General features: G+C 63.3%; 219 protein-coding genes, 1 tRNA gene, 2 pseudogenes and 1 riboswitch (2 of these 223 only partly in view). Of the genes and pseudogenes, 109 read left to right on the top strand and 113 right to left on the bottom strand.

Annotated elements, in window-relative coordinates; all coding sequences use genetic code 11:
* Positions 1-527 carry the 3' portion of a DUF4352 domain-containing protein gene (locus JGU71_RS20070; RefSeq protein ID WP_199706044.1) on the top strand. 151 nt of this gene lie to the left of the window's left edge, so the window shows 527 of its 678 coding nt (coding positions 152-678); the start codon falls outside the window, past its left edge; it ends in the stop codon at positions 525-527.
* A 225-nt stretch (positions 528-752) separates the two neighbouring features.
* Here the strand turns inward: JGU71_RS20070 and JGU71_RS20065 are convergent, their stop codons facing one another.
* The gene (locus JGU71_RS20065) at positions 753-1,259 is read right to left on the bottom strand and encodes a WKL family lipoprotein (RefSeq protein WP_199706043.1); all 507 of its coding nucleotides are present in this window, start codon (positions 1,257-1,259) and stop codon (positions 753-755) included.
* A gap of 91 nt (positions 1,260-1,350) precedes the next feature.
* A complete protein-coding gene (locus tag JGU71_RS20060; RefSeq protein WP_199706042.1) occupies positions 1,351-1,758 on the bottom strand; it encodes a nitroreductase family deazaflavin-dependent oxidoreductase in 408 nt (135 codons plus the stop codon).
* Between the two features lie 190 nt (positions 1,759-1,948).
* Here JGU71_RS20060 and JGU71_RS20055 point away from each other — a divergent pair, with 190 nt between their 5' ends.
* Positions 1,949-2,818, top strand: coding sequence for an endonuclease domain-containing protein (locus JGU71_RS20055; protein WP_199706041.1), 870 nt, complete (start codon positions 1,949-1,951; stop codon positions 2,816-2,818).
* A 65-nt stretch (positions 2,819-2,883) separates the two neighbouring features.
* Here JGU71_RS20055 and JGU71_RS20050 read toward each other — a convergent pair whose 3' ends face one another.
* The 7 genes from JGU71_RS20050 to JGU71_RS20020 form a co-directional block, all read right to left on the bottom strand.
* The gene (locus JGU71_RS20050) at positions 2,884-3,192 is read right to left on the bottom strand and encodes a hypothetical protein (RefSeq protein ID WP_199706040.1); all 309 of its coding nucleotides are present in this window, start codon (positions 3,190-3,192) and stop codon (positions 2,884-2,886) included.
* 67 nt (positions 3,193-3,259) lie between these two features.
* Positions 3,260-4,336: a sulfate/molybdate ABC transporter ATP-binding protein gene (locus JGU71_RS20045; RefSeq protein WP_199706039.1), complete on the bottom strand. Its 1,077-nt coding sequence runs from the start codon at positions 4,334-4,336 to the stop codon at positions 3,260-3,262.
* A complete protein-coding gene (locus JGU71_RS20040; protein WP_199706038.1) occupies positions 4,333-5,139 on the bottom strand; it encodes an ABC transporter permease in 807 nt (268 codons plus the stop codon). The genes JGU71_RS20045 and JGU71_RS20040 overlap by 4 nt, the downstream gene beginning before the upstream one ends.
* Positions 5,136-5,903, bottom strand: coding sequence for a molybdate ABC transporter substrate-binding protein (gene modA, locus JGU71_RS20035; protein ID WP_199706037.1), 768 nt, complete (start codon positions 5,901-5,903; stop codon positions 5,136-5,138). Before modA ends, JGU71_RS20040 begins: the two co-directional genes overlap by 4 nt.
* The gene (locus JGU71_RS20030; protein ID WP_199706036.1) at positions 5,900-6,304 is read right to left on the bottom strand and encodes a TOBE domain-containing protein; all 405 of its coding nucleotides are present in this window, start codon (positions 6,302-6,304) and stop codon (positions 5,900-5,902) included. Before JGU71_RS20030 ends, modA begins: the two co-directional genes overlap by 4 nt.
* Before the next feature lie 80 nt (positions 6,305-6,384).
* Positions 6,385-6,636 carry a hypothetical protein gene (locus JGU71_RS20025; protein ID WP_233529769.1) on the bottom strand — a complete coding sequence of 84 codons (252 nt, stop codon included), beginning with the start codon at positions 6,634-6,636 and terminating at the stop codon, positions 6,385-6,387.
* Entirely contained in the window at positions 6,626-6,850 is a 225-nt protein-coding gene (locus tag JGU71_RS20020; RefSeq protein ID WP_233529826.1) for a DUF6400 family protein, read from the bottom strand. Before JGU71_RS20020 ends, JGU71_RS20025 begins: the two co-directional genes overlap by 11 nt.
* A gap of 121 nt (positions 6,851-6,971) precedes the next feature.
* Between JGU71_RS20020 and JGU71_RS20015 the strand changes: the two genes are divergently transcribed.
* The 4 genes from JGU71_RS20015 to JGU71_RS20000 all read left to right on the top strand — a co-directional run bounded on the left by JGU71_RS20015 (position 6,972) and on the right by JGU71_RS20000 (position 9,073).
* A complete protein-coding gene (locus JGU71_RS20015) occupies positions 6,972-7,421 on the top strand; it encodes a YdeI/OmpD-associated family protein (RefSeq protein ID WP_199706034.1) in 450 nt (149 codons plus the stop codon).
* 23 nt (positions 7,422-7,444) lie between these two features.
* Positions 7,445-8,149 (top strand): haloacid dehalogenase type II, encoded by a 705-nt coding sequence (locus JGU71_RS20010; RefSeq protein ID WP_307829732.1) that lies wholly within the window; start codon positions 7,445-7,447, stop codon positions 8,147-8,149.
* A gap of 85 nt (positions 8,150-8,234) precedes the next feature.
* Entirely contained in the window at positions 8,235-8,609 is a 375-nt protein-coding gene (locus JGU71_RS20005) for a cupin domain-containing protein (RefSeq protein WP_199706033.1), read from the top strand.
* Complete coding sequence (locus JGU71_RS20000; RefSeq protein WP_199706032.1) at positions 8,606-9,073, top strand: MarR family winged helix-turn-helix transcriptional regulator; 468 nt, start codon at positions 8,606-8,608, stop codon at positions 9,071-9,073. Before JGU71_RS20005 ends, JGU71_RS20000 begins: the two co-directional genes overlap by 4 nt.
* A gap of 2 nt (positions 9,074-9,075) precedes the next feature.
* Here the strand turns inward: JGU71_RS20000 and JGU71_RS19995 are convergent, their stop codons facing one another.
* The 4 genes from JGU71_RS19995 to JGU71_RS19980 are packed head-to-tail and all read right to left on the bottom strand — an operon-like array spanning position 9,076 to position 13,575.
* On the bottom strand, positions 9,076-9,837 hold the full coding sequence (locus JGU71_RS19995; RefSeq protein ID WP_307829736.1) for a 3'(2'),5'-bisphosphate nucleotidase CysQ: 762 nt from the start codon (positions 9,835-9,837) through the stop codon (positions 9,076-9,078).
* 5 nt (positions 9,838-9,842) lie between these two features.
* Complete coding sequence (gene cysC, locus JGU71_RS19990; protein WP_199706031.1) at positions 9,843-11,684, bottom strand: adenylyl-sulfate kinase; 1,842 nt, start codon at positions 11,682-11,684, stop codon at positions 9,843-9,845.
* On the bottom strand, positions 11,684-12,598 hold the full coding sequence (gene cysD, locus JGU71_RS19985; protein ID WP_199706030.1) for a sulfate adenylyltransferase subunit CysD: 915 nt from the start codon (positions 12,596-12,598) through the stop codon (positions 11,684-11,686). Before cysD ends, cysC begins: the two co-directional genes overlap by 1 nt.
* Positions 12,598-13,575 (bottom strand): IclR family transcriptional regulator, encoded by a 978-nt coding sequence (locus JGU71_RS19980; protein WP_199706029.1) that lies wholly within the window; start codon positions 13,573-13,575, stop codon positions 12,598-12,600. Before JGU71_RS19980 ends, cysD begins: the two co-directional genes overlap by 1 nt.
* 98 nt (positions 13,576-13,673) lie before the next feature.
* On the opposite strand from JGU71_RS19980, the gene JGU71_RS19975 reads away from it, so the two are divergent.
* Both JGU71_RS19975 and JGU71_RS19970 read left to right on the top strand, forming a co-directional pair.
* Positions 13,674-14,840, top strand: a complete 1,167-nt coding sequence (locus tag JGU71_RS19975; protein WP_199706028.1) for a DUF1214 domain-containing protein — start codon at positions 13,674-13,676, stop codon at positions 14,838-14,840.
* A 4-nt stretch (positions 14,841-14,844) separates the two neighbouring features.
* Entirely contained in the window at positions 14,845-15,990 is a 1,146-nt protein-coding gene (locus JGU71_RS19970) for a sulfotransferase family protein (RefSeq protein WP_199706027.1), read from the top strand.
* On the opposite strand, the gene JGU71_RS19965 is transcribed toward JGU71_RS19970, so the two are convergent.
* From JGU71_RS19965 to JGU71_RS19950, 4 genes are all read right to left on the bottom strand, one after another.
* Complete coding sequence (locus tag JGU71_RS19965) at positions 15,991-17,052, bottom strand: ABC transporter ATP-binding protein (RefSeq protein WP_199706026.1); 1,062 nt, start codon at positions 17,050-17,052, stop codon at positions 15,991-15,993.
* Complete coding sequence (locus JGU71_RS19960; protein WP_307829731.1) at positions 17,049-18,629, bottom strand: ABC transporter permease; 1,581 nt, start codon at positions 18,627-18,629, stop codon at positions 17,049-17,051. Before JGU71_RS19960 ends, JGU71_RS19965 begins: the two co-directional genes overlap by 4 nt.
* Positions 18,629-19,651, bottom strand: coding sequence for an iron ABC transporter substrate-binding protein (locus tag JGU71_RS19955; protein ID WP_199706025.1), 1,023 nt, complete (start codon positions 19,649-19,651; stop codon positions 18,629-18,631). Before JGU71_RS19955 ends, JGU71_RS19960 begins: the two co-directional genes overlap by 1 nt.
* Before the next feature lie 103 nt (positions 19,652-19,754).
* Positions 19,755-21,188 carry a metallophosphoesterase family protein gene (locus JGU71_RS19950; protein ID WP_199706024.1) on the bottom strand — a complete coding sequence of 478 codons (1,434 nt, stop codon included), beginning with the start codon at positions 21,186-21,188 and terminating at the stop codon, positions 19,755-19,757.
* Positions 21,189-21,284: 96 nt separating this feature from the next.
* Between JGU71_RS19950 and JGU71_RS19945 the strand changes: the two genes are divergently transcribed.
* The gene (locus JGU71_RS19945) at positions 21,285-21,740 is read left to right on the top strand and encodes a hypothetical protein (RefSeq protein WP_199706023.1); all 456 of its coding nucleotides are present in this window, start codon (positions 21,285-21,287) and stop codon (positions 21,738-21,740) included.
* 32 nt (positions 21,741-21,772) lie between these two features.
* Here JGU71_RS19945 and JGU71_RS19940 read toward each other — a convergent pair whose 3' ends face one another.
* Entirely contained in the window at positions 21,773-23,182 is a 1,410-nt protein-coding gene (locus JGU71_RS19940; protein ID WP_199706022.1) for an MFS transporter, read from the bottom strand.
* Between the two features lie 144 nt (positions 23,183-23,326).
* Here JGU71_RS19940 and JGU71_RS19935 point away from each other — a divergent pair, with 144 nt between their 5' ends.
* The gene (locus tag JGU71_RS19935; protein ID WP_199706021.1) at positions 23,327-24,721 is read left to right on the top strand and encodes an acyl-CoA dehydrogenase family protein; all 1,395 of its coding nucleotides are present in this window, start codon (positions 23,327-23,329) and stop codon (positions 24,719-24,721) included.
* A 72-nt stretch (positions 24,722-24,793) separates the two neighbouring features.
* On the opposite strand, the gene JGU71_RS19930 is transcribed toward JGU71_RS19935, so the two are convergent.
* The 5 genes from JGU71_RS19930 to JGU71_RS19910 form a co-directional block, all read right to left on the bottom strand.
* Positions 24,794-25,732, bottom strand: a complete 939-nt coding sequence (locus JGU71_RS19930; RefSeq protein ID WP_199706101.1) for a catalase family peroxidase — start codon at positions 25,730-25,732, stop codon at positions 24,794-24,796.
* Positions 25,733-25,801: 69 nt separating this feature from the next.
* Positions 25,802-26,692, bottom strand: a complete 891-nt coding sequence (locus JGU71_RS19925; protein WP_199706020.1) for a hypothetical protein — start codon at positions 26,690-26,692, stop codon at positions 25,802-25,804.
* A 34-nt stretch (positions 26,693-26,726) separates the two neighbouring features.
* Positions 26,727-27,539, bottom strand: a complete 813-nt coding sequence (locus JGU71_RS19920) for a hypothetical protein (RefSeq protein ID WP_199706019.1) — start codon at positions 27,537-27,539, stop codon at positions 26,727-26,729.
* A complete protein-coding gene (locus tag JGU71_RS19915) occupies positions 27,536-28,567 on the bottom strand; it encodes a hypothetical protein (RefSeq protein ID WP_199706018.1) in 1,032 nt (343 codons plus the stop codon). The genes JGU71_RS19920 and JGU71_RS19915 overlap by 4 nt, the downstream gene beginning before the upstream one ends.
* A complete protein-coding gene (locus JGU71_RS19910; protein WP_199706017.1) occupies positions 28,567-29,541 on the bottom strand; it encodes a hypothetical protein in 975 nt (324 codons plus the stop codon). Before JGU71_RS19910 ends, JGU71_RS19915 begins: the two co-directional genes overlap by 1 nt.
* A 104-nt stretch (positions 29,542-29,645) precedes the next feature.
* On the opposite strand from JGU71_RS19910, the gene JGU71_RS19905 reads away from it, so the two are divergent.
* The 5 genes from JGU71_RS19905 (at position 29,646) to JGU71_RS19885 (ending at position 32,471) form a co-directional block, all read left to right on the top strand.
* Positions 29,646-29,855, top strand: coding sequence for a hypothetical protein (locus tag JGU71_RS19905; protein ID WP_199706016.1), 210 nt, complete (start codon positions 29,646-29,648; stop codon positions 29,853-29,855).
* 93 nt (positions 29,856-29,948) lie between these two features.
* Positions 29,949-30,776, top strand: a complete 828-nt coding sequence (locus tag JGU71_RS19900) for a lysophospholipid acyltransferase family protein (protein WP_199706015.1) — start codon at positions 29,949-29,951, stop codon at positions 30,774-30,776.
* Between the two features lie 4 nt (positions 30,777-30,780).
* Positions 30,781-31,218 (top strand): hypothetical protein, encoded by a 438-nt coding sequence (locus JGU71_RS19895; RefSeq protein WP_199706014.1) that lies wholly within the window; start codon positions 30,781-30,783, stop codon positions 31,216-31,218.
* A gap of 58 nt (positions 31,219-31,276) precedes the next feature.
* Positions 31,277-31,885 (top strand): ClpP family protease, encoded by a 609-nt coding sequence (locus JGU71_RS19890; RefSeq protein WP_199706013.1) that lies wholly within the window; start codon positions 31,277-31,279, stop codon positions 31,883-31,885.
* Positions 31,886-31,889: 4 nt separating this feature from the next.
* A complete protein-coding gene (locus tag JGU71_RS19885) occupies positions 31,890-32,471 on the top strand; it encodes a ClpP family protease (RefSeq protein WP_199706012.1) in 582 nt (193 codons plus the stop codon).
* A 345-nt stretch (positions 32,472-32,816) separates the two neighbouring features.
* Here the strand turns inward: JGU71_RS19885 and JGU71_RS19880 are convergent, their stop codons facing one another.
* The gene (locus JGU71_RS19880; RefSeq protein WP_199706011.1) at positions 32,817-33,158 is read right to left on the bottom strand and encodes a helix-turn-helix domain-containing protein; all 342 of its coding nucleotides are present in this window, start codon (positions 33,156-33,158) and stop codon (positions 32,817-32,819) included.
* A 180-nt stretch (positions 33,159-33,338) separates the two neighbouring features.
* On the opposite strand from JGU71_RS19880, the gene JGU71_RS19875 reads away from it, so the two are divergent.
* The 7 genes from JGU71_RS19875 to JGU71_RS19845 all read left to right on the top strand — a co-directional run bounded on the left by JGU71_RS19875 (position 33,339) and on the right by JGU71_RS19845 (position 41,847).
* Positions 33,339-34,739 (top strand): FAD-binding oxidoreductase, encoded by a 1,401-nt coding sequence (locus JGU71_RS19875; protein WP_199706010.1) that lies wholly within the window; start codon positions 33,339-33,341, stop codon positions 34,737-34,739.
* A 107-nt stretch (positions 34,740-34,846) separates the two neighbouring features.
* Complete coding sequence (locus JGU71_RS19870) at positions 34,847-35,956, top strand: saccharopine dehydrogenase family protein (RefSeq protein WP_199706009.1); 1,110 nt, start codon at positions 34,847-34,849, stop codon at positions 35,954-35,956.
* 93 nt (positions 35,957-36,049) lie between these two features.
* A complete protein-coding gene (locus tag JGU71_RS19865; protein ID WP_199706008.1) occupies positions 36,050-36,700 on the top strand; it encodes an ABC transporter permease in 651 nt (216 codons plus the stop codon).
* A complete protein-coding gene (locus JGU71_RS19860; protein ID WP_199706007.1) occupies positions 36,693-37,901 on the top strand; it encodes an ABC transporter ATP-binding protein in 1,209 nt (402 codons plus the stop codon). Before JGU71_RS19865 ends, JGU71_RS19860 begins: the two co-directional genes overlap by 8 nt.
* A 50-nt stretch (positions 37,902-37,951) precedes the next feature.
* Entirely contained in the window at positions 37,952-38,728 is a 777-nt protein-coding gene (locus JGU71_RS19855) for an ABC transporter permease (protein ID WP_199706100.1), read from the top strand.
* Positions 38,728-39,726: a glycine betaine ABC transporter substrate-binding protein gene (locus tag JGU71_RS19850; protein ID WP_199706006.1), complete on the top strand. Its 999-nt coding sequence runs from the start codon at positions 38,728-38,730 to the stop codon at positions 39,724-39,726. The genes JGU71_RS19855 and JGU71_RS19850 overlap by 1 nt, the downstream gene beginning before the upstream one ends.
* A 42-nt stretch (positions 39,727-39,768) precedes the next feature.
* Entirely contained in the window at positions 39,769-41,847 is a 2,079-nt protein-coding gene (locus tag JGU71_RS19845) for an FUSC family protein (protein WP_307829730.1), read from the top strand.
* 14 nt (positions 41,848-41,861) lie between these two features.
* Here the strand turns inward: JGU71_RS19845 and JGU71_RS19840 are convergent, their stop codons facing one another.
* On the bottom strand, positions 41,862-43,061 hold the full coding sequence (locus JGU71_RS19840) for a sensor histidine kinase (RefSeq protein WP_372433205.1): 1,200 nt from the start codon (positions 43,059-43,061) through the stop codon (positions 41,862-41,864).
* Positions 43,062-43,063: 2 nt separating this feature from the next.
* Positions 43,064-43,684, bottom strand: a pseudogene (locus JGU71_RS19835) (response regulator); the annotation flags it as partial.
* A 236-nt stretch (positions 43,685-43,920) separates the two neighbouring features.
* Here JGU71_RS19835 and JGU71_RS19830 point away from each other — a divergent pair.
* Positions 43,921-44,871: an alpha/beta hydrolase gene (locus tag JGU71_RS19830; protein ID WP_199706004.1), complete on the top strand. Its 951-nt coding sequence runs from the start codon at positions 43,921-43,923 to the stop codon at positions 44,869-44,871.
* 130 nt (positions 44,872-45,001) lie between these two features.
* On the top strand, positions 45,002-45,304 hold the full coding sequence (locus tag JGU71_RS19825) for a putative quinol monooxygenase (RefSeq protein ID WP_199706003.1): 303 nt from the start codon (positions 45,002-45,004) through the stop codon (positions 45,302-45,304).
* Here the strand turns inward: JGU71_RS19825 and JGU71_RS19820 are convergent.
* From JGU71_RS19820 to JGU71_RS19800, 5 genes are all read right to left on the bottom strand, one after another.
* Positions 45,301-45,741, bottom strand: coding sequence for a hypothetical protein (locus JGU71_RS19820; RefSeq protein ID WP_199706002.1), 441 nt, complete (start codon positions 45,739-45,741; stop codon positions 45,301-45,303). The genes JGU71_RS19825 and JGU71_RS19820 overlap by 4 nt on opposite strands.
* A 164-nt stretch (positions 45,742-45,905) precedes the next feature.
* Entirely contained in the window at positions 45,906-46,412 is a 507-nt protein-coding gene (locus JGU71_RS19815) for a VOC family protein (RefSeq protein WP_199706001.1), read from the bottom strand.
* A 28-nt stretch (positions 46,413-46,440) separates the two neighbouring features.
* Positions 46,441-47,490: an alpha/beta hydrolase gene (locus tag JGU71_RS19810; protein WP_199706000.1), complete on the bottom strand. Its 1,050-nt coding sequence runs from the start codon at positions 47,488-47,490 to the stop codon at positions 46,441-46,443.
* A 141-nt stretch (positions 47,491-47,631) separates the two neighbouring features.
* Positions 47,632-48,378 carry an SDR family oxidoreductase gene (locus tag JGU71_RS19805; RefSeq protein ID WP_199705999.1) on the bottom strand — a complete coding sequence of 249 codons (747 nt, stop codon included), beginning with the start codon at positions 48,376-48,378 and terminating at the stop codon, positions 47,632-47,634.
* A complete protein-coding gene (locus JGU71_RS19800) occupies positions 48,375-49,769 on the bottom strand; it encodes an MFS transporter (protein WP_199705998.1) in 1,395 nt (464 codons plus the stop codon). The genes JGU71_RS19805 and JGU71_RS19800 overlap by 4 nt, the downstream gene beginning before the upstream one ends.
* Positions 49,770-49,868: 99 nt before the next feature.
* On the opposite strand from JGU71_RS19800, the gene JGU71_RS19795 reads away from it, so the two are divergent.
* Together JGU71_RS19795 and JGU71_RS19790 are read left to right on the top strand one after the other, a co-directional pair.
* Positions 49,869-50,828: a LysR family transcriptional regulator gene (locus tag JGU71_RS19795; RefSeq protein WP_233529768.1), complete on the top strand. Its 960-nt coding sequence runs from the start codon at positions 49,869-49,871 to the stop codon at positions 50,826-50,828.
* A 75-nt stretch (positions 50,829-50,903) separates the two neighbouring features.
* Positions 50,904-51,104 carry a CsbD family protein gene (locus JGU71_RS19790; RefSeq protein WP_199705996.1) on the top strand — a complete coding sequence of 67 codons (201 nt, stop codon included), beginning with the start codon at positions 50,904-50,906 and terminating at the stop codon, positions 51,102-51,104.
* 81 nt (positions 51,105-51,185) lie between these two features.
* Here JGU71_RS19790 and JGU71_RS19785 read toward each other — a convergent pair whose 3' ends face one another.
* The 4 genes from JGU71_RS19785 to JGU71_RS19770 all read right to left on the bottom strand — a co-directional run bounded on the left by JGU71_RS19785 (position 51,186) and on the right by JGU71_RS19770 (position 53,685).
* Positions 51,186-51,785 carry an MTB12 C-terminal domain-containing protein gene (locus JGU71_RS19785; RefSeq protein WP_199705995.1) on the bottom strand — a complete coding sequence of 200 codons (600 nt, stop codon included), beginning with the start codon at positions 51,783-51,785 and terminating at the stop codon, positions 51,186-51,188.
* Between the two features lie 35 nt (positions 51,786-51,820).
* Complete coding sequence (locus JGU71_RS19780) at positions 51,821-52,258, bottom strand: DoxX family protein (RefSeq protein WP_199705994.1); 438 nt, start codon at positions 52,256-52,258, stop codon at positions 51,821-51,823.
* Positions 52,259-52,341: 83 nt separating this feature from the next.
* A tRNA-Cys gene (locus JGU71_RS19775) sits at positions 52,342-52,415 on the bottom strand.
* A 49-nt stretch (positions 52,416-52,464) separates the two neighbouring features.
* On the bottom strand, positions 52,465-53,685 hold the full coding sequence (locus JGU71_RS19770; RefSeq protein ID WP_199705993.1) for an MFS transporter: 1,221 nt from the start codon (positions 53,683-53,685) through the stop codon (positions 52,465-52,467).
* 14 nt (positions 53,686-53,699) lie between these two features.
* Between JGU71_RS19770 and JGU71_RS19765 the strand changes: the two genes are divergently transcribed.
* A complete protein-coding gene (locus tag JGU71_RS19765) occupies positions 53,700-54,236 on the top strand; it encodes a MarR family winged helix-turn-helix transcriptional regulator (RefSeq protein WP_199705992.1) in 537 nt (178 codons plus the stop codon).
* 70 nt (positions 54,237-54,306) lie between these two features.
* The gene (locus tag JGU71_RS19760; protein ID WP_199705991.1) at positions 54,307-55,359 is read left to right on the top strand and encodes an Hsp70 family protein; all 1,053 of its coding nucleotides are present in this window, start codon (positions 54,307-54,309) and stop codon (positions 55,357-55,359) included.
* Positions 55,360-55,431: 72 nt separating this feature from the next.
* Here JGU71_RS19760 and JGU71_RS19755 read toward each other — a convergent pair whose 3' ends face one another.
* From JGU71_RS19755 to JGU71_RS19730, 6 genes are all read right to left on the bottom strand, one after another.
* Positions 55,432-56,208, bottom strand: a complete 777-nt coding sequence (locus JGU71_RS19755; RefSeq protein WP_199705990.1) for an enoyl-CoA hydratase — start codon at positions 56,206-56,208, stop codon at positions 55,432-55,434.
* Between the two features lie 3 nt (positions 56,209-56,211).
* Entirely contained in the window at positions 56,212-57,123 is a 912-nt protein-coding gene (gene mmsB / locus JGU71_RS19750; protein ID WP_199705989.1) for a 3-hydroxyisobutyrate dehydrogenase, read from the bottom strand.
* Positions 57,120-58,202: an enoyl-CoA hydratase/isomerase family protein gene (locus JGU71_RS19745; protein WP_199705988.1), complete on the bottom strand. Its 1,083-nt coding sequence runs from the start codon at positions 58,200-58,202 to the stop codon at positions 57,120-57,122. The genes mmsB and JGU71_RS19745 overlap by 4 nt, the downstream gene beginning before the upstream one ends.
* Positions 58,199-59,338: an isobutyryl-CoA dehydrogenase gene (locus JGU71_RS19740; protein ID WP_199705987.1), complete on the bottom strand. Its 1,140-nt coding sequence runs from the start codon at positions 59,336-59,338 to the stop codon at positions 58,199-58,201. The genes JGU71_RS19745 and JGU71_RS19740 overlap by 4 nt, the downstream gene beginning before the upstream one ends.
* Position 59,339: 1 nt before the next feature.
* Complete coding sequence (locus JGU71_RS19735) at positions 59,340-60,842, bottom strand: CoA-acylating methylmalonate-semialdehyde dehydrogenase (protein WP_199705986.1); 1,503 nt, start codon at positions 60,840-60,842, stop codon at positions 59,340-59,342.
* 168 nt (positions 60,843-61,010) lie between these two features.
* Positions 61,011-61,550, bottom strand: a complete 540-nt coding sequence (locus tag JGU71_RS19730; protein WP_199705985.1) for a TetR/AcrR family transcriptional regulator — start codon at positions 61,548-61,550, stop codon at positions 61,011-61,013.
* 61 nt (positions 61,551-61,611) lie between these two features.
* Here JGU71_RS19730 and JGU71_RS19725 point away from each other — a divergent pair, with 61 nt between their 5' ends.
* Positions 61,612-62,118: an LIC_13387 family protein gene (locus tag JGU71_RS19725; RefSeq protein ID WP_199705984.1), complete on the top strand. Its 507-nt coding sequence runs from the start codon at positions 61,612-61,614 to the stop codon at positions 62,116-62,118.
* Here the strand turns inward: JGU71_RS19725 and JGU71_RS19720 are convergent.
* Together JGU71_RS19720 and JGU71_RS19715 are read right to left on the bottom strand one after the other, a co-directional pair.
* The gene (locus tag JGU71_RS19720) at positions 62,086-62,862 is read right to left on the bottom strand and encodes an SWIM zinc finger family protein (protein WP_199705983.1); all 777 of its coding nucleotides are present in this window, start codon (positions 62,860-62,862) and stop codon (positions 62,086-62,088) included. The two genes, JGU71_RS19725 and JGU71_RS19720, sit on opposite strands and share 33 nt — an antisense overlap.
* Entirely contained in the window at positions 62,859-65,669 is a 2,811-nt protein-coding gene (locus tag JGU71_RS19715; RefSeq protein ID WP_199706098.1) for a DEAD/DEAH box helicase, read from the bottom strand. The genes JGU71_RS19720 and JGU71_RS19715 overlap by 4 nt, the downstream gene beginning before the upstream one ends.
* 155 nt (positions 65,670-65,824) lie before the next feature.
* Between JGU71_RS19715 and JGU71_RS19710 the strand changes: the two genes are divergently transcribed.
* Both JGU71_RS19710 and JGU71_RS19705 read left to right on the top strand, forming a co-directional pair.
* Positions 65,825-66,529, top strand: a complete 705-nt coding sequence (locus JGU71_RS19710) for an HNH endonuclease family protein (RefSeq protein ID WP_199705982.1) — start codon at positions 65,825-65,827, stop codon at positions 66,527-66,529.
* A gap of 15 nt (positions 66,530-66,544) precedes the next feature.
* Entirely contained in the window at positions 66,545-67,369 is an 825-nt protein-coding gene (locus tag JGU71_RS19705; protein ID WP_199705981.1) for a shikimate 5-dehydrogenase, read from the top strand.
* A gap of 4 nt (positions 67,370-67,373) precedes the next feature.
* Here the strand turns inward: JGU71_RS19705 and JGU71_RS19700 are convergent, their stop codons facing one another.
* Both JGU71_RS19700 and JGU71_RS19695 read right to left on the bottom strand, forming a co-directional pair.
* Positions 67,374-68,192, bottom strand: a complete 819-nt coding sequence (locus tag JGU71_RS19700) for a sulfurtransferase (RefSeq protein ID WP_199705980.1) — start codon at positions 68,190-68,192, stop codon at positions 67,374-67,376.
* Entirely contained in the window at positions 68,189-68,704 is a 516-nt protein-coding gene (locus JGU71_RS19695) for an O-acetyl-ADP-ribose deacetylase (protein ID WP_199705979.1), read from the bottom strand. The genes JGU71_RS19700 and JGU71_RS19695 overlap by 4 nt, the downstream gene beginning before the upstream one ends.
* Positions 68,705-68,734: 30 nt before the next feature.
* On the opposite strand from JGU71_RS19695, the gene JGU71_RS19690 reads away from it, so the two are divergent.
* Positions 68,735-69,172, top strand: coding sequence for an acyl-CoA thioesterase (locus JGU71_RS19690; RefSeq protein ID WP_199705978.1), 438 nt, complete (start codon positions 68,735-68,737; stop codon positions 69,170-69,172).
* Positions 69,173-69,187: 15 nt separating this feature from the next.
* Here JGU71_RS19690 and JGU71_RS19685 read toward each other — a convergent pair whose 3' ends face one another.
* Together JGU71_RS19685 and JGU71_RS19680 are read right to left on the bottom strand one after the other, a co-directional pair.
* Positions 69,188-70,216, bottom strand: coding sequence for a phosphotransferase family protein (locus JGU71_RS19685; protein WP_199705977.1), 1,029 nt, complete (start codon positions 70,214-70,216; stop codon positions 69,188-69,190).
* Entirely contained in the window at positions 70,213-71,037 is an 825-nt protein-coding gene (locus JGU71_RS19680; RefSeq protein WP_199705976.1) for an SDR family oxidoreductase, read from the bottom strand. Before JGU71_RS19680 ends, JGU71_RS19685 begins: the two co-directional genes overlap by 4 nt.
* 135 nt (positions 71,038-71,172) lie before the next feature.
* Between JGU71_RS19680 and JGU71_RS19675 the strand changes: the two genes are divergently transcribed.
* Positions 71,173-71,547, top strand: coding sequence for a DoxX family protein (locus JGU71_RS19675; RefSeq protein WP_199705975.1), 375 nt, complete (start codon positions 71,173-71,175; stop codon positions 71,545-71,547).
* Positions 71,548-71,549: 2 nt separating this feature from the next.
* Here JGU71_RS19675 and JGU71_RS19670 read toward each other — a convergent pair whose 3' ends face one another.
* Positions 71,550-72,026, bottom strand: a complete 477-nt coding sequence (locus JGU71_RS19670; RefSeq protein WP_199705974.1) for an Lrp/AsnC family transcriptional regulator — start codon at positions 72,024-72,026, stop codon at positions 71,550-71,552.
* 182 nt (positions 72,027-72,208) lie between these two features.
* Here JGU71_RS19670 and pdhA point away from each other — a divergent pair, with 182 nt between their 5' ends.
* The 5 genes from pdhA to JGU71_RS19645 all read left to right on the top strand — a co-directional run bounded on the left by pdhA (position 72,209) and on the right by JGU71_RS19645 (position 77,780).
* On the top strand, positions 72,209-73,297 hold the full coding sequence (gene pdhA, locus JGU71_RS19665) for a pyruvate dehydrogenase (acetyl-transferring) E1 component subunit alpha (RefSeq protein WP_199705973.1): 1,089 nt from the start codon (positions 72,209-72,211) through the stop codon (positions 73,295-73,297).
* The gene (locus JGU71_RS19660) at positions 73,294-74,265 is read left to right on the top strand and encodes an alpha-ketoacid dehydrogenase subunit beta (protein ID WP_199705972.1); all 972 of its coding nucleotides are present in this window, start codon (positions 73,294-73,296) and stop codon (positions 74,263-74,265) included. The genes pdhA and JGU71_RS19660 overlap by 4 nt, the downstream gene beginning before the upstream one ends.
* Positions 74,265-75,548, top strand: a complete 1,284-nt coding sequence (locus JGU71_RS19655; RefSeq protein ID WP_199705971.1) for a dihydrolipoamide acetyltransferase family protein — start codon at positions 74,265-74,267, stop codon at positions 75,546-75,548. The genes JGU71_RS19660 and JGU71_RS19655 overlap by 1 nt, the downstream gene beginning before the upstream one ends.
* Positions 75,549-75,582: 34 nt before the next feature.
* Complete coding sequence (locus JGU71_RS19650) at positions 75,583-76,737, top strand: MFS transporter (protein ID WP_199706097.1); 1,155 nt, start codon at positions 75,583-75,585, stop codon at positions 76,735-76,737.
* Positions 76,738-76,877: 140 nt separating this feature from the next.
* Positions 76,878-77,780, top strand: a complete 903-nt coding sequence (locus JGU71_RS19645) for a type IV toxin-antitoxin system AbiEi family antitoxin (protein ID WP_199705970.1) — start codon at positions 76,878-76,880, stop codon at positions 77,778-77,780.
* A gap of 50 nt (positions 77,781-77,830) precedes the next feature.
* On the opposite strand, the gene JGU71_RS19640 is transcribed toward JGU71_RS19645, so the two are convergent.
* The 3 genes from JGU71_RS19640 to JGU71_RS19630 are packed head-to-tail and all read right to left on the bottom strand — an operon-like array spanning position 77,831 to position 80,702.
* Positions 77,831-79,249: an NAD(P)(+) transhydrogenase (Re/Si-specific) subunit beta gene (locus JGU71_RS19640; protein WP_199705969.1), complete on the bottom strand. Its 1,419-nt coding sequence runs from the start codon at positions 79,247-79,249 to the stop codon at positions 77,831-77,833.
* Positions 79,249-79,578, bottom strand: coding sequence for an NAD(P) transhydrogenase subunit alpha part 2 (locus JGU71_RS19635; protein WP_199705968.1), 330 nt, complete (start codon positions 79,576-79,578; stop codon positions 79,249-79,251). Before JGU71_RS19635 ends, JGU71_RS19640 begins: the two co-directional genes overlap by 1 nt.
* A complete protein-coding gene (locus JGU71_RS19630) occupies positions 79,578-80,702 on the bottom strand; it encodes a Re/Si-specific NAD(P)(+) transhydrogenase subunit alpha (protein WP_199705967.1) in 1,125 nt (374 codons plus the stop codon). The genes JGU71_RS19635 and JGU71_RS19630 overlap by 1 nt, the downstream gene beginning before the upstream one ends.
* 171 nt (positions 80,703-80,873) lie before the next feature.
* Here JGU71_RS19630 and JGU71_RS19625 point away from each other — a divergent pair, with 171 nt between their 5' ends.
* From JGU71_RS19625 to JGU71_RS19600, 6 genes are read left to right on the top strand one after another with little or no spacing between them, the layout of a single operon-like run.
* Positions 80,874-81,617: an SIR2 family NAD-dependent protein deacylase gene (locus JGU71_RS19625; RefSeq protein ID WP_307829729.1), complete on the top strand. Its 744-nt coding sequence runs from the start codon at positions 80,874-80,876 to the stop codon at positions 81,615-81,617.
* Positions 81,614-82,777 (top strand): FAD-dependent monooxygenase, encoded by a 1,164-nt coding sequence (locus JGU71_RS19620; RefSeq protein WP_199705965.1) that lies wholly within the window; start codon positions 81,614-81,616, stop codon positions 82,775-82,777. The genes JGU71_RS19625 and JGU71_RS19620 overlap by 4 nt, the downstream gene beginning before the upstream one ends.
* A gap of 25 nt (positions 82,778-82,802) precedes the next feature.
* Positions 82,803-83,240 (top strand): HIT family protein, encoded by a 438-nt coding sequence (locus JGU71_RS19615; RefSeq protein ID WP_199705964.1) that lies wholly within the window; start codon positions 82,803-82,805, stop codon positions 83,238-83,240.
* Positions 83,237-83,998, top strand: coding sequence for a mycothiol-dependent nitroreductase Rv2466c family protein (locus tag JGU71_RS19610; RefSeq protein ID WP_307829728.1), 762 nt, complete (start codon positions 83,237-83,239; stop codon positions 83,996-83,998). Before JGU71_RS19615 ends, JGU71_RS19610 begins: the two co-directional genes overlap by 4 nt.
* Before the next feature lie 4 nt (positions 83,999-84,002).
* Entirely contained in the window at positions 84,003-84,821 is an 819-nt protein-coding gene (locus JGU71_RS19605) for a maleylpyruvate isomerase family mycothiol-dependent enzyme (protein ID WP_199705963.1), read from the top strand.
* 12 nt (positions 84,822-84,833) lie between these two features.
* Entirely contained in the window at positions 84,834-85,475 is a 642-nt protein-coding gene (locus JGU71_RS19600) for a Type 1 glutamine amidotransferase-like domain-containing protein (protein WP_199705962.1), read from the top strand.
* On the opposite strand, the gene JGU71_RS19595 is transcribed toward JGU71_RS19600, so the two are convergent.
* Entirely contained in the window at positions 85,472-85,783 is a 312-nt protein-coding gene (locus JGU71_RS19595; protein ID WP_199705961.1) for a hypothetical protein, read from the bottom strand. The two genes, JGU71_RS19600 and JGU71_RS19595, sit on opposite strands and share 4 nt — an antisense overlap.
* Before the next feature lie 246 nt (positions 85,784-86,029).
* On the opposite strand from JGU71_RS19595, the gene JGU71_RS19590 reads away from it, so the two are divergent.
* From JGU71_RS19590 to JGU71_RS29960, 4 genes are all read left to right on the top strand, one after another.
* Positions 86,030-87,382 carry an FAD-binding oxidoreductase gene (locus JGU71_RS19590; RefSeq protein ID WP_372433208.1) on the top strand — a complete coding sequence of 451 codons (1,353 nt, stop codon included), beginning with the start codon at positions 86,030-86,032 and terminating at the stop codon, positions 87,380-87,382.
* 5 nt (positions 87,383-87,387) lie between these two features.
* Positions 87,388-87,666: a GNAT family N-acetyltransferase gene (locus JGU71_RS19585; protein ID WP_199705960.1), complete on the top strand. Its 279-nt coding sequence runs from the start codon at positions 87,388-87,390 to the stop codon at positions 87,664-87,666.
* A gap of 101 nt (positions 87,667-87,767) precedes the next feature.
* Positions 87,768-88,397: a type IV toxin-antitoxin system AbiEi family antitoxin domain-containing protein gene (locus JGU71_RS19580; RefSeq protein ID WP_307829727.1), complete on the top strand. Its 630-nt coding sequence runs from the start codon at positions 87,768-87,770 to the stop codon at positions 88,395-88,397.
* A gap of 68 nt (positions 88,398-88,465) precedes the next feature.
* Entirely contained in the window at positions 88,466-88,891 is a 426-nt protein-coding gene (locus JGU71_RS29960; protein ID WP_233529767.1) for a nucleotidyl transferase AbiEii/AbiGii toxin family protein, read from the top strand.
* 251 nt (positions 88,892-89,142) lie between these two features.
* Here the strand turns inward: JGU71_RS29960 and JGU71_RS19570 are convergent, their stop codons facing one another.
* Positions 89,143-90,249, bottom strand: coding sequence for a serine hydrolase domain-containing protein (locus JGU71_RS19570; protein ID WP_199705959.1), 1,107 nt, complete (start codon positions 90,247-90,249; stop codon positions 89,143-89,145).
* 124 nt (positions 90,250-90,373) lie between these two features.
* Here JGU71_RS19570 and JGU71_RS19565 point away from each other — a divergent pair, with 124 nt between their 5' ends.
* Positions 90,374-91,960 carry an alkaline phosphatase D family protein gene (locus JGU71_RS19565; RefSeq protein ID WP_199705958.1) on the top strand — a complete coding sequence of 529 codons (1,587 nt, stop codon included), beginning with the start codon at positions 90,374-90,376 and terminating at the stop codon, positions 91,958-91,960.
* Between the two features lies 1 nt (position 91,961).
* Here JGU71_RS19565 and JGU71_RS19560 read toward each other — a convergent pair whose 3' ends face one another.
* Positions 91,962-93,563: a carboxylesterase/lipase family protein gene (locus JGU71_RS19560; RefSeq protein ID WP_199705957.1), complete on the bottom strand. Its 1,602-nt coding sequence runs from the start codon at positions 93,561-93,563 to the stop codon at positions 91,962-91,964.
* A gap of 35 nt (positions 93,564-93,598) precedes the next feature.
* A riboswitch (TPP riboswitch) is annotated at positions 93,599-93,692 on the top strand.
* Between JGU71_RS19560 and JGU71_RS19555 the strand changes: the two genes are divergently transcribed.
* From JGU71_RS19555 to JGU71_RS19540, 4 genes are all read left to right on the top strand, one after another.
* Entirely contained in the window at positions 93,680-94,360 is a 681-nt protein-coding gene (locus JGU71_RS19555) for a TenA family protein (RefSeq protein WP_199705956.1), read from the top strand. It overlaps the preceding riboswitch by 13 nt.
* A 16-nt stretch (positions 94,361-94,376) precedes the next feature.
* Positions 94,377-95,408, top strand: a complete 1,032-nt coding sequence (locus tag JGU71_RS19550) for an ABC transporter substrate-binding protein (RefSeq protein WP_199705955.1) — start codon at positions 94,377-94,379, stop codon at positions 95,406-95,408.
* Positions 95,386-96,156, top strand: a complete 771-nt coding sequence (locus JGU71_RS19545; protein WP_199705954.1) for an ABC transporter permease — start codon at positions 95,386-95,388, stop codon at positions 96,154-96,156. The genes JGU71_RS19550 and JGU71_RS19545 overlap by 23 nt, the downstream gene beginning before the upstream one ends.
* Positions 96,153-96,950: an ABC transporter ATP-binding protein gene (locus JGU71_RS19540; protein ID WP_199705953.1), complete on the top strand. Its 798-nt coding sequence runs from the start codon at positions 96,153-96,155 to the stop codon at positions 96,948-96,950. The genes JGU71_RS19545 and JGU71_RS19540 overlap by 4 nt, the downstream gene beginning before the upstream one ends.
* 7 nt (positions 96,951-96,957) lie before the next feature.
* Here JGU71_RS19540 and JGU71_RS19535 read toward each other — a convergent pair whose 3' ends face one another.
* Genes JGU71_RS19535 through JGU71_RS19525 form a run of 3 tightly spaced genes read right to left on the bottom strand, consistent with a single transcriptional unit; the run spans position 96,958 to position 98,955 of the window.
* The gene (locus JGU71_RS19535; protein ID WP_199705952.1) at positions 96,958-97,263 is read right to left on the bottom strand and encodes an Rdx family protein; all 306 of its coding nucleotides are present in this window, start codon (positions 97,261-97,263) and stop codon (positions 96,958-96,960) included.
* 31 nt (positions 97,264-97,294) lie between these two features.
* Positions 97,295-98,542, bottom strand: a complete 1,248-nt coding sequence (locus JGU71_RS19530; RefSeq protein WP_199705951.1) for an RNA polymerase sigma factor — start codon at positions 98,540-98,542, stop codon at positions 97,295-97,297.
* A 26-nt stretch (positions 98,543-98,568) separates the two neighbouring features.
* The gene (locus JGU71_RS19525; protein ID WP_199705950.1) at positions 98,569-98,955 is read right to left on the bottom strand and encodes a VOC family protein; all 387 of its coding nucleotides are present in this window, start codon (positions 98,953-98,955) and stop codon (positions 98,569-98,571) included.
* 157 nt (positions 98,956-99,112) lie between these two features.
* Between JGU71_RS19525 and JGU71_RS19520 the strand changes: the two genes are divergently transcribed.
* On the top strand, positions 99,113-99,475 hold the full coding sequence (locus tag JGU71_RS19520; RefSeq protein WP_199705949.1) for a YciI family protein: 363 nt from the start codon (positions 99,113-99,115) through the stop codon (positions 99,473-99,475).
* Positions 99,476-99,545: 70 nt separating this feature from the next.
* On the opposite strand, the gene JGU71_RS19515 is transcribed toward JGU71_RS19520, so the two are convergent.
* Positions 99,546-100,271, bottom strand: a complete 726-nt coding sequence (locus JGU71_RS19515) for a hypothetical protein (protein WP_199705948.1) — start codon at positions 100,269-100,271, stop codon at positions 99,546-99,548.
* A gap of 144 nt (positions 100,272-100,415) precedes the next feature.
* Between JGU71_RS19515 and JGU71_RS19510 the strand changes: the two genes are divergently transcribed.
* The 4 genes from JGU71_RS19510 (at position 100,416) to JGU71_RS19495 (ending at position 104,272) form a co-directional block, all read left to right on the top strand.
* A complete protein-coding gene (locus tag JGU71_RS19510) occupies positions 100,416-101,558 on the top strand; it encodes an alkaline phosphatase family protein (protein WP_199705947.1) in 1,143 nt (380 codons plus the stop codon).
* 199 nt (positions 101,559-101,757) lie between these two features.
* Complete coding sequence (locus JGU71_RS19505) at positions 101,758-101,961, top strand: cold-shock protein (RefSeq protein ID WP_199705946.1); 204 nt, start codon at positions 101,758-101,760, stop codon at positions 101,959-101,961.
* A gap of 190 nt (positions 101,962-102,151) precedes the next feature.
* The gene (locus JGU71_RS19500; protein ID WP_199705945.1) at positions 102,152-102,811 is read left to right on the top strand and encodes a class I SAM-dependent methyltransferase; all 660 of its coding nucleotides are present in this window, start codon (positions 102,152-102,154) and stop codon (positions 102,809-102,811) included.
* 69 nt (positions 102,812-102,880) lie between these two features.
* Positions 102,881-104,272, top strand: a complete 1,392-nt coding sequence (locus JGU71_RS19495; RefSeq protein WP_199705944.1) for a hypothetical protein — start codon at positions 102,881-102,883, stop codon at positions 104,270-104,272.
* Positions 104,273-104,279: 7 nt separating this feature from the next.
* Here the strand turns inward: JGU71_RS19495 and JGU71_RS19490 are convergent, their stop codons facing one another.
* The 4 genes from JGU71_RS19490 to JGU71_RS19475 form a co-directional block, all read right to left on the bottom strand.
* Positions 104,280-104,912, bottom strand: a complete 633-nt coding sequence (locus JGU71_RS19490; protein WP_199705943.1) for a cysteine hydrolase family protein — start codon at positions 104,910-104,912, stop codon at positions 104,280-104,282.
* Positions 104,913-105,014: 102 nt separating this feature from the next.
* Positions 105,015-108,485, bottom strand: coding sequence for a serine/threonine-protein kinase (locus JGU71_RS19485; RefSeq protein WP_199705942.1), 3,471 nt, complete (start codon positions 108,483-108,485; stop codon positions 105,015-105,017).
* 99 nt (positions 108,486-108,584) lie between these two features.
* Positions 108,585-108,968 carry a YchJ family protein gene (locus tag JGU71_RS19480; RefSeq protein WP_199705941.1) on the bottom strand — a complete coding sequence of 128 codons (384 nt, stop codon included), beginning with the start codon at positions 108,966-108,968 and terminating at the stop codon, positions 108,585-108,587.
* A gap of 22 nt (positions 108,969-108,990) precedes the next feature.
* A complete protein-coding gene (locus tag JGU71_RS19475; RefSeq protein WP_199705940.1) occupies positions 108,991-109,788 on the bottom strand; it encodes an SDR family NAD(P)-dependent oxidoreductase in 798 nt (265 codons plus the stop codon).
* 177 nt (positions 109,789-109,965) lie between these two features.
* On the opposite strand from JGU71_RS19475, the pseudogene JGU71_RS19470 reads away from it, so the two are divergent.
* The 4 genes and pseudogenes from JGU71_RS19470 to biuH all read left to right on the top strand — a co-directional run.
* Positions 109,966-111,138, top strand: a pseudogene (locus JGU71_RS19470) (sulfite reductase subunit alpha); the annotation flags it as partial.
* Between the two features lie 111 nt (positions 111,139-111,249).
* On the top strand, positions 111,250-111,954 hold the full coding sequence (locus tag JGU71_RS19465) for a GntR family transcriptional regulator (RefSeq protein WP_199705939.1): 705 nt from the start codon (positions 111,250-111,252) through the stop codon (positions 111,952-111,954).
* A gap of 24 nt (positions 111,955-111,978) precedes the next feature.
* Positions 111,979-113,301 (top strand): cytosine permease, encoded by a 1,323-nt coding sequence (locus JGU71_RS19460; protein ID WP_199705938.1) that lies wholly within the window; start codon positions 111,979-111,981, stop codon positions 113,299-113,301.
* Entirely contained in the window at positions 113,298-113,984 is a 687-nt protein-coding gene (gene biuH, locus JGU71_RS19455; RefSeq protein ID WP_199705937.1) for a biuret amidohydrolase, read from the top strand. The genes JGU71_RS19460 and biuH overlap by 4 nt, the downstream gene beginning before the upstream one ends.
* On the opposite strand, the gene JGU71_RS19450 is transcribed toward biuH, so the two are convergent.
* The 3 genes from JGU71_RS19450 to JGU71_RS19440 are packed head-to-tail and all read right to left on the bottom strand — an operon-like array spanning position 113,985 to position 117,099.
* On the bottom strand, positions 113,985-114,269 hold the full coding sequence (locus tag JGU71_RS19450; protein WP_199705936.1) for a putative quinol monooxygenase: 285 nt from the start codon (positions 114,267-114,269) through the stop codon (positions 113,985-113,987).
* 44 nt (positions 114,270-114,313) lie between these two features.
* On the bottom strand, positions 114,314-115,693 hold the full coding sequence (locus tag JGU71_RS19445) for an outer membrane protein assembly factor BamB family protein (protein WP_199705935.1): 1,380 nt from the start codon (positions 115,691-115,693) through the stop codon (positions 114,314-114,316).
* Between the two features lie 5 nt (positions 115,694-115,698).
* Positions 115,699-117,099: a hypothetical protein gene (locus JGU71_RS19440; RefSeq protein WP_199705934.1), complete on the bottom strand. Its 1,401-nt coding sequence runs from the start codon at positions 117,097-117,099 to the stop codon at positions 115,699-115,701.
* Positions 117,100-117,321: 222 nt separating this feature from the next.
* Here JGU71_RS19440 and JGU71_RS19435 point away from each other — a divergent pair, with 222 nt between their 5' ends.
* Entirely contained in the window at positions 117,322-117,681 is a 360-nt protein-coding gene (locus JGU71_RS19435; protein WP_199705933.1) for a hypothetical protein, read from the top strand.
* Between the two features lie 13 nt (positions 117,682-117,694).
* Here the strand turns inward: JGU71_RS19435 and JGU71_RS19430 are convergent, their stop codons facing one another.
* From JGU71_RS19430 to JGU71_RS19420, 3 genes are all read right to left on the bottom strand, one after another.
* Complete coding sequence (locus JGU71_RS19430) at positions 117,695-118,909, bottom strand: Fic family protein (protein ID WP_199705932.1); 1,215 nt, start codon at positions 118,907-118,909, stop codon at positions 117,695-117,697.
* An 82-nt stretch (positions 118,910-118,991) separates the two neighbouring features.
* Positions 118,992-120,128 (bottom strand): protein kinase domain-containing protein, encoded by a 1,137-nt coding sequence (locus JGU71_RS19425; RefSeq protein ID WP_199705931.1) that lies wholly within the window; start codon positions 120,126-120,128, stop codon positions 118,992-118,994.
* Positions 120,129-120,156: 28 nt separating this feature from the next.
* On the bottom strand, positions 120,157-120,600 hold the full coding sequence (locus tag JGU71_RS19420; RefSeq protein WP_199705930.1) for a nitroreductase family deazaflavin-dependent oxidoreductase: 444 nt from the start codon (positions 120,598-120,600) through the stop codon (positions 120,157-120,159).
* A gap of 155 nt (positions 120,601-120,755) precedes the next feature.
* On the opposite strand from JGU71_RS19420, the gene JGU71_RS19415 reads away from it, so the two are divergent.
* Entirely contained in the window at positions 120,756-122,060 is a 1,305-nt protein-coding gene (locus JGU71_RS19415) for a TY-Chap domain-containing protein (RefSeq protein WP_199705929.1), read from the top strand.
* A gap of 77 nt (positions 122,061-122,137) precedes the next feature.
* Positions 122,138-122,572 (top strand): cold shock domain-containing protein, encoded by a 435-nt coding sequence (locus JGU71_RS19410; RefSeq protein WP_199705928.1) that lies wholly within the window; start codon positions 122,138-122,140, stop codon positions 122,570-122,572.
* Positions 122,573-122,574: 2 nt separating this feature from the next.
* On the opposite strand, the gene JGU71_RS19405 is transcribed toward JGU71_RS19410, so the two are convergent.
* On the bottom strand, positions 122,575-124,941 hold the full coding sequence (locus JGU71_RS19405) for a helicase-associated domain-containing protein (RefSeq protein WP_199705927.1): 2,367 nt from the start codon (positions 124,939-124,941) through the stop codon (positions 122,575-122,577).
* A gap of 90 nt (positions 124,942-125,031) precedes the next feature.
* On the opposite strand from JGU71_RS19405, the gene JGU71_RS19400 reads away from it, so the two are divergent.
* From JGU71_RS19400 to JGU71_RS19380, 5 genes are all read left to right on the top strand, one after another.
* A complete protein-coding gene (locus JGU71_RS19400; protein WP_307829726.1) occupies positions 125,032-125,550 on the top strand; it encodes a DUF3558 domain-containing protein in 519 nt (172 codons plus the stop codon).
* A 31-nt stretch (positions 125,551-125,581) separates the two neighbouring features.
* Entirely contained in the window at positions 125,582-125,965 is a 384-nt protein-coding gene (locus JGU71_RS19395) for a hypothetical protein (protein ID WP_199705925.1), read from the top strand.
* Positions 125,966-126,082: 117 nt separating this feature from the next.
* A complete protein-coding gene (locus JGU71_RS19390; protein ID WP_199706092.1) occupies positions 126,083-126,778 on the top strand; it encodes a GTP pyrophosphokinase in 696 nt (231 codons plus the stop codon).
* A gap of 234 nt (positions 126,779-127,012) precedes the next feature.
* Positions 127,013-127,549, top strand: coding sequence for a hypothetical protein (locus JGU71_RS19385; protein ID WP_233529764.1), 537 nt, complete (start codon positions 127,013-127,015; stop codon positions 127,547-127,549).
* 36 nt (positions 127,550-127,585) lie between these two features.
* Positions 127,586-128,485, top strand: coding sequence for an ABC transporter substrate-binding protein (locus JGU71_RS19380; RefSeq protein WP_199705924.1), 900 nt, complete (start codon positions 127,586-127,588; stop codon positions 128,483-128,485).
* 58 nt (positions 128,486-128,543) lie between these two features.
* On the opposite strand, the gene JGU71_RS19375 is transcribed toward JGU71_RS19380, so the two are convergent.
* A complete protein-coding gene (locus JGU71_RS19375; RefSeq protein WP_199705923.1) occupies positions 128,544-129,077 on the bottom strand; it encodes a YceI family protein in 534 nt (177 codons plus the stop codon).
* A gap of 103 nt (positions 129,078-129,180) precedes the next feature.
* On the opposite strand from JGU71_RS19375, the gene JGU71_RS19370 reads away from it, so the two are divergent.
* Entirely contained in the window at positions 129,181-130,023 is an 843-nt protein-coding gene (locus JGU71_RS19370) for a helix-turn-helix domain-containing protein (RefSeq protein WP_233529762.1), read from the top strand.
* Between the two features lie 142 nt (positions 130,024-130,165).
* Positions 130,166-131,542 carry a family 43 glycosylhydrolase gene (locus JGU71_RS19365; protein ID WP_199705921.1) on the top strand — a complete coding sequence of 459 codons (1,377 nt, stop codon included), beginning with the start codon at positions 130,166-130,168 and terminating at the stop codon, positions 131,540-131,542.
* Between the two features lies 1 nt (position 131,543).
* Here JGU71_RS19365 and JGU71_RS19360 read toward each other — a convergent pair whose 3' ends face one another.
* The 3 genes from JGU71_RS19360 to JGU71_RS30425 are packed head-to-tail and all read right to left on the bottom strand — an operon-like array spanning position 131,544 to position 135,037.
* Positions 131,544-132,335, bottom strand: coding sequence for a DUF1206 domain-containing protein (locus JGU71_RS19360; RefSeq protein WP_372433204.1), 792 nt, complete (start codon positions 132,333-132,335; stop codon positions 131,544-131,546).
* Positions 132,336-132,370: 35 nt separating this feature from the next.
* On the bottom strand, positions 132,371-132,589 hold the full coding sequence (locus JGU71_RS19355; RefSeq protein ID WP_199705920.1) for an FmdB family zinc ribbon protein: 219 nt from the start codon (positions 132,587-132,589) through the stop codon (positions 132,371-132,373).
* Positions 132,590-132,607: 18 nt separating this feature from the next.
* Positions 132,608-135,037: an SEC-C domain-containing protein gene (locus JGU71_RS30425; protein WP_199705919.1), complete on the bottom strand. Its 2,430-nt coding sequence runs from the start codon at positions 135,035-135,037 to the stop codon at positions 132,608-132,610.
* 67 nt (positions 135,038-135,104) lie between these two features.
* Between JGU71_RS30425 and JGU71_RS19345 the strand changes: the two genes are divergently transcribed.
* Positions 135,105-135,701 (top strand): DUF7711 family protein, encoded by a 597-nt coding sequence (locus JGU71_RS19345; protein ID WP_199705918.1) that lies wholly within the window; start codon positions 135,105-135,107, stop codon positions 135,699-135,701.
* 52 nt (positions 135,702-135,753) lie between these two features.
* On the opposite strand, the gene JGU71_RS19340 is transcribed toward JGU71_RS19345, so the two are convergent.
* Entirely contained in the window at positions 135,754-136,173 is a 420-nt protein-coding gene (locus JGU71_RS19340) for a hypothetical protein (RefSeq protein WP_199705917.1), read from the bottom strand.
* A 1,351-nt stretch (positions 136,174-137,524) separates the two neighbouring features.
* Here JGU71_RS19340 and JGU71_RS19335 point away from each other — a divergent pair.
* The 3 genes from JGU71_RS19335 (at position 137,525) to JGU71_RS19325 (ending at position 145,418) form a co-directional block, all read left to right on the top strand.
* On the top strand, positions 137,525-139,615 hold the full coding sequence (locus tag JGU71_RS19335) for a site-specific DNA-methyltransferase (protein WP_199705916.1): 2,091 nt from the start codon (positions 137,525-137,527) through the stop codon (positions 139,613-139,615).
* Complete coding sequence (locus tag JGU71_RS19330; protein WP_199705915.1) at positions 139,612-142,167, top strand: DEAD/DEAH box helicase; 2,556 nt, start codon at positions 139,612-139,614, stop codon at positions 142,165-142,167. The genes JGU71_RS19335 and JGU71_RS19330 overlap by 4 nt, the downstream gene beginning before the upstream one ends.
* A gap of 1,103 nt (positions 142,168-143,270) precedes the next feature.
* Positions 143,271-145,418 carry an AAA family ATPase gene (locus tag JGU71_RS19325; protein WP_199705914.1) on the top strand — a complete coding sequence of 716 codons (2,148 nt, stop codon included), beginning with the start codon at positions 143,271-143,273 and terminating at the stop codon, positions 145,416-145,418.
* Between the two features lie 719 nt (positions 145,419-146,137).
* On the opposite strand, the gene JGU71_RS19320 is transcribed toward JGU71_RS19325, so the two are convergent.
* The 7 genes from JGU71_RS19320 to JGU71_RS19290 form a co-directional block, all read right to left on the bottom strand.
* Positions 146,138-146,932 carry an SDR family NAD(P)-dependent oxidoreductase gene (locus JGU71_RS19320; protein ID WP_199705913.1) on the bottom strand — a complete coding sequence of 265 codons (795 nt, stop codon included), beginning with the start codon at positions 146,930-146,932 and terminating at the stop codon, positions 146,138-146,140.
* Between the two features lie 20 nt (positions 146,933-146,952).
* Positions 146,953-150,171 (bottom strand): UvrD-helicase domain-containing protein, encoded by a 3,219-nt coding sequence (locus tag JGU71_RS19315; protein WP_199705912.1) that lies wholly within the window; start codon positions 150,169-150,171, stop codon positions 146,953-146,955.
* Positions 150,168-152,975, bottom strand: coding sequence for a PD-(D/E)XK nuclease family protein (locus tag JGU71_RS19310; protein ID WP_199705911.1), 2,808 nt, complete (start codon positions 152,973-152,975; stop codon positions 150,168-150,170). The genes JGU71_RS19315 and JGU71_RS19310 overlap by 4 nt, the downstream gene beginning before the upstream one ends.
* 97 nt (positions 152,976-153,072) lie before the next feature.
* Entirely contained in the window at positions 153,073-153,384 is a 312-nt protein-coding gene (locus JGU71_RS19305) for a VapC50 family PIN domain-containing toxin (RefSeq protein WP_233529760.1), read from the bottom strand.
* Positions 153,385-153,428: 44 nt separating this feature from the next.
* On the bottom strand, positions 153,429-153,962 hold the full coding sequence (locus JGU71_RS19300; protein WP_199705910.1) for a helix-turn-helix domain-containing protein: 534 nt from the start codon (positions 153,960-153,962) through the stop codon (positions 153,429-153,431).
* Positions 153,963-154,110: 148 nt separating this feature from the next.
* The gene (locus JGU71_RS19295) at positions 154,111-154,431 is read right to left on the bottom strand and encodes a DMT family transporter (protein ID WP_199705909.1); all 321 of its coding nucleotides are present in this window, start codon (positions 154,429-154,431) and stop codon (positions 154,111-154,113) included.
* On the bottom strand, positions 154,431-154,769 hold the full coding sequence (locus JGU71_RS19290; protein ID WP_199705908.1) for a DMT family transporter: 339 nt from the start codon (positions 154,767-154,769) through the stop codon (positions 154,431-154,433). Before JGU71_RS19290 ends, JGU71_RS19295 begins: the two co-directional genes overlap by 1 nt.
* Before the next feature lie 189 nt (positions 154,770-154,958).
* Between JGU71_RS19290 and JGU71_RS19285 the strand changes: the two genes are divergently transcribed.
* From JGU71_RS19285 to JGU71_RS19275, 3 genes are all read left to right on the top strand, one after another.
* Positions 154,959-156,293, top strand: a complete 1,335-nt coding sequence (locus JGU71_RS19285) for a Fic family protein (RefSeq protein ID WP_199705907.1) — start codon at positions 154,959-154,961, stop codon at positions 156,291-156,293.
* A gap of 25 nt (positions 156,294-156,318) precedes the next feature.
* Complete coding sequence (gene ybiA / locus JGU71_RS19280) at positions 156,319-156,876, top strand: riboflavin biosynthesis intermediates N-glycosidase (protein ID WP_199705906.1); 558 nt, start codon at positions 156,319-156,321, stop codon at positions 156,874-156,876.
* A gap of 62 nt (positions 156,877-156,938) precedes the next feature.
* The gene (locus tag JGU71_RS19275; protein ID WP_199705905.1) at positions 156,939-157,583 is read left to right on the top strand and encodes a vWA domain-containing protein; all 645 of its coding nucleotides are present in this window, start codon (positions 156,939-156,941) and stop codon (positions 157,581-157,583) included.
* 3 nt (positions 157,584-157,586) lie between these two features.
* Here JGU71_RS19275 and JGU71_RS19270 read toward each other — a convergent pair whose 3' ends face one another.
* From JGU71_RS19270 to JGU71_RS19250, 5 genes are all read right to left on the bottom strand, one after another.
* A complete protein-coding gene (locus JGU71_RS19270; protein WP_199705904.1) occupies positions 157,587-157,724 on the bottom strand; it encodes a hypothetical protein in 138 nt (45 codons plus the stop codon).
* Positions 157,721-157,951, bottom strand: a complete 231-nt coding sequence (locus JGU71_RS19265; protein ID WP_199705903.1) for a hypothetical protein — start codon at positions 157,949-157,951, stop codon at positions 157,721-157,723. Before JGU71_RS19265 ends, JGU71_RS19270 begins: the two co-directional genes overlap by 4 nt.
* A 74-nt stretch (positions 157,952-158,025) precedes the next feature.
* Positions 158,026-158,274, bottom strand: a complete 249-nt coding sequence (locus tag JGU71_RS19260; protein ID WP_199705902.1) for a helix-turn-helix transcriptional regulator — start codon at positions 158,272-158,274, stop codon at positions 158,026-158,028.
* Between the two features lie 264 nt (positions 158,275-158,538).
* Positions 158,539-158,931 carry a hypothetical protein gene (locus JGU71_RS19255; protein ID WP_199705901.1) on the bottom strand — a complete coding sequence of 131 codons (393 nt, stop codon included), beginning with the start codon at positions 158,929-158,931 and terminating at the stop codon, positions 158,539-158,541.
* Between the two features lie 30 nt (positions 158,932-158,961).
* A complete protein-coding gene (locus tag JGU71_RS19250) occupies positions 158,962-160,647 on the bottom strand; it encodes a Tox-REase-5 domain-containing protein (RefSeq protein ID WP_199705900.1) in 1,686 nt (561 codons plus the stop codon).
* Positions 160,648-161,347: 700 nt separating this feature from the next.
* Here JGU71_RS19250 and JGU71_RS19245 point away from each other — a divergent pair.
* From JGU71_RS19245 to JGU71_RS19220, 6 genes are read left to right on the top strand one after another with little or no spacing between them, the layout of a single operon-like run.
* On the top strand, positions 161,348-164,608 hold the full coding sequence (locus JGU71_RS19245) for a DEAD/DEAH box helicase (RefSeq protein WP_199705899.1): 3,261 nt from the start codon (positions 161,348-161,350) through the stop codon (positions 164,606-164,608).
* A complete protein-coding gene (locus JGU71_RS19240) occupies positions 164,605-165,912 on the top strand; it encodes an SWIM zinc finger family protein (protein ID WP_233529758.1) in 1,308 nt (435 codons plus the stop codon). Before JGU71_RS19245 ends, JGU71_RS19240 begins: the two co-directional genes overlap by 4 nt.
* Positions 165,909-167,369 carry a DUF5691 domain-containing protein gene (locus JGU71_RS19235; protein WP_199705898.1) on the top strand — a complete coding sequence of 487 codons (1,461 nt, stop codon included), beginning with the start codon at positions 165,909-165,911 and terminating at the stop codon, positions 167,367-167,369. The genes JGU71_RS19240 and JGU71_RS19235 overlap by 4 nt, the downstream gene beginning before the upstream one ends.
* Positions 167,366-168,478, top strand: coding sequence for an ATP-binding protein (locus JGU71_RS19230; protein WP_307829725.1), 1,113 nt, complete (start codon positions 167,366-167,368; stop codon positions 168,476-168,478). The genes JGU71_RS19235 and JGU71_RS19230 overlap by 4 nt, the downstream gene beginning before the upstream one ends.
* Positions 168,475-170,691, top strand: a complete 2,217-nt coding sequence (locus JGU71_RS19225; protein ID WP_199705897.1) for a DUF5682 family protein — start codon at positions 168,475-168,477, stop codon at positions 170,689-170,691. The genes JGU71_RS19230 and JGU71_RS19225 overlap by 4 nt, the downstream gene beginning before the upstream one ends.
* Positions 170,688-171,887 (top strand): VWA domain-containing protein, encoded by a 1,200-nt coding sequence (locus tag JGU71_RS19220; RefSeq protein WP_199705896.1) that lies wholly within the window; start codon positions 170,688-170,690, stop codon positions 171,885-171,887. Before JGU71_RS19225 ends, JGU71_RS19220 begins: the two co-directional genes overlap by 4 nt.
* A gap of 3 nt (positions 171,888-171,890) precedes the next feature.
* Here the strand turns inward: JGU71_RS19220 and JGU71_RS19215 are convergent, their stop codons facing one another.
* The 4 genes from JGU71_RS19215 to JGU71_RS19200 are packed head-to-tail and all read right to left on the bottom strand — an operon-like array spanning position 171,891 to position 174,682.
* Positions 171,891-172,049, bottom strand: coding sequence for a DUF6307 family protein (locus JGU71_RS19215; RefSeq protein WP_199705895.1), 159 nt, complete (start codon positions 172,047-172,049; stop codon positions 171,891-171,893).
* Positions 172,046-172,255: an RGCVC family protein gene (locus tag JGU71_RS30605; protein WP_199705894.1), complete on the bottom strand. Its 210-nt coding sequence runs from the start codon at positions 172,253-172,255 to the stop codon at positions 172,046-172,048. Before JGU71_RS30605 ends, JGU71_RS19215 begins: the two co-directional genes overlap by 4 nt.
* The gene (locus JGU71_RS19205) at positions 172,252-173,418 is read right to left on the bottom strand and encodes a N(5)-(carboxyethyl)ornithine synthase (protein WP_199705893.1); all 1,167 of its coding nucleotides are present in this window, start codon (positions 173,416-173,418) and stop codon (positions 172,252-172,254) included. Before JGU71_RS19205 ends, JGU71_RS30605 begins: the two co-directional genes overlap by 4 nt.
* 49 nt (positions 173,419-173,467) lie before the next feature.
* Positions 173,468-174,682, bottom strand: coding sequence for a fatty acid desaturase family protein (locus JGU71_RS19200; protein ID WP_199705892.1), 1,215 nt, complete (start codon positions 174,680-174,682; stop codon positions 173,468-173,470).
* A 329-nt stretch (positions 174,683-175,011) separates the two neighbouring features.
* On the opposite strand from JGU71_RS19200, the gene JGU71_RS19195 reads away from it, so the two are divergent.
* The 4 genes from JGU71_RS19195 to JGU71_RS19180 all read left to right on the top strand — a co-directional run bounded on the left by JGU71_RS19195 (position 175,012) and on the right by JGU71_RS19180 (position 182,462).
* Positions 175,012-175,566 carry a DUF3558 domain-containing protein gene (locus JGU71_RS19195; RefSeq protein WP_199705891.1) on the top strand — a complete coding sequence of 185 codons (555 nt, stop codon included), beginning with the start codon at positions 175,012-175,014 and terminating at the stop codon, positions 175,564-175,566.
* On the top strand, positions 175,563-176,090 hold the full coding sequence (locus JGU71_RS19190) for a DUF3558 domain-containing protein (RefSeq protein ID WP_372433203.1): 528 nt from the start codon (positions 175,563-175,565) through the stop codon (positions 176,088-176,090). Before JGU71_RS19195 ends, JGU71_RS19190 begins: the two co-directional genes overlap by 4 nt.
* 370 nt (positions 176,091-176,460) lie before the next feature.
* On the top strand, positions 176,461-181,914 hold the full coding sequence (locus JGU71_RS19185; protein WP_199705890.1) for an ATP-binding protein: 5,454 nt from the start codon (positions 176,461-176,463) through the stop codon (positions 181,912-181,914).
* Between the two features lie 62 nt (positions 181,915-181,976).
* Entirely contained in the window at positions 181,977-182,462 is a 486-nt protein-coding gene (locus JGU71_RS19180; RefSeq protein WP_307829724.1) for a DUF3558 domain-containing protein, read from the top strand.
* 59 nt (positions 182,463-182,521) lie between these two features.
* On the opposite strand, the gene JGU71_RS19175 is transcribed toward JGU71_RS19180, so the two are convergent.
* The 3 genes from JGU71_RS19175 to JGU71_RS19165 form a co-directional block, all read right to left on the bottom strand.
* A complete protein-coding gene (locus JGU71_RS19175; RefSeq protein ID WP_199706086.1) occupies positions 182,522-185,026 on the bottom strand; it encodes an ABC transporter permease in 2,505 nt (834 codons plus the stop codon).
* A 33-nt stretch (positions 185,027-185,059) separates the two neighbouring features.
* Positions 185,060-185,848: an ABC transporter ATP-binding protein gene (locus tag JGU71_RS19170; protein WP_199705888.1), complete on the bottom strand. Its 789-nt coding sequence runs from the start codon at positions 185,846-185,848 to the stop codon at positions 185,060-185,062.
* A gap of 102 nt (positions 185,849-185,950) precedes the next feature.
* On the bottom strand, positions 185,951-187,105 hold the full coding sequence (locus JGU71_RS19165; protein ID WP_199706085.1) for a lipase family protein: 1,155 nt from the start codon (positions 187,103-187,105) through the stop codon (positions 185,951-185,953).
* A 204-nt stretch (positions 187,106-187,309) separates the two neighbouring features.
* Here JGU71_RS19165 and JGU71_RS19160 point away from each other — a divergent pair, with 204 nt between their 5' ends.
* Positions 187,310-188,080, top strand: coding sequence for a deoxyribonuclease IV (locus JGU71_RS19160; RefSeq protein ID WP_199705887.1), 771 nt, complete (start codon positions 187,310-187,312; stop codon positions 188,078-188,080).
* Positions 188,081-188,088: 8 nt separating this feature from the next.
* Here the strand turns inward: JGU71_RS19160 and JGU71_RS19155 are convergent, their stop codons facing one another.
* Complete coding sequence (locus JGU71_RS19155) at positions 188,089-189,501, bottom strand: amidase (protein ID WP_307829723.1); 1,413 nt, start codon at positions 189,499-189,501, stop codon at positions 188,089-188,091.
* A 111-nt stretch (positions 189,502-189,612) separates the two neighbouring features.
* Here JGU71_RS19155 and JGU71_RS19150 point away from each other — a divergent pair, with 111 nt between their 5' ends.
* A complete protein-coding gene (locus JGU71_RS19150; RefSeq protein WP_199705885.1) occupies positions 189,613-190,458 on the top strand; it encodes a maleate cis-trans isomerase family protein in 846 nt (281 codons plus the stop codon).
* Here JGU71_RS19150 and JGU71_RS19145 read toward each other — a convergent pair.
* Complete coding sequence (locus tag JGU71_RS19145; RefSeq protein ID WP_199705884.1) at positions 190,360-190,851, bottom strand: DUF3830 family protein; 492 nt, start codon at positions 190,849-190,851, stop codon at positions 190,360-190,362. The two genes, JGU71_RS19150 and JGU71_RS19145, sit on opposite strands and share 99 nt — an antisense overlap.
* Before the next feature lie 62 nt (positions 190,852-190,913).
* On the opposite strand from JGU71_RS19145, the gene JGU71_RS19140 reads away from it, so the two are divergent.
* Positions 190,914-191,639: a maleate cis-trans isomerase family protein gene (locus tag JGU71_RS19140; RefSeq protein WP_233529755.1), complete on the top strand. Its 726-nt coding sequence runs from the start codon at positions 190,914-190,916 to the stop codon at positions 191,637-191,639.
* A 51-nt stretch (positions 191,640-191,690) separates the two neighbouring features.
* Here JGU71_RS19140 and JGU71_RS19135 read toward each other — a convergent pair whose 3' ends face one another.
* From JGU71_RS19135 to JGU71_RS19110, 6 genes are all read right to left on the bottom strand, one after another.
* Positions 191,691-192,647, bottom strand: coding sequence for a D-2-hydroxyacid dehydrogenase (locus tag JGU71_RS19135; protein WP_199705883.1), 957 nt, complete (start codon positions 192,645-192,647; stop codon positions 191,691-191,693).
* Positions 192,637-193,368, bottom strand: a complete 732-nt coding sequence (locus tag JGU71_RS19130) for a GntR family transcriptional regulator (protein WP_199705882.1) — start codon at positions 193,366-193,368, stop codon at positions 192,637-192,639. Before JGU71_RS19130 ends, JGU71_RS19135 begins: the two co-directional genes overlap by 11 nt.
* A gap of 9 nt (positions 193,369-193,377) precedes the next feature.
* Positions 193,378-194,817 carry an NAD-dependent succinate-semialdehyde dehydrogenase gene (locus JGU71_RS19125; protein WP_199705881.1) on the bottom strand — a complete coding sequence of 480 codons (1,440 nt, stop codon included), beginning with the start codon at positions 194,815-194,817 and terminating at the stop codon, positions 193,378-193,380.
* Positions 194,817-197,708, bottom strand: a complete 2,892-nt coding sequence (locus JGU71_RS19120; protein WP_307829722.1) for an FAD-binding and (Fe-S)-binding domain-containing protein — start codon at positions 197,706-197,708, stop codon at positions 194,817-194,819. Before JGU71_RS19120 ends, JGU71_RS19125 begins: the two co-directional genes overlap by 1 nt.
* Positions 197,701-198,957 carry an aspartate aminotransferase family protein gene (locus tag JGU71_RS19115; RefSeq protein WP_199705880.1) on the bottom strand — a complete coding sequence of 419 codons (1,257 nt, stop codon included), beginning with the start codon at positions 198,955-198,957 and terminating at the stop codon, positions 197,701-197,703. The genes JGU71_RS19120 and JGU71_RS19115 overlap by 8 nt, the downstream gene beginning before the upstream one ends.
* 87 nt (positions 198,958-199,044) lie before the next feature.
* Positions 199,045-199,287, bottom strand: coding sequence for a hypothetical protein (locus tag JGU71_RS19110; RefSeq protein ID WP_199706110.1), 243 nt, complete (start codon positions 199,285-199,287; stop codon positions 199,045-199,047).
* Between the two features lie 243 nt (positions 199,288-199,530).
* Between JGU71_RS19110 and JGU71_RS19105 the strand changes: the two genes are divergently transcribed.
* On the top strand, positions 199,531-199,884 hold the full coding sequence (locus JGU71_RS19105) for a hypothetical protein (protein ID WP_199705879.1): 354 nt from the start codon (positions 199,531-199,533) through the stop codon (positions 199,882-199,884).
* Between the two features lie 21 nt (positions 199,885-199,905).
* On the opposite strand, the gene JGU71_RS19100 is transcribed toward JGU71_RS19105, so the two are convergent.
* Both JGU71_RS19100 and JGU71_RS19095 read right to left on the bottom strand, forming a co-directional pair.
* Positions 199,906-201,033 carry an acyl-CoA dehydrogenase family protein gene (locus JGU71_RS19100; protein WP_199705878.1) on the bottom strand — a complete coding sequence of 376 codons (1,128 nt, stop codon included), beginning with the start codon at positions 201,031-201,033 and terminating at the stop codon, positions 199,906-199,908.
* A 9-nt stretch (positions 201,034-201,042) separates the two neighbouring features.
* Positions 201,043-202,218 carry an acyl-CoA dehydrogenase family protein gene (locus JGU71_RS19095; RefSeq protein WP_199705877.1) on the bottom strand — a complete coding sequence of 392 codons (1,176 nt, stop codon included), beginning with the start codon at positions 202,216-202,218 and terminating at the stop codon, positions 201,043-201,045.
* A gap of 98 nt (positions 202,219-202,316) precedes the next feature.
* Between JGU71_RS19095 and JGU71_RS19090 the strand changes: the two genes are divergently transcribed.
* Genes JGU71_RS19090 through JGU71_RS19080 form a run of 3 tightly spaced genes read left to right on the top strand, consistent with a single transcriptional unit; the run spans position 202,317 to position 203,996 of the window.
* Entirely contained in the window at positions 202,317-202,871 is a 555-nt protein-coding gene (locus JGU71_RS19090) for a histidine phosphatase family protein (RefSeq protein WP_199705876.1), read from the top strand.
* Between the two features lie 31 nt (positions 202,872-202,902).
* Positions 202,903-203,394, top strand: a complete 492-nt coding sequence (locus JGU71_RS19085; protein WP_199705875.1) for a RidA family protein — start codon at positions 202,903-202,905, stop codon at positions 203,392-203,394.
* Positions 203,395-203,399: 5 nt separating this feature from the next.
* Positions 203,400-203,996, top strand: a complete 597-nt coding sequence (locus JGU71_RS19080; protein WP_199705874.1) for an AMIN-like domain-containing (lipo)protein — start codon at positions 203,400-203,402, stop codon at positions 203,994-203,996.
* 26 nt (positions 203,997-204,022) lie between these two features.
* Here JGU71_RS19080 and JGU71_RS19075 read toward each other — a convergent pair whose 3' ends face one another.
* Positions 204,023-205,867 (bottom strand): DEAD/DEAH box helicase, encoded by a 1,845-nt coding sequence (locus JGU71_RS19075; protein WP_199705873.1) that lies wholly within the window; start codon positions 205,865-205,867, stop codon positions 204,023-204,025.
* A gap of 82 nt (positions 205,868-205,949) precedes the next feature.
* On the opposite strand from JGU71_RS19075, the gene JGU71_RS19070 reads away from it, so the two are divergent.
* From JGU71_RS19070 to JGU71_RS19055, 4 genes are all read left to right on the top strand, one after another.
* Positions 205,950-206,756 (top strand): carbon-nitrogen hydrolase family protein, encoded by an 807-nt coding sequence (locus JGU71_RS19070; RefSeq protein WP_199706082.1) that lies wholly within the window; start codon positions 205,950-205,952, stop codon positions 206,754-206,756.
* Between the two features lie 107 nt (positions 206,757-206,863).
* Entirely contained in the window at positions 206,864-207,349 is a 486-nt protein-coding gene (locus tag JGU71_RS19065; RefSeq protein WP_199705872.1) for a DUF8548 family protein, read from the top strand.
* Positions 207,350-207,409: 60 nt separating this feature from the next.
* Positions 207,410-208,081: a phosphoribosyltransferase gene (locus tag JGU71_RS19060; protein WP_199705871.1), complete on the top strand. Its 672-nt coding sequence runs from the start codon at positions 207,410-207,412 to the stop codon at positions 208,079-208,081.
* Positions 208,082-208,150: 69 nt separating this feature from the next.
* A complete protein-coding gene (locus JGU71_RS19055) occupies positions 208,151-209,941 on the top strand; it encodes an AMP-dependent synthetase/ligase (RefSeq protein WP_199705870.1) in 1,791 nt (596 codons plus the stop codon).
* 33 nt (positions 209,942-209,974) lie between these two features.
* Here JGU71_RS19055 and JGU71_RS19050 read toward each other — a convergent pair whose 3' ends face one another.
* Together JGU71_RS19050 and JGU71_RS19045 are read right to left on the bottom strand one after the other, a co-directional pair.
* A complete protein-coding gene (locus JGU71_RS19050) occupies positions 209,975-210,607 on the bottom strand; it encodes an alpha/beta hydrolase (RefSeq protein WP_199705869.1) in 633 nt (210 codons plus the stop codon).
* A gap of 5 nt (positions 210,608-210,612) precedes the next feature.
* Complete coding sequence (locus tag JGU71_RS19045; protein WP_199705868.1) at positions 210,613-211,257, bottom strand: TetR/AcrR family transcriptional regulator; 645 nt, start codon at positions 211,255-211,257, stop codon at positions 210,613-210,615.
* Positions 211,258-211,340: 83 nt separating this feature from the next.
* Here JGU71_RS19045 and JGU71_RS19040 point away from each other — a divergent pair, with 83 nt between their 5' ends.
* Together JGU71_RS19040 and JGU71_RS19035 are read left to right on the top strand one after the other, a co-directional pair.
* Positions 211,341-212,885, top strand: a complete 1,545-nt coding sequence (locus JGU71_RS19040; protein ID WP_199705867.1) for a molybdopterin-dependent oxidoreductase — start codon at positions 211,341-211,343, stop codon at positions 212,883-212,885.
* A gap of 53 nt (positions 212,886-212,938) precedes the next feature.
* Complete coding sequence (locus JGU71_RS19035; protein WP_307829721.1) at positions 212,939-213,697, top strand: tyrosine-protein phosphatase; 759 nt, start codon at positions 212,939-212,941, stop codon at positions 213,695-213,697.
* Here JGU71_RS19035 and JGU71_RS19030 read toward each other — a convergent pair.
* From JGU71_RS19030 to JGU71_RS19010, 5 genes are all read right to left on the bottom strand, one after another.
* Entirely contained in the window at positions 213,656-214,909 is a 1,254-nt protein-coding gene (locus tag JGU71_RS19030; RefSeq protein ID WP_199705865.1) for a class I adenylate-forming enzyme family protein, read from the bottom strand. The two genes, JGU71_RS19035 and JGU71_RS19030, sit on opposite strands and share 42 nt — an antisense overlap.
* Before the next feature lie 109 nt (positions 214,910-215,018).
* Complete coding sequence (locus JGU71_RS19025) at positions 215,019-215,609, bottom strand: hypothetical protein (RefSeq protein WP_199705864.1); 591 nt, start codon at positions 215,607-215,609, stop codon at positions 215,019-215,021.
* Between the two features lie 51 nt (positions 215,610-215,660).
* A complete protein-coding gene (locus JGU71_RS19020; RefSeq protein WP_199705863.1) occupies positions 215,661-216,446 on the bottom strand; it encodes an enoyl-CoA hydratase/isomerase family protein in 786 nt (261 codons plus the stop codon).
* Between the two features lie 9 nt (positions 216,447-216,455).
* On the bottom strand, positions 216,456-217,880 hold the full coding sequence (locus tag JGU71_RS19015) for a DHA2 family efflux MFS transporter permease subunit (RefSeq protein ID WP_233529801.1): 1,425 nt from the start codon (positions 217,878-217,880) through the stop codon (positions 216,456-216,458).
* 67 nt (positions 217,881-217,947) lie between these two features.
* Positions 217,948-218,592: a PadR family transcriptional regulator gene (locus JGU71_RS19010; protein WP_199705862.1), complete on the bottom strand. Its 645-nt coding sequence runs from the start codon at positions 218,590-218,592 to the stop codon at positions 217,948-217,950.
* 105 nt (positions 218,593-218,697) lie between these two features.
* Here JGU71_RS19010 and JGU71_RS19005 point away from each other — a divergent pair, with 105 nt between their 5' ends.
* Complete coding sequence (locus JGU71_RS19005; protein WP_307829720.1) at positions 218,698-219,726, top strand: glutathione S-transferase family protein; 1,029 nt, start codon at positions 218,698-218,700, stop codon at positions 219,724-219,726.
* Here JGU71_RS19005 and JGU71_RS19000 read toward each other — a convergent pair.
* On the bottom strand, positions 219,711-220,103 hold the full coding sequence (locus JGU71_RS19000; RefSeq protein WP_199705860.1) for a VOC family protein: 393 nt from the start codon (positions 220,101-220,103) through the stop codon (positions 219,711-219,713). The genes JGU71_RS19005 and JGU71_RS19000 overlap by 16 nt on opposite strands.
* Positions 220,100-221,005, bottom strand: coding sequence for a helix-turn-helix domain-containing protein (locus JGU71_RS18995; RefSeq protein WP_199705859.1), 906 nt, complete (start codon positions 221,003-221,005; stop codon positions 220,100-220,102). The genes JGU71_RS19000 and JGU71_RS18995 overlap by 4 nt, the downstream gene beginning before the upstream one ends.
* Positions 221,006-221,050: 45 nt before the next feature.
* Between JGU71_RS18995 and JGU71_RS18990 the strand changes: the two genes are divergently transcribed.
* From JGU71_RS18990 to JGU71_RS18965, 6 genes are all read left to right on the top strand, one after another.
* A complete protein-coding gene (locus tag JGU71_RS18990; RefSeq protein ID WP_199705858.1) occupies positions 221,051-221,755 on the top strand; it encodes a YbdD/YjiX family protein in 705 nt (234 codons plus the stop codon).
* Between the two features lie 85 nt (positions 221,756-221,840).
* Positions 221,841-222,701, top strand: a complete 861-nt coding sequence (locus JGU71_RS18985) for an alpha/beta fold hydrolase (RefSeq protein WP_233529753.1) — start codon at positions 221,841-221,843, stop codon at positions 222,699-222,701.
* Between the two features lie 57 nt (positions 222,702-222,758).
* Positions 222,759-223,952: an ABC transporter ATP-binding protein gene (locus JGU71_RS18980; RefSeq protein WP_199705857.1), complete on the top strand. Its 1,194-nt coding sequence runs from the start codon at positions 222,759-222,761 to the stop codon at positions 223,950-223,952.
* Between the two features lie 2 nt (positions 223,953-223,954).
* Positions 223,955-224,722: an ABC transporter permease gene (locus tag JGU71_RS18975; RefSeq protein WP_199705856.1), complete on the top strand. Its 768-nt coding sequence runs from the start codon at positions 223,955-223,957 to the stop codon at positions 224,720-224,722.
* Between the two features lie 48 nt (positions 224,723-224,770).
* Positions 224,771-228,526, top strand: coding sequence for an ABC transporter ATP-binding protein (locus tag JGU71_RS18970; protein WP_199705855.1), 3,756 nt, complete (start codon positions 224,771-224,773; stop codon positions 228,524-228,526).
* Between the two features lie 157 nt (positions 228,527-228,683).
* On the top strand, positions 228,684-228,820 hold the 5' portion of the coding sequence (locus tag JGU71_RS18965; protein WP_233529800.1) for a multifunctional oxoglutarate decarboxylase/oxoglutarate dehydrogenase thiamine pyrophosphate-binding subunit/dihydrolipoyllysine-residue succinyltransferase subunit. The gene runs 3,619 nt beyond the window's last position; the window shows 137 of its 3,756 coding nt (coding positions 1-137); its start codon is at positions 228,684-228,686; the stop codon falls past the right edge of the window.

Genomic DNA, 228,820 nt, shown 5'->3' with positions numbered 1-228,820 from the left:
TCGTCGGCGTAATCGTCGTCATCCTGATCATCTTCGCGGCGACAGGTGGCGGTGGCGACAAGGACGAAGCGAAGTCAAGCGATTCGTCCAGCCAGTCCAGCGGCAACGACTCGAAGCCCGACGACAACGGAGCACCGATCGGTACCGAGGTCCGTGACGGGAAGTTCGGGTTCGTCGTCACCAACGTCGACATCGGCAAAACCACCATCGGCACCAACGAGTACCTGAAGGAAGATGCGCAGGGTCAGTTCGTTCTCGTCACAATCGACGTGTCGAACACCAGTGACGAGCCGCAGTCGTACTTCGGGCAGAACCAGAAGCTATTCGACGCGCAGGGCCGCGAGTTCGCGAACAACTTCAGCGCCGAGATGAACGTCAACGATTCGAATCTGCTCATCGGTGACATCAACCCTGGCAACAAGATCACCGTCACGGTTGTGTTCGACATCCCGAAGGATGCTGTGCCGGTGTCGATCGAGCTGCATGATTCGGCGTTCTCCGGTGGCGTGAAGGCAGCGCTGAAGTAGTGGCGTAGAACCCAAACTCCTCTCCCACCGGACGTGCCGCCCGCCGCCTGCTGGTTGGCCACCCGCCAGGTGTGGATTTGGTCTTCTCCAGCCTGTTCACCGGAGTCGTCGCGGCGGTGCTCTTCGCGATACTCACGTCCAACTAACGAGAACGCCCCCAGCCTCTATTGGCTGGGGGCGCGTCGCTGCAGACAAGGCAAACCGCTGCGCGTGAAGGTTGGACAGTCAGACTGCGCAGGGTGCGCCGGCGAATGCCAGCAACGTGCATGCGGTTGCGTCGGAGAGCTTCCAGGCGCCGTCGACACGCTCCCACGTCATCGGCAGCGGCGGCGAAGGCTGGCCCGGCGCGCTCGGCGACTCGATGGTGACGTTGGCCGTCGCGGTGTCGCCGGTTGCAGCGACATCGGTGACGTTGAAGATGAGCTTGCCGTAGCCGCCGAGTGCGGCATTCATCTGATCGAGGTTGGCGGTGCGTGCCTCGCCGTTGACGATTACGGCGACCTTCTCCGGAGTGGACTTCGTTGCGTCTGCGATGAAGTCCAGGTTCGCCTTCAGTTCGTCGGCGGTCGGCGCGGCCGAGGAAGCTGCTGTGGTGCTGGCAGCCGCGCTCGAGCTAGCGCTCGCGGTGGTCGTCGCGGATGCCGAACTGTCGGAATCGTCGGAGCCGCAGGCGGCCAATCCGATTGCGAGAAATGCGGTACAGGAAGCGATCACAGCTTTACGGAGAATCACTGTCTACCTTTCGGATGAGCAGCCGGCGCCGGTAACGCCGACAGGTTAGGCAAGCCTAACAGCAGCTCGATCGACCTCCGCAGCTACCCGTCTACGTCTTGGGAACCAACGCGACGACCGGGATCGTCCTTGCTGTCCGTGTCTCGTACTCGGCGAAGCCCGGATACAGCGTCGCCTGGCGACCGTAGACCGCGTCGCGTTCGGAACCGGTCACCTCGTGCGCGACAACATCGATGGTGTCGTCGCCGACTTCGATCGTCGCCTCCGGATTCGCGACCAGGTTGTGGTACCACGCCGGATTCGTCGGCGCGCCAGCCTTACTCGCGAACACGTAGTACTTCTCCCCCTCGGCGAGATACATCACCGGGCTGATTCGAGGCGACCCAGACTTCGCCCCGACGGAATGCAGAAGCAGCAGCGGCGCACCTTCGAAGGGGCCGCCGACCCGGCCGTGATTCTCGCGAAACTCTTCGATGATGCGGGAATTGAAGTCGGACATCAGGACTCCTTCGTCGTCGACGTTGCAATCCTGTCACTCGTACAGATCTTTGGTGCGCCGACCGGGCCGTGGCGGTGAAAGCTACTCGACGGTTGCCGCAGCGAAAGCCCACTCGGCGCCCTGTGGATAGATACCGCACCCTGTGGATAGACCGTTTTGCCTTTTCGCTCCCGCCCGGCAGGCTCGATCGATGGGGGATTTCGACGAGCCGTTCCCAGGAACGTGGGCGATCGCGGCGGGAACGATCACGAGTTGGCAACTGCGCAAAGACTTCACAAGAGTGTTTCCGGACGTGTACGTCCGCAAGGGAACTGTGGTGACCGCGCGAATACGCACACTGGCCGCAGTCCACTGGGCGAAAGGCGACGCCATTGCGGTCGGCATGTCCGCGGCAATTCTGCACGGCACCAAATGGATCGACGCCGATACGCCCGCCGAACTCGCAATCGCGCGCCACAGGAGAACGCCACCAGGAATCACCGTGTACCGAACCGAACTCGAGTCGAGCGAAATCTGCTCTCGCGCAGAGGTACTCGTAACCACCCCGGCACGGACCGCCTTCGATCTGGGTCGACGTCTGCCTTTCCACACAGCTGTCGCAACTATCGATGCACTATGCAACGCGACAGGTGTGACCGCAGACGACGTAGTAACTGTCGCTGCACGCCATCGAGGGTCACGAGGACTCGTCGCGCTCCGCAAAGTTCTCGACTACGTCGACGGCGGAGCCGAATCGCCGCAGGAGAGCGTCACACGGATGCTGCTCGTCGACGACGGGTTGCCGCGGCCGCAAACGCAGATTCGTATACGAGATTCCTCCGGTCGAGTTGTCGCACGCGCCGACCTCGGCTGGGAAGAATGGAAGGTCGCGGTCGAGTACGACGGTGCCCAGCATTGGACCGACCCGGAACAGCACGAGTGGGATATCGAGCGCCGAGTCCTGTTGGAAGCGCTGGGGTGGCGGGTCGTTCATGTCAGCGCGAGATTGCTCCGCGAACGCCCACATATCGTGATCGATCGGATACGCGCCGAACTCACGGCCGCTGGTGCTCGAATCTGACCGTCGAGTGGGCCATGGCTGCGAAAGCTACTCGACTTTTGCCGCAGCGAAAGCCCGCTCGACAACTACAACTTGCAGGGTTTCCCGAAGAGTCCGGATACCGCACAGGAGAAGCCAGACAGCGCTCCGAAGAAGGCCTTGACCTGGTCCGGGTTCTCGTTGTTGTAGTCGGTAACGCCGTCGCGGATGCCTGCGCCGAGCGGCGCTGCTTGATCGCTGATAGCCGGCGGGACCTCGATGTACGGGAGGGCCTCGACGGGAATATTGATGATCGGCGGTGGATCGGCAGCTACCGCAACGGGTGCTGTCAGGGTGGCGACCGGCACCGCCAAAGCGAATGCTGCGAAAACCGTTGCCAGCGCACGCTTGGTCATGATTCCTCCTCGATACCCGGACAAGAAAGGCCCGAAAAATCAGGCTAACCCACGCGCCGACCAGACTTCAGGCAATCGGATAGATCGCGGTCTCGGTCGCCTTGACGACGAAGAAAACCCGCGAGCCAGGGACGAGATCGAGATCGACCGCGGCGGCGGGAGTCACATCTGCCATCAGCCCCGCATACGGACCGTCGTCGTCGCCACGCAACCGGACGACCGCTCCCCTGTTCTCGATCTCGCCGACCGTCACCTCGAAACGATTGCGTGGACTTCCGCCTGGCAACTCTGCGTAGACCGCGACGGCGGATGGGCTGAACACCGCGACCGCCCGCTCCCCGACCGCCGCCTGCTCGTCGCTCGACCCGTGCACCAGCACCCCACCGCTTCCGCGAAGCACACCCGGACCGTCGATCACACCTGCGCACAGGTTCATGCCCGCGATCCGCGCGGCGAAGGCACTGCGCGGGCGGGCGAGCACCTCGCGGACCGGACCTTCTTCGACGACTCGGCCACCATCGATCACAACGACCCGGTCCGCAAGCGCCAGAGCGTCGAGCGCATCGTGTGTCACGAGGACCGCCGTAAGTCCGGGCTCGGCGAGAACCTTGCGCAGCAGTCGCCGAATCGCCGGAGCAGCGCCCACATCCAACGCCGCCAGCGGCTCGTCCAGCAGCAGCAACTGGGGGTCGGCTGCGAGCGCACGCGCGACCGCAACGCGCTGCGCCTGGCCCCCGCTGAGTTGTGCGGGCTTGCGGTCGGCCAACTCGGTTGCGTCGACGGCTGCGAGCCACTGCCCCGCTGTGACCCTCGCCTGGCGCCTCGAAGCACCTGTGCTGCGTGGCGCGAACTCGACGTTCGCCTCGACCGTGAGATGTGGAAACAGCATGGGTTGCTGTGCAAGCAATGCGATTTCACGTTTGTGCGGCGCCACGTTCAGGTTTCGAGACGTGTCCGTCAGCTGCCGACCGTTCAGCGTGACGCCACCACGGTCGGGCCTCGTCAGCCCCGCGATCACCGACAGCACGGTGGACTTACCCGCTCCGTTCGGCCCGAGGATCGCGGTTACCGAGCCTTTCGCCACGGTGATCTCGACATCGACGGCACGCGATTCGACGACCGCACGAACCCACAGACCGCTCACAGCGCACCGGAACTTCGGCGCCGAACGGCAACGACGATGACGATCGCTACGACAACAAGTACGAGCGAGAGTGCAACGGCCGCATCGGGATCGGATTCACGTTGGAGGTAGATCTCGAGCGGCAGTGTTCTTGTGACGCCTTCCAAGCTGCCCGCAAACGTCAGCGTCGCACCGAATTCACCGAGCGCGCGGGCGAACGCCAACACAGCACCTGACACCAGACCCGGCAGGACCAGCGGCAACGTGACCCTACGCAGTACGGTCGTCGGTCGTGCCCCGAGTGTGGCGGCGACCGCCTCGTATCGTTGACCGGCGGTTCGCAACGCTCCTTCCAGACTGACCACAAGGAACGGCAGCGCTACGAACGTCTGCGCGAGAACAACTGCCGTGGTGGAGAACGCGATACGAATGCCCATCATCTCTAGATGTTCGCCGAGCAGTCCTTGCCGACCGAACGTGTAGAGCAATGCGATGCCACCAACGACGGGTGGCAGCACCAGCGGCAGCAGAATCAGCGAGCGCACCACCGAGAGCCCACGAACGTTGCTGCGCGCAAACACAATTGCCATCGGCACGCCGAGAATCACACACAGCACAGTGCTTGCGACAGCAGTACGAAGGCTCAATTTCAGTGCAGCGACTGCAGATTCGGACGTGACCAGCTGGACGAAGCTGCCCCAGTCGACCTTGGCTCCCATCGCGACCAACGGCAGCACGACCAGCAGGCACCCCACCGAAGCGGGCAGGTAGATCCATAGCGGCAGCCCGACCCGACCGTCGGCCTGCCGCCGCTCGGTTGTCATGGTGCTTGGAAACCGGCCTTCAGCAGAACGTCACGCCCCTTCGGTCCCGACACCAGTCCCACGAATGTCGTTGCCAAAGCTGCGTTCTTGCTTCCGCGCAGCCTCACGATCGGGTACGTGTTCACCGCCTTCGCCGCTTCCGGGAACGACACTGCGGTCACCTTGTCACCGGCGACAGCAGCATCCGTGACGTAGACGACGCCGGCATCGGCCTGTCCGGAGGTGACCTTGTTGAGCACGTCGGTGACCGACGATTCCTCGCTCACCGGCGACAGGTCGGTTTCTGTCGCGACTTCGACCTTCTTCGTCGCAGCTCCACATGGCACCTGCGGTGCACACACGACGAGCTGCGTCCCCGCTTCGGCGAGGTCGGCGAACGACGTTATGCCCTTCGGATTTCCGGGGGCCGTGACGATCGTGAGTGTGTTGGTCGCGAAGTCGACGGGCGCCTCGGCAGCGAGTCCGGCGTCGGTCAGTTTGGTCATGTTGGCGGTATCCGCAGACGCAAACACATCCGCCGGCGCCCCCTGCGTGAGTTGCGCGACCAGATCGGACGATCCCGCGAAACTGAATGTGACACTCGCGCCGGGATTCTCGGCTTTCAGTAGATCGCCGAGTTCGGTGAAGGTCTGCTTCAGCGACGCAGCAGCGAACACCGTTATCTCGCCCGAGGTGGAACCAGGGGTGGTTGCGTCCTGCGCCGACCCGCACCCACCGGCAAAGCCGACGGCGCCTGCGCACACCACAGCCAACAGGCGTCTCACGAAACTCCTCCGGGAGTCTCGACAATGACCGTGGTGGCTTTGACGACGGCTACGGCGAGGCTGCCTGGTTCGAGTTGCAGTTCGCGAACTGCGTCAGCACTCATCAGCGAGACAACAGTGAATGGGCCGCACTGCATTTCGACCTGAGCCATAACCTTGTCCACGACAACTTTGGTCACAAGGCCGACAAATCGGTTCCGCGCAGAACTACCGCCGCCGACCGGATCGTGCGGCGGATTGGCATTCGAACGCGCGAACTCGGCGAGCACGTCGCCTGCGATGACTTTGCGCCCCGAGTCGTCGGTCGTCGCCGCGAGGGCTCCGTTGTCGACCCATCGACGCACGGTGTCGTCGCTCACCCCGAGGAGTTGGGCCGCTTCGCGGATTCGAATACTGGACACGGATCGATACTAGAACCGCAGACGCGTGCAGAACAACCGATCCGATCCGCAACTGCGTGCACGGACCGCGTTGTAAGTCCTCAGCCGCGGTCGGACACCAGGTCGGAGACCGCTCCGACTCGAGTATTCACGTTCCATACGTTCGAGCACTGCGGGCATTGCAGGAACACCCGCGGACCGTCGTTACCGAGCAGGTATTGCCAGTGCGAAGCGCAGTTGCTGCCATCGAAGCACGAGCTGCAGCCCGAATCCTTGGCGCAGTTCGCGCACGGTAGCCACGCACGGCGCGCAACGTCGGCGCACGGGTCGATCGGCATTGCGTCAGACCGCATCGCGCGCTCCACGATCGGGCAGCACGCCCGCGACGACGAGTTCGTCGTAGATGCGCTGCTGCTCGTCATCGAGACCGCTGTACAACATGTCGTATGCCAGTTCCTCCTCGCGAAGCACCGCGACAGGGTCCCAATCGTCGCCAAGCGCTTCCAGCACCGCGGTACGACGCCGCACCTCGTCCAGCGTGAGGTCGAGGGCGAACGACATTTCCATTTCGCTACTCACCTGTTCACCCTCGTTCCTGCAGTATGGACATCGAAAAGTTAGGGTCGCTTAACCCCCAGCATGATCACAATGACGTGGATCACGTTTTGGGAATAATCTGGAGAGCACGATGAAGTTCACAGCAGTCCTGGAAGGCGCAGGCAAGACCGCGACGGGGATAGAGGTGCCGCCGGAGGTCGTCGATGCGCTCGGGTCGGGCAAGAAGCCCGCGGTCACGGTGACGATCGGAGCACACACCTATCGGAGCACCATCGCGACCATGGGCGGGCGGTTCATGCTGCCGGTCAGCGCGGAGAATCGGACGTCAGCGGGAGTGTCGGCAGGCGACGAACTGGAGGTCAGTGTCGAGCTCGACACCGCGTTGCGGGAGGTGACGGTACCCGCCGACTTTGCTGCAGCGCTCGACAACAACCTGACAGCGCGAACAACCTTCGACGGCATTTCCTACAGCAACCAGCGTTGGCACATTCTGTCGATCGAGGGCGCGAAGACCCCCGAAACGCGCGCCCGTCGGATCGAGAAGTCGATCACCATCCTCGGCGAGGGACGCGCGCGGTAGGCAGGCGGGCAGAATCTAGCCGTGTGAGCAGACCGAAAGCACTGTTGTTCGACGTCCAAGGCACCGCAACCGACTTCTTCACGACGGTCACATCCGACGCCGTTCGAATCGATCTTGGCCGCAATCCGGGCCTGAACTGGGACGACTTCGTAAATCGATGGCGCGTGGCGTATTTCGCTGCGGTCGCAGCGACGCCGACCCCTGCGGGAACGTGGACATCGGTCCACTCGATCTACCGGCGCACGCTCGATGCGCTGCTGGACGAGGCCGGAGTCGAGTACCCGGACACAGACCGAGAGGAGCTGACACTCGCCTGGCAGCGGCTGATTCCGTGGCCGGACACGGTCCAGGGCCTTCGACGACTGGGCGTGCGATACACGTTGGCGACACTGTCGAATGCCGATGTCAGCGCAGTGGTGAACCTGTCGAAACGAGGCGGATTGCAGTGGGACGCGATTTTCACTGCCGAGATGGTCGGCGCCTTCAAGCCCGACCCCGCGACCTATTCGACGGCCGCGCGCTACCTCGGCCTGCCGCACAGCGAGATCATGATGGTCGCCAGCCACAAGTACGACATCAGAGCTGCCGCAGCCCTCGGCTTCCAGACGGCGTTCGTTGCCAGACCACTCGAATTCGGTCCCGCCGCAGAGGCCGACACCGAATACGACGACGCCTTCGACCTCAACGCCTCCGACTTCCTCGATCTGGCCGACCAACTGGACGCGTGACGAAAAAGTCAACTTGGTTGACTTGCATAGGGCGTGGTGGCATTCTTAACAAGTCAATTTAATTGACTTAATCGAGAGGACCATCATGGCCGTCATCACCGCACCCACAGGCCCGACTCACGAAGTAGGCGGCACCCGCTTCACGTCGTTGGCAACACCGAGCCGAGGTTCCACCGACACCAGCGTGTGGCGGGTCGAAATTGCGCCGGGCACACCCGCGACGCCCCATCGCCTGACGAAAGAGGAGGTGTTCGTCGTCCTTGCAGGCACAGCTGCAACACGTATCGACGGACTCGACGCGACCGCCGCAACCGGCGACGTCGTCGTTGTTCCGCCCGGCGTCGACTTCGAAATCACCGCAGCAGGCGACGAACCACTACAAGCACTGTGCTGCCTTCCGGTCGGCGGGCAAGCGCTCCTAGGTGACGGCAAAGCTTTCAACCCACCGTGGGCGCAATGACCGTGGGACATCCACCCCCACTCGCCCGTCTGTTCGCCATCGCCTATCGCTCGTTTATCGACGGACTGCACACCCGCCTCGCCGAACGCGGCTGGTCGGATGTCCGGCCCAACTACGGATTCGTTCTGATTGCCGCTCGGGACAACGGAATTCAATCATCGGAGATTGCGGTTCTGATGGGCGTATCCAAACAGGCCGCCTCGAAGTTGATCGAGTCGATGGAGGACGCCGGCTATGTCCGACGCGACCCGCACCCCGCCGACCAACGCGCGAAGATAATTCACCTGACCTCGCGCGGCACCGACCTCCTCGTTGCCGTCGAAGAGATCTACGAAGAACTCGAGCAAACGTGGGCCGATGCGATCGGCCGCAGGCAGGTCGAGACCGTTCGCTCCGGAATCATCAAAGCGCTGATGGCGACCAACGACGGGCAGCTACCCGCCATCCGCCCGCCGGAGTCCTGACGTCAGCGCGGGTCGGCGACAACCTCGAGAATCGACTCCGCCAGTTCCGGGCGACAGATCACCAGGTCGGGTAGGTAAGGGTGGGATTCGTTGTACCGCAATGGACTTCCGTCGATTCGAGAGCAATGCAGACCGGCAGCCAACGCCACGCCGACTGGTGCAGCCGAATCCCACTCCCACTGACCTCCCGCATGGACATAGGCATCGGCGTCACCTCGAACGACCGCCATCGCCTTTGCTCCGGCAGAACCCATGCCGATGATGCGGGCACTCAGCTGCGCTTCCAAGTCGACGGTGAACGCGGGCGGCCGACTGTCGCTGACAACGATTCGAATCGGTCCGTCGACAGGACCGGAAAGTACAGCTACATCGTCGCTCGCATAGACCGTTCCGAGGACCGGCATCGCGACTGCCGCAGCCGTAATCCCCTGGCCTGCTTCCCATAAGGCGACGTGCACGGCCCAGTCACCGCGGCCTGGCATGCTGAACTCTCGAGTGCCGTCGAGCGGGTCGATGATCCACACGCGCGACGCGTTCAACCTGGATTTGTCGTCCGCCGATTCCTCCGACAACACGGAGTCGTCCGGCCTGTCGGCCGAAAGCCGATCGAGCAGAAGCACATTCGCCAGCTGATCGCCCTTGCGACCGAGCGCCTTACCGTCGATCAGGTCTTGCTCGGCGGCACGCAACGTCAGCAACAATTCACCCGCTTCGGCAGCGAGTTCGGCAGCAAGACGCGCATCGGAGAGCGTGTTGATCGGCACGGTGTTCACAGGTCCAGGTATTCCATGATTCGGGCCGCCTGCGCAACCGGGTCCCCGTCGGAGGGTCGCAGGACCAGCTCGGCGTGCGCCGGTTGCTCGTACGGATCGTCGATGCCGGTGAACCCACGTATCTCGCCGGCCCGCGCCTTGGCGTACATACCCTTCGGATCGCGACGTTCACACATCTCGATCGGGGTGTCGATGAAGACCTCGACGAACCGCAGACCGGCCTCCTCGTGCTGCGCTCTGATCCGATCGCGATCTGCCGCATACGGACTGATCAACGACGCGACCGCGACGATCCCGGCATCGGCGAACAACTGCGAGACGGCACCGACGCGTCGCACGTTCTCGGACCTGTCCGCAGCGCTGAAACCGAGGTCCGCGTTGAGTCCGTGGCGAAGATTGTCGCCGTCGAGCCGATAGGCCGGGTGGCCAGCAGCGACCAGTCGGCGCTCCAACTCCACTGCGACCGTTGACTTTCCACTTGCCGAAAGGCCGGTCAACCACACCGTGGCACCCCGGGTTGCGCGCTCGTCTCGGGCAAGGGCCGATGCGTGCCACACGACACGCGACGCGGACAGTGTCGGTCCGGTGATCATGCCCGCGGCAACCGTGTTGTTGGTCGATTCGTCGACAAGGACGAAGCTTCCCATCACCCGATTACGGCGATAGGCATCGAAGAGAACCGGCTGCTGCAGCTTCAACTGCACGCGACCGATCTCGTTGCAGGCCAGCGAGTCCGCTGACTCGTCGCGGTGGAGGGTGTTGATATTCAATCGGTAGTCCAGCCGGACGACCTGCGCCCTGACCGCACGGGTCGTGTGCAGCATCGTGTACCGAGCGTCCTTGCTCAACGTCGATCGATCCGCGAACCAACACACGAGCGCGTCGACCTCCTGCCCGATCAAAGGCCGATTGTTCGGCCGCGCCAACACGTCTCCTCGCCCGACGTCGACGTTGTCGGCCAACTCGATACACACCGCTGCCGGCGCGAACGCCTCCTCGATCGGCCGACCACCCGGTCCCCAGATCGCTTTGACCCGTGTGGTGAAACCGGAAGGGAGCGCAACGACTTCGTCGCCGGGCTTGAAGATGCCACTCGCGATCGTCCCGGCGTACCCGCGGAAGTCGTGCAGTTCACCACCAGCTTGCTGTGGTCGGATCACGTGCTGCACAGGGAAACGTGCATCGATCAGGTTTCGGTCGGAGGCAATGTGCACCTGCTCCAACGTGTGCAGTAGCGAACCACCCTCGTACCACGCCATATTCGTGCTGCGCTCGACGATGTTGTCGCCGAGCAACGCAGAAACCGGAATGAAGGTCAGGTCGGGAACATCCAGCTTCATCGCGAATTGCCGGAACTCCGAGCAGATCTCGTCGAATCGTTCCATCGACCACTCGACGAGGTCCATCTTGTTGACGCACAGCACCATGTGCGGAATACCGAGCAGGCTTGCGATGAAAGCGTGTCGACGCGTTTGTTCGAGAACACCTTTGCGAGCGTCGATCAGCAGCAAGGCAAGGTCGGCTGTCGACGCGCCCGTCACCATGTTCCTGGTGTACTGCTCGTGGCCGGGCGTGTCCGCAATGATGAAGCGCCGGTGTGGAGTTGCAAAGTAGCGATGCGCGACGTCGATCGTGATGCCCTGCTCGCGTTCGGCGCGCAGTCCGTCGGTCAGCAGTGCGAGATTGGCGTATTCGTCACCGCGTTCCCTGCTGGTCCGCTCGATGGCCTCGAGCTGGTCTTCGAAGATCGACTTGGAGTCGTAGAGCAGGCGACCGATGAGGGTCGACTTGCCGTCGTCGACGCTGCCCGCAGTCGCGACCCGGAGCAATTGCGGCATCAGAAGTAGCCTTCCTTCTTGCGATCTTCCATGCCCGCTTCCGAGATCCGGTCGTCTGCGCGGGTTGCACCACGTTCGGTGACGCGACTGGCCGCAACCTCGGCCACGACCTCAGCCGATGTCGCCGCCGACGATTCGACGCAACCGGTACAGGTGGCGTCACCGACGGTCCTGAAGCGCACCGTCGCTTCGTGTTCCGTCTCGCCGGGTAGCAAGGTCAGAAACCGGGTGCTGGCCAACAACATTCCGTCGCGGGCGACGACCTTGCGTCTGTGCGCGTAGTAGATCGACGGCAGGTCGATCTGCTCGGCGTGGATGTACTGCCAGATGTCGAGTTCGGTCCAGTTCGACAGGGGAAAGACCCGGATGTGCTCGCCTTTGCGGTGCCGTCCGTTGTACAGGTTCCATAGCTCGGGTCTTTGCGCGCGGGGATCCCACTGGCCGTATTCGTCGCGAAAACTGAACACTCGCTCCTTCGCCCGTGCCTTCTCTTCGTCTCGCCGTGCACCGCCGAACACCGCGTCGAAACCGTTGGCGGTGATCCCGCGGAGCAATGCCGCTGTCTGCAAACGGTTTCGACTCGCTCGCGCGCCGGATTCCTCTACCGAACGACCCGCGTCGATGTCGTCCTGCACGCTCGACACAACAAGCCGCAGTCCACGTTCCGCCGCGGTCCTGTCTCGGAATTCGATGACTTCGTCGAAGTTGTGGCCGGTGTCGATGTGCATCACTGCGAACGGAACGGGTCCGGGCCAGAACGCTTTTGCCGCGACGTGCAACATCACGACCGAGTCCTTACCTCCGGAGAACAGCAATCCAGGCCGCTCGAACTGCGCGGCAACTTCCCTGAAAATGTGAACGGCTTCTGCTTCGAGGGCTTCCAGATGGGTCAACTCGTAGCTTGCACGTGTCATCACAGCACCCCTGCTCTTGGTTCGACGGCCTGACTTACCTCGGGTTTGATTCCACCGACCTCGTTGGTGATCGCATCGGCCGCTTCGATCAATGCCCTTGCCCGTAAGTCGATTTCGGCGCGGTCGATGGCCGACCCGACGAACAGGGTCAGCACCATCGACTGGCGCGCATCGGCGTCGTAGGTCGGCGCGGCGATGAGGCTCACCGGGTGCCGATCGTCGTCGACACCGTCCTCGAGGTAGACGCGCTCGCCGAGGATCGTTGCCATCTCACCGATGATCTCGCGCAACTCTTTCGGTATTTCGTCGGCCGCGACTCCGGCGAGCACCGTGTGCAGTCGTTGCCCCAGCGCCGTCATCGTCTCGACCAAATAGCCGGTGCGGCGGCAATGGTCGACTACCTGCCGCAAGCGTGTGCGGTCGATCCGCATGGGCAGCGTCGGCTCGCGATCGAGCCACCGGTCGAGTTCGGCGTCGTCACTCCACAACACGTACATCAGTCCGACCGGCGGAGCGAACGGGTAGAGCTGGCCGACTCGGGCGTTCGGCCGGACGCCTGGCGGTGCGGTCAGTTCGACGACGGCGATCCGGTCGCCGATCACGGTCGACGCCGAGCATGTCGTGCCGAACCGGTCGCTGAGTTCGGCGAGGTGGCGGCGCGCGATCGGACCGACAGCCAGTCCTTCCTGCGCTGCCCTACCGGCGCTGATGAGCGCCGGACCCAACCCGTAGCTCTTCGCGACCGGGTCACGCGTCAGGTAGCCGCCGTCGACGAGCGCGGACACGATCCCGAGGCAGGTCGGCTTCGACAGCTCGAGACGACGAGCGAGTTCGGAAAGCCCGTATCTGCGGTCCTTGTGTGCGACAAGGAAGTCGAGCACAGCGACGACTCGCTCGGTTGGCGGTGAGCGACGACTACCTGCATCCGGTGGCGGCGGATCGGGTGGACCGGCAAAAGCGGGAGCCCCAGAAATCATTGACCATTCCTTAGAACACGTTCTAGTCTGCTTACAGCTGTTGTACCACGCAGGTACATATTTGGACCACCCCCGATCGGGGCGAACGAGGAGCACACGTGCTGACCGATCCACTGGCCGAAGCCATCGCCGAGGCGGAGAAGTTGATCCAAACCGCCCCGCATATTCAGACGCCGCAAGACCTCCACGAGGGCTACCAGTATCTGGCAGGCGGAATCTTGGCGACGATGCACGCGACCTGGGCAACCGAACGCGACCATCCCAGCTTCGTCCAGGGCACCGGTCCGTTTATGAAGATGGGACTCGACAATCCCGACACGCTCTACTTCGGCGCACGAATCAACGACGACCACGAATACATCGTCACCGGAAAGCGCGGTTCCACGGTCGACCTGAGCTTTCAGGTCCTCAACGGCAACTACACCAGCGCAAACGTGCCCGGTAGCGTCACGGCGTTCGACGACCGTGAGCTCCAGATCGACGCCGACGGGTCCTTCCGGGCGCATTTCGGTCCCGAGCCTGCAAACGGCCGAACCAATTACTTCACCCTGGCGCCGGGTTCGGCGCAACTGGTTGTGCGCGAGGTCTACAGCGACTGGGAGGCCGAGCGCGGAACGCTGCGCATCGAACGTGTGGACACGTCCGGCACGGCGCCGCCACCGCTGACCGCAGAGCTGGTCGAGAAGCGATTCGCCAGAGCCGGAAAGGCTTTGGTGACCCGCGTGCAGACCTGGCTGAAGTTCCCGGAGTGGTTTTATCTGAACCTCCCGGTCAACACGATGACCGAACCTCGGCTCACGCCAGGAGGATTGGCGACGCAGTACTCGTCGGCCGGGCATTTCGACATCGACGAGGACCAGGCCCTGATCATCACCGTCCCGAAATCGGATGCGCCATATCAGGGTTTTCAGCTCGGCAGTCGGTGGTACATCTCGCTCGACTACAGCAATCATCAAACGTCGCTGAATTCGCATCAGGCACAGACGGATCCGGACGGCAACATCCGGCTTGTCGCCAGCGAGCGAAATCCAGGAATCACCAACTGGATCGAGACGACGGGCCATCGGCGTGGGTATTTGCAGTTCCGCTGGCAGCGCGTCGACAGACCGTTGACCGAGGCCGACGGCCCTACCGTCGAGGTGGTGGATTTTGCCGACGTCGAATCGAAATTGCCCTACTACCGGACGAATACGATCACACCCGAGGACTTTCGGGCCCGTATCGCAGCGCGCCAAGCCGCTGTCGCAAACCGGATGCTTGGGTGAACCGATGACCGATCGAGACAACGTCGGCACGATCGACGATCTGCACGCCTCCGCAACCAAGATCACCGGACTGACCGACTACGGCGACCCCGACTACCTTGTTGCGCTGGAGGTGCTGCTCGACTCCTACGGCGAGGCGGATCTGACTCCGTTGGGCCGCAAAGTTGCTCGCGCGTTCTTGCGCGGTGCCCTCGTTGCGCGCTCGCTCAGCGAGGTGGCGTTCGCACAGCATCCCGAGCATGCGGACGTCACCATCGAAAGACCGATCTTCGTCACCGGTCTCCCCCGAACCGGCACAACGGCACTACACCGGCTGCTGACCGCCGACTCGGCGAACCAGGGCCTCGAAATGTGGCTGACCGAGTTCCCCCAACCCAGGCCACCGCGTGACACGTGGGACGAGAACCCCGTGTACCGCCGGATCCAGGACATGTTCGAGCAGCACCACATCGAAAACCCGGAATTTATGGGCCTGCACTACATGTCGGCGTCGGAGGTCGAGGAATGCTGGCAACTACTGCGTCAGTCCGCGATGTCGGTCTCCTACGAATGTCTCGCGGACGTCCCGAGCTATTCCGCATGGCTGGCAACCCAGGACTGGACGAATGCCTATGCGCGCCATCGTCGTAACCTGCAGTTGATCGGACTCCCCGACCGTAATCGTCGCTGGGTACTCAAAAACCCGAGCCACCTGTTCGCCCTCGACGCGTTGATGGCGAACTATCCCGATGCTCTGGTGATTCAGACGCACAGACAACCTCGAACAGCAATCGCATCGGCATGCAGCCTGTCCGAGCAGGCGACGGCGGGCTGGTCGAACAGTTTCGCGGGCGACGTGATCGGCCGCACCCAACTGGACCTCTGGGCCCGCGGACTCGAGAGCTTCGATGCTGCCCGTCGCAACTACAACCCCGCCCAGTTCATCGATATCGACTACCGCGACTTCGTCGGAGATCCACTCGCGACTGTGTCGGGGATCTACGACCATTTCGGCATACCCTTGACGACCACGGCAGAGTCGGCGATGGCAGCGATGCATACCGAAAGTCGTTCCGGTGACCGGAAACCCGCGCACAAGTACGCGCTCGAAGACTTCGGGCTCACTCCGGAACAGGTCGACGAGCGCTTCCCGAGTTATGCGCGGCAGTAGCTAGTTCTTGTCCGGGACGAACGCCACGGCCGCACCGAGAACATCGATCTGCACCTTCGCGTCGATCGGCGGCGGCAGGACGCTGGCCTGGCGGACGGTGATCGCAGGCTGATCGCCTGGCAGTTCGATTTCGAGAACGACGTCGGAGCCCAAGAACTCGCTCGCCACCACCGTGCCGACACCCACTCCCCCTGCGCCGTCGGCCACAACCTTCGCAATCAACTGCTCCGGTCGCAGCATGATCGTGACATCACGTTGAGGTGCGTTCCCCCGCAACGGGACTCGGCCCAACGCGCACTCGGCGGCGCCGTCCGTCGCTGTACCGGAAAGAAATACACAATCACCGAGGAACTCGGCGGTGAAACGGTCGACCGGTTCCCCGTAGACCTCTTCGGGTGAGCCGACCTGAGTGAACTCACCGGTCCGCATGACCGCGACTCGGTCCGCGAACGACAGTGCCTCTTCCTGATCGTGTGTGACAAGAATGCTGGTGACACCCGCGACGCGCAGAGTGTGCGCAACTGCGCGCCGCGTGGCCGCTCGCAATCCGGAATCCAGTGCGCTGAACGGTTCGTCGAGCAGCATCACGTCGGGTTTGCGCGCGAGCGCACGAGCGAGCGCGACGCGTTGCTGCTGCCCACCGGACAGTTCGTGTGGGCGCCGCCGCGCGTACGTCGGATCGAGCGCGACCATCTCTAGCAGTGCGTCTACCTGCGATCGCACCACCTTCCGGCGCATCGGTCCACCACGGAGGCCGTAGGCGATGTTCTGCGCGACGCTCAGATGCGGGAACAACGCGCCGTCCTGTGCGACGTAACCGACATTTCGGCGGTGCGGCGGAACGGAACGCCCTTGATCGGCAACGCATTCGCCTGCGATCGACACCGAACCCGCATCGGGCGCTTCGAAGCCTGCGATGACGCGCAGCAAGGTCGTCTTGCCGCAACCCGACGACCCGACGACCGCGGTTGTGCTACCCGACGCTACGGCCAGACTCACCTCGTGAAGGACCTGGGCACGGCCGAATGATTTCGAAATACCCTGCAGCGCAAGTGCACTCATACCGCACGCACCAGTTCCTTCGACGACGTGGCGCCGGTGGCACGCGTCGCCTGAGTGAACAGCAGGTAGGTGACCGGCATGGTCAGAACCACCATGATGAGCGCGTACGGTGCTGCCGCCGCGAAGTCGAGACCGCTACTGGCGGACCAGAACCCCATGGCAAGCGTCGTCGTGCCAGTGGGCGCGAGCAGCAGCGTAGCCGTCAGTTCCGTTGCGACTCCGACGAATACCAGCGCCGCACCCGCAGCGGCAGCCGGAGCGGTCAGGCGCAACGTCACGCGGACGAACGTCGCAGCGTTGGACCTACCGAGCGAACGTGACGATTCCTCGAGGCCGATCGGAACCTGCGCAAGACCGGACCGCAGGCTGACGAGGGCTCGGGGCATGAACATCAACACGTAGGCGACGACAACCACGAGCACAGTCTGATACACCGCCGGAAACCACTTGATGGTCACGGTCACCAGAGCAAGCGCGGTCACGATGCCTGGCAACGAGCTCGTGACGTAGTTCGATCCTTCGATCACCCGACCGACGATGCTGTTGGTGCGAACCGCAAGCCACGCAACAGGAAAAGCGAGCGCCGTCGTCAACAACGCTCCGGCACAGGCGAACGCGAGCGTCTGCCCGAGAGCTGTGCCGATAGCGTCGAGATCCCACACGGACGATCCGCCGATGCGCAACCACCGCACGATCGTCCACAGCGGGACTCCGAGCGAAAGCACAACCACTGCTCCGAATCCGAGCACTACCGGCACCAGGCTGTATCGCAGGCGAATTCGCACTGCCGGTCGTGGTGCTCCTGACCCGATCCTGAAGTAGCGCGCTCTGCCGCGACCCGACGCTTCGGCAATGAGGAGCAGCAAACAGCACAGCACCAGAACGCTGGCTAGCATGCTGCCCGCTGCGCCGTTGAACGTGGACTGGTACTGCTCGAATATCGCCGTGGTGAACGTGTCGAAACGCAGCATCGCGAAGGCGCCGTACTCGGCGAGCAGATGCAGTCCGATGAGCAGTCCACCGCCGAGTATCGCCAGCCGCAACTGCGGCAACACGATTCGGACGAAGACACCGAACGGGCGAGAGCCCAATGCACGCGCCGATTCCTCGATCGCCGGATCGAGCCGTCGAATCGTCGCTGCGGCAGGTAGGTAGACCAGCGGGAAGTACGACAACGTCGATACCAGGACCCCTGCTGTCAGACCTTTCAAGCCGGGCACGACAGTGACCCACGCGTAGCTGTTGACGAACGCCGGAACGGCAAGGGGCGCAGCGAACAACGGACCCCAGATCGGCGCACCGGGGACATTCGTTCGTTCGACCAACCAGGCGAGACCGACGCCGAGCGCAACACAGATCGGCACGGTCACGACGACCAAGCCAACCGTGTTGAGCAGGAGGTCACCGACTCGTGGGCGAACGATCAGCGCGTACGCGGAAGACCACCCAGCCGAGATCAATTCCGATACAACGTATCCCAGCGGAACAAGCATGGCGGCCAGCGCCAGCACGACGACCGGCGTCCCGAGCAGAACACTCGGACGCCGGATCGCGCGTAGGACGTGAGCAGGTGCCACTAAAGCAGGCCGGCCTCGGTCATCAGCTCGGTTACCTTGCGGCTGTTCAACTTCGCTGGATCGACGACGGGCGGCGCGAGATCTGTCAGCGGCACCAGCGCGGGATTCGCCGCGACACCGCTGGCGACGGGGTACTCGAACGAGGTGCCCTTCTGCAACACCTCTTGGCCCGCCTTACCCGTGATGAACCTCAGAAAGGCCTGCGCGTTCTCCTGTTTCTTGCTCGACTTCAGCACTCCGCCACCGGAAATGCTCACGAACGCCCCTGGATCCTGGTTGCGGAAGAAGTGCAATGCGGTGTTCCCGCTGTTTTCCTTCGTCTTGGCCTGATCCTGGTACCAGTAGTAGTGATACATGATGCCGCCAGGAATCTCGCCGGCATTCGTCGCCTGCATCACGGCGATGTTGTTCTTGCGGATATCGGCGTTCGCCTTCATCGCCTTCAGCCAATCCAGCGTCGCCGCTTCGCCTTTCAGCTCGAGTATCGCGCTGACGATCGCCTGGAAATCGGCGCCGGACGGTGCGGCAGCCCACCGTCCCTGCCAGCTCGGATCCGCGAGATCCATGATCGAGCGGGGCAGCTGCTCGGGTGTCAGCTTCTCCGGGTTGTAGACGAACGTCGTCGATCGACCTGCGATGCCGACCCACTTGCCGGTAGACGGCCGGTACTGCTCAGGAACCTGCTCGAGCGTGGCGGCGTCGACGTCGGTGAACAGATCGGAGTTCTCGACCAACGTCATCGCGGGGGAATTTTCGGTCAGGAACACATCGGCCGGCGAGCGCTCACCCTCGGCGACGAGTTGATTGCCCAACTCTGTGTCACCGCCCTTGCGCACCTCCACCTCGATGCCGGTTTCTTTCGTGAACGCCTCGACCCATTCCTTGGTCAGCGACTCGTGCTGCGCGTTGTAGACGAGGATCGCGTTCGAGTTCTCGGACGTGTCGTCGGAGCAGCCGACCGCACCCGTCACGCCGAGAGCGACCGACATCGCTACGGCGACTTTCTTCCACAGAGCAGGCATATCGTCGCCTTCCGGTGCGCGCGTCGAACGTGGCAGTGAGGTTTGCCTCAGCAAAGATACCGCGCCGACCGTGCAGTTCGGCGCAGAGGTTCGTAGGCGAGGCTCAGCTACTCGTCAGCCCGGACAAATCCCGCACGACAACGTGGTTTCGCTCGGCAAAAGTGCCGAGCGCGTATTCGGGAAACAGGCCGAAGTACTGCCCGCGGGTCCGTGCGCTCCACCGCTTCGCGAGGTCGGAGCGAGTCTTGTAGAAGTTGACCATGTAGCCGCCGTCGTACACCCGCAGCAGGCTGTATCCGCCCGGATACTCCTTCACCGCGCCGACCTCGAGAAACTCGACGCGTACAGCGACGTCGGGCCTGGTGAGCTTGTTGCGGTGCGTATGGCCGCTGTGGTGCAGGAACACTCCAGGCGCTCCGACGTAGCTGTTCTGCAACTCGGCGGCGTTGCCGCGGTCGAGCACGAATCCGGGTCCGGCAGCGTTGTTCGTCGCCGCTTCGTTCGTCACAGGGTGGTGGCCGAAGACGACGGTCGGACGATCGGGGTCCGACGTCAGGGCTGACCGGATCTCGGCCATCTGCTCCGGGTCGATCGTGCCGCCGGACGCGTCGAGCGCGGTGGTGTCGATGCCGAGCAGGCGCAGTCCGCCGACTTGGTAGGACAACAACTTCTGATGGTCGACGAAGCTGTCGCCCCAGCAATCGTGATGATCGGGCGCTGCGGGCACCGCGCTGCACTGCGCGTACTCCGCGCCGACGTGCGGACGATCGTGATTGCCGCGGCACACGAAATAATCCGAACCGAGCGAGCCCCACGCGTCCAGCCGTGCCCGCACCGCCGCGGAGTCCACCGCCGTCGCCTCGGCTGTCAGGTCACCGGCGAGGATCAGCTGATCGGCTCCTCGATCGGGGCTGCGGAGGTCGTCGAGCATCGCGCTCAGCATGACCTCCGGGTACGGCGGCAGGCCCTGATCCTGCCGGTAACCGGGTGGCAGGTCGCCAGAGACGATGCCGCTGACCTCCTCCCCGTAGTGCACGTCGTTCGACAGTGCGATGGTGCGCAGGTGGCGACCGGGTGGCGGGACGAGTGTCGTGAAGCGACCCGACTGTTCGACTGCGCCCGGTGCACTGGTCACGCCGTTCGTGGGGACGGCCCGTACGCCGTTCGAGTACGCCTCGAATCGGTACTGTCGTCCAGGTTCCAGCCCGTGCACCTCGGCATAGTGGTAGCCGGTCGGAGTGTCGTCGAAGCCGAGAACTTTCGGTGCGGTCACCGAATCGGCTGGGCCGATACGTAATTCGGTGTTCGCCGCGACAGGCAGCGGACGACCGAACGCGTCGGCTCCCTGCGGGGAGACGGTCGACCACGTTACGACCACCGAGGTATCGGTGACGGTGACGACCTCGAGGTCCGTTGCGAGCAGAGGAATCGGATCGGCACCGGCACTACCGGGTCTGCCCGAACTCACCATCGGCAACACAACTCCGGCAGCCATCATGGTGAGCAAGCGACGTCGCGACGGCCCGCAGCAGGACATGCCCGGACCCTACCCGGTCCGCCTGAACACTCTGCTGAACGCAGCGGTTGCCGAGATCGGTAGCGACCGTCCTATTTGTCGCGTTATTCTGCCGCGATGAATGCGCTCTCGATCGTGGTGCTTGTGCTCGCGATACTCGTCGTCGTCCTGTCCGTCATCGTTGTCGTACTGAAAGTTGTGGTCGGCAGGGTACGGAAGTCGAGCGCCGCCAAGATCGAGTCGCAATTCTCGCCGACCGACATCGTGCGAGCCGATCCCCTCGCGAACTTCTTCGGCCTCGAATCGAAAGGCGGAGCACAGGTTCGCGGCAACGGCGCACTGGTGCTCACTCGAACGATGGTGTGGTTCTCTCGTGCGGGCGGGTCTGTGCCACTCGAGATACCGCTCGCGGCAGTACGCGAGGTGGACGCCGTCAAGACACACGCGGGCAAATCGGTCGGCCGCAGATTGCTGTGGATCCGGTTCGAGACCGATCGCGGCTTCGACAGCGTCGCGTGGTTCGTCCGCGATGTCGACGACTGGATAACAGCAATCCGCGCTACGCGCTCGTGAGCACTTTCGGCGGGCCCCACCTCCAAAAGGACTCACGACCTACATAGTCGCAGGCTGAACGGCACGGCCACGATAGAGATTGCGGCAATGGTGAATTCGACGACGGCGAGCGCGCCGCCCTGTCCCAACGAACTGGTCGACACCGCCAGATAGAACGTCCCTACCGTCGCAGCACCGAGAGAAATGCACGTCTGCTGCGTGGTGATCAGGAGCCCGCTGCCGAGGCCCGCCTGCTCGGCCGGAACCTGCGCCATCACCACGCCGAACAACGGCATCATCACCAAACCCGACCCGAACCCGATGACCAACATCGGCAACGCGAGGGTCAGCGGTCCGACGTTGGGCCAGAGCGACCACAGGACGATCCCGCACGAGATGTAGCCGACGGCCTGTATCGCCCAGCCGCGGGCGATGATGCTCGGACCCCACCTCTCCTGCAGCGCGGCGTTGTAGATCGAGACGACCAGGAAGCTCGCAGCCAGCGGCAGGTAGGTCAGGCCACCTTCGAGGGGCGACATTCCTGCCTCGCCCTGGGTCGCGAGGGCAAACGCGAACATAAACCCACCGAACGTCGCGAAGAACGCCACTGCGATCGTGAGGCCGATCTGCATGCCGCGCAGTCGGAGGACCGAGGGCGGCACCAACGCAGGTTTGCCGACTCGCTCGGTGCGCCGTTGATGCCCGCCGAACAGAAGCGTCATCGGTACGACGGCGCCGAGCATCAGCAACGTCCACAGCGGCCAGCCGAGTGCCCGGCCCTCGGTCAGCGGCAACAACAGAAACACCAGCGTGGTGCCGAGCAGCAACGCGCCGACGCCGTCCACGGCAAGACGATCGACGGCTTTGGTTTCGGGGACGATCACGATCGCGGCGACGAATACCAGCAGGCAGATCGGAACATTCACGAAGAACACGAGCCGCCAGCCGAGGCCTGCAATATCTGCCGACACCAATACGCCGCCGAGGATCTGCCCGACCGCAGCACCGATGCCGCCCGCGGCGCCGAACATGCCGACCGCACGCACTCGGCTGACCCCGGTAAGCGTTGCCGCGATGGTCGCCAGCACCTGCGGGGTCATCAAGGCGGCCAGTGCGCCCTGGCCGATCCGAAGGACGAGCAGCGCTTCGATGTTGGGGGCAAGACCGCAGAGCAGCGAGAACAGGGTGAAACCTGCCATGCCGATCAGGAACAATCTGCGACGCCCGAACGCATCGCCGAGCCTGCCACCGACCACGACAAGCATCGCGTTGGCGATCCCGTAGGTGCCGACGACCAACTGGAGTTCGGCCTTCGACGCGTCCAGGTCGGTACCGATCGTCGGCAACGCGACATTGATGATGAAGAACGACAGGATCGGGAGGAAGGCACCGCCGATCAGGGTCAGCACCGCGATGGGCGACAGCGTCGCGCTCGGCGATTCTGCGTCAACGTCGGCGGCCATTCGAATCACGATAGGCGCTTCGCGCTCGTGCGCACTTTCGGAGGGCCCCACCACCGAAAGGACTCACGACCCGACGTCGTTTGCTCCGATCCGCTGGTGGGTATTGAAGCCGGTACGCCCCCGACCTAGGAGTGTCGACCCGTCGTGACCTTCAGCCTCAGCCTCTCCCCCGCACAACTCGATCTCGCCGAACGCGCCCACGCCTTCGCCGAGGACGTCATTCGACCCGTCGCTGCGCACTACGACAGCGCTCAGGAGTTTCCATGGCCGGTGCTCGAGAAGGCCGCGGAGGCAGGGTTCTACAGTCCGCTCTTCTATCGCGATCTGATCGGTGATCCGACCGGCCTGTCGTTGCCGCTGTTTATGGAGGAACTCTTCTGGGGTTGTGCTGGAATCGGCCTGGCGATCGTGATGCCCGCGCTTGCGCTGTCCTCGATCGGTCAGGCGGCGACGCCTGAGCAGATGCTGCGCTGGGCGCCCGAATGCTTCGGCGAACCCGGCAATCTGAAGATGGCGGCGCTCGCGATCTCGGAGCCCGAGGGCGGCAGCGACGTCCGCAACCTGCGGACCACGGCACGCCGCGACGGTGACGACTGGATCATCGACGGGCACAAGATGTGGATCGGCAACGGTGGCATCGCCAATGTTCATGTCGTCAATGCGACGGTCGACCCCGATCTCGGGCACCGTGGTCAAGCGTTGTTCATCGTTCCGGGAGGCACCGACGGTCTCGAACTCGTCCGCAAACTGGACAAGCTCGGCTGCCGGGCGTCGCACACCGCGGAATTGAAGTTCAACGGGTGCCGCATCCCCGGCGATCATCTGCTCGGCGGGGACGACAAGCTAGAGCACCGACTGCAGAAGGCACGCGACGCCGCCGAAGCCGTCGCCGGTGGGGCGGGCCGAAAGTCGTCGACGCTGGGCACATTCGAACAGACCCGGCCGATGGTTGCCGCGCAGGCACTCGGAATAGCAAGAGCTGCACTCGAATACGCGACCGAGTATGCCAACCGTCGAGAGGCTTTCGGCGGACCGATCATCGACAACCAGGGCATCGCATTTCCGTTGGCCGACATCGCAACTCAACTCGACGCCGCCCGCCTGCTGACGTGGCGAGCCTCGTGGATGGCTGCGACCGGTGCCGAGTTCAGAAACGGCGAAGGGTCGATGTCGAAGCTCGCAGCGAGCGAAATCGCCGTCAAGGCAACCGAACGCGCGATCCAGACCCTCGGCGGCTGGGGTTACATCAGCGACCATCCCGTCGAGAAGTGGTTCCGAGATGCCAAGTTGTACACCATTTTCGAAGGGACCAGCGAGATCCAGCGAATAGTCATCGGCCGGGCGCTCGGCGCCGCCGACGGCGCTCCGCCGGTACACCTCGATCAAGAACCCGAGGGCAGCGATCTCGGCCGCCTGTTCGGGAGGGGCTCCCCCGCGCGAACACGAGCGGGATCGCTGGCGTTGTCGATGAAAGATCGTGTCCCGGAACCGGTTATGCGCCTCGCGATGAAGGCGCTGACGCCGCCGAATCGACGGTAGGGCCTATGGCCCCGTGAGTCCTTTCGGAGGTGTGGCCCTCCGAAAGGACGCACGAGCGGCGAAGCCGCCTTGTCAGTTCGGAGCGTCCGGGCCGCGACTGATTCCACTGCGTAACTCCACCGATTCGGAGTACGCGAGACTTCGGAAGTGCAGGATCGGATCGTCCGACGCTTCGATACCGGCCGTGACGCGCATCGGGTCGAAAACCACTACGTCGCCGTCGTGTTCACGTTCGGTTTCGAGCCCGACGATCTCCAGCGTTCCCACCGTCACTCGGTCGTCGCTCGCCCACGCCACTGACGGGTCGACCGTCGAATCGTCCGGCCCCGCGATCTGCACCTGCAACGTGAACCGAACCGGTGCCTCACCGAGACGCGCATCGAGGTCGTCGTTCAGAAAGTCGTGCCCCTTCGACCGCGCTGCGAGCAACGAGATGAAATGCTCACCCGCCTCCGGAACCCAGTGGTAGCGAACGAATCTCGAACCGCCACTCGCATCGCTCCAACGAAAGGCATGAAGCGCGTGGTATTCGATCGTCGCGTAGCTGGCGGGGATCTTCGCGGCAACGGCATTGACCTTGAGCGTGCGAACGAGCGCCGGGTTCTGCGTCGCGTACTTGGCCAACCGCAGCGGCGTACCGAGACCTGGTTTTGCCGCTCGCAGGAAGTCGACGAAACCTTCGGGTGTGCTCGCGGTGAACAGCCGAGCAGTCTGCGAGGAAATGTCCGTCGTCTTGCCGTCCGGGAGCGTGAACTTCACCGCCATACCGCGGACGTGCGGAACATTGTCAGCCCGCGTCGGGTCACCCGACCCGTTCGAGAACCGGACGAGTGCCGCAACTGTGCGACCGTCGAGATGCGACGCGCTCGAAAGTTTCGCGGCTTCCGGCCCGGCTGTGAACGTCCCCCGATACAGGGACCCCTTCGCATGCAATGCCCGAAAACCTGGATGCGTGCCCTCGAGGTCGTGAATCGCATCCATTGCTTCGCCGGGAGTGACCACCGTATTCACCTGCACCCTTGTCCAGCCCGCCGACCGCGAGCACAAGATTCGATCTTATGTCCGCGGGCGCAACGACTCCTACTGTTCGGGTCCCAGTTCGACCACGGTTCCGGGATGCGCGAGCGACGCGACCGAAATCCTGCCGCCCTGCGCCTGGTCGATGATCTGCCCCTGCCAGGCAACGAAGCAGGAGGCGGCCTCGCTGTTGTAGACCCGGTCGAGTATCGGGGTCAGTAGTTTCGCGAATTCGCCCTCGGCATTGATCAACTGCGCACGGTAGGGACCGTAGTACGGCAGGATCGCCTCCAGCACAACAGCTTCCACACCCTGGACCTGAGTGATGATCGGATTGATCCACGGCAGGTTCGCGTCGATGACGGGTGCGATCTCGGCGAGCACCGGACCGACCAACTGCAACAGCGGTTGGTATACGGACCCGAGCGCGAACGCCTCCGACGAGAAGGGCCCGGCCAGCGGTGCCAATCCGATCAACGACGCCAGACCGCCCTGTTTGGCGGGCGCGGGCCAGCCGAGCGGGCACGGTGGCTGGGTGTTGACGGGCGCCGCTTCGAACGGGCTCCCCGTGCCCGGAGGCGCGGTACCGAGAGGGACCGAACCTGGCGCACCTGGCGTCGTGGGCGTCGTACCCGGTGTTGTGGTTCCAGGCTCGATCGTCACCGCCGGTCCGGCAGCGCTCGGACCTCCGAGCGGGACCGCCGCGGACGGCGCAGGACCACCAGGAGCCGGTACGGCAGGCGGCGGCACCGCGGCGGGCGGCGTAGGTGCCGGAACGACAGCAGCTGCGGGGACAGTGTTTTCGGCTTGCGCCTGCGGTACGACGACGGCGACCTGGTCGCCGCGTTCGACGGTCAACGCCGTCACCGCGACCGAGCTGCCGATGACGGTCAGGGCGGCAAGTACGCGGATGGTGCTCGCGAGCAAGGTGCGGGGGGCACGGGTCTCGGACATAGGGGCGTCTCCTTGTGACAAGTTTTCGCGGTCGTCAGTTGACCGGAGGGGGCGGACCGGGTGCGGTGGCGGACGGTTCGAAGACACCTTCCAGGTGCCAGACTCCGGTGAACCCGTTGAACGGACCTCCGACGATCAAGCTGGTCCACTGCAAGGTGAAGCGTCGAGTTTCGGAGTCGTACGTGCCGGTTGCAGGCGGGCCCTGCACCGCATCGGTCTGCGGGAGTTTCAACCACTGTTTGGCAACCCAGTCCCAGACCTGCTGGACCTGCTCCGCGCCGGCTACCTGCGGACCCTCCTTCTCGGGAGGCTTCGGTGCACCTTGATTGAACTCTTGGTTGTTCCACGATGCCGCCCAGGCCGAGAGGTCCGCGGACAGCGTCCCGTCGTTGTTGACAACCGATGGCGCCGACACCCGACGCTGCGTCTGCGGGTCGACGGGGTTGGTCGAGGTGCCGAACTCGACGGCAAAGAACCTGGTCGGCTTCGTGATCGACGCCGCGAGCGAATTGCCATCTGCGAAAGCAGGATTCGGCTCGCTCTGGAAGCCGCCTGTCCGCAGACCGCCTTCGGTGCCAGGTTCGAGAAGGGTCGTTCCACCACCGAGAACCGGCGAATCACCGTTCGGCATGTACGGTCCCGCTTCCGGCGTTCCGCCCGGTTGGACCATCCGAAACCACGTTCCGGTGACGTCGTCGCCCGACACGGCACCCGGATCGAGGCGCAACAATCCGACGAGGTTCTCCGGTCCTGTCGACGCGGTGTATTTGTCGCCGTCGCTGCCACACGCGCCCGTGACGAGCGCGGCGATCACAAGCAGGGTTCCGAGTGTTGTGCGGGCTCTCATCTCGAGCCACCTCCCTGAGTTTGCGAACGCGCGCGGCGCGCGTTTCGCACTGGATGAAAGATCGTGGTGGCAACGACGCCGACTCCTGGCAACAGGAAGAACCAGCCGAGTCGCGAGAAGGCCTCGAAGCCGAGCGGTTTCGTCGACTCGTTCAGCGCCACAACAGCATCGAAGTTCTCGACGTTGTCGTTCATCGTCCCGACGAGCGCAGCGAACGACGAGGTCATCGGTTGCCACTGTTCGCCGAGGGAATCGATCGCACGGAGGTCGGCATCGGGGTGTGCCTGCCGGACCGCGCCGGTGAAACGACTGTCGAGCTCACCCTGGGCTGCGACGAGCGTGACGAAGTAGCCCTGCACCTTTCGGACTTCGTCGGTCGTCAGGATCGGACGGAAGCCGTCGAGCAGTGGCTTACCCGCGGGGGCGTTCGCGAACAGTCCGAATCCGAAAGGCATTGCAATCAGCGCCAACCCGACAAGTCCGGCAAGGACCCGCGGTACGCGAGTACGACGACCCGAGCGCGACCGCCGTATACCGATTGCACCAACGATCGCAAGCACGAAACCGCTCAGTGCGAGCAACCACGGCAGCAGCCCGAACGGCGGAATCTGCGTCAGGTCGGCGTAGTTCGATCGGTTCGCGTCGATCGCGTCGATCATCCGGCTCATGTCGGCGTCGATCAGCGGATAGTCGCGGACGAAGTTGTCGATGTAGGTGTAGGTGCCCGGCGCTTCGCCGTTTTGTTGTACCGCAACGATATTCGTACGAGCGGCGTCCAATACGGTGAAATTGTCGCGATAACCGTCGACGCTGGTATCGGTCATGTACGGGGCGAACGAGGCGATCATCGCCTCACCCTGTGCGGCTCTGAGAAACATGCCGCTGAACAGCGGGCCGAGAATCAACGCTGCCCCGACGACCACGATCAAAATGTCCGGCCACACCGAAGCTTCGGTCTCAGAGGACTTTTCGGGCGTCGGGAACGGGGGCAGCCCTTCGTATTGCGCAGTCGTCTGTGCCGACGGCATCAGGATTTTCTCCGGCCGGCGATTCTGTCGGCGTTGAAGAATGCTCCCGCCGCTACGATGGCGACGACCAGCAAGACGGGTACTACCCACGCGGGCGCGTGTTCGCGTCGCGGCAGATCGATCGTGCGGGTTGCCAGCGCAGGATCAGCAACGGACGCGGCTTGCGGGGCGGGCGCGACCGGCACAGGAGCTGCTGGGGCGGCAGCGGGCGCAGGCGCTGCTGGTGCGCCGGGTGCTGCGGGTGCTGCCGCCGGTGCCGGTGCTGGTGCCGGTCCGGGCGCGAGTCCACCACCCTGGTACTGACCCGCCAGGTGCCACAATCCGGTGAAGTTGTTGAACGGGCCCCCGACGATCTGGCTCGTCCACTCGATCACGAAGTTGCCGGAGCCGTCGATCGAGCCGCTGATGGGGCTCGTCTTACCGGGAAAGCTCCCGCCCGGCTTCGGCGAGCCCTGGTTGAAGACCTGGTTGTTCCAGGTGACGCCGAGACTGCTGAGGTCGCCACTCAATACACCGCCGTCGGCGAAGAGCTGCGGCAGAGCAGCGCCCGCACCGGTCTGCGGATCGGTCTGATTGGTACCGGTTGCGAAGTCGACACCATAGAACCGCACCGGCGTCGTCACCCGACCCGACAGAGCGTTGCCGCCGCCGTCGAAGGCCTGCGCTGGTTGTTCCTGGTAGCTGCCGCTCACCAAGCCACCGTCGCTGCCTGCCGAGAGCGGAGTGACTGTCTGGTCGCTGCAACCCGAGTCGCTGTTCTGCAGGAACGGACCACTTGCGTCACCCGTCGGCAAAATCATCCGGAAGAAGCTGCCCGTGACGGAGCCGCCAGAGCACACACCGGGCGAGAGGGCGAAAAGACCGCTCAGTGGCGCCGGCGCCGCTTGCGCCTGCGGAACGACCGTCGCGAACGGTCCGAGAATTCCGACGCCTACCGTGGCCACTGCAAGCAGTAGCGCTCTCCTACGTCCCATGTGTCATGTCCTCTACATCCGCGTGAAGCGAGGGAGCGCCTCGTGTCACGGCGCGCACTTCTCGCAGGTCACAGCCGCCCACAACGCGGTGACGTGTCGTTGGCATGGCAGTAGAGACATCCGAACCCACCCGTGCGACCTTGTCGCCGGTTCCGATCACCCTGATCGAAACGGGCACGCCCGCGGCAGCTCGACCGTCGCACGCGACGGCCGAATCCCCGCAGCTGAGGGCGGCGTCGCGGGACACGGTCGTCGGTGGCGAGCAGAGCCGGCTACACCGTGACGTCGCGCACGGTCGACCACCCGACGAGTGACGCAAGACCAGCAAAGGCGCACCGCGTGTCCGGCGTCACGACCGAAGTAGACTGACGCCCCGACCTGCACAAAAATCGAATCTGGAGTACTTCATGACCGCCTCGCCGCCCCCGACGGACGATGGTGGGCCGATCGAAATATCAGGCCGCGATCCCGAATTCATCAGAGCGATGCTGCCGCGTATGTGGCTGGCCGCCACCCTTTGGTTTCGAGCAGACGTCGACGGGTTCGAAAACGTGCCGGACGAACCCGTGCTGTTCGTCGGCAATCACAGCGGTGGCGCGAACATCCCCGACACATTTGTCTTCGTGCTCGCCTACAACACGTACTTCACCGTCAGCGGCCGCCCGCTGTACGGCCTCGGCCACGAAATCATCACCAGGATGCCCGTCATCGGGTGGGCAAGCCGCAAGATGGGCGTCGTACCCGCTGATCCGGAGATTGCCGCCGCGATCTTCGAACGAGGCGGGTCCGCACTCGTCTATCCGGGCGGCGACGTCGAATCGTTGCGACCGACCAGGGACCGCAACAAGATCGTCTTCGACGGCCGCAAAGGCTTCCTCAAACTTGCGCATACTGCCGGGGTGAAGATCGTTCCGGTCGTCGCAACGGGTGGCCAGGACACGTTCTACGTGTTCAACGACGGTCGTCGCCTGGCTCGGCTGTTGCGTTTCGACAAGCTGTTCCGCATCAAGAGCCTGCCGATCAGCCTCAGCATTCCGTGGGGCTTTCTGCCGGGCGATCTCCCCCACATTCCCCTGCCGGTGAAGATTCGAATTCAGGTGATGGAGCCCATCGATCTGGGAGAACGGTTCGGCGACGATCCCGACTGGGACAAGGCGTACGACTACGTCACCAGCGTCATGCAGACCGGACTGTCGCGCCTCGGCGCCAAAACCGTCATTCCGTTGGTCGGCTGATCTCGTGAGCCAAACAGTGTCTGTCACCCGCCGGGTGCGTCGCGCCGCCGATGTGGCTGGGGCGTTTCTGTCCGACCCGCATCAAGTCCTCCCACTCATCACCGGTCTCGGTCGATGGAGATTCGTCCGCGACACCGCCGACGGCGAAGAATGGGATGTGTTTCTCGACGTCGGCGCGATTCAGGTCGGTGGCCGGGTGCTGGTTACCAAGTCGGACGGTACGGGACTCTCGTGGCAGACGATCCGCGGTACCCATCACGCATTCGAAGCAACGATCGCCTCCGACGGGGACGCCAGCACCCTCACCCTGACAGCGACTTACACGTTGTCGGGATTGGTTCTCGCGTGGGTGTCCGAGTTGCTCGGCCGTGGCATCGTCCAGCGACACCTCGAGGCAGCTGCCGAGGAGATACGCCACCACCTGGAGTACGAACTGGCTTGAGTCTGCCTACAGCAGACACCCGGCCATTTCCCGGTGGTGAGGCGGTACCAATGGAGGCATGACCGCACCGACACTCCCCGACCTGAACTACCGTGACCTATTGGCGGACAGACTTTTTCGCCAGCGCACCGTTATGCTCACCGGCGAGGTGAACGACGCCATGGCAGAACGCGCCTGTGCCGAACTCGTCCTCCTCGCAACCGCCGACGCTCAACGCGACATCGTGATCTACATCAATTCGCCCGGCGGTTCGGTGTCGGCCGGGCTCGCGATCTACGACACGATGAAGCTGATACCGAACGACGTCATCACCGTTGCCATGGGCTTCGCAGCAAGCATGGGCCAGGTGTTGCTCTGTTCCGGCACCCAAGGTAAACGAATCAGTCTGCGGCACAGTCGGATTCTGATGCATCAACCATCTGCAGGCATCGGCGGGACAGCGGTCGACATCGCCATCCAGGCAGCGAGCCTTGAACTGCTGAAACGGCAGTCTCAGGAAATCATCGCAGGCGAAACGGGCCACACCGTCGAGGAGATCGCTGCCGACAGCGATCGCGATCGGTGGTTCACCGCAGAACAAGCACGCGACTACGGGATCGTCGATCGCATCGTCACGTCGTTCGCCGAGATCGCGCCACACACAACCGCCCCCCGAATTGGATTGTGAAGCCATGTCCCAGTACACAATTCCCAACGTCATCGAACGAACACCGGCAGGCGAGCGATCCTTCGACATCTTCAGCCGGCTGCTCAACGAGCGAATCATCTTTCTCGGCACCGAAATCGACGACGGCGTCGCGAACGTAGTCATGGCGCAACTGCTGCACCTGCAGGCAGACAGTGCCGACCGCGAGATCGGACTGTACATAAACTCGCCGGGCGGATCCGCGACAGCGATGCTGGCGATCTACGACACGATCCAGTTCCTGAAGCCGACAGTCGCGACCTACTGCATGGGTCAGGCAGCGTCGGCGGCGGCCGTGCTCTTCGCGGCGGGGACCAAAGGCCATCGTCATGTGCTGGCCCACTCGCGGGTGCTGCTGCATCAACCATCGAGTCAGGGATCGGGCACCATTTCCGACCTAGCCCTACAAGCGGCAGAGATCATGCGCCTACGCTCCGAGACGGAAGACATCCTGAGCAAACACACAGGTCAAACGATCGAGCGGCTGAGAAAAGACACAGACCGGGACCGGATCTTCACCGCCCGAGAAGCCGTGGACTACGGGTTGGCAGATGTGATAGTGGAGTGACATTGGCTCGCTCCGCTCGCTGGGCTGCGGGTCTTTTACGCGTGAGCTTCCCTCCTCGTCCCGTCGCTGCGCTCCCTCCCTCGTCAGTCCAGCTCACGCTGACCCTCCGCCGTCTCGGGCGAGGGTCCTGCTTCGCAACGCGTGTGTGCAATGCGCACCGCCTGTGAAGTGTTGCGGGGTGTGCGAAGTGCCAACGCGCGCTGCGCAGTTCGCAATACCGACGAAGCAAATCGGCGAAGGGGTCCGCGCTCGCTGGACTGACGAGGGAGGGAGCGCAGCGACTGGACGAGGAGGGAAGCGAGCGTGACGAAGACCCCTGAGCCACCGCGAGCGAAGCTCGCGAGATTACGCAGCTTGCAACGTCGTTCTCCCCCATCGCGTGGCGTAGGCGACTCGCCTGCTGGATCGGGTGAGTAGGTCTTCGATCGAGATTCCGAGTGCGCCGCAGATGGATCGCAGGATCTCGGAGGAGGGTTCTTTCTTGCCGCGTTCGATTTCGGACAGGTATTGCTTGGACATTCCGACTTGGGTGGCTACGTCGTCGAGGCTGCGGTCTTGGTCTCCGCGCTCTTCTCTGATGACTCGTCCGTAGAGTTCGCGAACCAGCGGGGCGGGTTCGGGTGTCGCGGGTGCGTCCGACTGGTCGGGTGCGGTGGTCACCAGCGTCAGTCTGCGCTGAGATGTCATACCTCCGAATTCTTCCAGGTCACGACTCGGATCGCCTATGGTTTTCACTCTGGGCGGACGGCGGTGCGACCTGCGGCGTCAGCGTTGGATAAGCGGTCGGTAAGTGCCACGACGTTTTGTGTGCTGGACAGATCCGATCAACCACAGATCCGGATTCCCATCTGGCACAAAAGGAAATGTATGTCTACTCATATCGACGATCCGCAGGCGCTGCGCCCTCACACTGTCGTCGAACGTTTGCGGCAGGTCGTTGCAGGTGAGGTCCATGCTCCCGGCACCGGCGGTTACGACATCGCTAGTGCGACTTTCAATGTAGCGACGGAGCATCGTCCGGCGGCGGTTGTCGTCGCTGCAGACGCAGCAGATGTTGCAGCTACTGTGCGGGTGGCTGCTGCGTCGGGTTTGACCGTCGCGGTGCAGGCGACGGGACACGGCGCGATCGCCGCGAAGTCGGACGCAATTTTGATCAACACGAGCCGGTTGTCGAAGCTGTCGATCGACGTCGCGGCGCGAACGGCAACGGTGGGTGCCGGTGTTCGCTGGCAGAAGGTTCTGGATGCGACGTCGCCGTTCGGCCTCGGCGGTTTGTGCGGTTCGGCGCCTGATGCAGGCGTCGTCGGCTACACCCTCGGGGGCGGGATGGGCCCGATCGCCCGGACCTACGGTTTTGCTGCAGATCATGTCGTCGAACTCGAGGTTGTTTCGGCGGACGGCAGCATCAGTAGGGTCGACGAATCGACCGATCCGGATCTGTTCTGGGCAATCCGCGGCGGCGGCGCAGCGTTCGGCATCGTCACCGAGATGACGTTCCGCCTGTTTCCTCTCACGACGCTGCATGCTGGTGGGTTGTTCTTCGACATCGTCGACGCGCCGCGGGTTCTGCGTGGCTGGCGCGAGTGGGTCCACATGATTCCGGAGTCGGTGAGTACGTCGGTCGCGGTGCTGAATCTTCCGCCGCTGCCTGACCTTCCGGAGGTGCTGCGCGGCCGAACGGTGCTGCATGTCCGATACGCGACGGCTGACCGCCGCGACGAGTACACCTCGATCATCGGAGCGATTCGAGCACTCGCGACGCCGCTGCTCGACACCGTCAGCGATATCCACTACGCCGACCTCGGCGCGATCCATGCCGACCCGACCGATCCGATGCCGGTATCCGAGCGTGGGATGTTGTTGGCCGAACTTCCGGTCGAGGCAATCGACACGTTTTTCGCGACAGTTGGTCCTGACGCCGAACTTCCGATCATCATGGCCGAAATTCGTGCGATGGGTGGTGCTCTCGCTCGGGATGCAGAGACTCCGAACGCGGTGGCGGGCCGGACCGCGGCATTCGCCATTTTCACTCTCGGCATGAACGTGCCGCCGATCGCCGATGCTGTTGTAGGAGCGCTCGATTCGATCCTCTCCGCCATGGCGCCGTGGGGCACGGGTGGTGCGCTGATGAACTTTGCCGGTGCAGTGACGGGGGAACCCGTCCACCGTGTGCACTCCGCGTGGGGCGTCGAGAAGTACACACGGTTGCGCGAGATCCGCGAACGGGTCGATCCGAAAGGAGTTTTCGCTGCCGCTGCGCGGTGGTGACCCGCGACCGATCAGCTGACGTGATCCGGGCCACGTAACGTGAGCCGCACTGTCGCCGCTACGGTTGATGGCGCGGGCAACGCGGCCCGGAGCACGCGGAGGAACACATGACCGACTCTCGAATCGTCCTGTTCGGAGCGACCGGATATACCGGAAGACTCACGGCGGCAGCCCTTGTCGGCCGTGGGGTGACACCGGTGCTCGCGGGTCGTAACGCGGAAACACTGAGCGAACTCGCCGACGAACTCGGCGGACTGCAAACCGCGGTCGCCGACGTCGGCGATCCGAGTTCCATTCGCGCTCTGATCGGTCGCGGCGACGTCCTGGTGACGACGGTCGGCCCGTTCCATCGTTGGGGCGCACCGGCTGTCGAGGCTGCAATCGATGCCGGTGCGCACTACCTCGATTCGACGGGCGAGCCTGCGTTCATCCGTAGGGTTTTCGAGCACTGGGACGGGCCTGCGCAGTCAGCGGACATTGCGATGCTCACCGCATTCGGCTACGACTACGTTCCCGGAAACCTGGCTGGCGCACTTGCTTTGGAAGAAGCAGGCCCGGAAGCGACCTCCGTCGTCGTCGGATACTTCACGCGCGGTGGCAACAGCGTCAGCCGTGGCACACTCACCTCCGCCGCGCAGGCAGCCCTCGAGCCTGGCTTCGTGTGGCGTGACGGCGAGCTACGAGACGAAACCGTCGGGCACGATCTGCTGCATCACCCTGCCGACCGGAAGCGCACGCCGTCGTCGCTGTCGGTGTCTGCGACAGAACACTTTTCGCTCCCCCGCGTCTACCCGAATCTGCTCGACGTGCGGGTCGGAATAGGTGTCGCCGGCGCAGCCACCATCGCGGTGTGGGCAGGCGGACGTGTCGTGCAGGAGCTACTGCGTCTGCCCGGCGCGCGTGGGATCGCCCGCAAAGCAGTGATTGCGACGTTGCAGGGATCCGGCGGCGGACCGAGCGACGAGCACAACGCGAACTCCGGTTGCTTGATAACTGCACACGCGTTCGCAACCGACGGCACCGAGCTGGCACGCGTCACGCTCGAAGGTCCGAGCGTCTACGGGTTCACGGCCGAGGCGCTGGCCTGGGGTGCCGAACAGATGGCCGGTGGAGTGGTGCAGGAGCGCGGCGCACTCGGTCCGGTCGAAGCCTTCGGCCTGCGCGGCCTCGAGTCCGGTTGCGCGTCGATCGGATTAGAGGTGCTTCGGTCCTCGTGAGTCTTTTCGGAGGTCGGGCCCTCCGGAAGGACTCACGAGGCGCGTAGCGCCCTCAGGTTTACGCCGTCTTGCGCATGGGTATACGCCGCCCCTATGGATGCCCTCTGGAATTTTGTCGTGAATCGGCGTCAGCAACTGTTGACCGATTCCTATCTACATGTTTCTGCGGTCGTCCAATCGGTCGTCATCGCGACGATCATTGCGGTCGCAATCGGGATTCTCGTGTACCGAAGCCCTATCGGGTCGGCCGTTGCGACCGCGGTGGCCAGCACGATCCTCACCATTCCGTCCTTCGCGCTGCTCGGCCTCCTGATCCCGTTTCTGGGACTTGGCGTGGCGCCCACGATCACCGCGCTCGTCCTGTACGCGCTGCTGCCGATCATTCGAAACACGATCATCGGCCTTGCGTCTGTGAACCCCGCCGTGACCGACGCGGCGCGTGGCGTGGGAATGAACCGCGTCGGAGTTTTGACGCGGATCGAACTGCCGTTGGCGTGGCCGTCCATTCTCACGGGTATGCGGGTGAGCACCCAGATGATCATGGGCATTCTGGCCATCGCCGCGTACGCGAAAGGCCCGGGCCTCGGCAACCTGATCTTCTCCGGACTGTCCCGCGTCGGTAGCCCGAATGCCGTGCCGCAGGCACTGGTCGGCACCGTCCTCATCGTCGTTCTTGCGTTGATTCTCGACGGGATCTACGTCCTCGTCGGCCGCTTCACAACATCTAGGGGTATCCGTGACTGACTCAGCCACAACGAAATCGACTGTCTCCGGGGTCGAGATAGTGCTCGAGTCCGTGACAAAGCGCTATGCAGGGCAGAAGGACGCCGCAGTCGACGACGTCTCACTGACGGTGCCCGCGGGCGAAACCGTTGTCTTCGTCGGCCCTTCGGGCTGCGGCAAGACGACAACGATGCGCATGATCAACCGCCTCATCGAACCTTCGTCGGGGAAGATCACCATCGACGGCAAGGACGCTTTGTCGATCGACCCCGACGAGTTGCGTCGCGGCATCGGCTACTCGATCCAGCAGGCCGGATTGTTCCCACACATGACGATCGCGAAAAACGTTGCGACAGTGCCCGGCCTGATCAAATGGGACAAGAAGCGCATCACCTCACGCGTCGACGAGATGCTGGACCTGGTCGGACTCGATCCCGGTACCTACCGCGACCGCTACCCGCGTCAACTCTCCGGCGGCCAGCAGCAACGGGTCGGCGTCGCACGGGCGCTCGCCGCCGATCCGCCGGTGCTGTTGATGGACGAGCCTTTCGGCGCGGTCGACCCCATTACCCGAGGACTACTGCAGGACGAGTTGATGCGCCTGCAAACCGAACTCGGGAAGACGATCGTCTTCGTCACCCATGATTTCAACGAAGCAGTCAAGCTCGGCGACCGAATTGCGGTGCTGGGCAACCAATCCAGCATCATGCAGTACGACACCCCCGAGGCGATCCTCGCCAATCCGGCCAACGACATGGTCGCTGGGTTCGTCGGCGCTGATGCTTCGCTGAAGCAGCTGACCCTCACTCGGGTGCGCGACGTCGAACTACTGCAGTGCCCAACGGTGACCGAAGACGATTCCGTCGACGAGTTGCGCCGACTTCTCGAAAGCCGTAAGCGCCAATGGGCTTTGGTCCTCGACTCCCGTAACCGGCCACTGCGCTGGGTATCCCCCGCGCACCTCGCGCACGCGACGACACTGCGCGGCGTCGGCCAGAACGTCGGCGAGATGGTCTCGACCCAGTCGACCCTGCAGGACGCCTTGGAGGCCCTGCTCGCCGAAAGCACAGCATCGACCTGCGTGACGGGACGGCGTGGCGAATACGCGGGACTGATCACGATCGACACCCTCGTCGGGCATCTGTCGTCGATGCGGGCAGAACATGCACACGACCACGACGCCGAAGACAGTGACACCAAAGACAGCGACGCACCGTCATGAGTGCACCGACTCGTACCGTCGACGACGACAACGCAGCCTCGCCGCCGGATATGGAGACCGCGCCCGACCTGAGCGGCAAAGAGAGGTCGGCCGCGAAACGTGCGGACCGTATTCGTCTGCTGGCCCAACCACTGCTGGTGGCGATTCTGGTTGCCGGGGTTCTGCTCTGGGCATTCAGTCGCGATCTCACCGCCACTCAGCAGGGCAGCATCAGCCTCTCGAATATCGCAACGCTGACGTGGCAGCACATATTGATCACGATCGCGGTCGTCCTGATCGTCGTCGTCATCGCGGTGCCACTCGGCACGTTGTTGACCCGACCCGGCTACACACGGCTGGCACCGTTTTTCGTCGGTATCGCGAACGTCGGTGCGGCAGCGCCTGCGATCGGATTGCTGGTGCTGTTCTATCTGGCGACGCGGACGACGGGGTTCTGGATCGGCGTGCTCCCCATCGCGTTCTACTCGTTGCTTCCGGTGCTGCGCAATACGATTCTCGGCTACCAGGAGGTCGATCGGACCCTGATCGATGCCGGCCGCGGCCAAGGCATGTCGCCGATGACGGTGCTGCGGCGCGTCGAGTTTCCGATGGCTGTGCCATACATTCTTGCCGGCCTGCGCACTTCGCTCGTGCTTGCGGTCGGCACCGCGACGCTCTGTTTTCTCGTCAGCGCGGGCGGTCTCGGAATTCTGATCGACACCGGCTACAAACTCCGTGACAACGTGACCCTCGTCGTCGGCGCGGTGCTCGCGGTTTCCCTTGCGCTGCTCATCGATTGGGTCGGCGCGCTCGCCGAACAGTTCCTCGGACCGAAGGGACTTCGCTGATGCGCCGGACGCACGATCGCCGTCTCCGTCGACGCCTCGCGGCCGTCGCGGTAACTGCAGGACTTGCCTTCGTCGCTTCCTGCGGACTGCAATCCGGCGGTGCCCTGCCACTCGAGGTCGGGCCGGGGAGCATCCAACCGGTTCCAGAACTCGAGGGTGTGAAAATCACCGTCGGATCGAAGGACTTCACCGAACAGATCACACTCGGCTACATCATCGAATTCGCTTTGGCCGCAGCAGGGGCCGACGTCCGCGACCTGACGAACATTCAGGGCTCCAACAGCACACGCGACGCGCAACTCAACGGGCAGATCGACCTGACCTACGAATACACGGGTACGGGTTGGATCAACTATCTCGGCAACGAGACACCCGTCCCGGGTTCCCAGGCTCAGTTCGAGGCCGTTCGGGATGCGGACTTGGCTGCCAACGGAATGGTCTGGGCGGTGCCCGCGCCGATGAACAACACCTACGCCATCGCCATGAACCGGCAGACCGCGGAGCAGACCGGCGTGAAGACCCTCTCGGATTACGCGAAGCTGATCAGCAGCGACCCGGATGCGGCGACGACCTGCGTCGAGACCGAGTTCAACGTCCGGCAGGACGGCTTTCCCGGTATGGCCGCGAAGTACGAGTTCGATGCAAACCGCGCCAAGCGGCAGATCCTGCAGACCGGGATCATCTACCAGGCGACCGCAGACGGTACCCAGTGCAAGTTCGGCGAGGTGTTCACCACGGACGGTCGCATCATCGCGCTGGATCTTGTTCTGCTGGAGGATGATCGGCAGTTCTTTCCCAAGTACAACCCAGCGTTGGTGATGAAGAAAGACTTCGCCGAAGCCCATCCGCAGGTCGCCGACGTGATGACGCCGATCTCTGCGCGACTTACCGACGAGGTGATGACCGAACTCAATCGCAAGGTTGATGTCGACGGCACCGAACCCGCCGACGTCGCACGCGACTGGCTCGTCTCGGAAGGTTTCGTGACGAAACCGTAGGACCGATCGCCCCGGGCGGGTCGCGTGCACGACAATCGACGAGTGGCTCATACGACGTTGGCCGGTGCGGTGCGCTTTCTCGTCGTGTCCGACCCGGGTCGTGTACGACTGCGGAGTGCAACCGCGACGACGCTGTCGGTCGTCATTGCAATGGCCACACTGCTGACCTTCACCCATCTCGTCGATCAGCCGATCACCGTTGCCATGCTCGGGACCGTCGTCGCGATGCAGTCGTCCGCGGCGGTCAAGGATCGGGACCAGCACAGCCGCGTCGTCACCACGTTGCTGTTGTTCTTTCCCGCGACAGGTGCGGTACTGACGGCGGCTTTGCTGTCGGATCTCGGTCCGTTTGCAGATGTCGGTTTCATCGTCGTGCTGTTCGCGGCCGTGTGGGTCCGACGCTACGGCCCTCGCGGCAATGCGCTCGGGATGGTCGCGTTCATCTCCTACTTCTTCGCCCTGTTCCTCGAGGCATCGCCCGAGCAGGTACCGATACTCGCCCTCGCCATCGGAATCGGGCTTCTTGCGACATTGTTCGTCCGGACCATCGTCCTTCCCGACCGACCGAAAGTGGAGGTTCGCCGGCTCGCGCAAGCGCTGCGCGCCGCGTCCATCTCGGTCCTCGAGGTGGCATCGGATCGCAGTGCTCGCGACATGGACACGCTGCGCCGCAGGCTGGACCGATTGGGCGAGACCGCACTGCAGATCGACGACTGGCTCGATAGGCACGACGCAGCCCAACTGCTGAGCGTCACCAACGAGGACTTGGCATTTCGAGTCTTCGACGCACAGATCGCGACGGAGCAACTCGTCAGCGCGCTGTGGGCACTCGATCCGGACAAGGCGTGGCCTGCGGGTCTCGGCAATGCGACAACCGCACTTGGATCCGTTCTGCAGCGCAACCCTTCCAACGACCAACTACGAGCGGCACGCAAACTGGCTGCCGCGGCGGCGGACAAGGCGGACCCGTCGACCACCGCGGGTATCGCGACGATCGTCGCCCAGCGAGCGCTGCAGGCGCACATCGCTATTCATCACATCACCACCAACGCGTTACAGCCGGACAGCATCGCCGATCCGCCACCGAAGCCTCCCGACGACGAGCACGAGGAGAAAGATCCGGGCCTCGACCCGAGTACGAAAGCAGCGATCCAGGTGGCCGTCGCGACAACCGCGGCAACCGTTCTCGGCGAATTGATCTCGCCGGACCGGTGGTACTGGGCAGTGCTGACAGCGTTCCTCGTCTTCACCGGCGCGTCGACGCGCGGCGAAATACTCACGCGCGCAGGGCATCGCATCGTCGGCACCATTCTCGGCGTGCTCGCAGGTGTGCTCCTGGCGGCACTTGTCGGCAACAACGCCGTGGTGCAGATCGTTGTTCTGCTCGTCTGCATCTTCTGTGCGTTCTACCTCGTGACGGTCGCCTATGCGTTGCTCACGTTCTTCGTCACTGTCATGTTGGCGATGCTCTACGGGCTGCTCGGCGACTTCAGCATCAGCGTCCTGGAACTACGAATAGCGGAGACGGCGGCAGGTGGAGCGGTCGGCATTGCAGCGGCGTATTTCATCTTCGCGACGGGAACGCGATCGACCCTCGTCGAGAAGGTCGACACCTATCTCGACCGTATGGAGGACGTCATCGACGCAGGTATCGCGTCCGTCGTCGCGCCGGGCGGCGATACCGAACTCGTAGCGGAGACAAGAAAACTCGACAACGCGCTGAAGGAAGTCCTCACCGCAGGCAAGCCGCTGGCTCTGGGTCCGACGTCACGCAGCCGACGCGGCGCGAAACGGTTGGTCCGAGTCCTGCAGGTCAGCAACAGGTCCGTGCACGCACTTGCTCGATCCGGCGTCAATGCCTCGCGCGCCGACAGCGACACCGCGCCGTCGGAGGTGACCTCGGCCGCGCTACGCGACGCTGCCGCGTACGTCCGCGGAACTGTCGAGACCGTTCGCAAAGTTGTCGCGGGTGAACCGGTGGAGACGCCGGAGAAAGTTACGGAGACAACGATCTTGGACGTTCTCCGAAGTTCGACCAAAGCAGCAGGGCCGGTTCGGGGTGCGGTCCGCTCACTGAGCACTCTCGAACGTGCGCTTGCCGAGGCTACGAATCGACTGTGACGGGTTCTCGTCGGTCAGAGGTCGGTGGCGTCGGTCGGCATGATTATGGAAATCGTTGTGCCACGGCCGATGTCGGAGTCCAGGTCGACGTCGCCGCCCATTGCGTCGATACGAACCAGCAGTGACGCCAACCCGATGTGCCCGTCGGCAACGCACCTGTCGAGCGTCGAGGTATCGAACCCCGTCCCGTCGTCGGTGACGGTGAGTGTGATCGCGTCGGGCGTTGCGGCGAGTCGCACTTCGACCAGCGTTGCTCGCGCATGTTTGTGCGCGTTCGCCAGCAACTCGCGGACGGCACGGTAGAGCAGCGACTGGGATTCCGGGCGACCGACCTCGGCCAACTCGGCGACGATCTCGAAGTCCACCCGTTCGGCGTACTGCCGAACGAGTTCTCTTGTCGCAGCGGTCAACCCGAGTTGCGCAAGCACCTGCGGATGCAACGCAGTGACCGTGGACCGCAACTGTTTTGCGGTCTCCTGTATCGCCGCATCGACAGCGTCGAGCGCAGGATCGGGACTACGCTCACGTACCTCTTCGAGGTCGAGTCGCGCTGCGAGGAGGTTCTGCAGCGGACCGTCGTGCAGGTGCTCGGCCAACTCCCGGTTGTGTCGCTCGTCCGCCTGCACCGACTCCGACACCAACCGTCGACGCACGTCGAGTAGGGCGGCTACCCGAGTCGAACGTCGTGCGAGCACAAGACACAGACCGGTCGTTGCGGCGGCGAGCCACAGGAGGAACCCGAAGTAGAGGTAGACGACGTTCGGCAGCCCGACCGTGTCGTCACGCTTCGAATAGACGATCCACACCGAGAGATATCCGACCGCGGTACCGATCCCGAGGAAGGCCGTCAGCTCGGGGCGATTCTGAAATGCGACGGATATCGGCAGCAGAAAGAACACCGGCAACAACAGCGACGTGGCGCCCCCGGAGCTCAGGCACAGCGCGAGGACGGCAAGCACGTCGATTCCCGTCGACACCCACCCGGCCCACGGCCGTACCGGTCCACGCAATACGACGATCAACCAGACCACCGCGGCGCCGGCGTAACAACCGAGCAGACCGCTGTAGACGGCAGGCAGCCACGGATCGACGTCTGCGATGGGTCCGAGTGCGACGATCAAGCCGATGAGCGGCACCCGAAGAATCGCCGAGATTCGGACCGATTCCGTCGCGAGGTACTCGACGATTCGATCGATGCGGGAACGACCGGTCATCATCACTCCAGCAGACCGCGACGCATCGCCTCCGCGACAGCCGACGCGCGATCCCCGACGCCGAGCTTCTCGTACAGGCGTTGCACGTGGGTTTTCACGGTCGACGGCGCGAGGAACAGTTCGCCAGCAATCGCTGGAATGCTGTGGCCGCGGGCGATCATGCCGAGCACTTCGCGTTCCCGTTTGCTCAACGCCGGTCCGGCGGGTTCGGTCCGCCGCTGGATTTCGCCGACGAGGCCGGCTGCGATTGCAGGTGACAACACCGAACGACCGTTGGCGCAGTCGAGTACGGCGTTGACGATCTCGGCACGCGTCGATTCCTTGGGTAGAAACCCGGCCGCGCCCTCCTGCAGCGCGTGGTAGACGATCGCCGACTCGTCGTGCGCAGACAGCAGCAGCACCCTCGTCGACAACTCGTCGCGACGCACCGCGGCGGCAACCTGGGCACCGTCGAGTCCGGGCATTCGATAGTCCAGCAGCGCGACCTGCGGTGCATGTTCCTTGATCAACGCGAAGGCGGCTATTCCGTCGTCGGCCTCGGCAACGACGTCGACCTGACCGCTCGACACGAGTGCGCGGACCACGCCGTCGCGAAACAGCGGATGGTCGTCGCCGACGACAACTCACACCTTGTCGGTCATGTTCGTCTCGACCCCTTCGGCGCTGTTCGTCGAACCGGAATACAGCGGATCATCTGCACCTCCAAAGCTTTTCACGCCGACGGTGGGACGTCTCCGATTCGCCGATACCTCACCCTCGAGTAGAGGTTGAAAGATCTCGGTGGAGTCGCTGATTTGTGACCAGCCTGTTACTCTGCCTGGGATCAATCCGATCGGGGACTGAGGCAAGGAATCTATTGATGGCGATACGTCGCGCTCTTATTTCAGGGGTCGTCTCAATTTTGGCGGCGGTATCCCTGGTCAGTTTCACCAGCACTGGCGTCGCGCAAGCCGACTCGCAGGTCGTCTATGTGCACTCTGCATCGATGAACAAAGACATTCCGGTCAAGATCCTCCGGGCTGCAGGCGACGGACCCGCTCCGACCCTGTATCTGCTCGACGGTCTGCGCGCACCGGACAACGACAACGGCTGGCTGATCAACACCGACGTCGAAAACTTCTTCGCAGGCAAGCGCGTCAACGTGGTCATCCCGTTCGGCGGCGGCGGCACGTTCTACTCCGACTGGGAGCGCCCCGACCCGAAGCTCGGCGTCGTCCGGTGGGAGACGTTCCTGACGAAGGAACTCCCCGCTGTGATGGCTGCAAGCTACGGCAGCGACGGCGTCAACAACGCAATCGCCGGATTGTCGATGAGCGGCACGTCCGCATTGAACCTCGCAACCCATCGCCCCGACCTATACAAGGCTGTGGCGTCGTTCAGCGGCTACCCGACAGCGAGCAGCCCCGGCTTCGCACAGGGCATTCAGGTTTCGGTCGCCCAGATGGGCGGCAATCCGCTGAACATGTGGGGCCTGTGGCCGTCCGGCAGCTGGCTCCGCAACGACCCGCTGCTCAACGTCGGCGCGCTTCGCGGCAAGGCTGTCTACATCTCCTCCGGCGCCGGTTCGCCGACGAGCGATCCGACCGTCAACCCCGCAAGCTCGAAGTTCGACGCGGTGAAGTTCGCACAGATGGTGCCGCTGGAAACCGCAGCAGGTCTGAGCAGCCAGCTCTTCGTTCCCGCGCTCCGGGCAGTCGGCGTCAACCCGACCGTCCGCATCACGGCCGAAGGCACGCACTGGTGGAACTACTGGCAGGACCGCCTGCACGAAGCTTGGTTCAGCACGATCGGACCGGCACTCGGCGCCTGACCCGCACATTCGATTCCACGCAGCGGTCCCGGAGATTCGTTCTCCGGGGCCGTTCTGCGTTTGTGGTGCAAGAGTGGGGTAGACCGAAGTCAGCACTCCCCACGAATCCCCACACCAAAGGTGACCGAACTTGAGCAATCTGAATGTTGTCGCGATCATCGAAGCCAAGCCCGATGGCGTCGAGGCCGTACGTTCCGCTTTGTCGACGCTTGTCGTCGCGACCAGGGCCGAGGAAGGCTGCGTCTCCTACGAACTGTCCGAGTCGCTGGCGTCGCCAGGCACCTTCGTCGTCGTCGAGGTGTGGCGTAGCCAAGCCGATCTCGCCGAGCATGCCGAATCTGCACATATGAAGGCCGCGTTCGCTGCGGTCGGCGAGCTGCTCGCGTCAGCGCCGGCGATACATCCGCTGCGTCCTGTCGATGTTTCCGGCTAGTCCAGCTGGCCGATGCAGTAACCCTCGTTATCCGAGCCCGCACCGATCGGGCCGAGGATGAAGTTGCGCGTCTCCGTGCGCTCGTAACCGGCGACGGCCACAGTCACGACGCGGTACTCGTGATTGCGCGCCTCGAACACGCGGATGCTCGCGGGGTCGTAGGACCTGATGTCGAGCACGGTGTCCTGCTCGGCGGCGAACGGCGCACCGTTCGGCAATACGATCCCCGCCGGACTCCACTCGCGATCCTGCGCGCAGACATAGGGATAGTCGGCGACCTCCGTCCCGTACAGACGGTGGTCGAGGTAGTTCGAGACGACCCACGCTGGATCGCCACCGTTGGTCGGCGCTGCGCCTGCGGGACCTGCGGCAAGGATCAGCGCCGCGGCGGCCAGAAGAGTCGACGTGAGTGCGTGTCCGACGCGAATGGTACGCATGACGGCTGGTCCTTCCAACAGGTCAGGATGTGTCGTACCAAGGGTCTCTCGCGCTTACGGCAACGCGATAGTGCCCATGGGGTGGTCGATTTCCCACCCCCCGAACACAAACAAGGCCGGATGGCGTCGTCCCATCCGGCCTTGTTTTGCTATCTCGTCGTTGTCTACAGAACGTGGCTGCCGTACATCTCACCGAGTGGGTCGGCGATCAACTCGATCCGCGCACCATCCGGATCTCGGAAGTACAGAGACACACCGCTGTGTTCGGCGAGTTCTACATCGGCGGCAATCAGCTTCTCGCGAAGTCGTTCCCACCGTGTCGGCTCGACACTGATCGCCAGGTGATGCAACCCGCCGAGGACCTCTTGGTACGGCCCCTGATCGAGTCCAGGGAAGTCGAAGAAGGCCAGCAGGTTGCTGTTGCCGATGTCGAAGAAGAAGTGCGACGAACCTGGATAGTCGCGGTTCTCGATCAACTCGGTCAACGGAAATTCGAGAATGTCCTGATAGAAGCGAACGGTCGCTTCGACGTCGGTGCTGATCAGCGCGGTGTGGTGCAGTCCGCGCGCCGACGACGGCGGTCGCTGGTCCGCGGGCTTCAGGTGCCGCGCGCGAACCTGCTCACGCTGCTCTTCGAACTTCTTGGACCGTTCCTGCTCCGCCGGCGTCATTTGTGTTTCTCCTCGTACGGACGTGCGTTTATGCAATACCGAGCGGACCGGCGAGCACCGGCCAGGAATCCTTGAGATCGTCTTCCCAGTAGCCCCACGAGTGCGTTCCGGTCGACCGGAAGTTGTAGTGCGCGGGGATCTGCAGTTCGTTCAGGCGGTTCATGAGATTGTGCGTGCAGAAGTTGGTCGCCGCCTCGATTGCACCGCCGATGATGATCTGGTTCGCAAGTCCTTCGACGCCGGGAAGCGAGTGCGGGTCACCGAGATTGTCGTGGATCCCTGGGATGCCGGAACCCGTCGAGATGTACATGCTGAGACCACGCAGTTCCGCCGCGCGCAGATAGGGATCGTTCTCCCGCCACAGCGGGTCGTCCGGTGCGCCGTACATGTTCTCGACCTTGCCGCCACCCCACCACACGGTGATGCCGACTGCTCGCTGGCCGACCGGATCGCTCGTCTGTGCGCAACCGCTGTAGGCCGCGGCGCTTTGGTACAGGCCCGGCGCCGCAATCGGCAGGTTGAGGACGGTTGTGCCCGAGGTGGACAGTCCTGCGATGCCGTTCTTGCCGCTGGTTCCGAGTGCGGCATCGATCAGCGGAGGGAGCTCCTTGGTGAGGAACGTCTTCCACTTGTTGTTTCCGAGCACCGGATCGATGTTCTTCCAGTCCGTGTAGTAGCTCCACGCGCCACCGACGGGCGAGACGACGTTGATGTCCTTGTCTTCGAGGAACTTCAACGCATCGGTTCGGAGCTTCCACTGCGCGGTTCCTTCACCACCGTCGGCACCGTTGAGCAGGTACAGAACCGGGCGGGGCTGGCTGGTGTCGCGCGGACGTTGCACCTGCACCGGAACGTCCTTGTTCATGGACGTCGCATGGACGGTGATGATCAGCGAGCGGGAATCCTCGACCTCGACGGATTTGATGTAGGTACCGTCGGGTGCAGTGACGCGAGAGAAAACGTCACCGTTGGCAATGATGGGGTCAGCCCCGGCCGGACCCGCCGCAACGAGCGGAGCCGCGACGAGCGCTCCTGCGATGACGGAGATCTTCGTCGCGAGCCAGGCTGATCGGCGCATTGGTCTCCCAGGTTGTCGGTACACGAATGAGTGACACCCTAACCTTGTCGAGTTGGCATCTCGCACCGTTACGTCCTCGACGAGGCAGCCGAACACGTTGCGATAGTCAAACGAATTGGTCACGGTCGGCCGCCTGCTGCATCAGTGCGCTGACCAGCCACCGTCCATCGTGTACGACGCGCCGGTGACCATGCCTGCGTCTGCGCCGGCCAACCAGCCGACCAACGACGCCACTTCGTCCGGCTCGACGAGGCGCTTGATCGCACTGTCGGTCAGGAGTACCCGCTCGACGACCTCGTCCTCCGAAATGCCGTGTATCCGAGCTTGATCGGCGATCTGGTTCTCGACGAGCGGTGTTCGCACGTAGCCCGGGTTGACGCAGTTGCTCGTCACGCCACGCGCGCCACCTTCGAGGGCCGTCACCTTCGACAGTCCTTCCAGCGCATGTTTCGCGGTCACGTAGGCGACCTTGTTCTCCGACGCTCGCAGACCGTGGACCGACGAGATGTTCACGACCCGACCGAAACCCCGCTCGTACATCCGCGGCAACGCGGCCCGCACGAGCAGAAACGGAGCTTCGACCATGAGAGTGATGATCTTGCGAAACGCTGCCGGGTCGAAATCGACTATCGGAGAGACGGTTTGGATGCCCGCGTTGTTGACGAGGATGTCGGTGTCGAGGTCGAGGTCCTCCAGCGCGCCGACGTCGAAGAGGTCGATCGGCCACGCCTCTCCCCCGATGTCGACGGCGACGGACTTGGCACCGATCTCGTCGACGTCAGCGACCCTGACGTACGCGCCGCGGGCCGCAAGACTTCGTGCGCACGCAGCGCCGATTCCGCTTGCCCCGCCGGTGACCACGGCGGTCCGGCCGCTGAGGTCGGTCACCGCAGGCCGACCTTCGCAAGTTCCTGCTCGCTGGCGATCGCCTTTGCGTCGGCGATGTCGAGCGACTCCAGCGACAGACCCTTCGTTTCCCGCGAGACCACGACGGCGACCGCGGTGATGGCCGCAGCACCGGCGAGGTACCACGCGATGGGGACCGACGAGTTGTACTTGTCCAGCAGACGAACGGCGATGATCGGGGCGAGCGATCCGGCGACGATCGAGGTGACCTGATAGCCGAGCGACACTCCGGAGTACCGCATCCGCGTCGGAAACATCTCGGCCATGATCGCCGGCTGCGTCGCGTACATAAACGCGTGGAACACAAGTCCGATGATGATCGCGAGCATGATGACGAAGTTGTGGCCGCTGTTCATCATCGGGAAGGCGAAGAATCCCCAGGTGCCCGCGGTCAGTGCGCCCGCCAGATACACCGGTCGTCGTCCGACGCGATCCGACAATCGTCCAACCAGCGGAATCACCGCAAAGTGCACGGCGTGTGCGGCGAGCATCCACCACAGAATCGTCTTGGTGTCCGTTCCGACTTCGACCTTGAGGTAGGTGATGGTGAACGTCACGACGAGGTAGTACATGACGTTCTCACCGAATCGCAGACCCATCGCGGTGAAGACACCACGCGGGTACCGCTTGATGACCTCGACAACGCCGTAGGAAGCTGCCTTGATCTGCGCCGCCTGCTGCTGTGCCTCGACGAAGATCGGCGCGTCGGTGACCTTGGTGCGGATGTAGTAGCCGACGAACACGATCACTGCGGACAGCCAGAATGCGATGCGCCAACCCCAGCTGAGGAAGTCTTCGTCCGACAGAGTGGACGTCAGGGCAAGGAGAACGAGGGTCGCCAACAGGTTGCCTGCGGGAACACCGGCTTGCGGCCAGCTCGCCCAGAATCCTCTGCTCTTGTTCGGACTGTGCTCGGCAACGAGTAGTACCGCACCTCCCCACTCACCACCGACTGCGAAGCCCTGGATGAAGCGCAGCGTCACAAGCAGCGCCGGCGCCCAGTACCCGATCTGGTTGAACGTCGGCAGGCAGCCCATCAGGAACGTTGCGCTGCCGACCAAGATCAGGCTGAGCTGGAGGAGCTTCTTGCGGCCGTATTTGTCGCCGAAGTGACCGAAGACGATTCCGCCGATCGGCCGTGCCGCGAAACCGACCGCGTAGGTGACGAACGCGGCGAGAATGGCGTCGAGCTCGCTGGTGTCTTCGGAGAAGAACACCTTGCTGAAGACCAGCGTTGCTGCCGTGCCGTAGAGGAAAAATTCGTACCATTCGACGACGGTGCCCGCCATCGACGCCGCGACGACCTTTTTCAGGCCTTTCGGCGTATCCGGGTTGTTCTTGCCGTCCCCGCGGACGGGCGCATCGACTGACATCGTTGTTCTCCTCTGTGACGGTGCTCGCCATCGTGCGCAGATGTGGCCTGTCGCACACTTGGGTGTTCCCGAGTATCGATGCGCATAATCACGACAACAATGCCCAAACTCGCACGACGCATCTGCAAAAATGCAGAAGTGGCTGCTGAGCGATATCCGAGCGCGGACGACTTGCTTGTACTCCTCGCTGTCGGCCGGTCCGGCAAGTTCAGCGCGGCCGCCGAGTCCCTCGGCATCAACCACACCACCGTCGCACGACGCATCGCGGCACTGGAACGGATTCTCGGCGACCGAGTTCTCGCCCGCAGTGCGGGCGGATGGGAGCTGACGACCCTCGGCCGCGAGGCGGTCGCGGCCGCCGAAGATGTCGAGTCGGCGGTGCGGGTGCTCGTATCGAGTGGTGCGGCAAACGAACTCGAAGGTGTCGTCCGAATATCGGCGACCGACGGCTTCAGCGCCTACATCGCTGCGCCCGCTGCTGCGCGGGTGCAGCGCACACATCCGAAGGTGACGGTCGAGGTCGTCGCGACCACCAGGCGCGCATCACAGCAACGGTCCGGCCTCGACCTGGAGATCGTTGTCGGCGAACCGCAGGTGCATCGCGCGGAAGCGCATCTGCTCGGCGACTATCGACTCGGGCTGTATGCGGCGCCCGAGTACCTGCGCGCGAATCCGAAGCCGACGTCGATCGAAGACCTCGACCGGCACGCACTCGTCTATTTCATCGACTCGATGCTGCAGGTCGACGAACTCGACCTCGCGCCGAGTTTCGCGCCGTCGATGCGGCGTTCGGTGACGTCGACCAACGTCTTCGTGCACGTGGAAGCAACACGCGCTGCCGCGGGCATCGGGCTACTCCCCTGCTTCATGGCCGACCGCCACAACGACCTGGTCCGCGTACTGCCGAACGAGGTCGCCGTTCAGCTGAGCTACTGGCTTGTGGTGCGCTCCGAGACTCTGCGCAGGCCGGAGGTCGCGGCGGTTGTGCAGGCGATTCGCATCCTGATGGTCGAGCAGAAAGATGTGCTGCTCGGCGGGTCCAATGCCTCGCCCGGATGAGCGTTAGAGGGACTGAGTCGGCGGGTAGTCACCCTCCAGGGAGAGATACTCCCGTCGAATTCGGTGGAGCCCAGCATGAGTGGAACAGACAAGTTTCGTAACAAGGTCGACGAAGTCTCGGGTCGAGTCCAAGAAGAGGTCGGCAAGGCCACCGGGGATTCCAGCATGCGGGCGCGAGGGCGTCGCAAGCGGTCGGGCGCCAGCCTGAAACAAGCAGCCGAAAAGGTCAAGGACGCATTCCGCGGCGGGACGCGGCGGCGAAATCGCCGGGTTTGAACGCTGACATACCCTCGCGAACGGGCTGTCAGTGCTGCGATTTCGCCGAAAAGTGAGCGCTGAGAGCCCGTTCGTCGTGGGTCAGTAGTCGCCGGTGAGGTTTGCATAGGAGACGAGTGTGTCCTGGCTTTCGCGCGACAACTTCCAGGTGCCGTCGATGTTCTTCCAGGTGACCGGTATCGGGAAGCACTGACCAAGGCAGCTCTGCAGATTTGCCGACAACACGTCACCCGAGACACTTCCGCCGCTGACCGACCACGTGTAGCCCGGGATCAGCGCAATGCGATCGCGAACGATGGTGATCGAACCCGGATCGCCGGACTCCAACTCGTTCGCCGAACCGTTCAGTGCGGCTTGCAGTTTCCCTTGCAATTCGCCGTCGGACGGGACCGCAGGCACAACGATCGCTTCTTCGGTCACGGTCGTCGGCGCGACAGTTGTCGTCGTCGGCGCGGTGGTCGTCGTGGTCGGTTCCGTCGTCGTGGTGACGGGCGGCGGAGGGGTGGTCTCGCTCGACGGCGGTTGCGTCGACGATTGCGGCGCCTGTGTCGTCGTCGCACTCACGCTCGTCGTAGCGGCAGCCTTGTCCGAGCCGTCGCCACCGTCGTTGCTGCAGGCGGTCAGGGTCAACGCCACAATCGCAGCGATCGAGGAAGCCACAAGGGTCCGTCGGATAGTCATGCCGATTAGGTTAGCCTAACCAGATAGGATGATGGCTAGCTGGTAGCTGACTTTCCTCTCACACGTTGCCTCACAACACTCCAGGCATCGGTGGCGAGTACCGCCCATGCAACTAGGACGGGCTGAAACAGCAGCCGGACTCCGCGCGCAAGGTCGGACTCGAGCCCGAATGCATCTCTGTGTTCAACGAACTGCGCGATGTTGCCGGGGAAGATCACCACGAAGAACGCTGCGGTTGCTGCTCCGACGGCTGCCCGAGCGGGTTGGCGCCACGTCACGAGCAGCGCCACACCCAGGCAGATCTCGACGACACCCGACGCGAGAACGACGAAGTCCGCGTCGAGCGGGAACCACGTCGGCACCTGCGCCTGGAACTCCTCCCGTAGCACGGTCAGGTGTCCGATGCCTGCGCCGGAAAGCGCAGCACCAAGGGCTATCTGAGCGAGTACGCGCAGATTTATCTTGCCTTGCATCTGCACCTTTCGGAATCCACTGAGCGACAACAGGTCACTGGAAGCCTACGCGTGGTCCGCCAGGTCGGACGTGCGGCGATGCTTGGAGCGAGTGACGGGATTCGAACCCGTGTAAACGGCTTTGCAGGCCGGTGCCTTGCCTCTCAGCCACACCCGCGTCGACTACGAACTATGCCGTCCCGCCAACGGCCGCAACAGCATTGCGATCATGCTGATTCCAATCCACCTCGTTGCAGGCGCACCACGATCCACACGCTGACCGCTGCAGCAAGGAGGCCGAACGACGCGGACACGACGCCGAACGCTGCGCTGTCGAGAGCGAAGGCGCCGAGGACGGTCGTGCCGATGGCGGTACCGAGGTACATCGCAGAGTTGTTCCACGCCACCGCCGGACCCCGTCGCTCCGCGGTGACGGTCGTGAGGAAGACCTGGCTTGTGCTGAAGAATCCCGCGCCCGCGAAGGCCGACATCGCAAACCCGGCCATGCAGAGCCACCACATAGGCGCTGTCGTTGCAACGGCCAAGCCAATTGCGAGGAGTAGGGCCCACCCGATACCGAGCAACGGGGCGGGACGCCGAAGCCGCGCCCACCAGTCGACGATCGGGCCGGCAACGAGCGAACCCAGAAACGACCCGATCCCCACGACGGCGCCGATGAGCCCGAGAAGCCCTGTCCCGAAGCCGAATTGGCCCGCGAAGATGGCTCCGGCGTAGGCGTAGGTGCCGAGCCTCGCGGCTTGCGCGGCGGAGTTCGCGGTGAGGATCAATCGGAAGATCGGCTGGCGCCACAGGCCTGCCGAAAAGCGCAGTGCCGCTTTCAGACCGGGTTCGCGTCGAGCCGTAGCCGGCGTCGGTCGCAGACGCAGCGCAATCAACGACCCCGATGCGATCAACCCGAGCGCGAGCACGGCGAAGGCCCAACGCCAACTCGTCCCAGCGGCGAGCAACGTTCCGAGTGGGACGCCCGCGATCTGCCCACCCGCGTAGGCAGCGGCACCGCGGGCGATACCTCGTCCTCGTTCGTGCGGTGCCGATGTCTCGGCCAGGTAGGCCCAGATCGCCGGACCCACCAGTGCGCCACCAAGTCCGCCGATAACTCGACCCACGAGCAGCACTGCGAGGCTCGGCGCCGCAGCGCACACAAGCACGCCGACCGTCATCACCGCGACACCGAGCAGAATCACCTGACGCTTCGGCCGATGCGCGGTGAGCGCTCCGAACAAGGGACTCACCGCCGCGTAGGACAATCCGAACGACGTGACGACCCAGGCGGTCGACGCGATGCTCGTGTCGTAGGTGGCCGCGATGGCAGGCAGCAGCGGCGGGAGCAGAAACAGATCCGACCCCATAAGAAAGAACACGCTGTGCAGGAGCGCATGCTGCGACCAAGGCGTGCCCGATTTTTCGGGGCCCCTTTCCTTGCGCATGCGATGATCGAACCATGCCCCCACCGCAGCGCCTTCCGCTCGATCCGATCGAGGAGGCCCACAGACAGTGGACCGAGCACGGGTGGGGAGAGGTCGCAGACGGCATGGCAGCTGTCACGTCGGTGATGCGCGCGCAACAGATCATGATGGCCAGGGTCGACGAGGTCCTCAAGCCGACGGGTCTCACGTTCGCACGCTACGAACTGCTGACCCTGTTGAGCTTCAGTCGATCCGGGGCGTTGCCGATGGCCAAGGCGAGTGCACGGTTGCAGGTCCACCCGACGAGCGTCACCAATGCCGTCGACCGGTTGGAGTCGGCGAACCTTGTCAATCGCGTCCCGCACCCGAGTGATCGCCGCGCGACGTTGATCGAAATCACCGACGCTGGAAGGAAGTTGGCGCTGGAGGCGACCGAAGCGCTCAACGAGCGGGTATTCGCGCGCCCGGGGCTCGACAACGAAAAGCTGGATTCTCTTGTCCGCATACTTGCCGAACTTCGGCAGACAGCGGGCGATTTCGACGCTGGGCCCAATTCGACGAAATGGTCCTGACGACCACCTGCGAATTATCAAGATCAACTCTTGTCTTGGATTCTGAGCACGGAAGCGTCAAGATAGGGCCATGGTCGTGGTGCTTGGCGTATCTGCGGGGGCGAGTGGTGCCCGCGCAATCCTGTCGCACGCCGACCAGCCGCACCAACGCCCGATCGATCAGTGTGTCGTTGCCCGCCGTCCAGGCGCGGATGTCGGCGAAGCCGTTGCCGTCGCGATCGACGCCATGCGCGCGGCCGCTTTGGAACGTGGCGAGCTGATCGCGGCGGTCGCGATAACGCACCGCAGCGAGATTCAGGCCGACGCCATTCGAGCGGCTCTCCGCTCCGATCGCACACCGACCGTGCTGGTCAAGGAGTCCGCTGCCCAACTTCGCTACCTGCGATTCACCGGGCGACTCCCCAAGTTCGGCACGGTCGTCCTCTACGACCTCGGTAGCTCGGGGCTGACCCTCACCCTCGCGGACTGCGCGTCGGGGACAGCTCTGCGCACCCGACGCAGCACTGTGCTCGGTGGCGACGAGTACGACGCGCAGGTGCATCGAAAACTGGTGAGTGCGGGAGTCGACGTCGACCTACCGACCAGCCGACGCTACAAGGAGACGCTCAGCGCCGAACGTATTGTCACGGTGGAGGATCCGACGTCATCGCAACGAACGGTGTTGACGCGCAGCGATCTTGCGCAGTTGCAGATGGCCGGTGTGCAGCATTCGGCATCGTTCATCAGACATCTGATCGAGGAGACCGGCGAAACCCCCGAAGCCGTTGTGCTGCTTGGTGGTTGTACCAACAACCCCTTGATCGCCGACCGCCTCGAATTTACTCTGAACATACCTGTGATCGTCGAGAGCGAACCGGAAGAGGTGTCGGCGCGCGGAGCGGTCGTCCTCGCCGGCGACCGACCCACTCGAGTCGTGCGCGTTGCGCGGGCGATCGGTGCCGCCGCACCGGAGGCGAAGGCAGCGTCGAAGCGAAAGCTGTTGTCCGCCTTCGCCGTCGCAGTGGTGCTGGTCGCGACGATCACGGGCGTGATGCTGACGAAGCAAGATTCCGGCAGCGCAGAACAACTCCCGGCGCCGGCACCGATGGAAGTTGCCGGCGTTCCGACGGATCCGTTCGAATAGCGGCCGCTCCGCGGCTCGTGAGTCCTTTCGGAGGGCCTGCCCACCAAAAGGACTCACGAGCGGCGTAGCCGCCTATTTGTGTGTGAAGTTCGGCTTGCGCTTCTCTACGAAGGCAGCCATACCCTCTTTTTGGTCGTCGAGGGCGAACAGCGAATGAAACACCCTGCGCTCGAAGCGAAGACCCTCACCGAGGGTGGTTTCGTAGGACCGATTGACCGCTTCCTTCGCAATCATCGCGACGGGAAGCGACATCGACGCGATCTTCTCTGCCGCCTTCAGCGCCTCGTCGAGGAGTTGGTCGGCAGGCACGATGCGCGACACCAAACCAGCCCGCTCGGCCTCTTCGGCATCCATGTTGCGACCGGTGAGGATGAGGTCCATCGCCTTTGCCTTGCCGACTGCACGGGTAAGACGCTGCGAGCCACCGATTCCCGGGATCACACCGAGCGTGATCTCGGGCTGACCGAATTTCGCGTTGTCGGCGGCGATGAGGATGTCGCACATCATCGCGACCTCACACCCACCACCGAGTGCGTACCCGGCCACTGCGGCAATGGTTGGCTTACGAGCATTGGCCAGCCGATCCCAACCTGCGAAGAAGTCGGTGCCGTACATGTCGATGTAGGTCTGCGGCGCCATCTCCTTGATGTCGGCGCCGGCAGCGAACGCGCGCTCGGAACCGGTCAGCAGGATCGCTCCGACTTCGGCGTCGCCTTCCAATTCGTCGAGCGCCGCGACGACATCCTTCAGAACCTGCGAGTTGAGAGCGTTGAGCGCCTTCGGCCGGTTGAGCGTGATGACGCCGACGCGGCCTTTGCGCTCGAGCAGGATGGTTTCGAAATCGGTCACAGGTCAGGCCCCTTCAGAACGCTTGCGGATGTCGGTCACGATAGCGGAGAAGTCCAAACCGCCTCCCGACTCCTGCTTGAAGCGGTTGTAGATCTCCTCGGCCTGCAGACCGAGCAACCCCTCGACACCGTTGGCGCGCAACGCATTTGCAGCCAGACCGAGGTCCTTGTGCATCAGCGCGGTCGCGAAACCTGGCTGGTAGTCCTTGTTCGCCGGACTCGCAGGCACGGGACCTGGCACAGGGCAGTAGGTCGTCAACGACCAGCACTGACCCGACGCGTTCGACGCAACATCGAAGAACGCCTGGTTGCTCAACCCGAGCTTCTCCCCCAACACGAACGCCTCGCTGATCGCGATCATCGAGATTCCGAGCACCATGTTGTTGCAGATTTTCGCGGCCTGACCGACGCCTGCGCCGCCACAGTGGACAACCTTGGCACCCATAACGTCGAGCAGAGGTTTGGCTGCTGCGAAGTCGTCCTCCGAGCCGCCGACCATAAACGCCAGGGTGCCTGCGGCAGCACCGGCGACACCACCCGAGACCGGCGCATCGACGGCGCGGTGACCGGCCGCCACAGCAAGTTCGTTGGCGGACTTGGCATCTGCGACGTCGATGGTCGAGCTGTCGATGAACAGCGTGCCCGGCTTCGCAGCGGCGAGCAGGCCACCGTTGTAGAGGTCGAGAACGTGCTTGCCGCTGGGCAGCATCGTGATGACGACGTCCGCGTTCGCAGCCTCGTCCGACGACCCGACGACTGTGACGCCGTCCTTCGTCGCCTGCTCGAGTGCCGCAGGAACCAGGTCGTAGCCGAGGACCTGATAGCCGGCCTTCGCCAGATTGGCCGCCATCGGGCCGCCCATATGGCCGAGTCCTACGAACCCGACCTTCACGTCTCCGGGCGTCGTGTCTGTCATCGCGTTCCTTCCACAGTGTTATCGGGTACTACGAGGCCAGCGGGTACTACCAAGCCGAGTTCGAGTTCGCCGAGGTCGGCAAAATAGGCCTCGACATGGGACTCGGATACTTCTTCGAGAGTCGCGGGTGACCATTGCGGATTTCGGTCCTTGTCGATGACCTGTGCCCTGATACCTTCGACGAGGTCGCGGGACTTCAAGCAGGCCAACGACACTCGGTACTCTTCGTTCAACACTTCTTCCACACTTGCGGCATTGCGCGCATTCCGCAGCGACCGCAGTGCAACCTTCACCGCCGCAGGCGATTTCGCGAGTATCTGCGCAGCTGCCTCGGCCGCCTTCGGCTCCGCGTGAGCCTGCAACCTGGCGACGATCTCCTCGACCGTGTCGGCCGAGTAGCACTCGTCGATCCAGCTCTGCTGGGCAAGCAGGTCCGACTCCGGCGCGGCGACGGCGAACTTCCCGATCGCCTGCTCGACGGATTGCTCGGCCAGCGCTTCGAGCAACGCAGGCACATCGGCCACCGGCACGTAGTGGTCCGCGAAACCACACGCGATGGCGTCTCCCGCATTCATCCGTGCGGTGGTGAGCGCGACGTGTGTGCCCAACTCCCCCGGCGCCTGCGCGAGAAGCAGGGTGCCGCCGACGTCGGGTACGAACCCTATGCCGACCTCAGGCATGCCGATCTTCGAACGCTCGGTGACGATGCGGTCGCTGCCGTGCGCCGAGATGCCGACGCCGCCGCCCATGACGATGCCGTCCATGACGACGACATACGGCTTCGGGTAGCGCGCGATCAAGGCATCGAGGATGTACTCGTCGCGCCAGAAGTCGGCCGAACCTGATCCGTTGTCCTGGGCGTCGTGATAGATCGACACGATGTCACCACCAGCACACAACCCGCGGTCACCTTCTCCGGTCACGACGACAGCGCGGACCTCGTCGTCGTCACGCCAATCCCGCAGTGCCGCAGTCATTGCCAACGCCATCGGATGATTGAGCGCGTTGATCGCCTTCGGCCGGTTCAGCGTGATCAGCCCCAGCCCGTCACGCTTGTCGATCAGTACGTCGTCGGTCATACGTTCCCCACTACCGAGCGGGCGATGACCACCCGCATGATTTCGTTGGTGCCTTCGAGTATCTGGTGCACACGGAGATCGCGGACGATCTTCTCGACGCCGTATTCGGCGAGATAGCCGTACCCACCGTGCAATTGCAGTGCCTTGTTGGCGACTTCGAAACCGTTGTCGGTCGCGAATCGCTTTGCCATCGCGCACAACTCGACGACGTCGGCGCTACCGTCGTCGAGTGCCGCCGCGGCACGCCAGAGCAGCGTCCGCGCGGCCTCCAACTCGGTTTTCATGTCCGCCAACTGAAACTGGAGCGCTTGCGAGTCGAGGAGTCTGTTGCCGAAGGCCTTGCGTTCGGCCAGATACGACACCGCTTTGTCGAACGCCGCCTGCGCTCCACCGATCGAGCATGCCGCGATGTTGATGCGACCACCGTTCAAGCCGGACATGGCAATTCGAAAGCCGTTGCCCTCGTCGCCGATCAGGTTCGACGCCGGAATCCGAACGTCTTCCATGATCACCTGACGTGTCGGCTGCGCATTCCAGCCCATCTTCTTCTCGTTGGCACCGAAGGACAGACCGTCGACGTCCTTCGGCACGAGAAATGCCGAAATGCCCTTGGCGCCAGACGCTCCCGTACGAGCCATCACGACGTAGACATCGGATGTCCCTGCACCGGAGATGAATTGCTTGACGCCGTTGAGAACATAGTCGTCGCCGTCGCGAACGGCCTTGGTACTCAAGGCCGCCGCGTCGGAACCCGCACCCGGCTCGGTGAGGCAGTAGCTCGACAGCAACTCCATCGACGCGAGTCCAGGAACCCACTGCTGACGCAGCTCCTCGGACCCGAACTTGTCGATCATCCAGGTCGCCATGTTGTGGATCGAGACGTAGGCGGCGATCGTCGGGCAGCCGATAGCCAACTGCTCGAAGATCCGGACGGCGTCGAGCCTGGTCAGACCCGAGCCGCCGACGTCTTCGTTGATGTAGATGCCGCCCATACCGAGCGCTCCGGCTTTGCGAAGCACGTCCACCGGGAAGTGCTTGGTCTGGTCCCATTCGATTGCGTTGGGCGCCAAGTACTCCATAGCGAAGTCCCGAGCGGTCTCGGTGATAGCCCGCTCGTCTTCGGAAAGTACGAACATGTCAGTCCATCGTCGGGATGACGAAGTGATTCGCATTCTCCTTGAGGCCCTTCGGCCACCGCTGCGTCACCGTCTTGGTCTTGGTGTAGAAGCGAATCGAGTCGGGACCGTGCTGGTTGAGGTCGCCGAATCCGGACCGCTTCCAGCCGCCGAAGGTGTGGTACGCGATCGGCACGGGGATCGGCACGTTGATGCCGACCATACCGACCTGGACGCGGGTCGCGAAGTCGCGCGCAGTGTCACCGTCACGCGTGAAGATGGCGACGCCGTTGCCGTACTCGTGGTCGTTCGGCAGGCTCAGCGCCTCTTCGTAGTCCTTGGCGCGCACGACCATCAGAACGGGTCCGAAGATCTCTTCCCTGTAGATCCGCATTTCCTTGGTGACATTGTCGAACAGCGTTGCGCCGGCGAAGAACCCGTCTTCGGACCCCTCCAGCTTGAAGCCGCGACCGTCGACAACGGCAGACGCACCTTCGTCGACGCCGATCTGGACGTAGTCGTTGACACGCTTGAGTGCATCGGAGCCGACGAGCGGACCGAAGTCGACGCCCTTCTCGTCGGAGCGACCGACGTTCAGCTTGCCGACCCGCTCGGTCAGCTTCTCGACGAGACGATCCGCTGTCTCCTTGCCGACCGGCACCGCGACCGAGATCGCCATGCAGCGTTCACCGGCAGAGCCGTAGCCTGCGCCGATCAGCTGGTCGGCAACGTCGTCGAGATCGGCGTCCGGCATCACGATGGCGTGGTTCTTGGCGCCGCCGAAGCACTGCGCCCGCTTACCGTTTGCCGTCGCGGTCTCGTAGATGTACTGCGCGATCGGTGTCGAACCGACGAAACCGACGGCCTTGATCCGGTCGTCGTGCAGCAGCGTGTCGACCGATTCCTTGTCTCCGTTGACGACGTTGAAGATGCCTGGCGGCAACCCTGCTTCGATGAACAGTTCAGCGAAACGCAACGGCACCGACGGATCCCGCTCGGACGGCTTGAGGATGAAGGCGTTGCCACAGGCGATGGCCGGGCCGGCCTTCCACAGCGGGATCATGGCCGGGAAGTTGAACGGCGTGATGCCCGCGACGACTCCGAGCGGCTGCCGCATCGAGTAGACGTCGATGCCGCCTCCCGCGCTCTCGGTGTACTCACCCTTCAGCAGGTGCGGGATACCGACGGCGAACTCGACGACCTCGAGACCACGCTGAATATCGCCCTTCGCATCGGGAACGGTCTTGCCGTGCTCGGACGACAGCAGTGCGGCTAGCGAGTCCATCTCGTCCTGCACGAGCGCAAGAAACTTCATCAGCACGCGGGCACGACGCTGCGGATTCCAGGTCGCCCACTCCTTCTGCGCCTCTGCAGCGTTGGCGATCGCGGCCTCGACCTCGGACTTCGACGCGAGCGGAACCCGCGCCTGCACCTGTCCGGTGTTCGGGTCGAACACGTCGCCGAACTTGCCGGACGTGCCCGACACGTGCTCGCCACCGATGAAATGAGTTAACTCACGCGCCATTTCTTCAAATCCATTCTTGTTGGTCTCGACTTGTCTGCAGCTCGCCTTGTCGTGAACTCGGGACGGCAGCGCACCATCTGCAATATGTTGACATCCTATAGTTGGACATCCATGTATATCAAGGTGGTGATCTGCGTCACCTTGGTATCGAGCATAGTCGCGCCGGATTCAGCGCGGGTCGGCCGCGTCGATCACCGTTCGGTACAGCACGGCCAACTCGGCCGGTGGCACCGGAGGCAGAATGTGTCCCGCGCCGAGGAGCAGCAGGTACAGGACTTTCGCCATTCGATCGGCGGCGACGGCATCGCCACTCAGCTCGAGCCACAGCTCGCGTAGATAGTCGACGCGGACCCGATCGACTCGCTCTTTCGCCGCTCGAGCCTGCTCGTCGTCGAGCGCCCACGCCCGAACGGCAACCTCGACGTCCCAGCCCTCTTCGCTGGTGAGCACGACGTTCATCAACTGCTCGAGTCGCTCCCGACCACTGCCCGAACTCGCTTCGACCTCAGCGATGTACCGAGTTGTGTGCAGCTCTTCGAAGTATTCGAGCAGCGCGACCTTGAACCCGGGAACGCCGGAGAAGTGGTAGTAGAACGAGCCGGTAGAGAGTCCCGCAGCGTCGACGAGTCGCTCGATCGTCAAACCGCCCGGGCCGGCACGACCCAGCAGATCCAGTCCTGACGAGAGCCATTTTTCCTTGCTCGACACGTTGGCGATCCTATAACATAAATTTTATTATAGTGATTGTCTACCTACGAGAGAGGTTCCCGTGACCGTCACCGAACACCAGGTTCAGCCTCGAACAAGCCGTCAATCCTCGTGGACGCGCCGCCTCAACGAGGTCGCCGCCGGATCGATCGGATTGATCGGCGTCTCCCACATCCTCGTCATCCACGTCTTCGACGGACCGAAACCCGCCGACGAACAGCACATCGCCGAGCTGTCCGCAGTCGCGACGACATCGCTTGCCGAAGGTTTCGGACGCGAACTCAGCGTGCTCGGTCTCAACACCGGCTACAGCGTCGGAACAGGCGTCTTCGCAACGACGTTCGCGATACTCGTCGTCCTCGCTGGGCGATCCGCACCCACCATCATCGGGCGCACGCTCTTCACTTTCACGTGCTTCGTGACCGCATGTACCTTGCTCGTGATCTCGATTCTCTACTTCCCGGAACCGGTGACGGTGCTCGCCGCACTCGGCACCGTGTTGTTCGCCGCGGTGCTTGCGCTGGACGAAAACCGTTCAGCCGGAGAGCCTGCCGTAAAGAGCCGATAGTTCGCGGACCGCCGCAGCGACTTCCTTCTCCTCTTCCGACACGGCTCGCAGTGCCCGCCGCAATATCGTCGGGTCGAGATCGTCCATCGCGGGACGATGCGGAACGGTCGGCAAGGCGGGCAACACGGTTCGGTCGCCGTACAGATCGTCGTCGTCGACCTCGGTATCCGCCTCGACGCCACTGATCAGCGAATCCACGTCGACGCCACGCAACGTCAAGATGTCCAGCGGTCGCTCGTCGATGCGCTCGGCCATCAGGTAGGCAACCGCAGCCACGTGTTTACACGGCCAACCGCCGTCGGGGCACGTGCAGTCGAAATCCAGATCGCTCGCACTCGTCGGAAGCAGCAGCGGACCCAAATCCTGCGGTACCGAACCGGACACGATCTCGGCGAGCATTCCCGGCGAGCGTCGAACAACGTCGACGATCTCGGCGACCTGGGCGGAGTCCAACGTGCGGACGGAAAACACCGACGTGAACGGTTCGGGCTGACTGCCCTGAACCTCGGCGGTCACCGATCCGGCACCGACGTCGAACGAGACAACCTGCCCCGAGCGCGCATACGTCCGACCGCGCGCAAGCCGACCGCTGTCTGCCAACGCCTCCACCGAGTCGATCAGCGCCCGACCCCACCACGTGCTGCCGAAGGCACCTCTGCGATTACGCGCTTCGATACCGCCGACGACGCGTTTGCGTGGGCCGAACTGGCTGAAATCGGTGACGCGATCTCGTGGTGGACTCATTCGCCCACCGCATCGTCGCCGAGCCGCAACAACATTCGCAATTCGTCGGTTCCCAGTTCGGTGATCCAGTTCTCGCCGCTGCCGACAGCGATATCGGCGAGTTCCTTCTTACTGGTGAGCATCTCGTCGATACGCTCCTCGACCGTACCGACGCACACCAGCTTGCGGACCTGCACATCACGACGCTGACCGATCCGGAACGCACGGTCGGTCGCTTGGTTCTCGACCGCAGGGTTCCACCACCGGTCAAGATGCACAACATGATTCGCGGCCGTGAGGTTCAGTCCGGTACCACCGGCCTTGAGTGACAACAGCATCAGCGGTGGCCCCTCCTCTGCCTGGAATTCGGTGACCATCGCGTCGCGTCGCAGCTTGGACACACCGCCGTGCAGGAACGGCACGTCCACCCCGAACCGCTCGCGGAAGTACGGTGCGACCAGCTCCCCGAACTCTCGAAACTGGGTGAACAGCAACGCTTTCTCGTCGTCGGCAAGCACGGAGTCGAGAATGTCTTCCACCAGACCGAGCTTCCCGGAGCGATGTTGCCCACGCCGTAATACCGCGGAGCCGTCGCCGAGCAGGTGGGCGGGATGGTTGCAGACCTGCTTCAGGCGAGTGAGCGCAGCCAGGACAGCACCCTTGCGGCTCATGCCTTCCGACTTGTCGATCTGGCGCAGCATGTCGTCGACAACCGCCTGATACAGCGTGGCTTGCTCGGCGGTGAGGTTGGCGCGCACCGTCATTTCGAATTTCTCGGGCAGATCGGTGATGACGGCCGGATCTGTTTTGACGCGACGTAGGACGAACGGAGCCGTGATCGTCCGAAGCCGGGCGGCAGCCGCCTGGTCGTGTTCGCGTTCGATCGGAACGGCAAACCTGGCCCGAAACCCCTGCGGCGTACCGAGCATTCTCGTATTCGCGAAGTCGAGGATCGACCGCAGTTCTTCGAGCCGGTTCTCGACGGGTGTACCGGTGAGCGCCAACCGATGTCGGGCGGGCACGGCGCGAGCGGCCCTCGATTGCGCGGTCGCAGAGTTCTTGATGTGCTGCGCCTCGTCGAGAACGACTCGATCCCACGCCATCTCGCGAAACTGCTCGTTGTCCTTCGCAAGCAACGCGTACGTGGTGACCACCAGGTCGGCAGCGGCAGCCGCTTCGACGAGTGCGGGTCCCGACAACCTGCCCGGACCGTGGTGAACGAGGACACGCAGGTCGGGCACGAACCGCTCGGCCTCACGTTGCCAGTTGCCGACCACCGACATCGGACAGACGAGAAGGGTCGGATTCTCGGCCCGCTCGTGCGCAAGCAACGCAAGGACCTGCACCGTTTTACCGAGCCCCATATCGTCGGCGAGCACCGCACCCAAGCCGAGGGCGCTCATGAACGCCAGCCAGTCGAGTCCCCTGCGCTGATACGGTCGCAGCGTCGCATTCAGACCGGCTGGCACAGCAACCTCGGTCGGCTTACGCTCCGAATCCAGCAGTGCGCCAACCCAACCCCGCGTGGTGATCTCCTCGACCGGTACCGGTGGCGACTCGCCCCCGAGTACACCGATCAGGTCACCGAGGGTCGCATCCGTCGCCGTGTGCGCGGCGACGTATCGAGCAGCGCGCGCCAACGCGGCGTGATCGGCTTGCACCCAATGTCCGCGCAGGCGAACAAGATCGCCCTTCGACTTCGCGAGCCGAGCCATTTCTTTCGGCGAAAGGACGATGTCGCCGAGCGCCAATTCCCAGTTGTAGGAGACGAGCTCCTTCATCCCGACCGTGCTCTTGTTCGCAGCGACCGCCGCGGGCGCACTGACCTTCAGTCGCAGCGTCGGCGAGGCGATGCTCCACGCACGCGGCAGCAGCAGGTTGATTCCGTTGGCGCGCAACACCTCCGCCCCGTGTGCGACGAGATCGGTGACCACCTCGGTCGGCAACAGCAGATCGAGGCTGCGGGAATCCGTCGGCACATCACGCAGTCTCGGGTACGCCGACATCGCGTCGCCCAACTTCCGAACGGCAATCCGCAGCTGTGCGGGATCGGCTCGACCGAGTGGAACAGGTTGCGGGGCTTCCCCTTCCGGCCGCAGACAGACCTCCAGTCGCCACAATGCGTCCGATGGATCGCCGCCGTGATCGTCGTCGTCGATATCCTCGTCGTCCGGTTCGAGCAGGCGCAACACCAACTCGGGCTCGTCGACGGTAAGCGTTTCCCGCCACTCCTCGAGCAGGTTCGCAACGCGGTGCGTCCCCTCGTCGAGCGCTCTGCCGTCGACGAGCGACCGCAACATGGGCGAGGTCGCCGGACTGGTGTCGGGACCGAGAACGATCCGCACGATCGGGTCAGCAAGCTCGGCGAGCAGGTCGGCAAGCACCTTCGGCGCAGGCCCCTGGGTGCGTTGGGCAGGCGGCATCGCAGCGGCAAGCTCGGCCAACCAGGCCCGCTGCTTCCAACCGCCGACCAGCCGCCAGCGGGTCCACCACTCCCCCTCGGCGCGAAAGACCTCGGGAACGACACGACCGGCGCGGACCCAGCGCTCGATGCCGCGCGCGACATGCCGTAGGTAGACGAGATCGCCGGACAGGCCAGCGGTCGACGTCGTTCCGAGCAGGAGGTCGGCGGCGGTTTGCGGAGCGCAGGCAATCGCAGGAACTTCGTCGACGACCACCCCGGTTGCACCGGGGCGGGGCACCTCGACCCTGCGCCGAAATTTGGCGTTGTGGACCAGCTCCCCTAGCGGTCCACCTGGCGGGTCGTCGCCGGAATCGTCGCGCCACAGGAGCAGCCCCGAACCCGGGGACCACAAACCGTGCAGCATCGAAACAATCATAGGCGGCTCCGCCGCTCGTGCGTCTTTTCGGCGGGCCCTACCACCGAAAAGACTCACGAGGCGCGTAGCGCCCTCGCTGTGTCGGTGGCTACGTGCAGACTGTTCGCTCGGTACTGATTTGTGCGACTACGACTCGGGGGGACATGACACGTCGACGGCTACGCATCGCCGCCTGGTGCGCCGCGCTGCTGGCCTTCGCGGGCTGCGGCGTGCTTGCACAGCGCACCGAAGCACCCGCACCCGGAAGCCCCGATCGCGCGCAGCTCGAGCAGTTGCTCGACGCCGTCGCAGTTGTACCTTCGCGCCCCAATGCAGCCGACTACCAGCGCGGCTGCAAGGTCGGCGAAGGCTGTGTCTTCGGGCCGTCTTGGTCCGACGACACCGACGCACCAGGCGGACACGACGGTTGCGATACCCGCAACGACGTTCTCGGCGAACAACTCACCGATGTCGTCTTCCGGCAGGGCACCCGCAACTGCGTCGTACTGTCGGGCCAACTCGCCGACCCCTACTCCGGCAAAACCGTGCCGTTCAGCAAAGCCAATGCCGGCGACATCCAGATCGATCACGTCTACCCACTCGCTGCCGCGTGGGATTTCGGCGCTTCGACGTGGCCACTGGAACGGCGGATGGAGTTCGCCAACGACACTCGATACAACCTGCTGGCCGTGACTGGATCGATCAATCAGGGCAAAAGTGATGACACACCGCAAGATTGGCTGCCTCCCGACGGGGCGTATCACTGCTTCTACGCCGGGAAGTACCTCACGGTCGCCGTGCAGTACCGACTACCGATCAGCGAGGCCGACAAATCAGCGCTGACACGCGTCGCCAAAGGCTGCGACTGAGCTAGCGTGAAAGCCGTGGACCACGCGCGCACCATCTCGAAAGACACGACATTGTGCATATCGCTCGCCGCCAGGCCGAGCAACATCGGAACTCGGTTTCACAACTACCTGTACAACGAACTCGGCATCGACTTCGTCTACAAGGCCTTCACAACCCCCGATTTGGCGGCGGCAATCGCCGGGATCCGAGGCCTCGGCATTCGCGGCGCATCGGTGTCGATGCCGTACAAAGAGGACTGCATTCGCTACATCGACGTCATGCACGATTCGGCCGCCGCAATCGATTCGGTCAACACGATAGTCAACGACGACGGCACCTTGCATGCGTACAACACCGACTATCAGGCAGTCGTGAATCTGTTGCACGACAACGACGTACCCGCCGACTACTCGTTCGCGGTCGCCGGCAGCGGCGGCATGGCGAAGGCGTGTGTCGCGGCACTGTGCGAGGCGGGCCGCACCGACGGTATCGTGATCGCTCGCAACGAAACTGCAGGTACCGCACTTGCCGGGAAGTACGGTCTACGATGGCAATCCGACCTCGCCGAGCAGCGACCTCAGCTGCTACTCAACGCGACACCTGTCGGCATGGACGGCGGACCCGAAGCGTCCGCGCTCCCCTTCCCCGACGAGGCGGTAGAGGCTGCCGAAGTCATCTTCGACGTCGTCGCCAAACCACCGGAGACACCGTTGATTCGACTCGCACGTGGCTTGGGCAAGACCGTGATCACCGGAGCCGAGGTGATCGCCCTACAGGCCGCCGAACAGTTCGAGCTCTACACGGGCGTGCGTCCGAGCGACGACCTGATTCGCGCGGCATCCGAGTACTCCCGATCGTAATGAGCTAAACACCAGTAGCCACTTCACGATTCGGGTCGTTCGACCATTGCGACCACGAACCCGCATAGAGCGCGGCGTCGACCCCGACTACGGCGAGCGCCGCAATCTCGTGGGCAGCGGTCACACCGGAGCCGCAGTAGACGGCAACCGGACCGTTCAGCGACGCGAACCGGTCGCGCAACAGGCTTGTGTCTGCGAAACGACCTGAGCCGTCGAGGTTTCCGGCGGTCGGCATACTCACCGCGCCCGGTATGTGACCGGCTCGCGGATCGATGGGCTCCTGTTCGCCGCGAAAGCGTTCGCCCGCACGGGCGTCCAGCAACACCCCCGTCCACTGCGCCGCAGCATCGATATCGATGACCGGCATTGCGCCACCTGACAATTCGACGTCACCCTCCACCGGCGGCGGTTGTGTGCCGGACTGCAACGGATGACCCGTTGCCACCCAGGCAGGAAAACCGCCGTCCAGAATCCGAACGTCGGTCAGCCCACCCCACCGCAACAGCCACCACGCACGCGCCGCAGCCATGCCACCGGTCGCGTCGTAGACGACAACCGAGGCGCCCTGCCGAATTCCCCAGCGCCGCGCGCTGACCTGCAGATCAGCCGACGACGGCAACGGATGCCGACCTGCCTCCGGCGAGGGCGGGTCCGCCAATTCGGTTTCCAGGTCTACGAATACGGCGCCCGGAATGTGCGCGTCGAGATAGTGAGCGTGGCCATCCGGGTCGCCGAGCGCCCAGCGGACGTCGAGCAGGACCGGACCGTCGCCGCCAGCGACAGCAATTGCCAGTTCGTCCACCGAAATCAAAACCGCCGTCATACAAGACCCAATTCCGCTCGAAGTAGTTGCGCCATCGGCGAACCGAACGCGACGAACGTAACCCTATGGACCTTCGCCCCAGCAGCACGAACCGCGGTCACCGCCTGATGGACCGCGTCATCGTGCGGCCAGCCGTACACGCCTGCCGAAATCAACGGAAAGGCAACGGTCCGCGCACCGACCTCGTCGGCAACTTCCAGGCTCCGGGTGTAGGCCGAACGCAAGATCGCCGACCTGTCCTCGCGCGCCGAGTACACCGGGCCGACGGTGTGGATCACCCAGCGCGCCGACAGCCGTCCCGCGGTCGTCGCAACGGCGTCACCAGCAGGCAATCCGTTGGGCAGCACGCTCGCCCGGAGCTGCCTGCATTCGGCCAGAATTTCGGGCCCGCCCGCGCGGTGAATCGCGCCGTCGACACCGCCGCCACCGAGCAACGCGGAGTTCGCGGCATTCACGATCGCATCGACTGTTTGTGTCGTGATGTCGCCCTGAATTACCTCGATCTCGGTCATGGACCCATCATGCCGCTATCGTCTTCCTCGATGACTTCGAACTTGCGCGCCGACGCCTACCCGGTGCTGTGGCCTGTCCCGACGCGCTGGTCGGACAACGATCACTACGGTCATGTCAACAACGTGACGTACTACTCGTACTTCGACACGGCCGTGAATGCGTGGCTGATCGAGTCGACGGGGACCGACATCCGGAACCTGTCCGCGATCGGCGTCGTCGCAGAGACGTCGTGCAAATACGTCAGCGAACTGTCGTTTCCCGACAAACTGCAGGTCGGGTTGTCGATCGAACGCCTCGGCAACCGCAGTATCGTCTACGCGCTAGCGATCTTTCGGGACAGCAGCGCCGGCCTCGAACTCGCCGCGACCGGACGTTTCGTGCACGTCTACGTCGACGCCGTGACGCGCATACCCGTGCCGATTCCGGAGCCGATCCGCACCGCCGCGCTTACGATCGTTCGCCAGTAAGGCGCGGCAGCACTCTTAAAGTCCGACTTCGTCAGCCGTAGCGATTGCACGCGCGATGATGTCGTCGACCATCTTCGTCGACACGTCCATCACGCCACGATTTCTCGGGTCGTTCAACAGCCTGCGCAGTATGCCCTCGGCGATGATCGACACCTTCCAGAGCGCGAGCGTGTGCCAGAAGCCGAGCGCTGACGGGTCCCTGCCGGTCTGGGCGAAGTAGGCGTCCGCGAGTTCGGCACGGGTGGGAAAGCCGTCGAGGGTCGACGACATAAACGGACCGACGTAGCCTTCGCCAGCTTGGGGCCAGTACGCGAGCAGCGCGCCGACGTCGGCGAGTGGATCACCGAGTGTGCACAGTTCCCAGTCCACAACTGCTGTGACCCGACCATCCACGCTGGAGGTGATCACGTTGCTCAGGTGGAAGTCGCCGTGGACCAACGTCAGTTCGCGCTGTTCGGGTACGGCGGCGCGGAGGCGCTCGGCAAGCCCTTCGACGCCGGCGTGCTCCCGGGTCTTCGACTTGTCCCACTGGCCGCTCCAGCGTTTGAGCTGACGTTCGGCGTAGGGCTTGTGGCTGGCCAGGTCAACAAGCCGGGTGGCGTCCAGGTCGACGGCGTGGATGCTCGCGAGCGTGTCCGTCAGCGAGGCACCGATCTGTGCGCGGCGCTTGACGGTGAGCTGTTCGGCGACCGCGACGTCGTCGACGACCGTGCCGTCGACGAAACTCATCAGCATCATCGGCGCGTCGGTCACCGCAGGATCTTCGGTCAGTCCGAGAACCTTCGGTACCGGTACTCCGGTGTCCTGCAGCGCTGTGAGGATCCGGTGTTCCCGTACCACGTCGTGTGCGGAGGCGAGCAGCGTGCCGAGCGGTGGTCGACGTAGCACCCAGCTTGCACCTGCCGCGTCGGTGACCAGGTAGGTGAGGTTGGACTGGCCGTTGCCGATCCGCCGGAAATTCAACGGCGCCTTGGCATTCAGACCGAGCGCCGTGGTGATCCAGCCCGTGACGGCGGCTTCGTCGATACCGACCGCGGTGCTCATACGCCGTCCGCCGCGAGCAGTGCGTCCTGGTAGCGACGCATGCCGAGAATCCAGCGGTCGTAGTCGGAACCCTTGTGGCGGTAGAACTCCAGCACCTGCGGATGCGGCAATATCAAGAACCGTTCGTCGGCGACGGCGTCGACGACGATATCGGCGACGTCTGCAGGATCGAGCACCTCACCAGCGGTCCGCACTGCTCGGGCCGCAAGTTCGGCGGATTTGTCACCGGCCGAGAAGCCGGTGTCCAGAAGCGCCGTCTGCACTCCCATCGGGCACAGGCAGCTGACGCCGATTCCTTTGCCGCCGTAGGTAATCGACAGCCATTCGGCAAAGGCGACGGCACCATGTTTGGACACCGAATACGGGGCCGAGCCGAGCTGGGTCAACAGCCCGGCCGCCGATGCTGTGGTCACGAAATATCCACTGCCACGCTCGACCCACCCGGGAACGAGCAACTTCGCGGCCCGAACATGGGCCATGACGTTGATCTGGAGCGCCGCGTTCCACTGTTCCTCGGTGCTGTCCAGACCCAAGCCACCGGCGATGCCCGCGTTCGCGAAAAAGAGGTCGACCGGGCCGAACTCGGCTTCGGTACGTGCGATGAGGTCGCGCAAGATGGCCTCGTCGGCCGCGTCACCGGCCGAGAAAATCACGCTGTCCGGACGCTCGACGGCGATCTCGGTCGCAACACGCTCCGCGGCCGCACCGTCGAGGTCGGTGACGACGACTCGGGCGCCACCCGCAGCGAGGCGTCGTGCCAATGCAGCCCCGATGCCTGCGCCGCTTCCCGTGACTATCGCAACTTTGCCGGAGATGTCCACGTGCCGAATAGTAGGCGGCTTCGCCGCTCGTGCGTCCTTTCGGTGGGCCCAACCACCAAAAGGACTCACGACCCGCTTGCAGCTGTAACTACCGAACCAGCAATGCGGGACCGCCCCGGGTGATAGGAAAAGCCCATGTACATCGCGGCCGTTGTGTGTTCCGTCGTCCTCGCGCTCGCCGCGGTGGGTTCCGGACTACCGAAAGTTCAGCTTCGTGGTCAGGTGTGGTCGCGATTGCGCGGTCGTGGATTCAGTGCACGGACGGTACGCATCGTCGGCGTCGTCGAACTTGTCATCGCAGTTCTTCTTGTTGCCGGTCTCCTCTTTCTGCCCGTCACGATCTTTGCCTGCGTCGCCTTCGGTGTGGTTCTGATCTGGGCGGTCGGACAGCATGTCACGTACGGCGACTACGGCAATCCCGACAGCCAGAAGGAAGCGTTCATCCCGCTCGGAACTCTGGGATTCACGGTCCTGACGCTGGTAATCGTGATCGCAGCAAGCGGCGGCTAGCTCTAACGCCGCTGTTCGGCAAGACGTTCGAGCAGAGGTGCGAGTCTCGTGCTGACTAGCTCCCTCATCACAAGCGCCATATTCGTTCGCTCGACGCCCGGTATCCGCAGGATTCGTCCCGCGACGAGATAGAGATCGTCGGCGTCGATTCCGACGACCTTCACCGAGAGGTCGGTCAGTCCCGATATGCCGTACACCTCGATGACTTCGGGGATTTCGGCGAGCGCGACGACCACCGAATCCAGCTGATGTTGATCGACAACTGTCGCAACGAGCGCGGTCAGCGGATAGCCGAGCGCACGCGGATCGACCCGTCGATCCACCGAGCCGAGTGCCCCGCTTTCCTCCCATTTCGCGATCCGCGCCTGGACGGTATTGCGGGAAAGTCCGAGCCGCTGAGCGAGTTCGACACCGGTCGCTCTCGGGTTGCGTCCAAGGGCAAGAAGCAGCTTCGCGTCTGTCGCATCCAAAGTTGACATATGACGCAGTATGACACGCAGTCGTGACGTAAGACCATGCATTCTGCTCAGTTCTGCGAGCTCCACTTGCGCATCGCGCATTATCGTGGATCCTGTGAAGTAGGACACACCACAGTCCGCAGACATACCGCTAGCGACCCGCTGGACCCACAAAGTCCGCCGAGCCTGTCAGGAGGTGCACGATGGCCGACAAACCCGCCTACCCGGTGCAATTGGTGCAACCGGACGGCCGAAGAGTGCTCGACCGCGAATTCGCACCACTCGTATCCGACATCGGCGCCGAAGAACTCCGCGACCTCTACACCGACCTCGTGGTCGTTCGCCGAATCGACAGCGAAGCCACCGCGCTGCAACGTCAGGGCGAACTGGGACTCTGGGCCCCGATGCTCGGCCAGGAAGCCGCACAGGTCGGTTCGGCGCGAGCACTGCACCCCGACGACTACGTCTTCACCAGCTATCGCGAACACGCGGTCGCCTACTGCCGCGGCGTGGATCCGGCGGTCCTCACCCGGATGTGGCGTGGCGTCGCACATTCCGGCTGGGATCCGGACTCGGTGAACATGACCAACCCGGCGATCATCGTCGGCGCGCAGGGTCTGCACGCGACCGGATACGCATTTGCCGCGCACCTCGAAGGTGCCGAGATCGCGACGATCGCCTACTTCGGTGACGGCGCGAGCAGCCAGGGCGACATCTCCGAAGCGCTCATCTTCGCCAGCAGCTGGAGTGCACCGGTCGTCTTCTTCTGCCAGAACAACGGGTGGGCCATCAGCGAGCCGGTCCGCCTGCAGAGCGCGACACCGATTGCGCAGCGCGCCTTGGGTTTCGGAATCCCCGGCATTCAGGTCGACGGCAACGACGTGCTCGCGGTCCTTGCCGTGACACGGCAGGCGATCAAACGGGCCCGCGAAGGTGGTGGCCCGACGTTCGTCGAAGCAATCACCTACCGCATGGGTCCGCACACGACGTCCGACGACCCGAACCGCTATCGCTCGCGTGCCGAGACCGAAGAGTGGAAGGCGCGCGACCCGATCGACCGCGTGCGACGACTCCTCGAGCGCGAAGGCCTGATCGACGACGCATTTCTCGCACGGGTACAGAACGTGGCCGACTCGGTGGCCGCACGACTGCGCTCGGCAACGATCGACATGCCCGACCCAAAGCCGGAACAGCTTTTCGACAACGTCTACGCGACGCAGACACCACTGCTCGCCGACCAAAGTCGCGACTACGCAGCATATTTGGACAGTCTGGAGGAGGTTCGATCATGATCACCCTTGCCGGCGCACTCAACGCGGGGCTCCGCCGAGCGCTCGAGAACGACCCGAAGGTCGTGCTTATGGGCGAAGATATCGGCAAGCTCGGCGGCGTCTTTCGCGTGACCGACACCCTGCAGAAGGACTTCGGTGACAAACGAGTCATCGACACCCCGCTCGCCGAATCCGGCATCATCGGAACGGCTTTCGGCATGGCGCTGCGCGGCTTCCGCCCTGTCTGCGAGATTCAATTCGACGGCTTCGTCTACCCGGCCTTCGATCAGATCGTCTCCCAGGTCGCCAAAATCCGATACCGCACCGGCGGAAACGCCAAGGCACCACTGACGATTCGCATTCCGTTCGGTGGTGGCATCGGCGCCGTCGAGCACCACTCGGAATCTCCCGAGGCTTACTTCGCGCACACAGCAGGTCTGCGCGTAGTGGCCCCTAGCAACCCTGCCGACGCATACACGATGATTCAGCAGGCGATCGCACTCGACGATCCCGTGATCTTCTTCGAGCCGAAGCGACGCTACTGGGACAAGGCCGAGGTCGATCTCGACGCAGCACCTACCCTCTCGCTCGACTCCGCACGGGTCGTCGTGCCGGGAACGGACGCGACGATCGTCACCTACGGCGGCACCGTCACGACCGCCGTCGCCGCCGCGAAAATTGCAGCGGAAGAGGGACATTCGCTAGAGGTCATCGATCTGCGATCGATCTCCCCGATCGACTTCGACACCATCGAAGCCTCGGTCCGCAAGACCGGCCGATTGGTGATCGCACACGAGTCGCAGGTGTTCCTCGGAATCGGAGCGGAGATCGCCGCGCGAATCTCCGAGCGCTGCTTCTACCAGCTAGAGGCGCCGGTGCTACGGGTCGGCGGATTCGACATCCCCTATCCCCCAGCCAAACTCGAATCGCATCACCTGCCGAGCCCCGACCGCATCCTGTACGCGGTAGACAAGACGCTGGCCGCCTGATGCCACAGCTCGAATTCCGTATGCCCGATCTCGGCGAGGGTTTGACCGAGGCCGACCTCGTGACGTGGCTCGTCGCCGAGGGCGATCACATCGAACTCAATCAGACCATCGCCGAGGTCGAGACCGCCAAGGCAATGGTCGAGCTGCCCTCGCCGTACGCGGGCATCGTCGCCGAACTTATCGTCGACGCAGGCGACACCGTCCCCGTCGGTGCGCCGATCATTCGCGTGGCCACGGAAGGCTCCGTTCCCGAACCTGCGCCCGCGGATCCTGTTGCGGCAGAGCCGGACCTCGTCGAACCCGCTGCCGAAGAACCCAAACGGCAGCCCGTGCTCGTCGGCTACGGACCCGGCGCCGCCGAGAAGAGTCGCCGTCGTAAGCCGGGATCGGAAGTGAAGGTCCAGGACGCCGAACCGGCCATGGCGGTTGATCACACACGACCCGACGCCAAGCCGTCTGCCCGCAAACTGGCCCGCGAACTCGGCGTCGACCTCGCCACCGTCACTCCCGCCGGCCACGCGATAACCGTGGACGATGTTCGGGGACAGACCGATTCGGTCGTCGCGGCGCCAACCACCACCGATCGCGAGACCCGAACCAAGATCGCCGGAGTCCGCAAGTGGACCGCCGAAGCGATGGTGACAAGCTCGCAGACGATTCCGCATGTCACCGAGTTCGTGACCGTCGACGTCACCGCGTCGGTCGAACTGATCGAGCAGCTTCGTACGACGAAGGCGTTCAAGGATCTCAAACTGACCCCACTCGCTCTCGTCGCTAAGACGATCCTCGTTGCGCTGCAGGCACATCCGAGCCTCAACTCCAGCTGGGACGAAGCGGCACACGAGATCGTCACCAAGAACTACGTCAATCTCGGTATCGCCGTCGCCGGTCCTCGCGGCCTACTCGTTCCGAGCATCAAAGAGGCGCAGGCCATGAGTCTGGTCGACCTGACCGGCGAGATCACCGCCCTCGCCACCAAGGCACGCAACGGCGACGCGACACCCGCCGATCTGCGTGGCGGCACCTTCTCGATCACCAACATCGGCGTCTTCGGCATCGACTCGGGCACGCCACTGATCAACCCGGGCGAAGCCGCGATCCTGTGCCTGGGCTCGATCCGTAAACGTCCGTGGGTAGTCGACGACGAGTTGGCTGTCCGCTCTGTGACGACGCTCGGACTGTCGTTCGACCACCGCCTCGTCGACGGTGAACAGGGCTCGAAGTTCCTCGCCGATGTCGCCGCGATGCTGGAGGACCCGCTGACGCTGATCGGTCGCGCCTGAGAAGGTACATTCGGATCGCGTGCCTCCCCAAACGATCGACAAGCCACTCCGCATTGCGCGGGTCAGCGTCTTCGGGATCTTCGGAGTCAACGGTTTCATCCTCGCCCTGTGGGTCGTCCACATCCCGTCGATCCTCGATCGCACCGGGGTGTCGAAAGCGTCCCTAGGCCTGTTGATCCTGCTCGTCGCTGCGGGCGCGATCGTCGGAATGCAACTCGCGGGTCCGCTTGCGGACAGGTTCGGCAGTCGGCCACTGGTAGCGGGGTCCGGCGCGATCGTTTCGGCGAGCGTGATCGGTCCCGGCCTCGCCGACAACGCCGTCGAACTCGGCATCGCGTTGGTGGTACTCGGTTTCGGTAACGGCGCGCTCGACGTGTCCATGAATACGCAAGCGGTGTACGTCGAACGGGCGTACGGCCGTCCGATCATGGCTGCTTTCCACGCGCTGTTCTCGTGTGGCGGTGTTGCCGGTGCCCTGCTCGGCGCCGCGACCCTGGCCGCCGACTGGGACATTCGTGTGTCGCTACTTGTCGGAGCCTTGATCGGAATGGTTCTGGCCGCACTGTTTTCGGCCCGACTACTGCCGCACGTGCAACCCGAGCACAAGCCAGCGACGACGGGTGCGCCGAAACAACGCCCGTCGAGCAGGGTCTGGGCACTCGGCGCGATCGCATTCTGCGTGCTGCTCTGCGAAGGCGTCGCAAACGACTGGAGTGCGCTGCAGGTCAAGGACGACCTCGGGGCGTCCGATGCAACGGCAGCACTGGCGTTCGGAGCGTTTTCGACGTTGATGACGGTCGGGCGATTCGGTGCGGATCGTGTCGCTGCTGCCATCGGTCCGGTAGCGGTCGTCCGGTACGGGACGTTCGTCGCCGCACTCGGTATGGGCATGGTGGTGACGTCGGACTGGATCGGGCTCACCCTCGCGGGCTGGGCGTTGTTCGGACTCGGGCTTGCCGGAGCGGTGCCGCAGATCTTCACCGCGGCAGGCAACCTCAGCAAAGATGGCGCGGGGGTGAACATGTCCAGGGTGTTCGGGATGGGCTACCTGGCGTTCCTAGCAGGTCCCTCGCTCATCGGCTGGCTGACGAAGGTGATTCCACTGACGACCGCGATGTTGGTGCCGTTCGTCGCGGTCCTTATCGCCGGCATTTTCGCCGGGGTCGTAAAACCAGCGTCGAGTGCATAGTTGTTCAGGCTCCAGACCCGAATCTGCCTGCACAACTATGCGTTCGGCAGTTGTGCACAGGCGAGAAAGTTATCAACAGGCACACTGTTTCCGCAGGTCGTCGAGTCGGTACAGGCTGACCGCTGTCGCACAGTAGGCGAATGAGACCGAACCTCAGTCTGTTGGCAGGCAAACAGTCCGGCGCATTCACCTGGCAGCAGGCCCGGGTCGAGTACACGCGTCCCGAAATCGAAACCCGGATCAGCCGCGGCCATTGGGTCCGGGTGTTTCGCGGCGTCTATCGCCATCAGAACCGTCAACCGACGCCACTGCTCACGCTGGAGGCCGCACGTCTGTCCATGGATGCCAGCTCGGTGATCGCCTGCCGCAACACCGCCGCGCAACTGCATGGGATCTCCGTCGTCGACGACCCAACCGTCCACCTGCTCACACCAGACTCGCGGATGACGCGTCGCCGATCTGGATTGATCGTGCATCGCGACCATATCGAGGAGTGCGATCTCGTCCAGGTCGGAACCGCAACGGCGACGACTGCGCTGAGAACAGCAATCGACACTGCACGGACGTCCGATCGCCTCGATGCCTTGGCGATTCTGGATCTGGCGCTTCGAAACGGACTCGGCCGCAGCGCCCTGACTGAAGAACTCGAACTCCACGCCGGTAAGCGCGGCTGTCGGCACGTCGCCGAGCTACTCGACTACGCAGACCCGAGAGCCGAGTCACCGATGGAATCGCGTACCCGTCTGCGGTGCATCGACGCCGGACTTCCGCGTCCCGAGCTGCAGGTCGTCGTGCGAGCGCGTGGCATCGTCCGCAGACTCGACCTCGGCTGGGAGCGCTGGAAGATCGGCCTCGAATACGAGAGCAAGGAGTGGCACAGCGGACCCGATGCCCCGAGCCGCGACAACCCTCGCCACAACTGGCTGCAGGATCTCGGCTGGCAGATGTTCTACGTCGGACCCAACCAGGTGTACCGCGCGCCGCACGAATTCACCGACCCGATTCGCCGCTCGATCGCCCGCAAACAGCGATCGAGTGCATAGCTGTTCAGGCTCCGCGGGCGGATTTTGCCTGAACAACTATGCACTCGACGTCAAAGAGCCTTCAGCTCTTCCGTGACCGCGCCTACCGACTTCTTGGCATCGCCGAAGAGCATCGAGGTGGTGTCTGCGTAGAAGAGCGGGTTGTCGATACCTGCGAAACCGGAGTTCATCGACCGCTTCAACACGATGACCGACTTCGCCTGATCCACGTTGAGGATCGGCATCCCGTGGATCGGTGACGAAGGGTCGTTGCGCGCCGCCGGGTTGGTGACGTCGTTTGCGCCGATCACCAGGACAACGTCGGTGCGCTGGAACTCACCGTTGATGTCGTCCATCTCCTTGAGCGCTTCGTAGGAGACTTCGGCCTCGGCGAGCAGCACGTTCATGTGGCCTGGCATACGACCGGCGACCGGGTGAATCGCGTACTTGACCTCGACACCCTTCGCTTCCAGCAGCGACGCCATCTCCTTGACCGCGTGCTGTGCCTGCGCGACTGCCATGCCGTAGCCGGGAACGACGATCACCTGGTTGGCGTATGCCATCTGAATCGCGGCATCGGCAGCGTTGGTCGCCTTCGCGGACTTGGCTTCACCGTCACCGGCAACTGCTGCCACACCCGCGCCGCCGAAGCCGCCCGCCACGATCGCCGGGATGGACCGGTTCATCGCCTTGGCCATGAGGTTGGTCAGGATCGTGCCCGATGCGCCGACGATCATGCCGGCGACGATCATCGCCTGGTTGTTCAACGCCAGACCCGCGGCCGCAGCCGACAGACCCGTCAACGCGTTGAGCAGCGAGATGACGACCGGCATGTCCGCGCCACCGATCGGCAGCACGACCATCAGGCCGAGCACACCCGACGCAACGAGCACGCCGACGATCCACCACTGCGAGACGCCACCGTCGGAAGCACCGATACCGATGACGACCGACGCGGCGATCGCACCGATCAGCAGCAACGCGTTGACCGGCTGCTGCAGTCGCCCGAGGGTGATCGGAGCGCCGGACAGGATTTCCTGCAGCTTGCCGAATGCGATGAGCGAACCCCAGAACGAGATCGAACCGATGATCGCTGCGAACAGGGATCCGACGATGATGTGCACCGTCGGCTCTTCGCCGTGCTTGAAGTTCGAGAAGCCGGACGTGTCGAGGAACTCGGCCCATGCGATCAATGCGACCGTGCCGCCACCGACGCCGTTGAACAGCGCGACCAACTGCGGCATGGCCGTCATCTTGGTGCGCTGCGCAGGCGGAATGCCGAGTGCGATACCGATGACGAGACCGGCGACGATCAGGATCCAGTTGCCGGTGTCGCGGATCGAGATCAGGGTCGCGATCACCGCGATGGCCATACCAACCGCTGCGATCTGGTTACCCCGGACCGCGGTCTTCGGGCCGGTCAAGCCCATGAGCCCGTAGATGAACATCGCGAACGCGATGATGTAGAGCACTGTTACGAGGTTGTCCATCAGGCAGCGTCCTTCTCGGAATCAGCAGCAACCTTCGCGGCAGGCTTGGCTTTGAACATGGCCAACATGCGGTCGGTCACCACGAAGCCACCGATCACGTTCAGGGTTCCGAAGATCACCGCGACGAACAGAATGATCTGAATGAGCACGGAAGGATCCTCGACCCGACCGAGCGTCACCAACGCGCCGAGCACGACGATGCCGTGGATCGCGTTGGTACCCGACATCAGCGGCGTGTGCAGCGTGTTGGGCACCTTCGAGATGACCGCGAACCCGACGAACCCGGACAACACCAGGATCGCGATATTCGAGAGCAGTTCGGTGTACATCAGACGGTCTCCTTGTCACGTGTGACGCAGGAATCGGCGACGACCTGATCGGTGAAATCGGGCGCGAAGGCACCGTCTTTCAACATCAGTTCCAGTAGTGCCGAGACGTTCTTGGCGTAGAGCTCCGAGGCGTGCTCGGGCATCGTTGCCGGCAGGTTCAGTGGCGACGCGATGGTCACACCGTGTTTGACGACGGTCTGCCCTGGCTCGGTCAGTTCGCAGTTGCCGCCGGTCTCACCGGCCATGTCGATGATCACCGAACCCGGCTTCATCCCCTCGACCGCAGCGGCGGTGACGAGGCGCGGAGCCGGACGGCCCGGCACCAACGCGGTCGTGATGACAACGTCGAACCCTTGGATCGCCTTCTCCAGAGCCTGCTGCTGCGCGGCGCGCTCGTCGTCGGTCAGTTCGCGCGCGTAGCCACCTTCGCCGGCTGCGTCGATTCCGAGGTCGAGCCACTGTGCACCCACCGAGCGGACCTGATCGGCCACCTCGGGACGCACGTCGTAGCCGGTCGGACGACCGCCGAGACGCTTGGCGGTTGCCAGTGCCTGCAGTCCGGCAACACCGACACCGAGGATCAACACTGTCGCGGGCTTGACCGTGCCGGCGGCGGTGGTCAGCATCGGGAAGAAGCGCGTCGACTCCGACGCGGCCAAAAGCACTGCTTTGTAGCCGGCGACGTTGGCTTGGGAGGACAGCGCGTCCATCACCTGTGCACGCGAGATACGCGGAATTGCTTCCACCGCGAACCCCTGCACGCCGGCGTCTTTCAAGGCACCGATCTTGGTGTCCGCATTGCGCGGGGCAAGGAAGCCGATCAACGTTTGACCCGAGGTCAGCTTAGCGATCTCCGCGTCCGACGGCGGGGCAACCTTCACCACCACGTTCGCTGACCAGGCGTCACCGATCGAGGCACCCGCCTCGACGAAGGACTCGTCAGGAATCAGCGCGCCGATACCGGCGCCCGCTTCCACAACGACGTCCACGCCGTTCTTGATCAACGACGCCACGACTTTCGGCACCAACGCCACTCGCCGCTCGCCGTCGTTCGATTCGCGAACGACGCCGACCACGACGCGCGGCCGGGCATCCGACGACTCAGCGCTCTGTGTTGTCTCCAACGTCTCAGACTTCTTCCTGTGGGTGCGCGAAACGGTAAGAACCTTTGGGAATCCTAACTTACTGCAAAGTAAGTTAGGAATCGTGCTATGTCTCGCGCCAACGAAAGGCCGGACGTGAGCGTATCCGACGCCGAGAGGCAAAAGTCACCTCCCCGTGGCTACTCTCCAGTAGTGCGTAGTGACATTCCCCACGATGTGACGTCGCTGGTCGCCGACGCGAGCCGGATCGCCGTTCTCACCGGCGCAGGGATGTCCGCCGAGAGTGGCGTTCCCACGTTTCGGGATGCGCAATCCGGTCTGTGGAAGCAGTACGACGTCATGCACCTCGCCACCCCCGAGGCGTGGCAGGCAGATTCCGCGCTGGTCTGGGCGTGGTACCAATGGCGCGCGACGCTGGTCGGGCGCGCAGAACCAAACGCCGGACACCTCGCACTCGCGCAGTGGACCAAATCAGCCGAGGTCACGATCGTCACCCAGAACGTCGACGACCTGCACGAACGAGCGGGCAGTGCCGTCGCCGCCCACGTACACGGCAGTCTCTACGAGCCCCGATGCAGCGACTGTGGCAGAGCAGCAGCCCTGACCCTCCGCACCGAACTCCTCCAACGTATGCCGCCACCCCACTGCACGATCTGCGACGGACTCGTTCGCCCCGGCGTCGTCTGGTTCGGCGAAGCCCTGCCGACCGAACCGTGGGACCGCGCCTTGGCAGCCGTCGCTGCGTGTGACGTTCTCCTCGTCGTCGGAACATCGGGGGTCGTCTACCCGGCTGCGGGACTCCCGTCGGTTGCACGTGCCGCAGGCGTGCCCGTCGTCGAGATCAACCCGACCGACACCGACCTCACCGACCAGGTCGACTACTCGTGGCGAGCAACGGCAGCGACCGCACTCCCCCTTCTTGTGGCATCGCGATGACCCGCACCCGAGCGATCGTCATCGGCGCAGGCGTCGGTGGTTACACAGCCGCGATTGCACTGCGGGCCAGAGGCATCGACGTCGAGATCTACGAGGCAGCGCCTGAGCAACGGACGACCGGAAGTGGCATCAACGTCGGCAGCAACGGCACCGCGGTGCTGCGCAACCTCGGAATCGAACTCGGGGCGCCGCTGCCCGGGCAGGCACTGGAACAGCTGGAGATCAGAACCCACACCGGCAGATCGGTCCGACAGCTGCCGCTCGGTTCGATGTCGCGTGCCCTCGGCGCGCCGACCATCGGCATCTCACGCAACGACCTTATCTCGCTGTTGCGCACAGCGGCAGGAGATTGCCGCGTCCATTTCGGTGCGGAACTGTCGCACTTCGAGGTCGACGGATCAGCGGCGACGGCGTTCTTCGCCGACGGCAGATCCGCGACCGCGGACGTCTTGATCGGCGCCGACGGCATTCGCTCTGCCGTCCGCAGCCAGTTGGCGCAGACCAACCCGCTGATCGAGTACGGCTACGTGTGCTGGTCGGCCGCGATCCCGTTCACCCATCCACGGTTGCCGTCCGGTCTCGCCGCCCAGTACTGGGGTTCAGGAAAGCGTTTCGACCTGGTCGACATCGGCGGTGGCAACGCGTACTGGTGGGGCACCGAACGGCTCGGAATCGAGGCCGCCAGGACCGCGCGCGGCGACCAGCGGACGCTGCTGCACGCATTCGACGGCTGGGCCGACGAAGTACTCGACGCGATCTCGCACACGCCTGACTCGGTGATCGGTGCCGTCCCCGCGCAGGACCGACCCCTACTGCAGCAATGGGGCTCCGGCCCGGTGACGCTGCTCGGCGACGCGGCGCATCCGATGCTCAACAGCCTTGGCCAGGCGAGCGGTGCAGCGATCGAGGACGCATGGGTCCTGGCACAGACTCTCGCGTCGACCCCCGACGTCACGAATGCACTGCGACGCTACGAGCAGAACCGGATGGCCCGGACCCTCACGATGGTCCGCAATGCTCGTCGCCGCGACCGCATCGAACAGCTGGGAAACCCACTCGGCTGCAGGATGCGTACCTTCGCGTTGCGCTACTCCCCGACCACAGTGCTCGCGCGCCCGACGCTGCACGCGATGCGATTCGAACCGTCGCCGACTCCCTAAAAGTTGTGCGCTGCATACTGACCTCATGGCTGATTGCATCTTCTGCACGATCGTCGACGGCGACGCTCCGAGCACGAAAGTGTACGAAGACGACGACGTGCTCGCGTTCCTGGATATTCGGCCGATCACTCGAGGCCACGTCCTCGTGATTCCGAAGGCACACGCGACGGAACTCAAGGATCTCGATCCCGATCTCGGTACGAAGGTTTTTCGCGTCGGCCATAGTCTCGCGATGGCTGTTCGGCAGTCCGATCTGAAGGCCGATGGCGCGAATCTCGTCATCAACGACGGCAAGTCGGCATTCCAGACGGTCGGGCACGTCCATCTGCACGTGATCCCGCGACAGTCCGGAGACAAGCTGCGCTTCGTCGGCGGTCTGGTGCTGCGGCGCAGCAACGACCCGAAAGGGACTGCCGCCGCCATCCGCGCAGGCCTGGAACGTCTCGAAAGCGATCACTCGTGACTGCCCCGACACCGCTCGCACCGACCCAGATCGAATATCACTTCGATCCCATGTGCCCGTTCGCGTATCAAACCTCGATCTGGATCCGCGAAGTCCGCGCGCTGACCGGACTGCAGATCGACTGGCGATTCTTCAGCCTCGAGGAGATCAACCGCGTCGATGGCAAGAAGCATCCGTGGGAACGGGACTGGTCCTACGGTTGGTCCCTGATGCGCATCGGAGCACTTCTACGCCGCCGCGATCGCGAGGATTCCGGTGACCGGCTCGATCGTTGGTACGCGACGATCGGGCGCGAATTGCATTCCTACGGCGGCAAACCGCACGACCCGGTCGTTGCGCGGGGACTCCTCGAACAAATCGGGATCGATCCGGCGACCGTCGACGAAGCCATTGCCGACCCGACCACCCACGACGACGTGCGCGCCGATCACCAACGGGTCGTGACCGCGGGCGGGTTCGGTGTGCCGACGCTCTTCTTCCCCGACGGCCAAGCCCTGTTCGGGCCCGTTCTGATCGACCCGCCGACCGGCGATGCGGCCCTGCGACTCTGGAGTCTTGTCACCGGAATGTTGGAGTTCCCCAACGTCTTCGAGTTGCAACGCCCCAAAGGCGAGCGCGAAGGCCGCGCGATCGCGGAAAGCCTTGCGCCCTACGTGACTGGGCGCGATTGGATCAGCATCAACCGTGGCAAGGTCGTCGATCTGTCGATGGTCCCCAAGACGGTCCCTCAAACCAGCACCGACGCCGGGAGTACGTAGCGACATGCCGTCCAACGACAAACAAGCAATCACCACAACCCTTTTCGACGAGTGGAAGACGATCGAGGACCTACTCGCCCAACTCGACGAGGACGCCTGGAACGCCCCGACCGCGCTGCCTGAGTGGACCGTGCACGATGTCGTTGCCCACCTCGTCGGCACCGAATCGTTCCTTGCCGGTGTGCAGCCCCCGCCAACCGAGGTCGACGTCAAAGCACTTGCTCACGTACACAACGACATCGCCGCGTTGAACGAAAGCTGGGTCATCGCACTGCGCGACCTGACCGGTGCCGAGATGCTCGCACGCTTTCGCGAGATCACGACGCTGCGCCGCGAAACACTGACCGCCATGCCGCAGGAGGAGTGGGACGCCGAATCCTTCTCTCCACTCGGCCAAGTGCCCTACGGACGGTTTATGCGCCTACGGGTATTCGACTGCTGGATGCACGAATTGGACATCCGTGACGCTGTGGGAATCGTGGGCAACGAAGGTGGCCCACGTGGCGAGATGGCCTTCCTCGACATCTACGAGGCTCTGGGTTACGTCATCGGCAAGCGCGGTAAAGCGCCCGAGGGTGCGCGAATCGCACTCGAGCTCACCGGACCGCTGCAGCGCACACTCAATATCTCGGTCGACGGTCGCGCACGAGTGGTCGACAGTTTCGACGCCGACCCGACGACCATCGTCCGACTGGATTCCGGGCTGTTCACCCGACTCGCGGGTGGGCGCACCACAGCCGCTGAGCACGCAGCGCGAATCGAACTCGAGGGCGACACCGAAGTGGGTCAGCGCATCGTCGACAATCTCGCCTTCGTCTTCTGACGTCGGTCGGGCATGCGCCTGTTTCTCGCGTCGTACCGCTTCGGCGCGCACCGCGACCGCCTGCTGACGCTGCTCGGCACGCCGCCCGGTCGCGTCGCAGTGATAGCCAATGCGGCGGACGCCTGGCCTGCATCGGCACGCGCGTCAGCTGTCACGAGCGATATCGTGCCGCTGCAGAAGCTGGGCTTCAGCGCGGAGGAAGTGGATCTGCGCGAGTACGTCGGTCGGGCTGACGATCTCGCCGAGTCGCTGTCGGGGTTTCCGTTGCTGTGGGTTCGCGGCGGCAACACGTTCGTGCTGCGCGCGCAGTTCGCTCGAAGCGGTGCCGACGTCGTGGTTCCCGAACTACTGGGTGCTGACCGGATCGTCTACGCCGGTTACAGCGCGGGAGCCTGTGTGCTCACACCGTCGCTGCACGGATTGGAAAGTTCGGACAATCCCGACGAAGTGCAACCGACCTGCGGCATCGAACCGATCTGGTCGGGACTCGGACTGGTGGATCGGGCGATTGTGCCGCATTGGCAGTCGCAGTTCGACGATCCTGCGGTGTTGCAACGCGTCGCGGAAGGGTTTCGCGACAAGCAAGTGCCGTTCTGGACCCTGACGGACGAGCAGGTCGTCGTGGTCGATGGACCTCGAGTCGACGTGCTCTAGCTGATGTGCGCGAGTGGTGCCTGGCGATCGAGGACGGCCCACGTGACACTGCTGCGGCGGATCGTCATCTCGTCGGAGTCGGCGAGCAGGATTTCCAACAGAGCCTTGGGACGTCGGCGCCAGCTGGCACGGACCTCCTCCAGAACGGTGTCGTCGAAAAGTCCGGAGTTGTCGAGCGCGGTCAGCCACGGACTCAGATCGCCGTTGTGAATTCGCACGATGGTGTCGTAATCGACGCCGCCGTCGCGCATCTCGTAGGAAAACATTGCCGAGATGAGCTGTGCGATGTTCTGGTGTTCGGCGTTCATCGGATGTCCCTTCTCCTGTGGAGGTTCGCTGACGCTATTCCGCTTATGGGCGATATTTGGTTTCGCCGACAGAACGACCTGGTAACAGAGTTGCCAAAGTGGTCAGTGTGAACACCGATCGCTTACGTGGTGCTGTATCGACGCTCTCGCCCTTTGCTTGGTCTGGCAGCACGCTCGCGTAGCGTGACTGCTGTGACCGGGCAGGACGAGACAATTGGACTATCGCCGGACCGCGCGGATTCGTTTCTGAATTCGTTGCGGGAAAATTTGCCGGATGGCGCGCTGCTCACCGACCCCGACCTGACTGCGGGGTACAAGCAGGACTGGGCGCGCGATCCCGACGCCGTGACTCCCCTTGCCGTCGTCCGCGCGACCTCGACCGCCGACGTACAGACCGTGCTGCGGTGGGCCAGCGAGCACGGTGTGCCTGTGGTGCCGCGTGGAGCGGGCTCGGGTCTGTCCGGTGGTGCGACGGCTGTCGCCGGCGGCGTGGTCGTCACAACCGAGCGTATGCGCGCAATCGAGGTCGACCCGGTGACGCGCACGGCGGTCGTCCAGCCCGGACTGCTCAACACCGAGGTGAAGAAGGCCGTCGCCGAGCACGGCCTCTGGTATCCGCCCGATCCGTCCTCGTTCGAGATCTGTTCGATCGGCGGCAATGCCGCGACCAACGCCGGCGGACTGTGTTGCGTCAAATACGGCGTGACGACCGACTACGTGCTCGGCCTCGAAGTTGTCCTCGCAGACGGCACCGCGGTGCGACTCGGCGGACCACGATTGAAGGATGTTGCGGGACTGTCGCTGACGAAACTGTTCGTCGGCAGCGAAGGCACGCTCGGCATCATCACCGAAATCACGCTGCGGCTCATCCCCGCACAGCCCCCGCAGGCCACGGTCGTTGCGTCCTTCTCCAGCATCGAAGACGCGGCAGGCGCGATCCTCGAGATCACGCGTTCGCTGCGGCCGTCGATGCTCGAATTTATGGACCGCGTCGCCATCAACGCCGTCGAAGACGAAATGAAGATGGGACTCGATCGCGACGCAGAGGCGTTGCTCGTCGCACGATCCGACGCACCCGGCGCCTTCGCGGCGCAGGAGGCTACGACCATGGCGGACGTGTTCACCGCACACGACGCGACCGAGGTCTTCAGCACCGACGACGCCGACGAGGGCGAAGCCTTTTGTGCCGCAAGGCGTTTCGCGATTCCGGCAGTCGAACTCAAGGGCAGCCTGCTATTGGAAGACGTCGGAGTCCCGTTGCCGCAACTCGCCGCATTGGTGACCGGGATCGCCGAAATCGCGAAAACCCGTGACGTCATGGTGTCGGTGATCGCGCACGCCGGCGATGGCAACACCCATCCGCTGATCGTCTACAACGCCGACGACCCGGACATGACCGAACGCGCGAACCTCGCGTTCGGCGAAATCATGGACCTCGCCATCGCACTCGGCGGCACCATCACCGGCGAGCACGGAGTCGGCCGTCTCAAGAAGGCCTGGCTTCCCGACTACGTCGGCGAGGACGTGATGGCGTTGACGCGCAAGATCAAGGACGCCCTCGATCCGCAGGGAATCCTCAATCCCGGCGCTGTGTTGTAGCGACTATGACGACGCGACTCGAGCACAACCTCGGCGAAACCCGCTACGAGATCTACTCCGACGACGTGCTGGCCGGTTACGCCGACTACGACGAGCGCAACGGTGTGCGCGACTTCAACCACACGCTGACGGTTCCCGAGTTTCGTGGCCACGGCATCGCGGCACAGGTCGTCGAATTCGCACTGACGTCGACGCGGGCCGACGGTTTCAAGGTTGTGCCGTCCTGCTGGTACGTCGAGAAATACATCGCAGCCAACAGCGAGTATGCGGATCTGCTCGCTTGAGCTTCGGCAACTAACTCAGCAATAAGTAGCGCTAGGTATCGAAAGTGTATGTTCATAGCATACACTTTCCGTACTCATTCGAAGCGCACCGGGAGGTATCAGTGAATCCCGTCGCCGAACTCGCCCGCAGACCCATGCGCACGGTCCGCGCGAAGGACATCCCAGATCTCTACGCACATCCCCGCAAAGAACTTGCGCGCCTCGCAGACAACGGCACGCTCCATCGCCTCGCGTACGGCTACTACATCGTCGTCCCGACCGAACACATCAACACTGGCTGGAAGCCAGCCATCGAGACCGCTGCGGCCGCAATCGCCACGACGATCGCTGGACCCAACAATGCAATCCTGATGGGCCTCACGGCTGCACGCATGCACGGTGCGCTCCCTCGCGCACGCGCCGTCACCACGGTCGCAGTCCCTAAACAACACGCACCCATCGAACTCACCGACCGCAGGGGGATCGTCCGCTTCGTCAAGCGCGCCACCGACACCCTCGACGCCGAACGCATCACGACCGAAGTCGGACCCACGCTGGTCACCACACCAGAACAAACCGTCCTCGACCTGGCACACATAACCGACACCGTCGACACCGACATCACCAAGGCGATTGTCACGCTGTACCGCAAATGCGACGCCACCCAGCTGCGCGCGCTCGCCACAGACCAACGCAAACTCGCGGCGCTCCGCCGAGCCGAACAGATCCTCGACAATCACAAGGACGCCTGAACATGGCCAGTATCGCCGCAGTTGCCGCCGCGTTCTGAGTTAGCAGTGAACAAGCCGAACGAGACCGCATGATCTCCTTCATACTCGCCGCCATAAGCAACCACTGGGCCGACCAACTCACATTCATCGGTGGCACCGCACTCGCGCGCACGAACCTCCCCGATGGCCGACTCAGCGAAGACATCGACCTCATTGCCCGCACCTCACGCAGCACCATCGCCCGCCAATTGGACCGCGAACTACCCGACGCCTTCCGCCGTGAACTCGGCCGTCTCCACTGGGACCCAGCACTCAGCGCCGTCGGCGACGCGGGCGAGGCCTATCTCCGCAGCGACGACGGCCTGAGTGTGAAAATCCAACTCATCAGCCAAATCGGGCACCCCGACTGGCCAACGCAGAGAACCCAGCTCGACCAACGCTACGACGACGCCCCAGCCGCGGCACTAGACGTCCTCACCACACCCGCATTCGTCGCCGCCAAGACCGCAGCCTGACTCGATCGTCGGGCACCCCGCGACCTATGGGACCTGTGGGCACTCGAGGCCCGTGGCGCCATCGACAGCGACGCAGCGGAACTGTTTCGCAAACTCGGACCCACCGGTCGCACACCTGATCCAGCCTGGTTCACAACCGCACCCAGCGAAAGCGATTGGAACGACGCCCTCGCCAGTCAAACAATCCTCACCGTCGCCGCCACCGAAGCGGTCGAGCAGGTCCACAACGCCTGGATTCCATTCCGGCTCGCCTAGCCACAGAATGCGTGCTCGACCAGATCGTTGGCATCGAACTCGTTCTCGGGCGCTTGCGTGAGGAATACCGTCGAGGCGCGGCCGTCCTCGGTTGCGCCGGACACGGTGTAGTACCCCGGGATCCCCCCGCCGTGCCCGATGTACCGGATGCCGCACGAGAGTTGCTTGATTCCGAGCCCCAAGCCGTACCCCATGCCGACGTCTTCGATGCCACCTTCGTCGGCACGTTCCATCTCGGTTAGCTGTGCCGGCGCAACGATCTTCCCGTCGGCGAGCAGCGTAAAAAAGCGATTCAGATCGGCGCCGGTCGACACCATTCCGCCGGCCGCCCAGGGGATCGACGGTTCGATCTGCGACACATCGGCGACCTCTCCGTCCAGCTTCTGATACCCGACCGGATGCGGACCCCTGATCTCCGTCTCCCCCGGACCCGGCAGATAGGTGTCGGCGAGCCCGGCAGGCTCGAGGATTCGCCGTTGCAACTCGTCTGTGTAGCTGTTTCCGGTGATCCGCTCGACGAGCACCCCGGCGACGATGAAGTTTGTGTTGGTGTACCGAAAACGAGCATTCGGCGCGAACTGTGCCGGATAGGAGAGCGCGATACCCAGCGCTTCGGTCGGCGTCATCGTGCGGTTGTCCTTGGCGGCCTGCAGTTCGTCGATCCGCGGATCGTCGGTCACTTCGGGCAGTCCGCTGCGGTGCTGCAAGATCTGCCTCACCGTAATGGCGTTGCCGTCGATACCCCCGCCGCGGATGATGCCCGGTAGGTACATCTCGATCGGCTCGTCCAGCAGCAACCGACCCTCACCGACCAACTGCAGCAGCATTGCCGCTGTGAAAGTCTTTGTGACGCTACCGATCCGGAACTGTGAACGAGACGCAATTGGCTCTCCGGTGTCCTTGTTCGCAACACCGCTACGAAGAACGCGGTTGTGTCCGTCGACAGTCATGGTCGCCTGAGCGCCTGCCACACCCGACGCGACGAGTCCATCGAGATCGGCTTGTACCGCGTCGACGCGAGGATCGGGCGGCGACTTTGCGGCTGAGCAGCCACCCGCGGCAACTGCTCCAGCGACGGCCAGTGCGAGCAAGGTTTTGCGCATACGACGACGCTATGGAGAAGCGCAGCGAACCACATCGGGGCAATCCCCGATCTACCCCCTGAGGTTCACAGATGCGCCATACGAGCGACGGCATCGCTTCACATCACCGTGTCACGCTCGGAGCGTGGGCATTTCCCGGCGAAAGTTGCTCGGCTTCGGAACCACTGGCGCGGCGGCACTACTACTCGGAACGGGTGCGGCGTCGAGCGCGAAACCGTTCACGACCTCGCGACGCCTCGGCAATCCGTTCTCGCTCGGAGTCGCCTCGGGTGACCCGACGCCGGAGGGAGTTGTCCTGTGGACACGGCTCGCACCGGACCCCTTCGCACCGGACGGTCTTGGCGGTATGCCCGCAGCGCCTGCGACAGTCGAATATCAAGTCGCACTGGACGACCGCTTCACGACGATCGTCAGCAGCGGAAGTGTTCTGGCCACAAGGCAACTCGGGCATTCGGTGCATCCGGAGATTCACGGCCTCGAACCCGATCGGGTGTACTACTACCGCTTTCGGGTGGGCGCTGAGATCTCACCGGTCGGTCGGACGCGGACCACTCCCCTGCCCGGCGTGGGGACCCGGGAGCTGAACTTCGCGTTCGCGTCGTGTCAGGCCTGGCACGAGGGCTACTTCACCGCCTACGAGCACATGGCGGCCGAAGACCTCGATCTTGTTGTCCACCTTGGCGACTACATCTACGAAGACGGTGTTGGCAGGAACCTTCGAGGCGTCGCGGTCGAACCGCAGTTCTACGGGGAGACCTTCGATCTCGCTCGCTACCGGCTGCAGTACAGCCTGTACAAATCCGAAGCGCCACTACAGGCGGCGCATGCTCAGTTCCCCTGGATCGTCACGATGGACGACCACGAGGTCGAGAACAACTGGGCCGCAGACACTTCCGAGTTGGACATCGAAGTCGATCAAATGCCCGCGGTGTTCCGGCAACGCCGAGCGGCAGCATTTCAGGCGCTGTACGAACATCAGCCACTGCGGAGCACCCAGATGCCACGCGGATCCGAGATGCGGATGCACCGACGCATCGCGTACGGCGATCTCGCCGAATTCACCATGCTCGACACCCGTCAGTATCGCGACGACCAAGCATGTGGCGACGGTGAATCCGACCGCTGTAGCGATCGGTTCAGCACCGATCGAACGCTTCTCGGTCGTCCGCAACGGGATTGGCTGCTCGACGGCTTCGCCACGTCGTCCGCGCGCTGGAACATCATCGGCAATCAGGCTCCGATGGGCCAGTGCGACTACGACACCGGACCCGCAACAGACGTGTCCCTCGACGCCTGGGACGGCTATGTCGCCGACCGCAACACGGTGCTCGGTCGCGCAGCCGATCTCGGCGTGAACAATCTTGTTGTCATCACCGGTGATCGACATACAAATTATGTGAGCGAGCTGCGCCGCGACTTCAGTGATCTCGAATCACCAATCGTCGCACATGAATTCGTCGGCACTTCGATCTGCAGCGGCGGCGACGGCGCGGACATGCCGGACGGCGGCGAGACCTTGATGGCGGCGAGTCCCGACATCAAGTTCGTCAATGGCCAACGTGGTTATGTCCGAGTCCATGTCGACCAGGAGGCGTGGCGTACCGACTTCCGTGTCATGCCGTTCGTGCAATCACCCGGCGCGCCGATCAGCACGCGTGCGAGTTTCGTTGTTCCACATCAGAAACAACGCAGGGATCCCGAATCCGCCTGACTCAGCTGAATCCGAGTACCTGATCGCCCCACGTTTCGCGCAACTCCTTGTCGGGATCGGCTTCGACGACGTCGGTGGAGTCGATGATCAGGGTGGCCCGGGTGTCCTCGTCGTAGCGTGGCCAGTGCTTGGATCCGTCGATCGCGGCCGGAACATCGTGTGCCGCAAAGGCCAGCCACCGCCGCTGGATTCGACCTGACACCTCCATCGCGGTCTTGCGGCCACCGAGCCAGAATGTCGGGTCGATGTTCATCGTTCCGAAACTGCCGAACACGTAGGGCAGGTCGGTCGCATGTGTCGCGCCGACGCGAGCTGCTTTCAACATCGGCGTCGCTTGATCGAAGCGATAGAACCAGGTCGGGGAATGCCTGCTGTGCGCTTCGGCAACCCAGATGCTCGGCATCCGGAACCCCGCATCACTCGAAATTGCTTGCGCACCCTTGGATTTACCGGCATCGGGATAGAAGGCAATGATCTCGGCGAGACGCTCGTGCGACAGCGTCGGATGGTCGGCGGCAATTACGCGCAACATCTCGTTCACCGCGTCGGGCGTCACCGGCATCAGCGCGGACCTGATCAACCGGAACAGCGCGGCCTCGTCGCGGTTGGTCCCGATGATCAGCGGTATACGGTGCGAGAGTCCCTTCTGGAATGCTGCGACGGGATAACGCGGCACCAGGTCGCCGTCCACAACCGGTGCAGTCGCAAGTGTGCCAGGGACTTTCGCGGGAATCTCGTCGACGAGAACGTCGCTCGCGACGATGATCTCCTCGATCGGTAGTTCGTAGAGTTCGTGCGCACGCTCGGCGGGTAGTTCCAGAATCTCGAGAAACCGCGCGGCGACGCGGGCCGCCCGTTCGGGTCCGTAGACGGACGTCGCCGGTGGACTTTGGACGATCGCGCGATGGAACAGACCTTCGGCGCGCGGTGACGTCATCAGCGTCGTGATCGATCCGGCGCCCGACGACTCGCCGAACAAGGTCACGTTCGTGGGATCGCCGCCGAAGACGGCGATGTTCTCGCGGACCCACTCCAATGCCGCAATCTGGTCGCGCAGACCGAGATTCGACTCGAAGGTCGCTTCGGGCGTCGAGAAGGAGCTGAGATCGAGAAACCCGAGCGCGCCGAGCCGGTAGTTCACGGTGACGATGACGGTGTTGCCGAGTTCGGCAAGCTGGCGACCGTTGTACAACTTCTGCGCCGAGCTGCCGAGACAGTAGGCGCCACCGTGGATCCACACCATGACCGGCCGCGGATCGCTGTCGGTCGCCGGGGTCCAGATGTTGAGCCACAGGCAGTCTTCGCCCGGTAGCAGTCCGGCATCGATCGGGACCGTGTTGTCGATACCTTGCGGCGCGATCGGACCGAACTCCGTGCAATCGCGGACCCCGTCCCATGGCGTGCGCGGGCGCGGACTCCGAAACCGCAGCGGACCCGACACCGGCTCGGCGAACGGAATACTTCGCCACGAGAGCGTTGACCCGTCGCGCCGACCACGAATCTCTCCCGACGAGATCCGGACGATCGGTGCCGCCGCTGCTGCATCCTCGGCGGTATCCGCTTGGGCGTCGTCTGTCACTACGACCGCTGGTTCGGCATCCATGAACCCAGGGTAAGCGACCAGCCTGCTACCCTCGCCTGACTGACACGGGGTGCTCCAGGTTGGAGCTGAGATAAGACCCGCGAACCTGATGCAGGTAATGCTGACGAAGGGATGTCATGGCCCGCTTTACCGACCGTGTGTGGGACGAGACGAAGCAGTTACGTGCTGCGATAGACGAGTTGGAGTTTCTCCGCCGACTCGGCGATGGCACGTTGCCGCTCGACGTTTTCCGCACCTACATCGAACAAGATGCGATCTATCTCGCCGGGTACGCGAAGGCATTGGCGCTGCTTGCGGCGCGTGCACCGGATCCCGTGACCGCCGCGTTCTGGGCACAGGCTGCAGCGACGTCGGCAACCGTCGAGCTCTCGTTGCACGAAGGCCTGCTCTCGGGTGGCACTTTGGGAGCAGCCGGGGAATTGCCTGCGCCGTCCATCGCGTGTCTCGGCTACGTCTCGTACCTGATCGCGACTGCTGCGACCGAGCCCTATGCAGTTGCGGCAGCCGCGGTGCTGCCGTGTTTCTGGATCTACGCAGAAGTAGGACGTGACCTCGCCGCGAGCGCGCAGGGGGTGCTCGCGGCCGATCCCGGCCATCCGTATGCCCAGTGGGTCACCACCTACGACAACCAGGACTTCCACGACGAGGTCGCCAAAGCCCGCGAACTTGTCGATGCGGCAGCCGACGCCGCATCTGACGCCGAGCGCGACGCGATGAGCACTGCTTTCGTGACCGCCTCCCGCTACGAACTTCTGTTCTGGGACACGGCGCTGCACCCGCAGCCGTGGCCCGCCTGAAAGGACATTTTCGACAATGAACCGCCGCTCTTTGCTCCGCCGGATGCTGACCGGAGCCATCGTGACGGCGTCCGCGGTGTCGCTGCTGACCGCTTGCTCCGACAACGGTGCCGCCGACCCGAACACGATCCGCTTCGCACTCGACTGGACGCCCAACACCAACCACACCGGACTTTTTGTTGCGTTGCAGGAGGGCTACTTTCGCGATGCCGGACTCGACGTCGAGATTCTGCCGTACAACACGGCATCGCCTGATTCGCTGATCGATTCCGGCAACGCGGAGTTCGGGGTCAGCTTCCAGAATTCGGCCACGTTCGCGAAAGCGGCAGGTACCGATACGGTTTCGGTGCTCGCACCACTGCAACACTGGGCGACTGCGATCGGGGTGCGTGCCGACCGGGCCGACCTGTCAAGCCCCAAAACGTTGGACGGCAAGACCTATGCCGGTTTCGGCGATGCGGGCGAGATCGAAACGCTGCGCCAGGTCATCCGCAACGACGGCGGCACCGGCGACTTCAAGAATGTGACCGTCGGAACCTCCGCCTACGAGTCGGTGTACTCCGGCGAGGCCGACTTCACCGTCCCCTACTTCGCGTGGGAGGGCATCGAAGCAGAGCACCGTGGCACGCCGTTCAAATATTTCCAGTACTCCGACTTCGGCTTTCCCGACGCCTACGCCATCGTGATCAACGGCAATCAGACCTGGCTGAAAGAACATCCGGAGCAGGCGAAGAAGTTCGTGCAGGCGTTGCAGAAGGGCTATCAACTCGCCGCCGACGAACCAGCGAAGGGTGCGCAGCTGCTGATCGACGCGAACCCCGGTGCCTTCACCGACGAACCGTTGATCATGGAAAGTCAGCAGATGCTGTCCGACAAGTTTATGAAGGACAGCTCCGGGAAGGTCGGGACCCAAACGCTCGAACAGTGGACGGGCTACTCGCGCTTCCTCTTCCAACACGGCGTGCTCGTCGACGAGTCCGGCAAAGCGCTGACCACCGAACCTGATTGGTCGACGTACTTCACCAATGAGTACCTCAGCGGTCCGTAGGGTCGTCCCTGCGTTCGTCGGCCTCGCCGCCCTGTTCGCGGCGTGGCAGGTCTACGTCTCCGTCAACGACGTTCGGCCGCAACTGTTGCCGTCGCCGTGGCGTGTCGTGACCCAGGGGTGGGCCCAGCGCGACGTCATTGCCACCAATGCCGTTGCAACACTGCAGGTCACCCTCGTCGGCTTCGCGTTGTCGTTGACGATCGCCTGGCTGCTTGCGATTGCGATCGACTTCTCGGGCTTGCTACGCCGCGCGCTCGTGCCGATGTTCGTCACGTCCCAGACCATCCCGATCATCGTGATCGCCCCGTTGATGATCACCTGGTTCGGCTTCGGGCTATTGCCGAAGATCCTCCTCGTGACTCTCGCGACCTTCTTTCCTGTGGCCATCGGCCTGATCGAAGGCTTCGCGTCGACCGACCGGGACGCAGGCTCGCTGCTTCGGAGCATGGGAGCCTCACGGTGGCAACAGTTTCGGTACGTTCGACTGCCGAACGCCATGCCACGGTTCTTCACCGCTCTGCGGATCGGCATCACCTACGCGGTTGTCGGCGCGATCTTCGCCGAGTATGCCGGTGCCGAAAGCGGACTCGGCATCTACATGGCACGGCAGAAGGGGATGTTCCGCACCGACCTCGTCCTTGCTGCGATGTTCGTGACGGCCGCGATCAGCGTCGTGCTGTTTCTGCTGACCTACCTGGTCGAACGGATCCTGGCGCCGTGGGTGCGGATGGAGCGAGTGAACCTATGACCCGTCCCAAGGTGCGCGTCGCTGCCGTCAGCAAGACTTTCGACGTCAAAGGTGGCAGGCGACAAGTTCTGGACAACATCACCTTCGACGCCGCTGCCGGCGAATTCGTCGCCGTGATCGGACCGAGCGGCTGCGGCAAGAGCACGATCTTCAACCTGCTTGCAGGACTGGACACTCCGACCGCCGGCGAGATCTCGATCGGCGGCGAATCACCGGCGAGCAGCGCGCAGTGCGCGTACATGCCGCAGAAGGACCTGCTGTTCGCGTGGCGCAATGTCCTCGACAACACAACCCTCGGACTCGAAGTTCAAGGCATGTCGAAAAAGGCTGCGCGCGAACGGGCCCGCGCACTCTTCGAGGTGTTCGGTCTGGCGGGTTTCGAGACAGCACGACCGTCGCAGTTATCCGGAGGAATGCGGCAGCGGGCAGCGATGCTGCGCACGGTTGTTCAGGACCGCGATGTGTTGCTGCTCGACGAACCGTTCGGCGCGCTCGATTCGCTGACCCGCACCGAGATGCAGACCTGGTTGCAGCAGGTGTGGGAGCAGTATCGATGGCTGGTTCTGATGATCACCCACGACATTCGCGAGGCGATCTTTCTGGCCGACCGGGTCATCGTGTTGTCGGCACGGCCTGCGCGAATTCGGCACGAGTTGACGGTCGATCTCCCCCGACCACGTGACATCTCGATGCTGACCTCGCCGCAGTTCGTCGCCCTCGAAGCAGAACTCATCTCGATACTGCACGAGGAGTCACACCGGGCGTTGCTGGAACAGGAAAAACCACCAAGCTGATCGTGCGCTACTTCGTCCGGTCGACGTGGCCGAGGTCCCGATCGGGCGAGACTCGATCGCGCACAAGCTGTTTCAGTGCGGCGATCTCCGGGAATCCGCCACGCTCCTTGCGGTCCCAGATCAGCTCGTCGCCGACGGTCACGCGAAAGACCCCGCCGGTTCCGGGTATCAGGGCAACCTCGCCAAGTTCCTGACCGAACGTCGACAACAGTTCCGACGCCATCCAGGATGCGCGCAGCAGCCAATTGCATTGGGTGCAGTACAGGATCGCAACACGGTGGCCCGCTGGGTCGTTGCCCTCGATCGACGTCATGGGATAAACGGTATCCCCCAACGCCGCCGCCCTAGTCAGCTGCAGCCAAACGCTCTGCGCGATCCTGCAGGTAGCGCTGCTCTGGCGTACTCGTCGTGCGCCGCGCAGCAGTCCGGTAGTGCTCGATCGCCGTCACCGTGTCTCCCGCCATCTCGTAGAGATGGGCGCGCACTGCCCCGAGTCGATGATGGGTTGCCATTCGCTGATCGTCGTCCAAGGTGGCAAGGAGTTCGAGTCCAGCCTGCGGACCTTCAACCATCGCCACGGCCACGGCTCGATTGAGCGTGATCATCGGTCCGGGCGAGATTCGCGCGAGCACCTTGTACAACTCCGAAATTTGTTGCCAGTCGGTCTCTTCAGCAGTAGCCGCCTCGTCGTGCACAGCGGCGATCGCAGCTTGGATCTGATACGGCCCGACCGGTGCCCTCGACAGGACGTCACTCACGATGTAAACACCCTCCGCGATCGCGGCAGCGTCCCACAGCGACCGATCCTGTTCTGCCAGTGGGACAAGCGAACCGTCGTCGCCGGTTCTCGCGGGGCGCCGTGCATCGGTCAGCAGCATCAACGCCAGCAGTCCGCCTACCTCGCCGTCGTCGGGAAGAATACGAAACAGAATGCGGCTCAGCCTGATTGCTTCTGCTGTGAGGTCGGTGCGTTGCAGATCGGAGCCGCTTGTCGCCGTGTAGCCCTCGTTGAAGATCAGATACAGGACGTGCAGCACGGCTTCGAGCCGATCGGCACGCTCGTCGGCCGTCGGCATAGCGAACCGCGCGCCCGACTTGCGCACCGTTTGCTTCGCCCTGCTGATCCGTTGCGCCATAGTCGTTTCCGGCACGAGGAATGCGCGGGAGATCTGGTCGGTGGTCAGTCCGCCGACAGCACGCAGGGTAAGGGACACCTGGGACGGCGCAGTCAACGCGGGATGGCAGCACAGGAAAAGCAGCGTCAGTGTGTCGTCGTCGTTGCTCGGTTGTTCGTCGACCGCGGGCGCGTGCAGGTCTTCCGGTCGGTCGGCGGCGACGATGTTCGTCTCCCGATTGCGCCGCGCTTCGTCACTGCGAAATTGATCGGTGAGACGTCGCGATGCGACCGTGATCAACCAAGCGCGCGGATTGTCCGGCAGACCCTGCTCGGGCCACTGCACCGACGCCGCGAGCAATGCCTCCTGCACCGCATCCTCTGCGGCATCGAAATGGCCGTACCGCCGCACGAGTGCACCCAGAACGTGCGGTGCGAGGTCGCGGATGCGATCTTCGAACTCGCGGGCGGCGCTCACGGTCCTATTGTGCCCGCGGCGCCCGACTACGCGGTTTGCAACACCGACAGGATGTTTCCCGCTGGGTCGGTGAACCACGCGATGTCCGGGCCCATGCCCGCGGCGATTCCCCGCATGACGCCCTTGTCGTCCTGGTGCATAGCGTCGTACCGCTGGAAGCTGACGCCACTCGCGGTCAATGCGTCGACCGCCTTGTCGATGTCGACGACCTCGAAATTGAGGATCGTGAACACCGCCGGAACGTGATCGTCCTTGGGGTAGACGAGAACCTCCGTGCCACCGGGAAGCTGCAGCGACAGGTTGCCCATCCCGTTCTCGAACACCTCGACGCCGAGCGTGGTTCCGTAGAACTGCTTCGCCGCTTCGATGTCGTTCACCGAGAATCCGCTGAATGCTTTGGTGCTTTCGAACATGACAACTCCTTCGATCGGGTGTTCACCAGTGCAGCTTTTTGCTGCCAACTGAGACGTCGGAGTCACGACGCCCGCCTCGACATAGGCAATGATGTCGATATCGCGCCGATCGCGCCGACGTCCTTGTTGATGTCGAAACCGTCGAAGGGTGGCCGCCATGAAGTACATGCTGCTGATCTACAGCAATCCCGAAAGCTGGGCAGGCTTGTCTCACGATCAGCGAATGGGACTGGGTCGGGGTCACGGCGCACTCAACGATTCGCTGATCGCGTCAGGACACCACGTCGCCAGCGCTGGTCTCGCCGATCCGATCAACACCAAGACCGTCCGTATCCGCGATGGTGTGGTCGCGACAACCGACGGTCCGTACATCGAGTCGAAAGAGCATTTGGCGGGCTTCTACGTCGTCGAGTGCGCCAACATGGACGAGGCCGTTGCCATCTGCGCCCAGATCCCCGATGCCGCGTACAACTTCTGCGAAGTTCGGCCGCTCGGCGAAATTCCGGCCCTGAGCGACTAGGCGGCTACGCCGCTCGTGCGTCCTTTCGGCGGGCCCGCCCTCCTAAAAGACTCACGACCCGCGGAGCGGGCTAGCCTTCCGCGCGCCAGAAATCCGCGCCGTCTTTCGTCACCTTTTCGCCACTGACCAGGCTCGCTACGGCAGATGCGGCTGCCGACGCTGTCGGAAAGTGCCGACCGACCATCTGTCCGGCAACGATCTCCAGGCGACCCGTCGATTCCTCGCGAAGCGCGACGATCCGGTAGCCCTCGAAATCGGCGACCAGGCGGGTTCGGCCGTCGGACTCGTCCTCGACGGCCGCGGCCTTGGCTGGTGCCTTCTTTTTCTCGACGGTCAGGTCGTCCAGATGGGTGGTATCGATATTCGCATCGGCGACGACCGAGACGCCGAGGAGGTCCCAGCGCGCCCGCCTGTGGGCGATCCGATCCTGCGCGATCCGGATCCCGCCGGAGCGTGATCGGCCGGGCCGATCGGCCATCCAGGCGTCGACCTCGCACCGAACGTCGGCGGCAAATTCTTCTGCCGAGATGATGAAGGTCGCGTGCGGCTCGGTACCGAGGTCGACGAACGCCCAGAATGTGGGGTTGGCCGCGCCGGCTCCCACTTCCTCGTCGCGGCGGCTCGCATGCCAGTCACCGCTGGCCTTGGCACGAACTTGGACGATGGAAACGCCGCCCTCTTTGCCCCACACTTTGACTGCTCCGCGACCGGATCCGGCAACTTTCGTTGCCTTTCCACCGCGCCGGACAACATCCCTGACGAATGCCTGAACTCCCAGCGCCGAAATTTCCTTCATATGTGCAACGATCCGTTCCGAGTCGATCTCGCCCCGTGCGCGTCCGAGAGAAGTGTGGCGACGGGCCATTCATGCACAACTCGATGTTTACCTCAGACTACCGACGCCACCGGTGCCCGGATACCCCCGGCTACATTGGTGGGCATGCTGGTTGCGCCGCGCTACGGCACTGCATCCCTCGCAGATCTGGTCCCGTCGAGCCTTGCTGCGCTCGGCGTCGACGGCGAAGTCGATCGAATAGGCCTCGAGCTCGACGGCATCAAACGCGTATGCATCTTGATGGTCGACGGCCTGGGTGCGGCTTTGCTCGACGCGAACTCCGCTGCCGCACCGTTTCTTTCCAGCCGAACTTCGAAGGTGCTCACCGCAGGATTTCCGAGCACGACGGCAACCAGTTTGAGTTCGCTCGGTACCGGCCTGCCTCCCGGTGAGCACGGCATCGTCGGCTATCTGCTGGCTGTCCCAGGCCACCAGCGGTTGATGAACCCGCTCAAGTGGCGGCTACACGGCGCCGGAGATCGCATCGACCTGCTGAAAGACGTTGCTCCCGAAGAGTTTCAACCGAACCCAACCGCATTCGAGCGAGCCGCCGAGGCCGGCATCTCCGTCTCTCGGGTCGCGCCTATGTACCAGGGCGAGTCAGGCCTGAGCCGAGCCTCGTTGCGCGGCGGCGAATTTCGGGCGAGCTTCTCGATGGGCGACCTCGCCGACGGCGCCATCCAATCGCTGCGAACCGGTTCCCGCTCGCTCGTCTACGCCTATCACGGCGAACTCGACCTCACCGGCCACGTCCGTGGACCGCATTCCGATGCCTGGGCCGCCGAACTCTCCCAAGTCGACCTGTTGGCGCGCTCGATCGCCGAGCGGCTGCCGGGCGACGCCGCACTGATCGTCACTGCGGATCACGGCATGGTCGAGATCATCGACCCCGTCGACTTCGACGCGACATCGAGTCTGCGCGCCGGCGTCGCACGGCTCGGTGGCGAACCCCGAGCGCGCCATATCTATACGAAAAACGGGGCAATCGACGACGTCGTCGCCACCTGGCAAGAAATTCTCGGAACTGATTTCGGCGTCTTTTCCCGGTCCGAAGTGATCGAGAACGGGTGGTTCGGGCCAACTGTCACACACGCCGCCGTGCAGCGGATCGGCGACGTCATCTGCGTCGCAACAGGATCGGGCGCGGTCGTCAGGACCGGAGCAGAGCCTCTGCAGTCGATGCTGATCGGGCACCACGGATCGTTGACCGCAGAAGAAATGCACGTACCCCTTTGCGTGATTCGTTAGATTTGCTAGGGTTACAACCGGTCGTAGTTCTGGTGTTCGTTGTAGTGACGTGCTCGGGATCATGTTGCGGTCGTCCGGCACTCCCAGCGGAGCACTCCGAGTCACTCGGGATACTTCTCAAGATGTCGCGACCTCAGCCGGCCCGATGGATAGTAAGAACCGTCCGTCGTACCTGGTAGGAAAAAAGGATATTAAAAGCATGACACAGGGCACTGTTAAGTGGTTCAACGCGGAAAAGGGCTTCGGCTTCATCGCCCCCGCAGATGGCTCCGCTGACGTCTTCGTCCACTACTCCGAGATCCAGAGCAACGGTTTCCGTACTCTGGAGGAGAACCAGAAGGTCGAGTTCGAGGTTGGCCAGGGCGCAAAGGGCCCGCAGGCAACCGGCGTTCGCCCAGTCTGATCTCCCAGCTCTACTGAGCTTCTCCACTGTCCCCCAACACCTTCGGGTGTTGGGGGATAGTGCGTTTCAGGGGTGGGCGCTTCGCGCCTCGTGAGTCCTTTCGGCGGGCCCGACCTCCGAAAGGACTCACGACTCGCTTGGCCGAACCAGTGTGGGGATGTAGTTGAGAAACTCGAAGACGGGGCAAAGCATGGCTGAGCAAGCTCATTCGTTCGACAAGAACTACTGGGACGACGTTTGGCATGGCGATCGCGCCATGGCGATGGCCGCTGGCCAACCCAACCCGCACTTGATTCGAGAGATCGGCAACCTCGCACCCGGGACGGCTCTCGATGCGGGTTGCGGCGCCGGAATCGAGGCGACCTGGCTCGCGGCGCGCGGCTGGGAAGTCACCGCAGCGGACATCAGTGCCGATGCGCTCGCTCGCGCGGGCGATCGCGCAACTGCAACCGGAGTCGCCGACCGAGTGCGCTGGGTCGAGGCCGACCTGTCCACGTGGGAGCCGGACGCACGCTACGACCTGGTCACCACCCACTACGCACACCCCGCGATGCCACAGCTGGAGTTCTACGACCGCATCGCGTCCTGGGTCGCTCCCGGGGGCACCCTGTTCATCGTCGGCCACCTTCAGCACGGGTCGCATGGCGACGGCTCTGCGCATGGACACGGTCACGGTGACCACTCGCCGCCGGAATCGGCCTCGGCAACAGCGGGTGCGATCACGGCTCGCCTCGACTCGGCCAGCTGGGACGTCTCGACTGCTCGCGAATCGCAGCGCACCATGGTCGGGCCAGACGGCAAGGAATTGACGATTCACGACGTGGTCGTCAAAGCTGTACTGCGCCAATAAGATCCGCTATCGACCGATTATGTCGGACCCCCTCGCTAACCTCGTCGACACCAGACGAGAGGGGAACAAATGTTCGAGCAGCCCGACCGCGAGCAGCTACACCGTGAGATCTTTTGGAAGGTTCAGTACGTCTTCGATCCCGAAGATCAGACCGCGGCGTTCGCGTACACGATCGGCTTGGCAGATCGTGGTCTACCGGAGCTCCAGCTAGCGGCTGCTCCCGAGCAGGATCCGTCCGACTCCCCCTGGATACTCAGTTCCGACGATTGCGCTCATCAGCTCAATCGCTTCGCGAGCATGCTCGTTGATGGGGCGTTGGCGATCGGCGAGCCCTTTTCCTGCACGTACGACGGTGGGGCGTCGACGGTGATCTGGACGCCGGGCGATCCCGTCCCATGTGACGACGTCGAGGCATATGGTGCCGATTCGACTGCGGGCATCATCCCGATCCGTGGTCGATTGCAACTTCCGGACGTGGTCCCGCTTGCCGATCTACCAGCTGGCACCATTCCGCTGTGGCGCTCGGAACAGGCAGCGATATTGGCGACGGTTGTACCGAATCGCCGTGGTCTACGCGGCTTCCGCGCTCCACGCGCAGATGCTTCGTTCGAGTGTGAACAGGAGTTCGGACCGCTTACGCCGATCGTCGAGGCACGGGCGCATGCGATCTCCCAGGCAACGCCGATCATCCTCACCGATCTACTGCTGCGGACCTTGGATGCGGAGTCCACAGGCGTAGGCCCCCGGTTGATTCTCGGTACCGCGCACACACTTGCGAAGTTGGTCGGTCGGCACGACGCGGCCGAGAAAGCTGCAAGCCTGGCACTCACTCTGGTGAAGTCCTTCCGCGGTCCGCATGCCGACGAGCCGATGTGGCGGGCAATCCAGAACACCTGCGGTATGGACGACGTCGGCGACATGTGCAACGGCCTTTCGGGCGTCTTGGTCGACCAACTCGCAGCCATCCTGGTCGCATCGACCGTTGCCGACCAACTCGACGACTCGACGCGCCTAGCCGCGTTCGGTCCATGGAGTTCGGCGCACACGTCGTCCTCCATGGCTCCGGAGGAGGCGTGGTTGGCACCTGAACACATTCTCGACACCGTCCGGATGCAACTAGACGGGGCAGATTGGGACGAATTGGACTACCTCATAGCTGCCTGGCTCGAATTGCGGACCACGCCGCTCGCCGCACGCTTACGCGGGCTAGCCGTGACCGGTCAGCGAGGTTGCCCGCCGGCGAGCGAGCTGCTGGCGGGAAGTTTCATAGGGGTTCGCGCAAGCTTCGTTGCGGACGTCGAGTTTTATCTCACCGAATTCCTTTGCTGTGCAACGGCATTGCTGGTCGAGCGAGCATCCTTCAACGCCCATGACGTACACGCGTTCTGCGATCCGTTCTGGGAAGTGTTGCCAGAACTCGAATTCGCGCTCAACTCCCCCATCGCAGAACAGGCAGCGTAGGTCGGGATCAGCCGAGGAGAGCCAACGCCTCCTCGGCGCTCAGGCAGCCCGCTGTCGTGAGGTCGAGGTTGGCTAGTGACGCCGCGTGCACCTCAGGTGTCGGAGCAGCCATGCAGTCGATGATCGGATGGACGATGAAGCCGAGGTCCGTCCCGTGTCGGGCGGTTTGCTCGACCGTGAGGTTGGTTGCGACGCCGGTGACTAAGACGGTGTCGATGCCATGCTCGGTCAACCATGCCGCGACGCCGTTGGCGGCTAAACCGGAGAGTCGCTGATTGTCGAACACCAGTCCTGGCTCGGCTTGGTGCGCCATCGCATCGATCAACGCGGCGCCGGACGAGTCCGGCCGAAAGGATTCCTGCGCAGCACCGACGGCCGTCATGAACCCGGTGTTGCGAATCAGCTGGCCCTCATCCTCCGGAACGGTAAACCGAGTGAAGATCAGCGGCAGCCCGGCCGCGCGGATGGCGTCGTGAAATCGGACAGCACGATCGACGACCCCACTCTCGGCCACCGGTGTCGCCAACATCGGACCGAAGAAGCCTTCGGGCTCGATGACGTTGACCTGCCAGTGCAGCGCGAGAATCGCCGTGCGGCGGGGATCGATGCCGTGGCCTGGAGGTGTTGCGGGGGCTGCCATGTGTCCAATCATGCCCGGTGAAAATCGGCAAGGGCGCTCCGCGCCTCGTGAGTCCTTTCGGAGGGCCGCACCTCCTAAAGTGCTCACGAGCGGCGGCGCCGCCTAAATCTCCTGCGCCGCTTCGGCATTGACGAGTTGGATCAGGAATTCGGCTGGCACCTCGGGCCAATCGGAGGCCCACCGCCCCGCGACCTGATCCTCTCGCAACGCCGCAATCATCTGCACGACATACGGACCCCCGTCGAGGATGTAGCGCACCGATCCGAGGCGAGCACACTGCGCCAGAATCGTTGCCAGGTTCAGTTTGGCTTCGTCGATACGACCTGTCGCGACGAGGCAGGCGACGAGCAGACGACGGACCTTCAGCAGCGCGCGCGGCCGGTTGCGAGCCCGCAGCCGATCGACCCATTCCTGCGCCCACACCCTGGCAAGTTCGACCTTCTCCGGCCTATCACGCTGAGCCAGAAGCAATCTGATCGCAGTCGCTTCCTCGTAGAGCGCGGTGATCTCCTCGATGGGGTCGGTCGGTTGCCTGCGGTCCTCGTACTGGACGACCGGCAACGCTCCGAACTCGGGATGTGGCGGCAGCCCGAGCCGTATGCGCTCGTTCTCGACTTCGGCGCTCAAGCGTGTCAACGCCATCGACCGACCGATCCGCGCACCCTCGTTCAACCGACGCGTCGCGGCCGCTCGGTCGCCCTGCAGCGCCTTGATCCGTGCGCCGACGACGTAGCGTGCGATCTTGAAATCGACCGAGCCGCCTTCGGCACCGAGCTTGTAACCCTCGTCCAGTAGCCGTTCGGCCTCGGTGACATCGCCGCGCTCGTAGAGCAATTCACCGAGCAGCGACCCCGCGAGCCGAGCTGTGTAGGAATGGCTGCCACCGGAATGCCGTGCGACCTTCAGAGCCTTCCTGAAACTGCGCTCGGCGGCCTCGATGTCGAGCATCAGGCTCGCGCCGAGCCCGACGAAGCACAGGGCGTGAATCTCGTTGTACTTCCCCTTGTTTCGTCGGCGATAGGGAACGGCCCAGTCCTGCAACCGTTCCAGCTCGGTTCGATCGCAGCGGTATGCCGCCGCGAAGGTAGCCAGGTTGGCTGCGACCGAAACGACGAACGGCCGCAACGTATCCGGACGCGCCAGACACGGCGCGACAAGTTCGTCGATGCTGTCGATGACGTCGGCGCGGAGGGCGACGACGCCGTGGACGACGCACGCCTCGATCCGCAGGTCCTCGATCTCGGCTGCGGTCAGGCCGGACTCGTCCAACGTCGACTCCACCAACCGCAACGCGTGCCGAGCAGGCTCCGCCCGATGCAGGAAGATGTTGGCCCACGCCAACGCAAGTTGCAGACGCGCATGCGTATCGACCACTGTCTCGGGCAACTTCTCGACAAGACCGATGAGCGACGCCATCTGCGAATGCTCGAGCAGGTAGGTGCCGTCCTGCTCGACGATCTCGACGGCGCGCAGCTGATCACCTGCTGCGAGTGCGTGATCCACCGCGTCGCTGACGTGTCGGTTATCGGCGAACCACTGCGACGCGGTGCGGTGCAGTTCGCGTACTCGGCCGCCTGTCTGCCGTTCGAGCCGTTGCCGCAGAAAGTCTGCGAACAGGTGGTGGTAGCGGAACCATTGATCGTCGACGCGATGGAGGAACAGGTCGCGTTCGGCAACCTCCTCCAGCATCAGTTGGCCGTTGGGAACGTCGGCAAGGGCCGAGGCGAGATCGCCGCAGATCCGTTCGGTCACCGACGTCGCGAGCAGGAAGTCGAGCATGTCCGGCTCGAGGGTATCGAGCACGTTCTCGGCAAGAAACTCGCTGATCGCGTGGTGGCGCCCGGTCAGATGGCCGATGAGCTCGGACGGATCGTCGCTGCCCCGCAACGACAACGACGCAAGTTGCAGCGCGGCGACCCACCCGTCCGTCGACTCCGTCAGATCCGCAACGTCGGCACGATCCAGATCGAGTCCACCAAGGTCGACGAGGAAGCTGTGCGACTCCTCATTGTCGAAACGCAAAGCCGCAGAGTCGATCTCGAGCAGCTGATTCTGCATCCGCATGCGGCTCATCGGAAGTCCCTGCTGGCTGCGACTGGTGACAACGACATGCAAACCGGGACAACAGTTGTCGAGTAGGAACCGCAAAGCGAGGATGGTGGAACGATCGGAGATGCGATGCCAGTCGTCGACGACGACCGTCATCCGTTCGCCGGTCGCGTGAATGTCGTTGATCAGCGACGTCAGAACGTAGCGCTCGGACTCGTCGCCGTGCTCTTCGAGCACCTCGGCAAGCTCGTGAGCTAGCGCAGGACGCACTGCCCGGATCGCTTCGATGAGATGCGACAGGAACCACACGACGTTGTTGTCGTCGTGGTCGACGGTCAGCCAGGCGATCGCGTGACCGTCCTCCGTGAGCCGTTCGCACCATTGCGCGGCGAGCGTGCTCTTTCCGAATCCGGTCGGTCCATGGATGACGGTCAGCCGGCGCTGCTGCCCACGCTGCAGTTGCTCGATCAACCGGTTGCGACCGACCAACGCGCGCGTCGGAGCAGGTGGTCTGAATCGCGTCGCAGGCGCCGGCGGGGTGACCGTCCGCGCCGAATAGCCGCGCCGACCCGACCCCGTCGTCATCGACGCGTCGCCCTGTCCGTTACCCGTCCCCGACGACGCGATCGGCACCGGCACGTCGTCGACCGGCAGGCTGTGCCTGCGCTGAATCTCTTGCAGCAGTTCACCGAACGCCGCGGGAGTCGAGGGGCGGGCACCGCGCTCGCGTGACATCGCCCGCTCGATCAGCGCGGCGACGTCCGCAGGCAGACCTGAGTCGCTCAGATCCGGCGTCGGCTGCTTGGTGATTCGAAGAAACTGCGCCACCATGTGCTCGCCGCTGCGCCGCTCGAAGACGGCATGACCCGTCACCGAACAGAACAGTGTCGAGGCGAGGCTGTAGACGTCGGAGGTCGGGTCGGGCGGATGGCCCTGCAACACCTCCGGCGCGGTGAACGCGGGCGATCCCGTCACCGCACCTTTGGACGTCTCGAAGCCGCCGGAGATCCTCGCGATGCCGAAGTCGGTCAACTGCGGTTCGCCGTATTCGGTCAGCAAGATGTTGCCGGGCTTCACGTCTCGGTGCAGCGTCCCGTGTAGGTGGGCAGTTTCGAGCGCTCCCGACATCTTGATGCCGACACGCACCGATTCTTTCCAGCTGATCGGTCCGTCCCGATGGATCGCGCCTTCCAGCGACCCGTGCGGGTGGTGCTGCATCACGATGTACGGACGCCCCGCCGCAGTCGCGCCGACCTCCAGGATCGTGACGATGTTCGGGTGGCCGGACAGCTTGCCCATCGCCCGCTGCTCCCGCAGGAACCGCTGCAGGTTTTCCTCGTCGAGGTCGGCGGTCAGAACTTTGATGGCGACCGTGCGGTCGAGACTGCGTTGTTCACAGCGATATACGACGCCGAATCCGCCTCTACCGATTTCGCGGGCATCCTCGAATCCCGCCGCTGCAAGCTCAGCGACGAACGTCGACGCCAGGTCGGGCTGCGTCGAGGACGGATCGGTATGGACCATCTTTGGTCTCGGTTCGGGGCTGCGGGCTTAGGTCACCAGCATAGTCCCAGGGCCTTCGGCCTTGTGCGTCTTTCTGGACGGCCCAACCTCCGAAAGTGCTCACGACACCAAAGGCCCCCAATAGACCCAGCGACCCTCGTACCGCACGAAACTACTGTTTTCTTGCAGCACGTCGCGTCGACCATCGAGGCGATAGTGCGCCCTGAACTCCACCGTTCCCTCGGTGTCGAACATGCTGCCCTTGCTCGAACCGAGCACATCGAGCAGAATCCACTCCTGATCCGGATCGAGCGTCAGCTTCTTCGGTCGCATCTGCGGATGCCACGACCGCACGAGATGGTCACGATCTCCGACTGCAAACGCGGTATAGCGCGACCGCATCAGCCGCGTCGCCGTCGCAGCAGGTTTGTCGCCCGCCAGGACCGGGCCGCAGCAGGCGTCGTAGATTTCGCCACTGCAGCATGGGCAGTTGGTGTCGGTCATCCAGTCATTATCCGACAGTTGATCAGTAGTACACCGGACCCGGCACTCCGCCACCTACCGCGATCGCGTCGCCGGTGATGCCGATGCTGCGTGGCGATGCAAGGAACGTCACGACGTCGGCGACCTCGCTCGCGTCGACGACCCGACGAATGGAGTTCTTCACAAGTGCGGCTTCGAGTTCAGCGACCGTCGAATCACCCGAGGCTGCCTGCGCGGTCAGACGGTCGGTGAGGCGCTCGGTACGCGTCAGACCAGGGTGGACGACCGTGACGTTGATGCCCTTCGGCCCCAGTTCGTCCGCCAGATTCTTCGTCAGAGCAGAGACGCTGACGTTGCGGATCGTCTGTGCGATCGAATTCGCCTGTCGTGCACCGAGTCCGCTGATGTTGATGATCCGGCCCCAGCCCTGCTCGACAAAATGGGGCGCGACCGCGCGGGCAGTGCGGAGGTAGCCGAGCACCTTGATCTCGATCTCGCGCCGCACAATCTCGTCTGTTGTCGACGCGAAATCTTTTGGTGCACCGGCACTCCACGGCGTTGCAGCGGAGTTGACGAGGATGTCGACGCCACCGAGTTCGTCGACGGTGCGCTGTACCAATGCCTGCACTGCCGCATCGTCACCGGTGTCGGTCGCAACGCCGAGTACCCGGCGGCCTGTTTCCTGTGCGATGTCGCGAGCCGTCGCTTCGAGGACGGCCGCATCGCGCGCCGCAATGACGACGTCGACTCCTTCGCGTGCCAACCCGAGTGCGATTGCCTTGCCGATGCCACGACTGCCACCGGTGACGATTGCTCGTTTGCCTGCCAGACCAAGATCCATGCAGACGACGCTACCCACGCAGCCACCTGCGGCCACGGCATTGGCGCAGTGTGATTCTTCTATGACGCACGTCACCAATTTATGGAGGTAACCCTTACCTTAGTAAGCTACCGCTCGTGAGCACTTCAGGAGGGCCGGACCTCCGAAAAGACTCACGAGGCCGAAGGCCGGATAGGAGACACGGACGTGAGTGCGCCACGGACCCCTCGACCGCGAACTCCGCGGTCGCAGTGGAACCGCAAGAACCCCTACGCGGCGAACGTTCTCGCTAACCATCGGCTCTCGGGACCCCAGTCGCACAAAGAGGTACGCCACTACGAGTTCGACCTCGGCGACAGCGGACTGACCTACGAGGCCGGCGACGGGATCGGCGTTCGCCCGATGAACTGCCCAAGCCTGGTCACAGCCCTGATCGATCGCCTCGGCGTCCCCGCGGGGACGCCGGTGACCGACAAAGCCGGAACCCGCACACTTTTCGATGCCCTCACCGAATCGTACGAAATCTCCACACCCTCCCCCGACCTGATCGACGAGATCGCGCAGCGGACGGGTGATGCCGAACTCGTGCATGTGCTTTCCACCGAAGATCACACCGCGCTCGACGCCTGGCTGTGGGGCAAGGACGTGCTCGACCTGCTCCAGATCGACGAGACTCTCACGATCGATCCCGCCGAATTCGTTGCGCTGCTTCGCCCCCTGCAACATCGGGTCTATTCGATCTCGTCCAGTCCCCTCGCTCACAGCGGGACCGTGCACGCGACCGTTGCCAGCGTCAGGTACCGCCATGCCGAGCGCAATCGCAGCGGCGTGTGCTCGACCTACCTCGCCGACCGGGCCGGAAAAGGCAGTACCGCAGGGATATTCGTCTCCAAGAACAACTCGTTCAGGTTGCCGACCGACGACTCCGTTCCGATCGTCATGATCGGTCCCGGAACAGGCATCGCACCGTTTCGCGCCTTCCTCCACGAGCGTCGCGCGACGGGTGCGACCGGATCCAATTGGCTGTTCTTCGGCGACCAACGCCGCGCACAGGACTTTCTCTACGAAGAGGAACTCGACGAACTGCGACGTGACGGCGTGCTCGACCGCCTCGACCTCGCGTTCTCACGGGATCAGTCCGAGAAGGACTACGTGCAGCACCGGATGCGCGAAAACGGCAGGGACCTCTACGACTGGCTGCAGAAGGGCGCGCACCTCTACGTTTGCGGCGACGCAACCCGGATGGCCAAGGACGTCGACGAGGCGCTGCACGACATCGTCGCCGAGCACGGCGGCATCACCCCGGACCAGGCCGAAGACTACTTGGACGCATTGCGGCGGGAGAAGCGCTACCTCCGCGACGTGTACTAGGCGGCTTAGGCACCCCTATGTAACGAAGGGGTAATTCGACGCGGTCTTGGTGACGCATTGTTTACGTTCCGAGCAGAGCGCTGAAACACGCTCACACGACGGTATACAGCTATGGATACCGAACTGGACACCGAGCCCGGCAGTCTCCGCGAGCAGGCCTATCGGGAGTTGCGGCGCCGTCTTATGGCCGGCGAACTCACCGCGCGAACCCGTCTGGTGGAGACCCGGGTAGCCGAACTCATCGGTGCATCGCGAACACCCGTGCGCGAGGCCCTCGTTCGCCTGCATGCCGACGGCATGCTCACCAGGGAGGCCGACGGCTACTACCCCGTCGTCCCCGACCTTGCCGGTGTCCGCGATCTATACGAGCTGCGAATCACTCTGGAACTACAGGGAATAACTCGCCTGATCGACAATCCACACCTGCGCTACGACGTCGGGATTCTGGAACGGCTTCACCACGACTGGCTCGACCTTCGGGTAGCGCCGCCCGAACCGGGCCCCGACATCGTCCTGCTCGACGAGGACTACCACATTCGGTTGTCCTCTGCTGCAGGCAATCCCGCCCTCACCCGGGCTCTTCAAGCTGTGAACGGCCAGATCCGGCTCGTTCGCATGTACGACTACGCGACCGAAGAGCGCGTGTCGACCACGATCTCCGAACACCTCGAGATCGTCGATCTGCTTCTCACCGAAGATCTCCCGGGTGCGCGCTCAGCGTTGCATCAGCATGTCGGATCGTCCTACGACGTCGTCGAAGAACGAGCAGCCCATGCGGTCACAGCGCATGCGCTCGGTCGTCCTGTACTCAACTAATCGTTTGCTCTGAAAGGTCTTGCCATGACTGCTGTCGCAGAAGTCACCGATACCGAGGCCGCCCCAGCGGCGCTCACCGAAGAATACGAAAACGTTCCTGTCCCCCAGTCGGCACGCCGCAGCCTCGCGTCCGTCTCAGCGGTGTGGATCGGCTTCCCGATGATCCTGACCTGCGCCGTATTCGGCGGTTTGGTCGTCTACTCGCTCGGCTTCTGGAAAGGCATGCTGGCCATCGCGCTCGGCAACGCCGTCCTGATGGCCTATGTCGGGTCGCTGAGCTACCTCGCCGGCAAAACCGGAAAGAACTTCGCACTCACAGCAATGGAGACCTTCGGTAAGAAGGGCTACGTCATACCGTCCGGTTTTCTCGCGACGATCGTCATCGGTTGGTTCGCTTTCCAGACCGGGCTCACTGGAGCGATACTCGCGGACACGATGCAGTGGAGTGAACGGTGGACCACCTTCGCCGCCGGCATCGGTTATGTCGCAATCACGTTGCTCGGAATCAGAGCACTCTCGGTCATCGGCGTCATCGCCGCGCCGCTCTTCATCGTGCTCGGTGCGACGGCAATCGTTCTTGCGTTGCGTGATTCGAGTCTTTCCGACGCTGTCAGCTACAGCGGTGGCGCCGGATTGACAGCCATGAGCATGGGTGCAGCGGTCACCCTGGTGATCGCGTGCTTCATCGACTCGGGCACCATGACGTCGGACTTCACCAGATGGTCGCGCAACGGCAAACAGGGCTTCCTGGCAGCCTTTTCGGCCTTCCCGATCGCCAACGGCATCGCATTGTTCGTCGGCGGCCTCATCGTCGCGCTCGGCGCAGCGACCAATCCCGGTACCAACGGCGGCAACTTCCTCGGCACGTTGATCGACCAGGGCGGGCTGCTGGTCCCGCTCGCTGTGGTCTTCGTCTTCGTCAACCTTGGTTCGGTGTGCGCACACTGCCTCTACAACGGCGCAGTCGGCTGGGGTCAGCTCAGCGGCAACAAGATGCGACCGCTGACGCTGATACTCGGCGCGGTCGGCGTTGCGCTCGCAGTCGCGGGAATCTGGTCGCATTTCGAGCAGTGGCTGAATCTGCTCGGCGTGATCGTGCCACCGATCGGCATCGTCATCATTCTCGATCAGCTTGTGCTGCCACGGTTCTGGGGTTCAGCACGTGCAGAGGCCTCGCTGCGGTGGCCGCCGTTCGCAGCGTGGGCCGTCGGCTCGGCTGCAGCGTTGACGAGCCACGAGTACGCGCCGTGGTTGTCGGACGCCCTCGTCGGAATGATCGTCGGCGCAGTAGCTTTCGTCGGCTTCAGTTATGTGATCCGGACTCGCACGATGGAGGTCGTCAAATGAGTTCCCTCGGTTCTGTGGATGCGAAGCCCTACAAGTGGCCCTACGACGGACCCATCGATCCAGCCGCAACCGCGGTGATCAACATCGATTGGCAGGTCGACTTCTGCGGCGTCGGTGGCTACGTCGACGCGATGGGTTACGACTTGTCGCTCACCCGTGCAGGTTTGGAGCCGACCGCGCACGTGCTGAAAGCTGCGCGCGCAGCGGGACTGCTGATCATTCACACGAGGGAAGGGCACCGCCCCGACCTGTCCGACCTGCCGCCGAACAAGCGGTGGCGGTCAGCCCAGATCGGTGCGGAGATAGGCAGTTCCGGTCCGCAGGGACGGATACTCGTTCAGGGCGAACCAGGTTGGGAGATAGTCCCCGAAGTTGCTCCGCTGCCTGGTGAACCGATCATCGACAAGCCGGGTAAGGGTGCGTTCTACGCCACCGATCTCGACTTGGTGTTACGTACCAATGGAATTCGCAACATCATCCTCACCGGCATCACGACGGACGTGTGTGTCCACACAACGATGCGTGAGGCGAACGATCGCGGGTTCGAGTGCCTGATCCTGTCGGACTGCACCGGCGCAACCGATCCGGCGAATCACGCGGCGGCATTGCACATGGTCACGATGCAGGGCGGGGTATTCGGAGCGGTCGCATCGTCGGCAGAGTTGTTGGCGGCGTTCGGCTAGTTACAGCTTCACTTCACGGTCGTAGTAGAACTCGCGGACATCGGCATCGAGTATCGCGGCACCCTGGTCGCCGTCGGTGCCCGATCCCCGGAAGTCCGCGAGTTCTGCGACGGTCGCCCAGCGTTCGAAGATATTGATCCGGTCGGCGTCGAGCAGATCCGCGGTCAAAGAGAAATCCAGACAACCCGACGCCGCACGAGCGAGGGCCACCACTTCGCGGCAGGTATCGAGATAGGCCTCCCGACCTGCGGGATCGACACGAAGATGTCCGGCAACGATTATCATGCGGGTGGTCCGTCCTGTTGGGGATTTGTCGGGCTCCCTCATCCCTACCGCAAACTGATCAACGTTGCATTGGTCGCGTAGATGAGGCTCTGATCGGTTTCGCGTAAAATTCTGGGCGAGTCTCGGTCGGACTCGACCATCGCATCCACCGGAATCTCCCAGGCCTGTTCGCCCGTACGGATGTCGGTGGCTCGCAGAAGATCGTCGAATGCGACGACGTTTCGTCCATCGAAGGCATAGCCGTCGGAACTGCGTACCTCCTGCGTCCACAACCGATTGCCCGTCCGCGCATCGATGCCGGACACGGACTGGTTCTGCGGATCGCGAACCAGCACGACGTCACCGAACATCGCGAAGGCTGTGCCGTTCGGATTGTCACCATCGGGATCCGAGACCAGCAACGAACTGGTCCACAACTTTTCGCCCGTACGCCGATCGAAGCCGCTGTCGCCGACGATGATCGGCACCGAGTCGTCCGTCGGCTCGGCCTCTTCGAGGCTCTGCGTAAAGCGCTGCTGCGTGCTGATCACAACCTCGCCGGAGGGATCGAGAAGGTCGACGCCTTTCACGCTGTAGTCGTCGCAGTCGCGCCTGACCCGCTGCAGCAGGTCGCCTGCGAAAGTCACGTCCTCGGAGCAGTCGGGATATCCAGCGGTCCAGGTCTGCGTACCCGATTCGAGCTCGAATCCCGCTGCCGCACGGCCGAGATCGATAAGCCCAGCACCGTTCTTCGTTGTGATCGTCTTCCCGAATGCGATTTCCTCCCAGCCTGCCCCGATGTCGAATGCTTTCGACCAGTACGCGTCCGGGTCGTCCACCGTTCCAGCGTGCACTCGGACGTCGTTGTCTTCGACGTTGCCCTCGATCGTGTAGACGCGGTCTTCGAAGGTGTCGAGGCCGAAAATGTCCCATTCCGTGGGGGTTCGGGTCACTTCGCCGTCGTTCAGGTCGAACGTGACGAACATCTGATCGTCTTCGAAGCTGCTTGAATAGCACACGAACTTGCCAGCTGCCGGGCGCTCACTGCAACCGCCGATCGACCCCGCGTCGGCCCGCCACAGCACCGAGCCATCCTCAGCGTCGACGCCGATCATCGTGGCGCGATCGAAATTGCCGGATCGGTGGTTCGGGAGCCCTGCCATGGTCACGAAGACGTCCCCGAAGTCGGTGAAACCGGCTTCCCCAGAATCGAAGTGAGTTGGGACGGTCGGGTTCCTGAAGGCCGCGTATTTGTGGTCGAGCAACGTCGGTGCGTCGAGCGTCCACGCGATACCCGGCGCGGCGTCGGTCGTTCCCGGTATGTGGGTCGTCGCCGGCCGGCCGTCGACGGCCAGGGCGTACGAGACGCTGACAACAGCCGCCGCCACCGTGAGTGCAGCGGTCATCGCCGCTGCCAACAACGCCAGCTTGGTTCGGTCCGGCATGGTGATCACAGTTGAAATCCCGGTGCGGTTGCTATGGTTTCGAGTTCTTCGAACGTCAGCAACGTTCCGGAGCCGCTTGTACTGAGTCTGATCTGCACTCCATTGGGGTACGTGACGGCGATCGATCGATGTCGTCGGCTCTCGGCCGCACCGTCGGATCCCATGGAGACAGATGTCGATTCACTGTCGTCGTAGGTGATCACCGAGCCGTTGGCCAAGAACTTCGTGGCATCGGGCGCGCTGTCGTAGCTGGGATCGTATTCGTCTGGTGCCGTGGGTAACTCATGATCACCCGTGATGCTCATATTTACATCACTCTCGCGCCCAGGCGACGTGATCGACAAGCTGAAGCACGCTTCGTTGTCGTCGTAATCGCCCAATTGCAATGACCCGATCGGACGGTCGAACACAATTCCATCGATCGGGGCACGCTGCCAGTACTCGTTCAGCGCGGAGTTCAGCCGCTCCAAATCTTGCCGCGTCAGATTCAACGCCCTCGAATCGCCGCCGTTGGAGCAACTTACGGGCAGCGGTCCCGTCTCCGGCGGAATGGGCGCGGTGACCCGGATGCCGGGTGTGAGGACGAGCGAAGTCAGCTCATCGACAGTCAGCGGGAGTTCACCGCTGTATTGCTGTTCGGAACGCGGTTCGGCCAGTGGCCGTGCGTCGGTCACGTTGGCATAGACCGACGTTCCGTCCGGCAGATAGGCGTTTGCGTTGCGAGACAACGCCCGACGACCGTCGCTTTCGGTCCACGTGTCATGGATGTCGACGATTGCTCCGTCCGGAAACGCTGTGCGGCTGGTTATTTCACCCGCAACACACGGCGGCGGACCCTGTGTGGTTTGCTGCACCTGAACCGACAGACTTCCTTCGACGGTGCCACGACGAAGGTCGCCGTACGCCGATGTCGATCCACCGAACTCCGTGTCCGAGTACTCCGGCGGTATCTGCGACGGGTCAGGCGCCCAGATGGGACCGAACAGCAGCGACTGAGTCGGACTTGCAAAGCGCAATTCGACCGGCGCCTTGATTGCCGACTTCAGCGCGTCCGACATCGCGACCGCTTTCCTTGCCGAAAACCAAGGGAATTTCGGATTGTCGTAGCTGTCCACTCCGCCGAACGTTGCGAACCCGAACATTTCCCCGGTCTCCGGCGGCTCGACGGTGTCGCATCCCGGGATATCGGTCGGATACGCCGGAGGCGACGTGACGATCGTCGGCGGCGGTTCGAATGTCTCCGTTGTCGTGAGCGGCGTGATCCTCGGAAGCGAGACCGTCGCGGGTTGATCGTCGGCTGGCAGGTTCGCAAGTGCGACGACGGTGATCGCCACAGCCACCACCGACACCCCCGCCAATGCGTACGTCCATCGCCGCGTTCTGACTTCGGCTGCCTCGCGGTCCACGTCGCCTCCCCCTGCCCGCTCCGTGATTGGAGCATGCGTCCCGCTACGCCTGTCGTGGGCACGCAGGCGATCGTTACTCCGCTCTCGACGGTGTCTCGAGGTGGTATCGATCTTGGTTCGCGGGGTTAGATTCGGACATTCAGACGCGTACGGTCGTTAGCTATGCGAAAGTCACGAGATCTATTCAGGCGGCTGGCCATAGGATTCGCGACCATCTTTGCAGTGTCGTGCCTGATGTTGGCGTCCGTTCCAGCGGCGTCCGCTGCACCGGCCGCTACCCCATTTCAGTTGCAGACCTTCGTTTTCGCTGATCTTCCTACGCCGATCATCGGCGCGTCATCGGGATTCGAACCGGGTACGGCGACGCTGTCGATACTCAACCAGTTACCGGATCGACCCGTGACAGCCGCCGTCTCGGTGCGCTGGATCAGCCTCGGAACCGGCATCTCCGGCGTGGCATTTTTCCCGACCCTCGCAGGTGCACCGACTCCTCCGGTCACGATCAAACCCGGCGTCGGTCAGGTGATTGCGACCATCGAGGGTGGGTTGTACCCAGGATTCGGGACGTTCTTCGTTCCGTGAGCACGTAGCGAGGTCAAGCGCTGGGCGGAACGCGCCTGATCCGAGCGGCGAAGTCGTCCAATGCGCGGAGCACGTCATCTGCCTGCCACACCCGATTGCGCGCTCGCTGCGCTCCTGACCGCAGCACTCCACATTCGACCAACCTGTCGATAGCTCGTTGCGCTGCAACGTCAGTGACCCCGAACTGGGATGTCACATACGAGTTGTTGATTACGGGTTGGCCGATCACAGCATCGGCGATCCGCCATGCGACCGAATCTCGGCGTGCCGTCAGTCGATCGTTGAAGGAGTCTCTTACTGCTCGAAGGTCGTCGACCAGCCTTCGACCGCTGCCGATTGCGAAGAACACCGCGTCGACGAATTGCCGAACAATCGGTTCGACATCGCCCTGACGAAAGTGGTCCAGCGCGCCAAAGTAGTCAGCCGTATTCGTCAGCAGCCCAGCCGATATCGGCACGGTGACGCGTTCGGTCAGTCGCCGATTGCTCAACATGGCATGGACGAGAGCGCGCCCAGTTCGTCCGTTCCCATCCGTAAACGGATGAATCGTCTCGAACTGTGCGTGCACAATCGCTGTGTGCGCGATTGATGGCACATCGTCCCTGTCGGCGAACGCGATCAGGTCTTTCATTGCGCGACTGACATGTTCGTGATGCGGCGGCACGAATGCCGCGCGATGCGGACCGATATTGCTGCCCCCGATCCAGACCTGCTCGGTTCGCCAACGCCCGGCGTTTTCAGGATCGGAGTCTTCCATCAGTGCGCGGTGCATCGCGAGCACTGTTCCTTCATCGACGACCTCACTCAACGCGAGGGCGGCTTCCATCGAACGCACGTTGCCGGTGACTATGCGCGCGTTGCGATTCGAATGCTCACCGAGCTCGGCTAACGCCAACTGACGAGCGCCAACGGTGAGGTTCTCGATTTGCGACGATGCAGCGCTTTCGGTTCGCAACAGGACCGCGCTCATCGGGCCCAATTGAGCTGCCGCACCCAGCGTGTTCGAGATACTCGTATCGAATCGGACCAGTTCCTGAGCGGCCTCTTCGGCCTCGGCGGTCAACGCGGGTGGCAGGGAAACGGCCGCGCCCGCAATCTCCGGCAACACGGCAGCGAGATATGGCCCGGCATGACGCCGTTGCTGAGTCCGAGAAACGTATCCCGCGGCACTCGTCCAGGGCCGCTCCTCGAAGGTGACCGGCGGCCACGGGGTCACAACGTTTGCCATCACGGCATCTTACCAAACTTTATGCCCCTAAGGTTTGGTAAGCGATGCGTTACCAAACCATCGAGTGCATAGCTTTACAGCCTCAGACGACCGATTCGACCTGAACACCTATGCGCTCGGCGCGCAGCATTCGCTCCAATTGACCGCCGCTGATGATGCGGATGCGCTGACCCAACCGCAGCCGCTCGCGGACCGCGAACAACTTGCGGCCCTCGAATTCGCTGAGCGCTCCTCGCACCGGACCACGCACGATCAGCGTCGTCGTGTCCCCCACCGCGCTCTGCACCTGCGCGCCGGCATTGGTGACGAGCGTCGTCGCTTCGGCGCGAGTGAGCCTGTCGAGTTTGCCAGTGAACACAACCTTCTGTCCCGCAATAGTTCTCGGCGCTCGTCCAGCGCTCAGGCTCACCTCCCGTAGCGACGACAGCGCCGCACTGGCGTCGGAGGCGTCGAGGTACTTCTTCGCACTTGCAGCGGTCGCGTGCCAGATCCAGCATTTGAGATCGTCTGCAACTTCGAGTTGTCGAATACCGTTGATCTTGCTTGCGTTGAACACCTCGCCGGTCAACAGTGTGCAGGCGAGCAGACCGAGTTGGAAGACGTCTTCGGCGGGTCCCCAGCGATGGCTCGACCACACGCTCTTCGGGGTATACGCGGGTGTAAAGGCAGTTACCTGAGCATGTTTCGGATCGAGTGTCATACGCGTGATGCCGAAGTCACCGAGCACCAACTGACCGTCGCGCAGGTAGACGTTCGCGGGTGTCAGGTCGCGGTGGGTAATGCCGACGTTGTGCATGCGGCCGAGCAATTCGAGGACGCCCGCTAGCTCTTTGCGGACGCGAATTTCGTTCCACGGCAGCTGGTTGTTGTCGACCGCGTCGGCGATCGTTCCTTCGTCCATAAACTCGAAGATCAGCACATGACGGCGGATTTGCGCGCTGCCGCGACCGGTCGAGCTGACGAACGAATCGAGCAGCTGAACCGCACGATGGTTGCCTCGCACGATCTTTCCGAAGAACGCCTCGCCGTGCCAATCACCCGCGCTTTGGCAGACCTTGAGGCACACCCGATTTCCGCGCCGCTTCCCATCACGCGACATCCGATACGCCGAATACGCCTGGCCGAAACCGCCTTCGGCAATGGCAGATTCGACTTGATAGGCGTCACCGATGTCGTTGTAGACGAGCTGCCCGGACCGCAGCGGACGGACCTTCACCATCCGCCAATAGTACGACCGAGACCGAGCTTCAGGACCTCGGTTCGAGGATCACAACCGGGATGTCGCGGTCCGTGCGGCGCTGGTACGAGGCGTAGGACTTGTAGGCCGCCACGACCTGTGGCCACAGTTCCTTCTTCTCTGCTGCGGAGGCGGTGCGCGCACGCATCTGCCGCGTGGTGCCCTCGATGACAACTTCGACGTTGGGTTCGGCGACGAGGTTGCGGTACCAGTCCGGATGCCGGTCGTCCCCACCCTTCGACGCGATGACGACGGTCCGGTTCTCGTCGTGGATAGGTGCCGTCAGAAGGCAGGACCGCTGCTGACCCGACTTGCGGCCGATCGTGCGCAGTTCGACCACCGGCATGCCGCTCACGCTCGACAGCACTCGGCCGCCCGTGATTCCTCGGATGAATCGGTGCCCGAGGTTCATGCCTTTCACGCTGATGTCCATAACTTTGTCCTGAAGCGCCATCGAGGTGCCTTTCGTCGATTTATGAAACATGGCGTATGCGGTACCGACAGTACTGTGTTATCGGAAATTCGAACGACCTTGTCGGTACCCCGCACTACCGTCGACAGCAACATCGAAGCCCGAGTCCACAGGCTTCGTCTCTGAATGGGGGCACCATGGCCGACGTTGCGAGTTTCGACCACGAAGTTGCCCACGCCTGGACGCTGTTCCGACGGCAACTCGCCGACCGCGTTGCCTCGATGGTCGACGACGATCTGCTTGTGGTCGAAACCGCCTTCGAGCAGGGCGGACCATGCGTTCAGTTCCTCGGCTGGGGTGGCGGCCTCGTGCGTTGCGAAGTGCCGTCGAACGCCTTCCTGCCTGACAATCGTCAGCTGAACGGGGGTGACGAGGCGTTGCTCGTCCAGCTCGGGTGGCAGCCGCCCGCATCGGGACCACAGGGCTCGCCGGCATTTTTCGCGGACTTCGACGCCACCGCCGCCGACAGAATGGCGATCATGGCCGTTCGCGCCCTACGCGAGATTTGGAATGTGTCGCATCCGGCGTTCATCCGAGTTGTTGTCGGCAGCGACGACGTTACGTCGGCGTTGGGCGTCTCCGCAGCAGTCCCCGAACCGGCCGGCTTGCCGCCTCTCGCAGCCATCCCTGCGTGGGATCAGAAGCATCTGCGATCACTGGTAGACCAGACGTTGGCAATCCACAACGTGCCGGCCGACCGCGACGAAGACGGCGACGCGTTCGTCTACGTCAACAACATGGTGCTGTTCACGTACGTTCATCCGGACACGCCCGAGGTCGAACTGTGGGCACCGATCGTGCACAAGGTCGGCAGCAAGGCCCGCGCTGCGGTTGCGATCCTCGACCTGAATCGTCGTTGGCAGTACATCCGCTTCACGTTCACCAAAGACCGCGTCCACGCCACCATCGATATCTCCGGCTATCCCTTTGTGCCGCAGTTCTTTTACGAGATGGTCGACCATTTCTGCAGGTTCCTACGCTCGGTCGACGCTGAGCTCGCGCACGAGTTGGGTGGCGAATTGTGCTCGATGGGCGAGGATTTCGTCAGCCCCGAGGTCTCGTCGATGGATCCGCTACCCGCGCCACTGTTGGCGATACTCGAACTCGATCCAGAAGGTTTCGGGCTCGACCCAGCGATTGTGGCGATGGCCTGCGGACACGACAAAGACACAGCGTCGGCCTATCTGCAGATCTGTACCGAGCAGGTTGGTACCTGGCGCGAATCGGCGCTGGTCGCGCGCCGCCACGCAGATCTCGACGAGGCGCGGTCCTGCGATCACGAGGCCAATGCGTGGAGTCGCACGTCGGAATCGCTCGCCGCTGCAATGCGATTGCTCACGCAGCCGATCACACACGAACGGATCGGACGGATTCGCACGCCGCGGCAGTTGGAGCTCTTCCCCAACCCGGCCGAACAGACATTGTTCGACGAACCCAAGTAGCCGTCTACTACTATCCGTTGACGATGGTTTGACGCTCCACGTGGGAGCGACGGTGGCAACAGGCAGAGGTGGAAACAATGGTGGACAGCGCAGTATCGGGTCGCGTCGTGAAGTTCGACGAGGTTCGGGGATACGGATTTATTGCCCCGGACGCGGGCGGTGACGACGTCTTTCTCCACGTGAACGACCTGCTGGTGGACAAACGCCTTGTCGGTGCCGGCGCGAGAGTCACATTCACGATCGAAGAGGGCGACCGAGGACTGAAGGCCGCCGGAGTTCGCTTGTCGTCAGGTTCCGCCGAGGTCGCCAAGGAAGCACCTGCACCATCCACTCGTGCATTCGACGATCAGGACTACGGCGATATGTCCGAAGTTCTGACGATCGGCGAGTTCCTCAGCGAATGCACCGAAGCGATCCTGGAATCAGCGCCATCCGTCACCGGCGCCGACATCATGCAGATCCGGCAGGCGCTGGCGCGAAAAGCCAAGGCACACGGCTGGATCGACTCCTAGCCCTATTCGAAGTCGAACTCGTCTTCACCCGAATCTATTTCGGACACAGTGATTTGCGAGATCGGGAAGTCTTCGTATCTGTCGGCAATGACGTTCCAGGCGGTTACCACTCCGTCGTGCAACCGGGCACTGTGAACGACGTGCACTTGATCGCCGACTTCAATGCACGCCACGTGTCCGGTCGCGAGGTTTGTGATCGCTCTGTTGGTGCCGCGACCGCGCAGAGAGTTGTAGTACTCGAACCGATGTCCCTCCGCACCAAGAGATTCCGCGGTTGTCGCGACGAGGTGCGCGGCGTGGCGGGCGGGGTCGGCGTTCGGGATGACCAGAAGGTCGGTCAGCAGTGGGTCGATCGTCGCGGCTGCTTCGGTGGTGCTCGATAGCTGCACGGTGCGGGCTTTGTCGTCCATGATCGGGGAATAACCGGCAGCGCGAAGGTGAGCCAATGTCGTCGCTGCATCGGCGCGTGACGCTACGACGGTCGGCGCGAGCTGAGTGAGCTCCAGCTTCGAAAGCTTGCTATTACCAACGAGTTCCAGCAAGAGCGTGGGGTCGTCGGCGATCACAGCGGATCCGAGTTCGACGACGCGCATACTGCCGTGCGTCCGTGCAACATCGGTGATCATGTACTCGAGCGCCTGTGGGATGCCCGACTCTGCGATCGCGGTAAGTCCGTCCAGCAATTCGCGGCTCGTTGCACCTGCGTCGAACGCGGACCGAATGCTGTCGGGCGTGAACCGCCACATCGTCGCTCCGCCTTGAGATTCGCGGTTCGCGACACTGTCCAGGAAACGTGACAGGTCACTTGCCGGTGGCCCGAAAACAACAGCCGTGAGGTCGGCGCCGATCACCGCAGAGGAGTGCGCGCCCGAGAACAGCGCAGCGACCGTCGGGCCGACGTCACCCTTCAGCAACGCTCGACCCAACGAGGTCAGGGCACCGAGCGCGATGACACCGAGTAGCTCGGCCTCGCGAGCAATCGCAGTGAGTACGTACTCGACGCCATCATCGGGCAGGGTCGGCGATAGCCAGAACAGCAGCGGAAAAACATCGTTGATCGAATCAGCGCCGTGGCCGGGCTCGAGATCCTCCAGCGTGCTGAAAAGATTGTCGCGCAACTGAATATAGGCGTCGCCCTGACCGATGTCGCCGCCGACCTTGGGGTCCGACAGCATTGCGTACTGCGAAACAAACCACTGCGCCAGGACCAGTGCGGCTCGTTCCTGGGCTGTCGCCTGCAACCACGACGCCGCACCGGAGCCGGGGACCAACCCCTGATCGTCCTGCAGCAGTTGCGACTTCTTGGTCCTCCGCTTCGGCGGCGGCGGAGGCTCGGTCGCGACCAGAACGCCCAGTGCAACAGCGAGTTCCAAGGCGAGGGTCACCTGATCGATGTGCGCATCGTTGTCTTTGGCGAGTGCGCGGATCGTCCGAGTGCCGACCGCACCCGACTTGATCAGCGGAATCTTCTCCGCCGTAGCCGAATTGAGCAAGATCTGAATCAATTCGAGGAGACGAAGCAAGTTGGTCGCGGCTTCTGCGTCGAGATGTGACGTTTCGACCGGGTACGGCTCGAAAGTCGGCGGATCTGGGTGGAACGGCAGTCGCTGCTCGCCGCGCAAAGCGAGTGCGACCTCGACGGGCATGGTGGCGAAGCCGTCGTAGTCGGCCCACAGGAGTCCGCGTGCGACGGCCCATTCGCCCGGCTTCGGGTTGTCGGTGGTTCCGTACGAGCCGGTGAGGGTCCGCGAGTAGACGACGGGAGTGCCGTTGGTGGCGCAGTCGAGGATCAGTAGTCGGTCGTCCTCGGGTGCCGTATCGACAAGTCGGCGAACAGCTTCCGCGTCGCGGAGCAGGTCACCGATGCGGGCCATGACCTCATGTAGGGGTCCGTCGCCGCGCAGTTGCAGTTTCGTTGCGACGCTGCGCAAGGTCGCCAGCGTTGCCTGCCCCAACATCGTGCGGACGGGTACGCCGAGTCTGGTTCCAACGACTGGGAAGGTGCGTGGCGTTACAAGTTCGCCGTCGGGCGTCGGCCAGACAAGAAGATGCTCGTGGAGATGGTCGATCGAGCGTTGGACTGCCTCTGGTTCACCATCTAGTAGAGCGGCGACGTTCTCGGCCGTCACCTTGCGTTTGAGCCGGTCCGCCAGCGTGATCACGCCAAGTACTTCGACGTGCGGTAGCGCGATGCGGTTGTAGGCGTCGATGACGGAGCCGTGGTTGAAAAGTCGCTCGGCGAGCGCGGACATGTGCGAGGGCCACGGCATACGCAGGGCGTCGCGGCGGTTCTCGAGGATCGTCTGCAGCTGGTCCGCATCGAGCGTCGTCAGATAGGCGAGCATCGACTCGACGGTGGCCGCGGGCATGGGTCGACCCTACGCAGAACAGATTGGATGGAACCGATCGCAGCCGACTAGCGTCCAAGATAAAGACACCCGTCTGCAGATTGGAGCCTCATGCGATTGCGCGCGTTGACTATGTGCGGCGCTGCACTCCTGGTTGCGGGATGTTCGACAACGACGCAGGGGGCGGCGGTTATGGCGACTTCGACTGCGCCGGCCGCGTTGTTCAATCCATGCGATATCCCTGACGACGCACTCCGCGCTGCGGGGGTGGATCCGGGGACGGAAGAGTCGGGTATCGCAGGAGCAACCTTCGATGGATGGGAGGTGTGCGCCTGGGAAGCACCAGCCGAGTGGTACTACCTACGAATCTTCGCGACTACACACACTCTCGCAGAGATGCGTGAAAACTCAGCGCTGACGCAGTTCGAGGATACGACGATTGGTAGCCGCCGCGGAGTTCTCGCCGTCGACAAGGGCAGTGAGACTGAGACTTGCAACTTCGCGTTTGAGACGAGCGAAGGCCTATTGATGGTCAACATCGACACGAAGTACTTGCTACCAAGGCCCGAAGAACCGTGCGTCACTACACGCGCCAAAACGCTCGTGTTGGACGCCAACTTCCCCGAGTGACGAGCGCAGCTCGTAGGTCAAGGAGAATCGCATGACGGAATCTAACGATGCCATGTACGTATGGCAGCACCTTAAACAAGCCGCAAGTGCGGGCGAACTCAGAATCGAAGACAATGTCGCGCAAGAAGTCGCAGCAGCGTGCGACGAACTTATTCGCGGATACCGCAATCTCATGCTGACCGCCCGCGGTGCCTTGAAGGTTTCTGGGCTGGGGGAAATCGAATCCGGCCAGCAACTCGCTGCGAAGTTCAACAATAAGGCTGTCGGCGGCCGTGACGCACTTGTTGATCGACTTCGCGATCACATCGAAATTGTCACCATGATCCAACAAACCGTCACGACGGCGGCTGCGAAGATCCAGGTCGAAGAAGACCTCCTCACCAGCCACTTGTCGTCGGTGGATCCCACCCGCTAAGGCTTCCCTCAGTCCCGTCTCAGGTCCCGCTGGCAGAATGGAAGCCGTCAAAGCGGACAACTGAGGGGGAACGACGGTGTGAGCGAACCATTCGAAGGCGTGACTGCCGAGGATGTGATGCGGTTCCGGGCCGAGTTCACTCGCTTCATGATGTCATACCAGTTCGGGATAGCCGAGCTGATGACCAAGATCAACATCCTCAAGGACGAGTTCACCCACATCCATCACTACAGCCCGATCGAGCACGTCACGTCGCGGCTGAAGTCACCGCAGAGTTTGCTCCAGAAGGCGCAGCGCAAGGACAGCCCGATCACGCTCGACGACATTCGCAAGAACATCGTCGACATCGCCGGCGTCCGCATCACCTGCAGCTTCATCAAGGACACCTACCGGATCGCCGACATGCTGACCAATCAGTCCGATGTCACCGTGACCGAGATCCGCGACTACATCGCGAACCCGAAGCCGAACGGCTACAAGAGCCTGCACATCCTGCTCGAACTGCCAGTGTTCATGAGTGACCGCGTCGAGCAGGTGCCGATCGAGCTGCAGATCCGCACCATCGCGATGGACTTCTGGGCCAGCCTCGAGCACAAGATCTATTACAAGTACGGCGGCGAAGTCCCGGCCGGCCTGACGGACGAGCTCACCGAAGCGGCCGAGGTCGCCAACCGTCTCGACGTCAAAATGGAGCGCTTGCACGAGGAGATCACGCAGGCAAAGGTCGAGTCGCAATTGGATGCGCCTCCGCTGCTGCCGTTGCCGATCGAGCTGCTCGAATCACTCGCTCAGCGCTATCGCGAGACGTCCTAGCCAAACCTGCACATCAGCGTGCGTCGATTCTGGTCAGCGTGCATCCAGCAAGGTGCACACCGACCCGAATCGGCGCACGCTGACGTTTGTCCCCCGATCGGGGGACACGAAGTTCAACCCTCGGTAGGCCTAGTAGGCGGACATACATCCATCTCGTTGCGAGAGATAGTTATTGCACACCGGAAAACACCGGAAGAGAAAGCCCAAAGCGCAACTGAGACAGGAACTTACGCCATGACGAACACCACGGACACCCAGACCACCGGCACCGAGACCACCACCACGACCGACACACAGACCACCACCACAACCCGCCGCCGCTTCACCCGCTTCGCCGCTGTCCCGCTCGCCGGTCTCGCTGCCCTTGGAATCGCCTTCGGCGCAACCGGAATCGCCAGCGCCGGCACGATGCCGAGCACGGGCCCGACGATCGCCATGACGATCCACAACACCACCGGCCAGGACATGATCCTGCAGGGCTCCGACAACCCGTACGGCGAGTGGATCCACGGACCCAACGCAGTCCTCGCTCCCGGAGCCTCCGAGATCGTCACCGCGACGAACAACGATCCGCGCGGCATCGGCGTCGACGTCACCTACTCGCTGCCCGGCGACGCACAGGCCGTCTTCACCGCCAACAACTACAGCAACGACACGAACACCAGCGGAACGCGGATGACCGGCAGGGACGGCCACTTCTACAGCGTCTACTCCACCGTCGACACCGGATTCCCGACCATGAACGCCGGCTACAGCATCGTCATGAACTGACCCTTCCCCCAAACAACCACCACCTAGGAACTGGCCATGACCACCACGATCACCCTCTACACGTCCGAGCCGCCCCACAAGATCGACCGCACCATCGAAGCATTCACAAAGCACAACCCGGGGATCAAGGTCCAGCTATTCCGCGCTCCGACAGGTGAACTCAAGTCCAAGATCGAAGCGGAGGCACTCGCCGGCCAGATAAAAGCCGACGTACTTCTCGCCGCCGACGCCCCCACCTTCGAGCGCTACAAGCAACAGGGACGACTACTGAAGTACCGACCCGCCGATGCTCGACTGCTACACCGCGACCTCGTCGATCCCGACGGCTACTACGTTGCGACGCGGATCATCCCAACGGTCATCTGCTACAACACAAATGCGGGCGTCTTGGCTCCGCGGTCGTGGAAAGCATTGGCAGAGACCAGATTCTTCAACCGCATCGCGATCGCCAGCCCACGGATCTCCGCCGCGTCGGCGCACAACACGACGATCTGGCGCACCACCCCGCGGCTCGGCCGGCCCTGGCTGGAAGCACTGTCCGCCAACCAGCCTCGCGTCGCATACAGCAACTCGTGGGTCGGGGAACTTGTCGGAGCGGGACTGTGCGAGGTCGGCATCGTGACCGACCACGTCGCTCGGGAGCTCGTTGCCAAGGGTGCGCCGATCGGAATCAGCTACCCGTCGGAAGGTTCGCCGTTCGTCACACAGCCGGTCGCCATCATCGCCACCACCCGCGTTGCCGACGCCGCCAAGTTGTTCGTCAACTTCCTGCTCAGCCAAGAAGGCCAGCAGATCGCAGCCGAGCAGCACTACCTACCCGTCCGCCCGGATGTGCAGCCCCTCAAAGGATTCCCCGGCATCAAATTGCTGCCACCGAATCCGCTGCCCAACATGACCATTCGAATCGACAGAAGGGAGCACGCACTCGCAAGTTGATCTGCTTTACCTGCCCGAGCCACCCCCGGACTGCCCTCCGGGGGTGGTTCACTGCGTGCTACTTCGGTTCGACGAGCTCGATCTCGAGCTCGACTTGCACTACGTCGCTGAGCATTCCGGGGATCTGCGGTCCGACGCCGAAGTCACTGCGCTTGAACTTCCCGACCGCGGAGAATCCTGCGTGCCGCGCACCCTCCATAAATTCCTGCACCCCGCCCCATTCGACGTCAAGAGTGAGCGGCTTGGTGACCGAGCCGATGGTGACGTCGCCGGTCACGCTGAACGTCTCGCCGACGAGTACGGGCTCGGTTGCACGGAACGTCATGGTCGGGCGATTGGCGACGTCGAGGAAGTCTGCCTGACGGACATGAGCGTCGCGGTCGGCGTTGCCGGTGTTGAACGAGTCGAGGTAGACGACGGCTTCGATGTCAGCTTTGCCGTCCTCGCCGACGACGAACTTCGTCTCGAAGTTGGTGAAGCTGCCGCGCACTTTGGCGATGCCGAGGTGGCGGACGGTGAAGCCGATCGAGGAGTGGGCTGCGTCGAGCGCCCAGGATCCGGTGGCCAATACGGTGTCTGTGGAAGTTGTCATGCTCCAAGCCTGCAAGCGTTTGGCCAGGTCAACCAGACCGTGGTGATCCTGGCACTGACAGGGCGAGGATAAGGGTTCCCGCGTTGTGTCTGCTCGAGGCACCATGGATGACGTGGCAAAGTCGGAGTTCGGGCAGTTCCTCATATCGCGGCGCGCGCGTTTGACGCCGGCCGATGTCGGGTTGCCGGATTCGGGTCGACGCCGCACTCCCGGCCTGCGACGCGAAGAGGTAGCGGCCATCGCCGGAGTGAGCGTCGACTACCTCGCGCGGCTCGAACAGGGGCGCGACACCAATCCGTCGGCCGCCATACTCATGGCGTTGGGCAAGGCTTTGCAACTCGACGAGGCCGACCGCAACCACTTCGGTTGGCTCGCACTCAAAGCCGATCCGAAGAGCGAATGCTCGGCCAGTCCCCCTGCGCAGGAACAACTGTCGGCACCGATCGCCGCTGTGCTCGACTCGATGAATCCGGTTCCGGCGTTCGTCCTCGGTCGGCAGCTGAACCTCCTCGGCTGGAATCCCGCGTGGGAAGAATTCGCAGAACCGTTGGGGCTCTTCGACTCCGAAGCGCACAACAACATCGCCGTTTTCACGTTCGCCGTCCCTGCCGCACGAAAAGCATGGCGAGACTGGGACAACGAGGCCGACGTATATACGTCGCGTCTTCGTTCGGCCATGACACGTTGGCCGGATTACGACGACGTAGCCCACACCATCGGCAGGCTCAAACAGTTCCCCGAATTTATGAAGCGCTGGGACGCACATGTCGTCGACGCGAAGCCGGCGGGAACGTTGCGCGTCGCACACCCGCACCGAGGCAATGTCGACATCGCCTACGAGACGCTGGAGATGACCGGTCAGAGCTTGGTCGTGTGGCTGACCGAACGCGGGGCAGTTCGGGCGCCGCGATTGCGACTGATCGAAGGTCGGGCGAGTAGCGACTGATTAATCAGGTGACGCGGACAGGACTGCTCGAAGACTCCGAATACATGCGCCGCACCAACTGACGGACCGCTCCCGGTCTCGAATAGACCTCAACACCCAGCTTTTCATTGTCACACCAGTCCCATTACTTTATCTTGACCACATGCGCCCCAGTAGAAGCATGTCGCGACGGTTGCTTCGCAACGGGTTGCTTGCGGCCTTGTCGGTCTCGCTGTTCCCTTTGTTCGCGCTGCCAGCGGCTCAGGCGATCCCCGTCGTCATACCCGCCGGCGCCGACCCGTCCGTGATTCGCGGCGACGACGGATTGTTCTACGCGTTCGTCACCTCTGATGATTGGGGCGACGGCCAAGGCATGCACAACGTCGCGATGTTCACCTCGTTCGACCTCGTCGACTGGATGTTCGCCGGCGATGCGTTCGACAGCCGACCCGGTTGGCATGGCGACAAGGGCACCTGGGCGCCGGACGTCGTCGCAGAAGACAACGGCTACGCGATGTACTACTCCCTCGGCGACGACGTGAATCCGTGCATCGGCAAGGCAAGTGCACCCGAATTGATCGGACCCTGGACCGACCTCGGCCGAGCTGTGTTCTGCGCCAAAGACGTTGGCATCGGCGGGACGATCGACCCGGCCGTGTGGGACGACGGCACCACCAAGACGATGTACGTCGGCAACTTCCGCGGCATTTACGCGATCGAATTGAACTCCGACGGAACAGCTCCCGAGGGCGACCCCGTGCAGGTCGCGGACGACCGCTTCGAAGCGCCCTACATCTACGAGCGCGACGGCTACTACTACCTCTTCGTCTCCGCAGGCAATTGCTGCAACGGTCAACGCAGCGCATATCGCGTCTTGGCTGGTCGGTCCGACTCGTTGACGGGTCCGTTCCTCGACCGAAAAGGCCAGGACCTCAACGAAGGTGGCGGCGCACTCGTCCTCGCAGGCAGCGAACAGTGGGGCGGGCCGGGCCACAACACGGTCGTGCCCGACGACGCCGGCGACGACTGGATGGTCTACCACGCCATCCCGCGCAGCTCGATCACACTGCCCAGCGGCGCACCCAACCGAAAAGGCATGATCGACAAAATCACCTGGGTCGACGGTTGGCCCGAGGTCGGCGACGGGTCACCGACGTCCACCGCCCCCGAGGTTCCGTTGTTCGACCTCCCGGTTCACGTCTCCTACGCAGAGAAGGGCGTCGAGGGCGATATCGCCTCCGGCGGTGACGAATTCGACGTGGTCGTCCGCATCGAAGCACCCGCGGACAAGGCGTACTCCGGCAACGTGTGGCTGCAGGCTTCGATGCCCGACTACTCGATGACCGATCCCCTCACCGAACCCATCGCCGTCGACTTGGAACCCGGCGAAGTGATCGAGGAGACCTTCACCTACACGGTGCCGGGCAACTCGTCGCAGGGCATCTACCGCTTGTTCGCCTGCGCAGGTCCGACGACCGACGAGATCGTCGAATACGCTGCGCACGTTCGGGTTAAGTCAGGCGGCGAGGAGACGGACTAGGTCACATCTTCGCGGACTTCGCCATCACGAACGAGTACAGCCCGTAGATCGCGATACCGAAGCCAGCGACGACTAGCAGAATCGTTCCGAATGCCTGCTCCCGCAACGTCTTCAAGGCGCCGTCCATTCCGGTCGCCTTGCCTGGATCTTCGGTGAACAGCGCCGCTATGAACAGAACGCCAATCCCGATCAGTGCCAACCCTTTTGCGGTGTAGCCGATCGTTCCGAGCGTCTCTTCGACTGTGCCGGGCGATTTCAGGTCCTTCATGAACTTCTTCGAAATGCCTTTGTAGCAGTGGTAGCCGCCGACGCCGATGAACACACCCGCAACAACGACGATCGCCAACTTGCCGATGCCTGATTCCATCGCGCGAGCCGTCAGCCCGGCGTTCTGCTCCGAACTCGATTTGCCCGCACCCTTCGCGAAGGTGAAAGCCGACCACGCGAACGCGAAGTAGAGGACTGCGAGCGAGAACGCCTTGACACGGTCCATCACGCTGACTTCTTTGGACTCGGAGCGCTTCCCCACCGCGCCTTCGACGAGTCGCCAGACCGCCAGCGCGAGGAACGCGACCATCACTACCCACATGACGAGGGTGCCACCGGTCTTCGACGTCAGTTCTCGGAATGCGCCCGACTGATCCGCGCTACCGCCCTTGCCCAACGCGATGCGGATGGCGATGTAGCCGATGAGCAGATGGAGGACGCCGCTGACGATGTGGCCACATCTGGCGAGGCGTTCGAACCATGGGTTCTGAACGATGTCGGATGCTTGGGCGTTCATGGTCGGCATGGCGGGTCCTCCGAAAATCGCGGCGCGTTATGCGCTCAACTGCAGCAGCCTCCGCCGCAGCAACCACCTGACGGCGGCGCCGATTGTGTACCCCGTTGGGCCGATGCCGAACCACCAACGCCGAAGGTCGTCAGCAGCTTGACGGTGTCGTCGTGGCCGACGGGACAGAGTGTGTCGGCCGAGGAGTCCGACATCGATCGACTCACTTCGAACGTGTCGCCGCAGGTCCGGCACCGATAGTCATAGCGAGGCATTGGAGAAGGATAGCCGGGCTAGAGGTTCAGCATGACTCGCAGACGCTCGACACTCATCGTGCCCTGGCCGCGCGGAAAGGAATCCAGCAGTCGGGTGAGGTCGTCGCGGCGGGTCGGGTCGGCGGCCGCTTCGCGCGGGGTCGCTCCGTCGAGGGCTGGAATCGGCTGATCGAGCCACTCCACTTCGTAATCACGGACGAAGTCGTCGAGCACCGGCACCAGGTCTGGATCCAAGGGCTCTGACGGCACGGGCGACTCCAATAGTTCGGCAAGCCTGTCGGCAGCCGATATTCGTTGCTGCTCGATCAGGTCGCCGCACCCTTTGAATGTGCCGACGGTCTTCAGCAATTCGTCGAATCGACGCTCGTTCATCGCGTCCAGAACGAGTTCGCCGTCGACGATTCGGATGGTTCCATGCACGGATTCGCCCACGAGCCAGCGCCAGTGGTCGTCGGTCGAGGGTCCGTAGCGATTGTCGAGTGAACGCCGCAGGGTCGCAGCGTCGTCGATGGCGAAAGACGCTTCGCACGCGACCATCGTCTCGCCGTCCGACGTCACGAGGCTCGGCGGCGCATAGCGCGCGGACAGGAAGTCGACGAGATCTGCGGGGTCGAGGTCGTCGGAATCGAGTAGCTCCAACAGTGCCTCACGTTGGCTGAGCGCGATGGGCTCGATCCCGCCGAATATCTGCTTCACCGATCCGGCGGGAACGACTCTTGCGCAGATGAATTCGCCGACTTTCAGTTGCTTGCTTGCTACGCGCTCAGTGACATCGTTGCGGTCGCCGGTTCTGACGTCGCGGAGGGTGAAGCCCTCCCCCGGCCGCACCGATTCGACCTCGTGCAGCGACCGTTCGATGAGTTGCCACTGCTGGGCCAGGAGTAGTTCGTCCGCCGGTAGGAGTTCTCCGCGCCGTTCGATGAAGTCGTCGAATCCGCCTTCCTCGAAGAGGACCACGTCGACGACCAACCCGTCCGCCAATGCCCGCCCTATCGGATCTGGATGGTCCGGCCAGTACTCGGCACGTTCGTCGGCCAGATCTTGGATGAGCGCGCCCCACGTGTCCGAGTCATCCACGAACGATCCAGCTTTGTTGTAGAGCCATTTCGCGCGATCGTCGAGCGAGGTCTCGACCTTGTTGAGGTGGCACTGCTTGTATTTGCGGCCAGATCCGCACCAGCACGGCGCATTTCGACTCAATCCGGGACGCGCAACCGGCAGGAAGTTCTGCAGCATCGAGTACTGCGATGAGGCAGATCCGTCGCCTAGACGGTTCAGGAAAGAGATCGCACGAGGCGCGTCGCCGCGAACGGATGCGATGTTCGCCAGATCCAGCAGCGCCGGCTCGAAATTCTTGTTCCACGACAACGCGTCTTCGTAATACTTCTCGGCGTCGAGGACTCGACCTTCGCGATCGGCAGCCCTCCCTGCGAACCATCTCGCTGTAGCAGCGACCTTCTTCCCACCCCGACGGATCAGCGCCTCCGATGCCGCGGCGAAATCGCCTGGGACGAAGCCGATTGCGGTTTCGCTAACCTTTCGTGCGATCTCGGCAACATACGAATCATGAAGGGGTGCAAAGACAAGCGGATCGATCGGAACATCTGCCTCGGAGGGCTTGTCGTCGGATCCATAAGCAGTGACGAGACGACCGAAGGCAGATACAGCGCTCGCTTCAGCTGGTTCCATCTCGTAGGTCGATGCGATGAAATCGTCGAAGTGTTGAAGTCTCGCGGTCTTGAAGTCGAAACCGGCTACGGCGATCTTTTCGTTTTCGATCGTGTAGCCGGCGGCGGCGATCAATTCGCTGAGCGGTGCCGTCGGCTCGTCGAACAGCGTCACGTCGTCCGACATCAACTGCCAGATGACATGTTCGATCTGCTCTGATCGATCGTCTCCCAGCAATGTGACGAGGGCGGGACGCAAATCAGGGATCGGCAGCTTCTTCGTGCCGACACGCTCGAAGTACAAGTCGCCGCCGCGGGCAATGACCGCGACAACATCACCGTCGACGAAACGGCCGATGTCGGTCGGACTGATCAGGAGACCTAGATCAAACTGTCGATCGGACTCGGCAAGGCCCCGCTCGTCGAGAATGTCATCGTCGTAGGCCGGAATCACCAGCGACGGTAGCTCCTCGCCATCCGCAAGGTAGATGAGCGGATTCAAATCGCCGTCGACGAAGATAATTCCGGCAGCGATCTCGGCGCTGGTCAGCCGATGTGTGAACACCTTGCCTTCGAGGAAGGAATCGACGGCGATGTTGCGACCGTCGGCAAGCAGTCCAAGTATCGGATGATCGATGTTTTCGGCGAGTTCGAGCATGTCCTCAGCCGAGCCCAGACGCTGGGCGACCATAAGCTTCGCCCAGCCTTCCGAATCCAGCGGACCATGCTCACGCAGGATCAGCATCGCGGTTTCGGCTGTGGGATCTCCGGCATCGGTCACGGTTTTCGATTCTAGGGGCGAGGGCCGACTGGTCCCCCGTCCGCTGAAACTTTGGGAGTATCGGTCCATGCGATACACCCGAGCGATCGAGAAGGTACGCACGCTTGCCGAAGCCTGCACTGCGACGGCGGCAATTCCGGGCGACCACTACTTCCCGTTGAACGAGGTGTACGTATTCGACGAACTGTTGGACGGTCCGGAGTCGCTCGACTGGGTTCAGATCGCACTCGTCGTAGACCTACCTGACACTGAGGTGACGTGGGGTAGGCAGCCCGACGACGCTTACGCGGTGGTCTACCCGTTGCGCCTCGACAAGGGCGGATTCTCGTACTTCTGGCGATCCCACGAACAGCAGGTCGCGAATCACTTCATCCGCGAGCCGGTTCGGATCTGGTCGAAGGAGGACGGTATCGACGACGAGGCTCTGGAGGCTTTGAAGGAGAAGCGGTTTGGCGATATTCCGCGACCCGCGTTCGACAAGGCACTACTCGCCGATGAGTTGGCTGCGACGTTGAAGCATCTCCGCGAGGTGAGCGACGAGTACTGGGACTCCAAGTGGCGGCGGGCGCACTCGGGGAATGGGCGATACCCGGAGAACACTCTGCGGGACGCGGTGTTTGGGTACTTGGATTTGCTCGATGCGGATCAAGAGGCAGGGAGCTAAGTCCTTCTCAGTCGCCGAAAACGGTATCGACGGCGTCCCGAATCTCGGAAAATTAGCATTTGACCGGTTCGTGCCGAAGCAGACTTGCCAGGCTGATCGTCTTCTGCTCGCCGACAGCAGAATTTAACTGAGTCGTCGACATGACGTAGAAGTCCCACTGCTCCAGTTTGAGCGGGTCGGCCGTGGCTTGGTCGATGTGCTTGAACACGCTGAACACATAGACGTCGGCTTGTCGTTTTCGCTCTGCTGCAACCGTATTCGTCTGAGCGTCCCAACCCACGGTCGGCTGAATCCCGAACCGAATGGGAGACAAGCGCTCCTGCCGCCAACTTTGCAGGTACGCAGCAGACTTGACTTCGACTCGGACGCCAGAAGCAGTCAGGAGATCGGCTGCGTCCCACTCCATCCGACCCTGACCTGAGACACAGTCGAGGGCAAGTCCAACGATGTACTCCGCCAAACCTCCGCGCATCGCGTTGCCAAGAAGATCCGAGCAGCTCCATCACCAGAACTGAAGGAGAGTTGCGGGGGGCCGCGCTTACATCGGTGAACCGTTCATTGCCCGACTTCGGTCACTATCGGTGTCCGCCGCGACATCGATTCAGACGTGGCCGTCGCATTGATCTCGGTGATGATCTGACGGCTGATCTCGGGATATTCGAGCAATGTCACGAATGTGCGCGTCGCGAACTCGTTCGCCTTGAAAGCGATCTCCTGTCGGCTGACAACGCCGTCGGCCGAGCAAACGGCATACCGATCGACATATTGAACGATGTCGATCGCGACGTCTATCGGGAGACTACGAAAAGGTGGCTACTCAATTCGGCGCCGTCGGCGTATTGAGGCGAAGCTGTGCGACCGGTAGGTCGGTTGCGCCCTGCTCTCTCGCCGCACTCGATGGTGAGTTCTACGATGCGAATCCGGGCCGCGAGTGCCTCGTCGATTCGGCTCTCGATAAGGTTCTCCCGCTCGCTTGCAGTGTGAGCAACAATCGTGGCGCGCAGCTCTCGATCCGAAAGTTGATGCACGGTGACCCCTCGCAGATGCTGAACAGGAGAACCACGCCCTAGCGTTTGACGGGCAGAGCCGTCGGGATTGCCCTTCCACCTACGCACGAACACCGATCGCGTAGACACCGGCGGATCCGGACGCAGGTGTGAGACCAAAACTGAGCACCCGATGCACGGGTTTCGACGTGCTCCCTGATCTCTTGCGTTACGACCGCGGCCGGCCGGTAGACAACGAAACCCGTGCACCAAGTGTCGAAGGCGAAAACGCAAGTAGGTTCGGATCCGCGCGCTATCAAGAAGTGAGCGGTGATATATGCGCTGCCCAGCAAGAATTGGTCCTGGTCAGAACGTTTAATTCCAACGATTCACTCCGCGACTACTCGTGGCGTGTCATATCGAGCCCTTGTGACATCGGCTCGACGTACTCCAAAGCTTCCTGCTCCGCCGCCCGACACAAGTGACCCGGGTCGCCGGCTTTATTTGGGTGCGGCTGAGATATTTGATGGGTGCTGCGCACCCTCGAGCCGAATCCTGACGGGGACTGGGCGGCGGATGAGGCGGATGCTGAGTCTGCGCGAACTCAGCTCATCGGCCACGCGCTAATGCCTCGCCGAGGCTGCGCTGGTGGGTCGCGGCGGTCGAGGAACAACACAGCGACCGCCTTCAGCTCGCGACCTGACTCCGGCCCCGCATCGTCGATGACATCACGAGGACTGGGGCTGTTGCAGCCCCGACAACAAACCCTCGGGTTGCTCACCATAGGCTTTCCGATTGGTTGCAGTTGAGCCGTACGAACATACAAGGGGGGGCGAGATGCCTGACGAATCTAACGTCCTTGACCAGCTGATTTCGCGGATCGACGACGAGACGCTGCGCGCACGACTCGCCCAGGAGGTTGATCTTTTGCGCGGTTCTCGACGTTTCGGTTTGGTGTTTGACAGGCACATGCCCGAGTCGGTCCGCCTCCCCGATCATCCGATCCGCAAAGGCATTCGCGTGGCACTGCGCGATGAGTCGTCGGCCGAGACGTGGACTGTCGAGCGGTTCGCCGACAGGACTCGCGAAGTGGCCGTTCTAAGTGGCGAGGGGGGCGAGCATCGTACTACTGAGCTGATTGTCGTCCGCGAGTTCGGCGAGCCGATCTATCCAGGGCTGCGCTCAGTGGAGCGTATTGAGAATGGTCCCGCCGACGCGCCGTGGCACGTTGTGATCAACGGCGAGAATTTCCACACCCTGCAGGCACTTCGGTCCACGCACCGCGAGAAGGTCGACCTGATCTACATCGACCCTCCGTACAACACCGGGAACGACGGCTGGATCTACAACGACCGCTATGTCGACCAGAATGACAGGGCGAAATCGTCGAAGTGGTTGTCGTTCATCGAACGGCGGCTGATGATCGCTCGCGACCTGCTGAAGCAAACCGGCGTGATTATCGTGGCCATCGGCGACGATGAGCACCACCGATTGCGGATGCTGCTAGACCAGGTTTTCGGCGACCAGAACTTCATTTCAGACGTGGTCTGGCAAGGCGGTCGCAAGAACGACTCTCGCTTCGTCTCGAACGGTGCCGACTACATGGTGATCTATGCGATAAATAAGGACGCGTGGGCCGTCGAGGGCGTCCCGGTGAAAGACGCGCCTGATGTTCACGCTCTGTGTTCCGATGAAATCGCGAATCGCGGGGCTCGATGGCGAGTCACTAAATCCGGTGTCGAAGAGGTGCTCGCACAGGGACAAAAAGTGTGGCACGAAACCGGCGGCGACGAGCTAGAAGCTACGCAACTGATGCGCAACTGGTTCAGGGAGATACCGAAAGATTCCCCCATCAAGGCGATGTCGCGGAACGTCTACTTTCTACCCGCTGGACAGCTTTGTAGCGACACGGATATCACCTGGCCGGGAGGAGGTGGGCCGACTTACGAGGTTCTTCATCCTGGAACCGGTAAACCAGTACAAGTTCCCGACGGCGGATGGCGCTATTCCACTCCTGCCCGCATGCAGCAAGCGATAGACGAAGGGTGGGTGATCTTCCGACAGGACCACACCAAACCCATCAGGCTGAAGAAACCGCTCGAAGGTGTAACGGGTTCGGTCGCGCTCTCGGTGTTCGAACGTCAGCGCACGCATGGCTCGCGCTCACTATTTGAACCTAAGAAGCAGACGGGAGTATTCCGTGATAAGCGATTCCCTAACCCCAAAGACCCGGAGGTACTCGCCGAGTGGATTGGCCTCTGCACACCGACCGATGCTGTTGTCCTCGACTTTTTTGGGGGGTCAGGGACAACCGCGGAGGTGGTAATGCGACTCAATGAACGGGACGGCGGAGTCCGCCAGTCAATTCTAGTTACCAACAACGAGGTCGGAGCTACGGAGGCGAAAAACCTCCGAAAAAATGGCCTGCACCCTGGCGATCCAGGATGGGAGGCATTCGGGGTGTTCGAGCATGTTTGCCGTCCCCGCATCTCGACGGTGGTCACTGGCAGGCGCTGGGACGGGTCGGTTTACTCCGACGGCCTCTCGACTAACGTCGAGATGTTCGACCTCACGTATCTTGACCCGGGCATGGTGCGCCGCGGACGTGAATACGAGTCAGTCGCGCCGTTGATGTGGCTCGAAGGCGGCGCGCGCGGGGCGCGCATAAAGGAGGTGCCCGACAAGGGCTGGGCGCTAACCGACACATATGGCGTCCTGTTCGACATCGATGTACTGAGTGCATTCTCCGACGCCGTAACCAACGCTGCAACTAATGGAGTCCCACCACTGGTGGTTTTCGTAATCACGGACTCCGATGCTGAGTATCAGCAGACAGCAGAGCGCCTCCCGGTCGGGATTGAGACCGTTCAACTCTACGAGGACTACCTGTCGAACTACACCATCAACATCACCGGTGGTGCTCGGTGAAGTTCAAGCTTGAGTCCTACCAGACCACCGCAGTCGAGTCAGCTTTGACCAACCTCGCGAAGGCACGTGCCGGTTACCTCGAAGACGGTGAGCGCACCGCTGTCGGCCTCACCGCTCCCACTGGGGCGGGCAAGACCGTCGTCGCCACAGCGGTGCTCGAAGGCATTTACAAAGGCACCCCGACACGCAAGCCGAATCCGAATATGACGGTCCTGTGGATCACCGACGACCGCGCGCTGAACGCGCAGACGATCAACAAGATCACCCAGGCGTCGGGCGGCGCGATCGATATCAACCGCATCCGCTATATCGGAGAGATCGACCAGCGCACCCTCGAACCCGGGGTGATCTACTTCGTCCATATTCAGGCGATGCAGAAGAACTCGACCCTGCATGCGGTCAGGCCCGACGGCAGTCACAACGACAAGCGGACCCACGGCGCATGGGACATGATTGCCAACACCGTGCGTGAGCGTGGCGAGGACTTTCTGGTGGTCTGGGACGAGGCGCACCGCGGCTCCGGCACGAAGAACACCGACCGCAAGTCGATCGCCGGGACTATCGTTGGTGGCGGCACAACCAACCTCGGCACGATGCAGCCGCCGGCGCCAGTGGTCCTCGGAATCTCGGCGACTCCCGATCGGTTCAAAGCCGCCATGCAAGCAGCTGATCGCACCATGCGTCCCGTCGAGGTGAAAGCCGGTGATGTCCGTGAGTCTGGTCTGCTCAAGGATCGCATCCTGTTGCGCAGTATCGGCGAGTCGCAGTCGGCCGACAATACGATGCTCGCCCTCGCTGTTGAGGATCTAAAGTCCGCAGACGAGGCATGGCGTGCTCACCACGAGACCACCGGCGACAGACTCGTCGAGCCACTGCTTGTCATTCAAGTCGAGCAAGGCATGGCGCCTGCGAAGGAGGAAGCCCGACTCGCAGAAATCCTCTCTGTGATTGAGTCGACCTGGCCGGCGTTGTCCGGCTACGCAGTCGCTCACGCCTTCGGAGATCCCCACGGGCCGAAGAAGGTGGGAGACAGAACTATTCGCTACCTGCCGCCGGAGGCAATCTCTGGTGACGACCAGGCCCGGGCCGTGTTGTTTAAATCCGCATTGACCACCGGCTGGGACTGCCCACGCGCCGAGGTAATGATTTCCTTCCAAAATAAGGACAGCTTTACTGAGATCGCGCAGCTGATCGGCCGGCTCGTCCGCACCCCGCTTGCTAAACGTGCCGAGACCGGCGACGACCGCCTCAACGAGGTGGCTGCGTACCTGCCGGGGTTCCGCCCGGAGCACGTAGCCCGGGTCGTAAACGCGCTGACCGAGGACGAGACCGTCGAGGTCAACATCGTCGTGGCACCGGTGGTGTGCGAAAAGTCGTCAGAGGTGCCCGCAGATCTTTTTGAACTGCTCGACACCGTCCCGTCGTATACGCGCCAGAAGAACTCGTTCAGCTCGCGCACTGCCCAGTTGATGCGACTGGCCGCCGCACTCACCGAGCATGGCCTCGTCGAGCATGGGTCAGCCAAGGCCAAACAGTGGATCGTCGATCAGATGCGCGCCGCAGATGGACAGCGCAGCAATGAGATCGACACGAAGGTAGGCGATATCATGTCGCTAACGATCAGCACGACAATGGTTGCCTACGGCGAAACGATCATGCAGAGCGTTGGCAAGTCTGACACCACTACCAACGAGCGCGACTTGGAAGGCTACTTCCAGAAAGCAAAGCGCCTCCTGCCGGATGGTTCGGCGAACTGGTACTTCAAAGAACTGTGCGATGCGGGAGAAGAAGAAGTCGACGCCTCGGCGCGTCTGGCGGCAATGGCCGAACTCGGCTTCAAAACCGTTATCGAGGAACAGGCCGCCGTCCTGATCGGCAAGTGGCGCGAAGACCACCGCGCGAAAGTGTCGATGCGCCCGCGCCACGTCCGGGACCAGATCGAACCTATGTGGCACCTAAGCGAATCACCGATGCTGCCCACGACGGTTGAGATTCGCGACGTGTATCCGGCTGCGACAGAGAAGATCCGGGACAAGACAACCGAACCGATACCCACGCGTTCCTCGCACCTGTATGTCATTCCTACCGGTAAACCCAACGCAGGCGAGTTTCCCGTGGACACGTCTCGTTCGTCGTGGGAAGCGCAGGTCCTCGACGTCGAGCTGGCCGCCGAGACGCTCGTTGGCTGGTACCGGAACCCTTCGTCAGGTCGGCACGCGCTAGCTGTGCCTTACATGTTCGGCGACAAGCATCAGCTGATGCACCCCGACTTCCTGTTCTGGCACGACGACGGCGACGGCGAGTACGTCATGGACATCGTCGACCCCCACCGGTTCGACCTCGCCGACACGTCGGCGAAGTGGTCAGCGCTGTCGCGTTACGCCCAGGACCACCCCGACCGGATCCGCCGCTGTCTCGCGATCGCCAAGGTAAGCGATTCTCTCCGGGCGCTCGACCTTGCAACTCCTGGAATCGACCAGGAAATCGCCGAAGCGACTAACCAGAATCTGATCGAGGCGATTTTCCTCGCCCAGGGAATGGCCTACCCGTAGCCCCCGACCGAGCACAACCTGAAACTTTATGCGATATCCGGGAGTGTTCGTCATCGAACGTACTTTTACATTTGCGCAACTATTAATTGCGGAGGGTAGACATCGCCATCGAAGCGGCGGTCCGAGATCTTGCAGCACCACGATCCACGTGCGGGGGCGTACTCGACCACGAGGCGACCACGGTGTTCGTAACCAGCGGCGCCTTCGCGGACCGCCCATGGGGCAATCAGCGGCGATCTGCTCGGCCGCAGCCTCCGGTGTAGAGGTGTTGTCAGATCACTAGGACCTCGCCGTAGTTACGAACATCGCCTAAGTCAACTCCTCGAAGCATACGAAGTTGCCTATTTCAGTATGAAGGAACTGTGCGCTATAACGAGCTACAACGAACCGCGATCGTCAGGGTTCCATGGGCCAGCATCGGTCGCGAGAAGGCGCCTGCTCGTCGCCGGAGTCTGCAAAAAGGGCGAACCGCAGAGGTGTTTCATTTCCGGGCCACGCGCGCTGGTGGTGAGTAGGAGAAGCGGAAAACGACGCAACACGAAGAGGCGGGTACGCTGTCTCGTGATGTCGTCCGCTTTATCGTGGTCTAGAAACATACGCACCTGAGACATTCGTGCAGAGCTCCGGGATCCGCCAACTAACCGGCCTTCAAAGGAAGCTGTGTACGGCGGGCGATCGCCCAATCCTTTTGCGGTAGTACGTAGTAGGGACATTGCGCGCTTCGCCGGAACCTCTCCCTTTGACAGCGTCGGGTCCAAATACCTGCGACAACAGTAGATTTGACTGCGCTTCATAGCGCCTGATCGTGTCTTGTCGGCGGGGACTTTCAGTGTTTCCGCCCTAAGTAGTGAGGATCGCCCGGGCATGGGGGGCGTTTGCCACGCTCGCTGAGCATGGTCCCGTCAAGGCGACGAACGGCCCAATTTCTTCGAAGTCGGTACACCAAGATTTCGCCCATACCGCGCGATGGTACCGTCGTGCAGCTTCTGAACCACCGTGCTCGCCCGGTCGTTTCTCATTTTCCCGGCGGCATGACGACGATATGAGAGTATTCGATTATTGCGCCGCCGCCGGGGCGCCGCTGGACGATGGGCACTCCGCTGATGACCACGCAATCAACGTCAGACTTCGTAATCGAGATCGGGAATTGCAACAGCATTCTAAATGCTACGATAACACTGCAGCGCGCTGGTTTAAATATCAAGTATGGCGCAAACGGTATTGGAAAGAGTACGATCGCTGAGGCCCTCAGCCTGCACGCAGACGGATCGAGCAACCTTGACCAACTCGTGCCGTTCAAATTTCGCGGGGTCCCTGGCTCGCCGACGCCATGCGTGACGGGTGTAGATGAGATCAAAAAGGTGCTTGTTTTCAATGAGGAGTACGTTTCGCAATTTGTATTTCAACGCGAAGAAGTGCTCAAGGATAGTTTTGAGGTATTCATCAACACGGATGAATACAAGCAAGGCCTTGCTCAGATCGACGCTCTTTTCGATTCGCTTCGAGCGACATTCTCCGAGCAGGCTGACCTCGAAGCAGCGGTGTCAGCGTTCAGTTCGCTACGCGATGCTTTCACGCTGACCAGGGCTGGCGCAATAGATAAGAAGAGCCGCGGACTAAAAGCACTCGGCGTGGCGGGGAAAGTCGCGAACGTACCTAATTCGGTGAAGGGCTATAAGCACTTCATCGACAGCGCCGATCCGGCCTCGTGGATCACGTGGCAGTCCAAGGGTAAGGCATATCTAGACATCTCCGACAACTGTCCGTATTGCTCGCGACCAGATATGGACAAGGTTGCAGCAGTAGAAGTCTCCGCGATCTATGAGTCCGCAGCAGTCAAGAACCTGAGCGCTCTCCGACAAACGATTAATCAGTTGGGCGACTACTTCGAAGAGAGCCACCGCGAACAGCTTCTGTCCATGCTCACCTCGCTCAGTGAAATCACCCCAGAGCAGAGCACTTTCCTTGCGGGTCTTCGTAGTCAAGTTGACACGCTACTCGGCAAGCTGACCGAGCTGCGGAGGCTCTCTTATAGCACACTCCGAGATGCGGAGAATGTCGATGAAGTACTCCGTGATCTTAAGATTGACCTGCCTCTGCTCAAAGCGCTCCACTCGGACAAGACTGCTTCGGTGGTTGACCCGATCAACGATAAGCTCGACGAGGTGGCAGGCCGGATCAACGAATTGCGTGCCGAACTTGGGAAGCAGACGAGTCGAGTAGCCGCAATAATCAAGGTGAACCAGGATGCCGTCAATGAGTTCCTACGCTCAGCCGGTTACCGATATAGCGTCAGGATCGAGACGACCCCAGACGCGTACCGGATGATCGTTGAACACGAGGATGCCTCCGGGCATCTCGAAGCTGCCAGTAGTCATCTGAGCTACGGCGAGAAGAATGCCTTCGCCCTAATACTTTTCATGCACCATGTGCGTAAGGTACAGCCCGACTTGGTGGTGCTAGACGATCCTGTTTCAAGCTTCGACAAGACCAAGAAATATGCAATTATCCATCAGTTGTTCCACGGGAAGAGCAGCATTCGGGATTTCACCACTCTAATGCTTACCCACGACATCGAGCCGGTGATAGACATAGTGCTAAATCCAACAGCCGGTCAGTTTTCCATGATGAAGCCGACTGCCCATTTTTTGCAAAATCGTGCGGGGTTGGTTACAGAATCGCTTATCGGCAAGCATCATATATCGACGTTCTCACAGGTGTGCGCGACGAACATCGGGGCATCCTCCGACGACCTCATCAAGTGCATCTACCTTCGACGGCTGTACGAAGTTAATAACGATCTCGGGCTTGAGTACGATATTCTTTCGAGTCTGCTCCATGCACGCGACGTTGCCGGTACCAAAGGATTCGACGGTGTGATCACGCCACTAACCGCTGAGGACTTCAAAGCGGGGATGACCGAAATTCATAAAAGTGTTCCTACCCTGGACTACACACGTGTTGTGAGTGAAATTAAGGACCCGGTTGTTGTGAAGGCCAAGTTCGATGCGACAGACGTCGGATACGAAAAAGTCCAGTTGTTCCGGGCCGCCGTTAACAACAACTGGGCGAATAGAGGCGACGAAGCTTTTCAGAAGTTTGTCAACGAGACTTATCACATCGAGAACGAATATGTGATGCAGCTGAACCCTCGCGAATTCGATGCGGTACCCGACTATATCGTCGCCGAGTGCAAGTCGCGCCTGTACTCGGTGGTCGAGCCAGCCCCGAGCGAGGGTTCCGGTTGCTAGGCCTTACTTTCCTCTCGATGCAGTTGCTTCCACCCGATCAGCCGGCAGCAAGCGAGGCAGTCGCCACCCACCGGCTGGCCGCAAGGTATGCGTCGAGGGAAATCGAATTCGTCTCGACTCGAGTGCATCGCCATCAAGTAAACCACCCCAGCCATCACACCGCCCGCTCCAGACGCACCGAATGCTTGGAGCGCCGTCACCGAAAACAGCGGGATCCAGGAACTCACCTATGTCGAGATTCGCCACACAATCGGCGGCCCGAGCCGCGGCATCCAGTTCGGGGTTCGCATAAGTAGGTTTCGTCGTAGCCATCGCTAGGTATGGACCGATCTACGCGTACCGGACTGCTCCGAAGGCCTCTACCTGCGATCTCGACCAATATTCGATCGTGGACCGCTGATTGTCTTCGCACAGCCGATAGAACAGATCACCAGCCCCTAACTCCGGTGGAAGATCATCGGGCTTGGCGTAGTGACCAAGAATCACCACTCGCTGCCCGCTCCTAGGGCAAGTCGGCGCAACCAACAGCCTAAAATGAAACCCCATGCTCAAGCGCATTTGCACGAATTCACCGATTTTCGAGCGACCGTCTACGGAGGATGGCTGCATATACTCGCAGCGAGTCGAGGTTCAGCAGTATGTGGTACTCGCCAATCCAAATATTGTCGCTCGGTGGTCAACCCGATTTGTTGGTCTTCCGAAACGGTCACCGCCATTGCCTACGGCAAAATCCCATCCACATATCCGCCGTCCACCCGCACGGCCCCACCAGTCGTGGCGGACGCCAACTCCGAAGCCAGATAGACGACCATGTTCGCGATCTCCTCCGGCTCGATCAGGCGCTGGATCAACGACTGCGGCCGATGCAGCCTCATGAACTCTCGCTGCGCGGCATCCCAGTCGAGGGACTTGTCCACCAACTCGTAGACGAAGTCCTCCACCCCACCCGTGTGCGTCGGACCCGCGATCACGGAACTCACCGTGACTCCCGTCCCCGCAGCAACTTTCGCGAACCCCCGCGACACCCCCAGCAACGCCGTCTTGGAAACTCCGTAGTGAATCATCTCCGCCGGGATCACAATCGCCGAGTCACTCGCTATGTATTGCACTCTCCCCCAACCATGTTCAGTCATCCGCGGCAGATACAACCGCGTCAAACGAACTGCCGCAAGCACATTCACCTCGAAGTACTTCCGCCACTCGTCGTCCGTGATCTCGAGCGGATCGGCCGTCCCGAAGATGCCCAGATTGTTGATCAAGATGTCGACATCGGGCAGCAGTTCGACCGCACGATCAGCACCCTCCGCCGTCGACACATCAGCATCGACAAGCACCACATCGGCGCCATCAACCGCAGCCCGCAACTCAGCGGCGGCCTCCTCGACCCTGGCCTTCGTCCGACCATTCAGACCCACCCTCGCGCCAGAAGCCGCCAGCCCCTTCGCAATCGCAAACCCGATCCCCTGCGTCGACCCCGTCACCAACGCCGTCTTGCCACTCAGATCGATCAGCATGCCTGCTCCTTCACTCGCGACTAGCTCGGAACTACCCTTCGCAAAACCTGCGCACCCTTCGGCCGGCAGAACACCAGCACAACGGCGCTCACCCGCTCCCCCGCGACCTGACGCAGCAACGCCGCATACACCGACAACTGCGCCCAATACTGCTCCAAAGTCACCGGCGTCACGCCCACGTCGGTCTTGTAATCGACCACCACCAGCGACCCGTCATCCTCCCGATACACCAGATCGGCGACCCCCTCGACTACGGACCCTCCATCCGGCGACACCCCCGCCAACTGCATCTCCTGCCAATGCTCCCGAGCCACAGCACGTTTCACCGGCTCAGCCTCCACCGCCGACCGCGCCAACTTCTCAAACCGCTTCACATCGACCAACCCCGCCCGCTCCCCCGCCGCCCGCGCAACCGCATCGAACCCCTCACCCAACGCCAGCCCCGTCTCCAACACCGCATGCAACGCAACGCCCAACGCCGCACCACTCTCGACGGACCCTGTTGCTGGCGCGACCACCTCGATCCAGTCCGCGGTGACCAACGCCCGAGCCCGCGAGTACTCCCCTAAAACATCGATGCCCAAAGCCGTACCTTGATGCGCAACGGCGGTCGCCGACACCGACGCCGGGACGGCGGACAGTGCAGCAACAGCGACAGACTCCGCCACCCACTCATCCCACGCGATCAGCTCCGCACTGAACGACGCACCGTCCTCGACGCGTACAGGATCGACCAAAGTCGTTGCACCACAGGGCACCCCAACGACCCCATCGGCAACGATCTTCCCCCACCCATTCCCGAACGGCTGATACCCGGATACCGCCAGAAAACTTTCCGCCCGTGTACACGCGACATACAGCAGCCTGACCCGCTCAGCTTCCGAGTGCGCTCGCTCGACCAATGACACAGATCCGAAATCCAACGACCGCACCGACTTACACAGATTCACATGCATCCGACCATCCAAATCCCACAACACAGGATCAGCCGAATTCCTATATCCGCCACTCATACCCGCCACGATCACCATCGGGAATTGCAATCCCTTTGCAGCGTGCATCGTCATGATGCGGACCGCATTGACACCGATCTCGGGCAACACCGCTTCAGCTACGCGCGCGTTCTCTTCCTCCTGCGTCGCCGCCCAATCGAGGTAATCCCGCAGATCGCCACGATCCTCGCCGTACCAAGCATGCGCCTGATCGATCACAAACCGCAACCGCCGCCACACATCTCGGTGCCTCGGCGAATCCATCGACACCTCGAACACCCGCCGCTCCGTCGCCAACCGACTCAGCAACGCACCCGGACTCATCACACCCAACTCGAACCAGACACCACGCAAGTACCGAAGACCAGCAGCGACGGGCGAACCCTCCAGTCCCGCGGGCGGATCGGCGAACACCGACCACCACCCGCCGGACGCCTTCCACCGCAACAGATCATCGTCACCACACGCGAACAGCGACGTCCGCAACGTCGCCACCAATGCGGCCGAATCAGCAGTGTTGGCCAAAGCCCGGCACGCCGTGAGCAAGTCGTGCACTTCCTGCGTCGAATACACCAGCGACGAAGCCTCGGAACGGAACTCGATCCCCGCCGCATCGAGCGACTTCTCCAGGAACGGCAGGACAGCCCGCGACGGAATCAGGATGCAGATATCGCTCAACGTGACTGGTGTGTGCGAATACTCGCCGTGGGAGCCGCACTCCTTCTGCCAACCCTGAGTCAACGCGGTCGCAATCACCCGCGCAACGTCACGCGCCTCACGAGCCCGCAAAGCCGCAGCGGGAGAAAGCGACTCCTCACCATCCGCCGGCTCATCGACCGCCCCGAAAACGAACGGCGCCGGACCCCACTCCCCCGACTCCCACGACGGCCGCCCCGGCGCCGGATCGAGCGGCGTGTACTCCGCCTGAATACTGTCTTGCGCCACAACAAGATTGCCGAACACCGCATTGACCCAATCGAGCACCGGTCGGGTCGAACGGAAGTTGGTCGTCAGCCGGACGACGTCGTCGGATGCAGTCCGATCCCGCGCAGCCATGTACGACGCGATGTCCGCACGTCGGAAGCGGTAGATCGACTGCTTCGGATCACCAACCGTGAACAACCGGCCCCGCGCACCCGCGACGATCCGCTGCGCAATCTCGAGCTGCAGAGGGTCGGTGTCCTGGAACTCGTCCAATAGAATCCGCTGATACGAACCATGAACAGCCGCAGCGACTCCCGGCACCGCCAACACATCTCGCGCATAGACGAGAAGATCGTGGAACTCGAGCTCACCACTGCGCCGACGCTCGGAAGCTTCGGAGCCGATCACCCGCGACATGTGATGCACGACGATCGCCAACGCCGACGCGACATACCGATTGCGCACATCGAAAGCGAACTCCCGCAGCGCCCTCATCGACCCCTTGATCGCATCGACCCGCGCCTTCGCCCCAACCCAGTTCGCCGCCCTACCGCCGTTGCCAGGACCCGGACATTCCACGACAACGCTGAGCCACGCATCGGTCCCCCGGGCATCGAACAAGTCCTCACGCCACAACCGCAGCAGACCCAGCTGCTGCGCCAACTTGTCCTCGACATCGCGGCAATCGATCATCGCCTGCAACACCGAATCGGCAACGCCCAGAACTTCATCGAGATCTGGCGACACCATCGGCGGAACAGGTCCGACAACGAGTCGGTCCCAATGCCTATCCAGCGAATCAGCCAGGTCGCGGACCTGATCCAGCGACGCACCCGCACTGATCACAACACGCATCGCGTCGGCCAAACCGGGCGGCGCATTCTTCGCATCCGAAAACAGATCCGCCCGCATCCGCCGCCACCGACGCTCGAACGACAGCTGCGAACCCATCGCATCGACTACCGAAATCCGTGGCGGCACGCCGGCTTCCAGCGGATGCTCGCCAACGATCCTGGCAGCGAACGCATGCAGCGTCCCAATGGCGGCAGTATCGACCTGGATCAACGCCGCGTCTCGCACAGGAGAAGCCGCAGCAGCACCCAACGACGCGCGGACCCGCTCGCGCAGCTCGGCAGCCGCCTTCTCGGTGAACGTGATCGCAGCGATCCGATCTAGCTCGATCCCATCGACGAGCACCAGATGGCAGATCCGCTCGACCAGCGAATGTGTTTTACCGCTGCCCGCACCGGCTTCGACGAACAACGTTGACGCTGTATCTGTTTCGATCCGGCGCCGACCGTCCAGGTCGACAAGCTCGCTCATGACCCATCACCCGAATAGATCGCGACGAACTCGGCAAGCTCCGGCACATTCTCCAGCGCAACCCACGCGCGTTCGAGCCCCGGCCGACCCAACAGCTCCAGCAACTCGTCCGTCCAGATCGTCGGTTCGGGCGGCCTCGGCGGGAAGTAGCCCGCCGATATCGCACGATGGACAACCCCGACGCCCTCGCGCAAATCGTCGATCACGGAATCGGTTACGGGATAGCCGATCTCAGCAAACTGACCCTTCGTGCTGACAAACCAATACCGAGCCTCGACAACACCAGCACCCAGAGTCCGCGCGAACAACCCATACACCGGCAGCTGAAAACGCGTCCCTCCGACGGTGGGCGTATCGCCAGTCTGTGCGCGGTAGTACTCGGACTTGCCGGTCTTGTAGTCGGTCACCCGCAGCCGACCGTCACTATGCGTGTCGATGCGATCGACCGCACCCGAGAAGCGAATTCGACCGCCAGGCAGATCGAGCTCGACCTCATCTGGATCCTTACCGAAGCCTCGCTCCGCAAACGCAGGCGTCCATCCTTCGAGGTGCTCGCGATTGTCGTGCGCGTACCACTCGACCAGATCACGCCTGATCACGCCGCTGTCCTTCTCCCACAACTGCGGCAACCAGCCAGGTGCCAGAACCCGAGCATCGCTCAGCACGTCTTCGGCGATGTCGAGCAGCCGATCCAGCGACCGCCGCTCTCCCGCAATGCATTCCTTTACATACTGTTCCAGCACAAGGTGGACCAGATTGCCGCGCGTCAACGGGTCCATCGTGGTGGAGACATCGGGGTCGTCGAGCGTATCGACGCCGAGCAGATTGTGAACGAAGAACCGATACGGACTGACGATCCATTCCTCTAGCCGCGTCGGCGGCACCGGCTTGTCGAAGAACCGCACCAAATCTCTTACACGAGAGAGATTTCCGTTGAATCGCGTGAAGCGCCCGTTCAACCGATCGGATCGCGTCAGCATGCCGTTGCGCACAACGTCGTCGTCGAGCAACGTCTGTCGCTCCGAGGCAGGCACCCCTGCAAGTGCACGCAACCGCCACTCCGTCTCGGTGGCCGTACTCGCGCCGATGCGTTCGTCAGCGTATTGCGCTGCCGCATCGAAGGATTCGATGCACACAACCGTCACCGCGTCGGCCGTATCAGCCTGCCACGACGTCACACCCACCGACTTGCCGGCAAGTGCATCGAGCGTCGGCATCAACCACCGTGACGGCACCTTCTCCGCCCCACCACGCAGACTCCCCCGCGGGAACGTCACCACACGATGCCGCGCACCACCGGCGAGGGTTAGCATCAGTCGGCGACGTTGTTGCTCGATCTCGTCGGCCAACGTTCGTCCCGCGAGTTCGCTTGGCAGCAAAGGATCTTCGCGTCGCGCTGCGGGCACGATGCCTTCGGCGGCACCGATCACGATGCACACGTCGAGGTCCCGACCCACCCCCGCCGCAATGGGACCGACCGACACGCCGGCGCCCAACACCCCGACCTGCTCGTTATGCGTCCGAACCCGCACGGCCATCGCTTCGGCGATCCCGCGTGGCGTCGGTGCTGAAGCAATACCGTCCATCTCACCAAGCCCCGCGGCCATCGTCCGCACCAATGCCAGGTCAACGGCGAACGGCGTATCGAAGTACCTATCGAGCAGTGCCACAAGCTGATCGGACGCGTCCTGCCAACTCGTCACCCCGCTGAGCGACCGCAGATCACGCTGCAACGACGTCACCAGATCCGATAGCGTCGCAGCCGTTCCGGCGTAATAGGCGTCGGGCTCGAGCTCACCCAACCGATCCCAGTCAGAGCCGCCGACAATGGGAACCGCAGTTCGGGTCAGCCGCTCGATCCGGATTTGCGAGAGCCGTTCGCCGTCGACGTCGTTCCACCGCACGGCACGTTCGGACAGGATCGCGAGCAACTCGCGTCGCGGCATCACGTCGGTGTCCAGCTTCAGGATTCGCAACAACGACCGTGCCACAGGACGATCGATCAGCGAGTGACATTGCGGCGCAGCGAACTCCAACCCTGCCCGACCGAAGTGTTCGTGAATCAGTTGCAGGTACGGGTCGTCACCGCCGTAGAAGACGCCGATCCTATGTCCCGGCGTCCCGGCCGACAGATACGAGCGCACCAACCGCGCAACCGACCGCACCTCGTCGTCCGCATCGGACGCATGTACAACCATCGTGCCGAACACGTCACCCTCGTCGGCAATCGTCTCGCCCACAGCGCGCAGCTCGGCAACAAAAGCGGCTGCAGCAGAATCGGATTCACCCGGTAAAAACGCAACGACCGACCCGAGCTGCCCCAACCGCCCGAGAGCCGTGGAATACGCCTCCCACTGCTGGAAGTAGCGCGCCGAGTGTGCCCGCGTGGCGATGCGATGAATCCTGATTAGGTCCGCCACCATCGGCGACGCGTCCGCCAAGACGGGATCGGCAAACGACGACAACGTCCACGACGCACCCGCAAGCGCCTGCGCGGTGACCGGCTGATCCGCGACCTCGGCAAACACACCAGGCTCATCACAGAGCACACGCTGGATCGCGGCTTCGAGCAACGGATATGGCAACGGCAGTCGTGGCAACAACGCCGGACCCGCCAGTCGTTCGACGACCTGCCCCACCGTCAGCACCCGAGTATTCGCGACGCCGTCGCGCCGCGCGAGGTAGTGCAACACGTCCCGACCTGCGCCAACGCTGGGTACGACAACCGTCACTGCGGTGAGCGGCGACCCAGCTTTCGCTCGACCGACGGCGTCGGCCAATCGCTCGTACACCCCGCTACTCATCCCGGCATCATCGTCCAACCTACCGACACCGGTGGCGTCGGGTCACCGCGTCCCGCCGCGCCCGCGCTCATTCGGTACGGGACCGCGCAGACTCCGGTCACGCAATGTTGCGGATCATTTCGACAGCTTCGGTCATGCTGTAGCGGTTTTCGAGAATAGCTAGCAGTTCGTAGACTGTGTGTGGTGGATTGCTGTACCGCGCGGCCATTTCTCGAAGCGCTTGAAGTGCGCCATCCGGGGAGACCGCGACGGTATCGGCCGCGAACGCTGCAGCCGTGATGACGTGAATATGGCCGGGAATCTTGGCAGCGGGAAGGTCACCAACATTGTCGCTGACTATGGCACCAGCGCCACCGACGACCGCCGCAGCGAAAAGATGTGCAGAAAGTCGCGCTGCAGGCTCGGCCATAAGACGCATGTATCCAGCACGACAGCGAACATGCGGCGATTGTGTCAGGCTTTTGCTGCCTGGCGACGACGCGCGACTGCTTCTCGTGCCTCGCGTAGCTGTTCGCGGATGGTCGCTGGGTCGTCCTCGGTGTCGATGTCGACGGAGGTCTCCGCGAGGGCATCGTATTGGCGCTGCCGGCGCGCATCGCGATAGACGAGCACGTTGTCCAGCAGTATCCGGTGGCGATTTCCGACTCGCTCAGCCGGGAGGTGACCTTCCGTGATTAGTCGAACGACGGTCGGGCGACTGACGCCGAGCAGGTCCGCGGCCTGCTGGGTGGTCAGCGTCATGCTTTGGGGGGCAACGGTAACCGCTTTTCCGGCCAGCAATGCCGTCACAACCTGCGTCAGAACCTGATGAACTGCTTGCGGCAGCTCTATGCGTTCATGTTCCCCGGTACCGACGAGGGCGTATGACGGCGTCGCTGTCATGCCCCTTTGCCCATGGGCCTCGAGGAAGCTCAGCACTGGGGCCAGTTCTTCGAGGTGCTCCGGCAGGAAGGTCCTGGTCTCAAGTGCCTGCGTTTGGGCGCTCATCGTTATCCTCACCAGTCCGGACAGAAGAACGAAGCGAAATAGATTTCGCAACGTTCGAATAGTGTCGCACATTAGCGCAACTAAGTCGAGACTCGTACGGGCGGCAGGTCGGTCCGTCACACAGGCTTTCGCCAACGGAAACGCGGCGTCAGTGCGTGCTTCCGAGCTCGACCAGCAGCACCCCACCTGCTATGAGCGCGATTCCACCCGCCATGAGCACCGTGAACGGCTCGTCGAAGATGAATTTGCTGAGCACCGCCGTCAATGCGACGCCGACCGCCGCCCAGATCCCGTAGGCGACGCCGAGCGCCAGGCCTTCACTCAAAGCGAGCGACAGCAGCACAAACGCAAGCAGATAACCAACGCCAACCAGGAAGTACCAAAGCTTGCGTCCACTCACGGCCGCGCGCAGTGACAACGTGCCGGCAACTTCGCTGACGATCGCGCCGACCAGAAAGAGCCAGGCCATCAGCTGCTGACCTCTTGAGCCTTCTGGGATCCGATCTCGACGCACAACACCCCGCCGATGATCAGGACCAACCCGATGCCCATCACAGTCGTGAGTGGTTCGCCGAAAATGATGGCCGACATGATCGCCGTCAATGCGACGCCGAGCGCACCCCAGATCCCGTACGCGACGCCAAGCGGAAGCCCCGCTTTGAGCACGAACGAGAGCAGAACGAACGACGCGATGTAGCCGGTGGCGACGACCACGTACCAGGCCGGTTGGTCGAGGGCAGCTTTCAACGAGAGCGATGCCGTCACCTCGCTCACGATCGCGCAGCCGAGCAGAGCCCACTTCGTCATGTCATTTCTCCCTGACCGGTCACCAAGATGGTCGTTGGCACGATTGTTCTCCACCGCCCCGTGACAGCTGCCCAATGGTTAGCCATAGCGGCTCTCGGCGAACATCAACTCCAACCCAAAGTTGGAGTTAACTTGGAGACGTTAACTTCAACTCCAACTTCTACGTGCAGTTGGAGTAGAGTGGCAGCAATGAAGGTGCCCGCACCACCGCCCAACTGGCGCGAACTCTCCGCCGAGATGCAGCGAACACCCGAGAGGCTCATCTCGCTGGTGAAGGTCGCCTACGAGACATCAGATGATTACGCCCCATGGGACAAGGTGCGATACCGCAAAGCTCCTGACGGACTAACAGCGGAGGACTGGTGGTTCGCGCTTCGACTCAAGCGATTGTCGGCGGCGCGCACGCTACCGCTGCGCGATGTCGAAGGTGCACCATTCACCTACGCCCTACCTGACGAAGTACTGCGCCTATGCGACGAGATCGGCAGTCGCGCAAGTGGATTCATCGCTGCGCCGGAACCTGTCACAAACCCTGCGACTCGCGATCGCTACCTCGTCAACTCGCTCATCGAAGAGGCAATTACATCAAGTCAGTTGGAAGGCGCCGCAACTACACGGTCGGTCGCCAAGGACATGCTCAGGACCGGCCGATCACCGCGAAACCGCAGTGAATTGATGATTGCAAACAACTATCGCGCGATGCGCCGTGTTGTCGAACTTCGCGAGTCGGACTTCACGCCGGAGGCGATCCTCGAGCTTCATCGCATTGTCACGGACGGCACTCTCGACTCACCTGACGCCGCGGGACGGATGCAATCCAATCCGGATCCTGCTGACCGCGTCTCGGTCTTGGGTGACGACGATCAAGTTCTGCATCGTCCGCCGCCAGTATCCGAGCTGCCGCGGCGGCTGATTGAGCTGTGCCGCTTCGCAAACGGACAAGCAACCGCCGGCTGGATGCATCCCGTTCTGCGTGCGCTGACGATTCACTTCATGGCGGGATACGACCACTACTTCGAGGACGGCAACGGCCGCACTGCACGCGCTCTCTTCTACTGGAGCATGTTGAAGCAGGGCTATTGGCTGACGGAATTCCTCACTGTGTCAACGATTCTCAAGAAAGCACCGGGTCAGTACGCTCGATCCTTTCTGTACTCCGAGCAAGACGGCGGCGACCTGACCTACTTCTTCATCTACCACCTCAACGTCATCAAACGAGCACTCGACGATCTCGACGTCTACTTGGCAGCCAAAGTCTCGGAGCTCAGACGCACTCGTTCGCTGCTTTCGGATGCGTCAGGTTTCAATCATCGCCAGATTGCCCTGCTGGAGTTGGCTGTCAAGGATCCCGATGCGACGTTCACCGCCCAGTCACACGCGGACAGCCACGGCATCAGCGGCGAGCGTGCACGACAGGACCTAATGGCGCTGGAGGCTCGCGGCCTGCTCAGCCGCACAAAAAACGGACGAAAGTTCGTATGGATCCCGGCCGCCGACATTGCCACCCGCCTCGCGCAAACCTGATACCAGCGCCCCGTAACCTTGCCTGATGGTCGATCCGAGTAGTGACTACCGCGAACTCTGCGATGCCGAAGCCGAGGGCGTCCCACTCGTCATGGTGCCGTTCTTGAATGCAAAGCCGTCGGAGACGGGTGTCGTCGGGCCAGAGTGCTTGAGCCAGTGGTACATCTCCAACTTCACCCTCGACGACCACAACTTCACCTCCGCCGAGCAATACATGATGTGGCAGAAGGCAACTACGTTCGGCGACGAGGACAAGGCCGAGATCATCCTCGGCGCGAAGAACCCGTCGAAGATCAAGAAGCTCGGGCGCAAAGTCACCGGCTACGACGCCGACGAGTGGACGCGCATCAGCGTCGACGTCGTCTACAAGGCCAACCTCGCCAAGTTCAGCCAGGTCGGCGCGCTCGGCGATTACCTGACGTCGACGGGCAAGAACGTCCTCGTCGAGGCGAGCCCTACCGATTCCATTTGGGGCGCAGGCATTGCCGCTGACGACGAACGACTCGCGACGCCATCGCAATGGCCCGGCCAGAATCGTCTCGGCTTCGTACTTATGCGCGTGCGGGACGAACTCCTCAAATAGGTGGCAGTCGGCTCGGCGCGCAGGCACTGTGGAGATACAAGCCCAACGCCAAGGAGCCGCAGATGACGAACCCCGACCTCACCCTTATTGCCGTCCTCCTGGACCGTTCCGGCTCGATGCATTCGATCAAAGGCGACACCCAGGGCGGCTTCGACGCCTACATCGCGAAGCAGCGTGAACAGCCCGGCTCGGTGACGGTGACGCTCGCGCAGTTCGACGATCACTACGAGCGCGTGTACTCCAACGTCCCGATCGCGGACGTCCCGCCGCTCGATCTGCAGCCGCGTGGCGTGACGGCGTTGTACGACGGAATCGGCCGTCTCACAACCGAAATCGGCGAGGAGCTCGCCGCGAAGCCGGAGCACGAGCGGCCGGGTCAGGTGATCGTCGTCGTCCTCACCGACGGTCACGAAAACGCCAGCAAGGACTGGACGCATCACGCCGTCAAAGAGGTGATCACCAGGCAGGAAAGCGAATTCGCTTGGGACTACCTGTTCCTCGGCGCGAACATCGATGCGGTCGCGATCGGTGAGCAGATGGGCTTCAAATCGACCAACTCAATCACCTACGCGGCGTCGCCTGCGGGCGTGACGAACGCCTTTGCCGCGGCAGCGAGCTACACCAGTCGCAAGCGAGCTGCAGCTCCGGGCGCGAAGGTCGAAGGCTTCTCCGACGCCGACCGCGCGGGGGCGATGGATGGGAAGTAGCGCCTAGCTCTGCAGCTCATCCACTCTGTGCAACAACAGCTCTCGCAAACGCGACGTGTCCTTGTCGGCAAAGCCGATGTCGTCCACCTTCTCGGCGCCGGCAAGGACACCGCTGCAGACCTGGTCCAGCATCCGTGTCAACGCTCGCTCCGTAGGCCGAGCCGACGAGCAGATTCGACGAAGTGCCGACGTGTCCGCTTGTTCGCCCGACCGTAGAAGTCGAGCGCCATCGGATCCCGCCAGAACACCGAGAAGTACTTGCCATGCAGATCGCCGTTGCCGATTGCATACGAATACACAACGAGGCGAAGGACATCGAGCGTCGCAGCGCGTGCCGATCCGTCACCGCGCTCACACACCGAACTCAATGCACCGACGATCTCCTCGGTCTTGATTCAGTATTTAGCGGCGGGATACACCGCGTTGAGCCTGTCGGCGGCGGTCATGCCGACACCGCCTTGCCGGCTCTGGTGATGGGGACGAGGTCGCAACCAAGCGCCTCCGCGATCGCTGAAACGACATCGAGTTGGATTGTGCGCTTGCCAGCTTCGATCGCCTGAACGCTGGACCGCGAAACGCCTGCAAGGTCCGCGAGCTCTGTCTGGGTCAGGCTAAGCTGGTGACGACGCGCGACGAATCGGTCGGCGAGGGCGTCAGAAGTAGTTCGCGACCTGCGGCGGGGGTTGGACATGGCACCCTTCCTAAGCCTACGAATGCGTGCTCAAGCACCGGCGCGAGGCACAATCCTATAAGCGTCCAGCCTTATGCACGCGTACGCAAACTTAGTTGCCTTGGTCGGCCGAAGAGCGACGTTGACCTACACAAGCTAGAGAGAACCTCTGCCCGGAAACCAGGCCGTATTCTTGATGAGCGAACGCACCGTCCGGACCTGCCGAGCAGAGATGACAGTGGGTTCTGTCCGTCCTTCAGCATTACCGTTGTGCGGTCAACTGAACTACTGCTCGGCAAGGTACGCGTCGATATCTTGCCAACGCTCAATCACCGTAGTCGGCTGCAGACTCCCAGGCACGTACTCAGATTGAGCGGGATTCGTCGTAAGGACCCCCTCGAAGCTCGACGAAAATAGCGTCGCGCCGGTTCGAGAGAGCGCATCGAACAACAGTTGCGTCATCCGGTCGCTAGCTAGCGGACGTGGAAAGTCCAGGCTCATCCCGCCGCGGAGAACGTCTACTTCCGACGTTTCATTTCCATCGTGAAAAATGTAACTGTCAGGTGTGTCGGTTGGCTCTAGCGAGTAGTCACCTATGAGTGCCGTGACAACGTCGCTGCTGAGCTTGACAACCGTCTCCTCCGGACCAAATTTGCAAATTGTGAAGCTAAAGCTCATCGTTGCGCCTCTCGGACAAGATCGACCAACTCATGGGTTTGGGGGAACGAATACAATCGTTACTCCGCGAATGCCTTCTGCCTCGAACAACTGACGGATAGCGTTTGCGGCAAACTCTTCGGCGATGTGCCATTCAATTGGACGGCCATCTGCGGCCTTGACCTGATTTCTCGCTTCCGTTAGGAGCTTGTCGTAATTGCCGCTGTTCTTGTACCATCCCTGCGGCCGATATTGTCCGTCCGGACCCAACTCGAAGAAGGTGCTGTAGCCCAACCCTTTGGCGTCGAGGAGGACGCCACCGCCGTATCCATCGAACTTCACGCCGTTGACTTCATACTCGACGCCCGCCGGGAGCCCGCTGATCTGGCTTTGATAGACCGCCGCGCGTTTGCTTTGTCCGTGGTTGGTCGGCACCCATTCGCCGATCTTCTGAGCCTCCGTAACTGCTCGCAGGGCATCGCCGTTCGCTGCAATAATCCGCAGTATCTGCTCGATATGCTCCGGAAACATGGCACGAGCCGTTGTTCGAACGGTGACGGCTGTTGTATGGCTCCGTCCGTCACGTGGCACCGAGTAGGTGACCGGACAGCTGGTGGACGATGACCCGTTCGGCGGCATCACTACTTGTTGGCTGCATGACCCCACGGGGGCGCCGTCCAAGGTGAAGTTGAAATCAACGGTCGCGTAGATCGACTTTGGATTGTCGGCGGCGCCCGCGATCGTATTTGAGATTGTGGCGTTGGCGACACATGATGTCGGACCGCATGGAGCCAACTCGACTTGTCCCTGTGTTTCAAACGCAACGTCGCTGTCCACCGATGTAACGAGATCGGTTCGGCCGTGGCGTTCCATTTCGCCAAACAATTCGCGAGTCTGCTCAGGCGTCAGGTTTGATGTGTTCAGATCTGATGTCCCGAGCGATCTTTTGGGTGATTTTTGATGATCAATCTCGATGCGAGTGATCTTTCCGGATCGGGCAGGCGGCGGAGGTAGCGGTGGCGGTGCTGGCGCGCCGGGGTCCTTGTCGAACATTGCGGGCCGCACAGGACCCGGCGATGAATTGGAGGGCGGCGTTGATGCCCCCGGTGGCACGGGTGCCAGAGAATGTGGCGGCCGAACCGGAGACGATGGCACAGGCGAAGCTGGCGAAGGTGTTGGTTCGGTCGCCGAGGAACCGCTCTCAATAGCGACATAGGTTGTGTAGTTGCCGCTGGTTATCGGGAGTGACCGTAGGCCGTCAACATCGGTAGGCTCGCCGATCGTTAGCGGTTCGCCGGTTTCCTCATTGGGGTCGAGGGCGAGCGCGAGTTTGGATGGCGCAAGGTCGGTCGTGAAGTCGAGGCCGAATAGGTCCGATGGGATCTTCGCCCACTGCTCGCTAAGTGTCTTTGCGTCGCTGGGAAGTTTTCCAACGTATCGCCAGAACGGTTCGGGTGCGCGTAGAAATGACTCGCCGTCGACTCCGAGGTACTGCATATCGAGGCCATCGAGGGTGATCGTCCCCATGCCGAGTCCAGCGCTCGATATTTGCAGATCGATACTTACTGTGGTGTCGCCGGAAGGCGTGCTTACCGTGCCGACGAAGCGTTGGCCCGGCGCTTGAGCCATATCGACCTGCGCAAGGATCAACTGCTCGCGCGCAATCGATTCGCGAGACTGGGTCGGGGAGCCATCAACTATCAGCGGCGGTGTGGCAACCGCTACTGCACCAATCAATAGACAGATCGCTAGAATCGTCGCTGCTATTCGCCAGCGCCTACTCGGAAGCTGCTTTCGGACCTTTGGCCCCCAGGTATAACTGCCCGCAGGCACGCCAGTTTCAGCTGTGTTCCCCCACCCCGCCATGGGTGGAGAGTACATAACGTCAACCGAGATCGCTCTTTCAGAGTCGCCAAAGATCGCAGGTGGACGTAATCGTTGCCGGGTTGGCTTCGCCGAACACCGCCGTTCCAGCGTGGTTTCGAGTTGCCGTGCAAAGGAGGCCGTGGAAAAGGAAAAGTCGTTCACCGTCGTCAGAGAGTGACCGTCTGCACTTGCGGCAGCTCCGTCACCCGCTTCCCGTGCGCAGCCGGCAAAGACTCCGACCAACACGACCGTCGAGGCAGCGATCCGCACTGCCTGCCTACGCGGTTCTCGACCACTGGCGTCCCGCTGCGCCCACTCTAAGCTTCCGAACGCACGCTTTACGCAGTCTGTGCCGAAGTGGTTGGCGAAGCGTCATCAGCGTAACTATAAATTCGTTCGCGCTATTTATAGTTTTCTGCGGAAAGCTATAACGGCCGCTGCGGTCGGCCGACCGTGCCACAGCGATGCAGCGGATAGTCCATCGAGCCCCTCGAATTCACTCGGTTACCAACTTCTACGGGAGATGCGTGCCGCTCCCGAATGTGTCGGAGCCTGCCATTACGGTCACGTCATGGTGGGAAACGCATTCACGTACGACGATCTGGCCGATTTGGAGGAATCGGTCGGGCCGGCGACGTTTGCTCGGGGGATGATGCACGCGAAGCTGCACGAGGTGCGGCAGATGAGGTGGTATCCGAAGGACGAGGCGCTCGACGGAATCATCGAAGGCAGCGTCGGCGATTACTACGAGGCCACGGCCCTGTTCGACTTGGAGCACGGCGGCGGCTTCGTGGAAGGCAACTGCACCTGCCCGGTCGAGTTCGACTGCAAACACGTGGTCGCGCTCGTGATCGCCGCGATGCCGCAGAACCGCGAACCCAAACCGCAGCCAGTGGCACCGCCGCCCAAACCCACATGGGAGCAGTCGTTGTCGGCACTACTGCCGACCGCGCCGCCGAAATCCAACGAGGTCCACACGGCGACCAATCAGCTCGCCATCGAACTGATGCTGACCCCGCCGCCATCGACCGCGGCGTCGAAGGCGCGCCCAACGCTGCGCATCAAACCTGTGAAGCCCGGCAGCAAAGGCTGGATCAGCGGCGGGTTGACGTGGACGTCCGTCAGCCAGATGCACGCAGCATCGGGGCACCCACACGACCAGATCCGGCTGCTCCGCGAGTTCTACGCGGTGTTTCAGTCCCAGACCGGTCGGGTGTCGTACTACCGCCACGAGGAGAAGGACTTCGACCTCGCATTGTTCGACAGTCCGCGACTCTGGCCGCTGCTCGACGAGGCCGTGCGACGCGGCATCAAACTCATCAACGGTCGACGCGACATCGGACCGAAACCCTACGGCGAGGCCGAGTTCTGCCTCGACGTGACCGAAACCGCCTCCGGCGACTTGATTGTGGTGCCGGTGGTCCGGATCGACGACGAACCCGTGAGCTCGTTGGCCATCGCATTCATCGGCGAGACCGCGCACGGTGTCTTCACCACCGACCATGCCAATCGTGTGCGGTTGGCGAAGCTGACCAAACCGGTCGCACGACACCTGCAGCAGATGGTCGTCGAATCGCACCTGCTCGAAATACCGGCATCCGAGAAAGATCGCTTCGTCACCGAATACTTCCCCGCGCTTCAACGCCAAGCGACGATCCTCTCGTCCGACGGAAGCTTCACTCCCCCAGTCGTATCCGAGCCGACGCTCGCACTGCTCGCGAGCTACGGCGAGGGCCACAACCTCACCGTCGACTGGGAATGGGCCTATACCGTCGGCGACCACGAAATGCGCGCACCACTCGATCCGCGGGGCGGCGGTGCTTCGTACCGAGATCTCGAGCGCGAGCGAGACATCCTCCTCGACCTCGACCTACCGATCGAGCAGTACGACGACGGACCTGGCCACAAGCAAACCGCCCTGTCGAATCGCACCGTCCTCGGCGGTATCGACACGATGCGATTCACCACCGAAGTCCTACCGTTGTACGCCGACCGCGACGGCCTGCGCATCGAGGTCGACGGGACTCCGGCCGACTACCGCGAAGCCGGCGACAGCCTGCGAATCGGACTCAGCACGTCGGCGACCTCGAAAAGCAACGACTGGTTCGACCTCGGCGTCACGATCTCCGTCGAAGGCCAAGAGGTCCCGTTCGCCGACGTCTTCACCGCCCTCGCCAACGACCTGACCCACCTGCTGCTGCCGAGTGGCGCGTACTTCTCGCTGGAAAAGCCTGAGCTGCAGTCACTTCGAGAGCTGATCGAGGAAGCTCGCGGGCTGCAGGACAATCCGAACGGCCCGCTCCGGCTGAGCCGCTATCAAGCTGGACTTTGGGACGAGTTTGCCCAACTGGGTGTCATCGAGAGCCAAGCGTGGGAATGGCGGGCGCAGGTCGACGGTCTGCTGAAACTTCCCGGCCTCGCTCCGATCGCGCCGCCCCGCACGCTCAATGCCGAACTGCGCCCCTACCAGCTGGACGGCTTCACCTGGCTCGCCTTCCTGTGGCAGCACAAGCTCGGCGGCATCCTGGCCGACGACATGGGCCTCGGTAAGACAATCCAGTCACTGGCCTTGATCTGCCATGCGCGACAAGCCGATCCGGACGCGCCGCCCTTCCTGATCATCGCGCCGACCAGTGTCGTGCCGAACTGGGCAGCCGAATCTCGGCGCTTCGCACCAGGTTTGAAGATCGCCGCAATCGACAAGGCCATCAAAGCGTCCGACATGGCACGACTCGGCAACGCGGACGTGGTTATCACCTCCTACACCCGCTTCAGGCTCGACTTCGACACCTACTCGGCGATGAGTTGGTCGGCGCTGATCCTCGACGAGGCGCAGTTCGTCAAGAACCACCAGTCGAAGGCCTACCAATGCGTCCGCAAACTGGAGACGCCGTTCAAGCTGGCGATCACCGGCACGCCGATGGAAAACAACCTGATGGAGCTGTGGTCGCTCCTGTCGATCACTGCACCGGGGCTGTTCCCGAACATCAAGAAGTTCGGCGACTACTACCGCAAACCGATCGAAAACCAAGGCGACGCGGAACTTCTCGCCCAATTGCGACGCCGCATCAAGCCGCTGCTACTCCGCCGCACCAAAGACCAAGTGGCAGCCGACTTGCCGGCCAAGCAGGAGCAGGTCCTCGAACTCGAACTGAATCCACGCCACCGCAAGATCTACCAAACCCACCTGCAACGCGAACGCCAGAAGATCCTCGGCCTGATCAGCGACATGGACAAAAACCGCTTCACGATCTTCCGGTCGCTGACGATGCTGCGTCAGCTGAGCCTGCACGCGGGCCTGGTCGAAGAAGAGCACGAAGGCGTGCCGTCCGCGAAGATCGAAGCGCTGACCGAGCAACTGCACGACGTCATCGACGGCGGCCACCGTGCACTGATCTTCAGTCAGTTCACGTCGTTCCTGTCGAAGGTCCGCGACCGGCTCGACGCCGAAGGCATCACCTACGCCTACCTCGACGGATCCACGAAAGACCGCGGCGGAGTGGTCGAACAGTTCAAAAGCGGTGCGGCACCGGTCTTCCTGATCAGCCTCAAAGCCGGCGGCTTCGGACTCAACCTCACCGAAGCCGACTACGTCTTCCTGCTCGACCCGTGGTGGAACCCTGCGACCGAAGCACAAGCCATCGACCGCACCCACCGAATCGGCCAAACCCGTAGCGTCATGGTGTACCGGCTCATCGCCAAAGACACAATCGAGGAAAAGGTTATGGCACTCAAAGCGAAGAAAGCCGAACTCTTCGCCAGCGTCATGGACGCCGACACCATGCAGAGCACCGCCATGACCGCCGACGACATCAAGAGCCTCTTCGAATGACCTCTCCACCCCAACGCTGGACCAAAGAACAGATCACCGCACTTGTGCCCGACCCGAAGGCCGTCGCGCTCGCTCGACGGCTCGGACCCAGCTTCTCGAACACCGGCCACCACGCGAACGCACTATGGGGACTGTGCCAAGGCAGTGGTCTGAAGCCGTACCAAACGATCGTCGACCTCTCCGGTCCAGCGTTCAAATGCTCGTGCCCGAGCCGCAAATTCCCGTGCAAACACGCTTTGGGTCTGCTCATCTCCTGGTCCGAAGATGCTGTCCCCGAAGCAGATTCCATCGCCGACTTCGCGGAGGTCTGGATAGAGGCCCGCGCCGACCGCGACGGCGTCAAACCCGAGACTCCCGCCGCACCGAAGACCGCGAACCCGGCAACAGCCGAACTGCGGTTCAAGCAGGTCACCATCGGCCTCGAAGAACTCGACACCTGGATCGCCGACCAGGTCCGAACCGGCCTCGCCCAAACTGACCGTTCCTACACAGCCTTCGAAGCAGCGGCCGCCCGGATGGTCGACTCCAAAGCACCCGGCATCGCATCGACCCTGCGACGACTCCCGTATGCCCTTGCCACACGCAAAGATTGGCCCCAACGGCTACTCGGCGAATACGCGCAACTGCACCTGCTCGTGCAAGCGCACCGGCGCCTCAATGAGCTGCCCGATCCGTTGCAGGCGACGGTCCGATCGCACATCGGCTACCCCGTCGCCGCGGATTCCGTGCTGGCCGAACGTCCGGTCCGCGGACGGTGGATGGTGTTGGGCATCAAGGTGACCGAAGAAAACAGCCTGTTCAGCCGGAAGGTATGGCTGCGCGAACGCGAAAGCCACAGCTGGGCAGTGCTTCTCGACTTCTCGCACGGCACCCCGAACTTCCCGGCCGACCTGCCACCTCTCGGATCGCTGATCGACGCCGACCTGCACTACTACCCCGGCGCGGCCTCGCTGCGTGCGAAACTCGGTGAGCGGCACGGCAATCCCGAGCCCTTCACCACACTCCCGGCCACAGGCATCGAAGAAGCTCTGGACGACTACGCAGCCGCCATCGGTCGCGATCCGTGGCTGCGCTCGTGGCCGGTCTGCCTCAAAGACGTCATCCCCACCTTCGCTGCCGAACAGTGGCACGTCATCGATCACACCGGCCGAGCCATCGCGATCTCGACACCACTCGACGAACCGCCGCCGTGGACGCTGCTCGGCTTCTCCGGCGGCTACCCAGTAACGATCATCGGCGAATGGACCAACGACGGCATTCGCGTCATCTCCGCATTCTCCGGCGGTCGGGTGGTGGTGATGTGAACGACGATCTGGTCGCCGCCGCCCTCCTCGGAACGGCGCGCAGGACACCCACTTTCGACACACTCGAACCGGTGCCACGCGGTGTGGTCGAGCAACTGTCCACCAACGATGCGGCCGCCTCACTGCTGGAGGCCGCAGCACTCGAACGCGCCTACGAGCGTGGCGGCGTCACCTCGACAACCGCGACGCCACCATCCGTGTGTGACGACGATCCGCGCTACCAACTGCCCGCCGCGGCGGTGGCCCGTTTTCGCGATCTTGCAGCGGCCAACTCACGCATCATCGACGAATGGCTCGTCGAGGCCCTCGGACGCAACTACCGCGCACCCGACGAGCTTGTCGCCCTTGTCCTTCGGTACGCCAAGGCGAGCACGAACAACCAGACCTACCGCGACCGACTCGTCCAGCTCGCCAGCGTTCGCGGTCAGTGGCTCGCACGTCAGAATCCGGAATGGTCGGATTTTACGAGCTACCAGCTCTCCGACCTGCAGGTCTGGAACTACGGCACCCTCCGAGAACGCGCGAAGTGGCTCGCCGACGTGCGCCGGCAAGACCCCGACGCCGCGCTCGAGCAACTCGCAAAGATTTGGCCGCAAGAACCCGGACCCGCCCGCTTCCAACTGATCGGCTCCCTACTGCCGCAACTCAACACCAACGACACCGATTTCCTCGAACAGGCCCTCGACGACGGACGCCAAGAGGTCCGAACCGTCGCCGCGGCCATGCTCGCGAAGCTCCCCGATTCGCCTCTGTCGCAACGGATGTCCGAACGTATCCGCGACTGGATCTACTTCGACGAGAACAACGCGCTCTCGGCACGCGTTCCCGAGGAACTCGACGACGCAGCCATCCGGGACGGCATCGGCGACCGCTCGGTCAGCGCCGCGAACGATCCGATGACGTGGTTCGGCCGAGTCGTCAGAGCGACTCCGCTCGCGGTCTGGGAACAGCTGCTCGGACCGCCGGCAACCGCAGTGACCTCCGCTATCGACGAACGCTGGAAACTCCGCATCACCGTCGGCTGGGCAGACGCCGCGAAGGCCCAACACAATGCCGAATGGGCCGAAGCTCTGCTGCGACGGGCGGGCGTGAAAGACACCGACCTCATCACGGTGCTGCCCGCCGACGCAGTTGCGGACTGGGTCCTCGCCGACCCACGGCCGCTGCTCGACTCCTCGACGATTGTGCTCGACGCTCTCCCACACCCGTGGCCACGCGAGTTCGCGATCCGGGCTCTGGAATTGTTGATGCAGATGGATCCCGTTGCGACCCGCCCCGACGACAAGGCCTTCCGCCGACAGCTACACACGCACGCGCTGGCACACCTGCCGATCGACCTGCTCGGTGCAGTGCGCGGAGCCGCTGACCGAGCCGTCGACGGCGGCACCGCACGCCGGATGAACCAGATCGCGTTCCACCTCATACAACGCAAGACGATGCTCGAGGAGCTGCAGTGACAGAGCAAGCGGTGACAGAACCGGACCAGTCGGCACTGCTCCGCCCGCACGCGGAACAAGCCTTCGCAGAAGAACTGTCAGCCCTCGACCGCACCGACGACCGCCCCCGACCCCCGTCGTGGCGACTGTCGCCATGGGCCGTCGTGACGTACCTGCTCGGCGGGACGCTCAACGACGGCACGGTCATCACGCCCAAATACGTGGGTCCGCGCAGACTGGTCGAGGTCGCCGTTGCGACGCTCGCAACCGACCGCGCACTCCTCCTGCTCGGCGTACCAGGCACCGCCAAAACGTGGGTATCGGAACATCTTTCGGCCGCGATCAGCGGCAGCTCGACCCTGCTAGTCCAGGGCACGGCTGGCACCGCCGAGGAGTCGATCCGCTACGGCTGGAACTACGCACGCCTGCTCGCCGAAGGCCCGACCGCAGGGGCACTGGTTCCCTCACCAGTCCTGACCGCCATGGAGACCGGCACCATCGCCCGCGTCGAAGAACTCACCCGCATCCCCGCGGATGTCCAAGATGCGCTCATCACCATCCTGTCGGAAAAGACTCTCCCGATCCCCGAACTGGCCACAGAAGTGCAGGCCGTCAAAGGTTTCAACGTCATCGCCACAGCCAACGACCGCGACCGCGGTGTCAACGAACTGTCATCCGCGCTGCGCCGCCGTTTCAACACCGTCGTACTCCCACTTCCGGCCAGCGAAGAGGAAGAAGTCGGGATCGTCACGCGTCGCGTCGAGCAACTCGGCCACTCACTCGAATTGCCGCCCGTTCCCGCTGCAGCAGAAGAGATTCGGCGTGTGGTCCGGGTGTTCCGCGAACTACGTTCCGGGGCAACCGAAGACGGCAGAACCAAACTCAAATCACCGTCCGGCACACTCTCGACCGCCGAAGCCATCTCGGTGATCACCAGCGGTGCGGCCCTTGCCGCTCACTTCGGCGACGGCACCTTGCGCGCTGCCGACGTCGCCGCGGGCATTCTCGGTTCCGTACTCAAAGACCCCGTCGCCGACGCCGTCGTGTGGAACGAATACCTCGAAGCCGTTGTGCGCGAACGGGAAGGCTGGGCCGATTTCTACCGCGCCTGCCGCGAGGTGAGCGGATGACAGTAGCCCTGGAGCCACCAAACATAAAGACCGCCACCGAAACCCGCGTCTACGGCATCCGCCACCACGGCCCTGGTTCTGCGCGGTCGCTTCGTGCTGCACTCGACGAATTCGTGCCCGACGCGATCCTCATCGAAGGTCCCTCCGACGCCGACCCACTGGTCGCGCTCGCAGCCTCGGAGCACATGCATCCCCCGGTGGCGTTGCTCGCGTATTCGACTGCGGCACCGTCCAATGCCGCGTTTTGGCCGTTCGCTGTCTTCTCCCCCGAGTGGCAGGCGATCACGTGGGCCGCCGCGCACAACGTGACCGCGACCTTCTGCGACCTACCCGCATCGCAGACGATCGGCGTGAAGCCCGCCGAGGACGAGAGGCGAGAACAGGGCGACCCACTCGTCCGCCTCGCCGCAGCGGCCGGATACGACGACGCCGAACGCTGGTGGGACGCGATCGTCGAATCCACCTCCGACGCAGAGTCGTTCGATGCGATCACCGAGGCGATGGCGTCGCTACGGGAGACCTCGTACATCGATAGCCGCACGCTGCAGCGCGAGGCGTACATGCGCCAAACACTGAGAAAAGCCGTCAAAGCAGGCTCCCAGAGAATCGCCGTCGTCTGTGGCGCCTGGCACGCCCCCGCTCTCACGGGCACTCTCGGACCCGCCACTGCCGATGCCCGTCTCCTCAAAGGACTGCCCAAGACGAAGACCTCGCTCACCTGGGTGCCGTGGACGCATTCGCGGCTGGCAAGCCGATCGGGCTACGGCGCTGGAATCACCTCGCCCGGTTGGTATCACCATCTCTTCACCGAGACCGAACACCCGATCGTTCGTTGGCTCACCAAGGTCGCGCGAGTCCTACGCGCCGAGGACCTTCCCGTGTCGAGCGCGCACGTCATCGAATCGGTACGACTGACGGAAACTCTCGCCGCCATGCGATCTCGCCCGCTGGCAGGGCTGTCGGAGGTCACCGAAGCAACTCGCGCTGTCCTGTGCGACGGCGACGACGTGCTGTTGGCGCTGATCACAAACAAGCTGGTCGTCGGCGAAAAGCTCGGCTCGGTGCCCGACGAGACACCGACCGTCCCCCTGGACGCCGACCTCCGTGCTCGCGCACGAACCTTGCGCCTCAAACAGACTCCATCGGCGACGAAACTCGATCTCGACCTCCGCAAGTCGAACGACCTCGCCAAATCGCAACTGCTGCATCGACTCCTGCTGATCGGCATCGGCTGGGGCACCATCACCGACAGCGAGGTACGCAGCACCGGAACCTTCCGCGAAACGTGGACCCTCGAATGGCAGCCAGAATTCTCGGTATCCGTCGTCGAGGCCGCGATGTGGGGAACGACCGTCGAAGCCGCAGCGGAGGCGAAGATCCTCGATCGGGCACACAAGGACGACACCACTCTCGGCGAGCTCACCAACCTCCTCGAACGCGCCCTCATCGCGGACCTCGCAAGCGTGCTCCCCCAGCTACTCAAAACGGTGGAGACCACCGCAGCCCTCGACCACGACGTTGCCCACCTGCTCGCCGCTGTCCCACCGTTGACGCGCACGATGCGCTACGGCGACGTCCGCGGAACCGACACTGCCGCAATCACCCACGTGGCCGACAGTCTGCTCGTCCGCATCTGCGCCGGCCTCGGCTCGGCCGTCGGCAACCTCGACGACGACAGCGCTTCCACACTTCGCACGCTCATCGACGACACCCACGCCTCCGTCATGACCCGCGACGACGCGACGACGTCCGACCGCTGGATGACGGCACTCGAATCCATCAGCCACCGCAGCGACGTACACGGTCTGCTGGTCGGCCGCATCGTCAGACTCCTCCGCGACGCCGGACGGATCAGCGAATCCGACTCGGCCACAAGACTTTCCCATGCACTCTCGATCGGCGCCGAACCCGCCGCGAAAGCCGCGTGGGTCGAAGGCTTCCTCGCCGGCGGCGGACTCCTGCTCGTGCACGACCGCGAACTTCTACGCCTGCTCGACGACTGGCTCGCCTCCCTCGGTGGCCAAGACTTCATCGACGCCCTCCCCCTGCTGCGTCGCACGTTCGGTTCGTTCGAGACCGGTGAGCGACACGCGATCGGGCAGGCGGTACGCAGTCCGGGCACGACGCAACGTAATTCGGTGCAGCAGGTCGACCGCGAACGCGGCCGCATCGCCATGCAAGCGGTCGCGCAGATCTTGGGCGTACAGAAATGACCGAACCAAGCAAGACCGAACCGAACACCCAAAACACCGACGACTACGAACGCCTCCGCCGCTGGCGCCTGGCGCTGGGCAAGGCTGCCGACGAAGGGCTGGGTGGGCTCGCAGGCAAAGACGACCGCGCAATGGACGGCGCGCTCGCTGCGCTGTACGACTCCGATTCCGAAAGCTCGGCATCGGACAGCAAGCGCAAAGCCGGCGGCCTCGGTAGCTCGGCGCCCCGGGTGTCGCGGTGGCTCGGCGACATTCGCACATACTTCCCGAACAGCGTCGTGCAGGTGATGCAGAAGGACGCGATCGAGCGACTGAACCTGACACAGCTGCTGCTCGAACCCGAGTTGCTCGAAGCAGTCGAACCCGATGTACACCTGGTGGGGACGCTGCTGAGCCTCAATCGGGTGATGCCCGAAACCACCAAGGCGACAGCGCGAATGGTCGTCGAGAAGGTGGTTCGCGACATCGAGCGTCGGATCGCGTCCAAGACGACAGCTGCCGTCACCGGCGTCATCAACCGAGCGACCCGAACGTCGCGGCCGAAACTGCGTGACGTCGACTGGGATCGCACGATTCGAAAGAACCTCGGCCACTACCTACCCGAGCACAAGACCGTGGTGCCGGAACGTCTGGTCGGCTACGGCCGTCGAGCCCAAGCCGTGCACCGCGACGTGGTGCTGGCCATCGACCAATCAGGATCGATGGCGTCGAGCGTCGTCTACGCGTCGGTGTTCGGTGCCGTGCTTGCGTCGATGCGCTCGCTCAAGACGTCACTCGTCGTATTCGATACGGCGGTGGTCGATTTGACGGACAAGTTGGAAGATCCTGTCGACGTTCTCTTCGGTACTCAACTCGGCGGCGGCACCGACATCAATCGGGCGATCGCCTACTGCCAGTCGCTCATCACGAGGCCGACCGAATCGTTGTTCGTGCTGATCTCCGACCTCTACGAAGGCGGGGTCCGCGAGCAGATGCTGCGACGGATCGGCTCGATGAAGGAGTCGGGCGTACAAGTTGTGGTGCTGCTCGCGCTGTCCGACGACGGCGCACCGTCGTTCGATCACGACAACGCGAGCGCACTTGCAGCGCTTGGTATTCCAGCATTCGCCTGCACACCCGATCAGTTCCCCGAGTTGCTCGCCGTAGCGCTCGACAGGGGCGATCTGATCAGGTGGGCAAACGCGCAACAGCGCTAGAAGTTAGCGAACCTTCTCGGGAATCGTGTCGATCGCATGCAGGATCTGCACCGCGACCTTCGCTGCGGCTTTCTTGTCGAGCTTGGTGTTGGAGGTCAAAGCCTCCGACACCAGGTGTACACGTTCTTCGTAGCGTGAGCGGGTCGTCGTATCGGAACTCATTTGTTTTCCTTTTTCGGTTGTGGGGTCGGCTTGTTCTGCGAACAGATGCAGGAGCGATCGAGTGAGCGCGCAGCGACTGCGGAGCAGTACCTGGCTGCGATCGGATCGTGGGATTCCCAGGTGTGCGGACAGGTTTCGCACATACGGGATGTCGAATCCGAATCGAGTGTGGCATCGGACGATGCGGATGACTCTACTCCGGTCATGACTCCACCAATTCTGTGTAGGGATGCGGAAAATCGGCTGATCTGTGCTGGAAAGCGAGGATCGCGGGGTTCTGAATCACGCCGTCACGGATCTCGATCGAGCGGCTGATTGTCTGGTTCTTGCCCCACGCATCCGGACCTTCGAGCACGGTCCGCAGGTACGGCAGCAGGGCTTCACTGATCTCCCAGCTCGCCGAATTCCAGAGATAGGACGGACTGTGGTCGACCCCGTAGTAGGTGATGTGCTCGCCGACGGTGAAGGTCGGCTCGCTGAACGTCGTCGGACGCGCCCAACTGAACCCCATCCCCTCGTCGCACGACACGTCGACGATCAAGCTGCCCGGCGGAAAGATATCGGCGTCCTCGTCGATCAGGAACGTCAAAGGTGCTGCGGTGTCTTGCAATACGCAATTGACGACGATGTCGTGCTCCGCGAGGAAGCCCGCGAGCGGCACCCGTCCGTCCTCGGTCAGCGCGTGGCTTCGGCGTGGGTCGCCCGGGTTGTCGACGTCGTGATCGAACTGCACCATCTGCGCCGAGTGGATCGGCGACGCGACGGCAGCGATACCGCGCTGGGTCAGGACCTCGACATCGTGCACGCCGTGCGCACTGAGAGCCGTCACGGCGCCACGCGCTGTGGCACCGAACCCGATGACAACCGCACGCAGCCGACGCCCGTAGTTGCCGGTCGAGCCTGCGATCGCCATCGCGTGGAAGACCGAGCTGTAGCCGGCCAGCTCGTTGTTCTTGTGAAACACATGCAGATTGAACGAACCATCGGTACCCCAGTGATTCATCGCCTCGAATGCGATGAGCGTCAATTTACGGTCGATCGCAATCTGGGTGAGCTTCTCGTCCTGCACGCAGTGCGGCCAGCCCCACAGCACTTGGCCCTCCCGAAGTTCTTCCAGATCGGGGGCCATCGGCTTGGCAAGCAGGATGACGTCGCAATCGGCAATCAGCTGTTCGCGCGACCACATGCCGCCGACGAACGGTGCAAGCTGATCGTCGGTCAGTCCGAAGTCGTCGCCGTAACCACGCTCGAGAAAGATGCTGGAACGAAGGTCGTCGTCGATCCGGTCGAGGTGTGACGGATGAATCGGCACCCGATGCTCGTTTTCCTTCCGCGTTCGCGAAAGAACTCCGAGTTTGAGTTGGTGCACACGTACTCCTCTGGTTTGAAATTATTGGGCGGCCCGCGCAAAGAACTTGCTAGCGCCGGAACCGCTTTCGCTCGGCAATCGCGGTACGCAGACCACGCCGCCCCGTCTGCCCGGCAAAGTCCTCCTGCTGCACCGCCGACGTTCTGAACTTCCGCTCCGATGCCGTTTCCGGCGCGTCGTCGCAGGTCGCGATCAGCATGCTGTCCGGCAGGGCGAGTTTGTGAATCGTGCGCAGGGTCAGGAAGTACTGCTTCGCAAGCGATCCCGTCGTATACGGCAGGTCGTACTTGTCGCAGAGTGCGCGTACGCGAACGGCAATCTCGGCGTAGCGAACGCTTGGCAGATCCGGGAAGAGATGGTGCTCGATCTGGTAGCAGAGGTTGCCGCTCATAAACGCCATGGCCTTACCGGCATCGAAATTGGCGGTACCGAGCATCTGCCGTAGGTACCAGTCGGCTCGCGTCTCGTCGTCGAGGTCGGTCAGCGTGAATTTCTCTGCGCCGTCGGGGAAGTGGCCGCAGAAGATCACGACGTACGCCCACACGTTTCGCATCAGGTTCGCGACCGCGTTCGCGCCGAGGGTCCGTAGCCAGCGTCGACCCGACAGAGCGGGGAACAGCACGTAATCCTTGCCCAGCTGTCGACCGATCTTGCGCAGGAACATCTTCTTCTCGGCCTGCTTGCCCGACTCGTCTGCTGCGCGCTCCTGCTCGGAATACAGGTCGTGCAGAGCGATGCCCCACTCGAATGTCGCTGCCAGCAACAGGTTTCGTACAGGTTGGAGCAGATGCTGCGGTTGCCACTTGTCGTCGCGAGTCACCCGCATGATGCCGAAGCCGATGTCTTCGTCCATACCGATGACGTTGGTGTAGACGTGATGACGATAGTTGTGCGAGTACTTCCACTGGGCGGACAGCCCGGCCATGTCCCACTCCCACGAGTTGGAATGGACCTCTGGATCGTTCATCCAATTCCATTGGCCGTGGCAGATGTTATGGCCGAGTTCCATGTTCTCGATGCTTTTCGCAACGGCAAGACCGACGGTCCCCAGCGCGGTGGTGAATGGTCCCCGGCTGGCGAAGATCACCGCTCGCGACGTCACGTCGAGAAGTCGTTGTGCGGCGATCGTGCGGTAGAGGTAACGCGAGTCGCGTTCGCCGAGTGATTCCTCGATATCGCGACGGATCTCGTCGAGCTCTTTGCCGAGGGCTTCGACGTCGGCCTCGGTGAGATGGGCGTATTCGCGTACTTCAGAGATGGCCACGGCGACCTCCGCAGCACGGGCGGACAACGGACACGTCTACAAACGAATTTTGGTCGTACATAATGCTTTCGATCGGTTTGGTGGGTCCGCAGGTACATGCAGACGGGCGAATCGGGATGTCACGCAAAGGCGTGGGTGTTCTGTCAGTGGAAATCACCGACTCGACGGGTCCAGGTCGAGGTGTGACGAAGCACGATTCGACGGCGCCAACCGGAACTCCTCGCCGGCTACGGCCTCACCATCAATCGACAGCCGCGCTGGCCGTCCGGCCGCGCATGACTATCGGTGACCTCAGTCTACCCGTATTCGAAGCGCAGTAACCTCGTGAAGTGCCCCGCACCGTGACCGCCACCATCAGGCTTGCCTCGCTGGTCACGCTCGCCTGCGCGGCGGTGGGGTCGAGCACGCTGACCGGCTGCGACTCGAACGGCCCGGATCAGCCGAAGAAGACGCCGCCGCTGGCCGATCCCGCACGGTCCGGCCCCGGCACCTTCTACGACGAATGCGGGTTCGTGAACGACGAGTCGGTCGTCGCAATCACCGGGTTGCCAACCTTGCTGCCTGTCTCGCGCAACGGCATCAAGTGCCGGTGGGAGGCGGCAGGCGGTCATCCGTACGCCATGTTCGTCTGGTTTCGCGGCAGTCCGATCGACCGGGAACGGCTCGGCTCGGAAGCGAGTGGCCGCCTCGTCACCTATCTCGAGATCGACGGCCGTCGCGCCTACACGTCGCGGGATCCGGCCGATCAGTTCTGCGAAGTCGGAATCCAGGACAACGACGACTTCGTGTACTGGCTTGTCGACTTCACCGCTGCCGACCGACCCGCCGACGTCTGTGCGCCCGTTCTTGCCCTCGCGAATCTGACGATGGAGAAGGCCTCGTGAACCGTCGGACCGGGAGTCGCTGGATGATTGCCGTCGCGGCAATATTCGTTCTCGTCGGGTGCGGCACGACCGTCACCGGCAAGCCGACCGCGGCAGGCGGACCGTCGCCGTCGACCCAGTTCGACAAACTGCTCCACGAGTGCGATGCCGTCTCCGACGAGGAGATCTCCTCGACCGTCGGCGGCAACGACATCGAGCGCTACTTCCTCGGCGCGATCTGCATGTGGGACGTGAGCGTTCCAAGCGGGCGGGTCGACGTGACCTTCGCGTGGTTCGAAAACAACTCGCTCGCGCACGAGCGCGACGTCGCAGGCCAACTGCAGTACGACGTTACCGACGTCAAGATCAAGGGCGCTTCCGCGTTTCAGGCGTTGCGGCCAGGCAATCCGGCGGCGTGCGGCGTCACCGTCAACTATTCGGGTGTGATCACGTGGTGGGTACAGTCGGTCGGCTCCGCAAACGGGCCGGACCCGTGCGAGGCCGCGCGGGAACTCGCCGAGCTCACGATGAACAGAAATCTGTGAATACCCGACGGTAACTTAGTTCGTCGAGAAGCGTTCGGCCACAACGTTACTCACGGGTACGGGTAAATCGCACAGAGAGAGGGAAATTTCACTCTCCGCACAACCGTCTGCGAAACACGGACCGCTGCTTGACCTTTCGGATTCTTACGATCGAGCGACGCAGACACGCCGGGATGTCGACTTGGCGGGTCGGTGTTCGATGCTGCAACCTTGAGTGGACCGCAACGACGCTTGCGGGTCCTGTCGGCGATCGAAGACCGGACCCGTCGAACATCGCTGAATAGACACGTCGACGCGGAATCATCCCGCATATGCCGCCTGCTGAGGCATGCTGCAAGAACGAACCTTCGACACCGGACGATAGAGAGATATGTTCACTCGAATTGCTGTAGTCAACAGGGGCGAAGCCGCCGTACGCCTGATCAGGGCCGTCCGGGAGCTGAATGCAGAGCACAACTACGACATAGCCACGATCGCTCTGCACACAGAAGCCGAACGTCGCGCGATGTTCGTCCGGCAAGCCGACGAATCGGTGACCCTGCGGTCGAACGGGACGACGAGCCCCTACCTCGACCATGCGGAACTCGGGCGCGCGCTCAAGGCGGCCAATGCGGACGCCGTATGGGTCGGCTGGGGCTTCGTCGCCGAAGACCCGAACTTCGCCGATCTCTGCGAGAAGCTCGGCATCACCTTCATCGGGCCGCCCGCCTCGGCGATGCGTCTGCTCGGCGACAAGGTCGAAGCGAAGATCCTGGCCGAGAAGGTCGGCGTTCCGGTCGCACCATGGAGTGGTGGCGCCGTCGAAACCCGATCCGACGCGCGTAGGCACGCTCAGGCCATCGGCTACCCCCTCATCATCAAGGCTCGTAGCGGCGGCGGTGGCCGCGGCATCCGCAAGGTCTACGCCGAAGACGAACTCGAGCTAGCCCTCGAACGCACCCAGGGTGAAGCAGAGCGCTCGTTCGGCGACCCCGTCGTCTTCCTCGAACGGCTCGTGACCGACGCCCGCCACGTCGAAGTCCAGGTCATCGCCGACAACCACGGCAACGTCTGGGCACCCGGTGTGCGCGACTGCTCGATCCAGCGCAAGAACCAGAAGGTCATCGAAGAGTCCAGCTCTCCCCTGCTCACCAAGGAGCAGGCCGACCACCTCCGCTTCGCATCGAGCGAGCTCGTGCACGCCGCCGGCTACCGCGGCGCGGGCACGGTCGAGTACCTCTACCAGCCCGATCAGAAGCTCTTCACGTTCCTCGAAGTGAACACCCGCCTGCAGGTCGAGCACCCGATCACCGAGGCAACCACCGGCCTCGACCTGGTCAAACTGCAGATCATGGTCGCCAACGGCCACCGCCTCGAAGGCGATTGCCCGACCGAATTCGGCCACGCTGTCGAAGCGCGCCTCAATGCCGAGGACGCCGACAACGGGTTCGCCCCCGCACCCGGAACGGTCCGGCTGCTCAAGTTCCCCCTCGGCTCGGGCCTGCGCGTCGACACCGGTATCGCACAGGGCGACGTCATCCCACCCGACTACGACTCGATGGTCGCCAAGGTCATCGCATGGGGTCAGGACCGCTCCGAGGCGCTCGCACGACTCCGCACTGCGCTGCGCGAGACGACGGTCGTCCTCGACGGCGGCACGACGACCAAGTCGTTCCTCCTCGACCTGCTCGACCGCCCCGAAGTCATCTCGGCATCCGCCGACACCGGCTGGCTCGACCGCACCGGCGCAGGAACCAGCGACGGCCCGACCCGCGTCGCCGACATCGCACTCATCGCCGCGGCCATCGACACCTACGACGCCGAAGAGACCCACGAACGCGCCGCGTTCCTGCACTCTGCGCGAGGTGGACGCCCACGTGCGACCCACGCCATCGGCCGCGCGGTCGAACTCTCCTACCAGGGTCAGGCGTATCAGCTGACCGTCGGCCAGATCGGTCCGCACCGCTACCGCGTCGAGACCGAAGGGGGCGAATTCGAGGTCGACGTCGATCGCCACGGCAAGTACGAAAGCCGCATCGTCGTCGGCGGCAAGCGCTATCACGTGGTCTCCGTCGCAGGTCCCGCGCACTACCTCGTCGAGGTCAACGGCATCAGCCACCAGATCAGCCAGGACGAAGCAGGCGTCGTTCGTGCACCCGCGCCCGCCGTCGTCGTCGCCGTTCCCGTTGCCCCCGGTGACGAGGTTCAGGCCGGCGCGACGCTGGTCGTGCTCGAGGCGATGAAGATGGAAACCGCGGTTCGCGCACCGTTTGCTGGCAGGGTCCGCGAAGTGCTCGCGGTCGTCAACTCACAGATCGATGCCGGCGCTCCGCTGCTGCGCGTCGACCCCGTCGACGACGGTGCCGCCGTCTCCACATCGCCGCGAGTCGAGTTCGCCAAAGAGGCGTCGACCATCGAAAGCGACGCCCGCGCCGAAGCGACAGCGCGTCTCGATGCGCTGCGTGCCGTGCTGACCGGATTCGACGTCGGCGGCGCGCGCGCCCGCGAACTGCTGCGCGAGTACGACACGCTGCGGTCGTCGTTGACGGCTGCCGACCGCACCGTCGACGCCGAACTCGACCTGCTGACGACCTTCGCAGACATCTGCGAACTGTCCCGCAACCGGCCCTCGGCCGACGAAGAGGAATACGCCCACGAGCAGGCGCACAGCCCGCGCGAGCATTTCCACTCGTACCTGTTGTCGTTGGACGTCGACGTGCAGGGCCTGCCGGACTCGTTCCGCGACAGACTCTCCCGCGCGCTGAGCCACTACGACATCATCGACCTCGAACACGGTCCGCTGCTCGAAGAAGCGGTCTACCGCCTCTTCCTCGCACTGCAGCGCATCGAGAACCAGGTCCCCGTGATCGTCGGCCTGCTCGAACGTTGGCTCACCGACGCCGCACCGGCACCGAAAGCGGGTCCGGCGCTCGCCGAGGTGCTCGATCGGTTGATCGAGGCCACCCAGGTCCGCTACCCGGTCATCGGCGACGTCGCACGGAACCTGCGCTTCCGGTTCTTCGACGAGCCGTCGATCCGCGAAATTCGCAACCGCGCCTACGACAACGTCCGCGGCAACCTGCAATACCTGGCCGAACGACCGGATTCCGTGGACTACGGCGATCGGGTCCGGGCGCTCGCGGCAACGCCGGAACCGCTGATCGGTCTGCTCGCACAGCGCATCGCAGACCCGGGCGCCCTGCTCGAAGTGATCACTCGGCAGTACTACCTGATCCACGTCCTCGGCGACGTCAAGGCGTTCACCCGCGATGGCCGCACCATCGTGACCGGAACGTTCGATCAAGCCGGTGAGCGCGTCGACCTGATCTCGATCAGCACCACGATCGAAGACTTCGCTGGCACCCTCGACATCGTCGACGAACTTGCCGGGTCCAAGACCGACGACCTCGCTGTCGACCTCTACGTGTCGTGGCCGACAGCGCCGGAAGGCGACGAACTGTCCGAGGCCCTGCGCGATGTGCTGGAAAAGCATCCGAAGGCACGGACGTGGCGTCGAGCAACGGTCACGGTGTTCGGCCCCAAGGAGTCGATCCAGCTGATCACGTTGCGCGGCAACGAATCCGGCCTGGTCGAGGATCGCATCATCCGCGACATGCATCCGCTGACCGGTCAGCGCTTCGACTTCTGGCGTCTCAAGCACTTCGACGGCACCCGCCTGCCGTCGGCTGCCGATACGCACCTGTATCAGCTCGACGCGAAAGAGAATCCGGCCGACAAGCGACTCATCGCCTTCGCCGAAATCCGCGAGGAGACGGTCCAGCGCGACTCGGCAGGCAACATCGTCGCACTGCCCGCGATCGAGCGTGCGCTGTCGGCATGTATGGACGGCATCCGGCGTGAGCAGGCCAAGCGCGGCTCGAACAGGTTGGACAACAACCGTGTTGCGCTCTACATCTGGCCCGTCATCAACGAGCCGATGGAACAGCTCACCACCATCGCGCAGTACATCGCGCCGCTGACGGTCGGTGCAGGCCTCGAAGAGGTCACCCTGCTCGCACTGCTGCAGGAACAGCCGAACGAAGCGCCACGTGAAGTGGCACTGCGCTTTTCGTACCGCTCGGGCGCCGGTGTCTTCATCAAGGCGACCGAGCCGCCGACCGAACCGCTGCAGCCGCTCGACGGTTACACGCAGAAGGTGCTGCGGTCACGCGCCCGTGGCACGGTCTACCCGTACGAGATCATTCCGCTGCTCACCGGCGAGGACGGCACGTTCACCGAGTACGATTTCGACAGCACAGGCCGCCTCGCACCCGTCGAAAGGCCTTACGGCACAAACAAAGCGGGCCTGATCGTCGGACTCGTCACCACACCGACGCTGCGGTACCCCGAGGGTATGACCCGCGTTGCGCTGTTCGGCGATCCGACGAAGGCGCTCGGTACCGTTGCCGAAGCCGAGTGCTCCCGCGTCGTGGCTGCGCTCGACTTGGCCGAAGAACTCGACATACCGCTCGAATGGTTCACGTTGTCGTCCGGTGCAACGATTTCCATGGACAGCGGTACCGAGAACATGGACTGGGTCTCCCGCGCGCTGCGCCGGATCATCACGTTCACGCAGGACGGCCGTGAGATCAACATCGTCGTCGCGGGTATCAACGTTGGCGCACAGCCGTATTGGAATGCCGAAGCGACGATGCTCACCCACACCAAGGGCATCCTGGTGATGACGCCGGACAGTGCCATGGTGCTGACCGGTAAGCAGTCGCTCGACTACTCGGGTGGCGTCTCTGCCGAAGACAACTTCGGCATCGGTGGCTACGACCGCGTCATGGGCCCGAACGGTGAAGCGCAATACTGGGCGCCGAACCTCAACGCCGCCTGCGACATTCTGTTCGCACACTACGAGCACTCCTACACCGCACCCGGCGAACGTTTCCCCCGTCGCGCGCATACCAAGGACCCCGTCAATCGCGACGTCCGCGGTTACCCGCACGTGCACCCGTCGAGCGACTTCACCACCGTCGGCGACATCTTCTCCTCCGTCACCAACCCGGAACGTAAGAAGCCCTTCGACATTCGGACCGTCATGCGGGCCGTCGTCGATCAGGACCACACGGTCCTCGAGCGGTGGGCGGACATGGCCGGAGCGGAGACGTCGGTGGTGTTCGACGCGCACCTCGCGGGCATCCCGGCAACGGTGATCGGCATCGAGTCGCGCACCATCCCGCGTAAGGGTTGGTTCCCGGCGGACGGTCCCGATCTATGGACCTCGGGCACCCTGTTCCCGAACTCGTCAAAGAAGACGGCGCGAGCGATCAACGCGGCCAGCGGAAATCGTCCCCTGGTTGTGCTTGCCAACCTGTCCGGCTTCGATGGCTCGCCCGAATCGCTGCGCAACATCCAGCTCGAATACGGCGCCGAGATCGGTCGGGCGATCGTCAACTTCGACGGTCCGATCGTGTTCTGCGTGATCTCGCGCTACCACGGCGGCGCCTTCGTCGTGTTCTCCGGAGCGCTCAACGACAACATGGAAGTGCTCGCCGTCGAGGGGTCGTTCGCCTCGGTGATCGGTGGCGCTCCCGCTGCCGCAGTGGTGTTCTCGCGTGAGGTCAACAACCGCACCGCAGCGGATCCGTCGGTCAAGGAGCTGGAAGAGCAGCTTGCAAAGGCGACCGACGACGCCGAGCGCGCACACCTCCGCGTCGAACTTGCCGCGGCACGCAGTGCGGTTCGGTCCGACAAGCTCGGTGAGGTCGCGCAGGAATTCGAAGCGGTCCACAACATCGATCGCGCACTTCAGGTCGGGTCGGTGCATTCGATCGTTCCGGCTGCGGAGCTGAGGTCGAGCATCATCGCCGCCGTCGAGCGAGGGATGGCGAGAACATAGGGCGCTACGCGCCTCGTGAGTCCTTTCGGAGGGCGGGCCCTCCGAAAGGACTCACGACTGGCGTGCTCGCATTGGTTTTTTTGACCGGATGCGGTGGCGGTGGGGATGATGCCGTGGGCGGTGCATCTGTGCAGGAATCGGCCGCTGCCGCAACGCAGTTCGGCGCCTTCTACGGCGAGTGCGGGTCCATCGATACCGCCGCCGTGGTTCAGATCACCGGCTACAGCGGGCTGGAACTCGTCGCGAACAACGGCATCAAGTGTCGCTGGGAGACGCCTACCGGCTCGCCGTACGTCATGTTCACCTGGTTCCGCGGCAGCCCGTTCGAGCGCGAACGTGAGGTCGCGATCAGGTCGGGCAAGATCGTCGAAGACATCGAGATCGACGGTCATCGAGCATTCACGTCCGCAGCCGACGGCATCTGTCAGGTCGGCATCGCAGATGGTGCCGACTTCATTCACTGGCTGGTCAGGACCGACACAACCGGCGTTGCGGCGGCGTCGTGTGACACGGCAATAGGCCTAGGCGAGAGGACGATCGGCGCCTAGGGTCGTGAGTCCTTTCGGAGGTTGGGCCCTCCGAAAGGACTCACGAGCGGCGGAGCCGCCTATTCCGCCAATGCTTCCAGCGGCTTGGTGCGGGCTGCGCGAACGGCCGGCCACAGCGCCGCCAACACGCCGACCACCGCGGACCCGACCAGCATCGCCACTACCTGACCCCACGGCACCGCGATCTCGCCTAGGCCCTGGTCTCGCAGGGTTCTGATGAAGCCCGTCCCGAGCCCGATGCCGAGCAGCACGCCGACGATCGCACCGAACACCGCGATCAGCACCGACTCCAGGTAGATCGTCCGGCGAACCTGGCTGCGCGCCATACCAACTGCCCGCAACATGCCTATCTCGCGTCGCCGTTCGACGACCGACAGCGCCAGAGTGTTGATGATGCCGAGGATCGCGATCACGATCGCCAACGCGAGCAATCCGTACAACACGGCGAGCAGCGTGTCGATCTGCTTGCCCTGCTCCCCCTTGAACTGCTCCCGATCCTGAACGGAGACAACGACGAACTGGTCCGTCGCATCTTCCAACTCGGCGCGAAGCGCCTCCTGATCGACGCCAGGCTTCGACTTCACCAGCACGAGGAAATCAGCGCGGAGGTTGTCCGGTGTGATCTTCTGATACAACGCATCCGAGACGATCCAGTTGCCGAGCAACTGCGAATCCTCGAAGATGCCGGTCACACGAACCGGGTGCGGCTCGTTGTCGAAGCTCGTCAACGTGACTGTGTCACCGAGCTTCCAGCCTTTGTCGTTCGATTCGGTTTCCGACACCAGCATGCCGTCGTCGGCGAGGTCCTTGTTGCCCTCGACCATCGTCATCGCGAGGACGGAATCCGGCGGGCTGCTGAAGGCCACGCCGTTGCCTGCACTCTCGTCACCGACCTTGGCGAGCACGAATCGCAGCGAAACCGCCTGCTCCACATCACCTATTGCACGCACCGCATCGCCTGCCGGAGTCGGAACACCGATCATCTGCGGACCCGTGAGGACGAAGTCGGCCTTCACACCTTTGTCGACCAGAGTGTCGACGCTGGCCTTCGCCGATGCTCCGAACATGCCGATCGCCGAGACGAGCATGAGACCGAGGGTCAACGCGAAAGCCGTTGCTGCGGTGCGGCGCGGGTTGCGCACCGCGTTGTTGCGAGCCAACCGACCCACCGAACCGAACGGCTTGGTGAGCACCCCGAGGCCACCCACGATCGGACGTGACAACGCCGGCGCTGCGAGCAGCACTGCAAAGACAAGGGCGACAGCTCCGAGACCGACCGTCGACGCCGCCGGACCACCCGTCCCCTGCGCCCCGATCACAACGGCCGCCACCCCGATGACGGCGAGCACCGCACCGAATATCGTTCTGAGCCGCAGCGAATCTCCGGTCGAGGCAAACTCTTCGCGCATCGCTTCGACCGGCGGAATCTTCGCCGCTCGACGGGCCGGGGCGTAGGCGCTGACCACGGTCACCACAACGCCGACGACAAGTGCGACGACGATCGTCCGCGGCTCTAGTCGGAGCGAACCGGTCGGCAGTCCGAGGTCGAACACATTGAGCAGCGAGCGCAGTCCGTACGCCAGACCGACGCCCGACGCCAGACCAAGTGCGCTACCGACAACGCCGACGATCAACGCCTCGAACACCACCGACCGACCGACCTGCGCCCGACTCGCGCCGATCGCACGCAGCAGCGCCAGTTCGCGAAGGCGTTGCGCGACGATCATCGAGAAGGTGTTGTAGATGATGAAAGTGCCTACCAGCAGCGCAATTCCACCGAATGCGAGCAGGAAGTAGTTGATGAAGCTCAGCGCTTCGTTGATCTCGCCCTTCAGTTCTTCGCGAACCTCGTCACCGTTCTGCACCTTCAGGTCCGGAAACGCTGCCTGGATGCGGTCACGTAACTCGTTCTGCGACAGACCGGTTCCGGCGACATCGACGTAGGCGACGTGCTGTCCGTCTGTGAAGAGTTCACGCGCCTGCGTGTCGTCCAACAGCGCGCCGATGTACCCACCGCTGTCCGTCGACGTCGAGTAGATGCCGGTCAACGTGACGTCGTACAGACCACGCGACGGGACGAGCAACTTGGTCTTGTCCCCGACCTTCAGGTTTCCTTTCGCCGCCGCGCCCTCGTTGAGCGCGAACTCACCCGGCTTCGACGGCGGCACACCCGAGGTGAACGTCTCTGCCTGTTCGAGCGCTTTGTCCGGCGGTAGGTAGGAGGCACCGATGCTCGGCGCGCCGCCAGTTTGCAAGGCCTTGTTGTCCTTGTCCAGCAACACGATCGAGCCGTTGACGCTCGGCGCGACGGTCCGTACTCCATCGATGGCGGCGATCTTGTCGACGTCGGCCAGCGGCACTCCGCTGGAGCGAACATCTTCGGGGCTGACGCGCACGTCCACGCCGACCGCGATATCGGAGAACAGACCGTCGAACGTCTTCGACAAGGTATCGGTGAAGACGAACGATCCTGCGACGAAGGCGGTTCCGAGAACTACCGACAGCAGCGTAAGTGCGAGTCGAACCTTGTGTGCTGCCAGATTGCGCAGCGAGACCTTGCGCATCGGTGACGATGCGATTGCAGACGCTTTCATGTCTCAGACCGTTTCCAGCGACTTCATCCGGTCGAGCACGGATTCGGCTGTGGGATCGCGCAACTCGTCGACGATGTGGCCGTCGGCAAGGAACACGACACGGTCGGCGTGTGCGGCCGCCCGCGGATCGTGGGTGACGATCACAACCGTCTGACCGAATTCGTCGACCGACGCCCGCAAAATCGACAACACCTCACCCGATGACCGGGAGTCGAGGTTGCCCGTAGGTTCGTCGCCGAAGATGATCTCCGGCCGAGCAGCCAACGCGCGGGCGCACGCGACCCGCTGCTGCTGTCCGCCGGACAGTTCACCGGGGCGGTGACTCAGGCGGTCGAGCAGTCCGAGCCTGCCGATGACGGTGTCGAGCCATTCCTTGTCGGGTTTGCGTCCCGCGATGTCGAGCGGCAGCGTGATGTTCTCCAGCGCCGTCAACGTCGGGACCAGGTTGAACGCCTGGAACACGAAGCCGATTCGGTCGCGTCGCAACATCGTCATCTGCTTGTCCGACAGTGACATCAATTCGGTGTCACCGATCAGCACCGACCCCGAGGTCGCGTTGTCCAACCCCGCGAGGCAGTGCATCAGCGTCGATTTGCCGGACCCAGACGGACCCATGATGGCGGTGAACTCGCCGCGCACGAAGTCGGCAGATACCCCGTCGAGCGCACGCACCTGGGTGTCACCACTGCCGTAGGTCTTGACCACGTCGATGGCCCGTGCCGCTATAGCCGGGCTGCTCTCTGGTTCGGTGTCGGTGCTTCGCACATCGGTGGACCTGGCATTGGAGGGCATGGTCGCCTTTCGTCTACTCGATCAGGATCTGCCAACCATCCTGTCCGTTTCCGGCGGATGGCGCTATCGGGGAAGACCCTGATCAAGTCGACTAGTCGGCGATCAGCACTGCGTCGGTGCCGGTTCCCCGCGGAATCGTGCCTCGATGTAGTTCCAGGCCTGCGGGAATCCGAGTGCGGCACAGGTCATGTGCTCGGAGATGTCGTACGGCGCAAAGAGCAGGTTTGCCCCGTTGTCGCAGTATCTGCGTGCGACGTCGGCGACGGCGTCGTACGGCGTCAATCCGTCGTAGATGCCGTGCCAAATCATGATCGGCACCTGCGGCACGTCACGGAAGTACCGCAGACTGTTCTCTCGCAGCACCGACATGGCCGCCGAACTCGTCATCAGGTCGCGGCGCGCAGCCAGCTGTTCCGCACTTCTGAACAAGCCGTGGAAGATCAGGAAGCGCCTGCACTCGTTCGCCATGAACGACCGCAGGAACAATCCGTTGTCGTTGAGCTGACTGGTGATCGGCAGACGATCGGGGTACTCACGCTCAAGACCCATCGCGGCTGCGAAGGCCAGACCGAAACCTGGGTGCGGAGCGAACCCGAGCCCGCGAGCCATTTCCTCGAGGTCGGCAGGGATGCCGCCCGCGACGACGCCGTCGATCTTCAACTCGGGCGCGTAGGTCGGCTGCAGCGCTGCTGCCCACGCGCTTGCCATACCGCCACCGGAGTAGCCGGCGAGAACGACGGGAACGTTGGACAGGCCGAGTTCGGTGACCTGCTTGACCGCGCGAACGCTGTCGAGCGTGACCATGCCACCGAGCTTGGCGGCACCGTATGCGCCGGTGGGTCCGAGGTGATCGGGCACCGAGATCGCCCAACCGCGTCCGATCGGCAGATACATGCCCGGTGCATCGTTGAGCTCGGCATTGAAGAGCGACCGCGACGGATTGCACTTCACGCCAAGCGAATTGATGATGGCCTGGTAGGAGACGAGCGGCGGGTTCTTGATGCCGATCGGCATCAGGACCGTTGTCATACCCATGATCGGGTTGCCCGCGGAGTTAGTCGACCGGAAGGCGACGTGGTAGCCCTCCGTGCCCGCGTACCAGAAGGTGTCGATCTTGCGCACCCGGACGACGTCGCCGGGCTTGAAATTTCCGATGTCCGCAGGAGCATGGAAGAACGGATCAGGGTCCTGGTCCGGATACAACGGCTCGGCACTGGCTCCCGGGCTCATAAAACCTGCGATGAGAATGCCCACCATCGCTGCCAACAACAACTTTATGCCACGCCTGATCAAAGTCCCGCTCCCTTAATTCCCAACCCTCATCGTCGGAACGCGCTGACTTTATATGACCGTGACCTCGTTCACACCATGGACGAGTCAAAGTGGGGTAAAAGCTGAGCAACTTCGAGGTGACGCCGTGAAATTCGGAGCGTGTCGGGGGGCACCGATACCCTGATTCCCATGCGAATAGGAGCCCACGTCCGGCTTGACAGTGATCCGATCGGATTCGGCGAAGAGCTCGGTGCCGACTTGATTCAGATGTTCGTCATCGATCCGCAAGGGTGGGAGAAGCCGAAACCCCATCCTCGCACCGAGGAGATTCTGGCGAGCCCGATCGATGTGGTCGTGCACTCCTCGTACCAGATCAATGTGGCGAGCACGAACAACCGATTGCGGATGCCGTCACGGCAGGCCGTCGCCGCTCAGGCAAAGGCTGCGGCGGATCTCGGCGCGTTCGGACTCGTCGTACACGGTGGTCACGTCCGCAACGACGGCGAGATCGATGCCGGAATCGACAACTGGCGCAAGCTGTTCGAACGCCAGGCGGAGAAGGGCGGGTTCCCGGTCCCGATCCTGATCGAGAACACCGCGGGCGGCGATCACGCGATGGCCCGCTACTTCGATTCGATCGCGAAGCTGTGGGATGCGGTCGGCGAGTTCGGCGCAGGGTTCTGCCTCGATACGTGTCACGCCTGGGCAGGCGGCGAAGATCTGGTCGGCATCGTCGATCGGATCAAGGCCATCACCGGACGCATCGACCTCGTCCACCTCAACAGTTCGCGCGACGAATTCGATTCGGCGCGCGACCGTCACGCCAACTTCTCGGACGGCACGATCGATCCCGAGTTGCTCGCTGAGGTGTGCAGATCGGCAGGTGCACCGGTGATCCTCGAAACCCCGGCAGAAGGCCTAGCCGACGACCTGGCCTACCTGCGTGAGCACACGGGCTAGCGGCTGCGTCATAACAAGACGGGACGCCGTTTCCACCACTCGGTCGCGTCTTCGTACGTCTTCGCGGCATTGAGCACCCGGACGTCCGCGTGGCGTGGTCCGACGATCTGCAACCCGATCGGCAATCCCGAGGCCGAGAAACCACACGGCACAGTGATCGCCGGTTGCTGAGTGAGATTGAACGGATACGTGAACGGGGTCCAGCTCGTCCACCCTCGCCCGGTCCAGCCTTCGGGAACTTCGACGCCTGCTTCGAAGGCCACGATCGGCATGGTCGGCGTCACGAGTAGGTCGTATTGCTCGTGGAAGGCACCCATCGCGACGCCCAGGTTCATACGTCGGGCGTTGGCCTCGAGGTAGTCCTGCGCCGAGAATTCGCGGCCGAGTTCGCAGGCTCGGGCCAGGGCTGGGTCGAGCTCCGAGCGCTGCTGCTCGGTGAGGTGCTCGGTCGCCTTGGCCGCGCCGGCGAACCACAGGCATTCGAAGGCCCAGACCGGATCGTCGAATCCGGGATCTACCTTTTCGACGTGCGCGCCGAGGTCCGCGAGGATGCCGACCGCCCGCTCGACGGCAGCGGCGACCTCGGGATCGACAACAGCGAAGCCGAGGTCGGGGCTGTAGGCGACACGCAGACCTGCCAGCGACGTGTCGAGACCGGAACGGAAGCTGGCGGACGGGCTAGCGAGCGCGGACCAGTCGCGCGAGTCCGGACCTGTGACGACGTCGAGGACAAGGGCTGCGTCGTCGACGGTCGTCGTCAACGGACCGACATGGGCGAGCGTGCCGAATGGGCTGGGCGGGTAGATCGGCACGGTTCCGTAGGTTGCTTTGAATCCGACGACGCCGCAGAAGCTGCCGGGAATGCGCACCGAACCGCCACCGTCTGTCCCCATCGCGAGCGGGCCCATACCTGCGGCCACTGCGGCAGCCGCGCCACCGCTCGAACCGCCGCTCGTCCGGGTCGGGTCCCACGGGTTGCGGGTGACGCCGGTGAGCGGGTTGTCGGTGACGCCTTTCCACCCGAGTTCGGGCGTTGTCGTCTTTCCGACGAGGACGGCGCCACTCTCCCGCAAGCGCGCGACACACGGCGAATCGACCGCCCAATCCTGGTCCGGATCGATCGACTTGGAACCCCTGCGGGTAGGCCAACCTCGGGTTAGTAACAGGTCCTTAACAGAGGCCGGCACACCGTCGACGGGACCGGCGGGCTGGCCTGCCTGCCAGCGGTTTTCCGACTTCTGCGCTTCGGCTAGCGCAAAAGACGAATCGAGCACACAATAGGCGTTGACGGCGCTGTCGAAGGTCTCGATCCGGGTCAAAACGGCTTGGGTCGCCTCCACTGGCGAGACGTCTCGACGCCGGTAGGCAGAGACGAGTTCAACGGCAGTCCAGTCAGCTAGATCGCTGGGTTGCGCACCCACTGGGCACATCCTCTCGCTTGGGCCTATTTATCTACACAGAAACACAATCTCGCGGATCGGTTCGACGTCGCGCCTCCGATAGTAGATTGTTTACAATTGTGAGGTGTGATGATGACGGACCGGACCGAGGAACAGTCCTACCTGGGCGTCATCGTGCCCTACGATTTCGCACTCGATCGTGAGATCTGGCGCTGGACCCCGAAGCGTGTCAGCCTGCTGGTCACACGGACCCCCCACCTCGGCCTGCCCTCGACTGTTGCCATGGCCGAGTCGATCAGCAACGACCGCACGGTCAGGCACGCGACCCGGCAATTGCTGACAACCGACCCTGCGGCCGTTGTGTATCTGTGCACGTCAGGCAGCTTTATTCGCGGCGCTGCCGGGGAACGACAGATGCGGTCGGTGATGACCAAAGCCGGCGCGCCCGCCGCCGTCACCACTGCAGGCGCCCTCGTCCAGGCCTGCGAAGCGCTCGGCACCCGGAAGATCGCGCTCGCGACGCCGTACATCGACGGCGTCACCGACCGGCTGCGGATCTTTCTCGAGGAGTCGGGCATCGGCGTCACGTCGAGCCTCGGACTCGGCCGGGAAGACCGCATCTGGCAGATCAGCGAGGAACACATCCGCGAGCTCGTGCTCGATGCCGATCACCCCGACGCGGAAGCGATCTTCGTCAGCTGCACCAACCTGCGGACCTACCCGCTGATCCGCCAGCTGGAAGCCGACCTCGGCAAACCGGTCCTGACCGCAAACCAGGTGTCGATCTGGGCCGCTCTACGTGCTGCCGGAATCAGGCAACCCGACATCAAGCAGCGGTTGTTCATCGACACCTGGCAGGGCAAGCGCCGGCGGGGTCCGTCAGAGACCACCCTCGCGGCGCTCGAATCGCAGCGTCTCGCCTTCCACGCCCCGCAGCCACAGATCCTGCGACGCGGCGGCGATCTCGTCGAGCCCTGACACGATCGTCGCGAACACGTTGCCTGGCACGAAGCCGAAATCCGGATTGAGCAGCAGGTTGTTGCGTTCGTAGAAGAGCGCTAAGTCAATTTTCGGTGCTGTCGCCTCGTAGCCGTGCGATTTGGCCGAGAGCTGCCACGGCGCGAACGTGAAGTACATGACGTCGCCGGGAATCGGCGTGATGGTCGGATTCTCGGGTCCGGGCTCGTCTGGGGCGAAGGCGTCGATCAGCGTGTAGATCTCGTTTCGCGCGTATTTGGCGTGGTACGCGCCTTCCCCGAGCGGCAGCGCGTTCCAGACGGCGTCGCAGGTTCGGGGTGCGAGGTCGTCGAGCAATTTGGCGACGCAGGTGACGCCGCGCTTCTCCAACGTGATGTCGATGTACCGGCTCATAAACGCTCCTCTTCGACGGAATGTATATTGTTGACAATCATACGGACTCACTTGGAGGTGGCATGACTGAGCGGCTGCCGACCATCGGAATTCTTTACCCGGGCTTCTCTGCGGAGGACGATTTCCCACGCTTCGAAAAGCTGCTCGGCGATGCGGTCGCACTCCCGGTTCAGCACACGCTGATGAACGAGGACGCGCACCGCTTGGATGCGCTACTCGACTGGGGTCGGCCGGAAACGCTCGCCGACGGTGCCGCCGCCTTGCAGCCACGCGGACTCGACGCGGTGATGTGGGCCTGCACCAGCGGAAGCTTCGCCTACGGCTGGGACGGCGCGCACGAACAAGCTGAGACGCTCGCGGCATCGGCAGGCGTACCGGCATCGAGTACGTCGCTGGCATTCGTCCATGCGTTGCGCGCCTTGGGGATCGACCGTGTCGCGGTCGCCGCGACCTACCCGGCAGATGTCGCCGCGCTGTTCACAGCATTCCTCGAAGCAGCAGGCATCGAGGTCGTGCGGACGACGAGCCACGACATCTTCACCGCAGCCGAGGTCGGCACACTGTCGGCACAGCGCCTCGCCGACATCGCGATTGCCGGTGACTCCCCGACCGCACAGGGGGTGCTGTTGCCGGACACTGCTTTTCACACAGCAGGCTATGTCGGCGAGCTCGAACTCCGACTCGGCAAGGTCGTCTTGACCGCCAACCAGGTGACGGTGTGGGAAGCACTGCGCTTGGTCGGCGCCTCGGTGGACCACAAATGCCTTGGGGCGCTTCGCACCTCGTGAGTCCTTTTGGTGGTCCCGCCCTCCGAAAGGACTCACGAGCGGCGTAGCCGCCTAATACCCCCGCGTCTTGTCGACGATGTTGGCTAGCTCCTTGCCGCCGACGTATCGCTCGAAATTTGCGACGAACAGCTCAGCCAGTCGGTCACGCCAACCCACCGCATCGCCGCTCATGTGCGGCGTAATCACCACTGAATCCAATTGCCACAGCGGATGATCGGCCGGTAGCGGTTCGGTGTCGAAGACATCGAGCGCGGCGCCCGCAATACTGCGCGTCTGCAGTGCCTCGACCAGATCGTCGGTGACGACCAACTCCCCCCGACCGACGTTGACAAGGCGCGCTGTCGACTTCATCGCCGCGAGCACACCAGCATCGACCATCCCACGCGTCGCAGCTGTCAGCGGCGCCAGAAGAACAACGTAATCGAACTCTTCGACAACACTTTTCAAGTCCGAACTGGCATGCACCACACCGAAGTCGGCATCCGCATCCGCGCCGACGCGCCCGGAACCCGCAACCTGCATACCGACCGCGGTGAGCAATCGTGCGGTCTCGCGACCGATCGCACCCGTCCCGACCACCAACACACTTGTCCCTGCAATGCTTTCGGTCTCTCGATGCCGCCACTGCTTCGTATCCTGAAGGCGGACCGATGTCGAGACGTCCTTCGCGAAACCGAGGATCGTCGCCAAAACGAACTCCGCGATCGGACGGTCGAACACACCCCGCGAATTGGTCACCAGCACATCGGATTCGACGAGTTCGTCGAATAGCAGCGAATCGACACCCGCAGCGGCGACATGAACCCACCGCAGCGAGTCAGCCTCGGACCACGCTGTCCGCAACGCGGTGGAGAAGAAGTCCCACACGAGGAGAACATCTGCGCCCGAGAGGTTTTCGGCAAGGGTGTCCGCCGTCGCGTAGCGCACGTCGGCGACCGCCGCCACCGCGTCCATGCCGGACGGCAGCACGTCGGCGTGCAGCACGACGACGACGGGTTTACGCGCCATGCGACGTCGGCGTCGTGCGGGGTCCGCTTTCACTGTCCAGCAACCGATCCCGCTCGGCCATCAGCATCGTCAGATCTTCGACGGCGGTGGCCATATGGGTTCTGATCGCCGCGGCGAGGGCTTCCCAAGGACCGGTATCGAGCAGGTCGACGAGACGCTGATGCTCCTCGGTGAGCGCCTGGGGCCGGTGATAGGCGTTCTCCAAGTGCACCATACAAATTCGAGACTCAGCGGCGAGCGTGGCGTAGATCCGCACCAACCGCGAATTGCCCGTCGCCTCGACGAGCGTCGCGTGAAACTTCAAGTCCTGCTTCGCAAGATTCTTCCAGTCGTTGGCTGCGATCAGGGCAGGCATCTCCGCGACGATCATCCCCAGTCGGGCAACCGCAGCGGCCTTCAGATCCCGATTGCCTTCGAAGACGGTCCGCGCTGCAGCCTGCTCGACAGCCTCCCGCGCGGCGTAGATCTCGGCGATGTCGCCGGGACTCAACTCCACGACGAAGACACCACGATTGCGATGACTGACCAGCAAGCCCTCCTGCGCGAGGCGTTGCAGCGCTTCGCGAACCGGGCCGCGCGACACTGCGAGCTGCGCAGCCAGATTCGCCTCGCTGAGCTGCTCACCCGGCCGATACGACCCATCGAGAACGCGCTCGCGCAGCTGATCGGCAATGACGACCGACGTCTGCGGCGCATTCAACGGAGCCAACAACCTCGTCACGGGTACTCCCTACACATTCTTGGGTATCGCAAGGTACTTGTACTCCAGGAATTCCTCGATGCCAACACGGCCACCTTCCCGACCCAGACCCGATTGCTTGACGCCGCCGAACGGCGCTGCCGGGTTCGACACGAGACCCGTGTTCAGTCCGACCATGCCGACCTCCATCCGATCGCTGAGCCGCAGCGCGCGATCGATGTCCTGGGTGAACAGATAGCCGACCAACCCCCACTCGGTGTCGTTAGCGATATCGACGACCTCGTCTTCGTCGTCGAAGACCACGACGGCGGCGACCGGACCAAAGATCTCGGTACTCATCAGATCCGCATCGTGATTCACATCCGTCAGGACGGTCGGCGGATAAAAATGACCGGGACCATCGGGGGCCACACCGCCTGTCACGATGCGGGCGCCGCGGCCAACGGCGTCGGCAACCAACTCCTGCACCTTGGCCAACCCGTCGCCATCGATAAGCGGACCGATCTGCACACCGTCGGCAGCACCGTCGCCGACCCGCAGTTCGGACATCTTCGCTGCCAGCTTCTCCGTGAATTCCGTTGCAACACTGCGGTGCACGAAGAACCTGTTCGCGGCGGTGCACGCCTCCCCCATGTTGCGCAGCTTCGCCACCATGGCACCGTCGACAGCACGGTCCACGTCGGCGTCAGCGCACACGACAAATGGCGCGTTGCCGCCGAGTTCCATCGACGTCCGCATGACGGTCGACGCGGCCTGGCTCAGCAGCAGCTTCCCGACCTGTGTCGATCCGGTGAAGCTCAACTTCCTCGCGACACCGCTCGCCAGCCACGGACCGACCACCGACCCTGCGTCGCTTGTCGTCACGACGTTGCACACACCGGGCGGTAGCCCGGCATCCTCCAAGATCTGCATCAGAGCCAGCGCGGTCAGCGGCGTCTGCTCGGCAGGTTTGAACACCATCGTGCAACCGGCCGCAACAGCCGGACCGATCTTGCGGGTCCCCATCGCCAGCGGAAAGTTCCACGGCGTCACAAGAACACACGGACCGACCGGCACCTTGGACACGACGATCCGATTGCGGCCGTCACCTGTGGTGGTGTGATCGCCGCCGATCCGGACCGCCTCCTCGGAGAACCAGCGGAAGAACTCGGCACCGTAGGCCACCTCACCGCGAGCCTCGGCGAGCGGCTTGCCCATCTCCGCTGTCATGGTCGCGGCGAGTTCGTCGGTCCGTTCGAGGATGAGTTCGTAAGCGCGACGCAGGATCTCGCTTCGCTCCCGCGGTGCGGTCTGCGCCCAGGACGGTTGGGCGGCTGCTGCGGCAGCGAGCGCCCGATCGGCATCGACAGCGGAACCGTCGGCGACGTGGGCGAGGACGCTCTCGTCGGCGGGGTTGTGGACAGCAAAGGTGTTGCCCGACTCGGCAGGGGTCCACTTGCCGTCGATGTAGAGCAACTCGGGTGCGGCCATCAGTGCGGGTCCTCTCGTTCGCGATCTGGATCGAGCAACTGGGCGAGGTGCATCGACGACCGACCAAGTTGGTCCACCTGCATGCGGCAACTGAATCCGTCGGCGAGAACGACTGCATCGGAACCGGTTTCGCGTAGTGCGGGGGCGAGCGCTTGCTCGGCAACCTTCATACTGAGGTCGTAGTGCTCGCGTTCGAAGCCGAAATTGCCTGCCACACCACAGCAACCCGTCGCTTCGCGAACAGCATCGACGCCTGCCGCAGCGAGGGCCTTGCGTTGCGAACCCGCTCCGAACACCGCGTACTCGTGGCAATGCGTTTGCACCGTCACCTCGGCAGGCAGCGGTACCGAACTGCGCCAACCGGATTCGACCTGCTCGGTCACCGCCGTGGCAAAGCTTCGGACCCGCGCCGCGACGCGTCGGGCCGCATCCGTCTGCACCAACTCGGGTAGATCCTTGCGCAATGCCGCCGCACAACTCGGTTCGACGACGACGATGGGACGGTCCGTACCGTCGTCCAGTGCGCGCGCCGTCTTGGTGAGAACCTTTTTCGCCCTGCTCAATTGACCTGTCGATATCCAGGTCAGGCCGCAGCAGACATCGGTCCGGCATTCGACGGCTCGCCCAGCATCCGCGAGGACTCTCCGCGCGGACCCAGCGACATCGGGTCTGAAACCCTGTGTGAACGAGTCGATCACAAGCACGGTGTCCGCGTATGCAACCGCGGTACTCACCTCGCGACGCAACCGCCTACGCGACGTGAACTGCGGCAACGCCCGCTGCGACGTCAGTCCGGCAAGCCGCGCCGTCCCAGGTCGCACCAACCGATTGACGATCGGCGCCGTCCGGGATGTGACCTTCAGCCAGAGCGGCAACCAACCAAGGCTGTAGTGCGACAACGGCCTTCGTCTGCGCCGGTAGTAGTGGTCGAAGAACTCGGACTTGTACGTCGCCATGTCCACGCCGGTTGGACAGTCCGTCGAGCACGCTTTGCAGGACAGGCACAGATCGAGCGATTCGCGTACCGCGTCCGACTTCCACCCCTCGAGCGAAGTCGGTGCACCGCTGCGCACCATGTCCTGCAAAGCTCGCGCCCGACCACGCGTCGAATCCTTCTCGTCGCCGGTCGCCCGGAAACTCGGGCACATCACTCCCCCGCTGGAGGTCCGGCAGCGACCGACCCCGACGCAGCCCTGCACCGCCCGAACGAACGGATCGACCGTGCCATCGCCCGTCGCGAGTTCGAAACTTGTCTGCCATGCCAGCGGTGCGATGTCCGCCATTGCAAGGTCGGTGAGCATAGGCGCGGGATCGATGATGCTGCCGGGGTTGAGAATTGCCAGCGGATCCCAGATCTGTTTGAACTTCGCAAATGCGGTCATCGTCGACGGTGAGTACATCAGCGGCAACACGTCCGATCGTGCGCGGCCGTCGCCGTGTTCGCCGGATACCGACCCACCGAATCGCACGCAGAGGGCCGCCGCACGATGGACGAAGTCGGCCATCACCGCTCGCCCGGCGGCGGTGCGCTGGTCGAAGGTGATGCGGACGTGCATGCAGCCTGCGCCGAAGTGGCCGTACATAACGCCGGTGAGACCCAATTCGTCGAGCAGCGCGAGCATTTCGACGAGATAGTCGGCCAGCTGCTCGGGAGCGACGGCCGAATCCTCCCAGCCTGGCCAGCTTTCACCACCGCTGGCGAGGCGGGATGCAAGTCCGGCGCCGTCTTCACGGACCCGCCACAGGGACGCACTCTCGGTCGGGTCGGCAACGACGCGTCCGTCGACGAGACGCCCCGACGTCCGAAGTCGTTGCAGCAGTTCGCTACCGCGTGCACTGACCTGAGTGGAATCGTCACCGTCGAGTTCGACGTAGAGCCAGGCGCCGCCGTCAGGGAGACCGAGAACGGCATCGGCTCCGCGCCGATGCCGCATCGTGTCGACGATCGACGAGTCGATGCCTTCCACGGCGGCAGGCGAGTATTCGAGGATTGTCATAACATCACGAGCGGCGTCGACAACATCCCGGTAGCCGAGGCACAGCAGTTGTGCCGACTCGGCGACGGGAACCAACCGCAGGGTCGCCCCGACGATGACGACACAGGTGCCCTCGCTCCCGACGAGCGCACGCGCGATGTTGAACCCGTTCTCGGGCAACAGGTGTGCCAGGTGGAAACCCGATACCTGACGCGGGATCCGACCGAGTTCGAGCCGAAACTCCGAAAGATATTCCGTCGCAAGCGCTCGCAATGCGACTGTGAGTGCCGCAGCGGCAGCGACCGCTCCCGGATCACCGGGATCGGTCGCGTGCAGGCCGTCGCTCGTTGCCGTGAGCAGGTGGCCGTCGGCGGTCAGCACGTCCAGCGCCACAACATGATCGGAGGTTCGGCCGTGCCGGACCGAATGATTTCCGCACGCGTCGTTGCCGATCGCTCCGCCGACCGTCGCACGTGATTTGCTCGACGGGTCGGGCGCGAAGGTCAACCTGCCTGCAGTCGCCGCGGAGACCTGCCCCATCAGATCGGTGATGACGATGCCTGGCTCGACCTGCACCGTGCGCGCAGTGGCGTCGATCTGCAGCACCCGGTTCATGTACCGCGAGAAGTCGACTACGACGCCGGGACCGATCGAGTTGCCTGCCATCGACGTGCCGCCACCGCGTGAGGTGATCGGCACACCCGCGTCTGTGCACGCCCGGACGACTTCGACGGCATCGGCCACGGTCCGCGGAAACACAACTCCGAGCGGGCGGACTCGGTAATTCGAAGCGTCGTAGGAGTATTCGGCCCTGCGTCGGTCGTCGGTCTCCAGCGTGACGCCGGCAGCCGACAGCGCGTCGACGAGTCGCTGCGGTGCAGCAGCAGTCACCTCACGAGGCACGTCACTACCCACTCAACCCAACTTTCATGGCGGCACCGATCCGCCGAACGCCTTCGTCGATCTCGTCGGCCGTGACGGTCAATGCCGGGACTACCCGCACAACGTTCCCGTATCCACCGCAGGTGAGCAACAGCAGGTCTTGGTCGATCGCGGCCTGCTGCACCGCACGAGCGGCGTCGGCGTCGGGTTCCCCTGCATCGGTGGTGAATTCGAGCGCTTGCATCAAGCCGAGGCCACGCACATCGCCGACCTGGCCGAACTCCTGCCCCAGTCGAGCCAGCCCACTGGCAAGCTCGACACCACGAATCCGCGCGTTCTCGACCAGGCCTTCGTCACGAACGACGTCCAGCGTCGCGACCGCAGCCGCCGCGGCGACCGCGTTGCCACCGTAGGTGCCGCCTTGGGAACCGGGCCACGCTTTGGACATCAGCTCCGTCGATGCTGCGATCGCGGAGATGGGGAACCCACTGGCTAGCCCTTTGGCGGTGATGAGGACGTCCGGCGTTGCAGCGGAATGCTGATGGCCCCAGAACTTTCCGGTGCGACCGACGCCTGCCTGCACCTCGTCCAGAATGAAGACGATGCCGTGCCGATCAGCACGTTCGCGAAGACCTTCGAGAAAGCGTGGCGGTGTCGGCAGATAGCCACCGTCACCGAGTACGGGCTCGATGATGAACGCCGCTGTGTCGGCGACACTGGAGACCGTCTGCAGCAGGTAGTCCAACTCGCGCAACGCGAAGTCGACTGCGGTCTCCACATCCCAGCCGTAGCGATAGGCGTACGGGAAAGGTGCGAGGTGGACGCCGCCCATCAGCGGCGAAAATCCCGAACGAAACTTGGTACCGGCACTGGTAAGCGAGGCGGCCGCGACCGTTCGGCCGTGAAAGCCGCCGTGGAAGGCGATGATGTTCGGTCGGCCGGTAGCCATGCGCGCCAATCGAATCGACGCTTCGACGGCTTCCGATCCCGAGTTCGCGTAGAAGACGCTGTCCAGTCCGTCGGGTAGGACCTCGCCGAGTTTCTCGGTGAGTTCGAGCAGGGGGCGATGCAACAGGGTCGTGTACTGCGCATGGATTATCGAGCCGACCTGCTCGCGTGCGGCCGCGACAACACGCGGGTGGCAGTGCCCGGTGCTCGTGACGCCGATCCCCGTCGTGAAGTCGAGGTAGCGCCGGCCGTCCGTTCCGACGATCCAACTGCCCGAGGCATGGTCGACGATCACCGGTGTGGCCTGCTGCAGGATCGGGCTCAGTGCGGTCATGGACCAATGGTCGAGGCGAATCCGCAGATTGTCAACAATTGACGATCTGCATCTCCGCTGGTCCGACGAACACGCGGACGAACGGGACTACATACGTGGCGCGGAGAGCGTGCCGGCGATTGCCCGCCGCGTCGTTTCGAGCCGATCGAGCCCGTCGAAGCGGCCGAGAGCTTCGGCGCGCATCTTGAGCAGGATCAAGCCGGACGTCGACGCCGCGATCAGACCGCACACCGCAGATTCGACATGCAGTTCCGTGATTCCGACGACCGCCGCAGCGAGACCGACGAGAAACACGAACCAACATACTGACTTCGAAAAGTTGGACCCCATGACCAGTTGCTCCTTCACGAAAGACAGAAATTTCGTCCAGTGAGGTTCTCAATTGTTTACTTCTGTCACAGAGGTTACGACCGTGCAGGCAATATACGGCCGCGACACGACATAGAAAATCCGCTCGATACCGTTCCGAGATCTCGAAACCTATCCGAGCGGTGGCAAGCGAATCGACCACGATGGGCACGACAGCGACGAACCGGTTTAAAGTTGTCCAACTCTTTATCTAGATAGGACGACATGCGGGATTCGTTACGGACGGCGGCTGGGCCCGCGGTCGCCACACTCGCCATTGCTGTTGGCGTCACCCTCGTTGCGGCCTGCGGATCCAGCGCCGACGACAACGTCACTCCGCCGCCGTTGGAGCGCGGACTTTCGAGCGTCGTGTCGGTGCCGAGCGGATCGTCGACCCCTGGGGTGCTTGTGCCGCCGTCGCCGACGTGGCGCATTGCCGACGAAACGCAACCGAAGCGGACCACGACCGAACCACCGACGCGAACGTCGACCACACGCACGACGCGGCCGCGGCCGACGACAACCGAAGAGACCGAGCCGGAGACGACAGAAGAGACGACAACCCGGGCGGTCAGGTAACCCGACCGCCGGGCCGAGAAACTAGATGTCGATCTTCTCGTAGTCGGCCACGTGTCCGGCGAGTACGCGAACGTGATCGGCAGTTGCACCGAGGGTGTTCTCGATCGCCGTCAGGCGGCTCACGTAATGCCCGACCGGATATTCCGCCGTCATGCCGATGCCACCGTGCAGTTGGATCGCTTCGTGGCCGATGTGGCGGGCCGACTTGCCGATCTGCAACTTGGCGCGCGACGCGATCACGGGGTCGATCGTGCCGTCTGCAATCACCATCGTCGCGTACAGGCACATGCTGCGAGCGAGTTCCAGTGACACGTACATGTCGGCCGCACGTTGGGTGAGCGTCTGGAACTTCGCCAGCGGCACCCCGAACTGCTTGCGGGTCTTGAGGTATTCGGTGGTCAGTCGCAACGACTCTTCGAGCGCACCGACAGCCTCTGCGCCGAGCGCAGCCTGGCCACGCACGATTGCAGCCTCGATGTGCGCACTCGCATCGACTGCGTCGCCGAGGGATTCGGCAGCGGCACCGTCGAAATCGATCTGCGCACCGCGCAACCCATCGTGGGTCGTGAACACGTGTCGTGTCACACCCGACGCGGTCGCATCGACGAGAAACAGCCCGACCCCACCGTCGGGCAAAGTGGCGCTGACGACAAGGACATCGGCACAGTCGCCGCGGAGGACCGGATGCTTCTGCCCGGTGAGGGTCCACGAATCACCCTGCTGCGCAGCGGTGGTCGCGACATCGACGTTCGGCCAGCGCGAGCCCGCCTCGGCGTGTGCGAAGGCGAGCAGCGTGTTGCCCTCGGCAACCTCCGGCAGCAACTTCTTGCGCTGGTCGGCGGTGCCTGCGGCAGCAACGATGCCACCCGGAATCAGGACGGAATCGATCAGCGGTTCCGGTGCGAGACTGCGACCGAGTTCGGACAGTACGGTCATCGCCTCGATGGGGCCGGCATCCATTCCGCCGTCCTCTTCGCTGAAAATCAGTCCCAGCAAACCCAATTCGGCGAACTTCGACCACACGTCACGGCTCCAGCCGAGCTCGGTGGCGACGATCTGGTTCCGCTTTTCAGCGTCGTAGTTGCGCGTCAGAATCTCGCGGGTGGTGTCACGCAGCAGCTTCTGCTCATCGGTGAACTCGAAATCCATGGCTGCGCCTCACAATCCGAGGATCGTGGACGAAATGATGGTGCGCTGCACTTCGCTCGATCCTCCGTAGATGGTCACTTTTCGGTAGTTCAGGTAGTGCGGCGCCGTGAGCTGCGCCCATTCCGGCGTCACGATGTCGTCGCCTGCGCCGACCGGAAGTGACTCGGGGCCTGCAACTTCGAGCAGAATCTCGGTCGCAGCCTGCTGCAATTCGGAGCCACGCAACTTCAGCACCGACGACGCCGGGTTCGGCTTACCGTCCGTCGAGCCCGACACCACGCGAAGCTGCGTCAGTTCGAGGGCCAGCAACTCGTTTTCGAGTTCGGCGAGCTTCGCAGCGAACAGCGGATCTTCGAGCAACGTCGAGTTGCCGATCTTCGTTTGCGCCGCATGCTGTTTCGCCTCGGCGAGTCGCACCTTCGTCCGTCCGACACCGGTGATACCGGTGCGCTCGTTACCGAGCAGGAATTTGGCGTAGGCCCAGCCCTGATTCTCTTCGCCGACCAAGTTCTCGGCAGGCACTCGCACGTCCTCGAACCAGACCTCGTTGACCTCGTAGCCACCGTCGATCAGTTTGATCGGTCGAACCGTCAGTCCCGGCGACTTCATGTCGATGAGCAGGAACGAGATTCCGGCCTGCTTCTTCGGCGCATTCGGATCGGTCCGGACGAGGCAGAAGATCCAGTCGCCGTACTGACCGAGTGTCGTCCACGTCTTCTGGCCGTTCACTACGTAACTGTCGCCGTCGCGGACCGCGACGGTCCGCAGCGATGCCAGGTCGGATCCGGCCTCGGGCTCGGAGAAGCCCTGCGACCACCAGATGTCGAGGTTGGCCGTCTTGGGCAGGAAGCGTTCCTTGATCTCCTGCGATCCGAACGCCGCGATCACCGGGCCGACCATGCCGCAGTTGAACGTCAGCGGTTCCGGGACCGACGCCAGCTGCATCTCGTCGAGCCAGATGTGATGCTGCGTCGGCGTCCAATCCTTGCCACCCCACTCGACGGGCCAGTTGGGCACCGCAAGGCCGTTGGCGTTGAGGATTCGCTGCGTCGTCACCCAATCCTCACGACGGGGCTCGAGGCCACGTCGATTTCGGTCACGGATCTCGGCAGGAATTTCGGTCGCGTAGAAATTTCGCAGCTCGTCGCGAAACGCAACTTCTTCATCTGTGAGCGCTAGCTTCATGGGTGTCCCTAAGACGTTCGTCGGAGCCATCGGCCGGGCTAAGTTACTCTGCGGTTCATTATGCGGACGCCCGACAAACACAGCACGACCCGGGTCCGATGACCTACTTCGCTCTCGTACGGCACGGCGAGACCGACTGGAACCTGCACGGCCGTCTGCAGGGGTCCTCCGACGTGCCGCTCAACGACACCGGACGCGCGCAGGCGCGGGAAGCCGCCCACCGACTTGCCGACCGAACCTGGGACCTGCTGGTCAGTTCGCCACTGTCGCGCGCGAGCGAAACCGCGGACATCATCGGCGAATCCATCGGCTTGGCGCGCACCGAAACCTACGACGACCTGGTCGAACGCCACTACGGCGAAGCAGAGGGCCTGACCGACTGGGAGGCGTATCACGAGTGGCCACACGGCTGGTATCCCGGACTCGAGCCACGCGTCGAGGTTGCCGAACGAGGCCTGCGGGTCCTGCAGCAACTCGCTGCCGAACATCCAGAATCCGCGGTAGTCATCGTCACCCACGGCGGGGTCATCAGGGCAATACTCGATGTCGTACACACGCGTCGCTCGCCGCGAATCCTCAACGCAGCGGTCAGTACGTTGACAGCGAAACCAGAGGGCTGGCTGGTGCACAGCATCAACGGCGTCGACGTCTGAGCACGGTTGTCTCGAAACCAGGGGTGAGCACATGCGAATAGAGAACAAGCTCGCCGAACTCGGCTTCGTACTGCCGCCCGCCCCGGAACCCCAGCCCGGATTTCAGTTCGCCTTCGAGTGGGCGAGGGTCCGCGGCAATCGTGTCTACCTGTCGGGACATGCCGCCCAGAACCCGGACGGCACCTTGGCTGGTCCGTTCGGGAAGGTCCCGTCGCAGGTTTCCGTCGACGACGCATGCGACGCGGCACGGTCGGCGGCGCTGTCGATGATTGCGAGTGTCGCGCGTGCCGTCGGCGACTTGGACCGCGTCACCGCGTGGCTGAATGTGTCGGGAATGGTCAACGCCGACAGCGGCTTTCATCACTCGACGGTCGTGCTGAACAGTTTCAGCGACCTGATCCTGTGTGTGTTCGGTCCGCAGATCGGTGCGCACGCGCGTACAGCGGTCGGCGTGCAGTCGCTACCGCTCGACAACGTGGTGATCGTCGCTGCCGAGATAGAGATCGACGGCGACGTACCATAGGGCACATGAGTCACTTCCGTCACACCGTCGTCGTATGCGCGTCCCTACTCGCCGTCGGACTGACCGCAAGCTGCTCCGAAGACAGCGGCCCGGCCGAGCCGACCCCCGCCGCGTCGAGCGCAACACCGTCGACGACCACCACGACGACAGAGTCCGAGCCGCCGCCGACCGACGCGGGCATCAAGACAGCGAAACAGTCGCGGGACGCCGCGTTGACCGTCACCGACATCCGGATCGGCCACCACGAGGGCTACGACCGCGTCGTCTACGAATTCGGCGGCAAGGGCGCACCGGGCTGGTCGGTCGAATATGTGGACAAGGCGATCCAGGACGGCAGCGGCAACGATCTGCCCGTCAACGGCATGTCGATCATGCAGGTGCTGATCAACGGGTCCGCCTACCCGTTCGACAGCGGAGTCACCGAGTACGCGGGTCCGGACCCATTATCGGACCCGTCGGCGCCTGCCGTGGCCGAGGTTCACCTTGCAACGCTGTTCGAAGGTACGACACAGTCGTTCATCGGCACGACCGCCGAACGCCCGGCCTTCCGGGTGACAGCGTTGGCGAACCCGACCCGACTGGTTATCGATATCGCGAACTAGCCGGCCGCGAGCGGAGTGCGGGTGGCCTACTTGCGCTTGTTGTACTTGCCGCCGCCGCGGTCGTCACGGCCCGACCTCGTGTTCTGCGACGGCGGACCCGAGTCGAGCTGCAGCTGAATCAGCACTCCGCTGATCCTGGTGCGTCGCAACGCTTCCAATGTCTCGCGCGGCAGATCTGCAGGCAGCTCGACCAAGCTGTGGTCCGGCCTGATGCTGATGTGGCCGAAGTCGCTTCGCCGTAGCCCACCCTCGTTGGCGATCGCGCCGACGATCGCACCCGGAACCACGTGATGGCGTTTGCCGACACCGATGCGGTAGGTCGCGAGCTCGACACCGGTCTTGCGATGCGCAGAAGGACCCCGGTCGTCACCACGTCGGTCGTCACCACGGCGATCATCGTGACGATCGTCGAACTTGCGCGGCGGACGCTCCCTGCGCGGCTCGTCGTCGTAGGTTCGCCGCTCGCGCGGGGGTGGCGGCGGTGGCTCCGGCGACATCAGGAAGTTCTCGCCATCGCGGGACTGCAGCGCAAGTGCCGCCGCGATATCCGCGAGCGGGATGTCGTGCTCGCGCTCGTAGTCCTCGACGAGGCGACGGAACAGCGCAAGGTTCGAGGAGTTGAGACTTTCCGTGATCGAGTCGCCGAACTTGGCTACCCGCTGCGCGTTGACGTCTTCGACACTCGGCAACTGCATTTCGGTGAGCGGCTGCCGCGTCGCACGCTCGATCGCCTTGAGCAGATGCCGTTCCCGCGGTGCGACGAACAGCAACGCCTCACCGGTACGTCCAGCGCGGCCAGTACGGCCGATGCGGTGGACGTAACCCTCTGTGTCGTGCGGAATGTCGTAGTTGACGACGTGGGAGATGCGCTCGACGTCGAGACCTCGAGCGGCGACGTCCGTCGCGACGAGGATGTCCAGCGAGCCCGACCGCAGCTGTCCGATGGTCCGCTCACGTTGGGCCTGCACGATGTCGCCATTGATGGCCGACGCCGAAAACCCGCGTGCGCGAAGCTTTTCCGCTAGTTCCTCGGTGGCCTGCTTGGTGCGCACGAAGATGATCATCGCTTCGAACGACTCGACCTCGAGGACCCGAGTGAGGGCGTCGAGTTTGCGCTGATGCGCGACCTGGACGTAGCGCTGCGAGATGTTCGCTGCCGTCGTCGTCTTCGACTTGACGGTGATCTCGACCGGATTGTTCAGGTACTGCTTGGAAATCTTGCGGATGACCGACGGCATGGTCGCGGAGAAGAGTGCGACCTGCTTCGTCTTGGGGGTGTCGCGCAGGATGCGTTCGACGTCCTCCTGGAAGCCCATCTTGAGCATCTCGTCGGCTTCGTCGAGCACGAGGTACTCGAGTTCGGTCAGATCGAGCGTGCCCTTCTCCAAGTGGTCGATCACCCGGCCGGGCGTACCGACGACGACGTGCGCACCGCGACGCAGCCCCGACAGCTGCACGCCGTAGCTCTGACCGCCGTAAATCGGCAGCACATGCAGACCGGGAATGTGCGAGGCGTACTTGCCGAAGGCCTCGGCGACCTGGATCGCCAATTCACGGGTCGGCGCAAGTACGAGGGCACGCGGCTTCCGCGCGCTGACATCGACGCCCATCAGGATCGGAATGGCGAACGCCGCGGTCTTTCCGGTTCCCGTCTGGGCAAGGCCGACGACATCGTCGCCCGCGAGGAGCGGCGGGATGGTCGCCGCCTGAATCGGTGAAGGTGACTCGTAGCCAACGTCTTTGATCGCGGCAAGAACCCGATCGTCGACGCCGAGATCGGCAAAACTCAAAGATTCTGCAACTGGTTCAGGGTTCTGCTCAGGCGACCGATCGGGCACGACTGCCCCTCCGTCACCCTGATTTTCGCTCATGTGACCTGGAGTTTACTGCCTTCCGAGCGCGCGGAGTACCTGTCTGGCAGACCTGGGCACGTATAGCGTTGTCGGAGTGGGTATCGATAAGTCCGTCAGGGTGGCCGTTGCGCAGTTCGCGCCGGGGACCGACAAGGCCGAAAACCTCGAACAGGTGCGCGCGCTGGTCGCCGACGCCGCACGCAGCGGCGCCGATGTCGTCGTTGCGCCCGAGTACTCCATGTTCACGCCACCGAAGTTCGATCGATCCGTGGCCGACGCCGCCGAGCCGTTGGACGGACCCTTCGTCAGCGGTTTGCTCGACTGCGCGCGTTCGTCCGGCGTCGTCGTTGTCGCAGGTGTCGCCGAGACCCTCGCCGACGACGACCACATCTCGAACACGCTCGTCGCGGCGGGACCGGACGGCCAGGTCAGAGCCGTCTACCGCAAACTGCACCTCTACGACGCGTTCGGGTTCAAAGAATCCGACATTATTCGGCGCGGTGACATCGCGGCCCCCGAGACCTTCACGATCGGCGGGCTGACCTTCGGGATGCAGACCTGCTACGACCTTCGCTTTCCCGAGGTCACTCGGCGGATCGTCGATGCGGGCGCCGACGTGCTGCTGCTGCCAGCGCAGTGGGTGCCCGGGCCGCTCAAGGAAGACCACTGGACGACTCTCGTCCGGGCCCGCGCGATCGAGAACACGATCTACGTCGCGGCGGCCGATCAGGCCGGTCCGGGTGGCGCGGGCAACAGCATGATCGTCGACCCGATGGGGACGATTGTCACAGCGCTCGGTGAGCGAACAGGCACCGGCGTCGCGGAGTTGACGGGCGCACGGATCGCCTCGGTCCGCGAGCGGAATCCCGCCCTGCACCTGCGCCGATTCAGCACGATCGAACGCTGAACCGAGTGCTGCACGCAGACTGCTAACAAAAGTTTGCGCAAACCCGTAACGCCGACGCGTGTTAGGAACGACACACCGAGCGAAGGTGTCGACTCGGAAGGCTCACCATGCACGTCAACGCAACGTTCTCCGCCCAGGGCGATCCCGCCCGCCCAGACCTTGCGCTGTGCATCATCGAGGCCGTTCAATCCGCAACCACGGATACGTCAGACACCGCGGTGATCCTCGATCGCTACCAGGCCTACCGGCAGGCGCAGGGCCAGCAGGCTCGTGCCGACGGCGTCCGCGCTCTCCTTCGCACGTTCGAAGAAGTCGGCAGCTGCGACGCATGGGCGGGCAAGGTCGGCAACTACCGTCGCCGCTACTCCCCGACCTCCGCGCCGATCGCGGCAACCGCGATCGAGCACGCCGCCGAACTCTTCTACGCCCATCACATCGATTCGATCGACGACCTCGCATCGGCCCGCCGCGACGACGAGATCCTCCGCGAACTCGAGCTTGGCCTCGAAGCCATCGCCGGCCAGCGTGGAACCCTCTACGACCTGCTCGAACTCGCCGGTCTCGACCGTCAGCTCGCACTCGTCAGCGCCTGACGCCTGCGCAGCAAAACAGCCGTCCAACGGGGCGATTTCACGGAGTAGCGTCAACACCAAATGACGTTCACGGATCGGGCCGAAGCTGGTCGCACGCTGGCGAAGTCGCTGGACTACCTGCGTGAGGCCCGACCGCTTGTGCTCGGCCTGCCCCGCGGCGGCGTTCCGGTCGCAGCGCAGGTCGCATCCGAACTGGGCACCGACCTCGACATCGTTCTCGTCCGCAAACTCGGCGTCCCGTGGCAACCGGAACTGGCGATGGGCGCAATCTCCGAAGACGGCGGTCGGGTGCTCAATCCCGATGTCGTCCACCATGCCCGGATTTCGCGAATCACTCTGGAAGACATCGAGGTTCAGGAGCGCATCGAACTGGAACGGCGGAGCCGAGTCCTGCGTGCCGACGGCAGGAGAATCGCGATCGACGGCAGAACGGTCGTGATCGTCGACGACGGTGTGGCAACAGGCGCGACCGCGATCGCCGCCTGTGCGCTCGCACGAGCCGAGGGGGCTCGCTGGATCGTCGTCGCAGTTCCGATCGGCCCGCCAGAAGTTGTCCGCCGACTCGGAGCGGTGGCCGACGAGGTCGTCTGCCTCGTGTCGCCCGCGGACATGGGCGGAGTCGGCGCAGCGTACGACGATTTTCATCAATTGGCAGACCGCGAGGTCACCGACCTGCTGGACGAACACCGCACTATCCGCGGAAAGCTCGACCGACCCAATTCGGACAGCTAGCGTATGTGCACGTCCACTGGATGTGGTGCAATGCACTTCTACCGCTCAGTAACACGGAGGTCATAGCTAATGCTCGAGTTCGAGGTCCCGGCGTCGTACCAAATTCCCGAGAACGCGTCGATGGCCAACTCGGTCTTCGAACACGAAAAGGAATCGCCCAACTTTGTGTTGTTCAAGGTTCCACTGGACGCGGGCGGCTGGTCCGACGTCACAGCAGCGAAGTTCGCACAGGACGTCACCGCCGTCGCCAAGGGCCTCATCGCCTCGGGTGTTCAGCTCGGTGACCGCGTCGCGATCATGGCATCCACCAGCTACAACTGGGTTCTGCTCGACTACGCGATCTGGACAGCAGGCGGCTGCACGGTAGCGATCTACGAATCCTCGGCTCCCGAACAGGCGAAGTGGATCCTCGAAGACTCCGCAACCGTCATCACCGTCGTCGAGGCGCAGCGGCACCGCGCGGTCATCGACGAGGTCGCTGATTCGCTTCCCGATCTCCGCGAGACCCTCGAGCTGGACAAGCAGGCGATCGCCGAACTGATCGAGCGTGGCAAGGACGTGTCCGACGCCGACGTGCATGCCCGGCGCGCACAGGTCACCGCGAGCTCGCCTGCGACACTGATCTACACCTCGGGCACCACCGGCAAGCCGAAGGGTGTGCAGCTCACGCACGCCAACCTGTGGGCAGAGTCGAAGGCAGTTCGGCTCGAGCTGGCCAGCATCTTCGTCGAGGGCAACAAGACGCTGATGTTCCTCCCGCTCGCGCACGTGTTCGCTCGCGCGATCTCGGTCGGCGCACTCGACGCCAAGGTCACGATCGCCCACACCTCCGACTGGACAACCCTGGTCGAGCAGTTCGGCGCGTTCAAGCCCGACTTCATCCTCTCGGTCCCTCGTGTGTTCGAGAAGGTCTTCAACTCCGCCAAGCAGAAGGCGCACGACGGCGGCAAGGGCAAGATCTTCGACAAGGCAGCCGCAACCGCTATCGCGTGGAGCGAGGCGCAGGACACCGGCGGCGCCGGATTCGGCCTGAACCTCAAGCACACGGTCTTCGACAAGCTCGTCTACAGCAAGCTCAAGGCAGCGCTCGGCGGCCAGTGCAAGTCTGCGGTGTCCGGCGGCGGGCCACTCGGCGCGCGTCTCGGCCACTTCTTCCGTGGTGTCGGCGTCACGATCTACGAGGGCTACGGCCTCACCGAGACCTCCGCGGCGATCACCGTCAACACGCCGGAGAACATCCGCGTCGGCAGCGTCGGACGCCCGATCAACGGCCACGCCGCCAAGGTCGCGAGCGACGGTGAACTCCTCGTTCGCGGTCCGGTGACGTTCTCCGGCTACTGGAAGAACGACGCCGCATCGGCCGAGTCGTTCGAGGACGGCTGGTTCAAGACGGGCGACCTCGGTGCGATCGACGACGACGGCTTCGTCACGATCACCGGCCGCAAGAAGGAACTCATCGTCACCGCCGCGGGCAAGAACGTCTCCCCCGCCACGCTCGAAGACTCCTTGCGCGCCAACCCGCTGATCAGCCAGTGCATGGTCGTCGGTGACGGTCAGCCGTTCATCGGTGCGTTGATCACGTTGGATCCCGAGGCACTTCCGGGTTGGAAGGAACGGCACGGTCTGTCCGCCGACACCTCCGTCGCGGAGCTTACGAAGAACGCGGATCTGGTTGCCGAGATCGACGCCGCCGTCGCCGAGACCAACAAGAAGGTCTCGAAAGCGGAGCAGATCAAGAAGATTCGTATTCTCGACGTCGACTGGACCCAAGAGGGTGGCGAGCTGACGCCGAAGATGTCGCTCAAGCGCAACATCGTCCTCAAGCAGTACGCCGGCGAAGTCGAGGCAATTTACAGCTAGGGGCGCTCCGCGCCTCGTGAGTCTTTTCGGTGGTCAGGACCGCCGAAAAGACTCACGAGCGACGTAGTCGCCCAGGTCCGCGGTGACCGTTGCGTGGACCGGTTCGTGCAGGAGATCGTGGCCGGCGTCGGCATATTCTCGTAACTCGACGTCGGCCTTTCTGCTGCCCGCCACCCATTCCCGGACCGCGTCGATGGGCGCAAGCCTGTCGTCGACACCGTGCACGAGCAAGGTCGCTGGACCGGGTAGCGCAACATCTGCTCGTGCGATGGATTTCGGTGTCCCGCAGAGAATGACGGCGACCACCGGCACCGTCGTAAGGCCCTTCTCCAACGCGACGACCGCCGTTACCGCACCGAGCGAATGCCCCATCAGAGTGAGCGGAAGGTCGGGCCGATCACGACCGGCAACCTCGATCAACAGTGCCGCATTGCGAGCCAGATCCTCGATCGGTGCCAACTCCCCGACCACACCTTCCGACAGCCCGTGGCCGAGATGGTCGAGTGCCCACACCTCGATCTCCAGCGCATTCAGCCCGCGCGCGAATCGGTGGTACTGACCGCTGTGCTGGCGACTGCCGTGCAGAAAGACCATCCCCGCGCGTGGCGTCTGGACCTGCCAGCGCCGATAGTGCACCTGACCGCCCGCGCCATCGAAAAACGGCATGACGCCTACTCGATCGCTTTCGACGCGATGATGCCTGCGAGGTCGTCGAGTTGCGCGATCATCGCTTCGGAACGGTGATCGACCAGCCAGCGCCGCACCAGACCGTCGAGCAGTGCGACACCGAAACGGGCTATCGCGGGAACCGGCTCCAACCAGGTCGTTCCGGTCCGACGCGCGCACTCGGTGAGAAAAGTTGTTGCTTCGGCATCCATCACGCGGTACTGCTCGGCGGCGAACGGCACACTCGCCACTGCGCCGACGCTGCCACCGCCACCACGACTCATGGAATGGAAGCCGAACTCGTAGGCCAAAAGCTGTTCTGCCGGCGTCGCTTCGATGATCTGCCACATCGCGCTCAGGCCACTGTGCACGAGTATCCGCAGGCCACGCTCGCCACGAACATCAACGCTTTCCGCGGCCGCAGTCAACGCAGCGTGCATCGAACTACTCAGCCGTAGCACCATCGATTCGGCGAGTGCACCGAGTAACGCCTCGTCGTCGGCGAAGCACGCCCGCATCGTCTCGATCGGTATGCCGAGCTCGTCGGCCACCGACGCGACGCTGACAGCGTCGATCCCTTTGCGCTCGGCGATCGTCAGCGCCGAGGCGACGAGACCGCTGCGCTCGTCCGTCGTCGGTCGATTCACCATCCATCGATCGTATGTCTCGGCCACCCGGATGAGACGCCGAACACCTCGCGCAGCGGATCACGATATCCCGCTACCCTCGTGACGTGGTCAACAGGAGCCTGCGCGCTCTCGCCGGATTGGTCTCCGCAGGCGCCATCCTCGGTGTCGCGGAGTTGGTGTCTGCGCCGATCGGCCCGAACAGCGCCCCCCTACCCGCCGTCGGCGATGTCGTCGTCGAGCTGACGCCGCTCGGCCTGGAACGGTGGGCGATCGAGCAGTTCGGCACGTCGGACAAAACGGTGCTCTTCCTCACGATGGTTGCGGTCAGCATTGTCGTTGCAGCCATTGCAGGCATCGTCGAGCGACGATCGCGACCGTACGGTTCGGCATTGTTCGCCGTATTCGGTGTGCTGTCCGTTGCGGCCTGCGTGACGCGATCCGACGCCTCCCCGACCTACGCGGTCCCCTCGATCCTTGGCGTGGCTATCGGTATAGCCGTATTGCGTTGGCTCACCGGCAAGTTGGAGCACAGCACTGGTGCCGTTGCGCCCGAGGCACCCACGTCGGCCCAGGCATCCGGTGGGGATCGACGCGAATTTCTCGCCATGGTGCTGGCAACGGGCGCAGTAGCGGCCTTCGCCGGTATCGGCGGCCGGATCTGGGGCTCCAACGCTCGCGATGTCTCCGCGAGCCGCGATGCGGTCCGCCTACCGACCGTCGCGTCGCCACCGCTACCCGCACCGACGGGTGCCGACTTCAAGGTTCCCGGCCTTGCCAGCTACGTGACGCCGAACTCGCAGTTCTATCGCATCGACACCGCACTGGTCGTTCCTCAGTTGACGACGGACGAATGGTCGCTGCGAATTCACGGCATGGTCGATCGCGAAATTCGGCTCAGCTTCGCCGACCTGTCCGCGCGCGAGCCGATCGAGCGGATGGTCACCCTCGCGTGTGTGTCCAACCCCATCGGCGGCGACCTGATCGGCAACGCGAAGTGGCTCGGCTATCCGTTGAAGGATCTGCTGGAAGAGGCCGGCGTGCAGCCCGGTGCCGACATGGTGCTGTCGACGAGTATCGACGACTTCACGGCGGGAACTCCGCTCGACGTCCTGCTCGACGGCCGCGACGCGATGCTGGCGATCGGGATGAACGACGAACCGCTGCCCGTCAGCCACGGCTTTCCTGCCCGTCTCGTCGTTCCCGGCCTCTACGGCTACGTCTCCGCGACGAAATGGGTGACTGACATCGAGGTCACGCGCTTCGACCGCGCCAAGGCGTACTGGACGAAACGTGGTTGGTCCGAACGCGGTCCGATCAAGACCGGCTGCCGCATCGACACACCTAAGTGGTCGTCGGAACTACAGGCCGGACGACTGATGGTCGCAGGCGTCGCGTGGGCGCAGCATCGAGGCATCCGCGGTGTCGAGGTCCAGATCGACGACGGTCCGTGGCAGCAGGCCCGCATCGCGGACGAGGTGTCGATCGACACCTGGCGGCAATGGGCGTTCGAGTGGGACGCGGAGCCGGGCAAACACGTGATCCGTGCGCGGGCGACCGACGCCACCGGCGAGACCCAGACCTCCGACGAAGCGGACGTGGTTCCCGACGGTGCCACCGGATGGCCCGAGACGACCGTGAAGGTCAAGTAGCGAGAACCCGGGCCAACGGGACTGCCACGCCTGCAGCGCCTATCGTCGCAAGGGTGACCGATGCTGCTGCCCATGCTCAGTTCTTCCTGTCCGGCACCTGGAACTTTCGTGATCTGGGTGGCCTGAGGACCGAGGACGGACGAACCGTCCAGCCAGGGATCGTATTTCGGTCGGCCCAGTTGGCCGACCTCGACTCCGACGGCCAGCAATCGCTGCTGACGTTGGGCATCACCGATGTCTTCGACCTCCGTAGCGCCGCCGAGACAGTCAAGGCAGGAGCGGACCGCCTCCCGGAAGGTGTTGCGCTACACGAAGTTCCATTTCACCTCGACGACGACGAAGCCGCGCCGCACGAAGCACCGCGCTTGGACTCCGCAGACCGAGCCCACAACTTCCTTGCCACCGCCTACGAAGAATTCCCGACCCTGCCCGGGGCGCATCTCGCCATCGCCGACCTTCTCACCACGCTTGCAAACGCGGACACCCGCGCGCTGTGGCATTGTGCCGCCGGCAAGGATCGCGCAGGTTGGACGGCTATCACGCTGCTGCACGCGATCGAAGTGCGCGAGGAGGACATCATCGCCGACTTCCTCCGCAGCAACGACGGCATCGCGCCGTTGCGAGCGATGGTGTCCGCACGGTACGGCGAACAAGCCAACCTGTCGGACCAACTCCTCGGCGTCGACGAGGACTACTATCGCCGGGCGATGAAGACGGTGCAGGATCAATACGGCGGGATGCCGGAGTACCTCGACACGATCGGCATCGACTCAGATGTGCTGCGCCGCTTGCGGGATCGGCTGCTCGACTGACACCTCGACATCGGTTCGCCTGGCAATCATCCGCACGAAACCTTCGCGGTCGATCTCGACCACATCGCCTGTGTGGAACCAGTTTCCGGTGAACCTGCGGGCAGTGGACGCTGGGTCGCGCCAATAACCTCGCATCACGTTCGGCCCACGGCACAGCAGTTCACCACGGCCGCTGTCGGTCTCGTCGCCCCACAGCGCAAGTTCGGTGCCGCCGAATGCGACGCCGACTGTGCCGGGACGCTTGGTCGACAACTCGTCGGGCAGCGTGAGGCCGACGCCGCTCGTCTCGGTCGCTCCCCACCACGACCACTGCCTGGCTGCCGGGAACACCGCACGCAATCTTGCTGCGGCATCGTCGGTCAAAGCGCCTGCAGCACAACAGATCTTACGTACGCCACTGGTACTCGACGCGCGCAGTCCGCGATCGGAGACAAGGCCGTCGTAGTCGGCCGGCGTTGCCGTCACGACGTCGATCCGCTCGGCGCCGAGTGTGTAGCGGAACTGTTCGGGATCCAGCGACGGCGCAACGACGACTGTTCCGCCGACGGCCAGCGTCGGCAGCAGCTGATCGACACACCCCATCGCGTAGGCGAGCGGAAGCAGCACGAGATTTCGAATTCCGTCCCGCGACAGGCCTTCCGCGTGCACGACGGATTCGATCGCCGAGAGCACATTCTCGTTGCTGAGCTCGACTCCCCGCGGCCGCCCGGTTGTGCCGCGTGTGTAGCAGAGAACCGCCATTTCGCTGAGACAGGCGCCGTCGTCGATAAACGCTCGCCCAGTAGGTAATTCGTCCTCGAGAACGAAGTCGGCGGCGCTGTCGGCAAGCAACGCTGCCGCGGCCCGCGGACCGTAGGCGTAATTGACCGGAACCGGGACCGCGCCACTGAGCAACGCACCGAGAAAAGCCTGGACCCAGCGAACGCCGTTCGGGAATCGGATGGCCACTCTGTCGCCGACGCCGATGCCGCGATCCTGCAACCCGCCCGCGACGCGAGATGCCGAGGTCCACAGTTCGCGGTAGGTCATCCGCGGACCGCCGATCTCGACGATCGCTTCACGATTGGCATACCGATGCGCGCGGACGTCGAGGAACTCGGTGAGCGACGGTGTAAGTCCGCCGTAGTGCAGCAGACCATCCCCACTCCGCGTGACGGCATCGTCTCGCGAGAGGGGCTGTATCGCTGGGTACTCGACCAGCGTCGGCGCCATCCGACCTCCAGAAGTCTGCTTGCTCGACTATATGGCCTTGGTCACATTTGCGTCGGAGGAGCTGGGTTCTCGGCGAAGGAGTGTTGCGACGCCGCAGGCCGACGCGAACTCAGCGCGGCGCAGTCAACGCTGAGAGAGCAAGCATCGCAGGATAGTTCGCGACGTGCGGATAGTCCCTGCGGTAGTACTCGTTCCAGTAGCTCGCGGCCCGGGCACGAGTGAGTATCGAGAACTCCGGGTTGTCGGCAAGGAAGCGCGCATAGGCAATCGTTCGCGAGTCCGGCGGGTCTGTGACCACCCTTGCGACGTCGGCAACAATGTCGAGGACATACTCACCGAGAAGTTGGACGACGAACGGTGCGGTCCATGGCTCATCGGATTCGAACACCGCGCGAAGCGCCTGTTGCCGAACGAATCCGTCGTTGTGTCGGGTGTAGATGCAGGCGAGAATGGGTCGGTACCTCGGCAGGGCGCCGTCGAGGCTGACAACCGGGTGGTACTGACGGGTCGGGATGTCGACGACCTCGCCGCCGACGCTCAGCTGTGGCCACCGCACCGCCGAATTCGTTGTGGCAATCGAACACATTGCCGCATGTTCGGCGGGCGGTAGGTGCGAGAGTGCTGCTCGGGCGTCGCCGCGTATCGACTCGGGGAACGCGCTGGCGAGCCGCTCAAATTCTGCGTCGGCGTCGATGTCCATCAGAGGTCCAACTTCTCCGCTTGCTCGAGCGCGGCTCGTTCTCCGGTGCGCCTACTCCCCCGTGTAGGTCGCCTTGCCAGGGCCGACGTCGAGGAAGCTGCGGACCGCGCCTTTCAGGTCCGACGTGGCGAACAGTGCGCCCGACACCTCCGGCGTCACCTCGTCGGCATGCGCGACGCCACCGGAGCGCCACGCCTCGACGATCTGCTTGGTCGCGTGATGCGCGCGGGTCGGGCCTGCCGCCAGGCGTGCGACCAGCGCACGCGCCTCGGCGTCGACGTCGTCGTGCACCGAGTTCACAACGCCCCACGTGTGCAGCGTCGCGGCGTCGTACAGTCCGCCGGTCATCACGAGCTCACGCGCCCGACCCGATCCCGCCCGCTCGGCCAGACGCTGCGGACCGCCCATCGACGGCGTCAATCCGACCACGGTTTCGACCAGGCCGAATTTCGCTCGAGGCGACGCAAGGATGATGTCGCAGGCCAGCGCGATCTCGAATGCTGCAGTGAGCGTCAATCCGTGCGCCGCGTAGACGACCGGGCACGGCAGCGATTCCAGCGGATGGATGATCTCGTCGAAGAGCTTGCGCCACAGCGCCGCTCCCTCGTCGATCGACAAGCCGTCGAAGATGTGCACGTCGACACCACCGGAGACGACCTTGCCCTCCGCGCGCAGCAGAACCGCACGTGGAGGGTCGGCGACCAGCTCTGCGACGTCGGCGGTGATGGCGTCGAACATCGCCTGGTCGAACAGGTTGAGCGGCGGATGATCGAAGGTCAGCACAGCGATCTCAGCGCCTGCGTCGGACGTGATTCGCTCGAGTCGTGTCGGTCTCATGGGATGAGCCTAGGCGGCAGGGATCGTGTCCTTTTTGGGTGTTGGCTTCTTGGGTGCCGGGGTCTGCTCGGAGCGGGTCGGCCTGACGAACATCAACGAGGCGACCACACCGATCAGAAGTATCCCGGCTGGGAGCAACATCGATTCCGCGAGAGCGGAGTTGAACAACTCGCGCGCCTGTGGCGGAAGTGGGCCGGTCTGCTCGCCCATTGCGAAGTCGCTGCCGTTGGCTTTCGCAGCGATCCGGGACACGATCAGCGCGCCGACCGCCGCGCTCCCGAGTACCGACCCCACCTGACGAGTTGTGTTGTAGATACCAGCACCAGCGCCTGCCTGTTGCGGCGGCAGTCCGTGGGTTGCCGTGGCGGCGAGCGGTGCCCAGATGCACGCGTTACCGACGCCCATCAGCGCGATCGGGATCATGTACTTCCAGATTGCGGTGTCGGGCTCCATGATTGCGGCGAACCAGGCAAGCGCGATCGAGAAACTCAGGAAGCCGATGGCGGGGATGTAGCGCGGATGCAGCCGATCGACGAGCTTGCCGATGAAAGGTGCGAGCACGCCGGTGACGATCGCCATCGGCGCGAAGACCAGCGCGGCCTTTGTCGGTGAGAACCCGCGCACCTGCTGGGCGTAGAACATCGCGGGCAGCATCATCGCCGTGATCGCGAACGCCATCGCCGTGATGCCGATGTTGGCGAGCGAGAAGTTGCGGTCCTTGAACAGGACGAGCGGCACGAGTGGTTCGACTCGCGTCTTCGATTGGTAGTAGACAAAGCCGATCAGCACCGCGATGCCGAATGCGATCAGCAGCCAGATCCATGCCGACCAGTCGAATGTGTTGCCTTCCTGCAGACCGAACACCAGGCAGAACAAGCCGACCGCGCTCAGTGCAACGCCGATGAAGTCGAACTTGTGGTCGTTGGTCGTCAGCGACGGTACGAAGCGCCACGCCAATGCAAACGCGATGAGACCGACAGGGACGTTGACGATGAAGATCCACTCCCACCCGAGCGAGTCGACGAGGATGCCGCCCGCGATCGGTCCGACCAACGATGCGACGCCGGCAACCGAACCCCACACACCCATCGCGGTTCCACGCTTGTCCGGCGGGAAGATCCGCGTGATGACGGCCATCGTCTGCGGCGTCATCATTGCGGCGCCGAAGCCTTGGAAGACGCGGGCGAGGATCAGCATTTCGATGCTGCCGGAGATGCCACACCACAGCGACGCGATCGTGAAGACGACCAGGCCCGTCAGGTAGAGGTTCTTGGGTCCGTACTTGTCACCGAGACGGCCGGTGATCAGCAGCGGAACGGCGTAGGCGAGGAGGTACGCGCTCGTCACCCAGATGACGCTGTTGATGTCGGTACGCAGATCTTCCTGGATGGCCGGATTCGCGACGGAGACGATGGTCATGTCGAGCAGGATCATGAAGAAGCCGAGGCACAGCGCGCCGAGCGCCCGCCATGGTTTGTGTGTGATTTCCACGGGTTGTTCCTTACGTTTCGTTGGCCGCGACGGTCGGCGTCGACTGCACGTGTTTGTAGTTGGGACCCATCCAGGGCAGCTGCCCTTCGGCAATGTCGGCGACGAGCGCTCGCAGCCAGGTGATCTCGGCATCGACGACAACGCGTCGATATCCGATATCCAGCCAAAAGACCCGTGGCACACCGTTTTCGGCGGCAACGTCACCGAGCGCCGTGAGCTCGTCCGCGTGGTCCTCCAGGGCGGCGATACGTTGTTTCAGCATGTCGACGACGACGTCCGCTTCGAGATTGTGGGCTTCGGACAGGGCAAGAGGGAACAGCGGATACTCCTCGACGGGAGTCGCGAGGGCCTCCCCGAGGCGTGCACGCAATGCGGTGCGACCGGACGTCGTGACCTCGTAGGTGGTTCGTTCCGGCCGATTACCCAACCGGTCGATACCCGTCGCGCGCACCAATTCCGCACCGGCAAGCCGGTCGACCGTGTGATATAGCGAGCCCGGCCGGATCTTGACGTTGCGTTCCTCGTGCCGCTGCACGAGCAGTTGGTACATCTCGTAGGGATGCATGGGTCGTTCGAACAGCAGGGCGAGTACGGCGATCCCCAGTGGTGAGACCAATTTCGCGGCCGACTGCGTTCGAGACTCTGTTGCTGCCATGTGTGTGCACCTCCCGACCACGGCGACGCTACGCCGAACGTCCGACATAGTCCAAGCCAAATATTCCAGCTGGAATATACGCCTCCGGTCGCTATGGTGGAGGAGGTGAGCACCGACACCGGAGCACGACCAGCCGAGAAAGACTTCAAGCGCGACACCAACTACATCGAGACCCGGATAACCGCGGATGGTCGCGACGGGTACCCGGTCGAGGCGGACCGCTACCGGCTCGTCGTCGCCCGCGCCTGTCCCTGGGCCAACAGGACGGTGATCGTCCGGCGCCTGCTCGGTCTCGAAGACGCCATCTCGATGGGTATGTGCGGACCGACGCACGACGACCGCAGTTGGTCGTTCGATCTCGATCCCGGCGGCGTCGACCCCGTATTGAAGATTCCACGTCTGCAGGACGCATTTCTGGCTCGCTTCCCCGACTACGACCGCGGCATCACCGTGCCTGCGATCGTCGACGTCGGGACCGGACAGGTTGTCACCAACGACTTTCCGCAGATGACTCTGGACTTCTCGACCGAATGGACCGAGTTCCACCGCGATGGCGCCCCCGACCTCTACCCAACCGCCCTTCGCAGCGAGATCGACGAGGTGAACGACGTCGTCTTCCGCGATGTGAACAACGGTGTGTACCGCTGCGGTTTCGCGGGTTCACAGGAGGCGTACGACAAGGCCTACGACCGCCTTTTCGCGCGCCTCGACGAACTGACCGATCGGCTGGCGAAACAGCGCTACCTCGTCGGGGACTCGATCACCGAGGCCGACGTCCGCCTGTTCACGACACTGATTCGCTTCGACGCCGTCTACCACAATCACTTCAAGGCCAACCGGAACAAGCTGACCGAAATGCCGGTGCTGTGGAACTACACACGCGACCTGTTCCAGACGCCAGGCTTCGGCGACACGATCGACTTCCCGCAGATCAAAGAGCACTACTACGTCGTGCACACGAATCTGAATCCGAGCCGAATCGTTCCGAAGGGTCCGGATTTGAGCGACCTGTTCGGCGAACACGGTCGAGAAGCGCTCGGCGGCAAGCCCTTCGGCGCAGGAACGCCGCCACCGCCACCTCCTGCGAGCGAAGCGGTCCCCGCCGCGAACGGCGCGAACTACTCGCCGCGGTAGGTGCCGAACGACCAGAAAACGCCTTCGGCATCGCGGCAGGTGAAACCACGGGAACCGTAGTCCTCGTCGCGTAGTTCGATTTCGATCCGCGTTCCTGCGGCGATCGCCCGTTCGTAGAGTTCGTCCGGGTTGTCGACGACGACGTAGGCGGATCCGCTCGCCACCTGCCAATCCTGCAGTGGCCCTTCGGATCGCGCGGACCCGAGCATCACTCCCCCGCCGAGCGGTCCCCGAAGCTGGGCGTGCTCGACCACGTCACCGTCGCCGTGGACAGCAACTGCTTCGAAGTCGAACACCTCGACCAGCCAGCGGATTGCGGCGCGCGCATCGATGTATCTGAAGGTCGGCCAGATCAGTGGATTATCGCTCGTTGTCATGCGGTCCAGTCTGCGAGCTCGCCCCTACTCTCGCCTTGGACGAATGCGAACACTTCGGCCGCACGCCACACCGACGGTGCCATCCCCGCCAGGTCCCGCCAGTCGCGCGCCATGTGGGCCTGGTCGTAATAGCCGCAGCGTGCCGCCACCTCGGAGAGCGGCGGGATCTCGACCTGGCGCAGCATCTCGTGCGCGACGCTGAATCGCGCGATCCTGGCCGAATCCTTGGGTGTCACACCGAATTCGGCAGAAAACCTGTTGACGAGATGACGCCTGCTCCAGCCGACGTCCGCTGCGACCTCGGCCACCCGGTTGCCTCCCCCGCTGCCGACGAGCAGACCCCACGCGCGTTCCAACGTCGGGTCCATCACGTAGTCGTCGGCGCGACGCAGGAAGATCTCGTCGAGCACATCGAACCGTGACGGCCAATCGTCATGGAGTGCAACCCTTTCCCGCAATTCACGGGCGTCCGCGCCGAGCAGGTCGTCGAGGTCGACCAGCCAGCCGCCGAGCGCGGCCGTCGGCACACCGAAGATGGCTCGCGCCCCCAGCGGAGTAAAGGCGGCCTGAATGCCGTGCTGATTGCCGTCGTGGGAGATCGTGCACGGTACCGAGGCGATTCCGCTGGCAAGGGTGTGCCAGCGACTGCGATCCTGCGGACGTTCGACAGCGCGCGAAACGTCGAGAGGATCGCCGATCGTGATGATGACCGTGAGATACGGCGACGGCATTCCCACGTGCTCACCAGGCGCAAAACCCTGCAGGCGATAACCGCTGTATCCACGCACGAATTGCCTCAACCTCGGTGCTGCGAGGCGAAACGATCCCTCCGAGATCCCGGTCACCTTTTCCAGCGTAGGGAGTCTGTGTGGAACAAACCAGCCGAACCGGTTCGTTGCCATAGAGTTCACCCGACCCCGGCACACACGAGGTAAGGCAGGTTTTCGATGGCGTTCTGGAAAGAGCGAGTCGAGCGTTCGGTCCGTTCGGTGCTCGACGACGGTAGCCGCCTACAGGCCCCCGCAGTTGCGAAGTACGTCGACAAGATGCGGCGTGCCCACCCCGACGAAACGCCTGCTCAGATCATCGCGCGGATGGAGAAGCTGTTCCTGATCGCCGTGACCGGCAGCGGCACCGCAGTCGGCGCGGCAGCCGCTGCGCCGGGTGTCGGCACGGCAGCCTCGCTCGCCGCGGCGGGTGCCGAAACGGCGTTCTTCCTGGAAGCGTCGGCGCTGCTGACCCTTGCGGTCGCCTCCGTGCACGGCATTGCACCCACCGACGACGAAAATCGTCGCGCCCTCGTCCTCGCCGTCGCCCTCGGCGACAGCGGCATGGACATCGTCGAGCGCACGGTCGGGCATTCCGCCAAGAACTGGGGCACGCTGCTGACCAACCGGATTCCCGGCATCGGCTCGATGAACGACAACCTGCTGAAGAAGTTCATCACCCGCTTCGTCGCCAAACGCGCAGCGCTGATGGCGGGCAAGATCATTCCCGCCGGCATCGGAGCCGTGATCGGTGGCGCGGGTAACCGCGTGCTCGGCAAGGGCGTCATCGCCAATTCGCACAAGGCGTTCGGTCCGCCGCCCGCCCACTGGCCTGCAAAGCAGCTGCTCATCGAGCCAGACCCTCAACCTTCGATCGAGAGTTGATAACGAACCCACCTATCGTCGAATCGGGCGTGTAACGTCACCGCACGCTCGATTGACAGTGTTGTCACGACGAAGGTGGTGTCCGATGGCGCGCAACTCCGCGACGAAGCAATCCGAAAAGCCCAGGTTGCACGTCCAACGGTCCGGCAGCGGCGATGCCACCATGCTGCTCATCCACGGCTTCTCCGACAACCAGTCGACGTGGCACAAGGTGACGCCGAGCCTCGGTCGGGGGTACCGACTACTTTCGGTCGACCTGCCCGGCTTCGGCAAGGCATCACCGAACTGGTCGGAACCACTGATTCCCGGCTACGTCGAACTACTGCGCGAGCTGATCGAAACCGAAGGCTGCGGCCCTGTGGCGGTGATCGGCAATTCGCTCGGCGCAGTGACCGCTCTCGCCCTGACGTCGGCGCACCCGACATTGGTGAGCAGCCTGGTGCTCGCCGACATGCCAGGTATCGATCGACTCCCCCGCCTCTGGCAGGTCGCCCTCTCGACGCCGACCGAACTCGCACTACGAGCAGCCACCGTGCCCGTACCCGCGGCGCTGTTGCAGAAGGCTATCGGCATCGTCTATGCAGGCGCGAGCATGCGGCATCCGCTGCAGCCCGGACTAGCAACGGTACGAACAAGTTTCGACACCCACTACGCCGAGAAATCGCGCGTATTCGGCCTGTTTCCGCTCGGCCGCAGTGTCTTGCGCGGCATTGCCGAGTTACCGATCCGGGCAATGGTTCTCGATTCACCCGTTCCGACCATGCTGCTGTGGGGGCAGTACGACCTGCTGACACCGTCGCGAAAGGCGCGCAGCTTCTTCAGCGGTCCGCTACGTCGCGTCGTCGTCATCGCGGACTGCGGTCATTGCCCTCAGCTCGACAAGCCCGCCGAATTCCTCGATGCCGTCCTGCCGTTCGTGCGGACGCGGGTTCGACTCGCGGGGTAAGTGCACGTCCCGGCAGGTACCCTCGACCGAGATTCGACGATGCGAGGGGATTTGCCGATGACCGGTCCTTCATTGACCAAGGACGATCGACAGGGGCCAGGTGGGCCCTTTCTAGAGGTGCACAGCCTCACCAAGCAGTTCAAGTCGACCACTGCGGTCAACAATTTGAGCTTCTCGGCACCACCCGGCTCGATCACCGGATTCCTGGGCCCGAACGGTGCGGGCAAAACGACGACCCTGCGCATGATGCTCGGCCTCATCCAGCCGACATCGGGTTTCGCGACGGTCGGCGGTGTCCCGTTTCAGACGATCGCCAATCCGGCACGTTCCGTCGGCGCCGTGCTCGACTCGCTCAGCCTGCATCCGAAGCGATCGGCGTTGGGCCACTTGAAGATCTACGCGAGCGCGATCGGGGTGCCCGATGCCCGCGCGAGCGAAGTTCTTGCGCTGGTCGGACTTTCGGAGGTCGCGAACCGCAAGGCGGGCGCGTTCTCCCTCGGTATGCGGCAGCGCCTGGCACTTGCGACCGCCCTGCTCGGCGACCCGCCCGTGTTGATCCTGGACGAGCCTGCCAACGGACTCGATCCCGAAGGCATCGCGTGGTTGCGCGACTTTCTCAAGTCCTACGCCAAACGTGGTGGCACCGTGCTCATTTCGAGTCACTTGCTGCGCGAGGTCGAGCAGACCGTCGACAACATCGTGATGATCAGCCGCGGCAGCCTCGTCTACCAGGGCACCCTCGAAGATCTCCGCGCGTCCGGACGCAGTCGCGTACTCGTCAGCAGCTCCAACCCTGCCGGACTCGCGACGGCACTCGCCGAGAAGAACGTGACCGACGCGCAGGTGCTGCCCGACGGCAGGCTTGCCGTCGTCGGTCTGCGCACCGAGGACATCACATCCGCCGCCGAGGCGGCGAACATCCAGATCTTCGGTGTTGCAGCCGAAACCGTCGATCTCGAACAGCTCTTCCTTTCGATGACGGCAGGGCAGTTCGTCGCACAGCACGGCCAGCCCGGCTACGGCCAACCGCCCGCTGGCTACGGCCCGCCGCCCGGGTACGGCCAGCCTCCCAGCGGCTACGCTCCCCCGCCGCAGAACTACGGACCACCGCCCCAGAACTACGGACCGCCACCACAGAACTACGGACCGCCCGCCGGCTACGGACCCCCACCTCCCGGGTACGGACCGCCACCCGGGTACGGCGATCCGCAACAGCCGGGCCAGCCCCAGCAGCCGGGCGGGGGTAACTGATCATGGTTGCTCTCCTGACATCGGAATTTCGTAAAGTCACCACGCTGCGGTTCTGGTGGGCGTTGCTCATCGCTCCGCTGACGGTCGGCCTGTTCGCCAGCGCGATCATCGCCGGTATCGCAAATCAGAGCGCCGACCTCGACCTCGACGAGGCAGTCGCAGGTGCCGCGTTCATCGGCTTGTTCATCGCCGTCGTTCTCGCGATCCTGTTCGCCGCCATCTTCGGCGCCCTCAACGCCGGCACCGAGTTCACCCACAAGACCATCACTCCGACGTTTCTGACGGCGTCCGGTCGCGATGGTGTCATCGGCGCGAAGTTGTTGATATCGGCGGCATTCGGTCTGCTGTACGGGCTTGTGGTCGAGATCGTCAGCGTTGCCGTCATCCTGATCTTCGGCCAAGGCGACATCGAGTTCGACGGGCTGCTGTTCAAGGTTCTCGCCGCAGGGCTGTTCGTCGTCGTCGCGTGGTCGATCATCGGTGCCGGACTAGGGCTGCTGTTCGGATCGAGCCTTGCTGCTGTGCTCGTCGTCGTGATCGGCCCTATCGCCGACCTCATCATCGGGCTTATCCTCTTCGGCTTCGGGCTCGACTCCGCGCGTTCCTACATGCCGTTCGGGGTCACGACCTCGACGCTTGCGGTCGGCGAGTTGGACAGCGACGACGCGGGCATCGCACCGTGGCCGGTGCCGCTGTTGATGGTGCTGTTCTACGTGGTCGCGATCGTCACCGCAGGCTGGCTGGTCGCGAGGCGTCGCGACGTCACCTGATCGATCGGGTCCGCCGGGTGTCGGAGGTCCGAGCTACCGTGGCGAGCGATGGCACGCGACGACGAACCCGGCTGGATCGCCAAGCTGTGGAAACAGAGCTGGACACATAGATACGTGACGATCGGCGCCCTGAGCGCCACTTTGGTCGTCGCGGCAATCGAGATTGCGGGTCCACTGCTCACCAAGGCGGCGCTCGATTCCGCCGACGCAGGCACGACCGAACGGATCGGTGCCATCGCCGCACTGCTCGCGGCGCTGGCACTGATTCGGTTCGGCGCTCAGTTCGGGCGCCGGATGCTCGCGGGCAAGCTCTCGCTCAACGTTCAGCACGACCTCAGGCTGTCGTTGCTTTCCTCGCTACAGCGCCTCGACGGCCGCGGTCAGGACGACATTCGTACCGGCCAGATCGTGTCGCGCTCGATCACCGACCTGCAACTCGTGCAGGGCCTGCTCGCTATGGTCCCGCTGTCGGCTGGGGCCGCCGTGCAGTTCGTGCTCGCGGTCGCCGTGATGAGTGTGCTTTCGCCACTGCTGACGCTCGTCGCGCTCTCGGTCGTCGTTGTCATCGCAGTCCTCGTCTACCGGATCCGGCCACGACTGTGGGCTGCGACGTGGTCGGCTCAGCAGCGCGCCGCCGAGCTCGCGCAGCATGTCGAGGAGACCGTCACCGGCGTTCGGGTGGTCAAGGGCTTCGGGCAAGAGGCACGGATGGTCGACCGCCTGGAAGGCCTGGGCCGCAGGCTGTACGCCGAACGACTCCGTGCCGCGAAGATCAATTCACGATTCGCGCCGAGCTTGGCCGCACTCCCACAGGTCGGGCTGGTTGGGGTGATCGCGTTCGGTGGCTATCGCGCGCTGAACGGCTCGATCAGTGTCGGCACTCTGCTCGCCTTCGCTGCCTATGTCGCGACGATGACGGCAACAACTCGAACCCTGTCGTCTGTGGTGATCATGGCCCAACTCGCTCGCGCCGCGGTCGAGCGGGTGTACGAAGTGATAGACACCGAGCCTGCCGTCGCCGACCGCGCCTCGACGATCGCCCTGCCCGACGGCCCGGTCGGTATCGAGATCCGTTCCGTGCATTTCGGTTTCGAGCCCGAGCGTGAAATTCTCTCCGGTCTCGACCTGACCGTTCGACCTGGCGAGACCGTCGCGATCGTCGGCGCTGCCGGCGCAGGAAAGACAGCACTGTCGCTGCTGCTCACCAGGTTCTACGCCCCGACCGACGGCAGCATCGCGCTGACGACCGACCACGGTCGGATCGACATCGCCGACCTGCGTGGTGACGAACTGCGGTCGGCGATCGGACTGGTCTTCGACGAACCGTTTCTTTTCTCCGACACCGTCGCTGCGAACATCGCGCTCGGCATGCCCGAGGCGACCGACGACGAGATTCGCAACGCCGCCCGCCTCGCCGCAGCCGACGATTTCATCACCGAACTAGCCGATGGCTACGACACGGTCGTCGGGGAACGTGGGCTCACCCTGTCCGGCGGCCAACGACAGCGCATCGCACTGGCACGCGCGATGCTCATCGAACCGCGGGTGCTTATCCTCGACGACGCGACCTCGGCGGTCGATGCCCAGACCGAAGCCGCGATCTTCGACGCCCTACCCGCTCGCGGCCTACGGACCACGTTGATCCTCGCGCACCGCATGTCGACCTTGGCTCTCGCGGATCGTGTCGCCGTACTCGACGGCGGCACGATCGTCGACAGCGGAACGATCGACGAATTGTCGCGTCGCAGCGCCGCGTTTCGGCGGTTCGCGCAGACCTCGGCAGCACACGACGATGCCGACATCTCGGCCACCGCGAACAACGGCGACCTGTGGCCGGATCGGCAGGAGCCGAGCGAGCGCACGACCGCACCGACTCCGCAGACCCCGCGCGGTGGTCCGATGAACAGCGCGCTCGGCGGTATGGCGGCAACCCCCGCACTCCGCGCCGCGGTTGCCGCCCTGCCGCCCGCGGTCGAAGAACCGCACGCCGATGCCACACAGCTGCGCAAGCCCGACCCCAACTTCAGGCTGGCTCGCCTGCTGGCACCCGTCGCCTCCCTGTTGGCACTGGTAATCCTCTGTCTTGCAGCGGATTCCCTGATCAGCATCGCTTTCCCCGCGATCGTGCGCCATGCCATCGACTACGGCGTGGTTCCGCAGCAACCCAGTGCGTTGTGGCAGGCGAGTGCTTTCGCGATAGCGCTCGTCGTCGTCGACTGGTTCGTCGTCGCAGCGATGACCGTCATCACCGCGCGGGCAGGCGAGCGGCTGTTGTTCGGGCTGCGCGTCCGCAGCTACGCGCATCTGCAGCGACTAGGGCTCGACTACTACGAGCGCGAACTGTCGGGCCGGATCATGACGAGAATGACCACCGACGTCGACGCACTCTCGACGTTCCTGCAGACCGGTCTGTCGTCGGCTGTCGTTTCCATCCTGACCCTCGTCGGTATCTCCGTCGCGCTGCTGGTGACCGACGCCGGCCTCGCACTCGTCGCACTCGCTGTCCTGCCCCCGGCGATCATCGCGACCGTCGTGTTCCGGCGCATCTCGTCGGCGACGTACACCGTTTCCCGGGAGCGCATCTCGATCGTCAACGCGGATTTCCAAGAGAACATCACCGGGTTACGGGCGGCGCAGGCCTACCGGCGCGAAGCATTCGCAGCCCGACGGTTCGCCGAACGCGCGCTGAGCTACCGCCGCAGTCGGATGCGTTCGCAACTCGCGATTTCGATCTACTTTCCCGGCATCGCGATGCTGTCCGATCTCGCCCTCGCCGGGGTGATCTTCTTCGGGGCGCACCAGGTCGCGACAGGGCAAACCAGTTCGGGAACCCTTGTCGCATTCGTGCTGTATATCGGTCTGCTGTTCGGCCCGATCCAACAGCTGTCGCAGGTGTTCGACGGGTATCAGCAGGCAGCGGTCGGGTTGCGAAGGATTCGTGATCTGCTGCGGACCGAGAGTTCCATCGAGGCTGTCGAAGCTGCCGACGTCGTACCGATTCGATCCCGTCTCGACGGCGACGTCACACTCGCCGATCTCAGCTTCCGCTACAACAAGGCGGAGGTGAACGCGCTGACCGACGTCACGCTGGACATCCCTTCCGGTGCCACGGTCGCGCTCGTCGGGCGTACCGGCGCGGGCAAGTCGACGATCGTCAAACTCATTGCCCGCTTCTACGATCCGACCGACGGCTCGGTCCGCGTCGATGGCACCGACATCCGTCGCTACCCGCTCGGGCAGTACCGCGCGACGCTCGGCGTCGTCCCTCAGGAAGCGCATCTGTTCACCGGCGATGTGGCAAGCAACATCGCCTTCGGCAAACCCGACGCAACCAGGGCAGAGATCGAGGCGGCAGCCGCTGCGGTCGGGGCATCGGCGACGATCGCTGCACTCCCGGGCGGCATGCGACAACCCGTCGGCGAGCGCGGTCAGGGCCTCTCGGCAGGGGAACGACAATTGGTTGCCCTCGCCAGAGCCGAACTGGTCGATCCGGACATTCTGCTCCTCGACGAGGCAACGGCGACGCTGGATCCCGCGACCGAAGCGACCGTGCTGCGGGCGAGCAAAGCGGTCACACGACGCCGCACGGCAGTCGTCGTCGCGCATCGCCTCGCCACAGCCGCGCGTGCGGACGTGATTGTTGTCATAGCCGACGGCCGCATCGCCGAAGTCGGTGAACACGAAGTGCTGCGATCCGCCGGCGGGCTTTATGCGCGGCTTTGGCAAGCAGCAGAAGGTGACCGGTCTACGACGATCGACGACGGAGTGGCCGCCTTCGACTCGTTTGCCGCACCGAAGCGGTAGCCGAGACCAAGTGGAGGGATTCTGCGCGCCGTTAAGACGACAGGTCTAGCCTTGAAAAGTAGACGTGCAGATTGTGGATTGCAGAAGGAAACGAGGAACACCTGCCGTGAGCAGCTCCACTTCCCAGTTCGGACAGAATCAATGGCTGGTCGACGAGATGTACCAGCGATTCAAGGACGACCCGTCGTCCGTCGACGAGAGTTGGCACGAGTTTCTGACGGACTACACACCAGAGGCAGCCGACGCCGCGAACGGCAAATCGGAGGCACCTCCGAAGCCAGCCGCAACTACTGA

It is taken from the genome of Antrihabitans stalagmiti, from assembly GCF_016482825.1.
Lineage (GTDB): Bacteria > Actinomycetota > Actinomycetes > Mycobacteriales > Mycobacteriaceae > Antrihabitans > Antrihabitans stalagmiti.
The sequence above is the reverse complement of the archived record's forward strand: the minus strand, read 5'-3'. Positions and strand labels throughout refer to the sequence as shown.

Bases quoted from the DNA above. Each gene is read 5' to 3' on its own strand.
- JGU71_RS20060 (WP_199706042.1), bottom strand. From the start codon at position 1,758: ATGTCCGACTTCAATTCCCGCATCATCGAAGAGTTTCGCGAGAATCAC.
- JGU71_RS20055 (WP_199706041.1), top strand. From the start codon at position 1,949: ATGGGGGATTTCGACGAGCCGTTCCCAGGAACGTGGGCGATCGCGGCG.
- JGU71_RS20050 (WP_199706040.1), bottom strand. From the start codon at position 3,192: ATGACCAAGCGTGCGCTGGCAACGGTTTTCGCAGCATTCGCTTTGGCG.
- JGU71_RS20040 (WP_199706038.1), bottom strand. From the start codon at position 5,139: ATGACAACCGAGCGGCGGCAGGCCGACGGTCGGGTCGGGCTGCCGCTA.
- JGU71_RS20025 (WP_233529769.1), bottom strand. From the start codon at position 6,636: ATGCGGTCTGACGCAATGCCGATCGACCCGTGCGCCGACGTTGCGCGC.
- JGU71_RS20020 (WP_233529826.1), bottom strand. From the start codon at position 6,850: ATGGAAATGTCGTTCGCCCTCGACCTCACGCTGGACGAGGTGCGGCGT.
- JGU71_RS20015 (WP_199706034.1), top strand. From the start codon at position 6,972: ATGAAGTTCACAGCAGTCCTGGAAGGCGCAGGCAAGACCGCGACGGGG.
- JGU71_RS20005 (WP_199706033.1), top strand. From the start codon at position 8,235: ATGGCCGTCATCACCGCACCCACAGGCCCGACTCACGAAGTAGGCGGC.
- JGU71_RS20000 (WP_199706032.1), top strand. From the start codon at position 8,606: ATGACCGTGGGACATCCACCCCCACTCGCCCGTCTGTTCGCCATCGCC.
- cysC (WP_199706031.1), bottom strand. From the start codon at position 11,684: ATGCCGCAATTGCTCCGGGTCGCGACTGCGGGCAGCGTCGACGACGGC.
- cysD (WP_199706030.1), bottom strand. From the start codon at position 12,598: ATGACACGTGCAAGCTACGAGTTGACCCATCTGGAAGCCCTCGAAGCA.
- JGU71_RS19980 (WP_199706029.1), bottom strand. From the start codon at position 13,575: ATGATTTCTGGGGCTCCCGCTTTTGCCGGTCCACCCGATCCGCCGCCA.
- JGU71_RS19970 (WP_199706027.1), top strand. From the start codon at position 14,845: ATGACCGATCGAGACAACGTCGGCACGATCGACGATCTGCACGCCTCC.
- JGU71_RS19965 (WP_199706026.1), bottom strand. From the start codon at position 17,052: ATGAGTGCACTTGCGCTGCAGGGTATTTCGAAATCATTCGGCCGTGCC.
- JGU71_RS19955 (WP_199706025.1), bottom strand. From the start codon at position 19,651: ATGCCTGCTCTGTGGAAGAAAGTCGCCGTAGCGATGTCGGTCGCTCTC.
- JGU71_RS19950 (WP_199706024.1), bottom strand. From the start codon at position 21,188: ATGTCCTGCTGCGGGCCGTCGCGACGTCGCTTGCTCACCATGATGGCT.
- JGU71_RS19945 (WP_199706023.1), top strand. From the start codon at position 21,285: ATGAATGCGCTCTCGATCGTGGTGCTTGTGCTCGCGATACTCGTCGTC.
- JGU71_RS19940 (WP_199706022.1), bottom strand. From the start codon at position 23,182: ATGGCCGCCGACGTTGACGCAGAATCGCCGAGCGCGACGCTGTCGCCC.
- JGU71_RS19925 (WP_199706020.1), bottom strand. From the start codon at position 26,692: ATGTCCGAGACCCGTGCCCCCCGCACCTTGCTCGCGAGCACCATCCGC.
- JGU71_RS19920 (WP_199706019.1), bottom strand. From the start codon at position 27,539: ATGAGAGCCCGCACAACACTCGGAACCCTGCTTGTGATCGCCGCGCTC.
- JGU71_RS19915 (WP_199706018.1), bottom strand. From the start codon at position 28,567: ATGCCGTCGGCACAGACGACTGCGCAATACGAAGGGCTGCCCCCGTTC.
- JGU71_RS19910 (WP_199706017.1), bottom strand. From the start codon at position 29,541: ATGGGACGTAGGAGAGCGCTACTGCTTGCAGTGGCCACGGTAGGCGTC.
- JGU71_RS19905 (WP_199706016.1), top strand. From the start codon at position 29,646: ATGGCAGTAGAGACATCCGAACCCACCCGTGCGACCTTGTCGCCGGTT.
- JGU71_RS19900 (WP_199706015.1), top strand. From the start codon at position 29,949: ATGACCGCCTCGCCGCCCCCGACGGACGATGGTGGGCCGATCGAAATA.
- JGU71_RS19890 (WP_199706013.1), top strand. From the start codon at position 31,277: ATGACCGCACCGACACTCCCCGACCTGAACTACCGTGACCTATTGGCG.
- JGU71_RS19885 (WP_199706012.1), top strand. From the start codon at position 31,890: ATGTCCCAGTACACAATTCCCAACGTCATCGAACGAACACCGGCAGGC.
- JGU71_RS19880 (WP_199706011.1), bottom strand. From the start codon at position 33,158: ATGACATCTCAGCGCAGACTGACGCTGGTGACCACCGCACCCGACCAG.
- JGU71_RS19875 (WP_199706010.1), top strand. From the start codon at position 33,339: ATGTCTACTCATATCGACGATCCGCAGGCGCTGCGCCCTCACACTGTC.
- JGU71_RS19870 (WP_199706009.1), top strand. From the start codon at position 34,847: ATGACCGACTCTCGAATCGTCCTGTTCGGAGCGACCGGATATACCGGA.
- JGU71_RS19865 (WP_199706008.1), top strand. From the start codon at position 36,050: ATGGATGCCCTCTGGAATTTTGTCGTGAATCGGCGTCAGCAACTGTTG.
- JGU71_RS19855 (WP_199706100.1), top strand. From the start codon at position 37,952: ATGGAGACCGCGCCCGACCTGAGCGGCAAAGAGAGGTCGGCCGCGAAA.
- JGU71_RS19850 (WP_199706006.1), top strand. From the start codon at position 38,728: ATGCGCCGGACGCACGATCGCCGTCTCCGTCGACGCCTCGCGGCCGTC.
- JGU71_RS19840 (WP_372433205.1), bottom strand. From the start codon at position 43,061: ATGACCGGTCGTTCCCGCATCGATCGAATCGTCGAGTACCTCGCGACG.
- JGU71_RS19830 (WP_199706004.1), top strand. From the start codon at position 43,921: ATGGCGATACGTCGCGCTCTTATTTCAGGGGTCGTCTCAATTTTGGCG.
- JGU71_RS19820 (WP_199706002.1), bottom strand. From the start codon at position 45,741: ATGCGTACCATTCGCGTCGGACACGCACTCACGTCGACTCTTCTGGCC.
- JGU71_RS19815 (WP_199706001.1), bottom strand. From the start codon at position 46,412: ATGACGCCGGCGGAGCAGGAACGGTCCAAGAAGTTCGAAGAGCAGCGT.
- JGU71_RS19810 (WP_199706000.1), bottom strand. From the start codon at position 47,490: ATGCGCCGATCAGCCTGGCTCGCGACGAAGATCTCCGTCATCGCAGGA.
- JGU71_RS19800 (WP_199705998.1), bottom strand. From the start codon at position 49,769: ATGTCAGTCGATGCGCCCGTCCGCGGGGACGGCAAGAACAACCCGGAT.
- JGU71_RS19795 (WP_233529768.1), top strand. From the start codon at position 49,869: ATGCCCAAACTCGCACGACGCATCTGCAAAAATGCAGAAGTGGCTGCT.
- JGU71_RS19790 (WP_199705996.1), top strand. From the start codon at position 50,904: ATGAGTGGAACAGACAAGTTTCGTAACAAGGTCGACGAAGTCTCGGGT.
- JGU71_RS19785 (WP_199705995.1), bottom strand. From the start codon at position 51,785: ATGACTATCCGACGGACCCTTGTGGCTTCCTCGATCGCTGCGATTGTG.
- JGU71_RS19780 (WP_199705994.1), bottom strand. From the start codon at position 52,258: ATGCAAGGCAAGATAAATCTGCGCGTACTCGCTCAGATAGCCCTTGGT.
- JGU71_RS19770 (WP_199705993.1), bottom strand. From the start codon at position 53,685: ATGCGCAAGGAAAGGGGCCCCGAAAAATCGGGCACGCCTTGGTCGCAG.
- JGU71_RS19765 (WP_199705992.1), top strand. From the start codon at position 53,700: ATGCCCCCACCGCAGCGCCTTCCGCTCGATCCGATCGAGGAGGCCCAC.
- JGU71_RS19760 (WP_199705991.1), top strand. From the start codon at position 54,307: ATGGTCGTGGTGCTTGGCGTATCTGCGGGGGCGAGTGGTGCCCGCGCA.
- mmsB (WP_199705989.1), bottom strand. From the start codon at position 57,123: ATGACAGACACGACGCCCGGAGACGTGAAGGTCGGGTTCGTAGGACTC.
- JGU71_RS19745 (WP_199705988.1), bottom strand. From the start codon at position 58,202: ATGACCGACGACGTACTGATCGACAAGCGTGACGGGCTGGGGCTGATC.
- JGU71_RS19740 (WP_199705987.1), bottom strand. From the start codon at position 59,338: ATGTTCGTACTTTCCGAAGACGAGCGGGCTATCACCGAGACCGCTCGG.
- JGU71_RS19735 (WP_199705986.1), bottom strand. From the start codon at position 60,842: ATGGCGCGTGAGTTAACTCATTTCATCGGTGGCGAGCACGTGTCGGGC.
- JGU71_RS19720 (WP_199705983.1), bottom strand. From the start codon at position 62,862: ATGAGTCCACCACGAGATCGCGTCACCGATTTCAGCCAGTTCGGCCCA.
- JGU71_RS19715 (WP_199706098.1), bottom strand. From the start codon at position 65,669: ATGCTGCACGGTTTGTGGTCCCCGGGTTCGGGGCTGCTCCTGTGGCGC.
- JGU71_RS19710 (WP_199705982.1), top strand. From the start codon at position 65,825: ATGACACGTCGACGGCTACGCATCGCCGCCTGGTGCGCCGCGCTGCTG.
- JGU71_RS19700 (WP_199705980.1), bottom strand. From the start codon at position 68,192: ATGACGGCGGTTTTGATTTCGGTGGACGAACTGGCAATTGCTGTCGCT.
- JGU71_RS19695 (WP_199705979.1), bottom strand. From the start codon at position 68,704: ATGACCGAGATCGAGGTAATTCAGGGCGACATCACGACACAAACAGTC.
- JGU71_RS19690 (WP_199705978.1), top strand. From the start codon at position 68,735: ATGACTTCGAACTTGCGCGCCGACGCCTACCCGGTGCTGTGGCCTGTC.
- JGU71_RS19685 (WP_199705977.1), bottom strand. From the start codon at position 70,216: ATGAGCACCGCGGTCGGTATCGACGAAGCCGCCGTCACGGGCTGGATC.
- JGU71_RS19675 (WP_199705975.1), top strand. From the start codon at position 71,173: ATGTACATCGCGGCCGTTGTGTGTTCCGTCGTCCTCGCGCTCGCCGCG.
- JGU71_RS19670 (WP_199705974.1), bottom strand. From the start codon at position 72,026: ATGTCAACTTTGGATGCGACAGACGCGAAGCTGCTTCTTGCCCTTGGA.
- pdhA (WP_199705973.1), top strand. From the start codon at position 72,209: ATGGCCGACAAACCCGCCTACCCGGTGCAATTGGTGCAACCGGACGGC.
- JGU71_RS19660 (WP_199705972.1), top strand. From the start codon at position 73,294: ATGATCACCCTTGCCGGCGCACTCAACGCGGGGCTCCGCCGAGCGCTC.
- JGU71_RS19655 (WP_199705971.1), top strand. From the start codon at position 74,265: ATGCCACAGCTCGAATTCCGTATGCCCGATCTCGGCGAGGGTTTGACC.
- JGU71_RS19645 (WP_199705970.1), top strand. From the start codon at position 76,878: ATGAGACCGAACCTCAGTCTGTTGGCAGGCAAACAGTCCGGCGCATTC.
- JGU71_RS19640 (WP_199705969.1), bottom strand. From the start codon at position 79,249: ATGGACAACCTCGTAACAGTGCTCTACATCATCGCGTTCGCGATGTTC.
- JGU71_RS19635 (WP_199705968.1), bottom strand. From the start codon at position 79,578: ATGTACACCGAACTGCTCTCGAATATCGCGATCCTGGTGTTGTCCGGG.
- JGU71_RS19620 (WP_199705965.1), top strand. From the start codon at position 81,614: ATGACCCGCACCCGAGCGATCGTCATCGGCGCAGGCGTCGGTGGTTAC.
- JGU71_RS19615 (WP_199705964.1), top strand. From the start codon at position 82,803: ATGGCTGATTGCATCTTCTGCACGATCGTCGACGGCGACGCTCCGAGC.
- JGU71_RS19605 (WP_199705963.1), top strand. From the start codon at position 84,003: ATGCCGTCCAACGACAAACAAGCAATCACCACAACCCTTTTCGACGAG.
- JGU71_RS19600 (WP_199705962.1), top strand. From the start codon at position 84,834: ATGCGCCTGTTTCTCGCGTCGTACCGCTTCGGCGCGCACCGCGACCGC.
- JGU71_RS19595 (WP_199705961.1), bottom strand. From the start codon at position 85,783: ATGAACGCCGAACACCAGAACATCGCACAGCTCATCTCGGCAATGTTT.
- JGU71_RS19585 (WP_199705960.1), top strand. From the start codon at position 87,388: ATGACGACGCGACTCGAGCACAACCTCGGCGAAACCCGCTACGAGATC.
- JGU71_RS29960 (WP_233529767.1), top strand. From the start codon at position 88,466: ATGATCTCCTTCATACTCGCCGCCATAAGCAACCACTGGGCCGACCAA.
- JGU71_RS19570 (WP_199705959.1), bottom strand. From the start codon at position 90,249: ATGCGCAAAACCTTGCTCGCACTGGCCGTCGCTGGAGCAGTTGCCGCG.
- JGU71_RS19560 (WP_199705957.1), bottom strand. From the start codon at position 93,563: ATGGATGCCGAACCAGCGGTCGTAGTGACAGACGACGCCCAAGCGGAT.
- JGU71_RS19555 (WP_199705956.1), top strand. From the start codon at position 93,680: ATGGCCCGCTTTACCGACCGTGTGTGGGACGAGACGAAGCAGTTACGT.
- JGU71_RS19550 (WP_199705955.1), top strand. From the start codon at position 94,377: ATGAACCGCCGCTCTTTGCTCCGCCGGATGCTGACCGGAGCCATCGTG.
- JGU71_RS19545 (WP_199705954.1), top strand. From the start codon at position 95,386: ATGAGTACCTCAGCGGTCCGTAGGGTCGTCCCTGCGTTCGTCGGCCTC.
- JGU71_RS19540 (WP_199705953.1), top strand. From the start codon at position 96,153: ATGACCCGTCCCAAGGTGCGCGTCGCTGCCGTCAGCAAGACTTTCGAC.
- JGU71_RS19535 (WP_199705952.1), bottom strand. From the start codon at position 97,263: ATGACGTCGATCGAGGGCAACGACCCAGCGGGCCACCGTGTTGCGATC.
- JGU71_RS19525 (WP_199705950.1), bottom strand. From the start codon at position 98,955: ATGTTCGAAAGCACCAAAGCATTCAGCGGATTCTCGGTGAACGACATC.
- JGU71_RS19520 (WP_199705949.1), top strand. From the start codon at position 99,113: ATGAAGTACATGCTGCTGATCTACAGCAATCCCGAAAGCTGGGCAGGC.
- JGU71_RS19515 (WP_199705948.1), bottom strand. From the start codon at position 100,271: ATGAAGGAAATTTCGGCGCTGGGAGTTCAGGCATTCGTCAGGGATGTT.
- JGU71_RS19510 (WP_199705947.1), top strand. From the start codon at position 100,416: ATGCTGGTTGCGCCGCGCTACGGCACTGCATCCCTCGCAGATCTGGTC.
- JGU71_RS19505 (WP_199705946.1), top strand. From the start codon at position 101,758: ATGACACAGGGCACTGTTAAGTGGTTCAACGCGGAAAAGGGCTTCGGC.
- JGU71_RS19500 (WP_199705945.1), top strand. From the start codon at position 102,152: ATGGCTGAGCAAGCTCATTCGTTCGACAAGAACTACTGGGACGACGTT.
- JGU71_RS19495 (WP_199705944.1), top strand. From the start codon at position 102,881: ATGTTCGAGCAGCCCGACCGCGAGCAGCTACACCGTGAGATCTTTTGG.
- JGU71_RS19490 (WP_199705943.1), bottom strand. From the start codon at position 104,912: ATGGCAGCCCCCGCAACACCTCCAGGCCACGGCATCGATCCCCGCCGC.
- JGU71_RS19485 (WP_199705942.1), bottom strand. From the start codon at position 108,485: ATGGTCCATACCGATCCGTCCTCGACGCAGCCCGACCTGGCGTCGACG.
- JGU71_RS19480 (WP_199705941.1), bottom strand. From the start codon at position 108,968: ATGACCGACACCAACTGCCCATGCTGCAGTGGCGAAATCTACGACGCC.
- JGU71_RS19475 (WP_199705940.1), bottom strand. From the start codon at position 109,788: ATGGATCTTGGTCTGGCAGGCAAACGAGCAATCGTCACCGGTGGCAGT.
- JGU71_RS19465 (WP_199705939.1), top strand. From the start codon at position 111,250: ATGGATACCGAACTGGACACCGAGCCCGGCAGTCTCCGCGAGCAGGCC.
- JGU71_RS19460 (WP_199705938.1), top strand. From the start codon at position 111,979: ATGACTGCTGTCGCAGAAGTCACCGATACCGAGGCCGCCCCAGCGGCG.
- biuH (WP_199705937.1), top strand. From the start codon at position 113,298: ATGAGTTCCCTCGGTTCTGTGGATGCGAAGCCCTACAAGTGGCCCTAC.
- JGU71_RS19450 (WP_199705936.1), bottom strand. From the start codon at position 114,269: ATGATAATCGTTGCCGGACATCTTCGTGTCGATCCCGCAGGTCGGGAG.
- JGU71_RS19445 (WP_199705935.1), bottom strand. From the start codon at position 115,693: ATGCCGGACCGAACCAAGCTGGCGTTGTTGGCAGCGGCGATGACCGCT.
- JGU71_RS19430 (WP_199705932.1), bottom strand. From the start codon at position 118,909: ATGGCAAACGTTGTGACCCCGTGGCCGCCGGTCACCTTCGAGGAGCGG.
- JGU71_RS19425 (WP_199705931.1), bottom strand. From the start codon at position 120,128: ATGGTGAAGGTCCGTCCGCTGCGGTCCGGGCAGCTCGTCTACAACGAC.
- JGU71_RS19420 (WP_199705930.1), bottom strand. From the start codon at position 120,600: ATGGCGCTTCAGGACAAAGTTATGGACATCAGCGTGAAAGGCATGAAC.
- JGU71_RS19415 (WP_199705929.1), top strand. From the start codon at position 120,756: ATGGCCGACGTTGCGAGTTTCGACCACGAAGTTGCCCACGCCTGGACG.
- JGU71_RS19410 (WP_199705928.1), top strand. From the start codon at position 122,138: ATGGTGGACAGCGCAGTATCGGGTCGCGTCGTGAAGTTCGACGAGGTT.
- JGU71_RS19405 (WP_199705927.1), bottom strand. From the start codon at position 124,941: ATGCCCGCGGCCACCGTCGAGTCGATGCTCGCCTATCTGACGACGCTC.
- JGU71_RS19400 (WP_307829726.1), top strand. From the start codon at position 125,032: ATGCGATTGCGCGCGTTGACTATGTGCGGCGCTGCACTCCTGGTTGCG.
- JGU71_RS19395 (WP_199705925.1), top strand. From the start codon at position 125,582: ATGACGGAATCTAACGATGCCATGTACGTATGGCAGCACCTTAAACAA.
- JGU71_RS19390 (WP_199706092.1), top strand. From the start codon at position 126,083: ATGCGGTTCCGGGCCGAGTTCACTCGCTTCATGATGTCATACCAGTTC.
- JGU71_RS19385 (WP_233529764.1), top strand. From the start codon at position 127,013: ATGACGAACACCACGGACACCCAGACCACCGGCACCGAGACCACCACC.
- JGU71_RS19380 (WP_199705924.1), top strand. From the start codon at position 127,586: ATGACCACCACGATCACCCTCTACACGTCCGAGCCGCCCCACAAGATC.
- JGU71_RS19375 (WP_199705923.1), bottom strand. From the start codon at position 129,077: ATGACAACTTCCACAGACACCGTATTGGCCACCGGATCCTGGGCGCTC.
- JGU71_RS19370 (WP_233529762.1), top strand. From the start codon at position 129,181: ATGGATGACGTGGCAAAGTCGGAGTTCGGGCAGTTCCTCATATCGCGG.
- JGU71_RS19365 (WP_199705921.1), top strand. From the start codon at position 130,166: ATGCGCCCCAGTAGAAGCATGTCGCGACGGTTGCTTCGCAACGGGTTG.
- JGU71_RS19360 (WP_372433204.1), bottom strand. From the start codon at position 132,335: ATGCCGACCATGAACGCCCAAGCATCCGACATCGTTCAGAACCCATGG.
- JGU71_RS19355 (WP_199705920.1), bottom strand. From the start codon at position 132,589: ATGCCTCGCTATGACTATCGGTGCCGGACCTGCGGCGACACGTTCGAA.
- JGU71_RS19345 (WP_199705918.1), top strand. From the start codon at position 135,105: ATGCGATACACCCGAGCGATCGAGAAGGTACGCACGCTTGCCGAAGCC.
- JGU71_RS19340 (WP_199705917.1), bottom strand. From the start codon at position 136,173: ATGCGCGGAGGTTTGGCGGAGTACATCGTTGGACTTGCCCTCGACTGT.
- JGU71_RS19335 (WP_199705916.1), top strand. From the start codon at position 137,525: ATGCCTGACGAATCTAACGTCCTTGACCAGCTGATTTCGCGGATCGAC.
- JGU71_RS19325 (WP_199705914.1), top strand. From the start codon at position 143,271: ATGACCACGCAATCAACGTCAGACTTCGTAATCGAGATCGGGAATTGC.
- JGU71_RS19320 (WP_199705913.1), bottom strand. From the start codon at position 146,932: ATGCTGATCGATCTGAGTGGCAAGACGGCGTTGGTGACGGGGTCGACG.
- JGU71_RS19315 (WP_199705912.1), bottom strand. From the start codon at position 150,171: ATGAGCGAGCTTGTCGACCTGGACGGTCGGCGCCGGATCGAAACAGAT.
- JGU71_RS19310 (WP_199705911.1), bottom strand. From the start codon at position 152,975: ATGAGTAGCGGGGTGTACGAGCGATTGGCCGACGCCGTCGGTCGAGCG.
- JGU71_RS19305 (WP_233529760.1), bottom strand. From the start codon at position 153,384: ATGGCCGAGCCTGCAGCGCGACTTTCTGCACATCTTTTCGCTGCGGCG.
- JGU71_RS19300 (WP_199705910.1), bottom strand. From the start codon at position 153,962: ATGAGCGCCCAAACGCAGGCACTTGAGACCAGGACCTTCCTGCCGGAG.
- JGU71_RS19295 (WP_199705909.1), bottom strand. From the start codon at position 154,431: ATGGCCTGGCTCTTTCTGGTCGGCGCGATCGTCAGCGAAGTTGCCGGC.
- JGU71_RS19290 (WP_199705908.1), bottom strand. From the start codon at position 154,769: ATGACGAAGTGGGCTCTGCTCGGCTGCGCGATCGTGAGCGAGGTGACG.
- JGU71_RS19285 (WP_199705907.1), top strand. From the start codon at position 154,959: ATGAAGGTGCCCGCACCACCGCCCAACTGGCGCGAACTCTCCGCCGAG.
- ybiA (WP_199705906.1), top strand. From the start codon at position 156,319: ATGGTCGATCCGAGTAGTGACTACCGCGAACTCTGCGATGCCGAAGCC.
- JGU71_RS19275 (WP_199705905.1), top strand. From the start codon at position 156,939: ATGACGAACCCCGACCTCACCCTTATTGCCGTCCTCCTGGACCGTTCC.
- JGU71_RS19260 (WP_199705902.1), bottom strand. From the start codon at position 158,274: ATGTCCAACCCCCGCCGCAGGTCGCGAACTACTTCTGACGCCCTCGCC.
- JGU71_RS19255 (WP_199705901.1), bottom strand. From the start codon at position 158,931: ATGAGCTTTAGCTTCACAATTTGCAAATTTGGTCCGGAGGAGACGGTT.
- JGU71_RS19245 (WP_199705899.1), top strand. From the start codon at position 161,348: ATGGTGGGAAACGCATTCACGTACGACGATCTGGCCGATTTGGAGGAA.
- JGU71_RS19240 (WP_233529758.1), top strand. From the start codon at position 164,605: ATGACCTCTCCACCCCAACGCTGGACCAAAGAACAGATCACCGCACTT.
- JGU71_RS19225 (WP_199705897.1), top strand. From the start codon at position 168,475: ATGACAGTAGCCCTGGAGCCACCAAACATAAAGACCGCCACCGAAACC.
- JGU71_RS19220 (WP_199705896.1), top strand. From the start codon at position 170,688: ATGACCGAACCAAGCAAGACCGAACCGAACACCCAAAACACCGACGAC.
- JGU71_RS19215 (WP_199705895.1), bottom strand. From the start codon at position 172,049: ATGAGTTCCGATACGACGACCCGCTCACGCTACGAAGAACGTGTACAC.
- JGU71_RS30605 (WP_199705894.1), bottom strand. From the start codon at position 172,255: ATGACCGGAGTAGAGTCATCCGCATCGTCCGATGCCACACTCGATTCG.
- JGU71_RS19185 (WP_199705890.1), top strand. From the start codon at position 176,461: ATGTTCACTCGAATTGCTGTAGTCAACAGGGGCGAAGCCGCCGTACGC.
- JGU71_RS19175 (WP_199706086.1), bottom strand. From the start codon at position 185,026: ATGCGCAAGGTCTCGCTGCGCAATCTGGCAGCACACAAGGTTCGACTC.
- JGU71_RS19170 (WP_199705888.1), bottom strand. From the start codon at position 185,848: ATGCCCTCCAATGCCAGGTCCACCGATGTGCGAAGCACCGACACCGAA.
- JGU71_RS19165 (WP_199706085.1), bottom strand. From the start codon at position 187,105: ATGGTGGGCATTCTCATCGCAGGTTTTATGAGCCCGGGAGCCAGTGCC.
- JGU71_RS19160 (WP_199705887.1), top strand. From the start codon at position 187,310: ATGCGAATAGGAGCCCACGTCCGGCTTGACAGTGATCCGATCGGATTC.
- JGU71_RS19150 (WP_199705885.1), top strand. From the start codon at position 189,613: ATGACGGACCGGACCGAGGAACAGTCCTACCTGGGCGTCATCGTGCCC.
- JGU71_RS19145 (WP_199705884.1), bottom strand. From the start codon at position 190,851: ATGAGCCGGTACATCGACATCACGTTGGAGAAGCGCGGCGTCACCTGC.
- JGU71_RS19140 (WP_233529755.1), top strand. From the start codon at position 190,914: ATGACTGAGCGGCTGCCGACCATCGGAATTCTTTACCCGGGCTTCTCT.
- JGU71_RS19135 (WP_199705883.1), bottom strand. From the start codon at position 192,647: ATGGCGCGTAAACCCGTCGTCGTCGTGCTGCACGCCGACGTGCTGCCG.
- JGU71_RS19125 (WP_199705881.1), bottom strand. From the start codon at position 194,817: ATGGCCGCACCCGAGTTGCTCTACATCGACGGCAAGTGGACCCCTGCC.
- JGU71_RS19115 (WP_199705880.1), bottom strand. From the start codon at position 198,957: ATGACCGCACTGAGCCCGATCCTGCAGCAGGCCACACCGGTGATCGTC.
- JGU71_RS19110 (WP_199706110.1), bottom strand. From the start codon at position 199,287: ATGGGGTCCAACTTTTCGAAGTCAGTATGTTGGTTCGTGTTTCTCGTC.
- JGU71_RS19105 (WP_199705879.1), top strand. From the start codon at position 199,531: ATGCGGGATTCGTTACGGACGGCGGCTGGGCCCGCGGTCGCCACACTC.
- JGU71_RS19100 (WP_199705878.1), bottom strand. From the start codon at position 201,033: ATGGATTTCGAGTTCACCGATGAGCAGAAGCTGCTGCGTGACACCACC.
- JGU71_RS19095 (WP_199705877.1), bottom strand. From the start codon at position 202,218: ATGAAGCTAGCGCTCACAGATGAAGAAGTTGCGTTTCGCGACGAGCTG.
- JGU71_RS19090 (WP_199705876.1), top strand. From the start codon at position 202,317: ATGACCTACTTCGCTCTCGTACGGCACGGCGAGACCGACTGGAACCTG.
- JGU71_RS19085 (WP_199705875.1), top strand. From the start codon at position 202,903: ATGCGAATAGAGAACAAGCTCGCCGAACTCGGCTTCGTACTGCCGCCC.
- JGU71_RS19080 (WP_199705874.1), top strand. From the start codon at position 203,400: ATGAGTCACTTCCGTCACACCGTCGTCGTATGCGCGTCCCTACTCGCC.
- JGU71_RS19075 (WP_199705873.1), bottom strand. From the start codon at position 205,867: ATGAGCGAAAATCAGGGTGACGGAGGGGCAGTCGTGCCCGATCGGTCG.
- JGU71_RS19065 (WP_199705872.1), top strand. From the start codon at position 206,864: ATGCACGTCAACGCAACGTTCTCCGCCCAGGGCGATCCCGCCCGCCCA.
- JGU71_RS19060 (WP_199705871.1), top strand. From the start codon at position 207,410: ATGACGTTCACGGATCGGGCCGAAGCTGGTCGCACGCTGGCGAAGTCG.
- JGU71_RS19055 (WP_199705870.1), top strand. From the start codon at position 208,151: ATGCTCGAGTTCGAGGTCCCGGCGTCGTACCAAATTCCCGAGAACGCG.
- JGU71_RS19050 (WP_199705869.1), bottom strand. From the start codon at position 210,607: ATGCCGTTTTTCGATGGCGCGGGCGGTCAGGTGCACTATCGGCGCTGG.
- JGU71_RS19045 (WP_199705868.1), bottom strand. From the start codon at position 211,257: ATGGTGAATCGACCGACGACGGACGAGCGCAGCGGTCTCGTCGCCTCG.
- JGU71_RS19030 (WP_199705865.1), bottom strand. From the start codon at position 214,909: ATGGCGCCGACGCTGGTCGAGTACCCAGCGATACAGCCCCTCTCGCGA.
- JGU71_RS19025 (WP_199705864.1), bottom strand. From the start codon at position 215,609: ATGGACATCGACGCCGACGCAGAATTTGAGCGGCTCGCCAGCGCGTTC.
- JGU71_RS19020 (WP_199705863.1), bottom strand. From the start codon at position 216,446: ATGAGACCGACACGACTCGAGCGAATCACGTCCGACGCAGGCGCTGAG.
- JGU71_RS19015 (WP_233529801.1), bottom strand. From the start codon at position 217,880: ATGATCCTGCTCGACATGACCATCGTCTCCGTCGCGAATCCGGCCATC.
- JGU71_RS19010 (WP_199705862.1), bottom strand. From the start codon at position 218,592: ATGGCAGCAACAGAGTCTCGAACGCAGTCGGCCGCGAAATTGGTCTCA.
- JGU71_RS19000 (WP_199705860.1), bottom strand. From the start codon at position 220,103: ATGACAACGAGCGATAATCCACTGATCTGGCCGACCTTCAGATACATC.
- JGU71_RS18995 (WP_199705859.1), bottom strand. From the start codon at position 221,005: ATGGCAACGAACCGGTTCGGCTGGTTTGTTCCACACAGACTCCCTACG.
- JGU71_RS18990 (WP_199705858.1), top strand. From the start codon at position 221,051: ATGGCGTTCTGGAAAGAGCGAGTCGAGCGTTCGGTCCGTTCGGTGCTC.
- JGU71_RS18985 (WP_233529753.1), top strand. From the start codon at position 221,841: ATGGCGCGCAACTCCGCGACGAAGCAATCCGAAAAGCCCAGGTTGCAC.
- JGU71_RS18980 (WP_199705857.1), top strand. From the start codon at position 222,759: ATGACCGGTCCTTCATTGACCAAGGACGATCGACAGGGGCCAGGTGGG.
- JGU71_RS18975 (WP_199705856.1), top strand. From the start codon at position 223,955: ATGGTTGCTCTCCTGACATCGGAATTTCGTAAAGTCACCACGCTGCGG.
- JGU71_RS18970 (WP_199705855.1), top strand. From the start codon at position 224,771: ATGGCACGCGACGACGAACCCGGCTGGATCGCCAAGCTGTGGAAACAG.